203 protein-coding genes and 1 tRNA gene (1 of these 204 running past the window's edge) are annotated in these 230686 nt (G+C 38.6%); 100 read left to right on the plus strand and 104 right to left on the minus strand.

Annotated elements, in window-relative coordinates; translation table 11 throughout:
• Positions 1 to 568: 568 nt before the first annotated feature.
• The 4 genes from FNW07_RS01165 to FNW07_RS01180 form a co-directional block, all read right to left on the minus strand.
• The gene (locus FNW07_RS01165; protein WP_126742196.1) at positions 569 to 2467 is read right to left on the minus strand and encodes an amidophosphoribosyltransferase; all 1899 of its coding nucleotides are present in this window, start codon (positions 2465 to 2467) and stop codon (positions 569 to 571) included.
• Between the two features lie 117 nt (positions 2468 to 2584).
• Complete coding sequence (locus tag FNW07_RS01170) at positions 2585 to 3508, minus strand: PfkB family carbohydrate kinase (RefSeq protein WP_126742197.1); 924 nt, start codon at positions 3506 to 3508, stop codon at positions 2585 to 2587.
• A 193-nt stretch (positions 3509 to 3701) separates the two neighbouring features.
• Complete coding sequence (rnhA, locus tag FNW07_RS01175; protein WP_126742198.1) at positions 3702 to 4181, minus strand: ribonuclease HI; 480 nt, start codon at positions 4179 to 4181, stop codon at positions 3702 to 3704.
• A gap of 30 nt (positions 4182 to 4211) precedes the next feature.
• Entirely contained in the window at positions 4212 to 4772 is a 561-nt protein-coding gene (locus tag FNW07_RS01180) for a phosphoribosylglycinamide formyltransferase (RefSeq protein WP_126742199.1), read from the minus strand.
• 174 nt (positions 4773 to 4946) lie between these two features.
• Here FNW07_RS01180 and FNW07_RS01185 point away from each other — a divergent pair, with 174 nt between their 5' ends.
• The 5 genes from FNW07_RS01185 (at position 4947) to pyk (ending at position 9404) form a co-directional block, all read left to right on the plus strand.
• Positions 4947 to 5183 (plus strand): acyl carrier protein, encoded by a 237-nt coding sequence (locus FNW07_RS01185; RefSeq protein ID WP_007137004.1) that lies wholly within the window; start codon positions 4947 to 4949, stop codon positions 5181 to 5183.
• A 183-nt stretch (positions 5184 to 5366) separates the two neighbouring features.
• Entirely contained in the window at positions 5367 to 6620 is a 1254-nt protein-coding gene (fabF, locus tag FNW07_RS01190; protein WP_126742200.1) for a beta-ketoacyl-ACP synthase II, read from the plus strand.
• Between the two features lie 9 nt (positions 6621 to 6629).
• The gene (rnc, locus tag FNW07_RS01195; protein ID WP_126742201.1) at positions 6630 to 7370 is read left to right on the plus strand and encodes a ribonuclease III; all 741 of its coding nucleotides are present in this window, start codon (positions 6630 to 6632) and stop codon (positions 7368 to 7370) included.
• Positions 7371 to 7484: 114 nt separating this feature from the next.
• Positions 7485 to 7967, plus strand: coding sequence for an IPExxxVDY family protein (locus FNW07_RS01200; protein ID WP_126742202.1), 483 nt, complete (start codon positions 7485 to 7487; stop codon positions 7965 to 7967).
• Positions 7968 to 7973: 6 nt separating this feature from the next.
• On the plus strand, positions 7974 to 9404 hold the full coding sequence (gene pyk, locus FNW07_RS01205) for a pyruvate kinase (protein WP_126742203.1): 1431 nt from the start codon (positions 7974 to 7976) through the stop codon (positions 9402 to 9404).
• Between the two features lie 56 nt (positions 9405 to 9460).
• Here the strand turns inward: pyk and dinB are convergent, their stop codons facing one another.
• A complete protein-coding gene (gene dinB / locus FNW07_RS01210; protein ID WP_126742204.1) occupies positions 9461 to 10543 on the minus strand; it encodes a DNA polymerase IV in 1083 nt (360 codons plus the stop codon).
• A gap of 142 nt (positions 10544 to 10685) precedes the next feature.
• Here dinB and FNW07_RS01215 point away from each other — a divergent pair, with 142 nt between their 5' ends.
• Positions 10686 to 11159, plus strand: coding sequence for a CYTH domain-containing protein (locus FNW07_RS01215; RefSeq protein WP_126742205.1), 474 nt, complete (start codon positions 10686 to 10688; stop codon positions 11157 to 11159).
• Position 11160: 1 nt separating this feature from the next.
• Here the strand turns inward: FNW07_RS01215 and FNW07_RS01220 are convergent, their stop codons facing one another.
• From FNW07_RS01220 to uvrC, 11 genes are all read right to left on the minus strand, one after another.
• Positions 11161 to 11646 (minus strand): septal ring lytic transglycosylase RlpA family protein, encoded by a 486-nt coding sequence (locus FNW07_RS01220; protein WP_126742206.1) that lies wholly within the window; start codon positions 11644 to 11646, stop codon positions 11161 to 11163.
• A 79-nt stretch (positions 11647 to 11725) separates the two neighbouring features.
• A complete protein-coding gene (locus tag FNW07_RS01225) occupies positions 11726 to 12160 on the minus strand; it encodes a hypothetical protein (RefSeq protein WP_126742474.1) in 435 nt (144 codons plus the stop codon).
• Between the two features lie 101 nt (positions 12161 to 12261).
• A complete protein-coding gene (pgi, locus tag FNW07_RS01230) occupies positions 12262 to 13905 on the minus strand; it encodes a glucose-6-phosphate isomerase (RefSeq protein WP_126742207.1) in 1644 nt (547 codons plus the stop codon).
• The gene (locus tag FNW07_RS01235; RefSeq protein WP_126742208.1) at positions 13905 to 15140 is read right to left on the minus strand and encodes a peptidoglycan DD-metalloendopeptidase family protein; all 1236 of its coding nucleotides are present in this window, start codon (positions 15138 to 15140) and stop codon (positions 13905 to 13907) included. Before FNW07_RS01235 ends, pgi begins: the two co-directional genes overlap by 1 nt.
• Before the next feature lie 21 nt (positions 15141 to 15161).
• On the minus strand, positions 15162 to 16094 hold the full coding sequence (locus FNW07_RS01240) for a tryptophan 2,3-dioxygenase family protein (protein ID WP_126742209.1): 933 nt from the start codon (positions 16092 to 16094) through the stop codon (positions 15162 to 15164).
• Positions 16094 to 16870 (minus strand): DUF3108 domain-containing protein, encoded by a 777-nt coding sequence (locus FNW07_RS01245; RefSeq protein WP_126742210.1) that lies wholly within the window; start codon positions 16868 to 16870, stop codon positions 16094 to 16096. Before FNW07_RS01245 ends, FNW07_RS01240 begins: the two co-directional genes overlap by 1 nt.
• A 287-nt stretch (positions 16871 to 17157) precedes the next feature.
• A complete protein-coding gene (gene hppD / locus FNW07_RS01250) occupies positions 17158 to 18318 on the minus strand; it encodes a 4-hydroxyphenylpyruvate dioxygenase (RefSeq protein WP_126742211.1) in 1161 nt (386 codons plus the stop codon).
• A 136-nt stretch (positions 18319 to 18454) separates the two neighbouring features.
• The gene (locus FNW07_RS01255; protein WP_126742212.1) at positions 18455 to 19612 is read right to left on the minus strand and encodes a homogentisate 1,2-dioxygenase; all 1158 of its coding nucleotides are present in this window, start codon (positions 19610 to 19612) and stop codon (positions 18455 to 18457) included.
• 292 nt (positions 19613 to 19904) lie between these two features.
• Entirely contained in the window at positions 19905 to 21395 is a 1491-nt protein-coding gene (locus tag FNW07_RS01260) for an amino acid permease (RefSeq protein WP_126742213.1), read from the minus strand.
• A 90-nt stretch (positions 21396 to 21485) separates the two neighbouring features.
• The gene (locus FNW07_RS01265; protein WP_126742214.1) at positions 21486 to 23699 is read right to left on the minus strand and encodes a patatin-like phospholipase family protein; all 2214 of its coding nucleotides are present in this window, start codon (positions 23697 to 23699) and stop codon (positions 21486 to 21488) included.
• Between the two features lie 5 nt (positions 23700 to 23704).
• The gene (gene uvrC / locus FNW07_RS01270) at positions 23705 to 25498 is read right to left on the minus strand and encodes an excinuclease ABC subunit UvrC (RefSeq protein WP_126742475.1); all 1794 of its coding nucleotides are present in this window, start codon (positions 25496 to 25498) and stop codon (positions 23705 to 23707) included.
• 157 nt (positions 25499 to 25655) lie between these two features.
• Here uvrC and FNW07_RS01275 point away from each other — a divergent pair, with 157 nt between their 5' ends.
• Entirely contained in the window at positions 25656 to 26630 is a 975-nt protein-coding gene (locus FNW07_RS01275) for a succinylglutamate desuccinylase/aspartoacylase family protein (protein ID WP_255512713.1), read from the plus strand.
• An 8-nt stretch (positions 26631 to 26638) separates the two neighbouring features.
• Positions 26639 to 27202 carry a 5-formyltetrahydrofolate cyclo-ligase gene (locus tag FNW07_RS01280; RefSeq protein WP_126742215.1) on the plus strand — a complete coding sequence of 188 codons (564 nt, stop codon included), beginning with the start codon at positions 26639 to 26641 and terminating at the stop codon, positions 27200 to 27202.
• A gap of 298 nt (positions 27203 to 27500) precedes the next feature.
• On the opposite strand, the gene FNW07_RS01290 is transcribed toward FNW07_RS01280, so the two are convergent.
• On the minus strand, positions 27501 to 28094 hold the full coding sequence (locus FNW07_RS01290; protein ID WP_126742217.1) for a lipoprotein signal peptidase: 594 nt from the start codon (positions 28092 to 28094) through the stop codon (positions 27501 to 27503).
• 146 nt (positions 28095 to 28240) lie between these two features.
• Between FNW07_RS01290 and FNW07_RS01295 the strand changes: the two genes are divergently transcribed.
• Positions 28241 to 29488, plus strand: a complete 1248-nt coding sequence (locus FNW07_RS01295; RefSeq protein ID WP_126742218.1) for an LVIVD repeat-containing protein — start codon at positions 28241 to 28243, stop codon at positions 29486 to 29488.
• A gap of 51 nt (positions 29489 to 29539) precedes the next feature.
• On the opposite strand, the gene FNW07_RS01300 is transcribed toward FNW07_RS01295, so the two are convergent.
• The 5 genes from FNW07_RS01300 to gdhA form a co-directional block, all read right to left on the minus strand.
• Positions 29540 to 29920 carry a TraR/DksA C4-type zinc finger protein gene (locus FNW07_RS01300; RefSeq protein ID WP_126742219.1) on the minus strand — a complete coding sequence of 127 codons (381 nt, stop codon included), beginning with the start codon at positions 29918 to 29920 and terminating at the stop codon, positions 29540 to 29542.
• Between the two features lie 6 nt (positions 29921 to 29926).
• Positions 29927 to 33385 carry an isoleucine--tRNA ligase gene (ileS, locus tag FNW07_RS01305; RefSeq protein WP_126742220.1) on the minus strand — a complete coding sequence of 1153 codons (3459 nt, stop codon included), beginning with the start codon at positions 33383 to 33385 and terminating at the stop codon, positions 29927 to 29929.
• Between the two features lie 187 nt (positions 33386 to 33572).
• Positions 33573 to 34286 (minus strand): DNA repair protein RecO, encoded by a 714-nt coding sequence (gene recO / locus FNW07_RS01310; RefSeq protein ID WP_126742221.1) that lies wholly within the window; start codon positions 34284 to 34286, stop codon positions 33573 to 33575.
• A gap of 5 nt (positions 34287 to 34291) precedes the next feature.
• A complete protein-coding gene (locus tag FNW07_RS01315) occupies positions 34292 to 36589 on the minus strand; it encodes a T9SS type A sorting domain-containing protein (protein WP_126742222.1) in 2298 nt (765 codons plus the stop codon).
• Between the two features lie 126 nt (positions 36590 to 36715).
• Positions 36716 to 38059, minus strand: a complete 1344-nt coding sequence (gene gdhA / locus FNW07_RS01320; RefSeq protein ID WP_126742223.1) for an NADP-specific glutamate dehydrogenase — start codon at positions 38057 to 38059, stop codon at positions 36716 to 36718.
• 261 nt (positions 38060 to 38320) lie between these two features.
• Here gdhA and FNW07_RS01325 point away from each other — a divergent pair, with 261 nt between their 5' ends.
• Positions 38321 to 39097 (plus strand): glutamate dehydrogenase, encoded by a 777-nt coding sequence (locus FNW07_RS01325; RefSeq protein WP_126742224.1) that lies wholly within the window; start codon positions 38321 to 38323, stop codon positions 39095 to 39097.
• A gap of 50 nt (positions 39098 to 39147) precedes the next feature.
• On the opposite strand, the gene FNW07_RS01330 is transcribed toward FNW07_RS01325, so the two are convergent.
• Positions 39148 to 40296: a cystathionine gamma-synthase gene (locus FNW07_RS01330; RefSeq protein WP_126742225.1), complete on the minus strand. Its 1149-nt coding sequence runs from the start codon at positions 40294 to 40296 to the stop codon at positions 39148 to 39150.
• A 103-nt stretch (positions 40297 to 40399) separates the two neighbouring features.
• Here FNW07_RS01330 and FNW07_RS01335 point away from each other — a divergent pair, with 103 nt between their 5' ends.
• Positions 40400 to 41146 (plus strand): DUF3298 and DUF4163 domain-containing protein, encoded by a 747-nt coding sequence (locus tag FNW07_RS01335; protein ID WP_126742226.1) that lies wholly within the window; start codon positions 40400 to 40402, stop codon positions 41144 to 41146.
• Here FNW07_RS01335 and FNW07_RS01340 read toward each other — a convergent pair.
• Positions 41139 to 41594 carry a DinB family protein gene (locus FNW07_RS01340; RefSeq protein ID WP_126742227.1) on the minus strand — a complete coding sequence of 152 codons (456 nt, stop codon included), beginning with the start codon at positions 41592 to 41594 and terminating at the stop codon, positions 41139 to 41141. The two genes, FNW07_RS01335 and FNW07_RS01340, sit on opposite strands and share 8 nt — an antisense overlap.
• A gap of 83 nt (positions 41595 to 41677) precedes the next feature.
• Here FNW07_RS01340 and FNW07_RS01345 point away from each other — a divergent pair, with 83 nt between their 5' ends.
• The 8 genes from FNW07_RS01345 (at position 41678) to FNW07_RS01380 (ending at position 48126) form a co-directional block, all read left to right on the plus strand.
• Positions 41678 to 42034, plus strand: a complete 357-nt coding sequence (locus FNW07_RS01345) for an arsenate reductase family protein (RefSeq protein ID WP_126742228.1) — start codon at positions 41678 to 41680, stop codon at positions 42032 to 42034.
• Positions 42027 to 42962, plus strand: a complete 936-nt coding sequence (locus tag FNW07_RS01350) for a DMT family transporter (RefSeq protein WP_126742229.1) — start codon at positions 42027 to 42029, stop codon at positions 42960 to 42962. The genes FNW07_RS01345 and FNW07_RS01350 overlap by 8 nt, the downstream gene beginning before the upstream one ends.
• A 68-nt stretch (positions 42963 to 43030) precedes the next feature.
• Complete coding sequence (locus FNW07_RS01355; protein WP_126742230.1) at positions 43031 to 43891, plus strand: YicC/YloC family endoribonuclease; 861 nt, start codon at positions 43031 to 43033, stop codon at positions 43889 to 43891.
• A 19-nt stretch (positions 43892 to 43910) separates the two neighbouring features.
• Positions 43911 to 44483 (plus strand): guanylate kinase, encoded by a 573-nt coding sequence (gmk, locus tag FNW07_RS01360; RefSeq protein WP_126742231.1) that lies wholly within the window; start codon positions 43911 to 43913, stop codon positions 44481 to 44483.
• Positions 44484 to 45065, plus strand: a complete 582-nt coding sequence (gene nadD, locus FNW07_RS01365) for a nicotinate (nicotinamide) nucleotide adenylyltransferase (protein ID WP_126742232.1) — start codon at positions 44484 to 44486, stop codon at positions 45063 to 45065.
• A gap of 75 nt (positions 45066 to 45140) precedes the next feature.
• Complete coding sequence (locus FNW07_RS01370) at positions 45141 to 46304, plus strand: iron-containing alcohol dehydrogenase (protein WP_126742233.1); 1164 nt, start codon at positions 45141 to 45143, stop codon at positions 46302 to 46304.
• A gap of 412 nt (positions 46305 to 46716) precedes the next feature.
• Positions 46717 to 47712: an NAD(P)H-dependent glycerol-3-phosphate dehydrogenase gene (locus FNW07_RS01375; RefSeq protein ID WP_126742234.1), complete on the plus strand. Its 996-nt coding sequence runs from the start codon at positions 46717 to 46719 to the stop codon at positions 47710 to 47712.
• A 195-nt stretch (positions 47713 to 47907) separates the two neighbouring features.
• A complete protein-coding gene (locus tag FNW07_RS01380) occupies positions 47908 to 48126 on the plus strand; it encodes a hypothetical protein (protein ID WP_126742235.1) in 219 nt (72 codons plus the stop codon).
• A gap of 1 nt (position 48127) precedes the next feature.
• On the opposite strand, the gene FNW07_RS01385 is transcribed toward FNW07_RS01380, so the two are convergent.
• From FNW07_RS01385 to FNW07_RS01395, 3 genes are all read right to left on the minus strand, one after another.
• Positions 48128 to 48535, minus strand: a complete 408-nt coding sequence (locus FNW07_RS01385; protein WP_126742236.1) for a hypothetical protein — start codon at positions 48533 to 48535, stop codon at positions 48128 to 48130.
• 121 nt (positions 48536 to 48656) lie between these two features.
• Positions 48657 to 49676 carry a phenylalanine--tRNA ligase subunit alpha gene (gene pheS / locus FNW07_RS01390; protein ID WP_126742237.1) on the minus strand — a complete coding sequence of 340 codons (1020 nt, stop codon included), beginning with the start codon at positions 49674 to 49676 and terminating at the stop codon, positions 48657 to 48659.
• Between the two features lie 87 nt (positions 49677 to 49763).
• Complete coding sequence (locus tag FNW07_RS01395; protein ID WP_126742238.1) at positions 49764 to 50120, minus strand: hypothetical protein; 357 nt, start codon at positions 50118 to 50120, stop codon at positions 49764 to 49766.
• Positions 50121 to 50262: 142 nt separating this feature from the next.
• Between FNW07_RS01395 and FNW07_RS01400 the strand changes: the two genes are divergently transcribed.
• Positions 50263 to 50790: a CvpA family protein gene (locus tag FNW07_RS01400; RefSeq protein ID WP_126742239.1), complete on the plus strand. Its 528-nt coding sequence runs from the start codon at positions 50263 to 50265 to the stop codon at positions 50788 to 50790.
• Positions 50791 to 50794: 4 nt separating this feature from the next.
• On the opposite strand, the gene FNW07_RS01405 is transcribed toward FNW07_RS01400, so the two are convergent.
• The 8 genes from FNW07_RS01405 to FNW07_RS01440 form a co-directional block, all read right to left on the minus strand.
• The gene (locus tag FNW07_RS01405; RefSeq protein WP_126742240.1) at positions 50795 to 51538 is read right to left on the minus strand and encodes a tetratricopeptide repeat protein; all 744 of its coding nucleotides are present in this window, start codon (positions 51536 to 51538) and stop codon (positions 50795 to 50797) included.
• Between the two features lie 24 nt (positions 51539 to 51562).
• Positions 51563 to 53314, minus strand: coding sequence for a BatD family protein (locus FNW07_RS01410; protein WP_126742241.1), 1752 nt, complete (start codon positions 53312 to 53314; stop codon positions 51563 to 51565).
• A 42-nt stretch (positions 53315 to 53356) separates the two neighbouring features.
• Positions 53357 to 54118 (minus strand): tetratricopeptide repeat protein, encoded by a 762-nt coding sequence (locus FNW07_RS01415; protein ID WP_126742242.1) that lies wholly within the window; start codon positions 54116 to 54118, stop codon positions 53357 to 53359.
• Complete coding sequence (locus FNW07_RS01420; protein ID WP_126742243.1) at positions 54119 to 55156, minus strand: VWA domain-containing protein; 1038 nt, start codon at positions 55154 to 55156, stop codon at positions 54119 to 54121. It abuts the gene before it with no gap.
• A gap of 6 nt (positions 55157 to 55162) precedes the next feature.
• Positions 55163 to 56164, minus strand: coding sequence for a VWA domain-containing protein (locus FNW07_RS01425; protein WP_126742244.1), 1002 nt, complete (start codon positions 56162 to 56164; stop codon positions 55163 to 55165).
• On the minus strand, positions 56164 to 57795 hold the full coding sequence (locus tag FNW07_RS01430) for a hypothetical protein (protein ID WP_126742245.1): 1632 nt from the start codon (positions 57793 to 57795) through the stop codon (positions 56164 to 56166). The genes FNW07_RS01425 and FNW07_RS01430 overlap by 1 nt, the downstream gene beginning before the upstream one ends.
• Positions 57796 to 57813: 18 nt before the next feature.
• Positions 57814 to 58680, minus strand: a complete 867-nt coding sequence (locus FNW07_RS01435) for a DUF58 domain-containing protein (protein ID WP_126742246.1) — start codon at positions 58678 to 58680, stop codon at positions 57814 to 57816.
• An 87-nt stretch (positions 58681 to 58767) separates the two neighbouring features.
• Complete coding sequence (locus tag FNW07_RS01440; RefSeq protein WP_126742247.1) at positions 58768 to 59772, minus strand: MoxR family ATPase; 1005 nt, start codon at positions 59770 to 59772, stop codon at positions 58768 to 58770.
• A 210-nt stretch (positions 59773 to 59982) separates the two neighbouring features.
• Between FNW07_RS01440 and FNW07_RS01445 the strand changes: the two genes are divergently transcribed.
• Complete coding sequence (locus tag FNW07_RS01445) at positions 59983 to 60738, plus strand: SDR family NAD(P)-dependent oxidoreductase (RefSeq protein ID WP_126742248.1); 756 nt, start codon at positions 59983 to 59985, stop codon at positions 60736 to 60738.
• Positions 60739 to 60809: 71 nt separating this feature from the next.
• On the opposite strand, the gene FNW07_RS01450 is transcribed toward FNW07_RS01445, so the two are convergent.
• Positions 60810 to 61610, minus strand: a complete 801-nt coding sequence (locus tag FNW07_RS01450) for a DUF4382 domain-containing protein (protein ID WP_126742249.1) — start codon at positions 61608 to 61610, stop codon at positions 60810 to 60812.
• An 87-nt stretch (positions 61611 to 61697) separates the two neighbouring features.
• Here FNW07_RS01450 and FNW07_RS01455 point away from each other — a divergent pair, with 87 nt between their 5' ends.
• A complete protein-coding gene (locus FNW07_RS01455) occupies positions 61698 to 62840 on the plus strand; it encodes an ATP-binding protein (RefSeq protein WP_126742250.1) in 1143 nt (380 codons plus the stop codon).
• A 7-nt stretch (positions 62841 to 62847) separates the two neighbouring features.
• Here the strand turns inward: FNW07_RS01455 and FNW07_RS01460 are convergent, their stop codons facing one another.
• From FNW07_RS01460 to FNW07_RS01475, 4 genes are all read right to left on the minus strand, one after another.
• Positions 62848 to 63186 (minus strand): hypothetical protein, encoded by a 339-nt coding sequence (locus FNW07_RS01460; RefSeq protein WP_126742251.1) that lies wholly within the window; start codon positions 63184 to 63186, stop codon positions 62848 to 62850.
• A 367-nt stretch (positions 63187 to 63553) separates the two neighbouring features.
• A complete protein-coding gene (locus FNW07_RS01465; RefSeq protein WP_126742252.1) occupies positions 63554 to 64210 on the minus strand; it encodes a response regulator in 657 nt (218 codons plus the stop codon).
• Positions 64211 to 64243: 33 nt separating this feature from the next.
• Positions 64244 to 66280 (minus strand): ATP-binding protein, encoded by a 2037-nt coding sequence (locus tag FNW07_RS01470; protein ID WP_126742253.1) that lies wholly within the window; start codon positions 66278 to 66280, stop codon positions 64244 to 64246.
• Between the two features lie 73 nt (positions 66281 to 66353).
• Positions 66354 to 66557, minus strand: a complete 204-nt coding sequence (locus FNW07_RS01475) for a hypothetical protein (RefSeq protein WP_126742254.1) — start codon at positions 66555 to 66557, stop codon at positions 66354 to 66356.
• A gap of 300 nt (positions 66558 to 66857) precedes the next feature.
• On the opposite strand from FNW07_RS01475, the gene FNW07_RS01480 reads away from it, so the two are divergent.
• Together FNW07_RS01480 and FNW07_RS01485 are read left to right on the plus strand one after the other, a co-directional pair.
• Entirely contained in the window at positions 66858 to 67604 is a 747-nt protein-coding gene (locus FNW07_RS01480) for a metallophosphoesterase family protein (protein ID WP_126742255.1), read from the plus strand.
• Positions 67605 to 67639: 35 nt separating this feature from the next.
• A complete protein-coding gene (locus FNW07_RS01485) occupies positions 67640 to 68188 on the plus strand; it encodes a DUF3575 domain-containing protein (protein WP_126742256.1) in 549 nt (182 codons plus the stop codon).
• A gap of 77 nt (positions 68189 to 68265) precedes the next feature.
• Here FNW07_RS01485 and FNW07_RS01490 read toward each other — a convergent pair whose 3' ends face one another.
• The 4 genes from FNW07_RS01490 to FNW07_RS01505 form a co-directional block, all read right to left on the minus strand.
• Entirely contained in the window at positions 68266 to 69825 is a 1560-nt protein-coding gene (locus FNW07_RS01490) for an aldehyde dehydrogenase family protein (protein ID WP_126742257.1), read from the minus strand.
• Positions 69826 to 69990: 165 nt separating this feature from the next.
• Complete coding sequence (locus FNW07_RS01495) at positions 69991 to 70917, minus strand: magnesium transporter CorA family protein (protein WP_126742258.1); 927 nt, start codon at positions 70915 to 70917, stop codon at positions 69991 to 69993.
• A 143-nt stretch (positions 70918 to 71060) separates the two neighbouring features.
• Positions 71061 to 71600 carry a 3-hydroxyanthranilate 3,4-dioxygenase gene (locus FNW07_RS01500; protein WP_126742259.1) on the minus strand — a complete coding sequence of 180 codons (540 nt, stop codon included), beginning with the start codon at positions 71598 to 71600 and terminating at the stop codon, positions 71061 to 71063.
• Between the two features lie 109 nt (positions 71601 to 71709).
• Positions 71710 to 72801, minus strand: a complete 1092-nt coding sequence (locus FNW07_RS01505; protein ID WP_126742260.1) for an endonuclease/exonuclease/phosphatase family protein — start codon at positions 72799 to 72801, stop codon at positions 71710 to 71712.
• Between the two features lie 352 nt (positions 72802 to 73153).
• On the opposite strand from FNW07_RS01505, the gene FNW07_RS01510 reads away from it, so the two are divergent.
• Genes FNW07_RS01510 through FNW07_RS01520 form a run of 3 tightly spaced genes read left to right on the plus strand, consistent with a single transcriptional unit; the run spans position 73154 to position 77985 of the window.
• On the plus strand, positions 73154 to 75946 hold the full coding sequence (locus tag FNW07_RS01510) for a carboxypeptidase-like regulatory domain-containing protein (RefSeq protein WP_126742261.1): 2793 nt from the start codon (positions 73154 to 73156) through the stop codon (positions 75944 to 75946).
• Positions 75947 to 75957: 11 nt separating this feature from the next.
• Positions 75958 to 76572, plus strand: coding sequence for a hypothetical protein (locus FNW07_RS01515; RefSeq protein ID WP_126742262.1), 615 nt, complete (start codon positions 75958 to 75960; stop codon positions 76570 to 76572).
• Positions 76573 to 76590: 18 nt separating this feature from the next.
• On the plus strand, positions 76591 to 77985 hold the full coding sequence (locus tag FNW07_RS01520) for a DUF5689 domain-containing protein (protein WP_126742263.1): 1395 nt from the start codon (positions 76591 to 76593) through the stop codon (positions 77983 to 77985).
• A gap of 502 nt (positions 77986 to 78487) precedes the next feature.
• Here FNW07_RS01520 and FNW07_RS01525 read toward each other — a convergent pair.
• The 3 genes from FNW07_RS01525 to FNW07_RS01535 all read right to left on the minus strand — a co-directional run bounded on the left by FNW07_RS01525 (position 78488) and on the right by FNW07_RS01535 (position 87401).
• Entirely contained in the window at positions 78488 to 80359 is a 1872-nt protein-coding gene (locus tag FNW07_RS01525) for an OmpA family protein (protein ID WP_126742264.1), read from the minus strand.
• A gap of 19 nt (positions 80360 to 80378) precedes the next feature.
• Positions 80379 to 81299: a type IX secretion system membrane protein PorP/SprF gene (locus FNW07_RS01530; RefSeq protein WP_126742265.1), complete on the minus strand. Its 921-nt coding sequence runs from the start codon at positions 81297 to 81299 to the stop codon at positions 80379 to 80381.
• Positions 81300 to 81368: 69 nt separating this feature from the next.
• Positions 81369 to 87401 (minus strand): gliding motility-associated C-terminal domain-containing protein, encoded by a 6033-nt coding sequence (locus FNW07_RS01535; protein WP_126742266.1) that lies wholly within the window; start codon positions 87399 to 87401, stop codon positions 81369 to 81371.
• A 178-nt stretch (positions 87402 to 87579) separates the two neighbouring features.
• On the opposite strand from FNW07_RS01535, the gene hflX reads away from it, so the two are divergent.
• Positions 87580 to 88821, plus strand: coding sequence for a GTPase HflX (gene hflX / locus FNW07_RS01540; protein WP_126742267.1), 1242 nt, complete (start codon positions 87580 to 87582; stop codon positions 88819 to 88821).
• A 63-nt stretch (positions 88822 to 88884) separates the two neighbouring features.
• Here the strand turns inward: hflX and FNW07_RS01545 are convergent, their stop codons facing one another.
• The 11 genes from FNW07_RS01545 to FNW07_RS01595 form a co-directional block, all read right to left on the minus strand.
• Entirely contained in the window at positions 88885 to 89760 is an 876-nt protein-coding gene (locus tag FNW07_RS01545; protein WP_126742268.1) for a DUF3078 domain-containing protein, read from the minus strand.
• Positions 89761 to 89814: 54 nt separating this feature from the next.
• On the minus strand, positions 89815 to 90318 hold the full coding sequence (locus FNW07_RS01550; RefSeq protein ID WP_126742269.1) for a DUF2480 family protein: 504 nt from the start codon (positions 90316 to 90318) through the stop codon (positions 89815 to 89817).
• 20 nt (positions 90319 to 90338) lie between these two features.
• Positions 90339 to 90665: an SUF system Fe-S cluster assembly protein gene (locus FNW07_RS01555; RefSeq protein ID WP_126742270.1), complete on the minus strand. Its 327-nt coding sequence runs from the start codon at positions 90663 to 90665 to the stop codon at positions 90339 to 90341.
• 6 nt (positions 90666 to 90671) lie between these two features.
• Positions 90672 to 91100: a SufE family protein gene (locus FNW07_RS01560; RefSeq protein ID WP_126742271.1), complete on the minus strand. Its 429-nt coding sequence runs from the start codon at positions 91098 to 91100 to the stop codon at positions 90672 to 90674.
• On the minus strand, positions 91100 to 91597 hold the full coding sequence (locus FNW07_RS01565) for a hypothetical protein (RefSeq protein WP_126742272.1): 498 nt from the start codon (positions 91595 to 91597) through the stop codon (positions 91100 to 91102). Before FNW07_RS01565 ends, FNW07_RS01560 begins: the two co-directional genes overlap by 1 nt.
• 18 nt (positions 91598 to 91615) lie before the next feature.
• Positions 91616 to 92833 (minus strand): aminotransferase class V-fold PLP-dependent enzyme, encoded by a 1218-nt coding sequence (locus FNW07_RS01570; protein WP_126742273.1) that lies wholly within the window; start codon positions 92831 to 92833, stop codon positions 91616 to 91618.
• 163 nt (positions 92834 to 92996) lie between these two features.
• Positions 92997 to 94313 carry a Fe-S cluster assembly protein SufD gene (gene sufD / locus FNW07_RS01575; protein WP_126742274.1) on the minus strand — a complete coding sequence of 439 codons (1317 nt, stop codon included), beginning with the start codon at positions 94311 to 94313 and terminating at the stop codon, positions 92997 to 92999.
• 1 nt (position 94314) lies between these two features.
• Positions 94315 to 95061: a Fe-S cluster assembly ATPase SufC gene (sufC, locus tag FNW07_RS01580; protein WP_126742275.1), complete on the minus strand. Its 747-nt coding sequence runs from the start codon at positions 95059 to 95061 to the stop codon at positions 94315 to 94317.
• A 9-nt stretch (positions 95062 to 95070) separates the two neighbouring features.
• The gene (locus tag FNW07_RS01585; protein WP_126742276.1) at positions 95071 to 95559 is read right to left on the minus strand and encodes a flavodoxin family protein; all 489 of its coding nucleotides are present in this window, start codon (positions 95557 to 95559) and stop codon (positions 95071 to 95073) included.
• Between the two features lie 7 nt (positions 95560 to 95566).
• Complete coding sequence (gene sufB / locus FNW07_RS01590; RefSeq protein WP_126742277.1) at positions 95567 to 97015, minus strand: Fe-S cluster assembly protein SufB; 1449 nt, start codon at positions 97013 to 97015, stop codon at positions 95567 to 95569.
• Positions 97016 to 97033: 18 nt separating this feature from the next.
• The gene (locus FNW07_RS01595; protein WP_126742278.1) at positions 97034 to 97363 is read right to left on the minus strand and encodes an iron-sulfur cluster assembly accessory protein; all 330 of its coding nucleotides are present in this window, start codon (positions 97361 to 97363) and stop codon (positions 97034 to 97036) included.
• 174 nt (positions 97364 to 97537) lie between these two features.
• Here FNW07_RS01595 and FNW07_RS01600 point away from each other — a divergent pair, with 174 nt between their 5' ends.
• From FNW07_RS01600 to FNW07_RS01610, 3 genes are all read left to right on the plus strand, one after another.
• Entirely contained in the window at positions 97538 to 98398 is an 861-nt protein-coding gene (locus tag FNW07_RS01600; protein ID WP_126742279.1) for an MBL fold metallo-hydrolase, read from the plus strand.
• A gap of 86 nt (positions 98399 to 98484) precedes the next feature.
• The gene (locus tag FNW07_RS01605; protein ID WP_126742280.1) at positions 98485 to 100101 is read left to right on the plus strand and encodes a S8 family peptidase; all 1617 of its coding nucleotides are present in this window, start codon (positions 98485 to 98487) and stop codon (positions 100099 to 100101) included.
• A gap of 92 nt (positions 100102 to 100193) precedes the next feature.
• Positions 100194 to 102065, plus strand: a complete 1872-nt coding sequence (locus tag FNW07_RS01610) for a M1 family metallopeptidase (protein WP_126742281.1) — start codon at positions 100194 to 100196, stop codon at positions 102063 to 102065.
• A 74-nt stretch (positions 102066 to 102139) separates the two neighbouring features.
• On the opposite strand, the gene FNW07_RS01615 is transcribed toward FNW07_RS01610, so the two are convergent.
• Positions 102140 to 102538, minus strand: coding sequence for a cupin domain-containing protein (locus tag FNW07_RS01615; protein ID WP_126742282.1), 399 nt, complete (start codon positions 102536 to 102538; stop codon positions 102140 to 102142).
• 194 nt (positions 102539 to 102732) lie between these two features.
• On the opposite strand from FNW07_RS01615, the gene rnpA reads away from it, so the two are divergent.
• The 5 genes from rnpA (at position 102733) to FNW07_RS01640 (ending at position 107331) form a co-directional block, all read left to right on the plus strand.
• The gene (rnpA, locus tag FNW07_RS01620; protein ID WP_126742283.1) at positions 102733 to 103113 is read left to right on the plus strand and encodes a ribonuclease P protein component; all 381 of its coding nucleotides are present in this window, start codon (positions 102733 to 102735) and stop codon (positions 103111 to 103113) included.
• 87 nt (positions 103114 to 103200) lie between these two features.
• Positions 103201 to 104043 carry a DUF4349 domain-containing protein gene (locus FNW07_RS01625; RefSeq protein ID WP_126742284.1) on the plus strand — a complete coding sequence of 281 codons (843 nt, stop codon included), beginning with the start codon at positions 103201 to 103203 and terminating at the stop codon, positions 104041 to 104043.
• A gap of 5 nt (positions 104044 to 104048) precedes the next feature.
• Positions 104049 to 105686, plus strand: coding sequence for a S41 family peptidase (locus FNW07_RS01630; protein WP_126742285.1), 1638 nt, complete (start codon positions 104049 to 104051; stop codon positions 105684 to 105686).
• 23 nt (positions 105687 to 105709) lie between these two features.
• A complete protein-coding gene (locus FNW07_RS01635; RefSeq protein ID WP_370511473.1) occupies positions 105710 to 106504 on the plus strand; it encodes an OmpA family protein in 795 nt (264 codons plus the stop codon).
• A gap of 5 nt (positions 106505 to 106509) precedes the next feature.
• Complete coding sequence (locus FNW07_RS01640) at positions 106510 to 107331, plus strand: OmpA family protein (protein WP_126742287.1); 822 nt, start codon at positions 106510 to 106512, stop codon at positions 107329 to 107331.
• On the opposite strand, the gene FNW07_RS01645 is transcribed toward FNW07_RS01640, so the two are convergent.
• From FNW07_RS01645 to FNW07_RS01665, 5 genes are all read right to left on the minus strand, one after another.
• Positions 107328 to 107774 carry a GNAT family N-acetyltransferase gene (locus tag FNW07_RS01645; protein WP_126742288.1) on the minus strand — a complete coding sequence of 149 codons (447 nt, stop codon included), beginning with the start codon at positions 107772 to 107774 and terminating at the stop codon, positions 107328 to 107330. The two genes, FNW07_RS01640 and FNW07_RS01645, sit on opposite strands and share 4 nt — an antisense overlap.
• Before the next feature lie 6 nt (positions 107775 to 107780).
• Entirely contained in the window at positions 107781 to 108770 is a 990-nt protein-coding gene (locus FNW07_RS01650; protein ID WP_370511474.1) for a DUF4837 family protein, read from the minus strand.
• A gap of 45 nt (positions 108771 to 108815) precedes the next feature.
• The gene (locus tag FNW07_RS01655; RefSeq protein ID WP_126742289.1) at positions 108816 to 111074 is read right to left on the minus strand and encodes a LysM peptidoglycan-binding domain-containing protein; all 2259 of its coding nucleotides are present in this window, start codon (positions 111072 to 111074) and stop codon (positions 108816 to 108818) included.
• A 98-nt stretch (positions 111075 to 111172) separates the two neighbouring features.
• Entirely contained in the window at positions 111173 to 112360 is a 1188-nt protein-coding gene (gene pgk / locus FNW07_RS01660; RefSeq protein WP_126742290.1) for a phosphoglycerate kinase, read from the minus strand.
• A gap of 115 nt (positions 112361 to 112475) precedes the next feature.
• Positions 112476 to 113324 carry an alpha/beta fold hydrolase gene (locus FNW07_RS01665; RefSeq protein ID WP_126742291.1) on the minus strand — a complete coding sequence of 283 codons (849 nt, stop codon included), beginning with the start codon at positions 113322 to 113324 and terminating at the stop codon, positions 112476 to 112478.
• A 172-nt stretch (positions 113325 to 113496) separates the two neighbouring features.
• Between FNW07_RS01665 and FNW07_RS01670 the strand changes: the two genes are divergently transcribed.
• The 6 genes from FNW07_RS01670 (at position 113497) to FNW07_RS01695 (ending at position 120758) form a co-directional block, all read left to right on the plus strand.
• Positions 113497 to 114645: a DNA polymerase III subunit delta' gene (locus tag FNW07_RS01670; RefSeq protein ID WP_126742292.1), complete on the plus strand. Its 1149-nt coding sequence runs from the start codon at positions 113497 to 113499 to the stop codon at positions 114643 to 114645.
• A 5-nt stretch (positions 114646 to 114650) separates the two neighbouring features.
• On the plus strand, positions 114651 to 115034 hold the full coding sequence (locus FNW07_RS01675) for a DoxX family membrane protein (protein WP_126742293.1): 384 nt from the start codon (positions 114651 to 114653) through the stop codon (positions 115032 to 115034).
• 119 nt (positions 115035 to 115153) lie between these two features.
• Positions 115154 to 117325 carry a PAS domain S-box protein gene (locus FNW07_RS01680; RefSeq protein WP_126742294.1) on the plus strand — a complete coding sequence of 724 codons (2172 nt, stop codon included), beginning with the start codon at positions 115154 to 115156 and terminating at the stop codon, positions 117323 to 117325.
• Positions 117322 to 117732 carry a response regulator gene (locus tag FNW07_RS01685; RefSeq protein ID WP_126742295.1) on the plus strand — a complete coding sequence of 137 codons (411 nt, stop codon included), beginning with the start codon at positions 117322 to 117324 and terminating at the stop codon, positions 117730 to 117732. Before FNW07_RS01680 ends, FNW07_RS01685 begins: the two co-directional genes overlap by 4 nt.
• Positions 117733 to 117744: 12 nt before the next feature.
• Complete coding sequence (locus FNW07_RS01690) at positions 117745 to 120363, plus strand: porin PorA family protein (RefSeq protein ID WP_126742296.1); 2619 nt, start codon at positions 117745 to 117747, stop codon at positions 120361 to 120363.
• Positions 120360 to 120758 (plus strand): response regulator, encoded by a 399-nt coding sequence (locus FNW07_RS01695; RefSeq protein WP_126742297.1) that lies wholly within the window; start codon positions 120360 to 120362, stop codon positions 120756 to 120758. The genes FNW07_RS01690 and FNW07_RS01695 overlap by 4 nt, the downstream gene beginning before the upstream one ends.
• A 43-nt stretch (positions 120759 to 120801) precedes the next feature.
• Here the strand turns inward: FNW07_RS01695 and FNW07_RS01700 are convergent, their stop codons facing one another.
• The 6 genes from FNW07_RS01700 to FNW07_RS01725 form a co-directional block, all read right to left on the minus strand.
• Positions 120802 to 123075 (minus strand): helix-turn-helix domain-containing protein, encoded by a 2274-nt coding sequence (locus FNW07_RS01700; protein WP_126742298.1) that lies wholly within the window; start codon positions 123073 to 123075, stop codon positions 120802 to 120804.
• A gap of 145 nt (positions 123076 to 123220) precedes the next feature.
• The gene (locus tag FNW07_RS01705) at positions 123221 to 123796 is read right to left on the minus strand and encodes an OmpH family outer membrane protein (RefSeq protein WP_126742299.1); all 576 of its coding nucleotides are present in this window, start codon (positions 123794 to 123796) and stop codon (positions 123221 to 123223) included.
• Between the two features lie 248 nt (positions 123797 to 124044).
• On the minus strand, positions 124045 to 124893 hold the full coding sequence (locus FNW07_RS01710) for a class I SAM-dependent methyltransferase (protein ID WP_126742300.1): 849 nt from the start codon (positions 124891 to 124893) through the stop codon (positions 124045 to 124047).
• A gap of 125 nt (positions 124894 to 125018) precedes the next feature.
• A complete protein-coding gene (gene mnmG, locus FNW07_RS01715) occupies positions 125019 to 126890 on the minus strand; it encodes a tRNA uridine-5-carboxymethylaminomethyl(34) synthesis enzyme MnmG (RefSeq protein WP_126742301.1) in 1872 nt (623 codons plus the stop codon).
• A gap of 198 nt (positions 126891 to 127088) precedes the next feature.
• The gene (gene ybeY / locus FNW07_RS01720) at positions 127089 to 127508 is read right to left on the minus strand and encodes an rRNA maturation RNase YbeY (RefSeq protein ID WP_126742302.1); all 420 of its coding nucleotides are present in this window, start codon (positions 127506 to 127508) and stop codon (positions 127089 to 127091) included.
• Positions 127501 to 130833, minus strand: a complete 3333-nt coding sequence (locus tag FNW07_RS01725) for a DUF4175 family protein (RefSeq protein WP_126742303.1) — start codon at positions 130831 to 130833, stop codon at positions 127501 to 127503. The genes ybeY and FNW07_RS01725 overlap by 8 nt, the downstream gene beginning before the upstream one ends.
• Positions 130834 to 131021: 188 nt before the next feature.
• Between FNW07_RS01725 and gltX the strand changes: the two genes are divergently transcribed.
• Complete coding sequence (gene gltX, locus FNW07_RS01730) at positions 131022 to 132527, plus strand: glutamate--tRNA ligase (RefSeq protein ID WP_126742304.1); 1506 nt, start codon at positions 131022 to 131024, stop codon at positions 132525 to 132527.
• Positions 132528 to 132565: 38 nt separating this feature from the next.
• Here the strand turns inward: gltX and FNW07_RS01735 are convergent, their stop codons facing one another.
• On the minus strand, positions 132566 to 133990 hold the full coding sequence (locus tag FNW07_RS01735; RefSeq protein WP_126742305.1) for a hypothetical protein: 1425 nt from the start codon (positions 133988 to 133990) through the stop codon (positions 132566 to 132568).
• A 55-nt stretch (positions 133991 to 134045) separates the two neighbouring features.
• The gene (locus tag FNW07_RS01740) at positions 134046 to 134687 is read right to left on the minus strand and encodes a PorT family protein (protein ID WP_126742306.1); all 642 of its coding nucleotides are present in this window, start codon (positions 134685 to 134687) and stop codon (positions 134046 to 134048) included.
• A 79-nt stretch (positions 134688 to 134766) separates the two neighbouring features.
• Here FNW07_RS01740 and FNW07_RS01745 point away from each other — a divergent pair, with 79 nt between their 5' ends.
• A complete protein-coding gene (locus tag FNW07_RS01745) occupies positions 134767 to 135750 on the plus strand; it encodes an SPFH domain-containing protein (protein ID WP_126742307.1) in 984 nt (327 codons plus the stop codon).
• Between the two features lie 23 nt (positions 135751 to 135773).
• Here FNW07_RS01745 and FNW07_RS01750 read toward each other — a convergent pair whose 3' ends face one another.
• The 5 genes from FNW07_RS01750 to FNW07_RS01770 all read right to left on the minus strand — a co-directional run bounded on the left by FNW07_RS01750 (position 135774) and on the right by FNW07_RS01770 (position 141612).
• On the minus strand, positions 135774 to 136028 hold the full coding sequence (locus FNW07_RS01750) for a DUF6327 family protein (protein WP_126742308.1): 255 nt from the start codon (positions 136026 to 136028) through the stop codon (positions 135774 to 135776).
• 2 nt (positions 136029 to 136030) lie between these two features.
• The gene (locus FNW07_RS01755) at positions 136031 to 136381 is read right to left on the minus strand and encodes a competence protein (RefSeq protein ID WP_126742309.1); all 351 of its coding nucleotides are present in this window, start codon (positions 136379 to 136381) and stop codon (positions 136031 to 136033) included.
• A gap of 3 nt (positions 136382 to 136384) precedes the next feature.
• Positions 136385 to 136720 (minus strand): YtxH domain-containing protein, encoded by a 336-nt coding sequence (locus tag FNW07_RS01760; RefSeq protein ID WP_255512714.1) that lies wholly within the window; start codon positions 136718 to 136720, stop codon positions 136385 to 136387.
• 296 nt (positions 136721 to 137016) lie between these two features.
• Positions 137017 to 139443, minus strand: coding sequence for a T9SS type A sorting domain-containing protein (locus FNW07_RS01765; RefSeq protein ID WP_126742310.1), 2427 nt, complete (start codon positions 139441 to 139443; stop codon positions 137017 to 137019).
• Between the two features lie 72 nt (positions 139444 to 139515).
• The gene (locus FNW07_RS01770) at positions 139516 to 141612 is read right to left on the minus strand and encodes a glutamine--tRNA ligase/YqeY domain fusion protein (RefSeq protein ID WP_126742311.1); all 2097 of its coding nucleotides are present in this window, start codon (positions 141610 to 141612) and stop codon (positions 139516 to 139518) included.
• Positions 141613 to 141723: 111 nt separating this feature from the next.
• Here FNW07_RS01770 and folB point away from each other — a divergent pair, with 111 nt between their 5' ends.
• On the plus strand, positions 141724 to 142083 hold the full coding sequence (folB, locus tag FNW07_RS01775; RefSeq protein WP_126742312.1) for a dihydroneopterin aldolase: 360 nt from the start codon (positions 141724 to 141726) through the stop codon (positions 142081 to 142083).
• A gap of 104 nt (positions 142084 to 142187) precedes the next feature.
• Positions 142188 to 142258 (plus strand) — tRNA-Cys (locus FNW07_RS13730).
• Positions 142259 to 142533: 275 nt separating this feature from the next.
• Here the strand turns inward: FNW07_RS13730 and FNW07_RS01780 are convergent.
• From FNW07_RS01780 to rnr, 3 genes are read right to left on the minus strand one after another with little or no spacing between them, the layout of a single operon-like run.
• On the minus strand, positions 142534 to 143211 hold the full coding sequence (locus tag FNW07_RS01780) for a LysE family translocator (protein ID WP_126742313.1): 678 nt from the start codon (positions 143209 to 143211) through the stop codon (positions 142534 to 142536).
• Positions 143212 to 143245: 34 nt separating this feature from the next.
• On the minus strand, positions 143246 to 143920 hold the full coding sequence (locus FNW07_RS01785) for a head GIN domain-containing protein (RefSeq protein ID WP_126742314.1): 675 nt from the start codon (positions 143918 to 143920) through the stop codon (positions 143246 to 143248).
• Positions 143921 to 143929: 9 nt separating this feature from the next.
• Positions 143930 to 146122, minus strand: coding sequence for a ribonuclease R (gene rnr / locus FNW07_RS01790; protein WP_126742315.1), 2193 nt, complete (start codon positions 146120 to 146122; stop codon positions 143930 to 143932).
• A gap of 146 nt (positions 146123 to 146268) precedes the next feature.
• Between rnr and FNW07_RS01795 the strand changes: the two genes are divergently transcribed.
• The 3 genes from FNW07_RS01795 (at position 146269) to FNW07_RS01805 (ending at position 148497) form a co-directional block, all read left to right on the plus strand.
• A complete protein-coding gene (locus FNW07_RS01795; RefSeq protein WP_126742316.1) occupies positions 146269 to 146508 on the plus strand; it encodes a putative signal transducing protein in 240 nt (79 codons plus the stop codon).
• A 626-nt stretch (positions 146509 to 147134) separates the two neighbouring features.
• Entirely contained in the window at positions 147135 to 147566 is a 432-nt protein-coding gene (rpiB, locus tag FNW07_RS01800; RefSeq protein ID WP_126742317.1) for a ribose 5-phosphate isomerase B, read from the plus strand.
• A 16-nt stretch (positions 147567 to 147582) separates the two neighbouring features.
• The gene (locus tag FNW07_RS01805) at positions 147583 to 148497 is read left to right on the plus strand and encodes a cation diffusion facilitator family transporter (protein ID WP_126742318.1); all 915 of its coding nucleotides are present in this window, start codon (positions 147583 to 147585) and stop codon (positions 148495 to 148497) included.
• A 3-nt stretch (positions 148498 to 148500) separates the two neighbouring features.
• On the opposite strand, the gene FNW07_RS01810 is transcribed toward FNW07_RS01805, so the two are convergent.
• Entirely contained in the window at positions 148501 to 149100 is a 600-nt protein-coding gene (locus FNW07_RS01810) for a hypothetical protein (protein WP_126742319.1), read from the minus strand.
• 193 nt (positions 149101 to 149293) lie between these two features.
• Between FNW07_RS01810 and FNW07_RS01815 the strand changes: the two genes are divergently transcribed.
• On the plus strand, positions 149294 to 151417 hold the full coding sequence (locus FNW07_RS01815) for a Tex family protein (RefSeq protein ID WP_126742320.1): 2124 nt from the start codon (positions 149294 to 149296) through the stop codon (positions 151415 to 151417).
• Between the two features lie 68 nt (positions 151418 to 151485).
• Here the strand turns inward: FNW07_RS01815 and FNW07_RS01820 are convergent, their stop codons facing one another.
• From FNW07_RS01820 to tatA, 4 genes are all read right to left on the minus strand, one after another.
• Positions 151486 to 151866 carry a DUF1573 domain-containing protein gene (locus FNW07_RS01820; protein WP_126742321.1) on the minus strand — a complete coding sequence of 127 codons (381 nt, stop codon included), beginning with the start codon at positions 151864 to 151866 and terminating at the stop codon, positions 151486 to 151488.
• Positions 151866 to 152714 carry a TlpA disulfide reductase family protein gene (locus tag FNW07_RS01825; protein ID WP_158626826.1) on the minus strand — a complete coding sequence of 283 codons (849 nt, stop codon included), beginning with the start codon at positions 152712 to 152714 and terminating at the stop codon, positions 151866 to 151868. Before FNW07_RS01825 ends, FNW07_RS01820 begins: the two co-directional genes overlap by 1 nt.
• Positions 152714 to 153304 (minus strand): bacteriocin fulvocin C-related protein, encoded by a 591-nt coding sequence (locus tag FNW07_RS01830; RefSeq protein WP_126742323.1) that lies wholly within the window; start codon positions 153302 to 153304, stop codon positions 152714 to 152716. The genes FNW07_RS01825 and FNW07_RS01830 overlap by 1 nt, the downstream gene beginning before the upstream one ends.
• Before the next feature lie 193 nt (positions 153305 to 153497).
• Positions 153498 to 153671, minus strand: a complete 174-nt coding sequence (tatA, locus tag FNW07_RS01835; RefSeq protein WP_126742324.1) for a twin-arginine translocase TatA/TatE family subunit — start codon at positions 153669 to 153671, stop codon at positions 153498 to 153500.
• 200 nt (positions 153672 to 153871) lie between these two features.
• Between tatA and FNW07_RS01840 the strand changes: the two genes are divergently transcribed.
• The 8 genes from FNW07_RS01840 to rfbD are packed head-to-tail and all read left to right on the plus strand — an operon-like array spanning position 153872 to position 161738.
• Complete coding sequence (locus tag FNW07_RS01840; protein WP_126742325.1) at positions 153872 to 154363, plus strand: peptidase; 492 nt, start codon at positions 153872 to 153874, stop codon at positions 154361 to 154363.
• Between the two features lie 35 nt (positions 154364 to 154398).
• Positions 154399 to 155886, plus strand: a complete 1488-nt coding sequence (locus FNW07_RS01845) for a GH3 auxin-responsive promoter family protein (RefSeq protein WP_126742326.1) — start codon at positions 154399 to 154401, stop codon at positions 155884 to 155886.
• Between the two features lie 6 nt (positions 155887 to 155892).
• A complete protein-coding gene (locus FNW07_RS01850) occupies positions 155893 to 156774 on the plus strand; it encodes a carboxypeptidase-like regulatory domain-containing protein (protein WP_126742327.1) in 882 nt (293 codons plus the stop codon).
• A gap of 42 nt (positions 156775 to 156816) precedes the next feature.
• Positions 156817 to 158508 (plus strand): hypothetical protein, encoded by a 1692-nt coding sequence (locus tag FNW07_RS01855; RefSeq protein ID WP_126742328.1) that lies wholly within the window; start codon positions 156817 to 156819, stop codon positions 158506 to 158508.
• 10 nt (positions 158509 to 158518) lie between these two features.
• Positions 158519 to 159493 carry a hypothetical protein gene (locus FNW07_RS01860; RefSeq protein ID WP_126742329.1) on the plus strand — a complete coding sequence of 325 codons (975 nt, stop codon included), beginning with the start codon at positions 158519 to 158521 and terminating at the stop codon, positions 159491 to 159493.
• Between the two features lie 6 nt (positions 159494 to 159499).
• The gene (gene rfbA / locus FNW07_RS01865; protein WP_126742330.1) at positions 159500 to 160357 is read left to right on the plus strand and encodes a glucose-1-phosphate thymidylyltransferase RfbA; all 858 of its coding nucleotides are present in this window, start codon (positions 159500 to 159502) and stop codon (positions 160355 to 160357) included.
• Between the two features lie 2 nt (positions 160358 to 160359).
• A complete protein-coding gene (gene rfbC / locus FNW07_RS01870; RefSeq protein WP_126742331.1) occupies positions 160360 to 160911 on the plus strand; it encodes a dTDP-4-dehydrorhamnose 3,5-epimerase in 552 nt (183 codons plus the stop codon).
• Positions 160905 to 161738: a dTDP-4-dehydrorhamnose reductase gene (gene rfbD / locus FNW07_RS01875; RefSeq protein WP_126742332.1), complete on the plus strand. Its 834-nt coding sequence runs from the start codon at positions 160905 to 160907 to the stop codon at positions 161736 to 161738. Before rfbC ends, rfbD begins: the two co-directional genes overlap by 7 nt.
• A gap of 65 nt (positions 161739 to 161803) precedes the next feature.
• Here the strand turns inward: rfbD and FNW07_RS01880 are convergent, their stop codons facing one another.
• Both FNW07_RS01880 and FNW07_RS01885 read right to left on the minus strand, forming a co-directional pair.
• Complete coding sequence (locus tag FNW07_RS01880; protein ID WP_126742333.1) at positions 161804 to 165676, minus strand: CotH kinase family protein; 3873 nt, start codon at positions 165674 to 165676, stop codon at positions 161804 to 161806.
• 64 nt (positions 165677 to 165740) lie between these two features.
• A complete protein-coding gene (locus FNW07_RS01885; RefSeq protein WP_126742334.1) occupies positions 165741 to 169091 on the minus strand; it encodes a CotH kinase family protein in 3351 nt (1116 codons plus the stop codon).
• A gap of 315 nt (positions 169092 to 169406) precedes the next feature.
• On the opposite strand from FNW07_RS01885, the gene FNW07_RS01890 reads away from it, so the two are divergent.
• The 13 genes from FNW07_RS01890 (at position 169407) to FNW07_RS01950 (ending at position 183793) form a co-directional block, all read left to right on the plus strand.
• Positions 169407 to 170363 (plus strand): glycosyltransferase family 2 protein, encoded by a 957-nt coding sequence (locus tag FNW07_RS01890; RefSeq protein WP_126742335.1) that lies wholly within the window; start codon positions 169407 to 169409, stop codon positions 170361 to 170363.
• A gap of 10 nt (positions 170364 to 170373) precedes the next feature.
• Positions 170374 to 171141, plus strand: a complete 768-nt coding sequence (locus FNW07_RS01895; RefSeq protein WP_126742336.1) for a class I SAM-dependent methyltransferase — start codon at positions 170374 to 170376, stop codon at positions 171139 to 171141.
• A gap of 121 nt (positions 171142 to 171262) precedes the next feature.
• Positions 171263 to 172996 carry a glycosyltransferase family 39 protein gene (locus FNW07_RS01900; protein WP_221931743.1) on the plus strand — a complete coding sequence of 578 codons (1734 nt, stop codon included), beginning with the start codon at positions 171263 to 171265 and terminating at the stop codon, positions 172994 to 172996.
• A gap of 73 nt (positions 172997 to 173069) precedes the next feature.
• Entirely contained in the window at positions 173070 to 173621 is a 552-nt protein-coding gene (locus FNW07_RS01905) for a hypothetical protein (protein ID WP_126742338.1), read from the plus strand.
• A 94-nt stretch (positions 173622 to 173715) separates the two neighbouring features.
• Entirely contained in the window at positions 173716 to 174972 is a 1257-nt protein-coding gene (locus tag FNW07_RS01910) for an oligosaccharide flippase family protein (RefSeq protein WP_126742339.1), read from the plus strand.
• A gap of 102 nt (positions 174973 to 175074) precedes the next feature.
• Entirely contained in the window at positions 175075 to 175752 is a 678-nt protein-coding gene (locus FNW07_RS13980; protein WP_126742340.1) for an acyltransferase, read from the plus strand.
• A complete protein-coding gene (locus FNW07_RS01920; RefSeq protein WP_126742341.1) occupies positions 175753 to 176988 on the plus strand; it encodes a hypothetical protein in 1236 nt (411 codons plus the stop codon).
• Positions 176988 to 178154 carry a glycosyltransferase family 4 protein gene (locus FNW07_RS01925; protein WP_126742342.1) on the plus strand — a complete coding sequence of 389 codons (1167 nt, stop codon included), beginning with the start codon at positions 176988 to 176990 and terminating at the stop codon, positions 178152 to 178154. The genes FNW07_RS01920 and FNW07_RS01925 overlap by 1 nt, the downstream gene beginning before the upstream one ends.
• A 117-nt stretch (positions 178155 to 178271) precedes the next feature.
• Positions 178272 to 179378 carry a DUF1972 domain-containing protein gene (locus FNW07_RS01930; RefSeq protein WP_126742343.1) on the plus strand — a complete coding sequence of 369 codons (1107 nt, stop codon included), beginning with the start codon at positions 178272 to 178274 and terminating at the stop codon, positions 179376 to 179378.
• A complete protein-coding gene (locus tag FNW07_RS01935) occupies positions 179320 to 180651 on the plus strand; it encodes an O-antigen ligase (RefSeq protein ID WP_126742344.1) in 1332 nt (443 codons plus the stop codon). Before FNW07_RS01930 ends, FNW07_RS01935 begins: the two co-directional genes overlap by 59 nt.
• Before the next feature lie 9 nt (positions 180652 to 180660).
• Entirely contained in the window at positions 180661 to 181644 is a 984-nt protein-coding gene (locus FNW07_RS01940) for a UDP-glucuronic acid decarboxylase family protein (protein WP_126742479.1), read from the plus strand.
• Positions 181645 to 181647: 3 nt separating this feature from the next.
• Positions 181648 to 183015: an undecaprenyl-phosphate glucose phosphotransferase gene (locus FNW07_RS01945; RefSeq protein WP_370511476.1), complete on the plus strand. Its 1368-nt coding sequence runs from the start codon at positions 181648 to 181650 to the stop codon at positions 183013 to 183015.
• A gap of 1 nt (position 183016) precedes the next feature.
• Positions 183017 to 183793 carry a glycosyltransferase family 2 protein gene (locus tag FNW07_RS01950; protein WP_126742345.1) on the plus strand — a complete coding sequence of 259 codons (777 nt, stop codon included), beginning with the start codon at positions 183017 to 183019 and terminating at the stop codon, positions 183791 to 183793.
• On the opposite strand, the gene FNW07_RS01955 is transcribed toward FNW07_RS01950, so the two are convergent.
• Positions 183783 to 185093: a phenylacetate--CoA ligase family protein gene (locus FNW07_RS01955; RefSeq protein WP_126742346.1), complete on the minus strand. Its 1311-nt coding sequence runs from the start codon at positions 185091 to 185093 to the stop codon at positions 183783 to 183785. The two genes, FNW07_RS01950 and FNW07_RS01955, sit on opposite strands and share 11 nt — an antisense overlap.
• 160 nt (positions 185094 to 185253) lie before the next feature.
• Here FNW07_RS01955 and purD point away from each other — a divergent pair, with 160 nt between their 5' ends.
• Positions 185254 to 186525: a phosphoribosylamine--glycine ligase gene (gene purD, locus FNW07_RS01960; RefSeq protein ID WP_126742347.1), complete on the plus strand. Its 1272-nt coding sequence runs from the start codon at positions 185254 to 185256 to the stop codon at positions 186523 to 186525.
• A 30-nt stretch (positions 186526 to 186555) separates the two neighbouring features.
• On the opposite strand, the gene FNW07_RS01965 is transcribed toward purD, so the two are convergent.
• Positions 186556 to 186786: a uracil phosphoribosyltransferase gene (locus FNW07_RS01965; RefSeq protein ID WP_126742348.1), complete on the minus strand. Its 231-nt coding sequence runs from the start codon at positions 186784 to 186786 to the stop codon at positions 186556 to 186558.
• A 48-nt stretch (positions 186787 to 186834) separates the two neighbouring features.
• On the opposite strand from FNW07_RS01965, the gene FNW07_RS01970 reads away from it, so the two are divergent.
• On the plus strand, positions 186835 to 187764 hold the full coding sequence (locus FNW07_RS01970; protein ID WP_126742349.1) for a DUF6427 family protein: 930 nt from the start codon (positions 186835 to 186837) through the stop codon (positions 187762 to 187764).
• On the opposite strand, the gene upp is transcribed toward FNW07_RS01970, so the two are convergent.
• The gene (gene upp / locus FNW07_RS01975) at positions 187759 to 188412 is read right to left on the minus strand and encodes a uracil phosphoribosyltransferase (protein ID WP_126742350.1); all 654 of its coding nucleotides are present in this window, start codon (positions 188410 to 188412) and stop codon (positions 187759 to 187761) included. The genes FNW07_RS01970 and upp overlap by 6 nt on opposite strands.
• A gap of 85 nt (positions 188413 to 188497) precedes the next feature.
• Between upp and FNW07_RS01980 the strand changes: the two genes are divergently transcribed.
• Together FNW07_RS01980 and FNW07_RS01985 are read left to right on the plus strand one after the other, a co-directional pair.
• Positions 188498 to 189103 carry a DUF4254 domain-containing protein gene (locus FNW07_RS01980; RefSeq protein ID WP_126742351.1) on the plus strand — a complete coding sequence of 202 codons (606 nt, stop codon included), beginning with the start codon at positions 188498 to 188500 and terminating at the stop codon, positions 189101 to 189103.
• Between the two features lie 52 nt (positions 189104 to 189155).
• Complete coding sequence (locus FNW07_RS01985) at positions 189156 to 190166, plus strand: glycosyltransferase family 9 protein (RefSeq protein WP_126742352.1); 1011 nt, start codon at positions 189156 to 189158, stop codon at positions 190164 to 190166.
• Between the two features lie 49 nt (positions 190167 to 190215).
• Here the strand turns inward: FNW07_RS01985 and FNW07_RS01990 are convergent, their stop codons facing one another.
• The 4 genes from FNW07_RS01990 to FNW07_RS02005 all read right to left on the minus strand — a co-directional run bounded on the left by FNW07_RS01990 (position 190216) and on the right by FNW07_RS02005 (position 196800).
• On the minus strand, positions 190216 to 192147 hold the full coding sequence (locus FNW07_RS01990; RefSeq protein WP_126742353.1) for a tail fiber domain-containing protein: 1932 nt from the start codon (positions 192145 to 192147) through the stop codon (positions 190216 to 190218).
• Between the two features lie 259 nt (positions 192148 to 192406).
• Positions 192407 to 194380: a tail fiber domain-containing protein gene (locus FNW07_RS01995; RefSeq protein ID WP_126742354.1), complete on the minus strand. Its 1974-nt coding sequence runs from the start codon at positions 194378 to 194380 to the stop codon at positions 192407 to 192409.
• 328 nt (positions 194381 to 194708) lie between these two features.
• Positions 194709 to 195563 carry a hypothetical protein gene (locus FNW07_RS02000; RefSeq protein WP_126742355.1) on the minus strand — a complete coding sequence of 285 codons (855 nt, stop codon included), beginning with the start codon at positions 195561 to 195563 and terminating at the stop codon, positions 194709 to 194711.
• Between the two features lie 184 nt (positions 195564 to 195747).
• Positions 195748 to 196800: a 2Fe-2S iron-sulfur cluster-binding protein gene (locus FNW07_RS02005; RefSeq protein WP_126742356.1), complete on the minus strand. Its 1053-nt coding sequence runs from the start codon at positions 196798 to 196800 to the stop codon at positions 195748 to 195750.
• Positions 196801 to 196945: 145 nt separating this feature from the next.
• On the opposite strand from FNW07_RS02005, the gene FNW07_RS02010 reads away from it, so the two are divergent.
• The 12 genes from FNW07_RS02010 (at position 196946) to atpG (ending at position 208375) form a co-directional block, all read left to right on the plus strand.
• Entirely contained in the window at positions 196946 to 198415 is a 1470-nt protein-coding gene (locus FNW07_RS02010; RefSeq protein WP_126742357.1) for a DUF5687 family protein, read from the plus strand.
• Positions 198416 to 198444: 29 nt separating this feature from the next.
• The gene (locus tag FNW07_RS02015; RefSeq protein ID WP_126742358.1) at positions 198445 to 199140 is read left to right on the plus strand and encodes an ABC transporter ATP-binding protein; all 696 of its coding nucleotides are present in this window, start codon (positions 198445 to 198447) and stop codon (positions 199138 to 199140) included.
• 231 nt (positions 199141 to 199371) lie between these two features.
• Positions 199372 to 202185 carry a tetratricopeptide repeat protein gene (locus FNW07_RS02020; protein ID WP_126742359.1) on the plus strand — a complete coding sequence of 938 codons (2814 nt, stop codon included), beginning with the start codon at positions 199372 to 199374 and terminating at the stop codon, positions 202183 to 202185.
• A 2-nt stretch (positions 202186 to 202187) separates the two neighbouring features.
• Positions 202188 to 202574 (plus strand): polymer-forming cytoskeletal protein, encoded by a 387-nt coding sequence (locus FNW07_RS02025; RefSeq protein ID WP_126742360.1) that lies wholly within the window; start codon positions 202188 to 202190, stop codon positions 202572 to 202574.
• A complete protein-coding gene (locus FNW07_RS02030) occupies positions 202564 to 202797 on the plus strand; it encodes an AtpZ/AtpI family protein (protein WP_126742481.1) in 234 nt (77 codons plus the stop codon). The genes FNW07_RS02025 and FNW07_RS02030 overlap by 11 nt, the downstream gene beginning before the upstream one ends.
• Positions 202798 to 202799: 2 nt before the next feature.
• Entirely contained in the window at positions 202800 to 203195 is a 396-nt protein-coding gene (locus FNW07_RS02035) for a hypothetical protein (RefSeq protein WP_126742361.1), read from the plus strand.
• 117 nt (positions 203196 to 203312) lie between these two features.
• The gene (gene atpB / locus FNW07_RS02040) at positions 203313 to 204470 is read left to right on the plus strand and encodes a F0F1 ATP synthase subunit A (protein WP_126742362.1); all 1158 of its coding nucleotides are present in this window, start codon (positions 203313 to 203315) and stop codon (positions 204468 to 204470) included.
• 68 nt (positions 204471 to 204538) lie between these two features.
• Positions 204539 to 204730, plus strand: a complete 192-nt coding sequence (gene atpE, locus FNW07_RS02045; protein ID WP_100842815.1) for an ATP synthase F0 subunit C — start codon at positions 204539 to 204541, stop codon at positions 204728 to 204730.
• 82 nt (positions 204731 to 204812) lie between these two features.
• Positions 204813 to 205313 carry a F0F1 ATP synthase subunit B gene (locus FNW07_RS02050; RefSeq protein ID WP_126742363.1) on the plus strand — a complete coding sequence of 167 codons (501 nt, stop codon included), beginning with the start codon at positions 204813 to 204815 and terminating at the stop codon, positions 205311 to 205313.
• A gap of 2 nt (positions 205314 to 205315) precedes the next feature.
• A complete protein-coding gene (gene atpH / locus FNW07_RS02055; protein ID WP_126742364.1) occupies positions 205316 to 205849 on the plus strand; it encodes an ATP synthase F1 subunit delta in 534 nt (177 codons plus the stop codon).
• A gap of 14 nt (positions 205850 to 205863) precedes the next feature.
• Complete coding sequence (gene atpA / locus FNW07_RS02060) at positions 205864 to 207441, plus strand: F0F1 ATP synthase subunit alpha (RefSeq protein WP_126742365.1); 1578 nt, start codon at positions 205864 to 205866, stop codon at positions 207439 to 207441.
• A 73-nt stretch (positions 207442 to 207514) separates the two neighbouring features.
• Complete coding sequence (gene atpG / locus FNW07_RS02065; RefSeq protein ID WP_126742366.1) at positions 207515 to 208375, plus strand: ATP synthase F1 subunit gamma; 861 nt, start codon at positions 207515 to 207517, stop codon at positions 208373 to 208375.
• A 59-nt stretch (positions 208376 to 208434) separates the two neighbouring features.
• On the opposite strand, the gene FNW07_RS02070 is transcribed toward atpG, so the two are convergent.
• The gene (locus tag FNW07_RS02070; protein WP_126742367.1) at positions 208435 to 210516 is read right to left on the minus strand and encodes a prolyl oligopeptidase family serine peptidase; all 2082 of its coding nucleotides are present in this window, start codon (positions 210514 to 210516) and stop codon (positions 208435 to 208437) included.
• A 100-nt stretch (positions 210517 to 210616) separates the two neighbouring features.
• Here FNW07_RS02070 and FNW07_RS02075 point away from each other — a divergent pair, with 100 nt between their 5' ends.
• The 8 genes from FNW07_RS02075 to FNW07_RS02110 all read left to right on the plus strand — a co-directional run bounded on the left by FNW07_RS02075 (position 210617) and on the right by FNW07_RS02110 (position 218150).
• Positions 210617 to 211075, plus strand: coding sequence for a GNAT family N-acetyltransferase (locus FNW07_RS02075; RefSeq protein WP_126742368.1), 459 nt, complete (start codon positions 210617 to 210619; stop codon positions 211073 to 211075).
• Positions 211076 to 211082: 7 nt separating this feature from the next.
• Positions 211083 to 211553, plus strand: coding sequence for a hypothetical protein (locus FNW07_RS02080; RefSeq protein WP_126742369.1), 471 nt, complete (start codon positions 211083 to 211085; stop codon positions 211551 to 211553).
• A 41-nt stretch (positions 211554 to 211594) separates the two neighbouring features.
• On the plus strand, positions 211595 to 213058 hold the full coding sequence (locus FNW07_RS02085; protein ID WP_126742370.1) for a lipopolysaccharide biosynthesis protein: 1464 nt from the start codon (positions 211595 to 211597) through the stop codon (positions 213056 to 213058).
• Positions 213059 to 213169: 111 nt separating this feature from the next.
• Positions 213170 to 213604: a dUTP diphosphatase gene (gene dut, locus FNW07_RS02090; protein WP_126742371.1), complete on the plus strand. Its 435-nt coding sequence runs from the start codon at positions 213170 to 213172 to the stop codon at positions 213602 to 213604.
• A gap of 94 nt (positions 213605 to 213698) precedes the next feature.
• Complete coding sequence (locus FNW07_RS02095) at positions 213699 to 214709, plus strand: sugar phosphate nucleotidyltransferase (RefSeq protein ID WP_126742372.1); 1011 nt, start codon at positions 213699 to 213701, stop codon at positions 214707 to 214709.
• A 14-nt stretch (positions 214710 to 214723) separates the two neighbouring features.
• Entirely contained in the window at positions 214724 to 216073 is a 1350-nt protein-coding gene (locus FNW07_RS02100) for a tetratricopeptide repeat protein (protein WP_370511478.1), read from the plus strand.
• Positions 216073 to 216864 carry a DUF4292 domain-containing protein gene (locus FNW07_RS02105; protein ID WP_126742373.1) on the plus strand — a complete coding sequence of 264 codons (792 nt, stop codon included), beginning with the start codon at positions 216073 to 216075 and terminating at the stop codon, positions 216862 to 216864. The genes FNW07_RS02100 and FNW07_RS02105 overlap by 1 nt, the downstream gene beginning before the upstream one ends.
• A gap of 23 nt (positions 216865 to 216887) precedes the next feature.
• Positions 216888 to 218150: a murein hydrolase activator EnvC gene (locus FNW07_RS02110; RefSeq protein WP_126742374.1), complete on the plus strand. Its 1263-nt coding sequence runs from the start codon at positions 216888 to 216890 to the stop codon at positions 218148 to 218150.
• 41 nt (positions 218151 to 218191) lie between these two features.
• Here the strand turns inward: FNW07_RS02110 and FNW07_RS02115 are convergent, their stop codons facing one another.
• Together FNW07_RS02115 and FNW07_RS02120 are read right to left on the minus strand one after the other, a co-directional pair.
• Positions 218192 to 218704: an acyl-CoA thioesterase gene (locus FNW07_RS02115; protein WP_126742375.1), complete on the minus strand. Its 513-nt coding sequence runs from the start codon at positions 218702 to 218704 to the stop codon at positions 218192 to 218194.
• A gap of 62 nt (positions 218705 to 218766) precedes the next feature.
• Positions 218767 to 219699 (minus strand): SPOR domain-containing protein, encoded by a 933-nt coding sequence (locus tag FNW07_RS02120; RefSeq protein WP_126742376.1) that lies wholly within the window; start codon positions 219697 to 219699, stop codon positions 218767 to 218769.
• Between the two features lie 102 nt (positions 219700 to 219801).
• Here FNW07_RS02120 and dprA point away from each other — a divergent pair, with 102 nt between their 5' ends.
• The gene (dprA, locus tag FNW07_RS02125) at positions 219802 to 220902 is read left to right on the plus strand and encodes a DNA-processing protein DprA (protein ID WP_126742377.1); all 1101 of its coding nucleotides are present in this window, start codon (positions 219802 to 219804) and stop codon (positions 220900 to 220902) included.
• Positions 220903 to 220942: 40 nt separating this feature from the next.
• On the opposite strand, the gene trpS is transcribed toward dprA, so the two are convergent.
• Entirely contained in the window at positions 220943 to 221923 is a 981-nt protein-coding gene (trpS, locus tag FNW07_RS02130; protein ID WP_126742378.1) for a tryptophan--tRNA ligase, read from the minus strand.
• A gap of 70 nt (positions 221924 to 221993) precedes the next feature.
• Here trpS and FNW07_RS02135 point away from each other — a divergent pair, with 70 nt between their 5' ends.
• Positions 221994 to 222749: a 1-acyl-sn-glycerol-3-phosphate acyltransferase gene (locus FNW07_RS02135; protein WP_126742379.1), complete on the plus strand. Its 756-nt coding sequence runs from the start codon at positions 221994 to 221996 to the stop codon at positions 222747 to 222749.
• Between the two features lie 91 nt (positions 222750 to 222840).
• Here the strand turns inward: FNW07_RS02135 and FNW07_RS02140 are convergent, their stop codons facing one another.
• From FNW07_RS02140 to recA, 4 genes are all read right to left on the minus strand, one after another.
• A complete protein-coding gene (locus FNW07_RS02140) occupies positions 222841 to 224544 on the minus strand; it encodes an outer membrane beta-barrel protein (RefSeq protein WP_126742380.1) in 1704 nt (567 codons plus the stop codon).
• On the minus strand, positions 224541 to 225086 hold the full coding sequence (locus FNW07_RS02145) for an RNA polymerase sigma factor (protein WP_126742381.1): 546 nt from the start codon (positions 225084 to 225086) through the stop codon (positions 224541 to 224543). Before FNW07_RS02145 ends, FNW07_RS02140 begins: the two co-directional genes overlap by 4 nt.
• 23 nt (positions 225087 to 225109) lie before the next feature.
• Complete coding sequence (locus FNW07_RS02150; RefSeq protein ID WP_126742382.1) at positions 225110 to 225517, minus strand: hypothetical protein; 408 nt, start codon at positions 225515 to 225517, stop codon at positions 225110 to 225112.
• Positions 225518 to 225608: 91 nt separating this feature from the next.
• Positions 225609 to 226634: a recombinase RecA gene (gene recA, locus FNW07_RS02155; protein ID WP_370511479.1), complete on the minus strand. Its 1026-nt coding sequence runs from the start codon at positions 226632 to 226634 to the stop codon at positions 225609 to 225611.
• Between the two features lie 163 nt (positions 226635 to 226797).
• On the opposite strand from recA, the gene FNW07_RS02160 reads away from it, so the two are divergent.
• From FNW07_RS02160 to FNW07_RS02170, 3 genes are read left to right on the plus strand one after another with little or no spacing between them, the layout of a single operon-like run.
• Positions 226798 to 227532: a 1-acyl-sn-glycerol-3-phosphate acyltransferase gene (locus tag FNW07_RS02160; RefSeq protein WP_126742383.1), complete on the plus strand. Its 735-nt coding sequence runs from the start codon at positions 226798 to 226800 to the stop codon at positions 227530 to 227532.
• Positions 227533 to 227541: 9 nt separating this feature from the next.
• Positions 227542 to 228528 carry an acyl-ACP desaturase gene (locus FNW07_RS02165; RefSeq protein ID WP_126742384.1) on the plus strand — a complete coding sequence of 329 codons (987 nt, stop codon included), beginning with the start codon at positions 227542 to 227544 and terminating at the stop codon, positions 228526 to 228528.
• A 45-nt stretch (positions 228529 to 228573) separates the two neighbouring features.
• Positions 228574 to 229227, plus strand: a complete 654-nt coding sequence (locus FNW07_RS02170) for an HD domain-containing protein (protein ID WP_126742385.1) — start codon at positions 228574 to 228576, stop codon at positions 229225 to 229227.
• A gap of 147 nt (positions 229228 to 229374) precedes the next feature.
• Here the strand turns inward: FNW07_RS02170 and FNW07_RS02175 are convergent, their stop codons facing one another.
• Together FNW07_RS02175 and FNW07_RS02180 are read right to left on the minus strand one after the other, a co-directional pair.
• Positions 229375 to 230157: an enoyl-CoA hydratase/isomerase family protein gene (locus FNW07_RS02175; RefSeq protein WP_126742386.1), complete on the minus strand. Its 783-nt coding sequence runs from the start codon at positions 230155 to 230157 to the stop codon at positions 229375 to 229377.
• 9 nt (positions 230158 to 230166) lie between these two features.
• Positions 230167 to 230686, minus strand: the 3' end of a protein-coding gene (locus FNW07_RS02180; RefSeq protein WP_126742484.1) for an ATP-binding protein. Its footprint extends 896 nt past the window's final position; only the last 520 of its 1416 coding nucleotides appear in the window; its start codon lies off the right edge, out of view; the stop codon is at positions 230167 to 230169.

Here is a 230686-nt window from a genome sequence, read left to right on the forward strand (position 1 = left end):
ATCGCTTCCACCCTTTTTGCCCCAAATCTACCATAAACTTTACCTACTAATGCTATGGTGAAACAAATCTATACTGAAAGATTTAATAAAAAAAATAAATCAGAGGAACGGCTATAAAAATCGATGAAGCAAAACATCTTTGTTAGCAGAGTCGTTAAAATAGCCCTTTGATGCTATATTTCCTTGACTTTGTTCCAATAAAAAAGGTGGAATCGCTTCCACCCTTTTTGCCCCAAATCTACCATAAACTTTACCTACTAATGCTATGGTGAAACAAATCTATACTGAAAGGATTAATAAAAAAAATAAATCAGATGAACGGTTAGAAAAATCGATTAAACAAAAAATGTTGGTTTGTTAGCGTTCACAACCTGTTATATATTGTTACATTCGTTGACTTTTTTCCAATAAAAAAGGTGGAATTGCTTCCACCCTTTTTGCCCCAAATCTACCATAAACTTAACCTACTAATGCTATGGTGGAACAAATCTATATTGAATGCCTTAGTTTAAAAAATATATTAGACGAATGGCTAATAAAATCGATTAAGTGCATTTTTGTTACGATTTTAGTACGCTCTTGCGTCCTTCCCTTCGTAAAAATTCATGAAAGCGCGGTTCACTACCCGGTTTCCACCCGGTGTTGGATAATCCCCTGTAAAGTACCAATCGCCCAAATTCTTTGGACAGGCAATGTGCAGATTTTCGACAGTCTGGAAAATGATTTTCACTTCGGCTTTTACTGAAACGTCGGTCAGCATAATGGCAATCTTATCTGAAATTTCCTGTGGATGGAACGGCGCATAGATCTCATTTACATAATTGACCACTTCACTGTCTCTCATGTTTTCCTGAGCTTTGCATTTTTTGTACACTTCGTCTACAATATGGTACAGGTTTCTTTCCTTCAATAATTCGAGCGCAGCCTGAAAAGCCACAAGGCCTTCCAATTTGGCCATATCTATACCATAACAGTCAGGGTAGCGAATTTGTGGCGCCGACGATACTACAATAATGCTTTTTGGCTTCAAACGGTCCATCATTTTGATGATACTCATTTTTAGCGTGGTTCCCCGAACAATACTGTCATCAATGATCACTAAGTTGTCAGTTGGCTTGATTACGCCATACGTCACATCGTAAACGTGGGCCACCAAATCATTACGACTGCTGTCTTCGGTAATAAAAGTACGCAGCTTAGCATCTTTTATAGCCACTTTTTCAGTTCTGATTTTCACTGCAAGTAATTCTTGCAAAGACTCTTTGGTCAGCGTGTCCTTGTTCGCCAGAATGAAATTATTTTTTCGTTGGTTCAGAAAATCCTGAGCGGCTTCTACTATTCCGTAGAATGAGGTTTCTGCCGTGTTCGGAATATAAGAGAAAACCGTATTGTCGGTATCATTATCGATGGCATCCAAAACTGCCGGCAGGATTAATTTTCCTAAATTTTTACGTTCCTGATAAATTTCGGCATCGCTTCCTCTGGAGAAATAAATCCGTTCGAAAGAACAGGCTTTTTTAACGGTTGGCGTAATGATTTCTTCTTCGGTAACTTTTCCGTTTTTCTTGATGATTAATGCATGTCCGGGGGTTAATTCCTGTACTTTTTCAAAATCAATATTGAATACGGTCTGTATCACCGGGCGTTCTGAGGCTACCACTACAATTTCATCATCCTGATAAAAATATGCAGGACGAATTCCTGCAGGATCCCTGAAAACGAATGCATCACCGTGGCCTAGAAGTCCCGCCATGGCATAACCACCGTCCCAACCTTTGGAAGCGCGGCGCAATATTTTGGCAATCTCTAATTTTTCTGCAATTACAGGAGACGCTTCTCTTTTGGACAAGCCATTCATTTTGCATTCATGATACAAGTCGGTTACTTCATCATCCAGAAAATGACCTATTTTTTCCATCACCGTTACGGTATCCGCCATTTCTTTTGGATGCTGCCCCAGTTCAATCAGGCTGCTGAATAATTCTTTCACATTGGTCATGTTGAAATTTCCGGCAACAATCAGGTTCCGGTGCATCCAATTGTTCTGACGTAAAAAAGGGTGTACGCTTTCGATACTGTTTTTACCAAAAGTCCCATAGCGGACGTGTCCTAAAAATACTTCCCCTACGTAAGGAATGTTTTGTTTCTGAAGTGCCACATTGTCAGCATATTCCGGATGCAGCGCCATTTCTTCATTTACTCTTTCATTGATTTGGGCAAACACATCCTGAATTGGCTGCGCATCATTGGAACGCACGCGGCTGATGTATCTTTCTCCCGGCTCCATATCCAGTTTGATGCTGGCAAAACCAGCTCCGTCCTGACCACGGTTGTGCTGTTTTTCCATAAGAAGATACATTTTTTGTATTCCGTAGAAAGCGGTACCGTACTTCTTTTTATAAAATTCAAGCGGTTTTAGTAGTCTTAAAAATGCTATCCCACATTCGTGTTTAATTGCGTCGCTCATTGTGTTGTTGTTTGTTGTAGTTGTATTATTTGCTCAACAATCATTCCATTGCGATGGAAATCCAGTTAAATTGTATATATTGAAAAAGCCCCGTTTCCGAGGCTTTGCATAATTGCATTATAATGTAATTTCGAATTGTGTCAAAGATTTGAATTGTTTCAATCTGTTAACAACTTCTTCGTTTTCAAGGCCAATCATTCTTTCGGTCCCGAATTTTTCTACACAGAAGGAAGCTAAATTGGATCCATAAATAATGGCGTTTTTCATATTGTCAAAAGACACATTTTCGCTTTGCGTAATGTATCCTGCGAATCCTCCTGCAAAAGTGTCTCCCGCCCCTGTTGGATCGAAAACTTCTTCCAAAGGTAATGCCGGAGCAAAGAATACCTCTTTGTTATGGAACAAAAGCGCTCCGTGTTCTCCTTTTTTGATCACCACATATTTTGGTCCCATCGTATGGATTTTGGCAGCAGCTTTCACTAATGAGTATTCCCCTGAAAGTTGTCTCGCCTCTTCATCATTGATGGTAATCACGTCCACACGTTTGATTACTTCCAATAATTCCGGCAACGCACAGTCCATCCAAAAATTCATTGTATCCAAAACCACCAATTTAGGTTGTGTTGTCATCTGATCCAAAACACTGCTTTGAACTAATGGATGTAAGTTCCCTAACATCACCACGTCTGCATCCTGAAAATTCTGAGGCACTTTTGGCTGAAAATCTGCCAATACATTCAATTGAGTATCCAAAGTATCCCTTGAATTCAAATCATTATGGTAACGACCGCTCCAAAAGAAGGTTTTTCCGCCCGGAACTATTTCAAGACCTGAAATATCAATATTTCGTGCTGTCAATAAATCTAAATATTCTTGTGGGAAATCATCACCGACAACAGAAACGATAGCAGATTTTAAGTTAAAATGGGAAGCCGACAGACCAATATAAGTTCCAGCTCCGCCTAAAATTTTATCTGTTTTTCCAAAAGGAGTTTCAATAGCGTCGAAAGCAACGGTTCCAACAATCAATAATTTATTCATACTTAGATAATATTTGTTTTTTTTAGATTATGGAATTGGCATATCTTCATCGGTGTGTACATCGAATTTATCTTATGCTTCAATTCATTTCCTGAGTTTCGAATTAAGGGGCAAAGATACTTTATAAGTTTGAAAGTTGCAATGGGTCTTAGTTGTAAAGTTTTGCCAAATTATAAAGCTGAAAAACAGTAAGTTAAATTACTTTTCGTTCCTCGTTTTCATAAAAAGCATCAACGGATTGCTGGGCGCTTTGGGAACCCATTACCGCCAATACATCGCATCTTTCGTTTTGCGGATGATTGTTGTGGCCTCGAATCCATTGGAAATCGACCTGGTGCTTGCGGTAAATTTTCAGAAAACGTGCCCATAGATCCGGGTTTTTCTTTCCTGCAAAACCTTTTTTCTCCCAACCGAAAACCCATTTTTTTAAAACGGAGTCCACAACGTATTTCGAATCCGACACTACAAGGACTTTGGTGTTGGGGCTTTTTAATTTTTCGAGTCCAACAATAACCGCGAGCAATTCCATGCGGTTGTTCGTTGTGTGACGGAAGCCTTCATAAAATTCTTTTCTATATGGTTTTCCAACCCATTCCATCACCACTCCATACCCACCGGGCCCAGGATTTCCTTTGGCAGCGCCATCTGTATAGATATGTACGTCGTGACTCATTTATAGGTTATGTGTTTATTTGATGAAATATTACTTCAGTAATTCCGCAATTACCTCCGGAAAATGAAGCTGTTCCAACTGATGGACTTTCTCGGCCACTTCTTCCGGGGATTCCTTTCCGTTAAGCGCGACAGTTTTTTGAAAAATGATGTTTCCCTCATCATAATGTTCATTGACAAAATGGATTGAAATCCCGGTCTCCACCTCTTTATTTTCTATAATAGCGCGGTGCACGTGCATTCCATACATTCCCTTTCCACCATATTTAGGCAAAAGCGCAGGATGGATGTTGATGATTTTATCCGGGAAAGCTTCTACTAGACTATGAGGTAATTTCAATAAAAAACCGGCTAACACAATTAAATCAGGCTTCAAATCGATTAGTTTTTGAAGGATGGTTCCGTCTGAAAACTGTTCTTTTGAAAAAACCACCGTCGGTACATTTAATTTTTGGGCTCTCTCTAATACTTTGGCATCTGGATTGTTAGAAAATACCGCGGCTACAGTTCCGCTATTTGTTTTGTTGAAATGCAGTATGATGTTTTCAGCATTGGTACCCGATCCCGAAGCAAATAGCACTATCTTTTTCATTTATCCTGTGGTTTTTATCACACAAAAAAAAGAATAATAAATGATAATAAATAGATTTAGGGAGTCTTTATTAAATTATTTTTTTAAATTCGTAGTCACATTTATTAACTAAAGTGTGGTTTTAAAATAAAGTTTTTTATTTTTGCCATCAATTAAATTTTAAAATTAAAGATTATGTCAGACATTGCATCAAGAGTTAAAGCGATTATCGTAGACAAATTAGGCGTTGACGAAAACGAAGTTGTAACAGAAGCAAGCTTCACGAATGATTTAGGAGCTGATTCATTAGACACTGTTGAACTTATTATGGAGTTTGAAAAAGAATTTGACATCCAGATTCCAGACGACCAAGCTGAAAACATTGCTACTGTAGGTCAAGCAATTTCTTACATCGAAGAAGCTAAAAAATAATACATTTTGCACCCGTAGTCAGCTTTGTTTACGGGTGTTATTATTTTTTTAAATTTTAAACCATTGATTGTGAAAGCAATCATCAATATAAAGTATTGTAATACCTATGTCTTTTTATGATTTATAACATAGAAGAAAGCATAGGTATTATTTGTTTACATTCATAACCATAAAATTGTACGTATGGAATTAAGGCGAGTTGTAGTAACAGGTTTAGGTGCACTTACCCCGATTGGGAACAACATCCAGGAATTTTGGGATGGTCTTATAAATGGCGTTAGTGGTGCTGCTCCGATTACTTATTTTGACACTTCTAAATTTAAAACGAAGTTTGCCTGCGAATTAAAAGGTTTCAATGTCGAAGATTTTATAGACCGAAAAGAAGCCAGAAAGATGGACCGTTATGCGCAATATGCCATGGTTTCGTCTGACGAGGCGGTACGTGATGCCAATTTTGATCTGGAAAAATTAGACAAGGACCGCGTAGGTGTAATTTGGGGTTCAGGAATCGGTGGATTGGAGACATTTCAGATTGAGATGCTTGATTATGCCAAAGGAGACGGAACACCACGTTTCAATCCTTTCTTTATACCAAAGATGATTTCGGATATTGCTTGTGGGCATATCTCTATAAAATACGGATTCAGAGGGCCTAACTTCGCGACAGTTTCTGCTTGTGCGTCTTCTACCAATGCCATTATTGACGCTTTCAATTATATTCGATTGGGGCATGCCGATGCAATGATTACCGGAGGCTCTGAAGCTGCCGTTACCATTGCCGGAATGGGCGGATTCAACGCCATGCATGCCTTGTCAACCAGGAATGACGATCCTAAAACCGCTTCCAGACCAATGGACAAAGAGCGTGACGGTTTTGTTCTTGGTGAAGGTGCCGGAGCGTTGGTTCTGGAAGAATACGAACATGCAATAGCACGTGGTGCTACTATTTATTGTGAAATTGGCGGAGGCGGAATGTCAGCAGACGCACATCATATTACGGCTCCACATCCGGAAGGATTAGGCGCGAAAAATGTAATGATCAACTGTTTGAGAGATGCCGGGTTAAAACCGACAGACGTAGACGGTGTGAACATGCACGGTACATCAACTCCTTTAGGGGATATGGCCGAAAGCAAAGCGATTCTTCACGTTTTTGGCGAACACGCTTATACGATGAACCTGAATTCGACTAAATCGATGACTGGACATTTATTGGGTGCTGCCGGAGCTGTAGAAACTATTTCGTCTATTCTTTCCTTGAAACATGGAATAGTTCCTCCAACCATCAATCATTTTACCGATGACGAAAACATTGACGGTAAATTGAATTTCACTTTCAACAAAGCTCAGAAAAGAGATATGAAAGTGGTCATGAGCAATACTTTTGGTTTTGGTGGTCACAATGCTTGCGTTCTTGTTAAAAAACTGGACCTTTAATTAAATGTTATGGGTATAATCAGAAAAATATTTCAAAAATCCCGCTCTGAAGAAGACGGGATTTTTTTTACTGATATGCAAAAAATAATAGGATTCAAACCTATTACCATTAGTTACTACAAAAAAGCGTTTACCCACCGCTCCTTAAGCAAAATGGATCCGAAAGGAAATCCAGTCAATTACGAACGATTGGAATTTCTCGGCGATTCAATGCTTAGTTCAGTTATTGCCGCCCACCTTTTCAGTAAGGCACCGGCCGGAGACGAAGGGTATTTGACAAAAATGCGTTCCAAAATTGTCAGCCGCGAACATTTGAACGAATTGGGAAGAGATCTTAATTTAATCCAATTCATTGAAAGTAAGGTTCCGGTGCAGCATTTCGGCGAAAATATCCACGGAAATCTTTTTGAAGCATTGGTTGGAGCCATTTTTCTTGATCGCGGCTATCCATATTGCGAAAAATTCATCCAAAAAAGGGTCATTCTTCCGTATGTGGATATTGCTAAACTGGAAGGAAAAGTCATCAGTTACAAAAGTTTGCTGATTGAATGGTGCCAGAAAGAGAAAAAAACGTTTCATTATGATGTATATGAGGATAATGAAATCACCGGGGAAAGACTCTTCGGCGTGAAGTTAAGCATTGACGACAAAGTAGTTGCAAAAGCCCGGGCCACTTCAAAAAAGAAAGCCGAAGAAAAAGCTTCTCAACGCGCTTATTTTGTGTTTCAAACAAAAATCGACGGGAAATAATTTAATTTTCATGCTTGTCTACATGTTTTCGTTAAAAATTTAACGTTAACATGTTTTTTTACGCCTCTTTTTATTACGAAGAAACAGTATATTTACAGACTTATTTAAACAGTAATGGCGACTCATAAGTTGTACATAGGAGAATTTGACGACGTTGACTATGAGCTCGTTGCGATACACACTTCTTTGGAAGATTATCGCCTGGCTTATTTTTTAAACCAGAAATTGCCCATCCTTTTGAGCAAGAGTAAAAACGAGATTCAGATTACAGTAAAAGAGGGCGAAACCCATTTTTCCAGATACATTTTTGAGGAAATTGAAATCGACAGCTATTGGAATCTCATTCAGAATAAAAACGAGGTAATCGTCCAAAAAAAAGACAACCAGCAGAATCTTTTTGCCGATACAAGCATGGAAGTTTCCACTAAGGTATATCTGTTGCCCGAATTGAAGAAAGTTGATTTTTTCCTCAAAATCGAAAATGCGGAAGTGGACATCGAGGAAATTACCACTAAAATAAATACAATAGATCGGATATCGGCGGTTTATAAAGTTGATAACGATCAGATAAAATCAAAAAACAATTTAATTTTTTAATACAAAATGCTAACAAACAAAAAAACTAAAATTGTAGCCACATTAGGACCTGCCTGCAGTACGAAAGATGTTTTGAAGAGAATGATTGACGCAGGGGTGAATGTTTTCCGTGTCAATTTTTCGCATGCCGATTATGCTGATGTTAAGGAGAAAATCGACCTGATCAGAGGGCTGAACGATGAGTTTGGTTATACCACTGCTATCCTTGCCGATTTACAAGGCCCAAAACTTCGCGTTGGTGTAATGAAAGAGGATGTAGTTGTAAATAATGGCGATCTGATCACGTTTACCACCGCCGAAGATCTTTTAGGTACAGCCGAAAAAGTATATATGAATTACAAAGGGTTTCCAAGCGATGTGAATCCCGGGGAACGTATATTATTGGATGACGGGAAGCTGATCTTTGAAGTGGTTGAAACCAACCGAAAAACGGAAGTGGTTGCCAGAGTTGTACAAGGCGGCCCGTTGAAATCCAAAAAAGGGGTAAACCTACCAAATACTAAAGTATCGTTGCCTGCTTTAACAGAGAAAGACATCAAAGATGCGCTTTTTGCCATTGAGCAGAAAGTGGACTGGATTGCGCTTTCATTTGTCAGGACTGCAGAAGATTTAATTGAACTGCAAAATTTAATCGCAGATAATTCCGATCATAAAATTCCAATCGTAGCGAAAATCGAAAAGCCCGAAGGAGTTGAAAACATCGATAAAATCATCGCACATTGTGATGCATTGATGGTTGCCCGTGGTGATCTTGGAGTTGAAGTTCCGGCACACGAAGTACCTTTGATTCAGAAAAAACTGGTAAATAGAGCAAAAACGGCGCGAATTCCGGTGATTATCGCTACCCAGATGATGGAAACCATGATTACTAGCCTTACGCCTACGCGTGCCGAGGTGAATGATGTCGCCAATTCCGTAATGGATGGTGCCGATGCGGTAATGCTTTCGGGGGAAACTTCGGTAGGTAATTATCCGGTTCAGGTAATTGAAAAAATGACGCAAATCATTGAAGCTGTGGAAGATTCACCTTTGATTTTAGTGCCTCAAAACACACCACAGATAAAAACCAACCGCTACATTACCAAAACCATCTGTCATCACGCGGCCCAAATGGCCAATGTAATCAAAGCAAAAGCGATTTGTACGTTGACCAATAGTGGCTATACCGCTTTTCAGATTTCAGCGTGGAGACCGCCATCCCATATTTTGGTATTTACATCCAATAAAAGAATGCTGACACAGTTGAATTTACTTTGGGGAGTACGCTCTTTTTACTATGACAAGTTTGACAGTACAGATGATACAATTGTAGATGTCAATCAAATCGCCAGAGATAAGGGATGCGTCCAAAAAGGTGACATGTTAATCAATTTGGCAGCCATGCCGATTTCGGATAAAGGGATGGTGAACACGCTTCGTGTTTCAGAAATAGACTAATTTTTGATTTAAATAAAATGATTAATCCGATGGTACTGCTATCGGATTTTTAATTCTTAAAAATCAAATTTCAACTGAACAACAATTGATTTTTTGAGTTCGGTATTTAAATTGCTAAGCGAAATTCCGAGTAAACGGACAGAGTTTTTCAGACGCTCCTGGTATAATAATTCATTGGCCGTTTCTGACAATAATGCTTTATCCGAGATAAAATACGGCAGCGTTTTGCTTCTGGTCTGTTGTGAAAAATCGCTATATTTTATTTTAAGCGTCACCGTCTTCCCGGCAATATTGTGCTTTTTCAATCTCTTTTCCAATTGCCCTGCAATAATCTCCAAACGTTCCTGCATGAAAATTTCCGACGAAAGATTCTCATCAAAAGTATGCTCCGCCGCCACCGATTTGGTGATGCGATCGGATTTCACCTCACTATTGTGAATTCCGCGTACCACATTATAATAGAAGTTTCCCGATTTTCCAAAATGTTTTTCCAGAAACTCCAATGATTTGCTCTTTAAATCCACGCCGGTAAAAATCCCCAACTGATACATTTTTTCGGTCGTTACTTTTCCCACCCCATAAAATTTTCGGATAGGCAGTTCTTCCAAAAAAGTCATAACTTCATCCGGATTAACTGTTTTTTGTCCGTTTGGTTTATTATAATCACTCGCTACTTTGGCTACAAATTTATTGACCGAAATTCCTGCAGAAGCTGTCAATCCGACCTCATTCAAGATACGCATCCGGATTTCCTGAGCAATTAAAGATGCGCTGGGGTTTCCTTTTTTGTTTTGAGTCACATCCAGGTAGGCTTCATCCAATGAAAGCGGCTCAACCAAATCGGTATAATCAAAGAAGATTTTACGGATTTGTAATGAGATTTCTTTGTACCGGTCGAATCTCGGCTTGACAAAAATCAATTCCGGACAATATTTTTTAGCCAAAACCCCGCTGATGGCGCTACGGACCCCAAACTTCCGTGCTTCATAACTGGCCGCTGAAACCACGCCTCGTATTTCATTTCCCCCTACAGCAACAGCTTTCCCTCGCAATTCAGGATTATCCATTTGCTCTACAGAGGCATAAAATGCGTCCATATCGACGTGTATAATTTTTCTATTTTCGGGAAATTCATGCATAGTTATAGCCAGCACTAACGCTGTTGTTCGACACTTCTTTTTTGATGTAAAAAACGCAGATGAAATTCTTCTGTATGGTGTAAAAATACAAATTGGTCCGTCAATTTTCATTAACTTACTCACAAAATAATCAGGACCAAAAATGATTGAAATAGAGCGTAAATTTCTCGTTACTTCAGAAGATTTTAGAAGCAAATCCCATACAGTCCATGACATCGCTCAAGGATATCTGAATTCCAACCCGAACCGTACCGTACGGGTCAGAATTCGGGGCGAACAGGCCTTCCTTACTGTAAAAGGGAAAGGAAATACATCCGGAATGTCGCGTTTTGAATGGGAAAAGGAAATTCCAAAAACAGATGCCCAACAACTTTTACTGCTGTGTGAAAATGGCGTAATTGAGAAAAAAAGATATGAAGTGCAAGTCGGTACTCATACCTACGAAGTTGACGTGTTCTTTGGCAACAATGAAGGCTTGATAATAGCAGAAATAGAGCTTAATTCCGAATTCGAATCCTTTGAAAAACCAAATTGGCTGGGCCAGGAAGTGACAAATAACGAACGGTTTTACAATGCTTATCTCAGCCAGCACCCCTTTACAGGATGGAGTAAATAAATTATTCTAAAACCAGCTCGATCGTTACGAGCAGAGAGCCGCTGCCTTTATTATTAGCAATGTCCATAAAAGCCCTTTTGGTCAGGTCGATTTCACGTCCGCGTATAAAGGGGCCTCTATCAGTAATTTCCACGATCACCGATTTCCCGTTCGCTTCATTGGTTACTTTCAGTTTGGTTCCAAAGGCAAATTTCCTATGGGCGGCAGTATAACTGTTATTGCTGAATTTTTTCCCGCTCGTGGTCCTTCTTCCGTTGAATTTATCGGCGTAATAAGAGGCGTGCGCTTTGTTTTTGAAGAAAAGCAACTTGGACTTTGGGTTTACGGGGAATTTTAGACTGTCTACATCAATTATTTTGCTTTTTGCAGTATCCTGAACCGTTTTTAAGAGTTGGGGTTTCGTCGTCTGCTGAGCATTGACACAAAATCCGGTAAAGAACGTTGCGGCAATTATAACTAACGACAATACTATTGATTTATGTTTCATAACAATTGTTCTGGATTTATTAATTTACAAATACCATACCTAAATGAAAAAAGTCCCGCAAAGAGGACTTTCATTTATTTTAAAACCATAAATGCCATGGAATTCTAATCAGAATCAATAATAATCCTAATCCGTAGAATATCGAAAAAACTTTAAACTTGGCTTCACCAGTTTCCTTTGTTTTATGCTTTGACCAACCGACCGTAATCAGGATAATTGCCAAAATATTTATTGCCGGGTGCTCCAGGGCCAGTAATCTGCTTTCTGCTGTCAAACCGGCCATGCCGACAGTCTTTATCATATTTAATCCGTTTGGTGAAACGAAATATAAAATAAGACCAATTAACAATTGTGTATGGGTAGCGATCAAACCAAACAGCCCCAATTTGCGATCGGTTGCGGTAAATTCTTTTTTGGAAGTCATTCCTATTATGGAATTAACCACTACTATAATTAGAAGCAAAAGTGCCAGGTAAGCCCAGCCGGAGTGAAATTTTTGAATGAAATTGTATATATCCATGAAGAAATGTGTTTTGATTTAAAACAAATATAAACAAAAAATACATCACTAAAACCTTAGGGCTTTATCCAATAACTCTATAAAATTATTTAAAATTATTTTTTATCCATGAAGTGCTTCAGCAAAAAAGCGGTAGAACTGTCATGATTTTGAAGTTCACCAGTGGTAATTTCTGCCAAAATGGAAGTTGCCAATTCTTTTCCAAGTTCCACCCCCCATTGGTCGAAGCTAAAAATATTCCAGATCACACCTTGCACAAATATTTTATGTTCGTAGAGCGCTACTAAAGAACCCAAGGTTTCCGGGGTCAATTTCTGGATCAAAATTGTGTTTGTTGGCCTGTTGCCTTCAAAAGTTCTGAATGGGGCGCATAAGTCAGTTTTTTCAGCAGAAATGCCATTATCGAGCATTTCTCTTCGCACCTGATTTTCCAATTTCCCATGAAGCAAAGCTTCGCTCTGTGCAAAAAAATTGGACATCAGTTTAAGATGGTGATTCTCGTTTCCGTGCAATGATTCTATAAATCCGATGAAATCAGCAGGAATCAATTTGGTACCCTGATGAAACAATTGAAAAAACGCATGCTGCGAATTGGATCCTGGCTCCCCCCAAATGATGGTGCCGGTCTGATAGTCCACCTTTTTTCCATCCCTGCCTTTGCTTTTTCCATTGCTTTCCATACTGGCCTGTTGCAGATAAGGAGCTAATTTTTGCAGGTACTGCGTATAAGGGATAATCGCTTCGGTTTCCGCTCCAAAAAAATTGTTGTACCAAATTCCGATTAAAGCCAGGACAACGGGAATGTTTTCATCAAAATTGGTCGTTTTGAAATGTTCATCCATTTGGTTTGCACCGCGCAGTAATTTATCGAAATTGTCATACCCAACCGATAAACTAATGGAAAGACCTACGGCGCTCCACAGCGAAAACCGGCCGCCAACCCAATCGTACATTGGAAAGATATCCTCCGGATTTATTCCGAATTGTTCCGCTTTCTCAATATTGCTGGTAACTGCCACAAAATGTTTGGCCACATCCTGTTGCGATCCAGATTTTAAAAACCATTCTTTGATGGTTTCCGAATTGGTTAGTGTTTCCTGGGTGGTAAAGGTTTTGGAAACGGTAATAAAAAGTGTGGTTTCCGGATTTAGTTTTTTGAGGGTTTCGTATACATGGTCCCCATCAATATTGGAAACAAAATGAATGTTTAAATGATTTTTATAAAATTGAAGCGCCTCGACTATCATATCCGGTCCCAAATCTGAGCCACCAATACCAATGTTGACAATATCCGTGAACTTTTGATTGGTATAGCCTTTTCTTTGACCACTGATGACTTCGTGGCTAAAGACCTCGATCTTGTTTTTTACTTCAAAAATACTTGGGATAATATTTTTACCGTTTATTTCTACAACTTCATTCTGCGGTGCTCGTAAAGCGGAATGGAGTACGGCCCTATCTTCAGTCTCATTTATGTTTTCGCCTGTAAAATAGCTGTTGATAGCCTCTTTCAGGTGCATTTCTTCTGCTAAAGATAAGAGCAGGTTAATGGTTTCCTGATTGATTCTGTTTTTGGAATAATCCACTAAAAAATCCTTCCATTCCAAGCTAAATTTTTCGGCTCTTTCGGTATCGTTTTGGAACATTTCTGCCATTGAAACGTTTTGCATTTCTGCAAAATGTTGCTGAAGATTTTTCCAAACTTGGGTTTGGGAGGGATTTGCCTTTTGTAAAGCCATTATTTTGTGAATTTTAACTTAGCAACACTATCCAATTCTCTCTTAAGCGGGGTCATTCGGGTAATGAATTTTGGTAGATTTCGTTTGTCCATTGGCTCTGAATTCGGGAGTTTCAACCGCAAAGCATCCACTTGTACACCATTTTTCCAGAAACGATAACAAACATGCGGCCCCGTCGCCAATCCTGTACTTCCTACTTTTCCAATAATATCTCCCTGATTCACATGTTGTCCTCTTCGGGCTAATATCTTGGACATGTGAAGGTATTGCGTGGAGTAGGTCCGGTTGTGTTTCACCTTGACAAAATTTCCGTTTCCTGCCGTAAAGCCCGTCTGTTCTACAACTCCGGAAGCTGTTGTCATAATCGGCGTTCCTTTTGACGCTGCATAATCAGTTCCTTTGTGGGCTTTCCAGATTTGCTGTACCGGATGAAACCTGTTTTTGGCAAAACGTGAGGTAATGTGCGCAAATTTTAATGGTGCTTTGAGGAAAAAATTCTTCAATGCTTTTCCTTCTTCGTCATAATAATCAATCTTCTTGGACTTTTCATTTTGTTTGAACGGGAATGCGTAGATGATTTTTCCTTTGTATTCAAAGAAAGCAGCTTGAAGGCTATCCACGCCATCGTAAATGGAATCATTGATATATCGTTCTGTAAATGTAATGGCAAATTTATCGCCTTTCTTCAATTTAAAGAAGTCAATGGACCAGGCATATACTTTGGATATTTTATTGGCTAAGGCTCCTTCTACCTTTTGGCGTTCGAGTGTTTCAGACAAAGAACCATCTAATTGTCCTGCGATGGTCCTCCTTCTAATCGTAACGGGTTTGATGATTTTAGATACTGCTATCGAATCCCGTAAATCGATTATATAATAGCTCAATCGGTCGGGTTGGTATATGAAGACCTGTAGTTTTTTTGATTTGTCTTTGGAACGAAGCATCGTATAGGGTCTTCCCTTTCGGACGATTCGTACATCAAAAGTGTCTCTTACCTTTTGGACAATTTCGTGAACCTCTCGTCCTCCCAGATTTTCCTTTTCGATGATGCTTCCAAATGTGTCACCGCTGACAATAGTATCGCGCACCACATCGAAATTGTTAAGCGTAAATCCATACTCCACAACGATGGGAATTGGTTTTACGGCTATAACCTCTTTTTCTTTTTCTTTCTCTGATTTTTTACAGGAAACCAGCGTAAGAACCAGGATGATGATTAGTGATACTCTTTTCAACTTCAGTGTTTTAGGCTTAAATTATTTTTCCTCCCCCCAGTTCATCAATTCTTCCTCATTCCATAATTCAGGAAAGAAGATTCTTCTTTGGTATTTTGGATGCATGTATTTTTTCCAATCACTTCCTCCAGTGGCTTCACCAGTACCATGCCCGCTATCAATGTACTTTTTGGCGGCATTCAAATGGCCCATAACCCAGGTGATATTTACGGTATAATCATAATGACGCATCGCCTGAATCAGGTCCTGATTTTTTTGGTCCTCTGCCGGAAGCTGTTTGAACTTCTGCCAAATATTAATGGTATTATACTCTTCCATGTGTCTTAGGAAAGTAGCCTTGTATTTTCTTTCAAACTCTTCAATCAGGAATGATTTCTCTCCGGTAGTATAATCTTTTCCGGCTGCCTGCCAATACAAATGCTCGAAAGCATGTTCGTAAGGCGTATTTCTGTCGATAGTGGCGCGGAATCGGTGGTCTATCAGATTAATTAAGTCGGTAGAGGCAAATTCAATCATTCGGTACTGCGCACTTTGAAATCCGCTGGCAGGCGTCAGTGTGTTTCTGAATTTCATGTATTGCTCCACTTCCATTCCGTCACCCATGATATCGAATGAAGTCGTCAGCATATCGAAATAACGGCTAATTCGCATCAGTCTTTCGGCAAAGAAAACCGTTTCCAGCTTATCGTGATGTGAAATTTGATTGATTTCCCACAAAATCATTTTAAACAACAATTCATTCACCTGATGATACATGATAAAAACCATTTCATCCGGTAATGTGGTGCGTTGGTTCTGAAGATTTAAAAGTACGTCCGTTTGAATATAATCCCAATACGTAATTGGTTTGGACCAAACTAAGCCTTCGAGATGGGTTTCCGTTTTTTGATTTATTGCTTGAAACTTTTGTTCTAATCTATCTAATAATTCTCCAGGAATATTGGTCTTGTTCATTATGGTTGCGCTTTAATTTTAAAGGGATTTTTCAAACCTTTATATGCATCTAAATCTGCTTTGATGGAGCCCACAGCTAAGCTGGCCTTTATTCGTATTGGTATTTTGTTATCATCGTCTGAGATCCACACGGTGAGACTCTCTTCCTCCTTAAACACGCGGCCCGATTGGACCAATGGCCTGAATATCATGGTTGGAACTACACCAAATCTCGTTTCAATATTTTCACGGCCCACGAATTTTAATTTAAACTTGGTCGTTTCCTCGTCAAAGAACATATCAATACTGATTGATTCACCTACTTTCAATTTATCGACACTGGGATGATTCCTCAAATAATAAAAAGCAGACATAATGTCCTGCGTATTATCTGGTACGGAGAATGTTTTTTCGGTTTTCTTCTTATAGTCCTTTACGACTACTTTATCCGTTCCCTGATTAAAAAAACCTTCCTGATTTTTTCTATAACCGCCCTCATCGATTTTTCTTACAAATTGATATGGGTTACCGGTAACTTTGTCAATATAGCTTTCGTATGTATCTTCCACTTTGAAAAAAAATCTCGACATTCCTGTCGTATATCCTTTTCCGATCACATGAAAAACTTTTTTATTGTTTTTTATTGCATCCTGCACTTCTAAGGTGGCATAACCAGCGTTAATCACCCCGTAGTGAATCCGGAATTTAAACCATTCTCCTGTGTCGAAGGCATTTTCCCTTTGGGTGCCAAACCCTACAGTGATGATAAACAATAAGAAAACAAGTATTTTTTTCATAATGATGTAATTTAACCCGTCTAAAATACAATTTCCGTTCCAAATGTATTAAAACAAAAAAACCCAGTCAAATAATGACTGAGTTTTTATGCTATTAACCAACCAAAAAACTATAAATTATGAAAACTTATATAAAAAGGCAGGAAACCACTCCTCCCTTTTTGCGAGTGCAAATGTACTCAAACAATTGACCTATAATTAGCAAAAAGTAAACTTTAACATATATTTTGCAAAGATAAGTCGTTTTTGGTGGTCTAAATTATCAAATAACTAGTAATTTCATCTTTTTATAACGTTCCTCTTAATTGTTGCTCTCTTTCTATTGATTCGAAAAGCGCCTTAAAGTTTCCTGCACCGAAGCCTTTTGCTCCCATTCTTTGTATGATTTCGAAAAATAAGGTGGGACGGTCCTGCACGGGCTTGGTGAAAATCTGCAATAAGTAACCATCCTCATCGGCATCAACCATGATGGCTAAACTCTCTATTACTTTCAAATCTTCCTTCATCATTTTCATATGCTCACCTAGTCGTTCCGGAATCGCTTCGTAATAGGCATGTGGGGGAGCAGATAAGAATTCAACTCCTCGTGCTTTTAACGCTGATACCGTTTTAATAATATCGTCGGTTGCAATGGCTACGTGCTGTATCCCTGGTCCTCCATAGAAATCCAAATATTCTTCGATTTGTGATTTTTTCTTTCCTTCGGCCGGTTCGTTGATCGGGAATTTGATTCTACCGTTCCCATTCGACATCACTTTACTCATCAATGCCGAATACTCCGTGTTGATTTGTTTGTCATCAAACGAAAGGAAGTTCACAAACCCCATGACATCTTCATAGAACTTCACCCATGTATTCATTTCATTCCATCCCACATTCCCCACCATGTGGTCGATGTATTTCAGTCCGGTCGGCTCCGGGTTGTAATCGGATTTCCATTCCTTATAGCCTGGCAAAAAGACCCCATTATAATTTTTACGTTCCACAAAAATGTGAACCGTTTCCCCATACGTATAAATACCGGAACGCACTACCTCTCCAAATTCATCTTTTTCGACTGTCGGCTCCATAAAAGAACGGGCGCCGCGTTTCATTGTCTCTTCGTAAGCGTTGGTAGCATCTTCTACCCAGAGGGCAGCCACTTTCACTCCGTCGCCATGTTTTTTCAAATGCTCGTTGATTGGTGAATCCTGAGTTAGTGGTGTTGTCAGTACTAAACGGATTTTATCCTGCTTCAGCACATAAGATGCCTTATCCTTTACTCCGGTCTCCAGACCTGCATATGCCAGTGATTGGTATCCAAAAGCGGTTTTGTAATAATGTGCCGATTGCTTCGCGTTTCCGACGTAGAATTCTACATAGTCAGTCCCTAAAAGAGGCAGGAAATCCTGGGCTCCTTCAAATATTTTTTCCAGTCCGTATTCTACTGATTTTACTTCCTTGCTCATTGTGTTTATTTTTACTCCGCTGATTTTCGGTCTGCGGATATATTGTTTTTATATTTTTCATTTCTTTAGCCCTGATGGAAACGGCATCCCACGCTTTTTTGCGTGGATACAGTGGACAGCAGGAATAAGCTCCTGATTACTCTACCCAGGATTTGTAATATTGGCCATCATCCAGTCCCATGGCTTCCTCTGTCACCATTAATGGACGGAAGGTATCGACCATGACCGCCAGCTCGTGTGTGATGGTCTGACCAATACTTCGCTCCATGGCACCGGGTGCAGGTCCGTGCGGAATCCCTTTTGGGTGCAATGTGATATGTCCTTGCTCAATATTATTACGGCTCATGAAATCTCCATCTACATAATACAGGACTTCATCGCTGTCGATATTGCTGTGGTTATAGGGTGCCGGTATGGATTTCGGATGGTAATCGTACAACCTTGGGCAGAACGAACAAACCACAAAAGTGGCAGTCTCGAATGTTTGATGTACTGGGGGCGGCTGGTGTACCCGGCCGGTAATAGGTTCAAAATTATGAATGCTGAAACCGTACGGAAAATTGTAACCGTCCCAACCGATAACGTCAAATGGATGTGTGGCATAGACAATTTCATGCATCATGCCTTCCTTTTTGACTTTAATCAGGAAGTCCCCTTTTTCATCATGGGTTTCCAGGACACTTGGCAATTTGAAGTCTCGCTCACAAAACGGGGAATGCTCCAAATGCTGACCGGATTCATTTTTATATCTTTTTGGAGTATAAAAAGGAGCATAAGATTCGACGTAAAACAAGCGGTTTTCGGCGGTCTCAAAATCAATCTGATAGATGATTCCGCGTGGGATAATCAGGTAATCGCCATATTCAAAAGGGATATTCCCCATCATCGTGCGCAAGGTTCCTTTTCCTTTGTGGATGAAAATCATTTCATCCGCGTCGGCATTTTTATAAAAATATTCTCGCAACGATTTTTTGGGGGCCGCCAGCCCGATAATGCAGTCTTTGTTGAGCAACATTGCTTTCCGGCTGTCTAAAAAATCATCCTGAGGCTGTAATTCGAATCCCTTTAAAAGCAAGGATTTGATGTTTTTCCCGATAGCAATTTTAGGTTCTACCGAGTAAGATTTTCGTATGTCCTTTATTTGTGTTGGCCTATGGACATGATATAGTAGGGAAGAATGTCCGTGAAAGCCTTCCGTTCCAAAAAGCTGTTCGTAATAGAGTCCGCCATTTGGTTTTTCGAATTGTGTATGTCTTTTTTGGGGAAAATCACCCAATTTATGATATAGAGGCATGGTTTCTTTAGTTTAAATTTAAATTATAGAGCTTACAGAAACCTCCACTCATTCCGGATTTCTCTTGATGAGGAATTTCAGGTAATCTAATAAACCGACCCACGTTGTTTTCATATGTTGATACTTATTGCCCTTTAAAAGGCATATGTAATTCGCATGCTCATTTCATAGAAACAAATATCGGAAAAATTTAAATTTTGACCGTCTTTCTTGTGAAATATTTACAAAAGAGAAAGGCATTAAACAATTGATAAATCTCCTGTTTAATGCCTTTTTATACTTTTAATTTTTATTAAATATCTGATCCGTTATCCGGTCCGTTGTTCAGTCTGCTGTTTTTCTTTCCATACAAGAAATAAATCACCAGTCCTATAGCTAACCAGGCTGCCAATCGCAACCAGTTTGTCCATCCCAGTCCTGCAATCATAGCTAAACATACAATAACGCCAAGAATTGGAACTAAAGGTACGAAAGGTGTTTTGAATTCTCTTTTCATCTCCGGATGCGTTTTTCTTAAAACAATTACAGAAATACAAACAAGGATAAAAGCGAATAACGTTCCAATACTGGTCATGTCACCCACGATATCTCCAGGAACAAAGGCGGCGAATAATCCAACAATGACTAAAATTGCTAAATTTGCTTTGTATGGTGTCTTGAATTTTGGATGCAGGTCACCAAATGCTTTTGGCAACAAACCATCTTTACCCATGGAGTAAAAAACACGGGATTGACCTAATAACATTACTAATATTACGGATGTAAATCCGAATAAAATAGCAACCGTTACAAACTGCGATAACCATTCATAACCAGGCATCGCCGAGGTTATTGCATTTGCCACCGAAGCTTCTTTTCCGCCAGTTCTGAAAAACTCAACGCTTTCAAGTCCTGTTAATACATGTGCAAAAAGGATATATAAAACGGTACATACTGCTAATGATCCTAAAATTCCGATCGGCATGTCGCGCTTTGGATTTTTTGTTTCCTGTGCTGCCGTACTTACTGCATCAAAACCAATAAAGGCGAAAAACACAGTACCTGCCGCTCCAAGAATTCCCCAAATACCCCCAAAACTATGACCCACTCCATGTTCGTCTGTAAAAACAGATGGTGCTGGGATATATGGTGTATGATTTGCCGGATTAATAAAATTCCAGCCTAAAACAATAATCAACACTACTATGGTTACTTTTACTATAACAATTAAGCTATTTACAAAAGCGGACTCCTGAGTCCCTTTAATCAAAAGCAAACTGATTACCGCAACGATAAACAAAGCCGGTAAATTAATAATTCCGCTTACTCCGTCAGGAGAAGTCTGAAATGGCGAATGACACCATTCATAAGGAATTGGACTCGTATGAAGCACATTGACCAGTAAGTTATTGAGGTATTCACTCCACGCAATCCCTACAGTTGCTGCTCCGACAGCATACTCTAAAATTAAATCCCATCCAATAATCCAGGCAAGCAATTCGCCCATGGTGGCGTAGGTGTATGTATAAGCACTTCCTGCAATTGGAATAGAGGAAGATAGTTCAGCATAACACAATCCTGCTAATGCGCAACCAATAGCCGCGACAATAAATCCAATGGTTACAGATGGTCCTGCGCTTTGTGCGGCAGCTGTTGCTGTCCTCACAAATAGCCCGGCTCCAATAATAGCTCCGATTCCAAGTGCTACAAGTGACCATGCTGTTAATGTTCTTTTTAATCCTTTTTCAGATTCTGACGCCTCTGCAAGTAATAGCGCCATTGATTTTCTTTTCCAAATAGACATAAAATAAGTGTTTGGTTTTTTAGAACCCAAATATATTGCTTTTTCTATAACATCAAACAATAAAATTCAGCGTAAGATTCATTTTTCATTTTAAAACCAAAATCCAACCGAAATCCAGGTAAAACCTTTGCTTAATTCCGGGGACCAGCTATATTTAAGTTCCGCGGGACCTATAATGGTTTCCAGCCCGTACCCCACAGCATACCCATTATACTTGGGATGGGTCAGCCACTCACCCGTATCAAAGAGATTATCCTCTATATTGGCATAATTGGCCGTGAAATTCAGGTGATTTCTTTTAAAAATTTCGTAATCCAGGGTAACGGCCCCTTTGATATAGCTGTCGGCGGCGAGACTTAGAAAGTCATATCCATAAAAATGCCTGAAATTATTAACCGAATTATAGCCGTATCCTCCCAATACAAAGTCAAAAAACGGTAAGCTGTGATTCCCGATGACAAAGCCGGCTTCGGATTGAATTTTTACCGTAACATTCCTGAAAAAAGTTTTGGCAATTGCAATTTCTCCTTTGGCAATCGAAAATCTATTAAATTGATTGGTGTAGTCGGACGAAAAAAGGTACGACTGCAAATCACCGGAAAAATAAAATCCTCGTTTGGGAAAATATTTATTATCAAAAGAATCATATTTCATATACCCAAAAGCGCTTAAATAATCGCTATTCTCGAGTGTTGGTGTGGTATTTTCCAATGTTTTGGATTTTATTTTCAGGTGCTTGTATTCCAGTCCGGCACCAATTAGCATTTTTTTCAGAAATACGGTCTGTAAATAGGCCTGATTAGAAAAATCGGAAAAATCAATATTAATGCTTTTGAGTCCCAACTCCATCAGCAATTGCCCCTCACTGAAATCGGTTCCCACATTTTTGTTGAAAGCATTCAGCTTGGATTTGAATCCAAAACTCCAGTGAAAACCATTATCGAGATAATAATCTAATGTATATCTGAAATTATCCCCCAGAATCACGTCCAGGGAAGCAATGTCGTTTTTGAAAATACTTTTTTTCTGGGTGAGGTTCACTAAGAGCCCACTTTTATACAAACCATCATAATGCAATCCGAATTTGATGAATGTTTTGTTTGAAGTTTCGGTAAGACTAACATTCAGATCATCACCGTCGCCATTCGAATCCAGTGTATACGTAATAAAACTGAAATTTTGGGTTGCCGTTAAATTATCAATTCCGTTTCTGACATCTTTATAACTTATCTTCTGGCCTGGTTTAAAACCTAATTTTCCTACCACATACGATTCGGTATAATTTGCCAATGTATTGACGTTGATATTTCTAATCTGCAGGCTGTCCCCAAAAATTTTATTTCTTGGTTTTACATAACCGCCGTTGGATTTATCTGCCAATAATTTTATTTTTTCATAAACTGAAAACGCTGCTTCTTCACCTTTTTTGATGATTTCCTTTCCTTCTCCAAAAGAAATCACTCCAAATCCGTAGATATCCGGTTTGATATAAATATCGGTTTGCGAAATTTTCTGCAGCATCCGGTCATTCATCTGAAGATTGGAAATCTGGACCAATATCCGGGTAGCGTCTTTTAATCCTTTCCGGTCTTTCAGATCATCCTGCACATCGACCCCAATAATATAATCCGCCCCCAAATTACGCACCTCATCAATCGGATAATTGTTGGTCACACCCCCATCAACAAGTAATTTGCCATTGATTTCAACAGGTGAAAACAGGGTTGGGAAAGCGGAACTGGCCAACATCGCCTGAGCCAGAAACCCCTCGTTGATCAACACTTCCTCGCCCGTTTCGATATCAGTTGCCATACATAAAAACGGGATCGGTAACTGATTGAAATCCCGCACGTGGCGTACATTATGGGTCAGTCGGGTCAGTAAGTTATAATTGTAGATCCCTTTGGATAAGGAAGTAGGGATCCCTACTTTAAATTTATAGAAGGGTAATGCCAGCGCGTACAGTTCGTCGTTGCGCTTTTCGTAAAAATTCTTGGAAGATCGTGGAACGAAATCATTTAATAATTCATCAAAATCAGTGGACGTAAAAATAGAATCAATCTGATGAGCATTGTATCCCGACGCATACAAACCGCCCACTACCGCTCCCATACTGGTTCCCCCAATGTAACTCACTTCTACCCCGGCTTCTTCGAGTACTTTCAAAACCCCGATATGCGCAAATCCTTTGGCACCACCCCCACTAAGAACAAGGCCAATTTTTAATTTAGGCTTAACCGTTTCCTGCGAAAAAGAAGAAAGCGACATGAAAAAAACGAGAACAAAGAGGACAAGCTGTTTCATTACGGTTAATTGGTTTTGTAAAAGTCGGTAATTTTTTTTGCTTTTGAAAGTCCTACCACATCGGAAATTTCTTTTTCGGTTGCTAATTTTAATCTTTTCACGGATTTGAAATGTTTTATAAGGGTCAGCATGGTCTTTTCGCCAATCCCCGGAATCGTTTCTATCGAGGTCTGAATCGCTGCCTTGCTTCTTTTATCACGGTGAAAAGTGATCCCAAAACGATGGGCCTCATTCCGAAGTTGCTGAATTACTTTCAGCGATTCCGATCTTTTATCCAGATATAATGGCACCGAATCCCCCGGATAAAACAATTCTTCCAGTCGTTTGGCAATGCCGATAATCGCAATTTTACCTCGTAATCCCAATTCGTCAAGACTTTTCAGCGCGGAGGATAATTGACCCTTTCCACCATCAATGATGATCAGTTGTGGCAACGGTTCCTCTTCATCCAACAAGCGTTTGTATCTTCTGTAGACCACTTCTTCCATGGAAGCAAAGTCATTGGGTCCTTCTACCGTTTTTATATTGAAATGGCGGTAATCTTTCTTGCTGGGTTTTCCGTCTTTGAAAACCACGCAGGCCGCTACCGGATTGGTTCCCTGAATATTCGAATTATCAAAACATTCAATATGTCGTGGTTCTACGGGAAGCCTTAAATCTTTTTGCATCTGCGCCATAATGCGTGTCGTATGACGCTCCGGATCGACAATCTGCAATTGTTTTAATTGTTCGATGCGGTAGAACTTGGCATTGCGCTGGGACAATTCCAGAATTTGTTTTTTATCTCCCAACTGCGGGATAGTCACTTTTATATTTTCACCAACATTGACCATAAAAGGAACTATAATTTCTTTGGACAATAACTGAAATCGCTCCCGTAATTCGACTATAGAGAGTTCCAGCAATTCCTCGTCAGGCTCATCAAGTTTCTTTTTAATTTCTAGGGTGAAGGAACGGATTATGGACCCATGTGAAATCTCTAAAAAATTCACATACGCGGCACTTTCATCTGAAACTATGGAAAACACATCAATATTGGAGATTTTAGGATTGATAATCGTGGATCTTGACTGGTAATTTTCAAGAATTGCTATTTTATCCTTTATTTTCTGAGCTTCCTCGAATTGCATTTTTGAAGCATAGTCATTCATCCTTTTCCTGAAACCCTTCATGCTTTCCTTGAAATTCCCTTTGAGTATTTCGCGTATCGCATCTACTTGCGTCTGATAGTCCTCCATCATATGATGCCCTTCACAAGGACCAAGGCAATTGCCGAGATGGTACTCGAGGCATACCTTGAACTTTCCGGTTTCAATATTGGATTTATTCAAATCATAGGTGCAGGTCCGCAACGGATACAATTCTTTGATCATGTCCATAATGGTGTGTACGGTTTTAAAACTGGTGTAGGGTCCATAATATTCCGATCCGTCTTTGATCATTCTCCGGGTGGAAAAAATTCTTGGGAACAATTCCTTTTTAATACAAATCCACGGATAGGTTTTATCATCGCGCAACAGCACATTATAACGCGGTTGCAATGTTTTTATCAAGTTGTTTTCCAGCAGCAGCGCATCGGTTTCGGTCGGGACCACGATATGCTTGATGGTCACGATTTTCCTTACCAGCACATTGGTCTTTGCCGTATCGTGCACCTTATTGAAATAGGAAGCAACTCGTTTTTTTAGATTTTTGGCTTTGCCCACATACAGAATTTTATCCTCTTTATCATAATACTGATACACGCCGGGACCGTCCGGCAAAGTTTGTATCTGGAGTTCTAAAGAAATAACACTCATTTGGGGTATGTCTTTTTTTAATTTGGGTTCAGGATTCAAAATTACGAATAACATTTTTCAAAAGCGAAAATCGGGCCATTCTTATTTCTTTTTCAACGAAAGCAGTTATTTGACGTGCGTTCGGATTAATTTTCTACTTTTATATTTTTAACCTACTATGGATCACCCCGAACACAAAGAAATTACGATTTTAAAGGAAACGATTTTACCCGGAGAGAGCAAGACCATCAACATGGAAATTGCGAAACTCCATACGATGACCAAATTAAAAATCCCAATCATTGTGGAGCGTTCCAAAATTGACGGTCCGACTATATTATTATCTGCAGGCCTGCATGGTGATGAGATTAACGGAATCGAAATTGTACGCCAGCTCATCATCCAAAAAATCAACAAACCTAAAATCGGCACCATTATTTGCATTCCGGTAATCAATGTGTTCGGTTTTGTAAACCAGACACGCGAATTTCCTGACGGAAGGGACCTGAACCGGGTTTTTCCGGGCAGTAAAATGGGTTCTTTAGCTAGCCGTTTCGCCTATCATCTGCTGAAAGAAATCATACCCCAAGTGGATTATGTAATCGACTTTCATGCCGGAGGTGCCAGCCGGTTTAATGCTCCACAGGTAAGGATTGCGCCGGATAATGCCGAATTAAAAGCTCTGGCTGATGTGTTCAACGCTCCTTTCTCCCTTTATTCCAGGAATATTCCAGGGACTTTTCGTAGTTCGTGTGACAAATTAGGGGTAAAAATGCTATTGTTTGAAGGTGGTAAGTCCGTTAATATCAATGAAGAGATTACGCAGGAAGGCATTAATGGGGCCAAGAGAGTACTGCATCACTTTGGTATGCTGAATGGCAGTAAAAAAGTATCAACGCCAAAAAGCAAGACTATTTATATCGAAAAGTCCGGTTGGGTCCGCGCCAAGTTTTCCGGAATGTTTCATGGCTACACTAAAATTGGGCAGCTGGTAGAAAAAGGACAACTGTTGGCCACGATTTCAGATCCGTACGGGAAGGTCGAACATAAGGTAAAAGCCCCGAATTCGGGATACATCATTAATGTTAATGACGCTCCCATTGTTTATCAGGGAGATGCCGTTTATCATATTTCAAAAACATTGGAAAACTAATTATTATCATGTTAAAAAAGGAATTACGGGCCAAATATGTTGTTTTACGCAAAGCGCTTTCGGAAGATGAAATCGAAGAGAAGAGTCTGGCTATAGCCAATGAGTTGCTTCGACTTCCTATTTGGGACAAGGTGTATTTTCATATTTTCCTGCCTATTACCGAACAAAAAGAAGTGAATACAGAATATATTTTACATCTTTTATCCGGAAAGGACAAAGAAATACTGGTGTCGCAGGCCAATTTTGATACCCGTAAAATGAAGCATTTCCTGTTGACGGACAATACCAAACTTAAAAAGAACCAATACAATATTCCCGAGCCGGTAGATGGGATTGAGGTGCCTTCAAGTAAAATAGATGTTGTTTTCGTGCCGCTTTTGGCATTCGACGCTAAAGGACATCGGGTAGGTTATGGCAAAGGATTCTATGACAACCTGTTATCCGAATGCAAGCCTGATGTAATAAAGATTGGATTGTGTCATTTTGAAAGTGAAGAATTCATTGACGATGTGTTTGAAAAAGATGTGCAATTAGACTATTGCGTCACCCCGACTGCGGTATATTCCTTTTAAAAACGTATTTTCGCCGAAATAAATTGTAAATAATATGAGAGCATTTAAGTATTCAAAATTCGCTGCAACCCTTACCGCAGCTATTTTTGCTGTTTCGTTATCAAACTGTAGCATTCACACGAGCACCAGAAGCACTAACAGATCATCATATAAAGCCAAACCGCTACCGCCGGGACAGGCCAAGAAAATACACGGACAGAAAAGTGCCAGGCGATTTGCACCCGGACACAATAAAAAATAAAAACAAAAGACCTATTCAAATCTGAATAGGTCTTTTTTTTTTCGGTCAGCTCAACTTTTATTTGTGAAACGCTTTTTTATTGAATACAATTAAAATTCCCACTCCTGTGGAAATGGCCATATCCGCGATATTAAAAATGGCATTGAAGAAAGTGAAATTGTTTCCACCCCAAATTGGAAACCATGAAGGTAAGTTGCCTTCCCAAATAGGGAAATACAACATATCAACAACTTTTCCGTGAAAAAAAGTTCCATAAGGATGATCCGTAAAAATCGTAGCGACACTGTGATAACTGTCGCTGAAAATTACTCCGTAAAAAACAGAATCAATAATGTTTCCGAATGCACCGGCCAAAATCAATGCTATGGAAGCTACCAAATAAGGAGAGCTGTTCTTCTTAACGGCATCCCATAACCAATAGCCGATTCCGGTTACCGCCACCAATCGGAAAAGAGTCAGGATAATTTTTCCGTACTCCCCCGGTATTTCGGTACCCCAAGCCATTCCTTCATTTTCTATAAAAAGAATTTTAAACCACTGGAATACATTTACTTCTTCGCCTAAAACAAAATGGGTTTTGATGTATATTTTAGAAACCTGATCCACAAGAAGAATCAGAAATACGATGAAATAGGCTTTTTTTAGTGACATTATATTTTTTTTTGTGGTGCAAAAATAGCAATATTATCAGACAAAAAAAGAGAATAATCCAAATGTTTTGAAAGATTTAATGGTTTCAATTTTAATGTTTTAGACGTTGCTTTTCTTACATTTGTATAAACTAAAAGTGATTTGCTATGAAAACCTTTAAATTTATCTTAGTGACCTGCTTAGTTGGGGTTTTTTCATCCTGTACTTCTGATGACACTCCGAACGAGCAGGCCGTTTTTGCTGTGCCCATAGTCAAAACCCTTGCTGCCATCCGCAGCAGCGTGAACGTTACCGGCGCCCGGACCTCAGAGTCTGACGGAAAAATATATGTAACCGAAAACTACTTATTTTACATCGCACAGGAAGAGGGAATCCATATATTTGACAACCATAATCCTGCCACGCCACAGAATATTGCTTTTATACATCTGGATGGCGTCCATGATATTGCGGTAAAAAACAATACTTTGTATGCCGATAATTATACTGATTTGACGATTTTTGATATTAGTGACATTTCAAATATCCATTTAACTCAAACGCTCGAAAATGCTGTAACCTTTAATCCTTCCTATCCTGCCTCCGCTGAATATTATGACTATACCGTTACAGCAGATCCCGATGAGTTGGTAGTCGGATTTACATTGGAAACCCGAAACCGTCCCTATGGCCAGGAATTGATTTTGGCTAACGATGCTTTAGGTGCCTTTGAAAGTTCCAATGGGGTTTCAATAGGGACCGGCGGTTCGTACGCCCGTTTTCAAATCAATAACAACGCATTATACACGATAGACAGTTATCAGTTAAAGGTATTCAACATCACTGATCCTCTGGGTGCATTTTTTGACAAGGCAGTAACTATGATGGATTGGTTTGGCGGCGGCCAGTTTGAAACGCTTTTTATGCAGAAACACAATTTATTTGTAGGGTCCACTACTGGGATGCACATAGTGGATGCTTCGGATCCATTCAATCCTTATTTTGTCTCTACTTTTTCACATGCTACGGCCTGCGATCCGGTGGTAGTATTTATGGACACCGCGTATATTACTGTTCGTGGTGGAAATTCCTGCGGCGCCATCGAAGATCAGGTTAATGTTATTGATGTGACTGATATTTCAAGCCCAACATTGCTATCTACCACTTTAGTAGCACAACCTTATGGGTTGGGGTTTAGAGAAAACATCCTTTATGTATGTTGTGGTTCGGAAGGCTTGAAGGTTTTTGATGCTTCTGATTCCTCCAATCTGACCCTGCGCAATTCCTATCCTGATGATGTAACCGATGTGATTCCGCTGAACACCCATTTAATAGCCGTTGGAGCAAATAAAATTATACAATACAGTTATGGTGCTGATTTTACCCTAGAAGTCATCAGTATCGTTAATTTCTAAAACCAAAAAAACCCCGCTATGAACGGGGCTTTTTTTATCTTAATGAAAAAATTATCGCTGCAGGTTTTTTGCTTCGATACTCATGGTTGCATGAGGTACAATTTTCAGTCTTTCCTTATTTATTAATTGTCCAGTTACTTTGCAAACGCCGTAGGTCTTGCTTTCAACACGGAAAAGGGCATTCTTTAAATCGCGGATAAATTTCTCCTGGCGAATGGCAAGCTGCGAGTTGGCTTCCTTAGACATGGTTTCACTTCCTTCTTCAAAAGCCTTGAACGTTGGCGACGTATCGTCTGTACCGTTATTCAAATCATTCATATAGGCGCTTTTTATCAGATCTAAATCGAATTGTGCTTTTTCTATTTTATTTAAAATGATTTCCTTGAACTCTGCTAAATCAGCATCTGAGTATCTAGTGGTTTGCTCTACCATAATCCCTTACTTTGAAATTAATAAATTTGTTTTTACTTCGTCGAATACAATCTCTGTACCGTTATCTATTTTTTCCAGAATAACCAATTCTTCCGTTAGCGTTTCGTCTTTTATGTATTGCTCATTACTTTTGATTGCCGCTTCAATAGCGCTATCCTGCTGCACATACACTTTGATTTTATCGGTTACTTCAAAGCCGGAATCCTTTCTTAAATTTTGAATCCTGTTGACCAATTCTCTTGCAATTCCTTCTCTTCTTAAGTCTTCGGTTATCGTGATATCCAAAGCAACTGTAATATTTCCCGAATTGGCAACAAGCCATCCTTCAATGTCCTGAGAGGTGATTTCTACATCTTCTAATGTTAAAGTTATGCTTTTTCCTGCAATAATAAAATTAATATTGTTATCTCTTTCAAGTATATTGATCTGTTCTTGTGTTAAATTTTGTATCTCTTTGGAAATCAGACCCATATCTTTTCCGAAACGAGGGCCTAAAGTTTTAAAATTTGGTTTAATCTGCTTTACGAGTATGCCGGAAGCATCATCCAGAAGCTCAATCTCCTTAACATTTACTTCCGCTTTAATCAGATCCGAAATTGCTTCAATCTCTGCACGTTGCGCCTGATCCAATACGGGAATCATTACTTTCTGTAAAGGCTGACGCACTTTGATCATTTCCTTTTTGCGCAACGACAATACCAATGATGAAATCGTCTGCGCTTTCTGCATTTTGCTTTCCAATGACTTGTTGACAAAGTGATTTGCGCTCTTTGGAAACTCGGCCAAATGTACGCTGACAAATCCTTCTGACTGTGTCGCCAACGTTAAATCACGGTAAAGCTTGTCCATGAAAAATGGTGCTATTGGCGCTCCCAACTTGGCAACCGTCAATAAACAGGTATACAAAGTCTGATAAGCGGCAATTTTATCTTGCGCGTATTCGCCTTTCCAGAAACGTCTTCTGCACAAACGAACGTACCAGTTGCTCAAGTTTTCCTGTACAAATTCAGAAATCGCCCGGGCAGCTTTGGTTGGCTCATAATCTGCATAGAAACCATCCACGTCAGCAATCAGCGTGTTCAGTTCCGAGATAATCCACTGGTCAATTTCCGGTCTTTCGTTTAACGGAATTTCCGTTTCCGCGTATTTGAATCCGTCAATATTGGCATATAAACTAAAGAATGAATACGTATTATAAAGGGTTCCGAAGAATTTTCGGCGCACCTCAGCAATTCCTTCGATATCAAATTTCAGGTTGTCCCATGGATTTGCATTCGATATCATGTACCAACGTGTCGCATCAGGACCATATTCGGCCAAGGTCAGGAACGGATCCACTGCATTTCCTAAACGCTTTGACATTTTTTGCCCATTTTTATCCAGAACCAGTCCATTGGACACTACATTTTTATAGGCCACTTTATCAAAAACCAAGGTTCCGATAGCGTGCAGGGTATAAAACCATCCTCGGGTTTGGTCGACTCCTTCGGCTATAAAATCCGCCGGGAAAGCTTTATTATCATCAATTAATTCCTTGTTTTCAAAAGGATAATGCCACTGCGCATACGGCATCGATCCCGAATCAAACCAAACGTCAATTAAATCCGCTTCGCGTTTCATCGGTTTTCCGGTTGGCGAGACCAACACGATTTGATCCACTACATTTTTATGTAAATCAACCAGATCATAATTGCTTTCGCTCATGTTTCCGATTTCAAAACCTTTGAAAGGATTTTCTCCCTGGATACCGGCAGTGATTGATTTTTCGATTTCGTTGTATAATTCCTCTACCGAACCAATCAGGATTTCTTCAGTTCCTTCCTCATTTCTCCAGATTGGCAATGGGATTCCCCAATAACGGGAACGCGACAGGTTCCAGTCGTTGGCATTCTTAAGCCAGTTGCCGAAACGTCCTTCTCCGGTTGCTTTTGGTTTCCAGTTGATGGTTTCGTTCAGATCGAACATCCGGTCTTTTACCTGAGTTACATTGATGAACCATGAATCCAGAGGATAGTATAAAATCGGTTTGTCAGTTCTCCAGCAATGCGGGTAACTGTGGACATATTTCTCCACCTTAAAGGCTTTGTTTTCTTCTTTTAAATGAATGGCCAATTCCACATCCACGGAACGTTCCGGTGCTTCACCATCGTTATAATATTCGTTTTTCACATATTTTCCGGCGAATTCACCCATATGTGATGTAAATCTTCCCTGTAAATCCACTAAAGGCACTGGGTTTCCGCTTTCGTCCAAAACCAACATTGGCGGCACTTCGGGTGTGGCTTCTTTGGCCACTTTAGCATCATCGGCACCAAATGTCGGGGCTGTATGTACAATTCCGGTTCCGTCTTCGGTAGTAACGAAATCTCCAGAGATTATTCGGAACGCATTTTCAGGATTTTGGTACGGAAGGGCATACGGCATTAATTGCTCGTAGCGGATTCCGACCAAGTCAGCTCCTTTGCATTCGGCCAGAATCTGGTACGGTATATTTTTGTCTCCTTCTTTGAAATTTTCAAAGTCAGATGGTTCTTTGCTTTCAAAAAATCCTTTCCCGAATTGTTTTCCAACCAAGTTTTTAGCCAGGATGACAGCGTTCGGACGGAAAGTATATTGGTTGAAGGTTTTTACCAGAACATATTCGATTTTCGGACCTACGGTCAATGCCGTATTACTTGGCAAGGTCCATGGAGTGGTGGTCCAGGCAAGGAAATAGATATCCTCCAGATCTAATGCATCCAGCTTGTAATGCTGCATGTCTTTGGAGGTAATGTAATCATAAAATTTCGTAAACAGTGATTCGCGTTGGTTTTCCAATACTTTGAATTGCGCTACCACGGTCGTATCGGTCACATCACGATATGAACCCGGTTGGTTCACTTCGTGAGAGGACAATCCGGTTCCGGCTTTTGGAGAATAAGGCTGGATGGTGTAGCCTTTGTACATCAGATTCTTGTTATAGATCTGTTTCAGAATCCACCAAACACTCTCCATGTATTTGGGTTTATAGGTCACGTATGGATCTTCCATATCAACCCAATATCCCATTTTTTCGGTCAGGTCATTCCACACGTCGGTATACCGCATCACGGTATTTTTACAAGCTTCGTTGTACTCTTCGATGGAGATGGTTTTCCCGATATCTTCTTTGGTGATTCCCAATTCTTTTTCGGTTCCCAATTCTACCGGCAAACCGTGGGTGTCCCAGCCGGCTTTTCGCTTTACCTGGAATCCTTTTTGGGTCTTGTAACGACAGAAAATATCTTTAATCGCACGGGCCATAACGTGGTGAATACCAGGCAGTCCGTTTGCTGAAGGCGGGCCTTCAAAAAACACGAATGGCGGGTTCCCTTCACGTGTGGTGACGCTTTTCTCGAAGATGTTTTCTTTTTTCCAGAAATCAAGCACTTCTGACGCTACCGTTGGCAGGTCAAGTCCTTTGTATTCAGTGAATTTTGCACTCATTTTGTCGTTTTCTTTAATCAATGTGCGAAAGTAATCAATTTTGAATAAATAGTGATATGTTCTAAGTTATAAGTTTTGGGTTGCGTGAGGGATAACAGCGGAAAGCCCGCAATAAAATGGAGCTACAGCGGAATTTTATGAGGACTTGCAGCGGATAGCCCGACCCTTGTGGTCACGCCCAGAATATTTACGAGAAAATGACTTTTAAAACGTCGAGTGATTTGGGTTTTTGGAAGCCCTCGAGATGGAAGCTGTAATAATCGATGATGATTTTCAGCAGCAGTTGTCTTTCAATGACATGAAAGGATTTCTGGCTGCTGCCGAATTTGAGGCCGATAAGTTTTTTGAAGAGCTGGGTTTCGTGATCGGAAAGCGAATTTACGCCGTGAAAAGGGGTAAAAATGCCTTCGGTCAGGTCAAAAAAAGGAAAATCCATATCGGAAGTATCTGGATAAAATCCGAGGTATTTGGTGATTTCAAAAAGCAGGATCAGATGGAAATTGGCGACATCACCATTGGCATCGAGCCACAGTAATGCCGCTTCCAAAAACAGGAACAGCGGTTCGTTTTTTTCTTCCTCATGGATGCTGTGGTGCAGCATTTCGGACAGGAACATCGCCATCGTGCTTTTGACCACGTCGTTGGGAATCGTCTGGAAAGTGGCCGCTAATTTGATTTCTTTGAAGTTTTCCAACGTGCCTTTATTTTTATGCACAGCCTCAATTTCAAGAATCGTCAAAGGCTGGAAATAGGCTATTTTCTGATTGCTTTTCCGCGAGGAAAACGCATCGCGGACAAAATATGATTTGAGCCCGTCAGATTGGGTAAAGCATTTTACAATCAGGCTTTTTTCCTGGTATTTGATGGCGCTGAGGACAATGGCTTTGGTTTTGACTTGCACGTAAATTATCGGATGATCATTACTTTTTTGACTTTGGTTTCGACACCGTCCTGTGCCGAAATAAATATCATGTAAACTCCGGAAGCCACTTTGTATTTCCCGAATGCTTTGGTATCCCACTCGATGGTTCCGCCTTCGGCAATGGCTTCGTGTACTAAATTCCCTCCGATGTCGGTGATTTTGACGTTACATTTATTGAGCAGTCCACTGATTTTTACCGTTCCTTCAAATTCCGGACGCACCGGGTTAGGGTAGACAATAACATTCCCCAAATCGCCGCTTGCCTCTGTGGAAGTTCCTTTAAAAGAAACCATTCCTTTATCGGTAGCGATAAAAACTTCGCCAGTTTTTCCGTTAATATCAATATCGTTGATGACATTGCTTGGCAGGGGTGAGTTACTGGCTGTAAAGTGATAAATCGTTTCTTGTCCGTTTGGTGAAAGCAGGAAGACGCCGGAATCGGCAGTTCCAATCCATTTATTATTGGCACCGTCCACGACTATATCGTTGATGAACTGTTCGAACAGTAGTTCCTGCGCGAGATCATCTTCCAATATAATAATCGCATTTGTGGTCAACGGGTCAGCGCTCAAAAAACGATCAACACTGGAGAGTACCCTTAAACCACTGGTAGTTCCAATCCACATCTGGTTTTTATTGTCGATAGTGGCTACCCGGACATCATTGGAGGGCAAGTTCCCATCTTCAGCACCCGTTCTTATTTTTCTGAAATTCGGGGTTACATTTTCATTGAAGCCCACCAGGCCTTCATTAATGGTGCACATCCATTTTGTTTGATTCTTATCGATAACCAATTTTCCGAACCGGCCTTCGATAGGGTTTGGAAAAGGTGCTGTGGTATTATAGGAAAGCCACGTTCCGTCAGGCTTAAGTACTTTAAGACCATCGGCCACCAAGCCATTTGTCATCCATAAATTGCCAGCTTTGTCGTATGCGCTTTGTTCTATCCTAATGTTGGCATATGGCGGATCACTGGCGGAAATAGACTCCAGAGTACTGTTCGTTTCATTGTAAACCGTTACTAATTGATCGTTTTCAAATTTGACAAGGCCTGAATAATAAGAACTGACGAATATTTGGTTTTCATTTTTTGGATTGACGGTGACCCGCACTAAATCCACGACATCAATTCCGGGGAAATGCACTTCACTATACGGAATATTAAGCCATTGATTGTCCCTATATTTACTGATTCCACTGTAGCGGAACGGATTCGGATCATATTGTTTTGTGTAATCCCCGTACACCGCCCAGAGATTATCTGAACTGGTGTTAATGGAGAAAATATTATTTAAGGCAGGTCCATCAGGATTCATATATTCAAAAACAGAGGGATTGCTAACAGTCGTGGTGACAACACCATTTTCTGAAGTTCCAATATAGATTGTATCATTAATAATTGTGGCGCAGGTAAATTTAGGAATCATCTCAGGAATAGCACTACTATTGACCTGCGCGACCAATGCCAGACTTTGATTGTACACATAAACGGTGTTCGGAATTGTAACTATTAAATATCCTCCGGAGTTTCTCATATCCATTGTAGCCATTGGGAAATTCGAAAAATTAACAAAAGCAACCCCATTGAACCGGTACATTTCCCCCCAAACAGCTACCGCCAACAATTCGGTGCCAAAAGTTTCAATACTGGCCCAGCCATTCCCGTTCAATGTCGTCCACTGATTGTAATCATTTAAATTGGGATTGGTAATGCTGGCTTTTCGGATTCCACTGGAAGTTGATGCATAAATAAAGCCATTAAAAACAGCGGTTTGAGTTACTCTGATTTCTGCCCCTCCATTCCCGATTCGGTATGTGTCACCAAATCCTAAAGTAGCCAGATTATACTGTACAATCCCAAAATCGCAGGAAACATAGACAATTCCATTGTATTCCATGAAATGGTTGATTTTTTTTAGATTTTGATTGACTCCATTGGATATAATATCCACGACATTTATCATACTTCCATCAGCCTCATTAATTACAATCATCAAGCCATTTTTATACCCTATAATCGTCCTGTTCAGAGCAGTGCTATGATGAATTGCAGTAATCGTTTGGCCAGAAAGCCCATCTACGGTATTGGTTGTCTTTAGAACGTTATTGTTCAGATTTTTAGAAAACAGCGCATTTTCGGCAGCAGCAAAAAAAACAGCAGGGGATTGAGAGACATCCTTAATTTCATTATAAGAAAAATAACCCTTCCATAGTTGGTCGTTTTGGGCAAAGCCAATTTGAATTGCAATCAGGAAAAGTAGCGCTATAGAATATTTTTTCATTTAATCTAATCTGTTGGAAAGACAAATATAATACAAAACGGAATTATTTTACTTTTCATATAAGAAGTAAAAAAAAATGCCTCCCAAATCGGAAGGCATTTTATATTTAAAAATGATGTTTTGCAATTAAACCACACCTTGCGCTAACATAGCATCCGCCACTTTAACGAATCCGGCAATGTTTGCTCCTTTTACGTAGTCAACATATCCGTTTCCGTCAGAACCGTACTCTACACAAGAAGCGTGAATATCCAACATGATTACTTTTAATCTTTCGTCTACTTCTTCAGAAGACCAGCTTAATCTCAAAGAGTTTTGAGACATTTCTAAACCTGAAGTTGCTACTCCACCTGCATTGGAAGCTTTTCCTGGCGCAAATAAGATTTTTGCCTTTTGGAAAACAATAACTGCCTCCGGCGTAGAAGGCATGTTAGCTCCTTCCGCTACACAGATACATCCGTTAGCAACCAACACTTTAGCCTCTTCTTCGTTCAATTCGTTTTGAGTTGCACATGGCAGGGCCACATCACATTTTACTTCCCAAGGGCGCTTTCCTGCAACGAATTTCGCGTTTGGATATTTGGTCAAATACTCGCTGATTCTTCCTCTTTGTTCGTTTTTGATTTCCATGATGTGTGCTAATTTAGCAGCATCAATTCCATCAGCATCATAGATATATCCTGATGAATCAGACAAAGTCACGACTTTACCTCCTAATTGAGTGGCTTTTTCAGCAGCATATTGCGCTACGTTTCCTGAACCGGAAACTACTACAATTTTCCCTGTAAAGCTTTCTCCTTTAGTTTTCAACATACTTTGTGCAAAATACACATCACCATATCCAGTTGCTTCCGGACGGATTAATGATCCTCCAAAAGAAATTCCTTTTCCGGTTAAAACTCCGGTAAATTCGTTTCTTAATCTTTTGTATTGACCAAACATGTATCCAACTTCTCTTCCGCCAACACCGATATCTCCGGCTGGTACGTCGGTGTTATCACCGATGTGCTTAGACAATTCCGTCATGAATGCCTGACAGAAACGCATTACTTCGTTATCTGATTTACCTTTTGGGTCAAAATCAGCACCACCTTTTCCACCGCCCATTGGCAATGTTGTCAAGCTGTTTTTGAACGTTTGCTCAAATGCTAAAAATTTCAAAATACTCAAGTTTACAGATGGATGGAAACGGATTCCTCCTTTGTATGGCCCGATAGCTGAATTCATCTGAATACGGTATCCTCTGTTAACCTGAGTGATTCCGTTATCATCCATCCATACTACTCTAAACATGATTACACGCTCAGATTCTACCATTCTTTCCAAAAGCATTTTGTTTTGGTATTTTTTATTTTCTTCAATAAACGGAATTACTGTTTCAGCAACTTCGTGTACTGCCTGCATGAATTCAGGCTCATTTGGGTTTCTTTTAGCAACTGCTTCAACAAAAGATTGAATACTTTGTGACATGATTATTAGGTTATTAACGTTTAAATTAGGTTTTTGTTTAATCCGACAAATATACATTTTATAAGAATAGTGCAGTAATTTTTTTTAAATTCTCAGTGATTTTATCTTTTTGTTAGGAAATTTTATCTAAAGTCCTTTATTGAAGGTTTGATTTAAACTTTTTCTGATTTTTTTACAGTTTATCAAGTATTTAATGATTTTATTTTATTACTGAATGATGTTTTTATATATTTGTCCATAATTGTAAATACATTATCACAAATGCCCAAATATATTTTCATACTTTGCTTAGTGCTACTTGGTTACTCCAATGAAGTCGAGGCTCAATTTGGCTTTTCTCATGAAGTTGGTGCTATCACTGGGCCGGTTGCGTTTCAATCCGACTACGGAGAGCGACATGATTTGTCTACGAATGCAGGAAATACGGGTCTAGGAATTGGTATTATTCATTACCTTAACTTTTCATATAAGGCGGAATGTAACTGTTATACCCCGGAAACTTATTTCAACGATCACTTTAAACTAAGAAGTGAATTATCCTATAATAAAACCGAATTGAAACACTTTGGAAGATGGGCTGACAAAGATTCTCCAACTGGAGAGAAATTAAGAGCCATGCGAGGCAGTACCGCTGTAACTAATGTCGGAATGCAATTGGAATTTTTCCCTTTAAGCATCCGTGACTTTACTGCTACTATTGGTAGTTTGGCTCCGTTTGTGAGTTTGGGTGGCCAATTTTGTTTTTACGATCCGGAAGCATATTCCACTATGGGGTCTTTGGATTCGTCAATTGCATCATACCCAAAATATTTTGGTGCTTTTACCAATTCAGGAGGAACCGTTTGGTCGGTCGTTTCGAGTGTAGGGACGCGATATAAATTAACTCCATTGAGCGATTTGATGCTTGATTTACGAGTGCAATATTATTTCTCGAATTGGGTGGATGGTTTAAATCCTGATCCAACCGTTTATAAAGAAAATAAAGCGAATGACTGGAATGTCTGGTTAAACTTCGGTTATATCTATTATTTACAATAGGAAGAATTATAAAACAAAAAAGCCCGATTTTACATCGGGCTTTTTTGTTTTTAGATAGCATTGAATGCCTGTTCTAAATCCTCAATAAGATCTTCCGCATCTTCGACCCCTACACTTAACCGAACTAAATCATCGGTAATTCCGATTTCCTTTCTTTTGTCTTCGGGAATCGATGCGTGGGTCATTAACGCCGGATGGTTGGCCAAGGATTCTACACCACCTAATGATTCTGCCAAAGTAAATACGTCCAATTGTTCCAGGAACCGAATGGCATCATCTTTTTTACCAGAAACAAAAGTGAACGTTACCATTCCGCCAAAACCACTCATTTGTCTTTTGGCAATTTCATGAAAGGGATGTGATGGCAATCCCGGGTAATATACCGTTTTTACTTTTGGATGTTTATCCAGATAAGCCGCAATTTTTTCACCATTCTCACAATGTCTCTGCATTCTTAAATGCAACGTTTTTATTCCCCTCAAAACCAAAAAGCTGTCCATTGGCCCAAGGGTAGCACCAGTAGCGAATTGCTGAAAATGCAGTTGTTCCCCTAATGCTTCATCTTTAACAATAAGTGCTCCTGCAATTACATCCGAATGGCCTCCCAAGTATTTGGTGGCCGAATGCATTACAATATCAGCACCCAAATCCAATGGTTTCTGCAAGTATGGTGTCGCAAAAGTATTGTCTACCGCAAAAAGGATTTTCTTTGCTTTGGTGATTTTCGCAATTTCCTCAATATCGGCCAATTTCATCAATGGGTTCGTGGGCGTTTCCACCCACACCAATTTGGTATTCTCGTTGATTAATGATTTGAATTTGTCAATATCATTCATGTCAACGAAATGAAATTTAATACCGGAATCTTTATAGATACGGGTAAACATTCTATAAGTTCCGCCGTACAGATCATCCATAGCAATAATTTCATCTCCTGCCTTAAAAGAGCGAAGCACGCAATCGGTAGCAGCTAATCCTGATGAAAAAGCCAATCCGCGCGTTCCGTTTTCAATACTAGCCAAAGCATTTTCAAGTGCGGTTCTGGTAGGATTTGAAGCGCGGCTGTATTCGTAATCACCCAAAGGCTTACCCGGACTGGTTTGTACAAAAGTAGAAGTTTGATATACCGGCGGCATTACGGCTCCTGTACTTGGATCATGATGTTGCCCACCGTGAATAGTTTTTGTATTAAATTTCATATAATAGTTTTTTTAATTCTCAATAATTAAACAAATTTACCGTTTAATTCTTTTTAACCAAGTTTCAAAGGAATACCTTTATAATTAATTAACACTTTTTGCTATGAAAAAATGGCTTTGCTTTTTAACACTGGGTTTTTTACTTACGAGCTGCGGTAAAGATGAATTGGTTTTTACCACCACAACCTATGAAAAGAAATCCACTGTTCTTTGCAAAGACACCTGCACTTCAGTAAAAGTGATTATTCCGGTTGCCAGTAATGTGAAAATCGTTGCCGACAGCATCAACAATAAAATTTTTTCAGTAGCGAAAGAGATTATCTATTTTGGCGAAAAGCCCTATGTTTCCAGCAATTATGAAGATTTATTAGCCTCCTTTATTGGTTCCTACGAACAGCTATACAAAGATTTCCCGGATTACAGCATTCCGTGGAAGGCTACAGTCGAAGGAAATGTCCTTCATCAAACGGAAGAATTACTGAATATCAAAATCGACCATTATTCCTTTACGGGTGGTGCGCACGGTTATGGTGGACTGCGTTCAATTTTAATTGACCCAAAAACCGGAAGATCCCTTCATAACACAGACTTATTTACCGATATAAAAGCCTTTAAAAAGTTAGCCGAACAAAAATTTCGCTCCAAATTTACCATTCCGGACCAGGAGCCAATCAACTCAAAAGGCATGATGTTCGAGGAGGAAAAATTCCAATTACCGGCTAATATCTTTTATATAAAAAAGGGATTGCTTTTGTATTACAACCAATACGAAATTGCTTCCTATGCCGAAGGTCCTATTGAAATAGTGATCCCGTATAACGAAGCAGGGACACTTCTAAAACTTAAATAAACTTGCGGATACCCATCATCATTCCGGTATGCATTGCTTCATGGTAGTAATTGAAAGCCATCGCATCTTCGGCATTTTTTAGGGTATACCCGTACATGGTCGTAAATTCGTTGTAGTTTTTGAAGATGCTGGCATCAAAATCGGCCTGCGTCTGCTTCAGTGTTTCAAACAGTAATGATTTGATTTCTTCGACATCCTCGTGGGTTCCTTTTCCTTCAGGTGTGGTTCCTTTTTTATATTTCTCGACCATTTCGTCGGAAACCATCATCGGCAATCCGGAGAGTTTATAAACCAGCATCTGCTGCACGACTACAATATGACCAATGTTCCAAAGTAAATTATTTTTAAAGCCGTCCGGGATTTTATTCAACTGTTCCAAAGTGTAATTGTCTAAAAACTGTAACAGTAAATTTCTGCCTGTGACGGTAATATCGAATGTTCGTTGCATGATTAAATTTTTTATAAAAATAGTAAATTTCATTTCAAATGATTTTCCTTTGCAGGACCAATTTTCAACATTAATTTCACCCAATGGACAAAATATACTACCTCGCTTCCTGTGACACCTGTCGGAAAATCATAAAGTCTTTGCCTAAAAATCACAACCTAAGTTTTCATGACATTCGGGAGAATCCTATCACTGCCGCAGAACTCGAAAAAATGCACGGACTTGCAGGGAGTTATGAAGCGCTTTTTAGCAAAAAAGCACAGCTGTACAAATCGATGGGACTAAAAAACCAGTCCCTGACAGAAGACGATTATAAAAAATACCTTTTGGAACATTATACTTTTTTGAGTCGTCCGGTATTTATCATCGGGGACAAGATATACATTGGCAACACCCAACAGAACATGTTGCAGGTAATGAAAGCTTTTGAAAATGTCTAAAAGGAATCTTGCCCTGATTGGCGCTACAATCGTTTCCCTTATTTATGGTGTCACTTTTACTATTGCCAAAGATGTGATGCCGCACTACATTGATGCATACGGATTTATCCTGATGCGTGTTGGCGGGTCTGTTTTGTTATTTTGGCTGGTTTGGCTTTTTATGCCAAAAGAGAAAATTGCCCTCAATGATTTCCCCCGAATCATATGTGCTGCATTGTTTGGTGTTGCGTTAAATATGTTGACCTTTTTTAAAGGTTTGAGTCTGACTTCGCCGATTTCGGCATCGGTCATCATGGTGACCACCCCGATAATTGTACTTATTCTTTCGGCAATAATCCTCAAAGAACGTATGCCAAAACGCAAAGTTTTTGGAATCGTTCTCGGCCTCGTCGGAACGGCTTTTTTGATTCTTTACGGAAAATCGGTCGGCAATGCCCCGAACGCGAATCTGGGTAATTTCCTTGTCTTTGTTAATGCGGTATCATATGGTTTTTATCTGATTATCGTAAAGAAACTGATGGATAAATACAGTGCTTTTACTTTTGTGAAATGGATTTATTTGTTCGGGTTTTTGATGGTTTTACCGTTTGGCTGGAGCCAATTTGAGGCCGTAAACTGGAGTGTTGTGAGTATAGCGATTTATTGGAAAATTGGCTTTGTGGTCGTTTTTTCCACCTTCCTGACGTACTTACTGAATCTGCTTTCGATGAAAGAATTGAAGCCCACTACTGTTGCCGTTTTTATTTATCTTCAGCCTTTATTTGCCACAATTTTTGCCATCGGTTTAGAAAAAGATAAATTGAGTTGGGTAAAAATTGCTTCTGCAATATTGATTTTTTCTGGTGTTTACCTCGTTACTCAAAAAACAGCAATTAAGCCTTCAGATGTACAAACACAACCAGATAAAAGCGCCGATTTCACAAATTAATCTATGATTCACGTAATTGGTGTTTCAAAATGCTTTTCATTATCTTTGAAGTCTTTTAGAAAAATAATATGATACAATCCATGACGGGTTTTGGGAAAGCAACTTTGCAGCTTCCAACCAAAAAAATTACGATAGAAGTAAAATCTTTAAACAGCAAAGGCCTTGACCTGAATGTCAGAATGCCTTCTGTTTATCGGGAAATGGAATTGGGTTTGCGTAACCAGGCAGCACTGGCCTTGGAAAGAGGTAAAATTGATTTTTCCATTTTTATAGAAAACACCGCCGAACAGACTTCCACGAAAGTGAATGTCCCTATCGTAAAAGCCTATATCGGCCAGCTTCGGGAAGTATATGCTGGTGCCGATGAAACCGAACTGATGAAAATGGCAGTTCGTATGCCGGATGCCTTAAAAACAGAGCGTGACGAAATTGATGAAAATGACTGGGTTCAGATCCAAACGGTTATTGACGAAGGACTGAGCAATATATTAAGTTTCAGAAAAGACGAAGGTGCTTCTTTGGAAAAAGAATTCCAATTCCGGATTGGAAATATCCGCCAGTATATGAATGATGCCCTGGCCTTGGATGCAGAAAGGGTTCAGGCGATAAAAGACCGTCTTCAGACCGCTATTTCAGAATTGAAAGTCAACGTTGATGAAAATCGTTTTGAACAGGAACTGATTTATTACTTGGAAAAACTGGATATCACTGAAGAAAAAGTGCGTCTGACCAATCACCTGGATTATTTTTTGGAAACCATTGATGGAACTGAAGCCAACGGAAGAAAATTAGGTTTTATCACCCAGGAAATGGGGCGGGAAATCAATACGATGGGCTCCAAAGCCAACCATGCACAAATGCAGAAATTAGTCGTTCAGATGAAAGACGAACTGGAAAAAATTAAAGAGCAGGTTTTAAACGTACTTTAAAAGTAAAAACGATACTACAATGAGTTCAGGAGGAAAATTAATCGTGTTTTCGGCACCTTCAGGTTCGGGAAAAACCACTATAGTTAGGCATTTGCTTGGAAAAGAGGATCTGAATTTGGAATTTTCCATTTCAGCAGCTTCCCGTGAGCCGAGAGCTCAGGAAATTAACGGAACCGATTATTATTTCATTTCGACTGAAGATTTTAAAAAGCACATCAAGGCCGAGGATTTTTTGGAGTGGGAAGAAGTGTACCGCGACAATTTTTACGGCACCTTAAAATCTGAGGTGGAACGTATTTGGGCTCTCGGCAAAAATGTGATTTTCGATATTGATGTCGCAGGCGGACTGCGTATAAAATCAAAATTCCCAAAAGAAACATTAGCGGTTTTTGTAAAACCACCAAGCATCGACGAATTGAAAATCCGATTGAAAAAACGCTCGACCGAAACAGATGACAAAATCAATATGCGTATCGCCAAAGCCTCGGTTGAGTTGGCAACAGCACCACAATTTGATGTGATTATCAAGAATTATGATTTGGAAACCGCCAAAGCGGAAGCCTACGAGTTGGTTAAGAATTTTGTACAGTAAATGAAAATCGGCCTGTATTTCGGAACCTTCAATCCCATCCACATTGGGCATCTGATTATTGCCAATCATATGGCGGAGCATTCTGATTTAGACCAAATCTGGATGGTGGTCACGCCACATAATCCCCATAAAAAGAAAGATACTTTACTCGATGATCACCACCGGTTGCAGATGGTGCATCTGGCGACGGAAGATTTTCCTAAAATCAAGCCTTCCGACATCGAATTCAAGCTTTCACAGCCCAACTATACCATCAATACGCTGGTGTATTTGCAGGAAAAATTTCCCTCGTATGAATTTGCACTGATTATGGGCGAAGACAACCTTAAGTCGTTTCACAAATGGAAAAACTACGAAGCCATTTTGCAGAGCCATAACATTTATGTCTATCCACGCGTTTCATCCGAAGCAGAAAACCAGGAATTGAAGAACCATCCGAAAATTCATTTTATAGATGCCCCTATAGTCGAAATTTCGTCAACTTTTATCCGCGAAAGCGTCAAAAACAAAACCAATATTATGCCGTTGCTTTCTCCAAAAGTATGGGAGTATATTGACCATAATAATTTTTACAAGAAGTAGGCAATTCCCTTTTCTTAACATTCCTTTATTACATCTAATAAATCAATTTCATAACTTTGAGAAAAATCAACTGTTATGCTAAACTTCGAATTATACAATCCTACCAACTTAATTTTCGGGAAGGACCAGATCCAAAAATTATCCAAACTTGTTCCGAAAGACGCCAAAATCCTGCTCGCCTATGGCGGGGGAAGCATCTTCCAGAACGGAATCTACAATCAGGTAAAAGCTGCTTTACGGGATTTCGAAATCGTGGAATTCGGCGGTATCGAACCCAATCCTCATTTTGAAACCCTTATGAAAGCCGTTGACGTTATCAAAGAACAAAAAATCGATTTTATCCTGGCCGTGGGTGGCGGATCCGTGATTGATGGTGTGAAATTTATTTCAGCGGCGGTCCATTTTGACGGAAATCCAATGGAGATGTTGCAAAAACGACTTTCCATCACCGATTTGTCAAGGGTCATACCATTCGGAACGGTATTGACTTTACCGGCAACGGGCAGCGAAATGAACTCCGGAGCAGTTGTAACCATTGAGGCGACCCAGGAAAAACTTGCCTTTGGCGGGCCGGCATTATTTCCAAAATTCTCCATTTGCGATCCTACCGTTATTGCTTCCTTACCAAAAAGACAATTGCAAAATGGCGTCGTCGATGCCTACACGCACGTGATGGAACAATATCTGACATATCCACATGAAGGCTATCTTCAGGACAGGATTGCCGAAAGCATCCTACAAACCCTAATTGAAATCGGCCCGAAAGTCGCGGATAACCCCACGGATTACGCGTTGGCTTCCAATTTTATGTGGTGCTGCACGATGGCGTTGAACGGATTAATACAAAAAGGCGTACCCACAGATTGGGCAACGCATATGATAGGACACGAACTCACTGCGTTATATGGCATTGATCATGCACGAACCCTGGCTATCATAGGTCCTAACCTGTATCATGTGATGTTTGAGACGAAGAAAGCAAAATTGGCACAATATGGCAGCCGTATATTTAACCTGACCGGAAGCGAAGATGAGATTGCTACCGAAGCCATCAAAAAAACGGTGGCATTTTTCCATACGATGGGCATGGATACCAAACTCTCGGATTACACCAACGATTTTAAGCAAACAGCTGATTTCATCGTCGATCGTTTTGACAAAAGGGGCTGGAAAGGTTTGGGAGAAAGACAAAACATCACTTTGGAGAAAGTAAAATCGATTGTGGAGATGAGTTATTAGCTCCATGATATAGATGCTGAACTCCATCAAATTAAAATCAAAAGGCGTTCGTGAATTTAATTCAGGAACGCCTTTCTCATAACACCAAAACAAAATTAACTAACTCTTCAAATCATTACTATGACTCTGTGTCCGTTTGGTATCGCTACAAAACTCGCCCGTCAATATAACAATATGATGTCGTTAATATAGTAAACGCAAGAGTATTTTTTACATTGTATTACACATCACAATTTTATGTTAAGATTTTATAAGTTGGAATTTCCGATAAAAATACAATCTTCCGATTCAATTACTTTGTACTTCGTACATCTTTAAGTACTTTTGGAAACTCTAAAGTCCTGAAGCTTTTTACCTTCAAAAATGAAGTTAGTTCCCAAAACATGGAATATCAGGGCTAAAAAATATAAACATGATCGAACAACCAAAATTTGCCGTCATTGGTGGCGGAAGCTGGGCTACAGCCATTGCAAAAATGTTATGTGTGAATCTGCCGGAAATTTCCTGGTACATGCGAAACAATGATGCAATCCAACATATAAATAACTTTCATCACAACCCAAATTACCTGAGTTCTGTTGAATTTGACACAAAAAAACTGAATCTTACCAGTGACATCAATGAAGCGGTGGCTTATGCTGATTATATCATCTTTGCCATCCCGTCGGCATTTTTGAATGATGAATTACAGAAACTGACGGTCAGTTTAGAGGGAAAAGTCATTTTCTCCGCCATAAAAGGAATCGTTCCGGAAACCAGTTTGATTGTAGGCGAGCATTTTAATGTAACCTACAGCATTCCTTTTGAAAATATTGGTGTAATAACGGGGCCGTGTCACGCTGAAGAGGTGGCATTGGAGCGTTTATCGTACCTGACTATTGCCTGTGGTGACGCTGCAAAAGCCAAAATAGTAGCCAAATGTTTGTCCGGAAATTATATCAAGGCCAAAATTACCGACGATATCATCGGGACGGAATATGCCGCTATGCTGAAAAATATTTATGCAATTGCCGCCGGAATAGCCCATGGTTTGGGTTATGGAGACAACTTCCAGTCGGTTTTGATGAGTAACGGCATCCGTGAGATGAAGAAATTCATCAAGAAAGTCCACAAAATGAAACGGAACATTAATGATTCGGCTTATTTGGGCGATTTATTGGTAACCGGATATTCTGTTTTTTCGCGAAACCGGATGTTTGGAAACATGATTGGGAAAGGCTACACCGTTAAAAGTGCCATGATGGAAATGAGTATGGTTGCCGAAGGATATTATGCCGCAAAAAGCACCTACAAGCTCAATCAGGAATACAAAGCGAAGACTCCGATAATCAATGCCGTTTACGAGATATTATACGAAGGGAAAGATGCTAAAACGGTGTTTAAGAAATTAACCGATAAGCTGGATTAACATGAGTGAAAGATGGAAATACCAGATTAAAAATGGGTTAACATGGGCATTTGTAACTTTGTTTATTCTAACTGTTTTTGATTATAAAAATAATTCTTGGGAAAAATTCATTTACAGATTGATCGGTTTTGTTTTTATCGGGATTTTTTTTCTTGGGTATATGAGTTGGAAAAGGAAAACAAAATCTGATTTATTATGAGCGAAAGATGGAAATACCAAATTAAAAATGGTGGATTGTGGGGAATCATTATGATTGTTCCCATGGTTTTATTCAGAATCAATGAAAAAACAATTTCAGAGCAAATTTCTTCTCCAAAATTTTATTTACGGGTACTTGTATATTTAGCCATAGGGATATTTCTAATCGGGTATATAAACTGGAAAGCAAAAGTAAAAAGCGAATCTACTAAATAGTTTATTTCACCATCACACCATCGACAAACAATAATGGCACTTCTTCCATCTCATTATCATTGATGGAGTTGGCCTTAAAGATAAATTTCTTGTCGTAAAGCGTATTCCCGATAAAAAAGGTAATCGTGAACTCATTGTTCAGTGCCAGGACACTTTTTTCGACCATTTCGATTTTCTCTACCGAAACAGGTGGAATTTCGACGAACGCATGACGTAATAACGACGTTTTTTTCATTTCGCCATCCAAAGTACCAAACGCTTTAGAAACGACCATCACGCCGTCCAATTGGAAGTCGCTGTCGTTGATCAGATACACATACCACACCTTTTCCATAAAATCGTCGCTCCATTCCTGTACTGCGGCAAGGAACACATTTTCTACTTCGGGGATGATGATGTCTTTTTTCATGTCGATTCTAATGTTGGTTTAATTTCGGATCTTTAGCCCAGATAGCAGTGAAAATCCTTTTTTGAGGCTTTTTGCCGAAGAAAAGATTGTAACGAATAGCTGGAAATAGCTCCTAAAAAATTTATATAATGGATTTGAACTGCTCTAAGAAACGTACATCGTTTTCATAGAACATGCGGATGTCTCCGATTTGGTACAAGAGCATCGCGATACGCTCCACTCCCATTCCGAATGCGAATCCGTTGAATTCTTCCGGGTTGATGCCGCAGTTTTTCAAAACATTCGGGTCTACCATTCCACAGCCTCCAATTTCCAGCCAGCCAGTTCCTTTGGTGATACGGTAATCGGTTTCGGTTTTCAGTCCCCAATAAATATCGATCTCAGCACTTGGTTCGGTAAACGGGAAATACGACGGACGCAGACGGATTTTTGATTTTCCGAACATCTCTTTCGTGAAATATAACAGCGTTTGCTTTAAATCGGCAAACGAAACGTCCTTATCAATATACAACCCTTCCACCTGGTGAAAAATACAGTGGGAACGGGACGAAACCGCTTCGTTACGGAATACCCTTCCCGGGGAAATGGTTCTAATCGGTGGTTTGTTTTCTTCCATATAACGGACCTGTACCGATGACGTGTGCGTGCGCAACAAGACATCCGGGTTGGTCTGGATAAAAAACGTATCCTGCATGTCTCTCGCCGGATGGTATTCCGGTAAGTTCAATGCGGTGAAATTATGCCAGTCGTCCTCAATTTCCGGTCCTTCCGAAACATTGAAACCAATGTTGGAGAAGATATCGATGATCTGGTTTTTAACAATCGAAATTGGGTGGCGCGAACCGATAACTAAGGGTTCTGCCGGACGCGTCAGATCGCCATAGAAGCCTTTTATTTCTTCTTTGCTTTCCAAGGTTTCCTGAATGGTTTTAACCTTTTCTTCGGCGGTATTCTTAAGCAGATTGATTACCTGCCCAAATTCCTTTTTCTGGTCGTTGGGCACGTTTTTGAATTCGGTGAAAAAGTCATTTAAAAGTCCTTTCTTACCCAAGAATTTAATACGAAATGCTTCGAGATCTTCTTTGTTCTGGGTTTCAAAGGCTTTTGCTTCGCCAATATATTCTTTTATCTTATCTGTCATTTTCATTTCAATAATTGAGGTGCAAATTTAAGCAATTTGTTTTAGGTTTAAAGTGTAAAATTTAAAGATTACAACCAAATCCAATCATTACTCAATCAGTTCTTTTTCTATAAAGTAATTCACGATGGCTTCTTTCATTAAAACCGATTGTTCTCCTGCCTTTAATGGTGGCAATTCTTCTTTAACCCTATAATGTGGCCAGCCGTCTTCATCGACAAAATCGAATTCGTAAAACCCGTAAGGTTCCAATAGTCGGCAGATGGCAATGTGCATCAGGTTCAGTTTCTCGTCTTTTTTAAACGTTTTATGTACTTTCCCGAGCTCCTGAACTCCAATCAGGTAGATGATGGCATCCAGATCCAAATCTTCCCCTTGTGAAAATTGATTGGAAAGTATGTTTACAAGCTGTTCCCAGCGTTCTTTAAGTTGTATATCTCTTGACATGATTTATGTTTGGTGGGTTGAACCCAAAAATTAATTTGCAAAGATAGGAAGTTGAAAATTGACATTCGGGATTCTTATTCGTTTTTACCGCTGCTGTTTACTTTGTTCTTTTATCTTTGCCTTTTGATTTTAATTTTTACGGATGAGTTTTTTAGACATTGTTTTGGGCGGATTGCTTTTGTATGGTTTCATCCGCGGAATCTGGAATGGCTTTTTCGTGGAATTGGCTTCCCTGCTTTCCTTGCTGGTGGGGATTTATGTTGCTATTAAATTTTCCCATTTGATGAATGCCCTCATTTCCAGTCATGTTTCGTGGTCTCCAAAAACCATTAAAATTGTCGCGTTTGCATTGACTTTTATGCTGGTGGTGGTAGCCATTAGCCTTCTGGCGAAATTCTTTACAACCATTGCCAACTTTGCGAGTTTGGGGTTGATCAACAAATTGGCAGGAGGTATTTTTGGGGTTTTGAAAACCATATTGATTCTCAGTATCTCGCTGAAGTTATTCCAGAAAATAAACAGCAGCAATACTTTCGCAGAAAAAGAAACACTGGATAATTCTTTGTTTTACAATCCCATCCTGAAAGTTTCCGGGTTTGTTTATCCTACTCTTGAGGAATGGTTTACGTCTCTTAAGTCGGAAGTCAAACCTGCAGAAAACAGCAATTAAAAGCTTATTTCAATTTTTTAACATTGTTTTTTTCAATCCACCCTTCGGTTCCGTCCGCTAATCTGATTTTCATCCAACTATCCAGATTTTCCTGAATTTGAACTTTGGTGCCTTCGTGTAACACAAAAGCATCCGGTGTATCGGATTTTGGTTCTGATTTTACCGGCGCGATTTCTGCAAAAACAATAGCGGGCTGGTCATTCTCCCAATGGCTTTTTTCGAATAGGGCCGACAAAATGCTCAACACCATAACAAATACTGCCAGAAACATCCCGAAAAACAATAGTCTTTTGGACACCGTCAGTTCCGCAAAATAATAACCTACAAAAAACAACAGGAACAAAACCGCCAATCCAACCGTGATTCCTGCCCAGGTATTGTAATGAAAGGTCGATGTAAAATCATGAATTAATTTATTAAAACCCACTTCCTGCGTTTCCTTAATGTCATCAATCTGGAGTTTTTGCGCAAATTTCAGGTTGTTCTGAATCTCTGCATCATTCGGATTTAACAGCAATGCTCTTTCATAATTGTAGATGGCAGGCGCTACCTTATTCAGTTTATAGTAACAATTTCCAAGATTGAAGTACAAATCCGCTGAATGCTTTTTGGTTTTCAAAACATTCTCATAAGATGTAATTGCTTCCTGGTAATTGCCTTTCTGATACAGCGCATTTCCTTGCTCAAAACCGTTTTGGGCAAACAGCAACTGCGTGGTCAATACTAATAAAGTGAGTATCTTTTTCATTTTTATTTCAAGTATCATTACTGATTAAATCTGTTTTTCGAGTTCCGAGATAACCGTCACTGCCTTATCATAATCCTGCTGGATGGCAACGGATGATGATGGCGCATATCTTGCAAATTCACAGTTTTCCGTTAGATTAATAAACGCGCTAACCGTTTCGGGCTGGGCATTTCGCGACAGTAAAAGAGTGCTGATTTTATCCTTGCTCATCTCTGAAGTTTCAATGTTCAGTTTGGCCTTCAGGAAATTGTGCAGCGCTTTTTCCAATGCAATGTAAAAAGGCTCCTTGTTGCCGATTTCTTTTTTGGCTTCCGACAAATATTTCTTCGCCAGCCTATTCGATAATTTGATTTTATTACCCATCACATCGCTGTCAATGGCTTCTTTTTTCTTTCTGAAAAGAACGATGAACGGAATGCATAAAAACGGCAAGATGGTCAGCGAATAAAACCACGGTGACCCGAAGAAATCTTTTTGTTTCATCGCTTTCAGATTCGTTTTCAGCATAATATACTTAAACTGTGCGGAACTTAAAATTTCTCTTTTATTAACACCTGTATTTTCGGTCACTTCATTTCCTGAAGCTGTTGGTCCCTCCATAACATTAACCATGATTTCCGGTGACGTAATGGTTTTATATGTTCCGGTATTCAAATCAAAATAAGAAAACTGCATCGGTTTGATTGGATATTTCCCTTTGTATTGTGGGATAATCGTGTACTTATCGGCTATTTTTCCGACCATTCCTGTAAGAGGCGTGTTGACCTGTTCGTTATGCACGGGGTCATACATTTCAAGCGCACTTGGTACCACCGGTTTTGGTAATGTAAATAATTTCAGATTCCCTTTTCCGATAATGGCAACATCCAAATCCAGGCTTTCACCCGATTTCAGATTGGTTTTTGAAGGAGTGACCTTAAAATCAAACTTACCGACGGCACCCGAAAAATCTTCTGGTTTTCCGGCTTCAGGAAGTGCTTTTACGTTGATGGTTTTCGATCCGGCCGAGACGCGTTTGTTGCCTTCCTGCAAAACCATTTGCCCGAAAACAGTTCTTCTGTTGGTTGGCACCTGAACATCAATATCCAAGGACAACGGTTCAATGACGAGTCGTCCTGATTTTTGAGGATACAATACTGTCTTTCTTAAAACCACATAACGGTAGCGTTCCCCGTTGTATTTTCCTTCTTCAGCCACCAATTGTTTGATATCAATATTCTGGCTCCAAAAATCATTGTATTTGGGTTTGTCGAGTTCACGCCAATTGCTGATTCCGATGTTATAGCTGAAATACAATTTGTAAACTACGGTAATGGGTTCATTGATGTATGGGCTGGTTTTCGAAACTTCGGCTACCAAATGAATGGCATCGTCGGCAGAAACCTGAGTGTCATTAGGATCTCTCGGCTGTTCTACGGCAGCAGTCACATTGATTCTTATGGGTGAGGTTTTGTAAATCTGACCATTGATTTCGATTGATGCCTGTCGGATAACCAAAGATCCTTTTTGCGTTGGCAGCAGGAAATATGAATATGTTTTATTAAACGAACTCCTGCCGTTAATCCATGATTGGCTTACTTGCTGGCTTGGTCCGGCTATTACTTTAAATCCATCAAAATTGGGTGGTACAAAATTATCACCATCGTCATTCATCGAAAAATCGATGCGCAGGCGTTCGTTGAGCCCCAACGTCTGTTTGCTGACTTTGGCTTCAAACTGCACCTGGGCCAAAAGTCCCTGAAAGCTTACTAATAATAGAAAAATATACTTTTTCATTTTTTGTTTACTCATTTATTTTTAAATCGGATGAACCGATTATTACCAATCTTTTTCGGTTTGTACCGGTTTTCCTTGTACTTTTCTGGCGTTTACCTTGTCCTGGACTTTTTTCTCTTCATTGCTTACCGCATCCAGAAGATTTTCTACGCGTTGTTTAGAAATTCCGCCGGGTTTTGGTTTCGGTTGTCCGTCATTCCTGTCCTTTTCATCTTTTTTATCTTTTCCGTCGCCTTCTTTTTTATCGTCTTTCGGATCTTTCCCTTTATCCTTCTCGTCCTCTTTATCTTTCCCGCCGCCTTTCTTCGGATCATCTTTTTTGTCCTGCTTCTTGTCGTCTTTTTTATCTTTATCTTTTTTATCATCCTTTTTCGGCGGATTGTCTTTCAGCATTTTTTTGGCCAACGCATAATTGTACCTGCTTTCTTCATCCTTCGGATTGTTTCGCAACGCATTTTTATAGGCCTCAACGGCAGCCGTATAATTTTTTTCTTTCATGTAGACATTCCCTAAATTATGGAACGCCTTGTGTTTTTCGGGTCGTACTTCGGCATTTTTGATGGCTTTTTCATAGGAAAATTTTGCTTCACCGGGTTGGTTTTGCCTGTAAATGGCGTTTCCTAAATTATACGATGCAATCGCTTTCTTTGGATTGTTGGATTGTGAAATCCGGTAATCCGCTTCGGCATCGGTAAATTTTTTAGAACTAAATTCTTCATTGGCTTTAGGCAAATGTTTGTCTTTTTCCTGAGCCGAAACGACCAAAGAAAGCAAAAGAAAACTATATAAAATCAACTTTTTCATTTATTCTTTTTCATTAAATAGATTCAATTTTTTCAGCCATTGCGTTTTTCTTTCCAAAAAGAAAACATCAAGGAACAGCAATCCGAAAGCAATCCCTAAAAACCATTGAAATTGCGAATTGAAATCAGTGAACTGCTGCGTTTCAAATTCAGTCTTTTCAATATTATCCAAAGCATTTTTTACGTATTCCAATACTTCTTTGGTATTGTTCCCGTTCACATAACCGCCTTTGGTATTTTTGGCAATTGTTTTCAGGCTTTCCTCATTCAGTTTCGTAATCACGACCTCATCGTTCTGGTCCCTTTTGAAACTTTGAACATGACCGTTCACTTTTAATGGGATTGGCCCTCCTTTTGTGGTTCCAATCCCAATCGTAATGATCTTCAGTCCTAATTTATTGGCTTCTTCTGCCGCCTCATTAGCACCCTCCGAATGGTCTTCGCCATCGGAAATCAAAATCAACAGTTTATTCGTTTGTTTGTCATCATCAAAATACGTTGACGACAACTTTATCGCTTCATCCAATGACGTTCCCTGTGAGGAAACCATAGTCGTATTCATGCTTTGCAGAAACATTTTCGCCACGCTGTAATCGGTTGTGATGGGCAAAACGGGAAAAGCGCTTCCGGCATATGCCACGATTCCGATCCGGTCGCCGGCCAACTGATTGATGATTTGTGATACCACCTGTTTGCTTTTCTCCATTCGGCTTGGCGCGACATCTTCGCAGAGCATGCTTTTAGATAAATCCACAGCAAAAACCACATCAATTCCTTCCCGTTTTACGGTTTCGGTTTTGGTTCCAATTTTCGGGTTGGCCAATGCGGTGATTAAGCTGGCTAAAGCCAAAATCAGTACCGAAAATTTTAAGATGTTCTTAAAAGATGATTTCTCGGGACTCAGTTTTTTTACCAATTCCAAATCTCCGAATTCGCGTTGTTTTTTTCGTTTCCAATACTGATTATATAGGAACAGCAGCACCAAAATTGGTACCAGAAATAAAAGATATAAATATTTTTTTTCGTCTAATTCGTACATAACATTTTAGATAAAGCTCTTGAAAAGAGTGTTTCGCAATCCAATTTCAATCAAAAGCAGCATTCCTGCCAAAAGGGCAAACGGTCGGAATTTTTCATCAAAATCGTAAAATTTTAATTCCTCGATTTCGGTGGTTTCCAGTTTATTGATTTCATCATATATCGTTTCAAGTTTTTTATTGCTGGTAGCCCTGAAATATTTTCCTCCGGTCTTTTCCGCGATGGATTTCATTAATCTCTCATCGATTTCTACTTTCATCATTCGGAATAGAAACTGGCCATTTGGGGCAATCGCATAGGGGAATTCCGCCATTCCGTTGGTTCCGATTCCGATGGTATATACCTTGATTCCGTATTCTTTTGCAATCTCTGATGCTGTTTCCGGCTCAATAAACCCTGAATTATTTACCCCATCGGTCAACAGAATGATAATTTTACTTTTGGCTTCGCTGTCTTTCAAACGGTTCACCGCAGTGGCCAATCCCATTCCGATTCCCGTTCCGTCCTGCAATACATTGTCGTATTTAATACTTCTGATCGCTTCCAGTACCACTGCTTTATCACTGGTTACCGGCGTTTTGGTATAGGCTTCCGAAGCATAAACCACTAATCCGATGCGGTCATTCGGTCTTGCCTCGACAAAACTTTCAGCCACGGTTTTTAGCCCTTCCATTCGATTCGGCTTCAAATCTTTGGCCAGCATACTTCCAGAAACGTCAATAGCCATCACGATATCGATTCCTTTTGTTGTTTTGGTTTTACTGCTGACATCAACCGTTCTTGGGCGCGCCATCGCGACGATTAAGGAACTCAACGCCAACAATCGGAGTGCGAATAAAAATGGTTTCAGTTTGGCCAAAAATGATTTCGATGTTTTGAATCCTTTAAGAGAACTGATTTTTAAGGTGGCCGTCTGCTGATTGCGTTTCCAAATTTGCCATACAATCAAAAGTGGCAGTAAAAGGAACAACCAGAAAAAGCCCGGATCTAAAAAGGTTACATTTCCCATTATTCAACAGCTTTTTTAAGTTCAACAGAATTTAATACGCGTTCCGAAATCTGCTCTGCATATTTATCACCTTCTTCGTGCACGATGATAAGCTGCTGCAGTCCGCCATCCTGGCTGAATACTAAAATTTCGTAATACAGTTTGACACTTTTTTTTCGGATGCCATCTATTTTTGAAAAAGTCCCATATCCTTTACGCCCGCTGATTCCTTCTTTGGTCTCAAAATCTTCCTGTTTGATAATCATATTTTGTGCCCCCTGCGCTTCCAAAGCCTGCAATGAACCTTCAATAGATTTTGACAAATCCAGTGCGCCTTCCTGTTTGTATTTTATTGTGGAAACCATCAGGTAAAAATTATCGGTAAGGCTTCCATAGGCAAACGACTGCATTTCCTTTATCAGCGCCATCCCGTCTTTTGGCAATGATTTGGTCAAATCGATTCGCTTCAGGACTTTTGGGGTTTCCACCGCTACCGCCGGATTTCCATATTCACTAAAAACCCAGTCGCCTTCGACTAACTCTTTTGTAGGATGACCGATAATGGTATCTTTTACATATTCGAATCCCTTGGTCGCTATAAAATAAGTTGCTGTGGCAGTAAGTAATAAAACCACGGCCAACAACGCCAGCAGGATTCGCTTGCTGCGTTGTTTTTTCAGTAAAAGCTGGGCCTGTTTCTGTTTTTGCGCTTCATTCAAAACCGAATCCTCAGGTAATTCCACCTCAACCGGGATGGAATTGTCTATCGTTAAAATGGCTTTCTCTATTTTTTTACGATCTTCGGCAATTTCAAAATCAAGCGGTTTAGATTTTGCAAATTTTACTAAATCTGCATGTTTCAAAACCTTTTCCAGATTTTCTAAAGTATCGGTTGCCAATGTCATTTTCTTTTTCAGGGAAACTGCGCGAAGTCCGATAATTAATTCAGATGTGGTGCTTTCCATCGCCGGTATTTCAATGGCTTCTTCTATATAATTTCTGGCAATATCCGTCAATTCACTGTAATAGGTTTTGATTTCCCCCTTTTGCCAAAGCTCTTTCTTTTCCAAATTTTGCAATAACGTAGTCGCTTTTTCTATTGGAGTTCTAAAAATCTCAGCCTCGATTTTTTTCTTTTGGTATTTTTTGGTCAGCCAAAATACCAACGCTCCTATTCCGACAATCAACAATAAGAAAAGGATATAAACCCAAATCGAACGTGAAGATTCCGCGGCAGCTATAGGCTTGATGTCAAACATTTTCTGTTGTAAGGTGTCAACCGCCACATTGGCAATTTCTACAGCAATACTATCCGTTAAAAACGATTTGTTATTGATGATTACTTTCAGGCTTGGGATGGTATATTTCCCGCTGTCAAATTGGGTCAATCCATATTTTTTGACCAATTCATAACGGTCGCCTTTTTTGATGGTATCGACCACATAAGAACGGATAACTTCCAGTTTACCAAAATTGGCTGAAGTTGGAAAAACCACATTCGATAACGTATCAACGTTGGTTTTCAGCGTTAAATTGAATTGTGCTCCAATTTTATTTTTGGTAGTGTCAATGCTCGTTTCCACTCTTTTCTGCTGGGCAAAAATGCTGGTGGAGATTAGAATCAATACGTAAATGTAAAATTTGTTTTTCATTTTTTATCTGACGGCCTTTTATGCTCTGGATTTGAAATAGCTTAATAATTTAGTCACATAACTTTCGTCCACGCGGGTATTTACGATTCCTGAGCCAGATTTCCGGAACGTTTCCCGGAAATAATTTACCTTATCGTAATAGTGTTTTTCATATTCCATACGGACCGATTTCGAACCAGTATTGACTACCTGGATTTCGCCGGTTTCTGCATCGAGCATCGAAACCATTCCCAAGTTGGGCATTTTTTCTTCGCGGATATCATACACCCGAATCCCGGTGATATCATGTTTTTTCGATGCGATTTTTAGGGTTTGTTCGTACTCAGCGGTCATGAAATCGGAAATTACGAAAACAATGGCTTTCTTTTTTTGAGTACCGGATAAAAACTTCAATGCCTGCGCCACATCGGTCTTATGACTTTTGGGTTCAAACTCGATCAGTTCACGGATAATACGGAGTACATGGGATTTTCCTTTTTTGGGAGGAATATACAATTCGATTTGGTCTGAAAACAAAATCAATCCAATCTTATCGTTGTTTTGTGTGGCGGAAAAAGCCATCGTAGCAGCGATTTCGGTAACAATGTCTTTTTTGAATTGGTTTCTGGAACCAAAACTTTCCGAGCCACTGATATCAACCATCAACACCATCGTCAATTCTCGTTCTTCCTCAAAAACCTTAATGTAGGGTTCATTGTAACGTGCCGTAACATTCCAGTCAATCGAGCGGATATCATCACCATATTGGTATTCCCGAACTTCGCTGAAAGTCATTCCGCGCCCCTTAAAAGACGTATGATATTCTCCCGAAAAGATATGATCGCTCAGTCTTCGGGTCTTAATTTCGATTTTTCTTACTTTTTTTAAAAGATCTTTTGTTTCCATTTATTTTTAAAATTGTTTAAAGCTTTAAAAGTCTAAGATTTCAAATGCGTTGCATGGCAATCCAAAATTTTAACATTAAACAAATTTTTACGGAACTTCAATTTCGTTTACGATTTTATTGATAATATCAACAGAAGTAATATTTTCGGCTTCCGCTTCATACGTAATCCCGATTCGGTGACGCAATACATCATGTACGACTGCGCGCACATCTTCCGGAATCACATAGCCACGACGTTTGATGAATGCATAACATTTAGCGGCATTGGCCAAATTGATACTTCCACGCGGGGAAGCTCCAAAACTGATTAATGGCTTCAAATCGGCCAACTTATATTTTTCCGGATAACGGGTAGCGAAAACAATGTCCAGAATGTACTTTTCGATTTTTTCATCCATATAGACCTCGCGGACAGCTTCCTGCGCGCGGATAATTTGTTCCACAGAAACCACCGGGTTTACTTTTTCGTAAGCTCCTTTCAGGTTTTGACGAATTACCATACGCTCCTCATCCATTTTCGGATAATCGATAACGGTTTTCAACATAAAACGGTCGACCTGAGCTTCAGGAAGCTGATAGGTTCCTTCCTGTTCGATTGGATTTTGAGTTGCCAATACTAAAAATGGTCGCTCCAGTTTAAATGTCGTGTCGCCAATGGTCACCTGTTTTTCCTGCATCGCTTCTAGTAAAGCCGACTGCACTTTGGCAGGGGCACGGTTAATCTCATCGGCAAGGATGAAATTGGCGAAAATTGGGCCTTTTTTTATAGAAAATTCGTTTTGTTTGATGTTATAAATCATGGTTCCAACCACATCGGCCGGTAATAAATCCGGTGTAAACTGAATCCGGCTGAAAGAACCGTGTACTGCTTGTGCCAACGTATTAATGGCTAAGGTTTTGGCTAAACCGGGAACACCTTCCAGCAAAATGTGACCCTGCCCCAAAAGTCCAATCAGCAATCGTTCTACCATGTGTTTCTGGCCGACAATCACTTTATTCATTTCCATGCTGAGAAGGTCTATAAAAGCACTTTCTCTTTCTATTTTTTCATTAATTGCTCTAATGTCTAAAGTAGTTGTATTTTCTTCCATAGTCTTATTTTTAAGTCGTGAAATTAGTGTCTTTATTATAACAGTGCAAATTGAATTTTTTTTTAGAAGTAAAATGTTAACAATGAGTTAAAACTTGGGGGAAGCCGTTGGGTTTAAGGATGATTTGTGATTTTGTTTTTATATTTTTAAGAACTGCATTTTTCATCTAACGAAAAAAGCATTTAAAGACATCTAAAATAAATACTACCAATGAAAAAAACAGCCTTAATAACTGGTGCAACAAGTGGAATCGGTCAAGCAACGGCACGGACTTTGGCAAAAAATAATTACAAGATTATTCTCTGCGGAAGAAGGGCCAACCGTTTGGAAGCCTTAAAGACCGAACTCTCGGAAATAACCGAAATCCACACGTTGGAATTTGATGTCCGTGATAAGAAAAAGGTCTTCGAATCAATCGCATTGCTCCCAAAGGAATTCTCTACCATCGATATACTGATTAACAATGCCGGAAATGCGCATGGAATGGATCCGATTCAAAACGGGGACATTGATGATTGGGACGCGATGATAGACATCAATGTCAAAGGATTGCTGTATGTTTCCAAAGCGATAATTCCACAAATGATTGCACGGGAATCCGGACACATTATCAATATCGGATCCACTGCTGCGAAAGAAGTTTATCCTAACGGAAATGTGTATTGTGCCAGTAAACACGCCGTGGATGCAATCAATCAAGGGATGCGCATGGACTTGAATCCTCACGGGATTCGGGTTGGGGCAATTCACCCGGGAATGGTTGCCACCGAATTTTCAGAAGTGCGTTTTAAAGGTGATACGGACAGGGCGGCCAAGGTATATCAGGGATTTCAGCCTTTACAACCCGAGGATATTGCAGATATTATTCATTTTGTCGTATCGAGGCCCTATCATGTTAACATAGCTGATTTAATAGTGATGAGTACGGCGCAGGCCAGTTCCACTATCGTGAAAAAAAATCTATAGTTCCCATTGAAAATTCCATAAAAAAAACAGCTATAAAAATATAGCTGTTTTTAATTTATTATTTGAGACAATTATGGGATGGTAAGACTGCCCATGTTGGTTATTTGCCCGTTAGTTACTACAACATTGTTAATAATTGATGCGCTTAATCCGGAACTTACATCCGGAGTTAAAGTCACCGTATATGTTCCTGCCGGAATACCATTCAACTGAAAGACACCATCTGCATTAGCATAGGATGAAACAGTAATGTCCCCTACCTGAACCGAGGCCAGTATCTGGAGCCCGATTGGAGCTACAGTTCCTTTAATTACCCCGGAATTAGCAGTCGTCGAAACATGGATTACCGGATGTAAATTATAGTTTCCGGAGCCGCCGGCCTCTACAACAACAGAGTTTTCCACATCAAAATCCAATAAGAAATCATAAGTCGCACCTCCAACCAACTCTTGGTTAATCAGCAATTTCAGCCCGGACTGCTGGGCACTTGGCGTGTTTAGGACATGGCTGACACCATCAACAACTACTGTATTTTCATCACCTAGCAATAAACGTATCTGTCCTAAATGTCCCGATGGAACATTATTATCAGCCAATAAAACATTTACGCCACCGGATAAATCCAATAAATTATAAATTCCCGGAGTAATATTACCAATACTTACCCAGCCCCCTTCGTCGCTATTCGCATTTGTTTTAATTAAAACATCGATCACTTCGACATTCACCTCATCATAATCCCCTGGCGCATCTGTCATTCGCACGGTAATTCGGGATGTTTGAGCAGAGTTGTCGTTATCGGCACAACTTAAAAACAAGCTGAAGAATGCAATCACTAAAAAACCTGCGGTAAAATTTTGGACCTTTTTCATATTTTCAATTGTTTTAAATTAGTAAAATAATAACGGGAATATTTCTAATTTAGTACTATCTTCCAAATTATATAACCAGTTTTAGCAATGATTAACAAACGTTTGCTTATTAAAAACCTTTTGGCTCACAATGATGAAAGCAGTTTTTATGACAAAAAACGCCAGTTAAATTTACATACCCGGGAGGGGAAAGCGAAGTTTATAAAACACATATGTGCGCTCTCAAATTCCAATCCGCATAACAATTCCTATATCGTAGTTGGAGTTGAAGACCAGAATAATGAGATTGTTGGTGATGACTTTTTTGATGACAGCCGCATTCAGAATCTGGTCAATGCTTATCTGGAGAATCCGCCAAAAATACAATATGAAAACGTGCCCTTTCCAAACCTGCCCAAAGACAAGGTAATCGGATTGGTCACCATAAAATCAAATCCGAAAGTTTCGCGATTTAAAAAAGGAATTCATACGATATTGCCTCACAGTATTTTTGTGCGTATTGGCAGCAATACCATTCCGGTTGAAGAATCCCCGGAGTTGAATTATCAAAATGTGGAAACGGTAACCGGTATTGAGAATAATTCCCGAAACAGTATCGAATACACCTTGGACGGCGTCATCGATTTTATGAATCTCAGACACAAGGACATGTCCCCCAAATACAAAGTGTTTAAAGAATTATTTGTCATCTGTTGGGCTGGGGTTCCAAAAAAAATCCGGGAAACGAGTTATCTGTCAAGAGTGGATATTTCGTTGATTAACGAGCAGGTAAAATTATTTTACTCCGCATTGGACGTGGTCACCATTGTTTTTGACGAAAGTACTTTTACGATTACCGAATATGTCGCTTTAGGTTTGAATGACAAGACCAGTTATTATCCATTGGAAAAAGTAACGCTTCATTTTCAGGACAACGGTTACTATAAAATGGAATCGGAGTTGTTGTTTCAGCCGCCTGAATTTAACCGAAAAATGCTGTATCATATTTATAATACGAATTTATCGTTAATTTCCAAATTACAGAAGGGGTTGTTTTTATCCCCAAGAGAACGATTTGATTTAGAAAATCTACCTTCTACACTGATGATTTGTTATCTGAATGGTTTTGAAGAAGCCAAGCAAAAATTAATTAATGCCAAGCCGCTCTTAAAAGAGATTGAAAATTCCAATGTATATGTATCCTTTAAGGAATCGATGCGTATTTTAAGAAAAATGAAATACGACATTTAGTGGTTGGTTAATCAAACTGACGAATATGAATATCAAAAAACAAGTTCCATCCGGAAGGATTGTTGATGGTTTTTAGGGTATGCCAAATTATCAGCGCCCATAAAAATAGCAGTACCATAAAGTTATAAAATAATGAAAGTCCCATCTTTTTTCCATTTATTGCATAATGTCCTTCTTTAAGGGACAGGATAATAGAATCGAAGCTGGGCTCCTGTAGCAAAAGTAACATATACATGATCAGATCCAATAAATTTACGATTAATAATATTAGAATCGCAAAACCCAAAGTGCTAGTTAATAAGCTAAATTTAGCCCGATTATCTAAATGTTGAATAGTTTCCTTCATGATGTAAGATTTAGGTTAGGGGGGATTGTTGTGTGGCTTTAAAATTTGAATGTTTTCGAATTATTTCCCAGATACGCATAAAATTTGCTGTCACATGATTCGTCATGGGAGTTGTTAAAGTTTTCGGCCACAGCGGCCAATTATTTGTGCTTGACGTTACAGCGCATCAGGGTGTGGAATAATGGGTCCGATTCGGACTTGAGAAATTAAAGAATACCTGGGGGATTCTATAATAAAGTATTTTTTTTTCATAAAGCTTTTGATTATTTGTTAATGACCGGTGTTTTCATTATCAAATTTATAGATTAAATCAAAAGAATTATTACGGTTTTTCCGTCAATTTTGTTAAAATATCGAATATTTCATATTATACCAAGCCCAGCTTTTTGGCTTCCCTGATAATATCTTCATCATTACCTTTTTGTATCCCGAAGTAGTCCCGGATTTGGACTTTTCTTTTTTCAATGGTACTAATGGAGAGATTCAGGTGAGAAGGCAGGCTTTTGGTTTTAATTCCTTGGGCCAGCAACGTTATTATCTGCCGGTTAAAAACATCGAGATATACTTTTTTGGAAAGCAGTTCCTTAATGTTCTGTTTGACCGTAGCACTGTGGTAGATGCCGTCATGCACCATTACTTCAAAAGCAGTCAGCAATTCATCGGCACTAAAATCACTTTTTACCAACAATCCGGCAGGCTCAATGTTTCGGACAATATTGTAGAGTATCAATGCTTCAGAATGGGAAGTAAGCATTACTATTTTTGCGTTAGGTAAATGGGTCTTGACTAATATCGCTAAATCTTCCCCCGAATTAATATGCATTGCCTCGTAGGCGGGCAGGCTGTAGTCCAAAAAGACCATGTCAAATGTGCTGTTCTTTTTAGTGATGATTTCATACGCTGCTTCACAATTGAAAGCCGTTGTGGTCTCAATCTCAAATCCTAAACTATTGTACGACAATATGATTTTATATCCTTCGAGCATTGAAGGATGATCATCGACCATAAGAACTTTTAGCTTCATTGATGTGGTTATAAGTAGTGTGAATATATAAATCTATAACGGAATAACCAAATATATGCTGGTTCCTTTTCCCTTTTGAGAACGAATTGTTATTTCTCCGTTAACAATTTTGATTCGGGACTGCATATTCTTTAATCCAATTCCCTCCCGTGTTTTTTTGGTATTAAATCCAGCGCCATTGTCTTTGATTTCAACATGGATGGTATCCTCGGCTTTTGTGATTGCGGCACTGATTTTCGTTGCTTTGGCATATTTATGAATGTTCTGCAGCGCTTCCTGAAATATACGATACAGATGCATTTTTGTTGTACTCTCAACATTTTCCCAAGCAATCGTTTCATCTATATCTAACTGACAAGCAACGTTGGATATGTTTTCCTGTTCTTCAAAGAGCGCTTCAATGATAGTTTTAAAGCTGTCTTTTGCAGAAAAAAGATCCTGATTAAGATCATGTGAAATACTGCGGATCTCTTTTTCAATGTTCTGGATTCCCTCAATATGAATTAGGCACTTTTTTATCGTTTCTTCGTCTGTTTTTTTACTTAAAACAAACAAGTTTAGACGTGTGCTGGTCAATTTGCTCATGATTCCGTCATGCAATTCCTGCGAGATGCGTTTCTTCTCATTTTGACGGCCCTCCTCTATTTTACTTTGCTGACTCAACATCAGCTGGTAAATTTCTTCATTGGCTTTCTGCTGTTCCTGTTCAAACTGAAGCTCTCTGTTCTTGGCGCGCTGCATTCTGACGATAAAGAGTAGTATCCCCAAAGCAAAAATTATAACTGATCCCCCGCCAATAATCCATCGCTGGGTGGCCAATTCGTTTTTTTCGGCCTCAATATTATTTTTCTGATCCAGAATCTCATCGGTTTCGAATTCAATTCTGGCAAACTTATTACGAGTGGCACGCTCATTATTTTGAAGGCTGTCTGTTAATTTTATAAACTTTTCGTTATAAAAAGAACTTTTACGGATATCGATTTCGGCTAATAAGCCCAGGGCCCGCAATTCGTCTTCAAATATCTTATTGTCATGAGCTTTCGTCCGTGCTTCATTACTGTTTAAAAAAGCTTTGACAGTATCTTTTTGAGCCAGGTAAAATTCGGATAAATTAATTCGACTGGACACAATACCTGGAATATTATCGAGGCTGTCCCTGATTGTTAAAGCTTCCTTGAGCTCAAGGAGTGCTGAGTTATCTTTGGATTTGAATCGGGAATACGCTAAATTATTAATTAGATTTGCGTACATCAACGGTTCATTTTTTCGGAAATCATCGAACAGCAACGCATTTTTAAAATAATCTATTGCCTGTACATGATTGTTTGCTTTCTGGTAAACCCTTCCGATAAAGTTGAAAGATTGCGCTTTAAGCAATAGATACTGGGGGTCCGAGGTCAAATCTTTGGTTGCTTCAAATGCCTTGTTATAGTATAATAGAGCGTTTTCACTGTTATTCATTCCTTCCAGCGCATTTCCAAGGCCAATGTAGCAGTCATAGCGCAATCGCTCATCTCCTTTTTCCTGTACGGTTTTCAGGATACTGATAATTGCTGCTTCACACCCGGAGAAATCTTTTTCAAAAAATAAAATATTGGCCTTATATAACCTTAAGCTATTGACATCTTTTTGCCTTTTTAAAAACAGATACGTTTTTTCAGCTTTACTGAAATAATAATACGAGCTGTCATTTTGGAATTTCGCATAATGGTAATCACCAATATAGTGCAGCGCTTTAGCTACATCGAGGGTATTGTTGCTTTCTAAGGCCATAGTATGAACCCGTCGGCATATCTTGATATACTTTTCGTATTTCTTAAGATTGTAATATCGGCCAGCTAACTTAAAATAATTATTTCTGGTAACTGAATCGTTAGGCTGGTCCTGAATGAGTTCATAAACTTTATCCGAATATGCAAGTCTTATTCGGCTATCTCGTTTAAAATCATTAGCTTTAACCAACAATGTATCTACATTGTCATTAAACCGCTCCGGCGATTTGTTCTTTTCTTTCTCAGTACAACTGATAAAGAAGACGCTGAACCATAAAAGTAGTATTGCTTTGTTCAAGGAAAACAGGATTAAATGCTTTCAAAGCTACTGAATTTTTAGGATAGCATAAATCATTTCTTACTTTTTCTTCTTACGGTTTTGTTGGTGGAGTAGGCGGATCAATGTCTCCCTCTTTATGCTGCGCACTGCTCTCGGTATTCTGTGTACTGCTATCGGTTGTTTGCTCCGTTATTATAACTCCTGCAGCACTCGCCAATTCTAATTCTTCGACTGTGCAGGATGAAAATGTTACTACCATAGCGATAATTCCAACGGTGTACTTGATTGTTTTCATAATTTTAATTTAAATAATTATAGATCGGACTAAAGAAGAAGAAATCAAAAGCAGCAAAAAGCAGGTCTTATCCGAAACAAGTTCGGCGATTTGCAGAGCTGTAGTAATTCTTATAATTTTATTCAAAATTATAACGGGTGCAGATATAGATTTTACGGTTTTTCCGCATATTTTGTTAAATGTTTGATATTCGACCTTAAACAAGTCCAAATAGCAACCAAAAGGGAGCCAAATTCATTTAACAATAAAAAATCTTTTCGAAATAAATATTTTGTGTAAATTTATAGTTCACATAAAGACATGAGAACATTAGTTATCGGCGACATTCACGGCGGATTGAAAGCATTACAGCAAGTAGTAGAGAGGGCCAGTATTTCAAAAAACGACAAACTGATCTTTTTGGGAGATTATGTAGATGGCTGGAGCCAATCCCCGCAGGTTTTGGATTATCTGATCCAATTGAAAAATACGTATCATTGTGTTTTCATAAGAGGCAACCATGATGAATTGGTTTTACACTGGCTTCAAAACTACCATGACAACCCGATGTGGTATAATCATGGTGGAGAATCTACTGTAGTGGCCTATACAAAAATAACAAAAAAAACTAAGAATCAACATATTGCGTTTTTATTAGCTTTGGAGAACTATCATTTGGATGATCAAAACAGGCTTTTTGTGCATGCTGGGTTCACAAATATGAATGGCGTCAATGCCGAACATTTTCCTAGAATGTTTTATTGGGAAAGAACCTTGTGGGAAACTGCTCTGGCGTTGGATAAGAGCATGCCAATTAGTGATCCTTTATATCCTAAAAGATTCACTTTATACAAGGAGATCTTCATCGGTCATACGCCGGTTTCAAGAATTGGCAAAACGGTTCCGGTGGGAATGGCCAATGTCTGGAATGTCGATACTGGCGCAGCTTTTTGTGGACCACTGACACTGTTGGATGTGGATACCAAAATATTTTGGCAGAGCGACCCCCTAAATGAACTCTATCCGGATGAAAAAGGAAGGAACGAGTGTGCTTTCAATGCTAAGTAGTATATCTTTACCAGTATTAATCAATAATCCATTTTATGAAAAAATTTGCTATTAGTTTATTGTTGCTTACTGCCCCTAGCATCCATGCGCAGGAAACCATTCAGACGTCGGATGCCTCGTTGCCCAGAAATGAAGTGAAATGGAACATTACCAACACTATCGTATTTGGTTCGGTTGAAGTAGGCTATGAGTATTTCCTTGACGGAAACCAGTCGCTTGGAGTGGAATTGCTGATTAATGATGTTTATAATTTTAGCATCGGGCGGGAATACAAGGATTTCGAGACCAATAGTGTTCAATTTACCTATAATTATTACACCGGAAGCGAAAATAATGGCTCCGGATTTTATATTTCCCCATTGTTAAAATATCGTTTTGGTGAATACCAGAAAACACCCACCGAACCGATTATCAGCATGGACAGTTTCATATTGGGAATTGGCGGAGGATACAAATGGAATTTGAGCAATAAGTTTGTTTTTGGCCCTTATATCAATATTGCGCGGGATTTCAGCCAGGAAGTGACGGATGAATTTACTGCGGTGGAGATTAACGCCGGTTTCAGCGTAGGCTACCGTTTTTAATTTCTAAAAACACTGTAAAAATAAAAACCCCGATTCATTGAATCAGGGTTTTCTTTTTATTTATTATAATAGATGGCTTACAAATCAAATTTGATTCCTTGTGCCAATGGTAAACTTGTTGTGTAATTAATTGTGTTGGTCTGTCTTCTCATGTATATTTTCCAGGCATCAGAACCCGATTCACGGCCACCACCGGTTTCTTTTTCTCCACCAAAAGCGCCACCGATTTCAGCACCAGAAGTTCCTATGTTTACGTTTGCAATTCCGCAGTCAGAACCTGCAACCGATAAGAAATGTTCTGCTTCACGCAAATTGTTCGTCATGATTGCAGAAGACAATCCCTGTGCCACACCGTTTTGAACTTCAACCGCATTTTCTACAGAACCTGAATATTTCAATAAATATAAAACAGGAGCAAAAGTTTCGTGCTGAACGATTTCGAATTTGTTATCTGCTTCAGCAATTGCCGGTTTAACATAACAACCGCTTTCGTATCCTTCTCCAGACAGAACACCACCTTCTACAAGGATTTTTCCACCTTCAGCTACTACTTTTGTCAAGGCATTGTTATACATTTCAACTGCATGCGTATCGATCAGCGGTCCAACGTGATTGTTCTGATCCAATGGGTTTCCGATTTTCAATTGGCCATAAGCCGACACAATCGCATCCTTTACTTTATCGTAAATACTTTCGTGGATAATCAGACGACGGGTTGATGTACATCTTTGTCCTGCAGTTCCCACAGCTCCAAAAACAGCTCCGATAACCGTCATTTTGATATCAGCATCCGGAGTTACAATGATTGCATTGTTTCCGCCCAATTCCAATAATGATTTTCCTAAACGTCCGGCTACAGCCTGTGCAACGATTTTACCCATACGAGTAGAACCAGTTGCAGAGATTAATGGGATACGTCTGTCGTTTGTCATTAATTCCCCTACTTTATAATCTCCGTTGATTAAACATGAGATTCCTTCGGGAAGATTATTTTCTTTAATTACTTCTGCAATGATATTTTGACAGGCAATTCCGCACAGCGGTGTTTTTTCAGATGGTTTCCAAACGCAAACGTCTCCACAGATCCAGGCCAAAGCCGTGTTCCATGCCCAAACCGCTACAGGAAAGTTGAATGCCGAAATGATTCCGACAACTCCCATTGGGTGGTATTGCTCATACATTCTGTGTCCGGGACGTTCCGAGTGCATCGTCAAACCGTGCAATTGACGAGACAATCCCACTGCGAAATCACAGATATCGATCATTTCCTGAACCTCACCGTATCCTTCCTGCAATGATTTTCCCATTTCATAAGAAACCAATTTCCCTAAAGCTTCTTTATGGAAACGTAATTTTTCACCAAATTGGCGCACAATTTCCCCACGTTGCGGAGCCGGCATTAATTTGAATGATTTGAATGCTTCGGTTGCTTTTTGCATTACCTGCTCGTAGTCGGCCGGAGTACTGCATTTTACTTTTCCGATTAATTGTCCGTCTACCGGAGAATACGATTCCAGGATTTCACCGTTTGAAAAATTATTCAGACCTGTTGAAGTTCCTTCGTTGATTTCCTGAACGCCTAATTGTTTAAGCGCTTCCATCATTCCGAATTGTTCTGCTATTGTAGTTGTTGTCATTGTAACTATTTTGTATAAAATTGTTGTATTTTTTTTGCAAAGTTATGATTTTATTTCGAGTGGCGAAATAGCCCCGATGGAAGTGGCATCCTTTTTCTCCTTTCTTTAAGGAGGAAAAGATAGAACGGACAGCGGGATTTGGCTCCTGAAAATAAAAAAATTGCTTTAAAACATGTTCTTTTTCTTGAAAAGGAATACGCCAAAAACCGAGATTATCAGCGAAATCAAGATTACTATGATGAAACCGTTAGTGCTGTCCTGCAAATTATTCGGCACGTTCATCCCGTAAAAACTGGCGACCACCGTAGGAATCATCAAAATAATCGAAATCGACGTCAGTTTTTTCATGATGACATTCAGATTGTTGGAAATCACTGACGCATAGGCATCCATCATCCCGGTCAGGATGTTGCTGTAGATGTTGGTCGTTTCTTCGGCCTGGCGTAATTCGATTTCGACATCCTCCAAAAGATCAGGATCAAAGGTATCCTTGTAATTTTTCAGGTTTTTAAGTCGGTGGAATAAAATATCGTTTCCTTTTAAAGACGTGATGAAAAAGACAAGACATTTCCCGATTTGGAGCAAGGCCTGCAGTTCCTCATTTTTGATGGATTCCTCAAGATTTTCTTCGGCTTGTTTTACCCGCTGATTGATTAATTTCAGGTATTTGAGAAACCAGATGCTGGAGGACAGTAGCAATTTCAGGACCAGATCAAAATGGTTGTCGATCGTAATTTTTTTGCGTTGGGAATATAACACAAAATCAGAAAGCATGTCGGTCTGGTGAAAACACAGCGAAACAAAGACGTCGTCCTTAAATATCAGACCCAGTGGCGCGGTATTGAACGGGAGTTTCTCGTCGTTGCTTTTGATGGGAATACGCAAAATAATCAAAAACCAGCCGTTTTCGATTTCAATACGCGGACGTTCGTCGATATCCTCAATGTCATTGTAAAAGGCTTCAGGAATCTGTAATTCCTTTAGAAGAAAAGAAGTTTCTTCTGATGTTGGTTCTGCCACGCTGATCCAGCTATTGGCTTCCAGGGTTGGGGTCTCAATTAACCCGTTGTTCTTTTTGTAAAAAGTAATCATAATGTAAAGCGCTGTTTTAAAGAATAGCGTTTACAGTAGTCAACGGCTATTTCTGTTAATCTTTCCTTTTCCTCGAATAATCGTCCATGTGGATAATTTAATTTTTTGCGAAAGTATAACTTTTAAAACATTCTTAATCTTAATTATTTCTTAATATAATAATTAGGATCGGCTTCCATCACGGTACCGCAATTAGAACAGGTACGCAAGGCTTCAGAATTGTAGAAATATTGGAAGTGCGGCAAAAAATCTTTCTCAATATCATTGAGTTCAAAATACACGTCATACAATTTGTGGTTGCATTTGTCGCAGAACCACAGCAGTCCGTCGGTATATCCCTGACCTTCGCGTTTGCGCTCAATGACCAATCCGATGGAATTGGCGGAACGTACCGGAGAATGGGGCGTTTTGGCCGGATGCAGATACATGTCGCCTGCGTGCAATTCCATTTCCTTGCGTTCGCCGTTTTCCTGGACAATCAGTTTGATATTGCCTTCCAACTGATAGAATAATTCTTCGGTTTCATTGTAATGGAAGTCTTTTCGGGCATTGGGTCCGCCGACAATCATTACAATATAATCTCCGGAATTTACATAAATGTTTTTATTACCGACCGGTGGTTTCAGTAAATGACGGTTTTCATCAATCCATTTGTGTAGGTTAAAAGGCCTGGCTATAGACATATTTTTATTTTTATATAAAATTACTAAAACTCCCGGCGTTGGAAAACAAAAAAGGCCAGTAATTTGAATTTCTTCGTTTACTGGCCTTTTTTGGAATTTGTTTTAGTTTTTATTTTACTTCTTTAATCAAGTAAATATACGCAGGCAAATGGTCGCTATATCCAACAAAAGTTGAACTGTTTCGCAAAGGATACCCTTTATACTGACCCAATGTAGTTATCATAAAAGGTTTACTCGTAATTCCAGCCTTCCAATATCTAAACGATGAGTACTCTTCTCTTACAAGTGGCTCGGTCATAATTAATTGGTCAAAAATATCGCCGGCATCCCTATAATACAAAGTAGAATCCCCTTTTCTAAACATCTTTTCCGATGGATTATAAATTCCCAAAAGAGGAACTTCTTTTTTATTTGCCTTTGCATTTAAAACTTTTTTCAAACTATTATTTAAAGGGCCATCATTTAAATCTCCCATACTAATAATTTTGGCATTGGGATTAATTTTTTGAAGAGAATCAATAATTCTCAGATTTAATGCCGCTGCTTTTTCTCTCAAAAGACTACTGACTTTTTCTCCACCTCTTCTGGACGGCCAGTGATTTACAATAAAATGGAATTCCTCACCATCCAAAAGACCTGTCACTAAAAGTTGATCACGAGTATATATCCTTTTATCCGTAGCGCCTACTTCAACTTTGTCGTCAGCATCTTCAGCAACATCCTTTACTGCTTTTTTATCAGCTTTCGTATCTTTTTCATAAATATACAGGGGAATGTTAATGTAACTGGTAGGTTTAAAATGCTTCTTTTGATAAATTAATCCAACATCAATCCCTCTTTTGTCCGGAGATTCAAATTCAATTACACCATAATCCTTATCAATCAATTGGGGGTCTTTTACCAAATCCTCCAAAACACTTTTATGCTCAATTTCTGATAATCCGATTATAGTTGGTGAATTTTTATTTTCACCATCCCCAATTTGTGTTAGTACGCGAGCGATGTTATGAATTTTTTCATGATAATATTTTGACTTATAAACCCATTCGTCATCACGAGTGTTAGGGTCGTTAATAGTGTCATAAAAATTTTCAGTATTATAAAATGCAACGGTATGTACCATAAATTTCTTTTCTTGGGCATTCGTTCCTAGGGTGGAAAAAACAACAAATAAAAAGGCTAAAAAAATTCTTGTTTTCATAAATCTGTGATTAGTTTATTCCAAAGGCATTTGAACTTTTGGCTTGCAAATGTAAAATATTATTACATATACCGTACCAATGTGAATAGAAGAAAAATATAATTTATGAAAGATTTATTAAATAGGCAATTCAAAACAGGAGTTCTATCTTACTGAACGGCAATTTTATACAGGGTGCAAAATATTTTTTTTAACCGGAAAAACCAATAAAATAAAGGCCCTATGTTAATTTAAGGTCAAGTTTAACAGAAGTTTGGTATCAAATGTAAATTATGTAATTAATTCTTGTAAATTTGCACCCCCTATTCACTATCAGTAATAATCAAAAAGGGATTAATTTTTAATTATTTTTATGAAAAAACTTGTTATTAGTACATTATTCGTAATGCAAGTGTTTTTCGTTTTTGCACAAACCACTACAGGAATCTCTGGAAAAGTGTTGGATGCTAAGACGCAAAAACCATTACAAAATGTTGTTGCTTCTATTCAAAACACAAATTTAACGCAGTTAACAGATGCTGCAGGTAAATTTTCGTTTGGAAATGTAGCAGTTGGTAATCAATTATTACAAATTAGAACTACTGGTTTTAAAGACCAGTTGTTACCGATTGAAATCGTAGCTGGAAAAATGCTTGATTTGGGCACTATCGTTCTTGAAGAAGATCAGAGCGTGGAGCAGCAAGCGAGCTTAGTCACTATTACAGAAAGTGATTTAGGTGATGATAACAGTGGGTCTGAAAGCACATCAAGTTTGCTTCAGGCTTCGAAAGATGCTTTTCAACAAGCGGCGGCTTTCAACTGGGGTCAGGCCCGTTTCAGAATCCGTGGTTTAGACAACGAATACTCTAACACGATGATTAACGGTGTGTCGATGAACAAAATCTATGACGGAAGACCTCAATGGGGTAACTGGGGTGGACTGAACGATGCGACACGTAACCAGGAATTTACCATGGGATCTGCTCCTTCTGATTATACTTTCGGAGGAATCCTTGGGACTCAGGAAATCAATACCCGTGCGTCTATTTACAGACCGGGTACGAGAGTATCTTTTTCTGGAACCAATACCAACTATAACTGGAGAATGATGGGGACACACGTTTCCGGAATGGACAAAGACGGTTGGGCTTATGTTATCTCAGCGGGAAGACGTTGGGCTGTTGAAGGATATTTTGAAGGAACAGATTATAGCGCGAATTCTATTTTTGCAAGTGTTGAAAAGAAATTCAACGACAAACACTCTTTGAACTTCACGTCTATCTATGCTGAAAACAGTAGAGGTAAAAATTCACCAAACACCGCTGAGGTTAGCCGAATTGCAGGCACAAAATACAACTCTTACTGGGGATGGCAAGACGGTAAAAAAAGAAACTCGAGAGACAAAAATGTTGAAGAGCCGATCTTGATGTTAAGCCACTATTGGAAATTGAGCAGCAAAACAAACCTGAACACTAACGTTACCTACCAAACCGGTAGAATAGGGAACAGTCGTTTGGATTTCCAGGGAGCCAATAACCCTGACCCGACTTATTACAGAAACTTACCTAGTTATTATACCGCGACGTACAACGGAACAACTTTAGTGGGAAATCAGGAGCCTTATCTGACTCAGGCGCAAAACGCAACATTCCTTACCAACAGACAGATTAACTGGAACGCACTGTATCAGGCTAATCAGAATACTGCAGCCGGAAACAGTGTTTACGTGTTGTATGAAGATCGCACAGATGACACACAATTGACCGCGAACTCATTGTTGAATTCACAATTGTCCGATAACATTTCTTTTAATGCAGGAGCAACGTTCCGTAAATTAAGATCACACAACCACAAAAACCTTTTGGATTTATTGGGTGGTGATTACTTCCTGAACATTGATACTTTTGGTTCCAATTACAACCAGACTCAGCCGGATTTGAACAATCAAAATGGTCAGATCGTTGAAAACCAATCTTACGGTTACAACTATAATATGTTTGCTAATACCCTGGATGCTTTTACACAGTTTAAATTTAACTATAAAAAAGTAGATTTTTACCTGGCTCAGACTTTTGTACGTTCTGAATACCAAAGAGAAGGTTTGTACCGTAATGGATATTACCCTAATAACTCTTTTGGAAAAAGCAACTCGACTACTTTCGAAAACTTCGGTTTCAAAGGAGGTATGACTTACAAAATCACCGGACAACACTACCTTACCGGTAATGCTGTTTACATGACGAAAGCGCCTTCAATGAGAAATGTTTTCCCAAATGCCCGAATCAACAACAACACTGTTGAAGATATTGACAGCGAAAACATTACCAGTGCAGACGTAAGTTATATCATCAGAGCTCCTAAATTCAAAGCAAGATTGACAGGTTATTATTCAACCATTAAAAATGCAACAGAAACTTCATTCTTCTTTGCTGACGGTGTTTCTTTCGACGATGGAGATCCAAGTACGGAAGATGCTACCAGTAATTTCGTTGCTGAAACCGTAACCGGTATCAACAAGAAAAACATGGGTGCGGAATTAGGTATGGAATATCAGGTAACTTCTACTATTAAAGTAACGGCAAACGCTGCTTATGGTCAGTTCACATACGATAACAATCCTACTGTAAGCCTGAACAACGACGCTTTAGCTACTTCCGTTAGCTTCGGTGAAGCGAAACTTAAAAACTACAGACTTCCAGGTTCGCCTCAAGAAGCATATTCTGTAGGTTTGGAATACAGAGACCCAAAATTCTGGTGGATCGGTGCCAATGCCAATTACCTGGCAAGCAATTATATTGACGTTGCACCGTTATTAAGAACAAACAACTTCTTCAATAACCCTGCAGATCCTTTCGGATTGCCTTTTTCAGATATCGACGATGCGAGAGCGGAACAATTATTGAAGCAAGAAAGATTTGATGATTTCTACCTTGTGAATCTATCTGGTGGAAAATCATGGAGAGTTAAAGGAAAAACTATTGGTATTTTCGCTACGGTCAACAACGTTTTTGATGTAACATACAAAACCGGAGGTTTCGAACAGTCAAGAAATGCGAACTATAGAGAATTAAATCAGGATGTTTCCAGCGGAACACCGGTTTTTGCTCCTAAATATTTCTACGGATATGGAAGAACCTATTTTGTTAACCTTTACGTCCAATTTTAATTAAAAATATTATGAAAACAAATAAGCTTAAATCTTTGCTTTTTGCCGGACTAACCGCCAGTATGTTGGTTGGTTGCGTAGATGATAACGATACTTCCCTTCCGGATTATACTCCGGTACTTTTCGGAGAGGATTTTGAGACAAATGCGGTAGACAATACTCCATTGAATATTCCGGGATGGACCAATTTTGCAGAAAGCGGAACAAAGGTATGGAATTCTCAATATTACAGTTCTAACAATTATGCGGAATTCACTTCATTCCAGTCGGGTGAAGCGGTAAATGTAGCCTGGTTAATATCTCCAAGTATCAACATGGATACGCAACAAGGAGAAAAACTGGTTTTTCAAGTAGCACAAAGTTATGTGACCAGTGCTAACAATACATTTGAAGCATTAATTTCAACTGACTTTGACGGTACCAATGTAACTGCAGCCACGTGGGAACATTTAGAAGCATTCGTTCCGGGACCTTCTGCTGTGTACTTCAAATTTTACAGTTCCGGGGAAATTGATTTATCAGCCTACACGGGAAATGTACACCTTGCTTTTAAAGTAAAGGGATCAGGAACAAACACTGCTTTAGATGGTTCGTACCAAATTGATAATGTTAGAATTATTAATTAATAACATAAAAAGAAAATTATGAAATCAATTATATTAAAATCTGTTTTCTTCATCGCGTTGACCGCTGGTATTTTGTCCGGTTGTGTAAATAGTGATGATTATGAAACTCCGGATATGACGTGTGTAGATCCGAATCTGACACCAACAAAAACGGTTCAGGAAATTATTACTCAAGCAACTTCGACGCCAACTTTGTATACAGCTGATGATATTATTGAGGCGTATGTAACTTCCAGTGATGAAAAAGGGAACTTTTACAAATCGATCTCTTTTCAAACCATTCCAACTGATGGTTCCGCTCCTTTAGGATTCAGCGTGCCAATTAACGTTGGGGCTACTTTCGCAGAAGGATTTATTCCGGGCAAAAAAGTATACATCAAATTGAACGGATTGTACACGGCTATTGTTTACAATTCACTACAAATTGGTGGCATTTATCAGTCATCACCAACTGCAGCACCGGAAATCGGAAGAATTTCTGAACAGGAATACAAAAATTTTCTTTTCCCATCCTGCTCGCAGGTAACGGAAGACAGTTTTGTAAGAACATTGACTGTTGCCCAGGCAATCACCAATGCGAATCTTAATACTTTAATTGAATTAGAAAATGTTCAGTTTTCTGAATCTTCAATGGGGAGAACCTATTATGATGTGGATTCAGGCGGAGGCGCAACCAATCATTACATTACGGCTACTTCGGGTGGAACTCCCGTGATTTTAAGAATCAGTAGTTTTGCTCCTTTCTCAGGAAAAATGGTCCCTTCAGGAAGTGGTAAAATCCGTGGAGTACTTACTAAGTACGGAAGCGATTTCCAATTCATGATCCGTTACGAAAGTGATATCAAATTAACGGAACCAAGAGTAGACGTAAACCCACCGATCGTTGGAAACAACCTTCAGTATTTAGGGGCTTTCACTGAAAATTTTGAGAGTTATACTGCTGGATCAGCAACTACCGGACAATTCAATTTCCCAAAATACATCAACGACCCTGTTGAAGGTACAAAATTATGGAGAGTAAGATCTGCCAGTGGGAACAAATATATCGAAATGTCTTCTTTTTCTGGTACACCGGAGAAAAACAGAACATTATTTATTGTTCCTGTAGATATGACTGCTGCGAATACATTAGCTTTCAAAACCAAAGCTTCTTTCTTTAACGGAGCAACGTTAAAAGTATATTACAGTACGAATTATACTCCGGGTGCAGACATCAATACTGCTACACTAGCGAATATTACTTCAAACTTCACTATTAGCGACGGAAGCAGTACTTCATTTATCGCAAGTGGCGTTTATAATATCCCTGCAGCTGTGACTGGAAACGGTTATTTTATCTTTGAATATAAGGGTACTGGTATCGCGCCAAAGATTACAACTAATATGGACATTGATGATATTGTTGTAAACTAATCATCGGCTACTAAAATTAAAAAAGCGGGCTAATGGCCCGCTTTTTTTTGTTCTTATAATTCTGGAAGTATTTGTTTTTTTAAACAATATACGGAAATCGCTTGGCGGTTCAATCGTTATGCCTTTACTTATTTGAGCACCACTTTACAATCCTGGCAATCCTTTCTACGGAAAGATTACGAACGCATCTGGAGATGGTTTTTAAGTTAAATAAGCGGTCGAAAATATTTTGGGGAGATCTTGCGTTCAAAAGGAAAAATGGCTTAGTTTGAGTCATTTTTGCTACTGTCCTTGTAGTGATCATTTATATATCACTTAACTATCGATTGGCCAAAATATAAGCGTCTTTTTGGTATTTCCAAATGCATAATTCTTCCAAAACTCATACTTTCTAAGCATTCGAAATAATTTTTTTTAAATTTCGGATATGTTCTAATAATTTAACTCAGACAAAAAAAATAGCGGCCCATATGGACCGCTATTATAATATAATTGTTGTTTACTATTTTACGATCAGGAACTCTGCACGTCTGTTTTGTGCATGTTGCTCATCAGTACAATTCAATCCGCAATCCACTTTCGGTTCGCTTTCGCCATAACCTTTACCGGAGATTCTATCTTTTGCAATTCCTTTAGAGATTACATACTGAACCGTAGATTTGGCTCTTCTATCGGAAAGGCTCAGGTTATATTTGTCACTTCCCCTGCTATCGGTATGCGATTTGGTCATGATAATTAACTTGTCGTTGTTCTTCAACACCTGAACCAGTTTGTCTAATTCAAAAGCCCCTTCCTGAGTAATGTTGCTTTTGTTATACTCAAAATAAATCGGTTTAAGGATGATTTCGGTTTCGGTTACAATTACATCAATTGGCTGCAAAGCCGCATCAACTTGCTTTTTACTGCTTTTATTTCCGCTTTTATCCACGGTAAATGTACTGCTCTCGTACCCGTCTTTTGCTGCCTGTATCGTGTATTCTCTTTCGCATTCCACCTTATAGGCTACCTCTCCTTTAACGTTCGAGGTTGCGTTCGCAATTACGTTTTTCTTGTCATCCAGAATGGCTACTCTTGCTCCGGATAAAATTTCTCCTGTTTTGGCATTTGTAACGATGGTAGTTACGTCCAGTCCGCATAACGGGTTTGCACCGTAAATATCGTCATTTCCTCCCCTGTTGGTCGAGAAAAATCCGGTGTTCTTGGAACTGTTGAACGTAAAAGAGAAATCATCTTTTTCACTGTTCACCGGTTTGCCGACGTTCATGGCGTCCTTTGGGTTGTTCAGGTCAATTTGGTACACGTCCAATCCTCCAAGTCCCTGTCTTCCGCTCGAGGCGAAATACAGAATGTTGTCATCAGAGATAAAAGGGAAGCTTTCATTGCCTTCGGTATTGACATTCTTACCTAAGTTTTCCGGAACACCGAAACTACCATCAGCGTTTACTGCTGCTTTCCAGATATCTACGCCGCCCAGGCTTCCCGGCATGTTCGAGGCAAAATATAATGTTTTCCCATCCCTGCTTAAACTTGGATTGGTGGTTGAATAACTTTTGCTGTTGAAGGCCAATGAAGTAATATTTCCCCATTTGGTTCCGTTTTTGGTCGCACGGTAAATATTGTTTTTTCCTAACTGTATGTTGTTCTTTTTGTCTTTCTCAAATAGATGCTCTCTGAAACTGTCACTGGTGAAGTACAAGGTATTCCCATCTGGACTCATCGTTCCAAAAGAATCATGGAATTTGGAATTCAGTTCGCTTAAAGCAGCAACATCAGTAATGGTACCGTCTGCATTGTAGTTGGCACTGTACATATCCAGATAAGGCTCTTTATTCCAACCGTATACTTTCTTAGCCGTGTTACGGGCGCTCGTAAAATAAAGAATGTTGTCATGAAGGGTTGCGCCAAAATCAGATTTCTCGCTATTCATATCCAATGACTTTACATTGAACAATTTGCTTTGGTCCAATAATCTTGGTATATAGTTTGGGTTTTCCTTAAAGGCAATCGCTCTTTCATCATTAGGCTGCATAGCCGCAAACTTCTGCATCTGGCGGTTGGCATCTTCATATTTACCATTGGCTTTCAGCATTTGTGCATAACGGTAGTAGGTCTCCGCATCTTGTTTCTCTTCAGTAGCCTTAGCGTACCATTTGGCTGCTTCTTCGGTATTGAAGATGTTGAAATAAGAGTCTGCGAGCTGTTTGTATACATAAGGGCTGGATTTGCCTTTCTCTACCAGTTTCAGGTAGCCTTCGGCGGCACTTACGTATTCATATTGGGTGTACAATTTATCAGCACTCTGCGTGTCCTTGTTTTGCGCGATTAGACTGGAGCTGATCATCACAAAACTTAATAATAGATATATTTTTTTCATTTGTAGAGGTCGCTTTTTATTAGAAATATCTAGGTGATTGTGAAACTTTTTTAGGGAAGTTCACATCAAACAGCAGGATAATTTCGTGGGATGATGATGTAGTTACTTTTAAGTCCGAAATAATATGGTCGTAAGCATAACCTACTCTCAAAGATGGCGTAATGGCATAATTTACCATCAGTCCAAAGGAATCGTCCAGTCTGTAGGTTGCTCCGGCCTCAAATTTCTCGAAAAAAAGGAAGTTTGTAGAAACATCCAATGATGTTGGGGCGTTAATAGCAGATTTTATCATCGCAAAAGGCTTGAACTTCACATTCGGATTTAAATCAAACACATAACCTCCCGTTAGAAAATAATGCTGAATCTCGTTACCAAATTCCCTACCATTATAATCCAAATGCGTACTCTTGATCATATTAGGAACAGAGAATGCCACGTAATATTTATTGGTATAATAGAAAAGACCGGTACCAACATTAAAAAAGGTATTGTTCGTGTCTTCAGCAAAAGCACCATCAGGCAATTGCGGCAAAGAAGATTCGATATCACTTTGCAATCCAATCTGTTGAAAAGTAATTCCCGCCTTAAGACCTAAAGCTAAACGGTGTTCGCCTCCTAAATTTAGGGTATAGGAGAAATCCCCATACACATTGTTCTCCTCAACAGGACCAATCTTATCCGAAATCACCGAAAGACCAAGACCAACATTTTTACCCACGGGGCTATGGCCGGATAAGGTTGCTGTGCGGGGTGCATCCTCAAGTTCGACCCATTGTTCTCTATAAAGCAATCCAACGGATAAAGCTTCCTTAGAACCGGCATACGCCGGATTTATAACATTCATATTATACATGTACTGTGTATAATGCGGATCTTGCTGCGCATGGACACCTGTAAAGACCATCAATACTGCCAATGCCGCGAAATATAATTTGTTCATTTATGTTGTGTTTTTATGATAAAGATTGCTGCCTGGTAACAGACAGCAATCTGTAACTACTAAATTGATTTAACGATTGATGTAAATCCAACCCGTTTTTTTCTCTCCGGAATTTCTTTCAATCACATAGAAATACGTTCCGTCAGGAAGTTCACCTCCATTATTGGATTGACCATGCCATTGATTGGTATAATTCGAGTAACTGTATACTTCGGTACCATATCTGTTGAAAATTTCCAACTTTTTAGCATCTGACAATCTGAAGAATTCATTTGTATCATCCCCGTTTGGCGAAATACCTCTTTGAATTTCACACTCAGTATTCGCAACCGCATGTGGGGTTTTAGTGGTACATCCATTGTAGGTCACAGAAGAAATATACGTTCCTGTTTGCGTGATGATCAATGCCGGTGAAGCAAATGGTCCAGAAACAATTCCATCAGGAGATGTCCATGAGTAACTGGCGTCTGAAGGATCAAATGAAGAATCGACTGGCAAGGCTGTAAGCGTAAACTTATTGTCAATACAGTCTTCAGTAACCTCTACTGCAACATCCGGTATTATGGTAACAAATGTAGTGGCAATTAATTGCGGACAACCGCCTGAAGCCCCAACGGTATAAGTTACTGTATAAACACCTCCTGAACTGGTGCTAGGCCTAATTTCTCCGGATACCGAATCAATAGTCAGTCCTGTAGGAGATACGCTATATGTTCCTCCTGGCGTGCCTAAGAAATTTACAGTTTCGTCGCCAGTATTATCACAAAACGATGTGGCATCATAAAAGATGGTAGCTGCAGGTGCCGCTGTAATCGTAATAGTAACCGGCAGTGACGTAACCGGGCCACATCCGCCAGTTCCTAGAACTGTATTAGTAACTATATACGTTCCCGGAGTACTGTTGGCTAAATCGATTAATCCTGTTGTTGCATCGACAAAAACTAATCCTGAAGTAGACGTGAAGTTTTGCGCGGTCGCACCAGTAACCATTTGTGCCACAGGGTTTGCATTACCTGATGCCTGACAAAATGGAGTTCCCAGATAACTGAAACCAGCTGTCGGTGGCGCTGTAATCGTAATGGTAACCGGTAATGAAGTAACAGCACCACAACCGCCTGAAGCAGCACTTGTATACGTTACATCATAAGTTCCCGGCGTGCTGCCATTAGGAGTAATAGTTCCGGATACCGGATCAATAATCAATCCAGATGGAGCCACATTGTAAGTTCCACCTGTATAGGCACCCGTTCCATTTAAAGTAGCAGTTTGCGCAGTTGCGCCGCTATTACAATACATGTCGGGAGCATTATACGTAAGTGATACGGTTGGTAATGCGGTAATGGTAATCATGGCAGATGCTGAAATATTAGCACATCCATTAGTGCCAGTCACTAAATTAGTAACTGTATAGGTTCCCGGTGTACTGTTCACTAAGTCAATTTCTCCCGTTGTTGTATTGGCAAAAATTAATCCTGGTTCAAGAGAACTGAATGATTCTCCGGTTGCACCTAAAAACATATCTGCGATAGGATTTGCATTACCTGCCGCCTGACAAAACGGACTTCCTTGATAACTGAAACCAGCTGTCTTAGGCGCTGTGATAGTAATCGTAACTGGTAGTGAAGTAACCGCCCCACAACCGCCTGCGGCGATAGTAGTATAAGTAACCGTATAATCTCCAGGTGTACTGCCATTAGGAGTGATGGTTCCGGATACAGAATCAATAATCAATCCGGATGGAGCCACGCTAAACGTTCCTCCAGTATATGCAGCCGTTCCTGATAAAGTAACAGCTTGCGTTGTTGCGTCGTTATTACAATACATGGTAGGGGTAGTATATCCAATTATTGCAGTTGGCAATGCGGTAATGGTTATCATCGCAGATGCTGAAACATTAGCACATCCATTGGTTCCAGTCACTAAATTAGTAACCGTATAGGTTCCCGGTGTACTGTTCACTAAGTCAATTTCTCCTGTTGTTGTACTGGCAAAAATTAATCCTGGTTCAAGAGAACTGAATGATTCTCCGGTCGCACCTAAAAACATATCTGCGATAGGATTTGCATTACCTGCCGCCTGACAAAATGGACTTCCTTGATAACTAAAACCTGCTGTCGGAGGCGCTGTGATTGTAATCGTAAATGGCGCAGATACAGGACCACAACCGCCTGCGGCGGCAAACGCATTTGTTATGATATAGCTTCCAGGGGTACTGGCAGATACATCAATCACACCTGTAACTGCATCTATAGAAAGTCCGGTGCTAGAGGTAAATCCTCCCGCAGTTCCACCTCCCGAATAAACAGGACTTGGGTCAGAGCCATTTTGGCAATACGATACTGGGTTATATCCGAAAGTAGCTATCGGAAGAGGTGTGATTACAACCGGAGCGGTAGTTGTAAACGATGGGCATCCAGAAAACGCAGGAACAGTATACGTTACTGTATGACTACCTGTTGTGCTGGTACTTGGGTTAAAAGCTCCTGTTGTCGGGTTAATTGATAATCCTCCAAGCGGGGATGAAGAATAAATTCCTCCGGTTGTTCCTGTTTGCAGCACAGTAACTGTACTGTTGTCATTTTTACAATAGGATCCGGCTGTGTACGATATGGTTGCACTGGCAAGTTCTGCAATTGTAATAGTATAAGTTTCGGATTTTCCGGTTGAGCAAGTCGCTGTTGGCGCAATAGTGTTTGTAACAACATAATTTCCAGCTACGCTTGCCGCAAGATTTATTTCCCCGGACAAATTACTTACAAAAACTAATCCCGGGGAACTGCTAAAGATACCAGCAACTGAGTTTGCGTTTATAACCGCTGTTGGGTTAGGCCCCCCGTTTTTACAATAAGTAGCTGGGTTATAAGTAAAGTATGCCTCAGGACAACAAACGGTTGTACCTGCTCCAGGAACAGTTGCATTGGTTTGTTGAAAACTTATAGTTCCTGACTGACCGGAGTAATTCGTAATTAGAACAACATAATACTGACCCGCCTGCGCGTTTCCAATATTCAAGGTCTCTGTTGCGGCGGCACTATAACTACATCCAGTCGTCGTAGTAACAGGAACACCGACACCTGGAGCCTGACCTCCACTTATTGCTGAACATGCAGTACTTTGCGAGGTAAAAGGCCCCCAAGCAGCATAATCAACATCAAGATTTGGTACAGTACCATTCGAAGATTGTGTCAGAGAGTAATTAAGCGGTCCGGTTGTCTGAACCTGAATTAAAAAGTATTTAGGATTTGGTGAAGTAGCAAGACAACCAATAGCGCCTAAACTAGTAACCCCAATAGTGTTGCCATAATTAACAGATCCACACATTGAATCTGAATTCATACAGGTAGATGGGGTTGTTATACATACATCAAAAGTCGTAGTTTGAGGCGTATTTGCATTCGACCAAATTCTTAAATAATATGTTTGCCCCACTACTAAGTTATTTGCAACACTGGCAAGCGTATTTGCCGTACTACAATATACTTGCGTCAAACCAGTACACGATCCTGAATATACAGCATGATTTAAATTTGTGTAACCTGCGCTAAGATTGGTCAATGCAATATTTAGGTACGAATTAGAAGCGGTAAATTGAAACCAAACATCATCATCTGCAGTTCCAACACAGGGCGCAGTTATTGTTGGCAAAGAAGGTGTTGCGCCCGAAATAGTTCCAGCAACACTCTGAGTACATGTTGAACTGGAGTTTACCGGTACGAATGTAGCACCTGAACATACATCATTTGTTGGCGGTACGGTAATACAGACATTAAATGTAGCAGTTTGATTGGCTATGCTTCCGGAAGTGTATACCCTTATCTTATAAGTAGCACCTACTGTTAAACCGGTTGCAAGACTTCCATTCGGATCACTGCAATACATTTGTGTCAATGCACCACAGGTATTGGAATATAAAATATGGTTTAAGTTGGTCGTTCCCCCAACAATATTCGTCAAATTGATAATATGGATGGTATTTGTAGCTACAAATTCAAACCAAACATCATCATCCGCGGTACCCAAACAAGGAGTAATAGTCGCCGGTGTTGATGGTGTAGCACCTAAAGTGGTACCTGAAGCGTTCACCTGACAAACCTGCGTGTTATTGGTCGGAACCACAGTAGCGGTAGCACAGTTGTCATTTGCCGGCGGTGGCGGTGGCGGTACACACGTTACGTTAAGGACAAAAACGCCTTGAGGTGGTGAAGCAGTAGCATATCCAAAAACATAAACGTAATAGTTTATTCCCAAAACTGAATTGATCGTAACTTGTGATTGGGTACTACAAAAATCATCATTACCGGTCACACAGGTGAATGTACCACATGCTCCGGTTACAACCTGAATTTTAGTGTCATATGCTGAACCACATAAAGAAAAAGTAACAACATCTCCTGTTCCTACATAAGAATACCATAGTCCTCCTGAGCCACCTGTGGTGCCGCAAGTTCCTGTCGGTGCTCCCGTTGTGGTGGCGCCTACTGTCGTCTGTGTGGCTGTTCCGCCACACGCAATAGGAATAGCACCCGAACATAAATCATTGGTCGCTGGACAAAATACCTGCGTTTGGTTAGCACTGTTTATGAAACAGTTCGCGTCAACCCCGTTTTCAAGGTGAATCGTTACGTTGGTTCCATTAGGGAAAGGACCAAACTGAACCTGACCCGGCGCAGTGATAGTCTGCGAAGGACTCGCCTGATTGTCTGTTGCCACAATCGAAGTTGCCGATCCCATATTAGTCACATTGGCTCTGACAAAAAACTGCGGCCCATTGGCACAATCGTTCACCACACTAAAGGTGGCGGCTAAATTGGTACACGTATTGGCGATTATGGTTAAATTATACGCCGTAGCTACAGCTGCGGCAGTGCCGGATATTACTATATAATAGGTCTGTCCAGCTGTAACCGGTAAACTCGATATCGTACGAATCCCCGAACCTGTGTTGGCAACTCCTGCCAGACAGCTTACACCAATATTGGCGCAACTGCTGTAAACAAAAATACTTGACGAGGCCGATCCCGGGGTCATAGTAATATTAATGGTCGTTGTGATGGGTGCCGTATAAGAATAGACAACATCATTACCGCCCATAAAATTAGTGGCACCGCCTGCACAACCTGCTCCTTGAGGACCGGTGATGTTATTCCCATAAAGGGCCGTATTACTGTTGGTTATATAAGGGAGTGTACCTGGTATGACTATAGGAGCCGAGCAGGTATAGCCCAATGTGGCCGTCGAGAATGTATAGGGCCCGACCCATTGGCTACTCACAACCCCACATAAGGCCCTGACATAATATGAATAAGATGTTCCCGGTTGTAATGGGGTAAATGGTGAGGCAGTAAGGGCCGTAACAGTATAAGGGTTGGTATTTACCACCAGACCACTTCCTGTTGGGGTTGCGGCTGCAGGTATCACTTCGATTTCCCATGAAGCGGCGCCGCTTGGGTTACCCCAGCTTAAACTCGCACTGCTTGTTGTAAAAGACCCTGCTGTCTGACCTGTTGGATTCAAACATTGTTGAACCAAAAGAACGTCATCCACAAGCCAGATATCTCCGCTTAAACCTGTACCTATCTGAGTATTTTCAGAAACAAAGGCAATATAGACCGACTGGCCTGCAAAAGCGGCCAAATTAACAATTTTTTCCTCATATACGTTATAGGTAGCGCTTAACTGGTCCTCGTCCCATTCCTGGACCAAAGCAGTGTACGCCGTTTCGTCTGTCTGGTTTGAAGGCAAAGCACCTGAGGCGATACGAATCTGGAATTTTGTACCCTGGTTATCAATTACAGAGGTTCGGGTCCAAAATCGCAACTGCCCGTTGGCCGGAATGGTTACTAACGGAGTAGCGAGAAAATCCTTGGAGGTATTGCCCTGACCGATGTTCTGCCGATTGTTTATTTGGGCAGCTTTAGTACCAGTGTGCGGAGCTGTGGTATTGATAGTCCACACATTAGAACCGAATCCATTTTGGAAAACAGCCCAGTTTCCCGGTGTTGTCGGTGGAAACGTAGCACCTTCGAATCCTTCACTGATGACTTGTGAAAAGCCTGCAAAAGATAAAAGAAGCATTAAAATTAATAAGGTAATTTTTTTCATGAATGAAAATTTATAGTTGAAATTGTGGTTTAATTAACCCCAAATTTAGCAAAATTTATGAAAATATGTAACAAAAGACGCTTTTTAACGAAATTTCGTAAATTTGTGAAATATTATTTTATATATTAAACAATCCGAACTAATCAAAATGGGTTAACTTTGCCATAGAAATTTGCTTATGTTAGAAAAAGAAAATATAAAATTCGAAAAAACGGTTATTGTTGGTATCATCACTCAAAAACAAGATGAAGAAAAACTTCAGGAATATCTTGATGAGCTGGAATTCCTAACTTATACGGCCGGGGGAGAAGTGGTCAAAAGGTTTTCTCAAAAAATGGAGCGTCCGAATCCAAAAACGTTCCTTGGAACCGGAAAAATGGAAGAGATCAATCTTTATGTAAAAGAGCATGGCATCAATACCGTTATTTTTGATGACGAATTATCTCCATCACAACAAAAAAATATTACAAAAATATTAGAGTGTAAGGTTTTGGACCGAACCCATCTTATTTTAGATATTTTCGCCCAACGGGCGGAAACCTCCTATGCCAGAACACAGGTGGAATTAGCGCAATGTCAATATTTACTGCCTCGTCTTTCCGGAATGTGGACCCACCTGGAACGTCAAAAGGGAGGAATCGGAATGCGGGGTCCCGGGGAAACGGAAATTGAAACCGACCGACGTATCGTAAGGGACCGTATTGCGTTATTAAAGGAAAAGATCAAGGTGATTGACAAACAAATGTCGGTTCAACGAGGCAACCGCGGCGCTATGGTGCGCGTGGCTTTAGTGGGTTATACCAATGTTGGAAAATCAACATTGATGAATGCCATAGGAAAAAGCGATGTTTTCGTCGAAAACAAATTATTTGCGACGTTAGATACGACTGTCCGTAAGGTGGTTATCAAAAACCTGCCGTTTTTGCTTTCAGATACCGTAGGTTTCATCCGAAAATTACCTACCCAGCTGGTGGATTCCTTCAAAAGCACATTGGACGAAGTTCGCGAAGCGGATTTGCTGCTGCATGTTGTTGACATTTCCCATCCGGAATTTGAAAACCATATTGCCTCTGTCAATCAGACTCTAATAGATATCAAAAGCAATGAAAAACCGATAATTATGGTTTTCAATAAAATCGATGCCTACAAACATCTTACGATGGAGGAAGATGATTTGATTACTGAAAAAACCAAAAAACACCATACCCTGGAGGAATGGAAAAATACCTGGATGCATAATGTTGGCGAAGAAAATGCATTATTTATTTCGGCAACACAAAAAGAAAATTTTGAAGATTTCAGAGAGCGCGTTTATGAGGCCGTAAGACACATACACATCACGCGCTTTCCTTATAATAAGTTTTTATACCCCGATTATAAGGATGCCGTTGAGAAAGAAGAAAAGGAAGATTTAGAATAGTATTTTCCGCAAAACAAAAAACCTTTAGAATCATCTAAAGGTTTTTGTGTATCAGTACTATATTTAGAAGTCAAAATTCACACCCGCTCCAAAAACCTGTCGGGTCTGCCAACCGTCATAAGCATCGAGATCATGAATTGTTTGGAAAGCCAGATTTGTCGATAAATACCTGTTGATTTTCATCTTCACATTCAACTGGTAATCCACGTCTGTTTTTTTAACTTGTGGTTTGTCGAGGTAATTCGAATAGACATTCAGTATATTTTCCAACGAGACATTCGCCATCAGCATGAATTTATAATATCCTGCAGCGTAAAACCCTAATTCATATCTCATACTGTTCCCCTCTTCGACACCAAAATAGGCTTTATTAGGTAATGTAAAGTCCGGATCTACAAAAGTGAATTTTGAAGTAAGCGGGGCGATGTTGAATTTCAGATTGTCATCTTTTTTCCAAAGCATTCCCGGTCCAAATGTCAGATATCCCGGCGATAGTAAATTAGTTCTTGGTTCTCTGGTTTCCACTCCCAATTCAGTTTTGTAAACATAGCCCTTGGTCATTTGGGTCCTGAAATTTAAAAAGGCTGAATAGTACCAGTAGCCCTTAGCTTTTTTACCCAATAGCGAATTGAATTCAAAACGATCATCGGTCTTTTTCTCCAAGGCACTTTTTGTTTTCACCACACCATAGGAAGCCAGGATTTTGTTATCCCAGGACCAGTCGTCCTTTTTGTAGTTACAATCATAATTGACCCCAACATTACCGGAAAGATTATTCACACCGCCGGCTGTCCAGTGACTAAAAGTGGATTGGTTAAAAAGAAGTATGAAATTTCCCTTGCAGGTCCAGACTTTCGTGGTGTCCGGTTTCACTTCCTCCTGTGCTTTTGCAGTAATCGTCCCGAAAATGCAAAGCAATATTATGGCTGTTTTTTTCATATTGTCGTTCTGGTCTAACAAATATAAAAAATGTAATTCACATAATGGGGTTTCTTATTTTTTCTTGTAAAGAGGAACTGCAGAACAGGCTTCTCCATACATAATACTTTTGGCAAAAGGCTGCAGATATTGGGCAGCCATCACATAGGCAGACATAGGTACTGGTTTTTTGGAACATCCTTTTATAATCACGGGTTTGTTTTCATAAATGGAATAATCCAATTGGGTTAAAATCTCCTGATATAACGTCGTTTCCAGATCTTCCAGATTGCCATTGACTACTTTTTTTGCAAAAGGAGCTAAATGCAGTGTTACCAATATAGAGGCCCACGCCGGAACTATAGCGTCGGTACTGCAATGAATGGCCACCAACTGATCCTCATATTGCGACCAGTCGTATTGTTTTAAATGTTCCCGAAAATCTTTTTCTTTCAATAAAAAACCTTCCAACAGCCATTGGGAAATATCAAGTTGTACGCGATTGCCTGCTGGATAATAATCTTCTAAATCGAAAATTTCCAAAACACTGTTCGTGACCCTGTTGATGATTTGTTCCATTGAATTTGCTGACTATGAAATTATAGCATTCCCAATTCCAACTTGGCTTCTTCGCTCATTAAATCTTTGCTCCATGGCGGATCAAAAGTAATTTCCACTTCAGCGGATTTGACATTCTCGATTGATTTTACTTTTTCTTCCACTTCACGTGGTAACGTTTCGGCAACCGGGCAGTTAGGGGAAGTTAGTGTCATCAGAATTTTAACTTCATAATCTTCATTGACCATTACATCATAGATCAACCCTAATTCATATATATCTACAGGGATTTCAGGATCGTAAATGGTTTTTAATTTTTTTACTATGGCTTCTCCCAGTAAATTGGTATCTATAATTGCTTCTTCCATAATTTCTTAATTGTTAGTATTTTGCGATTGAAATGCCAAGGCATACATCTTAATCTGTTTGATCATCGACACCAGACCATTGGCACGGGTTGGCGACAAATGTTCCTTTAAACCGATTTCATCAATAAAATTCATATCCGCATTCAGGATATCTGCCGCCTTTTGATTGGAAAAAGTCCGAATCAGGATAGCGATGATTCCTTTGGTCAGAATCGCATCGCTGTCGGCCGTAAAAACCACCGCATCATCATTTTGTTCTCCCTGCAACCATACCTTAGACTGGCAGCCTTTGATAAGATTGACGTCGGTTTTGTATTCTTCTTTAATCAGCGGTAGATTTTTCCCCAAGTCGATGATGTATTCATAACGCTGCATCCAGTCATCAAACATCGCGAATTCATCAATAATTTCTTCCTGTATTGCTTTAATTGTCATTATTCCTGTTCCGTAAGTGATACTACTTTATCAACTAATTTTTTAATCTGTGCCGGTGGAAAACCGTGATCAAAATTGCTGGATGTATAGTCCTTGTCTTTATAGGTGATTTTCAGTTCTGCAATCGGAGCCCCGTCATGGAATCTTTTTTCTGTAGGAGCTTTTAAGTTCGGCATTTCCGCCAAATTCACTTCAGTAAAAAACGCGGTAAGTGCTTTCCAGTCTGCATCCGATATTTTTTTAGCAACCGGCTGGTCTGCCCCGTTTCTGTCTTTTGAAACCATTATGGTCTGGTTCTGTATAGTTACCTTTTCGTAAAAACCTCTGGTATTGGCTTCGTATTCTATCTTCATACCGTTTTGGGTGTCTGGAATTAAATTTTCATTTGCTTGTGCTTCCTGATTTGCAACAATATTGGATGGTTCCACTGCCTTTTTCTGGCAATTGCAACTGATACACATAATAAAAATCGAGGCTAATAAAGTAATTGCTTTCATCGGTGTTGGTTTTTTTGGTTAGGATAACATTTGTTGCGCTTTCTTGACTGCTTCTACAAATATATCAATTTCTTCTTTGGTATTATAAAACGAAAAAGATGCCCGAATCGTACCCGGGATTTTAAAGAAATTCATAATAGGTTGCGCGCAATGGTGGCCAGTCCGCACTGCTATACCTAGTTTGTCAATAATCGTACCAATGTCGTATGGGTGAATCCCTTCGATGTTGAATGAAATTACCGATGTTTTTTCTTTTGCAGTACCATAAATCTTCAATCCTTCGATTTCTAATAAACGCGCGGTCCCGTAGGCCAATAATTCGTTTTCCTGTTGCTGGATATTATCGAAACCAACGGAATTCATGTAATCGATTGCGGTACCGAGAACGATTCCACCTGCAATGTGAGGTGTTCCCGCTTCGAACTTATGGGGTAAATCGGCGTAAGTAGTTTTCTCGAAGGTCACTTCCTTAATCATTTCGCCTCCACCTTGGTACGGCGGTAATTTATTGAGCCAATCTTCTTTCCCGTACAAGATTCCGGTTCCGGTGGGCCCGCACATTTTATGGCCAGAAAACGCATAGAAATCACAATCCAATGCCTGAACATCCGGTTTTAGGTGTGGTACTGCCTGCGCTCCGTCAATCAGAATCGCTGCTCCGGCCTCATGCGCTTTGTCAATCATGTACTTGATGGGGTTGACAGTTCCCAACGCATTCGATATATGGTTAACGGCAACAATCCTGGTTTTATCCGACAACAGTTTGTCATAATCGGCCATGATCAATTCCCCTTTTTCATTCATCGGGATGACTTTTAAGGTCGCTCCGGTGCGTTCACAAAGCATTTGCCAAGGCACAATGTTGGAATGGTGTTCCAATGCGGAAACCATTACCTCATCGCCTTCTTGTAAAAGGGAGGCAAATCCGTTGGTCACCAGATTAATACTTTGGGTCGTCCCGGAAGTAAAAATTACTTCATGATCGAACTCGGCATTGATATGCGTTTGGATTTTTTTTCGGGATTCTTCATACGCATCGGTGGCCAATTGGCTTAAGGTATGCACCCCACGATGGATGTTGGCGTTAATTTCCTGATAATAATTAGATATAGCGTCAATGACCACCTGTGGTTTTTGAGAAGTGGCTCCGTTGTCAAAATAAACTAAAGGTTTGCCATTTACTTTTTGAGAAAGTATCGGGAAATCGGCACGGGTATCGTTTATATTGAAACTCATTTTGTTTTGTTTTTAGCCCCGATTACTTCACTTAACTTCTTTTTTTTATCGGAGTTCAGTGAACTTCGTTTGTAGCGTTTATCCTTTTGTTTTTCTTTAAAACAAAAAGATAAAAGCGGATAGTGGGAAAAGCTCCTGATTGCTTCGTTATTCGCAATGATAATTACAAATCAAATCCCATGTTCACGCCTAATTTAGTGGCAATAATTTTGGCGATTTTTACGCGTAATTCCGGTATTTTTATACTTGAAGTCACTTCGCTGGTAAAGGCGTACATCAGCAAGGCTTTGGCTTCTTTTTTAGGGATTCCGCGTTGCTGCATATAGAACATGGCAGTGTCATCCAATTGACCGATGGTACAGCCGTGCGAACATTTCACATCATCGGCAAAAATTTCCAATTGCGGCTTGGCATTTATGGTCGCCTTATCGCTTAGCAGGATATTGTTGTTTTTCTGGAAAGCATCCGTTTTTTGGGCTTCTCTTTCCACGTAAATTTTTCCGTTAAAAACCCCGGTGGATGCTCCGTCATAAATCCCTTTATAATTTTGATGGCTTTCGCAGTTGGGCGTCGCGTGCTGAACCAACGTGTAATGATCGACATGTTGCTTGTCACCAATAATGGTCACACCTTTCAGCGTACTGTCGATTCTTTCTCCTTGGTGGAAGAAATTCAGATTGTTTCTGGTGATGTTTCCTCCAAAAGAAAAAGTATGAACAGCCACGCGGCTTTCCTGCTTTTGGGCAATGTATGTATTGTCAATCAGATTGGCAGTCTGTACGTCGTTCTGGATCTTATAATAATCTACGATCGCGCGTTTTTGCGCAAAAATCTCGGTAACCGAATTGGTCAAAACCGGATTTTCATTCAGGCTTTGGTGACGTTCGATGATTTGAACGTGGGCGTTTTCGCCAACAATTACCAGGTTTCTTGGCTGTACCATCAGTGCGGCTTCGTTTCCTGTCGAAAAATAAATGATTTCGATTGGTTTGTCGACCACTTTGCTTTTCGGAATATTGATATAGGCTCCTTCAGAAGCGAAAGCGGTATTTAAAGTCGTCAGGCTTTCTTCCTTGCTCGCAATCTGGTTGAAGTACGTATCAATGATCATTTTATATTTGGGTTTGGTCAATGCCGAGGACATTAAGCAAACATCCAGTCCGTCATGGGTCGTTGATGATAAAAACGAACTGAAAAGACCGTCAATAAAAATTACTTTATAGGTGTCGACATCATTCAGGAAGTATTTTTTCACCTCTTTGAAATCAATATCATTATCTTTCTTTGGGAATACGCTGAAGTCATTTTTTAAAATGGCATTCAGAGAAGTATATTTCCAGGCTTCCTCTTTTTTGGTAGGAAACCCTTTGTTTTCAAAATTCTTTATAGCCAGCGTACGAATATCGTGCAGTTCGTTGTGAACATCCACCGTTTCTTCGAAAGCCATAAAAGACGAAATTAATTTTTCTTTAAACTCCATTTTAATTTTCACTTTTTAACCAATCGTATCCTTTTTCCTCCAGCTCCAAAGCCAGTTCTTTTCCGCCACTTTTTACGATTTTACCATCGTGCAATACGTGAACGAAATCCGGAACGATATATTCCAATAAACGCTGGTAGTGTGTAATCACGATCACCGCGTTGTCTTTACTTTTTAATTTATTAACCCCGTTGGCCACGATACGCAACGCATCAATGTCCAGTCCGGAATCGGTTTCATCCAGGATTGCCAACTTTGGATCCAGCATCGCCATTTGGAAAATCTCGTTACGTTTCTTTTCCCCACCGGAGAATCCTTCATTTAGCGAACGCGCCATAAACTTACGGTCGATTTCCAGTAATTCGGATTTTTCGCGGATCAGTTTCAGCATTTCATTTGCCGGCATTGGCTCTTCGCCTTTTGCCTTACGGGTTTCATTGATGGCCGTTTTCATAAAATTGGTTACCGAAACGCCCGGTATTTCAACCGGGTATTGAAAAGATAAAAACACCCCTTTGTGCGCTCTTTCTTCCGGTGATAATTCAGAGATATCTTCACCTTCGAGTAAAATTTCTCCTGCAGTTACGTCATAATTTTCATTTCCGGCTATAATGGCCGAAAGCGTACTTTTACCGGCACCGTTAGGCCCCATTATTGCATGCACTTCGCCTGCTTTAACTTCAAGATTGATTCCTTTTAATATTTCTTTATCTTCTATCGAAGCGTGCAAATTTTTTATTGATAACATATTTTTAATTTATATAAAAGCTAATTCAATTTTATCTATTTCTGCTGGGTTATCGGCATTAAAATGCTGGTTTCCCAAATATTTCATTCCTAAGTATTCTGCTGACATCCGAAACGGAAGATAAAAATCATACTCCATTTCATCGTCATGTGAATTGGATATCACTGCAAACTTCTTACCTCTCAGTTTTCTTCCTGTCTCTTTTTCTATACGGATTAAATCCGAAAAACGGTCAAAAAACACTTTCATAATACCGCTCATGCTATACCAGTAAACGGGCGTTGCAAAAATCAGCGTATCGTATTTTTCTACAATTCCTTTAATCAGAGGCAAAAAATCATCTTCTCTGTTTTTGCTTCCATAATCGTAATATGAAAAATCGTAGTCCATCAGATTAACTACGTCAATATTATACTGCCTTGCTATTGCATCAACAATTCTTGTTGTATTTCCATTGTTTCGGGAAGACCCTAAAATAATGACTTTTTTATTTTCCATTTGTAAATTATCCTACCGAACCTTCCAAAGAAATCTCCAGTAATTTTTGTGCCTCAACAGCAAATTCCATTGGCAGTTTGTTCAGAACGTCTTTACTGAAACCATTCACGATAAGTGCGATGGCTTTCTCTGTCGGAATTCCACGTTGGTTGCAATAAAACACCTGGTCTTCCCCGATTTTTGAAGTCGTGGCCTCGTGTTCAATTTTGGCCGACGTGTTTTTGGATTCGATGTATGGAAAAGTATGCGCTCCACAATTATTTCCCATCAATAATGAGTCACATTGTGAGAAATTCCTTGCGTTATCCGCTCTGGCACTGATTTGCACCAGACCTCTGTAACTGTTTTGTGATTTTCCGGCAGAAATACCTTTGGAGATAATGGTTGACTTGGTGTTTTTACCCAAATGAATCATTTTGGTTCCGGTATCGGCTTGTTGGTGGTTGTTGGTTACGGCAATCGAATAAAATTCCCCGATGGAGTTATCTCCTTTTAAAATAACCGATGGATATTTCCAGGTAATGGCAGAACCGGTTTCGACCTGCGTCCATGAGATTTTTGCGTTTTTCTCACACATTCCTCTTTTGGTTACAAAATTGAAAACACCGCCTACACCTTCCTTGTTTCCGGGATACCAGTTTTGAACGGTAGAATATTTAATTTCAGCATTATCCAAAGCAACCAATTCCACCACTGCAGCATGCAATTGGTTTTCATCACGCGATGGTGCCGTACATCCTTCTAGATAAGAAACATAACTTCCTTCATCGGCAATCACCAGAGTTCGTTCGAACTGTCCTGTTCCGGCCTGATTGATACGGAAATACGTGGAAAGTTCCATTGGGCAACGAACGCCTTTGGGAATATAGCAGAAGGAACCGTCTGAGAAAACAGCCGAATTTAAAGCAGCGTAAAAATTATCCTTTTGCGGGACAATTGTTCCCAAATATTTGCGGACCAATTCGGGATGTTCCTTGATAGCCTCAGAAATCGGACAGAAAATAATGCCTTTTTCCCCTAATGTTTTTTTGAATGTGGTAGCCACCGAAACAGAATCGACAACAATATCCATAGCGACATTGTTCATCATTTTTTGCTCGTCGATGGAGATTCCCAGTTTTTTGTACATTTCCAAAAGATCCGGATCCACATCATCCAATGTTTTGTTTGGGTCTACCGCTTTTGGTGCCGAATAATACGAAATTGCCTGAAAGTCCGGTTTTGTATAATGAACATTGGCCCATGTTGGCTCTACCATTTCTTCCCACGCACGAAAAGCCTCCAGACGCCATTCGGTCATCCATTCCGGTTCTTCTTTCTTTAGGGAAATAGCGCGAACAATGTCTTCATTCAGGCCTATTGGGAAAGTATCTGATTCAATGTCGGTATAAAATCCGTATTCGTATTCTTTATTTTCGAGTTCGATTTTTAAATCGTCTTCCGTATATTTTGACATAATTTTATTTAAATATTTTTACAGAGAAAAACTTTCTCCGCAACCGCAGGTTCTGTTGGCATTTGGGTTATTGAAAACAAAGCCTTTTCCGTTTAAACCTCCGGAAAACTCCAAAATTGTCCCTGCCAGATACAGGAAGCTTTTTTTCTCCACCGCGATGGTGATGTCATTGTCCACAAAGATTTTATCGTCTTCGCCTTTTGTTTTATCGAATTTCAAATCATAGGACAGACCCGAGCAACCGCCGCTTTTCACGCCAACTCTTACATAATCTTTTGCGGCATCAAAACCATCATCTTTCATCAAGTCGATGATTTTCTTTTTGGCTGTGTCAGAAACCTTTATCATAACCTTATATTGATTTTGTCTAAATTAATAGGCAAAGATATTACAATTATCTCTTTTTGCTATATCAGCTAACATTTTTATAACTATAATTGAATAGAAAATGTTTATCCGGAGCCTGAAAACAAATGGATTTTCATAAATTGCAGGCTTATTTGAATTTTTTAAATCAGAAAAATGAAACTATATCCGATAGAAACCGGTAATTTCAAACTTGATGGCGGTGCCATGTTTGGTGTCGTACCCAAAACCCTTTGGAATAAAACCAATCCCGCAGACGATAACAACCTCATCGATATTGCCGCGCGTTGTCTATTGATTGAAGATGGCAATCGCCTGATTTTGATTGATACCGGAATGGGCGACAAACAATCGGAGAAGTTCTTTGGTCATTATTCACTTTGGGGAACGCATTCGACTGATAAATCACTGGCAAAATACAGTTTTCATCGCGATGATATCACCGACGTCTTCATGACCCACCTGCATTTTGACCATTGTGGCGGAAGTGTCCAATGGAACAAGGACCGAACGGGTTACGAGCCTGCTTTCAAAAATGCCAAATTCTGGAGTAACGATAATCATTGGGAATGGGCAACCAAACCAAATGCCAGGGAGAAAGCTTCTTTTTTGGCTGAAAACATCCTTCCGATGCAGGAAAGCGGCCAATTAAATTTCATCAAGAGACCTGAAGCAGATTTCCTTTCGGCATCCGAATTGGGTTTTGGCATTTTTTTTGCAGACGGTCATACCGAAAAGCAGATGATTCCCCAGATTCAATATCAGGACAAAACGATTTGTTTCATGGCGGATTTATTGCCGACTGCGGGACATCTTCCATTGCCTTATGTTATGGGATATGACACAAGACCGCTTTTGACTTTGCCTGAAAAGGCTAAATTTCTGAATGATGCCGCCGATAATAATTTTTATTTATTTCTGGAACACGATGCGCACAATGAAATAATAACCGTTGAAAAAACAGAAAAAGGCGTCCGCCTGAAAGAGTGTTTCAGCTGTGACGACATATTAAAATAAAGTTAATTGTTAATTTGATTGTAACAATCTTAAAGTATTTTTGACTTATTGTCTAATATTATCTAAACCAAGAAATAATTATAAAAATGAAATTAATAAAATTATCCGGGTTATCGCTGCTTGCGGCTTTAACATTCTCATTTTCGGCAAGTGCCCAAGATGCTAGTAAATCAACCGCAAAAAAAGCGAAACTTACTGAAAACCAATTAAAAAGATGGAGTCATCTGGATCTTGAAAAAGACAGTATTCCTGGAATGAGTGTCGATAAAGCTTACGCTGAATTGTTAAAAAATAAAAAAGGTGTTAAGGTAATTGTCGGTATCGTAGATTCAGGTGTTGATATTGAACACGAAGATTTAAAATCAGTGGTGTGGACCAACAAAAAAGAAATAGCAGGAAATAAAATTGATGATGACAAAAACGGTTACATCGATGATATCCACGGATGGAACTTCTTGGGTGACATTACCAAAGAAAACCTAGAATACGAAAGAATCATCGTGAACAAAAATCTTGTTGACGAAAAAACATATTTAGCCGCAAAAGCCATCAACGATAAAAAAATCGAGGAAGGAACCCAGGCAAAAGGGCAGTTAGAACAAATGGTTGCAGCCGTTGGAAAAGCGGATGGCGTTATCGTAAAAACGGTAGGAAAACCGGTTTATACGGCTGAAGACGTAAATAAAATCATTTCTACAGATCCTGAAGTGCTTCAAAGTAAAGCCATCATGCAGCAAATGCTTGCTTACGGTTTGCCTGTTGTGGATTTGAAAAAAGAAATCCAAAAAGAACTGGACGGTTTTGTAGTTGTACTAAATGGTGACAATTTAAAAACCAACTACAGAAAAGTTCTTGGAGATAATCCGGATGATTTAAAAGATACCAAATACGGGAACAATAACGTAATGGGACCGGACAAAGAAGAAATTCTTCACGGAACTCACGTAGCAGGAATCGTTGCGCAGGTCAGAAATAACAATATTGGTGGTGACGGTATTGCCAATAACGTTGAAATATTGACTGTGCGTGCCGTGCCGGACGGAGATGAGTATGATAAAGATATTGCTCTTGGAATCCGTTACGCAGTAGACAATGGTGCAAAAGTAATCAACGGAAGTTTCGGGAAAAGCTTCTCTCCGCACAAACAATGGGTTTATGATGCTATCAAATATGCAGAAAGCAAAGACGTGTTGATTGTTCACGCTGCAGGAAACGATGCCAAAGATATCGATGTTGACAACAATTTCCCAAATGATTCTGATGATAAAGTAACCGAATTTGCTGATAATTTGATCACTATCGGGGCTTTGAACTATGAGTACGGAAACAAATTGATCGCTAACTTCTCGAATGTTGGAAAGGTAAATGTGGATGTTTTTGCACCTGGCGTGAAAATTTATGCAACTACCCCAAACAATGCGTATCAATTTTTACAAGGAACCTCAATGGCTTCACCAAACGTTGCCGGAGTTGCTGCTTTGATCCGTTCTTACTATCCGAAATTATCTGCAAAACAGGTAAAACATATTTTGATGGATTCAGGAACTCAAATTAAAAACGATGTTGAGTTTGGTGGTAATGCAAATGACAAACGTCCATTTGCTTCTTTATCTAAATCAGGAAGAATAGTGAATGCTTACAACGCTTTGGTAATGGCAGAAAAAATGTCAAAAAACATGAAAAGCAAAAAAGTAAAAGGATAATTTTATCCAAAAATAACTAGATAAGCTTGCCGAAATTTAATACATTTCGGCAGGCTTTTTTTAATTTACAACACTTTTATATTTTTATCAGCATGAGAAAAATCGTTTTAATTGCTTTAATTTCATTGCCTTTCGCAAATGTCTCGGCACAAAAAGCAACGTATTGGCAGCAAAAAGCAGACTATAAAATGGACGTTTCGATGGATGTGAAAACGTACCAGTATAAGGGCAAACAGACCTTGGTATATACTAATAATTCACCGGATACCTTAAGGAAAGTGTTTTATCATTTGTATCCTAACGCCTTCCAGCCTGGAAGCGAAATGGACATGCGTTTGCGGAGCATCAAAGATCCCGATGGCCGAATGGTTACTAAAATTAAGGTGGATGACAAGGATGTAAAAGAAAGCAGGATTAAAAACCTGAAACCTACTGAAATTGGATTTTTGAAAATCACCAATTTCAAACAGGATGGAAAACCGGCCGCTGCCAAGGAAGTGGAAACGGTTTTGGAAGTAGCTTTAGCCACACCGCTTTTGCCTGGCAAAAAAACCACTTTCACCCTGGATTTTAACGGGCAGGTTCCGGTACAAATAAGACGTTCCGGCAGAAATAATGTCGAGGGAATTGAGCTGTCGATGGCGCAATGGTACCCCAAATTAGCCGAATTCGATTTTGAAGGCTGGCATGCTGACCCGTATATCGCCCGTGAATTTCATGGAGTGTGGGGTAATTTCGATGTAAATATTACTATTGATAAAGACTATATCTTAGGCGGTTCCGGTTATTTACAGAACAAAAATGAAATCGGTTACGGGTATCAGGACGCCGGAGTTATGGTAAAACCCACTGCAAAAAAAACCAATACCTGGCATTTCATCGCTCCCGATGTACATGATTTCACATGGGCGGCCGATAAAAATTATATCCACGACGTTGTAAAAGGACCTAATAAGGTCGATTTGCATTTCTTATACAAAAACAACCCAAAGACCGCAGCAAACTGGAAAAAACTGGAACCCTTAATGGTTCAGGTGATGGATTTTTACAATCGGAAAATCGGAAATTATCCTTACAAGCAATATTCCTTTATCCAGGGAGGAGATGGCGGAATGGAGTATGCAATGTGTACTTTGATGCTGGGGGACGGAACCCTTGAAGGAATTTTTGGAACTGCTACACATGAATTGGGTCATTCGTGGTTTCAACATGTATTGGCTTCCAATGAATCCAAACATCCATGGATGGACGAAGGATTTACCACTTATGTGGAAGATTATGTAACCAACGAAATGGCTGTCACCAAAGCAGAAAATCCTTTTAAAGGGAATTATGACGCGTATTATAACCTGGTCAATTCAGGAAAGGAACAATCTCAAACCACTCATGGTGACCGATATGATGAAAACAGACCGTATAGTATTTCGTCTTATGTGAAGGGAAGTATTTTCCTGTCTCAATTGGGCTATCTGATTGGCGAGGAGAAACTGGCTAAAACGATAAAGAAATATTACACGGATTTCAAATTCAAGCATCCGACCCCAAATGACATCAAACGTACCGCAGAACGTGTTTCGGGCGCCGAATTGGAGTGGTATCTGATGGATTGGGCCGAAACTTTAAACACGATTGATTACGGCATAAAAACAGTGTCCGAAAACAATAATGCGACAACAGTTGCTTTAGAACGCATCGGCAGAATGCCCATGCCAATCGATATCACGGTGGATTATACCGACGGAACAAAAGAAGGATTTTATATTCCGTTGCGAATGATGAGTTTCGTAAAAGACAACCCATATCCGAACATCAAAAGAACCGTCTTGAATGACTGGGCTTGGGGAAATCCAAACTACGAATTCACAATCAATAAAAATAAAGCTTCCATTAAGAAAATCACCATCGATCCAAGCGGACTGATGGCGGATATCAAAAAAGAAAATAATCTTTACGAAGTGAAATAATTAAAAAAGGCCCTCAGATGAGGGCCTTTTTGTTTTAAATTTATTTGTAATAAAATGGCACCATTTCAACACAATCATTTTTTCATATTACCAGCTTTATAAGGATGCTCTTTTAATTCGACTATTAAAAATTTGATGGTGGAAGAACCAATGTTCTCAGTCACATGAGGTCCTTCGGCTTCGCTGACACCTGATTCTCCAGCCTTTAAGTCGTATAGCTGATCTTTGCCGTTTTTGTAATGGACCATCAGTTTACCGTCGGTAATAGCGTAGAAAAAATTGGCCGGATGCGTATGCATGTCTGTTTTTTGTCCCGGTTCCAACGTTACTTCTACGGCATGGATTAATTTGTCATCTCCCAAATCACGATGCATGTTGGAATTCATTTTCTTCGCTTCCTGACCCACCGCATGGAACGAACACAATAAGAGCATACAAAACACTCTGAATATGAGGATTAGATTTTTTTTCATGACTATATTGTTTAAATAGTTAGACAACAAAGTTACAAATTTGATGGCGACGGCTTAAAAAATTTTAGTTGTAATTAACTGACAATCAACAGTTAGCCTGTAATAATGACGAATTTTCCCGATTGCTTTGTAAAAAAGCTCAGGCATAGCTTCGTTATTTTACCAAAAGGCTTTTTCCTATCTTTGCCGCTGAAATGAAGAATACATATCCGAAATCCGAGCGCCTCAAAAGCAAATACATCATCGATTCACTGTTTTCTAAAGGGAAATCGGTATCGAAATACCCGTTGCGATTGGTTTATATGCCGCTCGAAGAATGTGACGAAGCCATAAAAATGGGGATTTCAGTATCCAAAAAACATTTCAAGAAAGCCGTGGACCGGAATTATTTCAAAAGGGTGCTGCGCGAAACCTACCGACTCAACAAGCAGCTCCTGCTGGACACTACCTCTAAACCGTATGCGTATATGTTTATGTATCAAAGTAAAGACCGTTTGTCGTACGATGAAATTAACAACAAAACGATTCAATTGTTCGAAAAGTTTGTAGCAGCGATTAAGGAATCCAACCCTTAAGTTTTCTTTTTTTTTGGAAAACTGGCATTCTATTTGCCACATACTAATTTCTTGTTTTTTGGCGTTCTATACTTCTAAATCAAATGTATGAGATCGATAATTTCCTGTCTGGCCATATTGCTTATTATCGGTGGGTGCAAAGAAAATGAAGAGGCATCAGTCGCCGATGATTCAGCTTCAGAGATAATGATGATAAAACTTCCGCTGAAGGTATCAGCGGCAGGAAATGCTGAAAGTAAAGATTATGAAAGCGCTGCAACAGCAGACAAAGAGATTGAAGCCAAAATTATCAAACAGGGTAATCTTCGGTTTGAAACCAATGATCTTGAAAAAACGTATAACCAGATCCGTTCGGCTGTCAAGCAACACAACGCTTTGGTGCAAAACGACGCAGAAGGCAAGGATTTCGGTTCGCTTTTCCGAAATATAACGGTTCGCATTCCAAGCGAAAACTTTGATGTTTTTATTGCTGATATTTCAAAAGGTGTGGGTTATTTTGACAAAAAAGAAATTTCATCCCAGGATGTAACCGAAGAATATATTGATCTTAATTCCCGCTTAAAAACAAAGAAAGTACTCGAAATCCGCTATCTAGAACTTTTGAAGAAAGCCACCAAAGTTTCGGAAATGCTTGAAATAGAAAAAAAGCTATCTGAAATCCGGGAAGAAATTGATGCTAAGGAAGGACAGTTAAAATACATGCAAAACCGCGTCTCCATGAGTACGGTGACCATAGAATTCTACAAAACGATTGCCGAGGAAAGTGGTGCGACAGTTACCTACGGAACTAAAATCTGGAATGCGATTAAATCCGGCTTCAATGGAATTTCAAGTTTCTTTATAGGATTGCTTCAGATTTGGCCATTTATTATTATTTTAGTGGGCTTGTTTTTACTTATCAGAAAACGTTTGAAAAGACGAAAAATATAAACATTATGTATTCCATTTTAAAAAAACGATATATTATCCCCGTGGCGGCAAGCGGCTTACTGTTTGTCGGTGCGAGTTTCAGCGGTGATTTCTTCGAAGTTGCGAAACAAATCGAAATTTTCACCACGATGTTTAAAGCCGTGAACATGAATTATGTGGACGAAACCAATCCGGGAGAATTGATGGATAAGGCTATTAAGAACATGCTTGCCGACCTCGATCCGTACACCGTTTATTTCAACGAGCAGGATGTGGTGCGTTACAAAATCAACAATACGGCCGAATTTACAGGAATTGGTGCCATCATTACCCGGAAGGAGGGAAAGCTGATTGTCCGGGAACCTTATAAAAACTATCCTGCCGATAAAGCCGGACTGAAAGCAGGTGACGAAATCGTTCAGATTGGCGACGTGAATCTTGAAGACTTCAAAGAAGATGCAGGACAGTTGTTAAGAGGTGTCAAAAACGCCAAAATAGACATCAAATACAAACGTCAGGGCAAAATTCTGACGACCCAGTTGGTGTTGGAAGAAGTCGAACTCCGAGCGGTGCCTTTCTTCGGAAAAATTGACGATAAAACAGGTTATATCGTTTTGAATCAATTCAACAACAAGGCTTCACTTCAAACCAAAGAAGCTTTGGAACAACTCAAAAGGCAGGGTGCCGAAAAAATTATTTTGGATCTTCGCGGAAATCCCGGCGGGCTTTTGCATGAAGCAGTAAACATATGTAATCTATTTGTTCCGAAAAACGAGGTGATCGTAACTACCAAATCGAAAATTGAAAAACATAACAACGTTTATAAAACCACCCGCGAACCGATTGATACAGAAATCCCGTTAATCGTTATCGTGGACGGAAAGAGCGCTTCGGCCTCTGAAATTGTGGCCGGTGCCTTGCAGGACCTGGACCGTGCCGTTATTGTGGGAAGCAGAAGTTTTGGCAAAGGATTGGTACAGCGGCCTATTGATCTAAGCTACGGAACACAGATAAAAATTACCATTTCCCGATACTACACGCCATCCGGACGTTGTATTCAGGCATTGAATTACGGCCATAAGGATCAAAACGGGAAAGCGACACGAACGCTGGCTGCCAATTACAACGCATTTAAAACACGAAAAGGAAGAACTGTTTACGACGGGGGCGGAATCCTTCCGGATGTGGAACTAGCGGAAACCAAACTCAGCGGAATCACGGAAGCATTGGTGAAAAACGACGGAATCTTCAATTTTGCAACCGAGTATTATTATAAAAACCAAAATTTGGGAACCAACATACCCAATCTTACGGATACCGATTTCGCTGCCTTCAAGCAATTCCTGAAGAAAGAAAATTTCTCTTTTGATACCGAAACAGAATTGGCACTTAAGAACACTTTGGCTGCAGCCAAAAAAGAAAAAATTGATGTTGCCATTGCTCCGGAATATCAACAATTATTAACTTCTCTACAGAAAAGCGAAGAAAATTTGTTAAATCAAAACCAAAAAGAAATTAAAAATCTACTTTTGGACGAAATTATCAAGCGCTATCAGTACAAGGAAGGATTGTATCTGTATTATACCAAAAACAATTCTGAAATCAAAAAAGCGGTAGGTATCTTAAATAATCAGACGGAATACAATACTTTATTAAAAATATAACGATGCGCTTTTTTTTAAAATTTTTGCCCATACTTTTTTTTGGCGTCCTGCATGCTCAGGAAGAAGTAGTTCAGTCAGTTTACTTTCAATTTGACAAATACACACTTGACGAAAAACAGGCAGATGCTGTAATTGATTATATCCGTAAAACCGATTCAACCCGAATTGAATCCATTCAGATTTTTGGCTATTGCGATGATCGGGGAAAGGATGCCTATAATTTCAAATTATCGAATAACAGGGCCAACGCGATCAAGGAAAAACTGGTTGAAAACGGCATTAAAAATAAAATTATCGTTACCATCGAAGGAAAGGGAAGTATTTTAATCGATGATGATTTGGTCGAAAACCTACCTGAAGTCCGTTCCAAAAACCGACGGGTCGATGTGGTAATCAACTTAAAGGAATTGCCGGAAATTGATCTTCCCGGATTCTTTACGACCATCCAGAAAAAGCACGTCATCGGCGATCACGTGTACCTGGAAAACCTATTGTTTGAGAGAGGAAGTAGCAAACTTGAATTTAAAGCCAAGAAGCAATTGGATAAATTGGCCTATCTGCTGCAGAAATACAAAAATCTTAAATTCGAAATCCAAGGCCATGTTTGCTGTACACCGCCGTATCAAAAAGAAGCGATTGATATGGTAACAAGAAAAAGACAGTTGTCCCAAAACAGAGCCCAGTCCGTTTATAAATATTTGCTTTTCAAGAAAATTTCCAAAGATCGTATGACATACAAAGGATACGGAAATACCGTTCCGCTGGGGAAAGGCTCTGAATATGACCGCCGGGTAGAATTGGTAATTACCAAAATATAAAGAATATGAATCGTTTATGGATCATCGCCGTTTTTATTAGTTCTTTTGGTTTTTCACAGCCAAAAAAAGAATTGATAACCGTTCATTTTGATTCCAACAGCGCCGCCATTTCCAAAACTGAGGCAAAGCAATTAAAATTATTCTTTTCTGATCGAAATCAGTCTATTACTACACTTCAAATTCATGGCTTTTGTGATGATGTTGGGAGTTCGGAAAGCAATTTAGCTTTATCTGAAAAAAGAGCTCTTGCCGTGGCTGGTTATCTGAAAGCTCATTTCAAATTGTCTGCATCGGAAATAGCCGGAAAAGGGGAAATAGAGCTTGTATCAACCTCCGAATATGAAATTGAAAAAGAAAGAACTGATCACCGGAGCGTGACGATTGCCATCGAATACGCCGAAAAAAACATAGAAGAAAAACCTGTCGAAGAAGGCTATAAAACCTTCGGAGATAAATTAGCGGTAGGAGATAAAGTTATAATCGACAACATAATTTTCGTATCCAACAGTAAGGTTTTTGAGGATTACGACAAGGCAACCGCCGAATTACAAAAAATAATTGCCTACTTCCAAAAAAACCCAACAGTAGAATTTGAGATTAATGGTCATGTTTGCTGCATATCCAAATCATTTAGGGATGCCCATGACAGGGCAACCGGATTAAACAATCTTTCTGAATCCAGGGCAAAAAGCATTTATGATTATTTTGTTGAAAACGGCATAGCCAAAGAAAGGATGTCCCATAAAGGCTACGGAAGGCAGTTTCCCCGTCCGGGTTTGCCCGAAAAAGAGAATAAGAGAGTGGAAATTGTAATTACAAAACTTTAGTCTCTTTTCATTTCAATATGCGGAATGTCGTCTTCTAAATACATTTTACTGGTCTGAACAAACTGGTGGCTTTCATAAAATTTCTGCAGGTACAACTGTGCGGAAATCGTGATTTTCGTTTCGTTAAAATAATCCGCTATTCCGGCAATCGCTTTTCGCATTAAATCATGTCCCCATTTTTTGTCGCGGTAATCCGGGTCAATAACCACCCTTCCGATCGACGCGTTTTCAAAATAATCCCCGGATTTGAAGAGTCTGGAATAGGCGACAATTTTTCCGTCGTATTCGCCTAACAGATGCAATGCTTTCTCGTCTTTTCCGTCAATGTCCTGATAAACGCAATTTTGTTCCACTACAAAGACTTTACTGCGCAATTGCAGTACTTGATATAGTTCGTTAACTGATAAAGCCTCAAAATGCTTTATTTTCCATATTATAGCCATTTGCCTCTATTTGATTTTTAAAAATTGTACCGATTTAATAATGGCCTCCAATTCGAACATGAGATCCCGCTTTTCCTTGGAAGGCGCATAACAAAATCCCTCCAGCACCAAAATCCTGTTATTGGGCTTGTCGGTTATGCAGTAATTCAGAAAAGGCCCGGACATAAAATCGTTTTTCAGTTCCCATGTGCCCTTGGTTTCGTAGGTTGTCTTTCCCGCAATTTTGGTGTTGAATAAATACGGTGCATAGGCTGCTTCGGTAATCATAGTGGAATTAGGCACAGTTCCATGAATATACAAATTGCCGATCGAATCCCTCATTTTTATTATATTGTTGATGACGCTCGAATTGGGGTGCATTTCGATGGAATTTATCGGCACCTGATACACAAGTATACTGGTGTTTCCACTGGTAATCTCTTTCTTCAGCCAGATGAATTTACTCTTCTCCATCACATATTTATAGCCTTTTGGAATGGCTAATGAAACGCGGAACTGGTTGATGATGCGCTGGTTTTTCACCAAAAAAGTATCAATCAGCCGTTGGTTTTCGGCAATTTCGGTCTGCCTCATTATCCGGATGATTTCCGGACTGTGTTTTTCAAGTGTTTCCAAAATTTCCATAACCGTCTTTCCTGAGATATGGATGACATTTTGAGGCGTGGCGAATTCGTTTTTTATAATTTCGAAGCGACTTATACCTTCTTTTTTTATGACAATAATATTCCGGGTATTGGTCATATAACCTTCTAAAAGTTTTACCGGGTATTGGTTGATCGTAAAAAGCGGTTCTTCCTGCGGTAAGCCGATAACAGGGGATGCAAATTTATTCCGGATGCTGTCGCCTATTTCTCCGTCCCATAACTGGTCGTCAATAATTACCGAGATGGTATTGATTTTGCCCGAGGTATGGGCTAAGGAATTGTCCTTTTTCTCTGTACAGGAGAGGAAGAAAAAGATAATGGACAACCATAAAAAAAGGGCTTTATTCATCATCTTCTTTTAATGAATTAAAGCCCAAATTTAAGTAAAGATTTTTTATTATCCGTTTATTTTCAGTTTCATTCCCGGCTTGAGATTTTCATTGCTGATTCCGTTCCATTTTTTAATGTCTGAAATGGTCACTCCAGGGTATTTTTTGGCAATGCTAAAAAGAGAATCCCCTTTTCTAACTGAGTAAAGCGCCTGTTTGCTTTTGGAGGCTTCGGCTAATTTATCTTTTTTGCCTGAAGCTTTCGAGGCAATGATTTCTTTTTTGGAAACAATTAATTTGCTTCCCAATTGAATGTTTTGGTCTTCAAGATTGTTCCATTCTTTCAAATCAGTTACGGCAACATTGTATTTTTTTGCGATGTTCCCTAGGTTATCCCCTTTCACAACGATATATTCTTGTGTTTTGAATTCCGGTTCACCCTGTGCAACCGGGTTTCCGTTTTCAAGAGCTGCATTTGATACTTTCAATCGGCTTTCCATTTGGATATTGGCATCCGGAAGATTATTCCATTCTTTAATTTCAGCAACGGTAACGTTCTGTTTTTTAGCAATAGTACCAAGGTTATCCCCCTTTTGTACGATATAAAATTCCGATTTTTCTTCCTTCACATCTTTTACCTCAGTTGCAGCGATGCTTTCTGCTTTGGTTTCAACTGCAATTTTTGGGGCTTTTATTTCTTTTCTGACTTTGGAAACCACTCTTTCGCTGGTCATGATTTTCAGGCTTTTACCCAAAGCAACATTGTTATTTTTAAGTTTGTTCCATTTTTTGATATCGGCCACGGATACATCATGTTTTTCGGCGATTTCTCCCAGATTGTCTCCTTTTTTGACTTTATATGTTTTGGTCGTTTTCACGAAAGACACCACTTTCACGTCCTTGAAAGTGCTTTCGGTTTGGTTTTCTTTTGTTTCTGCAGAGGCCAGGTCCGAACGATTAGCAGTTTGTTCTGCAGTTTTGGTTTCAGAGGTATGAATTTTCAGATTTTTTCCCAGCGGAACTTTATTACTTTTCAGTTTGTTCCATTTTTTGATGTCCGACATTGCAACGCCATATTTACCGGCTATATCACTAAGGTTATCCCCTCGTTTTACTTTGTAATATTTTATTCCCGAAACAGTGGTGCTGTCCGGATTCGTGTTGATGGAATCACGGGAAGCAATGGCTCTTTCGTAGCCTCTTGTAAACGTTTTTTCTCTCAGGCTTTCTTCGTATTGAACATACGCGTAGATTTTATCCTCGTTAGAAGTATAGATTGCAATTTTATCATTTGGTAATCTCAGGAAGTTTTGCTGTCCGGCAATATAAGGGATTACATCTCTTTTATATGACGGATTCAGCAACTGCAATTGCGACACTGGAATGCACAATAATTCCGAAATTTGTTTGAATGAAATTTGTTGTTTAATCATGATCGTATCCGTTGCAAAATGCTTGATGATTGCGCGGTTCGGAACAATTCCATGTTCTTTATGGTATTCGTAAATGTACATGGTCGCCAAAAACGCCGGTACATATCCTTGAGTTTCTTTGGGAAGATTTTTTCTGATGTTCCAGTAATTCTGGTGTCCGCCGGAGCGTCTGATAGCTTTGGCTATATTTCCGGGACCGGAATTATACGATGCCAGAACCAAATCCCAATCGCCGAAAATCTTATACATGTTCGACATATACGTGGCGGCTGCATCACTCGCTTTCACAGGATCACTTCGTTCATCGACATACGTACTGATATCCAGATTGTATTGTTTCCCGGTTTGGAACATGAACTGCCAAAGTCCGGTTGCCCCTACTCTGGAAACCGCTTTAGGGTTCAACGCCGATTCCACAACCGCCAAATACTTGATTTCCAACGGAACGTTCTGACGTGCCATCGCTTCTTCAAATATTGGGAAATAATACTCCGAAATCGCCATTAAGCGTTCAAAGGATTTCTTTCTGTTTTTAAGGAAAGATTTAATCACATTCTCCAGTCCCTGGTTGTATTCAATATTAAACGGGGATTTGGCATCCATTAATGCAAGACGCTTTTTTAAAAGCTCCGTTGATAATTCGTAATCGACTTTTTGGTCAACATTGATGTTTTTTATATCAACAGAAAGGTCGTTGTACAAATCCAGATTAGTCAGTTCTTTCATCCAGAGACTATCGACACAAGAGGCAATATTGTCATGAACAAAAGTCGCTTTTATGGAATCCAAATAGGTGTTTTTGGTCTCCGTCTTTAAATTTCTGGTATTGTATTGCGCAAATGTGTTTAGGGATAAAGACAGAAGCAGTATCAGGGTAAAGTTGCGTAATTTCATAATTTAGTAGGTCAAAATGCTATAATTCAATCGTTTGGGGTTTTACAAACATAACGAGTTATAACTTATAAATTTTAAAAAAAATGTTAAAAATTGACTTATTCGGCAAAAGCAGCTATTCCGGGTAGCGATTTCCCTTCCAACATTTCAAGCATCGCACCGCCTCCTGTAGACACATAACTCATTTTTGGCTCGAGGCCAAATTGTTTCACCGCCGCTACCGAATCACCACCGCCTACCAGAGAAAAAGCTCCATTGGCCGTCGATTCCGCGATGAAATTTCCCAGACTGATGGTCCCGTTTGCAAATTTTGGCATTTCAAAAACACCAAGCGGTCCATTCCATAAAATGGTTTTGGATTCCATGATTACTTTCCGGATTGCTTCCAATGATTTTGGACCTGCGTCCAAACCTTGCCATCCGTCAGGAATCTTGTCGACGTCGACAATCTGGGTTTTTGCATCATTTGAGAATGAATCCGCAATGACCATATCCACCGGAAGATGAATCTGGACGCCCTTTTGTTTGGCCAGTTTGAGGATTTCGAGTGCCAGTTCCATTTTGTCGTCTTCACAGATGGAATTTCCGATTTTACCACCCAACGCTTTGACGAAGGTAAAAGTCATTCCGCCTCCAATAATCATGTGGTCGATTTTGTCCAGAATGTTTTCTATAACCGTAATCTTGGATGATACTTTCGAACCTCCAAGAACCGCCGTCACAGGTTTTTCGCTGTTTTTCAATACTTTGTTCAGACTTTCGATTTCTTTGGCCAACAGGATTCCGAAACATTTGTTTTCCGGGAAAAACCGGGCAATTATCGTTGTGGAGGCGTGCGCACGATGTGCCGTTCCAAAAGCGTCATTGACATAAATATCACCTAGAGAAGCCAATTCTTTAGCAAAGGCAACATCACCCGATTCTTCTTCTTTATAAAATCGCAGGTTTTCCAATAATAGAACTTCTCCGGGCTGCAGGTTTTTAGCAGCATTTTGGACTTCATCTCCTCTGCAGTCGGAAGCGAACTGCACTTCTGTCCCAAGGATTTCCGAAGCAGTTTTAACAATATGTTTCAATGAAAACCGGTCTTCCTTTCCTTTTGGACGCCCCAGATGGGACATTAGGATTACGCTGCCGCCATCGGCAATAATTTTATCGATGGTTGGCTTTGCAGCTTCAATTCGTGTGGCATCGGTCACGTTAAAATGCTCGTCAAACGGAACATTGAAATCTACTCTGATTAATGCTTTTTTATTTTTGAAATTGAAGTCTTGAAGCGTTTTCATGGGCTAATGAGTTTGTTGATTGTTCATTTTATTAGCTACAAATATAGGATTTTTTATTTTTTTCATAAATTTTTAAAGAATTGTGCCTGCCGGTTTCTTCAAACGGAAGAATTTATTACGATTTGATAAACTTGCTTAACTGGGCATCAAACCATTCTTTGTCATCGTACATAATAAAGTGTAGTCCTTTGTCAGCATATTGGAATTGAGCCGATTTTAAGTTTTTGTACTGGCCTTCAACCATGGGTTTCATGTTCACAAAATAAGATTCCAAAAGCACTAATGCCGGGCATTTTATAGCGGCAATTTTCTCCCGCAAATCAGTATTCGAAAAATCGGAATACATCATGGCAAGCGTTTTTCTGTCGGATTTCACAGACCAGCTCACTACTTCATCTATTTTTGAGGAGTTCGCCAGAAGCTGTGGCATCCTGTTTTTTTGCATTTGATAAAACTGCTCATCACTCATGGCCTTGAATTGTACCACAGCAGCGCTGCTATTAATACTATCATTTGTCTTGAAAGAAGGGTTTTGAATGGCTGCCAGACACGGTAAAGCGTCAACTATAATAACTTTTGAAAGCATATCCGGATAATCGGCAGCGATGGCCATAGCTAATCCCCCGCCCATACTGTGGCCAATAAGAATCGGTTTGTTGATTTTGTTTTGTTGGATATACTCGGCAATACTTTTTTCCCAATTTTTAAATGTTGGATTTTCCTCCGCGGGAATTCCTGCAAAACCAGGCATCGTCAATGTATAACTGGTAAAGTCATTTTCGAATGGCACTTTGGTTTCCTTCCACACATCGGCAGAACAGGTAAATCCCGGAATAAAAATAATGGCTTTGGCACCCTTTCCTGAAATTTTGACATCAAAAAGAAATGACTTTTTTTGTGCAGAAACAGCTACTGTCACTAACGCCAACGCCAACAGAAACGAGAATTGAATAAACTTTTTCATAATATTGTTTTTTTTAGGTTCATTCTTTGGAGATAAAAAATTTCTAAATGTTACAAGGCTAAAAAAAAAACGGCATGTTAGGTGACGATTATTTTTTTGGGAATTGACAGCAAAATTTGTTTTGAAAGTGGAACAAACACTAAACTCTGAAAGTTTCTGTTATCTTTGCTTTATGTTATTTTCCGAAATCTTAGGACAGGATTACATCAAAAGCCATCTGGCCAAAAGCGCGACTTCGGGCCGGATTCCGCACGCGCAATTATTTGTCGGTCCGGAAGGAAGCGGTACTCTGGCCATGGCTGTTGCGTATGCGCAGTATATTTTGTGTAACAATACCAATGGTGAAAATGACGGCGCAAACGAAGCATGCAACATGAAGTTTCATTCTTTTTCGCATCCCGATCTGCATTTTATATACCCGACGGTCAGCACCGAAGAGGTGAAAACCAAACCCAAAAGTCTTGATTTCATTGCGGACTGGCGTCAATTCCTGACGGAAAACCCGTATGGTGGCCTTTTTGATTGGTATCAGATGCTGGGTGTCCAGAACAAACAAGGGGAAATCCGGGTGGAAGATGCCAAAGAAATCCTGAAATCTCTGGCGTTGAAATCCTATGAAGGCGGATACAAAGTGATGATTATCTGGATGGCCGACAAAATAAACACGGAGGCTTCGAATAAACTACTGAAACTGCTGGAAGAGCCTTCCGACAAAACATTGTTTATCCTGATTTCGGAAAATGAGGAGGACATCATACAAACCATCCGCTCGCGCTGTCAGGTTTTGCATTTTAATGCGTTACCCGAAAAAGTAATTACGGACGCCTTGGTTTCACGTGAAAATATCGATCCGAAAGAAGCCGTAAAATTAGCGCATCAGGCTCAGGGAAATTATAACAAAGCCCTGCATTTGGCTCACCAGGACAGCGAGGAACTGCCTTTTGAGGAATGGTTTGTGCATTGGGTCAGAACTGCCTTTCGCGCTAAGGGAAATGCCGCCGCCATTTTGGACCTGATTCAGTGGAGCGAACAGATTGCCGCACTGGGACGGGAAACGCAAAAGAAATTTCTGCATTTTTGCATCGAAATGTTTCGCCAGTCGCTGCTGTTAAATTATCAGGCCTCAGACTTGGTGTACATGGAACCCAAAGTGGAGAAATTCAAATTGGAGAATTTGGCGCCATTTGTAAATGGTAATAATATAAACGATATTTTTAAAGAGCTATCGGATGCGGTCTATCACATTGAGCGCAACGGAAATGCCAAAATAGTTTTGACTGATTTATCGATAAAATTGACACGTTTAATACATAAAAAGTAGAAATCATGAATAATGTTGCCTCAATCTTAGTTTTAGTTTTTTTAGCGGTTTCTTTCTTACAGTCTGGTCAAGATAAATTATTTCACTGGCAGGACAATGTGGACTGGCTTAAAGAACATTTCGCTAAAACAATCTTAAAAAATGTCGTACCTTTAGCTTTATTGAACATTTTGGTTCTGGAGTTAATTGCCGGAATTCTATGCGCTGTGGGCTGTATAGAACTTATGGTAAATGGGGGTCGGACTTTCGGTTTTTATGGTGCGATTTTTTCCTGTGTCGCATTAATTATGTTACTTTTTGGACAACGGTTAGCTAAAGATTATGATGGAGCCAGAACTATAGTAATTTATTTTATACCTGCGGTAATTGTCGTATATTGGCTGAACTAGAATTAGTGTTCAGGGGTTAATATGCCAAACTAATTCAGCACTCCGCAAAATGCGACTTGTTTTTTTCGCCAAAGCGGCGGCAAATAAACAGAACCGTGCAAAATTAGAAATTAACGCTTATGTCTATTCGGAAAAAATCGACAAATGAGTTAAGTAATCCTTCTGCTATTAGTGATGTGGAACGCGCACAGAATGAAGAGTATATGGGGCATATGGCTTCTATTGTGGAATTTTCTGAGGATGCCATATACAGTCAATCTCTTGATGGAATTATAAAAAGCTGGAACAAGGGAGCCGAAAAAATGTTTGGCTACACTACAAAACAGGCTGTCGGCAAACCTATTTCTTTGCTGATTCCCAAAGGCTATCTTAAAGAAGAAAGAAAAATATTCCTTAGAATTAGTAATAACGAAACCATTAATTCATACGAAACGGTCCGAAAGAAAAAAAAGGGAGAACATTTTTTTATCTCGCTTACGGTCTCGCCTATAAAGGACCACTTGGGAACCATTATTGGGGTTTCCAAAATTGCCCGTGATATTTCAGCGAGTAAAAAAGCAGAGGCCGAGCTTATGGAGTCCAATAATGAGCTTGCAATACAAAATAAAGAAAAGGAAAAAAGGGAATCCGAGTTGATTATTGCCAACAAAGAACTGGCTTATCAAATTGAAGAAAAGAAAAAAAGAGCCGACGAGTTAGCAGTTGCCAATAAAGAGCTGGCCTTCCAAAATAAAGAGAAAGAAAAACGAGCTGACGAATTAATTATAGCCAATATAGAGCTAGCCTACCAAATTGAAGAAAAGAAAAAAAAGGCAGCAGAATTGGTTATTCTTAACAAAAAACTTGCCTTAAAAAACAAAGAAAAAGAAAAAAAAGAATCCGAATTGATCATTGTCAATACAGAACTGGCCTATCAAATTGCAGAGAAAGAAAAAGCGGCTGCAGAACTTGGGGTTGTCAACCGAAAATTAGCGTTACAAAATAAGGAAACCGAAAAAAGAGAGTCTGAGTTAATTATTGCCAATAAAGAACTGGCCTTTCAGATAGAAGAAAAGAAGAAAAAAGGCGCGGATCTTGTTATTGCTCACAGGAAACTGGCATCCCAAAATAAAGAGACCGAAAAAAGAGAATCTGAGTTAATTATTGCCAATAAAGAACTGGCACATCAAATACTAGAAAAAGAAAAACTGTCGGCCGAGTTGACCATCATTAACCGAGAGCTTGCCGATTATAAATATGCAATGGATGAATCGTCCATTATAGCTATTACAGATCCAAAAGGAATTATTAAACATGTAAACGATAACTTCTTTAAAATTTCCAAATACAGCCGGGAAGAGCTAATAGGTCAGGATCTTCGGATTATCAATTCGGGATATCATCCTAAAGATTACATCCGAAACCTATGGAAAACGATGGCAAATGGAGAAATTTGGAAAGGCGAATTCCGAAATAAGGCTAAAGATAAAACCTTTTATTGGGAAGATATTACTGTTATTCCTTTTTTAGACGGACAAGGAAAACCGTATCAATATGCAGCGATCCGATTCGATATTACGGAACGTAAAGAGGCCGAACGAAAACTAAAAGAGCATTTGCAGGTGTTAGAGTATCAAAACACCCAACTCAATGATTTTTGTTATATTATTTCGCATAATTTAAGAGGCCCATTGGTTAATATTTCCATGCTGGTAGATTACATCGAGGATAGTGAGGATGAAGGGGAACAAAGAGAAATGGTAAAAAAAATGCGGCCCGTTGTCAATAAAATTAATGAAACTTTTGACGAGTTAGTAGAATCGCTTCAGGTAAAACATAACCTCAAGATAAAATATGATAAACTTGACCTGAAACTATACTTTGAAAAAACGCTGACTTTATTGGAGCGCGAAATTACTTCAAGCCACGCGGAAATTCACATTAACATCAGCGAAACCCCTGTTGTTAATTTTCCGAAGAAATATATGAAGAGCATCTTATTTAATTTAATCAGTAATTCACTAAAATTTAAATCGCCTGATCAAAAACCCATTATTAAAATAAATTCCAAAAGGATCAAGGACCGCATAGTGTTATCAATAACCGATAATGGTTTGGGAATCGACTTAAAAATGCATAAAAAAGACGTTTTTAAAATCAGAAAAGTATTTCATGAACATCCCGACGCCAGAGGATTCGGATTGTTCATGATAAAAACACAAATTGAAGCCATGGGAGGAAAAATATGGGTAGAGAGCACTCCAGATAAGGGTTCTACATTTTTTGTTGAATTTATAAACCAGCCTTTATGAAACTTTTAAAAACTATTCTTATTGTTGATGACGATGAAATATTTGTTTACTTAACCCGAAAGGCTATAGAACAGGCTATGATTGTCGAAGAAATTAAAGTTTTCGGCAATGGTAGGGATGCTATAAATTTTTTAAAGGAAAATGCCGGTAATCCGCACTTATTGCCTGAAATTATCCTACTTGATTTATCCATGCCTATCATGGACGGCTGGCAGTTTTTAGAAGAATTCCATCTCATTAAACCTAGAGTCGAAAAGAAAATTATCATTTATATTGTGACATCCTCAATTTCCCCCGAAGACATCACAAGGGCCAAGAGTTTTAATGAAGTTTCAGATTATATTATTAAACCAATTACTAAGCAAAAACTTATAGAAGTTGTAAAAAACATATATCCTGGTCATTAATATTTAGGAGCCATGAGAGAGAAAATTCCTTTTACCAGTTGGTCATTAGCTACTGCAGGAATATTATTTGCTGGTTTATTGTCATGGTTGGTTTTCTCAGATTTTATTTTCCCCATTATTCCCGACAATTTCGTTTACCGCGCTAACATTCTCAGCTACGACAATATTTACAATGAAGAAAAAAAGGAGTTCAGCGGCGATATTCTTTCTAAAACACGGTATGGGTATCGTGTGGACAAAAAAGAAAACAATGTTCTCATTATCCGCAATTTTTTTCATGTTAATAAGCCTAGCGGTAATTCGATTTTTGCGGTAGAACGGTTTTATGGGATTGACCCCGTTACCGGGAAGCATGTTACCGGCTATGGATCCAAAAACCGGAAAGGCTATCTTTTTGCGCCCCAAAATCCAAGCAAGGAATTCATTTATTGGCATGTTAATTATGATGCTCCGGCATGTATGAAATTTAAGGGGGAAGAAACTATAGACGGACTATTAGTTTATCGTTACGAGAGCAATTTTAAGGCCGACCAAACCGAAAATTTAGAGTACCTGCCAGCAGTTCCGGAAGAAAGAGGGATTGAATTGGATGTCAACCTTAAAATCTGGGTAGAACCCATAACAGGTTATCTTATTAAATACGAAGACAGTTCAACAGGTTGGTATTATGATATAAAATCAAAAAAGAGAATCCATCCCTGGAACCGTTTCCACAACCAGTTTGAAGAAACCAGCATCAGCAATCAGGTGCAATTGGCGTTGCTTGCCAAAGAATTTAAAATGTGGCAGAACAGATATTTTCCTCTCAGCATTCTGTTTCTAATATTAATCCTGCTGTCCATAGGATTTCGTTCCCGTAAAAAAAGTGTCTGGAGATCTTACTTTGCCACCGGAATGATTTTATTTACCGGAATTTCTTCCGCTGTCTTTTTATACCACTTCCTTAAAAGAAATAATGAAATACGCATGGAAAACGTGTTTAACCGGGACTGTGAAAGCATCCGCATTAGTGTACAACGGGAAGTAGAACAATGTGTAGAAGTACTCAATTCCATAAAAGCAAATTATCTTAGTCATAAAGAAATGAATCGGGACCATTTCCGCATTGCCGTACAGCAATCGCTTAAAAACACTAAAAACATCAAGGCAATAGCCTGGATACCGTATGTTCCATATACAAAACGTTCCGTTGCCGAAGCGGCAGCGAAGAAAGTGGATCCGAAATTTAAATTTACCGAACTGAAAAATGGAAATGTGGTGCCTGCGGATAAAAGAGTGGTCTATTTTCCTATCTACTATATTGAACCTTTTGATTTTAACAAAATAGCTTTGGGCTTTGATTTTGCCAGTAACCCGGAGCGTCATGCCGCATTGGAGAAAGCAGCATCTACAGGAGAGGTCACTATTTCAGAATCTATTGTAATGGTGCAGCAACTGAAAGAACCGCACAATAAATCCTTTCTGATAATTATTCCGCTCTATGAGGACGAACTGGGTCTCAGCAAAAAACACATTATTCACTCCTATGTGTCGGCAGGAATTAATGTATATGATCTTATGCAGGAAGCTATTTCACGCGTCAGCATCAGCAATAATGTGGCCGTAACGGTGATAGACATGGACACCAGAGAAGGAAAAATACTGTATTCCAATGCATCCAAAAATACTGAATATGAATTTGAAAAAAAGAGCACCTTACAGGTGGCTAATGGTATTTGGAAATTGAAATTTCAATCCACACAATCTTTAAATCGTCTAGAATCCTCATGGTTCAACATTGTCCTCCCAATAGTGGTGGCGCTTTTGGCTTTTATTCTGGCGGTATATGTTTTCAGCATGCTCACGGATGAAAGCAAAAATCTCCGAAGATTTAATGCTCAACTGGTGAATGAAATATCCGAACGAAAAAAAGCAGAAAAAAAACTGAGTGACCATTTACATTTATTAGAATCCCAGAATACACAGCTTTCTGATTTTTGTTATATCATTTCCCACAATTTAAGAGGACCATTAGTGAGTATTTCAACACTGGTAGATTTTATTGAAGAGAGTGATGATGAAGGAGAAAAAAAGGAGATGTTTGATAAAATCAGGCCGGTCGTCAATACTATAAATGAAACTTTTAACGAATTGGTAGAATCTCTTCAGGTTAAATTCGATCTGGACATTCAGTCCGATAAAATAAATGTAGAAGAATGTATTGCAAAAACAGCTGCCATATTAGAATATGAGATTAAGAGTAATAATGTTCAAATTCTGGCAGATATCAGCGAGGTTCCATTCATTGTTTTTCCTGAAAAATATTTGGAAAGTATACTGTTTAATCTGGTCAGTAATTCTATAAAATATAGATCCCACGACAGAAATCCGATTATTAAAATCAAAACCGAAAAATTGAATGACGCTATTATCCTGTCGGTAAATGATAATGGACTCGGATTGGATGTGAAGATGCATCATCGCAATCTTTTTAAAATTAGAAAAACCTTTCATGAACATCCCGAAGCAAAAGGATTCGGGTTGTTCATGACCAAAACTCAAGTTGAAGCAATGGGGGGTAAAATTTGGGTTGAAAGCATCCCTGATGTAGGCTCCACTTTTTTTGTTGAATTTAGAAACCAAAACTTATGAACCGTATAAAACTGCTTACCATTATCGATGATGACGAAGTTTTTGTGTTTTTAACTACAAAAGCAATCGAGAAAACCAATATTGTCGATAAAGTAACTGTTTTCCATAATGGCAAGCAGGCTTTGACTTTTTTTGAACAAAATTTTAATAAGCCTGAATTATTGCCCGAAATAATCCTTCTCGATTTATTTATGCCTGTAATGGACGGATGGCAATTTCTGGAAGAATTTATTAAAATTCAGCCTCGGTTTGAAAAGAAAATTGTTGTTTATGTTATCACTTCCTCCATATCGCCAATCGATGCAAAAAAAGCAAAAACCATCACCCAAATCTCTGATTTCATTGTTAAACCCGTTACTAAAGAGAAATTGTTAGATAATATACTAAAATTGTAGGTCTTCATTTTCTAAATTCGCAGACGATACTTCGACTTTACTTTTAAACCTTCCGGCTCGCTTTGAACATTTTCAATTCATCCCAAGTAAACTGATTCCCATATTTCTCTTTCAGGCCATTCAGGCTCTCTTCGGTATAATCCTGAAAAGCTTTAGTTAAGGCTTCGATAGTTTCTTGCGGCATAATATCGTCAATGGCAATAGTCCCGGATTCGATTAGTTTGGCCAAATGACCACTGACTGTCTGGGATGTTAACTTTCTGATGGCCGCAATTTCCTTAATGGAATTCTTCTGTTGCCACAATTCATACGTTTCCTGGACAGTAGACTTTTTGGGTTCTTTGGTTTTGGAAGCCTTTTTCGTAGTGTATCGTTGCAAATCTGCTTCATCTTCAATCAGCGCAACATTTACCGATTTGAATTTTGCCTGAATACTTTCGACTTTATTGAGTTTATATGATTTGATGGCCGATGAATTCAGGTTTTCTTTTGAAATGGTTTTGCCTTCTGTAATTGTTTCGACCAACAACTTGGCCTTCATCAATTGCATCACCGATTTGATCTGCAGATCTTCCAAAACGGAAAGTTCCTCATAAAAGGCTTTGGCTTTCTTGGTACGTTTCATCTCCTCCAGTTTCCATAGAATTTCCGAAACCAATTCATCCATCAGCGGAATGAAATAAGTATTTGCCGCGGTAATCCGTTCCGAGATAAAATGGAAATCGATACTCTCTTTCGAAAACAGCAAATCCAATTGTGACATGAATTTTCGCGAAGGCTCCAATAGCTTTTCCATCGCTTCCGATTGTTTTTTAGCCCAGAGTGCGTGCTTCGATTTAACCGACTTCTCCTGATCCTGAGCATAACTGAATTGGTGATTGCGCCATTCCTGTACTATTTCACTCCAGTTGAAGCTGTTTTTTAAATAGTTATGGATGAATTTCTTCGTCTCCAACTGCAAGGAATTTTCAAGAAGCTCCTCGTCTGCCTTATTCAGAGCATAATCCATTACATCCTGATCATTCGAAATGCCATTCATCCGTAACGGAGAAAGCAAAATTAAGCCTTCTAACGAGCGTAAACGCGAAAGTGCCACATATGCTTGTCCCGGCAGAAAAACTTGCGAGACATCGAGCGCCGCTTTGTCGAAAGTAAGTCCTTGGCTTTTATGAACCGTAATGGCCCAGGCCAATTTGATCGGGTAGTGAACAAAAGTCCCCAAAACCTCTTCCTCAATTTCCTTGGTCATTTCATCCACCGTATAGCGGATATTCTGCCATTCGTATTTCTCTAGTTCAATGGTTTTGTTTTCTTCGGGGAAATGAACCAGGATTTCATAATCGGACAACGATTTGATGATTCCCATTTTTCCGTTGAAATAATTCTTTTCAAAAGACAAATCGTTTTTTACAAAAATAATCTGTGCTCCTACCTTTAGCTGAAGCTGTTCCTCGACCGGAAATATCTTTTCGGGAAACTCCCCCACAATTTCGGGTCTATAAACTACTGATTTTCCATCCAAATCTTCTAACGCTTCCGCATTGATAGCATCGGCTTTGGCATTGTGCGTGGTTAATGTGATGTAGCCCGGATTCGTTTTCAAGTCAAAATCAGGCTTGACAAAATCATTCAGTAATTGAATGTCTTCCTGTGAAATCCGGTTGTTCCGAAGATTATTTAAAACCGAAATAAAACGGTCATCAGTCTGACGGAAAATTTTCGACAACTCGATATACAACGGCGGGTTTTGTTGGATGACATGCGAATGAAAAAAGAATTTTCCTTTGTAATACTTCCGAAGTGTCTGCCATTCTTCATTCCGGATAACTGGTGGAAGTTGTAGTAAATCCCCTATAAACAACACCTGGATCCCGCCAAACGGTGCATTATTCTTGCGGACGCTCTGCAGCATAAAATCCATCGCATCCAATAAATCAGCGCGCAACATACTGACTTCATCAATAACCAAAAGCTCCATATTCCGGATAACCGCCTTTTTCAAACCGCTCATTTTGAAATGCCTGCGCAAAGTTGCCTTCGTTTCAAACTTCACCGATTCGTAAAATTGGGGGGAGCTACTATCAGGTATAAACCCAGCAAAAGGAAGTTGGAACATCGAATGAATTGTTACCCCGCCGGCATTCAGCGCCGCAATTCCTGTTGGCGCAACGACAACGGTGTTTTTATGGGTGGACTGGATAATTTCCCGCAATAGCGTCGTTTTTCCGGTTCCCGCTTTTCCGGTGAGGAAAACGGAACGATGCGTCTGATTGATGAATCGTAAAGTGTATGAAGCGGCTTCAGATAGGGTTTCCATTGGCGTATATTAAAAGTTGAAAATACTCAAAATTATTGTAATGGCATTCACAATCCGTGTTTTCATTTTAAAGACTTGTTTTTCAATTGGTAACAAAAAAAATGCCTCCACAAACGGAAGGCATTTTGAATCTATCTGCGGTGGATTATTTCTTTTTTTCTGTTTTTACAGATGTAGTGTCTTCTTTTTTAGCAGTCGATTTATATCTGTCGTTCAGCAATTGAGTAATTTCTTTAGTGATATCATATTTCTCCTTTGCATATAAAACCGACGGTGCATCACCGGTTCCGTAGATGTAGTCGTATCCTTTTTCCTTACCGTAATCCTTGATGAATTTTTTCACGTTAAGAACCAAAGTGTCCAGCTCTACGCCGCTTTCCTGCTGCAATTGCTGAGCCATTGCCTGTTGCGCATATTGAATCTGCTGTTCTCTTTTTTGCAATCTTGCGCCATTTTCCTGAGCCCACGCTTGTCCGTTGGCTTGCGCATTTTTCTGAAAATTAGCGGCGTCCTCTTTGAAACGAGCAATTTCAGCCTGTAATTCTCTCCCCATAGTTTCCGATTTGGCTTTGTATTTAGCCTGAACGTCTTTTGCTTCGGTATATTCATCCATTAATTTAGCACTGTCAACATAAGCTGTTTTAAACTCTTTAACTTCCGTTGTTTTGTTGCATGAAATAATAGAAAAGGCAAGTGCGATAATTACGAATGTTTTTTTCATTATGTATTTTTCTTTTGATTTTTTAAATTGGTTTGTAAAAGTATTAATTTTTGATGTAAAAAGTGAAAAAGTTATGAAGTTGCTTCAATTTAGCAACTATAGCATTTGACAATCATTATTTTTTGCGCCATATTTAAAAGCTATCGGAAGCAGCTTTTATATCTTCCAAATAAAAACATTTTTCTTTTTCGACAACAATTGACATCATTACTGACCTTTTATTGCTTTAAACGCGCTAAAAACGATTTTTAATTGTTTTTGATGATGTAAATGTGCGATGAAAACTCCAAATTGGACTTTGCTTTCAAATTTGATTTCAATCCTACCAAAAAAGCTTTGAGGAAATTCATTTTTCCGTTTTTGTATTTTTCAGATAATAAACTCACATAAAAAGCATCAAATTTCATCGGGAGCACTTTTACGAGTTTCATTCGTTCTTTTTCAAACAGCAATTTTATGGCCGTTTTCGAAAAATGCCAAAGGTGTCTCGGCACATCCAGCGCTGCCCAAAATTTCCCATAATGTTTGGCATCATACGAATTAAAATTAGGAACTGCTATAATAATTGTTCCGTTTGGTTTTAGGAGTCTTTTCAACTCTTTAATCTGCGCATCTAAATTTGGAACGTGTTCCAGAACATGCCACATCGTTATGACATCAAAAGAATTATTTTCCAAATTCTGACTTTTTTCAGAAAAAGAAACTCCTTTTTTGATTGCGATGTTTTTTGCTTTATCGCTTGGTTCTATTCCGGTAATGCTCCAGCCATTGTTTTTCGCGACGGTTAAAAAATCACCAGTTCCTGCTCCAATATCCAAAAGACTTCCTTTTTCAGTATGGAGGTCATTGATTAAGTCCAGTTTGTTTTTTAGCGCTATATCTTTGACAAAATGATAGGCTTTCTCAAACAAAGATCTTTTTCCATCGGTGTGCGAAATATAATCGTCGCTTTCATAATAGGCTGGCAAATTGTTTTCGTCAGGTTGCGGAGAAGTGATTAACATATCCAGAACTTCGTCATGATACAAGTCAAAGGTCTCTTTGGAAACCGAAAAATCTTTTACCGTTAAAAACAATTTGTGTTTAGAAATATCCATATAATTCTCAAAGTCATTTATGATAAAAACCCAACGGATTCTACAATCAGTTAGGTTTTAAAAATTTTTTATTTATAATTTCCAACAATAACAAGGCTTCGCGCCGTAGTTTCACGTGGAACAATTTAGCGCCCCATATAAATCAGCAGCACTGAAATGTCACTTGGCGAAACGCCACTAATTCGGGAGGCTTGGGATATGGTTACCGGACGAATCTTTTTGAACTTTTCTTTGGCTTCAAAAGACAGGGATTTTATTTTATCGTAATCAAACGCCTCCGGAATTTTGACATCTTCCAATCGGGTCAGCTTATCCGCATTGTTTCTCTCTTTTTCGATATAGCCGGAATATTTTACCTGGATTTCCGCCTGCTCCAGGATTTCCTGATCCACATCATTTTCAGAAATATATTCAGCCACTTTTTCGAATTTCATCATATCCTCCAAATCAATTTGTGGCCTGGAGAATACTTTAAACATCTTATCGCCCTGGTTAATCAGCGCGGTGTCTTTTGCAGCCAAAATAGGATTTGTTTCCGCGACCGTGACGCTGGTTTCTTTAAAGAAAGCCACCATTTTTTCGGATTCGTTTAACTTATGCTCCATTCTTCGTAACCGTTGTTCAGAAGCAAGACCAATCGCATGCGACATCGGGGTTAATCTGAAATCGGCATTATCCTGACGCAATAACGTTCGGTATTCGGCACGGGAAGTAAACATTCGGTAGGGCTCTTCAGTTCCTTTGGTAATCAAATCGTCAATTAAAACTCCGATGTAAGCCTCGTCTCTTTTCAAAATTAGCGGATCTTTTTCCTGCACTTTAAGCGCAGCATTGATACCCGCCATTAATCCCTGCGAAGCTGCTTCTTCATATCCCGTCGTACCGTTAATCTGTCCAGCAAAATACAAACCTTCAATTAATTTGGTTTCCAGCGTATGCTTCAGTTGTGTTGGCGGAAAGTAATCGTATTCGATTGCGTATCCCGGACGGAAAAATTTCACCTTTTCAAAACCTACAACAGAGCGCAATGCCTTGAACTGAATATCTTCCGGCAAGGAAGTAGAAAAACCATTCACATAAACTTCACACGTATTCCAGCCCTCGGGTTCTACGAATAACTGGTGTCTGTCTTTGTCGGCAAATCTGTTGATCTTATCTTCAATAGACGGACAATATCTTGGACCCAAACTTTGAATCCTTCCGTTGAACATCGGCGAACGATCGAAACCTTCCCGTAAAATATTGTGCACTTCCAAAGAAGTATAGGTCATATGACAGGAACGTTGATGTACTAATGGTTTTGTGATATCGGAATAAGAAAACTTATCCGGTTTAGCATCCCCTTTTTCCTCATTCATTTTGGAATAATCCAATGAACGGCCATCCACTCTTGGAGGTGTTCCGGTCTTCATTCTTCCGGATTGGAAACCGACTTTTTCTAAATCTTCAGTGATTCCGTAAGCGGCACTTTCGCCCGCTCTACCACCGCCAAATTGTTTTTCACCAATGTGAATCAGTCCGTTCAGGAAGGTTCCATTGGTAAGCACAACCGCTTTTGATCTTATCTCAACTCCCAGTGAAGTTTTTATTCCTTTTATTTTGCCATCCTCAATGATTAGTCCTTTAACCATTTCCTGATAGAAATCAAGATTTGGCGTGCCTTCCAACATCAATCGCCACTCCTCCGCGAATCGCATACGGTCACTTTGAACGCGTGGCGACCACATCGCAGGCCCTTTGGATTTGTTCAGCATCTTGAACTGGATAGCGGTCTTGTCCGAAACAATTCCGGAATAACCGCCCAGCGCATCAATCTCGCGGACGATTTGGCCTTTCGCAATTCCGCCCATAGCCGGATTACAGGACATCTGCGCAATGTTTTGCAAGCTCATCGTTACCAACAGGGTTTTGGATCCCATGTTCGCCGCTGCCGCTGCCGCTTCCGAGCCTGCGTGACCTGCACCCACTACAATTACATCGTATTCTTCTTGAAACACTTTTATTCTTTTTTATTTGTTCCACGTGGAACAAAATTTATATTTTCGTTTTGGCTGCCAATAAATGACAATCAAATCATTTGTCCTTTAGCCCCGATGGAAGGGAAAATCCTCCCGAATCTTTCTGAGGGAGACTTGGAATGACAGCGGCAATTGCAATATTAAAATTCACCTTCCATTCGCTCCAAAATAATTTCCCTATTGTTCCACGTGGAACAACGCGATTTTTTCTTCTTCCTTTTGACGCATCAAAGCCTCATCATCTTCTGCTTTGTCCTTGTATCCACAGTAATGCAAAATACCGTGAACCAGCACTCGCTTCAGTTCTTCTTCGAAAGAAACGTCAAAATCCTGCGCATTATCACGGACTCTTTCAACGGAGATGAAAATATCGCCATGTAATTCATTTCCTACGGCGTAATCAAAGCTGATGATGTCCGTCAGTGTGTCGTGATTCAGGTATTCCATGTTGATTTTGTGTAGATATTCGTCGTCACAAAAAACATAATTGATCTCGCCTTCTTTCTTGTTTTCGGAAACAATGACCTGAGACAGCCAGTCTGAAATAGCAGTTTCGTTATCCAACTCGAAGTCGGTTTCGTAATTAAAATTAATCATCTTTTCTAAAATACTTTTGAACCTTCTGGTTGTAATTTTGCCGCAAAGGTAGGCTTTGTCTGTTTAATATCTCAATACTGTTCAGATAATCTTGCAGGGCCGCCGGTAGCGCATTGGATTGGTTGTTAAATTCCTTTTTGTTGGTTTCGGACTGGCGGTTCTTTTCTTCGCCCTGTTGCTGTACGGCTTTGTCTAATTTGAGTAGTTCGTATTTAAGGTTCAGCATCTTTTGGAGCGTTTCGTTATTGAAGCCTTTGTTTAGTAATTGCTTTTCCAATTGCTTCATTTGCTCAACGGCGTTCTGTCCGCTTCCGCCCAGTCCTTCTTTTTCCAGCGCTTTTTGCAGGGCTTCCCGAAGCTGCTTTTGCTCCTGGTAAATCTTCATGATTTCACCGGCTGTTCCCTCGCCGTCTTCTCCATTTTCACCTTCATTCCCGTCGGATCCGCTTTTGCCGGTCTTACCGCTTTTGCCTTTTTCGCCCTTATCCCCTTCTTTTCCTTCCCCGGGCTTCTCCCCTTTCTTCATTCCGTCACTAATCTTCTGACCCAGGCCTTCCTGTTTTTTGATGATGTCGGGCAATTGCATTCCCTGACCCTGTCCTGGCTTAGGTTTCCCTCCTGAACCAGTACCCGACATCTGCATCTGCATCTGCATGCCATTGAGAACATCGCTTAAAAAGTCGGCCAATTTATTCGCCGAAGAAATGGTATACTGCTGGTGTGAAAGTCCTTTTGGTATTTGTGTTTCGGCCAGACTCTCTAAAGCCTTATCCAGATTATAATGAACGTTGCCAATTTCTTTGGTTATATCCTCGGCTATTTTCGGGTTACGCAATGACAACGCAAATAAACTATCGTCGACATGTTTAAACTGCTGTTTGAGATCCTGCTGGATTTTTAAATGTTTATTATACGATGGCGAGCCTCGTCTCAAGCCCTTGAATTCTCCCATCAAATCTTCTTGCGAAAACGAGAATGCCAATAAGTTATCCAGAATTTGACGAAGCATTTTAACGTCTTCTTCCAACTGTTCCATTTCACCACCAGCCATACTTTCTGACATTTTCGCAGCCATCTCCTTCATTTTTTTGGATGCACTTTTTTGTTTGGGTTTGGCTTTGGACTGATTTTGTTTCTGCAATTCGTCAGAGGCTTTCTTTAAATCCTCATCAATGCTTTTTTCTTTTTCTTCGTCTTTTGGAATATCCAGTGGCGATTTAAGCTCTTTGTTTTCTTTGTCAAGTTCCTTTAAATCTTCTTGGATTTTGTCAAATTCTTTATTAATTTCACTTTGTTTGTCAGTGTTATTTTCCTTTTCTTTATTAGATAAATCCTCTTGCTTTTCTGAAAGTTTATCCAATTTATCAGCGAGCTGTTCGGCTTTCTTCTCTACGTAATATTTCTTGGTCAGTTCCACCAATTGCTCCAGATTTTTAGTTTGGTTTTTACTGTTCTGTTTGAATTTTTCCAATTTCTCAAGCAGCTCCTCATTTTTGATTTTATCTGTGAGTTCTTTTAACTCGTCCAATAACTTTTGGTTTTTTTCCAAATCCTTATCCGCTTTTTCCAGACGCTTTTGAAGTTCCTCCTTGAATTCGTCTTTTTTATCGGTCTTGACTTTATCCAGATTCTCTTCCATTTTTTTGGAGAATTCCTTCATCATTTCGTCCTGTTGCTTTTGACGTTTGATAAAATCATTCATCTTCTGCTGATCTTTGAATTCTAAATTGTCTTTTTCTTTTCCGGTCTTCTGCAATTTTTCCATCTCTGAAATTTGCTTGTCCTGATTCTTCAACGATTTTTCAAGGCTGTTGATGTTGTCATTTTGCTGCTGCAATACCTGATCTTCCTTCTCCTGGTCGGTCGCTATTCTATTTGAAAAAACTGAAGACTTGGTGCTTTTGAAATGATGCAATGCATCGTTGTCGAATACCTCGAAATAATAGTCATAAGAAACTCCCTGTTCAACCGGCAGCGCGCTTGGGAATGCAAACACGAATTGATCGTACACATCTTTCCTGGATCTAATTGTTCCACGTTTGGCATTCTCGGGCTTGTTTTTAGGATAATAAACCACTTGGAGTTTGTAAAGTCCGTAATCGTCGGAAATAGTTCCTAAAACGTAGTTTTTGGCTACTTTCAAACTGTCCGGAGCCGTGCCGACATTAATTGAAGGAAACTGGTCTTTGATAATGGAAAGCTGATAGTTCAGCTTTTCGAAGTTTTTAACCTTCTCATTAGAAGTAAGTATTTGATATTCCGTGTTTTGACTGATGTTTTTAGACAATGTAAACACATTATCCTGTTTAGAGAATGGAATATTCGTCTTCAAATCGGTCCATTCCACTTTTTGGGTAGCTAGTGTATTCATTTCCCAGGTTACCCGCGTGCCTTCCGGAACAATCGCGTTTCCGGTTCCTCGAATCAACTCCGGTTTTTTGTTCAGATACGATGGGAAATGAAGCAGCATTTGGAAATTCGCTATCGACGGAACGGTAATCACGGCCAGTTCATATTCTGATGAAGAAACATCATTGGCTTCCACGTGAAACGATAGATTCGCAGTTGGTTTTTCGATTTTAAATTGAAATTCCCCCGCAGCGTTGCTTTCCATGAAATAACTTTCGTCACCAATGAAAATCATTGCATTTTCGGGAACTATTTTTCCCTGGGTTTTTATTTTAAGGATAAAATCCTTGTTCTGTTCCGTTTGCAGACTTGGATTTAAAACAACAAATTGAAAGGGAGCCGGCGGTAAAAATTGCTCCTTAAAATGGACTACACGATTCATACTTTGCGAAATAATCTTGCTGTTGCCCGAAATATAAAAGAAGGCAAAAAACAAGATGGGTATAATCGCCAAAGGCAGGTATTTTCTGTTTGAATCAAAATTAATCGCATTGCTGAAAGGAATGGGCTGCAATGCTTTTGCTTTTTGTTCGATGGATGCCAACAGCAATTCAGATTGGTTGCTATCCGAAGACAACTGAAGAAAATTGGTCAACTTGTCGCTGACTTCGGTAAAATGATTTCCAATAATGGCGGAAGCTTCTCCGTAATTGATTCCTTTCTGTAGTTTAAATAATTTGGAAACCGGAAAAAGGATGAAACGGCCTAGTAAGAAGAGTTCGACCATAATGAAGGTCCAAAACAAGATGGTTCTTCCCATTGGTTTCAACCAAAGAAAATATTCCACAAACAAGGTAAATAACAGATACAACAATCCCAGACCAATGAAAAAAATCAATCCTCTGAGGAGTTCATTGGTGTAAAACTTTTTTATAAAAGCTTCTAATTTGTGGTAAATCAATGTCTTATTTTCCAATTTATTGGTCTTTTCTTTATAACCGATAAAAGTACGATTTTATCTGAATATGTGAAATAGAAAAACAACGATTGTAACTCACTCAAAAACAGATTATAATGATTAAGAAAAGAGTCTGGTTTTCATCCAAACATCTAATTATTAAATTCAGGGATTGAAATTGTATCTTTGCAAGAAAATTTACAAAAATGTCGAAGCAAGTTCGTGTGCGTTTTGCGCCAAGTCCGACAGGACCTTTACATATTGGCGGCGTCCGTACCGCTTTATTTAATTATTTGTTTGCCAAAAAACATGGCGGTGTTTTCTTTTTGCGAGTGGAAGATACCGACCAGAACCGTTTTGTACCCGGAGCCGAATCATATATCATGGAAGCCTTGGAGTGGCTAGGAATTTCACCTGATGAAACTGTTGGAAAGAATGAAAAATTTGGTCCCTATCGTCAGAGCGAAAGAAAACCTTTGTACAAACAATATGCTGATCAATTGATAAACAGCGGTTGGGCGTATTACGCTTTCGATACACCGGCAGCTTTGGATGCGCATAGAAAAAAGCACGAAGAAGAAGGAAAGGTATTTATTTATAATCATCATAACAGGGAAAAACTGGATACTTCTTTGGTGATTTCTGCTGACGAAACGGTAAACAGAATTGCTAATGGTGAAGAATATGTGATCCGTTTTAAAACTCCGGTTGATGAGACCTTACATCTGCATGATATCATTCGTGGGGATGTAAAATTTGAAACCAATTTACTGGACGATAAGGTCCTTTTTAAAGGCGATGGAATGCCTACGTACCATTTGGCCAATATTGTCGATGATCATTTAATGGCAACCTCCCATGTTATCCGTGGAGAAGAATGGTTGCCTTCGATGCCGTTGCACGTTTTATTGTACCGTGCCTTTGGTTGGGAAGCCCCTGAATTTGCACACCTTCCATTGATTTTGAAACCTATCGGAAATGGAAAATTGTCCAAACGAGATGGCGATAAACTGGGCTTTCCGGTATTTCCATTGGAATGGGAAACTGAGGAAGGACTTTCATCCGGATACAGAGAAAACGGATTTTTCCCGGAAGCGGTGATTAACTTTCTGGCATTGTTAGGCTGGAATGACGGTACGGAAAAAGAACTGTTCTCGTTAGCAGAATTAGTGGCTTCTTTCGATTTGAACAGGGTTCATAAATCGGGTGCTAAATTTGACCCGGAGAAAAACAAATGGTTTAACCACCAATACCTGATCAAACAAAACGATGAAAAGCTGGCCAAGGACTTCACTCCTATTCTGGCAGAAAGAGGAATCAGCGTGCCGGAAGATCTGGTGGTAAAAATAGTTTCGCTCATCAAAGAACGCGCACATTTTGTGTCTGAATTCTGGGATTTGTGTGATTTCTTTTTTGTTGCACCCGAAACGTATGACGAAAAAGCAGCTAAAAACTGGAAAGAAGAAACGCCTGCCCTGATGCAGGAACTGATTTCGGTGATGGAAAATATTGGGGATTTCACCTCAAATACTATAGAAACCGTTGTAAAGGACTGGATGACGAAAAACGAAATTGGGATGGGTAAAGTAATGCAGCCGTTCCGTTTGAGTCTGGTTGGCGCCCCGAAAGGTCCTCACCTTTTTGACATTGTGGAAGTTCTCGGAAAGGACGAAACATTCAAGCGACTGGAAAGAGCAATTGCTACTTTATAAAAAAGAAAAAGCCCCGAAATACCGGGGCTTTTTTATGCTTATATAAGTTTAAAATAGGTTGTTTTATAATACGATTCATTATCGGATTCCAATAACCAAATACCTTCTTTTGAGAAAAAAGTGTTGAAAAACAATTTTGATTTGCTTTTTATACTACTGATATAGTTGGCGTATTCTTGATTGGTATCTAATGCTATTAAGCCATTATTATCAAAAACTTTATTTTTTAACTCCTCCTTGTTTGAGCAAAAAGATAACAGAAAAAGTCTTGTTCCGGACATCATGGTATGAATGTTATCCGATTTATAGGTTATTTTCTTGCCCTTTGTTACATTTCCTGATGCTTTATCTAAAATAGCATAATGCAAATATTCTTTGTTTCTTTCTGCGACCGGAGCAGTTGAAAAAACAAGCTCGTTGTTTCTAATAATTAAAGACGCCAATATTGTCGTTGTTGTTTGAGAATCATTATAATCTTTTTTATCGCTAATGGGATTAATGGATTCCCAAATTTTATTTCCTTTTTTATCGTATTTAAATATATAATAGCCTAGAGGGTCATTTCCAATTTCCCTAGATTTACGGGCATGGTCTCCAAATATACCATACACATACACATCTTCGGTTTTCTTGTCAACCATAAAATTATCAATCGACAAATCGTCTAAAAATGCATTGGAGCCAGCGGCAGTACCATATCTTACAGTTCCTCCTCCATTACTGCAATAAATCAAAAATCCATCCTGAATCTCGGTTTTATAAGCAAGGTCTTCTATTTTTTTTCCTTCAAAATTATAAACAGTTCTGTATAAGATAGACGATTTATAATCTTTAGAAATAAACTTAGTTATTAATTCAAAATTATTTTCATTCATTTTAATGCTAAATGTCAGGTCTTGAAAATATTTGACTGCATTTTCTGTTCTCAATCTTGCTAAGTCGGGCTTTTCAAGTTGTATTTTAGAGCCTTTTCTTGTTAGAATATCGACTATACTCAGATACAATTGATCTTTTTCAAAATCAACTTTTTTATTACCTTTTTGATTCACAATACTTAATTCATATTGATCATTAGACCTTTGATACCAATCGTCTGTACTGATACTCGGAGAGGATTTTCCGTCAGTGTAAACCTTGTATGTTTTTCCGCTATAACTCATTTTAGCATAATCAACAACGCTAAAAGAACTTCCAGCATTTGAGAAAGAGCAATTCATTACCTCTACGTTTTCCAACAGGGTTTCTTTTTTTCCGTTGCTGTCATAACTATACAGATTATTAATCATTCTGTTGGTAGAAATTCCTATATGTTTCCCTTTTTGAATTACGATTTTATTGTTATTCTGCAGAAAGTTATACCCTAACGGGAAATTATCTTTTTCAAACTTTTCATCCACTATAGTAGTTTGCGCATTTACAATAATGCCGGTAAGCACTACCATACTAAAAAGTATATTTTTCATAAGGGATATTCATTTTTGGTTTAAATAACAAATAGGTTGATTATAAATTTTTATATTACAAATACACAATAATATTTCCGCTGAGGATTCCTGCATTCCCTTTAAAATCAGGTCCGAAACTTTGCTTGTTTAAGTTGCCCAGGAGATTATTAACCCCATATTGATACTGTACGTTTAATCTCAAATGCCTCACACCTGCCGTGATTCCTACTGCGGGGTAAAAATTAAACTTCGAAATGTCGGTAATGTCTTTAGCCATTAATGTGGTTCCGTTAATGATATTGTTTTCTTCTTCTTTGTCTATTGCCAGTTTTCCATTCACTTGGATTACAGGTCCAAATTCCAGGCTTAAATGATTCTCCACCACTTTGTAACTCAACATTAAAGAAACCTGTGCGGCGGCTAATTTATAGTTTACATCTTCATTTGCTAAGAACATATTCCTGGTTGCTACCGTGAAATTGCTTTCGCTAAATTGCATTGCATATACCATATCCCAGTCGTTATAAAAATTTCCACGCATAGAAAGTCCGGCATTCCAGCCCATCCCCGGTTTGGTGTTAAAATTTGTCGAGTTCAACTGGAACTGGTTTGCTCCAAAAATAATTCCGATTCGGTTAGAATCTTTATACTTGTCTTGTGCATTCATTACTAATGTGCTGAAAACTAGCAATAATGTAAGAAATATCTTTTTCATAGATAATAGGTTTATACGGCGCAAACCTAAAGTTATTTTTGTAATTTCCCACTAATTTTAAAACTTAATTTTTAAGCGTATGAACATTCCATTAATTATTTTATCAGTAGTCGGCATATTTATTCTTCTATCCTCCTTTTTCACAGTTAAACAGCAAACAGCGGTGGTAATTGAAAGATTTGGCAGGTTTTTAAGTATCCGCCAATCCGGGTTGCAGCTTAAAATTCCAATTATTGACAGAATAGCGGGACGTGTCAATTTAAAGATTCAACAGTTGGATGTTATCATTGAAACCAAAACCAAAGACAACGTATTTGTCAAACTGAAGGTGTCTGTTCAGTTTATGGTTATCAAAGAAACGGTATATGATGCGTTCTACAAATTAGAATATCCACATGACCAGATTACTTCATATGTATTTGATGTAGTTCGTGCCGAAGTTCCAAAATTAAAACTGGATGACGTTTTTGAACGAAAAGATGATATCGCCATTGCTGTAAAAAGTGAATTGAATGAGGCGATGACAACTTATGGCTACACGATTATCAATACATTGGTGACCGATATCGATCCTGATATCCAGGTGAAAAATGCGATGAACAGAATCAATGCTGCTGATCGTGAGAAAACAGTAGCTGAATTTGAGGCTGAGGCTTCCCGAATCCGTATCGTCGCTAAAGCGAAAGCTGAAGCAGAAAGCAAGCGTCTTCAAGGACAGGGTATTGCAGATCAACGTCGGGAAATTGCTCGCGGACTGGTAGAAAGTGTAGATGTGCTGAATAAAGTGGGAATCAATTCCCAAGAAGCCTCTGCTTTAATTGTCGTAACGCAGCATTATGACACCTTACAGGCTATTGGCGCCGATGCCAACTCAAATTTAATATTACTGCCAAATTCGCCACAAGCAGGAAGTGATATGCTGAACAATATGGTGGCATCGTTCTCTGCATCGAACCAAGTGGGAGAAATGATGAAAAACAATAACAAAAAGAGAAAACCGAAACGTGATGATTATCCTTCCCCTTCTCAAACTCCACCCAAAGAATTGCCGGAATCGGAATAAAAACAGATCAATAAAAAAAGAGGCTAATCGCCTCTTTTTTTATTTAATAACCATTTGAACACTAATGGAATCGCTATGTTGATTAGTGTGGGATAAGAGCTCGAAAGAATGGTTTTATAAGAACTCAGAAAACCGTGAACGATATTCTGTGGGGTAAAACTTTCTCTTGTTTTGTGGAATCCCAAATTTAATTTTTGGAAATTAATGTCTTTTTCCAATTTCAGCACTTCCAAGTCGAAATCGATTTCGGCATAGGAGGAATATTTTTTTTTGGCCATATTTAGTCGTTAAAAAAGATTTCTGAAAATTTCTCCAAAATTGGTCCTTCGACTATTTTATCCCTGATCAAAAATAAAAGTAAGGTAATAACCAGATACCCGCTACCTATAATCAGGAATCCTAACGGATAATTATCCAGAGACTTTCCAATTGACATTGCGGCAGCAAGCGAACAAAATAGCAGTACCATCAGGAAACAAAGCAATATCAAGGCAAATTTAAAAATCATTGTGGTAGACTTCATCGCCACTTTGAAACCCCACAATTTATAATAGGCGCGGCTGCTATCGATATAGGCCTGCACCTGTTCCTGCATATTATCGGTATTTTCTTTTATCTCGTCAAAAGCCATAGATTATAGGTTGTTTGGATATTTAATATTTTGTTCTCTCAGACTAAATAATTTTTCTTCTAAAAATGCGATGACATCTTCGGTGTTGTGATTGAAATTGGAAACTAAGTGATCGTACGTTTCCTGCAAGTCATCTTTTTTGCTGAAGAATTTCAATTTAAGATCTTCGGTGGCATTTAAATATTGATGTTTAATTTCCTTTTTTGCGTCATCAAAACCACCTTTTAGTTTTTTTCTGGTTCTCGTGCCTTTATCGGGGGCAAATAAAAATCCGATTCCGACTCCAATAACTGCTCCGGCCAAAAGAAGCAACATTGTATTTTCTTTGTAGTTCGACATGATATTTAAATTTTATGATTTCTATTTATAAAGATACCATTTTATTAACAACCACGAGTTAATAAGTCGTTAAAGTGAAATTATTCCAGCCGAAAAGCGATTAGGGTAGCGCTATTTAATTATTTTAAAAGGAAAGGATAAAATGGGTGTCGAAATTAAGAAAAGGGCTTAAAACCGAAATATGAACGCCGTTTTTAATTGTAAAAAACTATATGAGTTATAGATTCGATAGGTAATTGTAATAATAGAAAAAGCGCCTTTAAAAGACGCTTAGAATTGATAAAATCTATATCATATTATTCCTTAATTAACTTAACTGAAGAATTTCCTTTTTCGTTTTTAATTTTTGCAACATAAAATCCTTTCGGTAATATCTCTATATTAATTTCAGTGTCTGGATTTTTTTTATACCAAACTTGCTTTCCAACTAAATCGAAAATTTCTATCTCTTTTACGTCATTTCCAGAAATTGAAAAAGTGTATTTTACTGGGTTGGGATAAATGGCGAGTTTTTCTTGTGAAAATATATTGTCGTTTGTGCTTAAAGCTCCGACTGTTCCGAAATATTTACCGTAAGTAGCTCCTCTATTAAAATTGCCAGAATAAGAAACGTAAGGAATATTATTGCCATTTATTGTCATAGTAATATTATCTACAAATCCTGCCAAGAAATTCACGGATCCAACTAATTGCCACGAAGAACCATTAAATTTTTTTACGGTTCCAACGTATTTATAATTATCTATTTCTTCATTATAAAAAACATAAGGAACATTACTATTATCAATCTCTAAGCATATTTTTCCTATTTGTAAATCAGAAAAACCACTAATACCTACAACCACCCAGTTTGTTCCGTCAAATGTTCGAACTGTTGCACGACTACCCGTAAATCCATCTTGATATGCTATATATGGAACATTAATGTTATTAAATTTTATGGATGCAACACAAGACGCTCCTGAAGAAGAAAATCCTGCGCCTCCAACAGTTTGCCAACTGACACCATTAAATTTTTCAACTGTTAATCTTTGACTATAATTTTGATTAGTATAAGATACATAAGGCACCTCGTTATTATCAAATGCTAATTGAGGATTGTAAATTTTATCTAATGAAAAATTAGGTAAGCCTACAAATTCCCAATTTATCCCATTGAATTTTTGAACATTACACCTTGGGTTATCAGCCATTGAATTTCCTCCCCGGTAGACAATATAGGGAACATTCAAATTATTAATTCTTAAATCAAGACTTTCTGCCAAAACTGTAAATCCCGCAGTTCCCACAATTTCCCAGCTCACCCCATTAAATTTTTGAACAGTAATTTTAGCGTCGTTTACCACATCTATGTAAGCAACATATGGTATGTTATTACTATCTATTGCAATAGAAGTACAATAAACTTCACCTGAAGAAAATCCTTCAATACCTACTGATTGCCAATTTATTCCATTAAACTTTTTAACGGTAATTTTTTTTGCTTTATTTAAATCTTTATAAACCAAATAAGCAACATTATTATTGTCTACCGATATCTCGGGAGTAGATGTCAATCCTGAGGAAATTGCTCTGTCTCCAACAATTTCCCAGTCACTGCCATTAAACCTTTTTACTTTAGCTTGATCACCTATTTCAAATGATGATTGCTTAAATGCTACATTAGGTAAATTATTATTATCAAATGCTATAGAAGTCCATTTTGTATTTGCGTCTGAAATATTTTGATTTCCAACCATTTCCCATGTTACACCATTAAATTTTTGAACGACTGATAATGAAGAAGTGTTATTACAATATACTACATATGGCGTATTATTATTATCTATAGCAATAGACGGGAAATCAGCACGTTCGCTTGTAAATCCAGCTGTACCAACCACCTCCCAGTTTATTCCATTAAATTTCTGAACAGTTGCTTTAAAATTATTAGATGTATCACAATATATCACATAGGGCACATTGTTATTATCGATTACCATAGGAGTTTGGGTATAAGTAGTGTTTACACTAGAAGTGTCATAGGAAGGAAATCCGCTAACCCCAACATCTACCCAACTAGTTCCATTAAATTTTTTAACATATAATAGCCCATTATTAGAAGCATTTTTATATGTTGCATAAATAATATTATTATTATCAATTACAATATCTGTACTAAAAGCAAACCCGCTTGAGAAGCCTGCGTTTCCAACTATTTCCCAATTAATTCCATTAAATTTTTGAACTGTTGCTTTATCATTATTTGCACCATCACGATAAATTATATAAACTATATTATTGCTATCAATAGCTAGACTTGTTGAAGACGAAGATGATGTTGAAATGAATTGTGTACCAACAGTTTCCCAATTGGTCCCATTATACTTTTTTACTGAAGCTTTATTACTATTATTTGTATCAACAAAACATAGGTATGGGGTATTGTTATCATCGATAGCAATATCATAATAAACATTTGCAACTTGAGTAAAAAAAGGCGTGCCTATTTCTTCCCATCTTAAACCATTAAACATATTAACCGTAATCTTGTTTTTACTGCCGAAAGTAACAAACTCCAAATTTACAACAAATAATAAATTGTTTTTAGAAACTATTTTTGTCTTTAATACCGATCCGTATGATGGCTGGTTAAAATCATCAGGACCCATTGATTGCCAAGTTTCCTGAGCTGATACTGCGTTACTAATTAGAAGTAAGCCAATAAGTATTATTTTTTTCATTACAAAGATTTAAGGGTCAAACATAGCACATAAAACGCCATAACAGCGATTTTCTTGAACTAACTATTTAAGCTACAATTTGTTTAACAATTCTATCACCTTATCGTTTTTTTCAAAATTCCTCAACTCCATTATCTGGGATTTAAATTCATTCAGATTTTCCGGATTGTTTTTTAAATTCTGCAGCGCAAAAATCCGTACTGCCGGCAATTGACTTTTCATCGACATTGAAAACAGTTTTGTTAACGGTTCTGACTCAATTGCAGAAGCCTGGATTTTATCAGAATAATGCAAAACTAAATTGGCAAACAACAACGAATTGTTGTCATTTTTGACATTTTTAACAACCGTTTGGTTCAGAAGACTGTAATTATCAATGCTTTGGATGTTATCCACAATGCTTTTTAGAATCACATTAGCATTAGTTTCATCCTTTTCCTTCACATATTTATTGATTTCCTTTTGTGTGGCCATCAATAGATTTTCTTCTTTTTTGCCTTTTTCTTCCCAGGTATCTTTCAGTCCGACTGTTTTGTTGAACACTAATTTACCGTCCTTGGTATCTTTATCAACATTGAAATAACCCAAACGTTGAAATTGGAACTTATCTCCTGATTTTGAATCTTTTAAACTTGGTTCAACAAACCCTTTTGCGATTTGTAATGAACTATTATTCATAAACTCAAGGAAGTTTTTTTCCTTGTGACTGTCCGGTGCTTCATCGATAAACAAACGATCATACAAGCGAACTTCTGCTTCGACAGCATGTGGAATTGATACCCAATGTAGTGTACCCGCCACTTTACGTTGCGAAGCTTCACTCCCGCTCCCGCTTCGGCTATCACTGTCGTAGGTGACGTGAATTTCGGTAATATTTCCAGAGGCATCTTTTACAACACTTTCCGCTTTAATGATATAAGCATTTTTAAGACGGACTTCATTTCCTAAACTCAAACGGAAAAATTTCGCAGGTGCTTCTTCCAGAAAATCATCACGCTCTATGTATAATTCCCTTGAAAAAGGCACTTCTCTAAATCCGGCGCTTTCATCTTCCTGATTGTTTTCGGCTTCCAGCCACTCTTCTTTTCCTACAGGATAATTGGTGATAACCAGTTTTACCGGATCCAAAACAGCCATTACCCGTGGAGCGGTTTTATTTAAGTCTTCACGTAAACAAAAATCCAAAAGCGAAATATCAATGACATTTTCCCTTTTTGCAATACCAATAGTATCACAGAATTTACGAATGGCATTGGCTGTGTAGCCTCTTCTTCTTAACCCCGAAATAGTAGGCATTCTTGGGTCATCCCAGCCTTTTACGATGTCTTCCTGAACCAACTGCAGTAACTTCCGTTTGCTCATCACCGTGTAATTCAGGTTCAGCCGCGCAAATTCATATTGGTTAGGCCTAACCCTGTTTGTATCGTAAATCTGGTCTAAAAACCAATTGTATAATTCCCTGTGCATTACAAACTCCAACGTACAGATGGAGTGTGAAATTTGTTCTATATAATCACTTTCACCATGGGCATAATCATACATCGGATAGATTTTCCAATCATATCCGGTACGATGATGATGACGGTGCAAAACGCGGTACATCAATGGATCACGCATCAGCATATTCGTCGATGTCATGTCAATTTTAGCTCTCAAAACATGGCTTCCTTCCGGAAAATCACCGTTTTTCATGCCTTCAAACAATGCCAGGTTCTCCTCTACTGAACGGTTTCTATACGGTCCATCAACGCCTGGTTGTGTTGGAGTTCCTTTCTGGGCCGCCATATCTTCGGAAGACTGACTGTCTACATATGCTTTTCCTTTTTTGATTAAAAGAATAGCCCAATCATACAACTGTTGGAAATAATCAGAAGCATAGCGTTCCTCCGCCCATTGAAAACCAAGCCATTGCAAATCCTCTTTGATAGCATCTACATATTCCTGTTCTTCTTTGGCTGGATTGGTGTCGTCAAAGCGCAAATTAACCGGCGCATCATATTTAAGACCCAAACCAAAATTTAAACAAATCGCTTTTGCATGTCCAATGTGCAGATACCCATTCGGTTCCGGCGGAAAACGAAAACGTAATTTATCCTGTGGTAATCCCTCGGATAAACTGTCTTCAATGATTTGTTCTATAAAATGGAGTGATTTCTCTTCAGTTGACATATAATTGTTTTATTTTAGCAAAGGTAAAAAAAAGTTTAAGGTTTAAGGTTTAAAGTTAGCACAACAACCTTAAACTTTACACCCGAAATATTTAAACAAAACTATAAAAAAATGGGCACCATAAAATTAAAAAATATACGCACGTATTCCTACCACGGCTGTCTGGTTGAGGAAGGAAAAATTGGATCGGACTACGCCATTAATTTGGAAATCAAAACCGATTTGAGGAAATCCTGTCTTTCAGATAACCTAAAAGATACTGTGGATTATGTGCTTTTGAATACCATAGTAGTGGAAGAAATGGACGTCCGTTCTCATTTATTGGAACATGTCGGGCATCGCATTATTACTCGGATCTTTAAGGAAATACCGTCGGTTTCGAGAATCTTTTTAGGGGTTTCAAAACTGAATCCGCCTATTGGTGGTGATGTTGAAGCAGTTACCATTGAAATGGAAGAATATAGAAATTAGAGTTCGGGAATTATCCAGCGGGAATACGACTTTCTTAAAATTTTTTAAAGTTTTAATTTTAAAACTTTAATCTTTTTAATTACATTTGCCATCCATTCAATAATGGCGTCGTGGCCGAGTGGCTAGGCTGGGCTCTGCAAAAGCTCCTACTGCGGTTCGAATCCGCACGATGCCTCTAAAAAGAGATACTGAAAAGTGTCTCTTTTTTTATTAGTAATTTTTAAGAAAAATTAATTAAAGGGATTCGCGCACTCCTAACAATTTAACCTTCAAAAGCTATTTGCAGGCTTTTTTTTGGTAATTTTTAAGAAAAATTATGCAAAGAAGTGTTCGAATCCGCACTGATAATAGAAAATTATTAAAGAAAATGGGAGGTTCACTTTATAAAGAGATGTTAAAATATGCGAGATGCCTTGGAAACCTCAAAGTAAAACAGGTTGAAAAATTAAATTATTCTATCTTCTCCAATGCCTTTTTGACCATTTTCTGATCACTAGGGTACCAACCCTGCAACATGATGGCTAATCCGAATACTATCAGCAGGAGACTAATTAACTTTTTGACTTTTAGGATATTGGTTGGTGTTAATTTGTGACGCAATTGTTTCGCCAAAAGTATCTTTCCGGCATCCACAACCAAATATGTCCCAATCACGGAACTAAAGAACGTAATCATTCGGGAGGTTTCCAATTGCAATTTTGGTCCAATTGTAATTAAAATCAAAAACCAGAATAACAATACACCTACGTTGATGAAATTCAGTAAAAAGCCCTTGACAAAGAGGCTAAAATAATTTTTTTTAATCAATCCGACAATGACTTCCTCATCGTCATTTACCAATGCTATTTTCCGTAAACGGATAAAAGAAACCAGACCATATGTCAGCATTAAGATACCTCCAAAAATGAAGATTGCAGGGTCGTTTTTGATGGTTTGGATGAGTCGGTAACTACTGAAATAAGCAACAGCAATAAAAAAAATATCGGCCAAAACCACACCTAAGTCAAATATTATCGCCGCTCTGAATCCTTTTACAGCACTGGTTTCCAGTAATACAAAGAAAACAGGGCCGATTAAAAAACTTAAAAAAAATCCAAGTGGAATTCCCGTTAGAATATCTCCTATCATCAAATGAACTTATAAATTTGAATGCAAATATACACTATCGGTTGCTTTCGTTAATAGATCCGCCAAGTCTAGTTTTTTGATTGATCTGTTTGGGTTTGCCAAAAATTGTAATATTTCCACCGGCTGTGACCTTAGCATCAACCAATTCAGAAGCTCTGATGTCTGCGCTTCCACCTGCATTTACGTTGACTGTAGTCTGTTCGGTTTGCAATTTTTCGGCCCTTAGGAGACCTCCTGAAGAAACTGCCGCATTTTGATTGACTGCAGATCCTTCTATTTCAATGATGCCTCCCGAAGCCAAACGGATATCTGCTTTTTTGACTTCTAATTTTAGTTTAACGGACGATCCTTCCTTGGCATGAATCGTCATGGCTATTTGTTTGAATGTTTTTTCACCGGAAATATAGGAACCTTCATTTGCTTCAATGCTTTCTATTTTCTGGAAATACAAAAGCGCTGTGATATCCTCTCCTTTTAATAATTTACCTAATGGCATCCTGATTTTTAGTTCTCCGTTCTTATTGACCACTTCCACTTCTCCAGCATTGTTTCCAGAGATCTCAATCTTATTTTCATTGGATGGAATCAACTTTACCGAGATTTTATCAAAGACTGATACGCCATCAAAATCTCCTAAGTTTTTAGTGTTTTTTTCTTGCGAAAACCCAATCTGGGCCAGTAAAAGCAAGACAATCAACTTATATTTCATTGTTTTATTTTAATAAAGTTTACTTTCATTTTTTCTTATAAAATTAAAATCCAATTGTTTTTTAACCAAATCGGCATTTTTAACTTTAACATAGATTTCATCTCCTAATTGCAATAGATTATGCGTTGTAGCACCCACTAAAGCATATTGTTTTTCATCAAAAGTATAATAGTCATCCTTGATTTCCCTAATCCGGACCATTCCTTCACATTTATTTTCGATGATTTCAACAAAAATTCCCCATTCGGTCACACCGGAAATAACCCCTAAAAACTCCTGATCTTTATGATCCTGCATATAACGCACCTGCATATATTTGATACTGTCTCGCTCTGCATTGGTCGCTAAACCTTCCATGCTGGACGAATGCAGACATTTTGTTTCATACAGATCCTCATCCACCGATTTTCCTCCGTCTAAATAATGCTGCAATAAACGATGCACCATAACGTCCGGATAACGACGGATTGGCGAGGTGAAATGCGAATAATAATCAAAAGCCAAACCGTAATGTCCAATATTATCAGTCGAATATTTGGCTTTGCTCATACTTCGGATTACTAAAGTATCTATCAGGTTTTGTTCTTTTGTACCAACCACATCACTCAACAAACCATTCAGGGATTTTGAAATATCCTCTTTATTGCTTAGATCGATTTTATGTCCAAACTTTGCAATAAGCGTCTGCATTGCTAATAATTTATCCTCATTCGGTTCATCGTGAATACGATAGACGAACGTTTTCTTTTGTTTTCCGATATATTCAGCGACTTTTCTGTTGGCCAAAAGCATGAATTCCTCAATCAGATGATTGGCATCTTTTGAAATTTTGAAGAACACACCTACCGGTTCGTATTTGGCATTCAGATTAAATTTTACTTCGACTTTATCAAAAGAAATAGCACCTTCGGCCATTCTCTTTCTTCGTAAAATTTTTGCTAATTGATCTAGTTTTAAAGTGGCCGCAACGATATCATCGGAAACCTGGTAGGACTTTCCGGTAATTGAAATATCTTCCCGAATTGCACCATCTTTGGTTTCAATAATCTGCTGTGCTTCTTCATACGAGAATCGCTGATCCGAATAGATTACGGTTCTTCCAAACCATTCATTGATAACTTGTGATTTTTCGTTTATTTCAAAAACAGCGGAGAATGTATATTTTTCCTCATTAGGACGTAACGAACAGGCAAAATTAGATAATACTTCCGGCAACATCGGCACTACCCTGTCAACCAAATAAACAGAGGTAGCTCTCTGGTAAGCTTCATCATCTAAGATAGTTCCTTCTTCCAGATAATAGGAAACATCGGCAATATGAACACCTATTTCATAATTTCCGTTTTCTAATATCTTGAAAGATAACGCATCATCAAAATCTTTCGCATCTTTTGGATCAATCGTAAAAGTCAACGTATCGCGCATATCACGACGGTTGGCGATTTCGCTTTCCTGAATGGAAGTATCTATTTTTTGGGCATACAATTCAACTTCTAAAGGAAATTCTGCCGGTAAACCGTACTCGGCTAAAATCGCATGGATTTCAGTATTGTGTTCTCCGGGTCTTCCCAGAACTTTGATAACAGAACCAAACGGGCTGTCGGCTCGTGCTGGCCAGTCTTCGATATGGACTAAAACCACATCACCATTTTGAGCTTCGTTTAATTTATTTTTTGGAATAAAAATATCAGTATACATTTTTGGATTGGCAGTCGATACAAAGGCAAAATTCTTCTGTATGTCAATAACTCCAACAAAATCTGTTTTCTTTCTTTCAAGGACTTCTATAACCTCTCCTTCGGCTCTTTTACCGCTTCTTCGGTTATACACGTAGACTTTTACGGTATCACCATCCAAAGCGTGATTTAAATTGTTGGTCGGAATAAACACATCTTCTGTAAAATCAGGACAGACAAAATAAGCCGTTTTACGACCGGTCATGTCCACTTTTCCTTCGTAGTAATCTTTACTGGCAGCTACCACGACATATTTACCGGGTTCTGTCTCATCAATCTTATTTTGTGCTTTGAGTATTTTCAAGTCTTTGATAATCTGATTTCTGCTTTGCGTATCATCAAGCTCGAGCTTGGCTCCTATCTGTTTGTAGTTGAATACCTTATTTGCGTTTTGGGATAATACTTTTAAAATTTTTGCGGTTAAATCCTGCTCCTTCTTAACCGGCTTTCTAAGTCTTTTACTCATAAATCTTTTCTTATAAGGTTGAAAATTACAAAATAGTTATCAGATGTTTACTGTTAATACCCAGATTTAAATAAAATATAACTTTTGTAAAGGATTAAAATTTAAAAATCCAAATCTTCGTATCTTTATATAAAGATTTAAAAAATATGGAAGAGTTTATCACGGTCGCCTATTTTTATTATCCTCATGAAATCGTTATCCTGAAACATCTTCTTGAAGAATCACAATTGCAATATTATTTCGAGAACGAAATGATGACTATTATTGCCCCAATGTATTCTCAGGCTTTAGGAGGTATCCGATTAAAAATCCATCCCAACGATGTTGAAGAAGCTAAAGCCATTTTAGACCAATTAAACGATGAAACTAATTTAAAAATCGTTTAACTGCAGAAAAGTTGTCAACATATATTAAATACAACAAAAAGAAAATTTAAATTTAAAATATTTTTTGATGGTTATTATAGCGTGTTAATAGCTACAATAAGTTTATTTTAAAAAGTATTGATTTAGGGTTATGAATTATTATATATAGTTATCAACAGCTATAAAAAAGGATAATGATCTTAAAGCGAACCGATTTCACTTTTTGATTAACAACTGTTAACAATTGAAAATTGACTGTTTTTGTAGATAAGTTCACAAAACCATTTTTGTTAACAACAGCCTTTTTGATATTGATAACTATTCTAAAAATTCATCGAACTAAATTAGTTTTTTTCAACCCGGTTTTGGATTAGGTTTTTTTTCCGGATAACCAAAAAATACTTCTAAAATTCGATATCAAGTTATTAACAGTTCCTGTTAAATTAAAGTAAACTGAAAATCAATCGTTTATGGAATACTGTTAACATTACAAAAAATTAACAATTAAATTACATTATCAACAATCCTAAAAATGTCTATAATAGCTGATTATCAATAGGTTTAGCCTTGTTGAAATAAACTAAAAACAGTTATTAACCAATCATATCTTTTTGGTAAATTTGTAAACAACAAAACACAACGACAAAATGAAAATCTCCATTGGAAACGACCACGCAGGACCAGAGTATAAAAAAGCCATCATAAAAATGCTTGAAGAAAAAGGACATCAGGTGACCAATTATGGTACCGATACTTCTGAAAGTGTCGATTATCCTGATTTTGCACACCCTGTTGCCAACGATATCACTAACGGTAAAGCGGATTTCGGAATCGTCATCTGCGGAAGCGGCAACGGAATAGCGATGTCGGCCAACAAACACCAAGGTGTACGCGCCGCTCTGTGCTGGACAAAAGAAATAGCCGAATTGGCACGCCAGCATAATGACGCGAATGTGATCAGTATTCCGGCGAGATATACCTCTATAAAACAAGCAGAAGAAATGGTGGCCACGTTTATCGCCACTGCTTTTGAAGGCGGAAGACACCAAAACAGGGTGGATAAAATCGCCTGTCAATAATTCTTAAAATCAATACATGATGCACAGCCATTCCCATGTCCATATTCACAAACATGAAGTAAAAGGGAAGAATCTATTGTTTTCGATTGTTTTAAACGTCATTATTACGGTGGCGCAGGTTGTGGGCGGGATTGTTTCCGGCAGTCTGGCATTGATTTCAGATGCGCTCCATAATTTTAGTGATGTATTGTCGTTGGTCTTTACTTATATTGCCCATAAACTTTCCCGCAAAAAAGCGTCAATTAACCAAACGTTCGGTTTCAAAAGAGCTGAACTGATTGCCGCGTTTATCAATTCGATGACCTTGATTGTCGTGGCTATTTATTTGATAATTGAGGCTACACAACGATTTTTACACCCCGAGCCTATTGGTTCTACGTTAGTTATCTGGATGTCCATTCTGGGAATTGCCGCCAATGGTTTTTCAGCTTTACTGCTGAAAGGCGACGCCGATAAAAATCTGAACATGAAATCGGCCTATCTGCATCTGTTTACAGATATGATGGCTTCTGTGGCTGTTTTGATCGGAGGTTTATTAATGAAATATTTTAGCTGGTTTTGGGTCGACAGCGTCATGACTCTGATTATTGCTGTGTACTTGATAATAGTCGGTGTTGATTTGCTGAAAAGCTCTACCAAAATGCTGATGCTTTTTACACCGGCACATATTGACATTAAGGAAATCGTGCGGGAAGTACATAAAATTCCAGGCGTAAATAAGCTGCATCATATTCACGTCTGGCATCTTAATGATGAAGAATTGCATTTGGAAGCGCATTTGGACTGTCAGCAGGATATCAAAATGTCGGAGTTCAATGCATTACTTCATGAGGTGGAACAGGTATTGTTCCATAAATTCCATATAAACCATATCAATATTCAACCTGAATACAATAAGGAAGACCCAAAGGATTATATTGTTCAGGATTAATATTTATCGCAAACCGTTTTCAAAATCAAGATTCAACGGCTCAGTATTCACTTCCAACCGTGCTGTTTTAACGTTGGTGGTCGCGATAGAGTTGTCTACTACCTCTAAAGTTAAATTATCGAACCAAATCTGCCCGGTACCTTTTATCAGGGCACCACAGGAAATTTTGGAAGCATTGGCAGGAACGTCCAATACGATTTCATATTTTTTCCAATCATTAGTACCGCGGATTGGTCGGTTTTGCATGTTATCAAAAGCAAGCGATTGTTGGGAATTAGGTTGTTCTACCCTCAGCCACAAACACGCTTTTTCGGCAACATCGATCGTTTTGACATACCCGGACAATCGGATTCTTTGACCGGCATATTTTTTTGGTAAAAAACTTTGCATTAAGGTCCCGAATCCAGTGATGTTGCTCGTTATGGATTTAACTGTGGCGGCATTTTTACCATCCATTCCGGAGCCTTTTTCTATACCCATATCATAGCTGGCAGGTTCGCTTCCGGATTTAAACCATCCTGGAGGAATTTCGAAAGCCGCGAAAGAAAGAAATGATAATGCCAAACCTATCAGCAAACTGCATTTAATAGTATTTGTTCTCATTTTTTTATGTTTTAATTAATACTTATTATTTATAGCACGTAGGCGGATTTGTAGTATTTGTTGTTTGATAATCAGCTAGTTATAAAGTTAAGAAAAAAAGCACAACCAACCGTTAAATTTTAGATTTATTTTAATAGGAAACCGTTTCGTTATGTATTTTTGTTTTTCATTTTTTTAACGCAAATGAGCAGTTATGACTAATATCGATTTTATCAAACAATACGTTGCAACTGCAGCGATTAACATCCAGAATACCGTGCAATTGCTTCAGGAAGATTGTACGATTCCCTTTATTTCCCGTTACCGAAAAGACAAAACTGGAAACCTTGATGAGGTGCTGATAGAACAGATAGCCAAACTCCAGAAAGATTACGAAACTATCGTCAAGCGAAAAGAAGCCATTTTAAAATCCATTCAGGAACAACATGCACTGACTCCGGAATTAGACAAAAAAATCCAGCAAAGTTTTGATCTGAATGAATTGGAGGATTTTTACCTGCCTTTCAAAAAGAAGAAAAAAACAAAAGCCGATGTCGCCCGGGAAAACGGACTGGAACCGCTGGCCAAAATAATCATGGCGCAAAATAATGAGGATATTGATTTTGTAGCATCAAAATATTTAACCGATAAAGTTATTAATGAAGATGAAGCGCTGCAGGGCGCCAGAGACATTATTGCCGAGTGGATCAATGAGAATATTTATGTGCGGAAGCAAATGCGAAGACTTTTTCAGCGCAAGTCCACCATTACAACCAAAGTAGTTAAAGCCAAAAAAGACGATGAGAAAGCGCAGAAATTTGATCAGTATTTTGACTGGTCGGAAGGATTAACCAAAACGCCTTCCCACCGGCTATTAGCCATGCTTCGCGCTGAGAATGAAGGATTCGTCAAAATGAAAATAGAAGTTGAAACTGATGAAGCTTTGGATTTAATTGAAGAACAGATTATTAAAAAAAATAGCGATGCCAAACCGCATTTGCAATTAGCCATACAGGACAGTTACAAAAGATTGCTCGCTCCGGCGATTTCAAATGAAACCCTTCAGGAAGCAAAAGCCAAAGCCGATGCTAATTCCATCCAGGTTTTCGCCAATAACTTGAGCCAATTATTATTGGCACCACCTTTGGGAGAAAAGAGAATCCTGGCAATCGACCCGGGTTTCCGTAGTGGCTGTAAAGTGGTTTGCCTGGATGAAAGGGGAGATTTACTTTACAATGAAACGATTTTTCCGCATGCGCCGCAAAATGAATCGGCTATTGCGATGAAAAAAATCCGCTCGATGGTTAATGCCTATAAGATTGATGCGATTTCGATTGGCAACGGCACCGCATCACGTGAAACCGAATTTTTCATCAAGAAAATCGCTTTCGATAAACCCGTGCAGGTTTTCATAGTAAGCGAGGCAGGCGCTTCAGTATATTCGGCGTCCAAAATTGCGAGGGATGAATTTCCTAATTACGATGTGACGGTTCGGGGTTCGGTTTCGATCGGTAGACGCTTATCTGATCCGTTGGCCGAATTGGTAAAAATAGATCCGAAAGCAATCGGCGTAGGCCAATACCAGCACGATGTGGATCAGACGAAATTGAAAGAAGAACTGGATACGGTTGTGGTGCGCTGCGTAAATTCGGTCGGAATCAACATTAATACCGCAAGCAAACATTTATTGAGTTATGTGAGTGGAATAGGAGAGAAGCTTGCCGAAAACATTGTACAGTATCGTGCCGAAAATGGCCCTTTTGAAGATCGGAAACAACTTAAAAAGGTGCCTCGTCTGGGCGAAAAGGCATTCCAGCAAGGAGTGGCTTTCATCCGGATTTCGAACGCCAAAAATCCTTTGGACAATTCGGCGGTACATCCTGAAGCTTACCCAATTGTGGAAAAGATGGCCAAAGACCTGAAACTGTCGGTACAGGAATTGATTGCGAACAAAGAAAAAACAGCTTTGATCAAACCGGAAAATTACGTCACCCCGGAAATAGGATTGTTGGGATTGAAGGATATTATCAAAGAATTGGAAAAGCCGGGTTTGGATCCCAGAAAATCAGCTAAGGTCTTTGAATTTGACCCGAACATAAAAAGCATCAAAGATTTGAGAACCGGAATGATTTTACCGGGAATTGTCAATAACATCACCAATTTCGGTTGTTTTGTCGATGTCGGAATCAAAGAAAGCGGATTGGTTCATATTTCCCAACTCAAAGCGGGTTTTGTGTCAGACGTGAATGAAGTGGTAAAGCTTCATCAACACGTGCAGGTAAAAGTCACCGAAGTGGATGAGGAACGAAAAAGAGTGCAGCTGAGTATGGTTTTGTAGGAAAATAGAAATTCCAAATTCCAGCGATAATAATTGGAATTTGGAATTTCTATTTTAATATCCAAAAATTATTCTTTTACGGTTCCTTTTATATAAATCGTGGTAAATGGTGGATTTGTATTTGCTTCTATAACAATAGAATTATTTATTTGTCCAACTTGATCTTTTTTTGGAATAAATTGTACTTTAATTTTTGCAGATTCATTCTTTGAAACAATGGAATCTGAAATGATTGCGCCAGTGCATCCGCAACTTGTTCCTATCTGCGAAATCTCTAATTTTTTATCTGACGTGTTTTTCACCTCAAAAACGTGATTAACCGTGTCGTGTATAGAAATTGTTCCAAAATCAAATGTTTTTTCAGTTTTTAAGGTCGCATATTCTGATTTGCTCCTATTACAGGACATTGTAGTAATCACAAATAATCCTAAAATGATTTTATGTTTCATTATTTTATTTTGTTTAAGATGTCATAAAAATTATTGTAGAATATATCTTTTTCCGTATTTAAATCGCCAACATATCTAATGGTTTGATTTTTATCTATAATTAAATATGTTGGGACCGCTTCAATATGAAGTGTTTTCGATATATTTTTGTCCGCATAGAGAGTTTGGAAACTATATTCATGTGTAAATTTTCGAACAGCTTCCTTTTTATCGATATCACGATCCAATGGGATATTAACAGAATAGAAGCGGATAGTAGTATCGTCTTTAAACTCTTTTTTTAATTCGTCGAATTTAGGAAAAGCTTTAATACAATTTCCACAGGAAGAATTCCATAAATCAAAAACCAAAATTTTCCCTTTTTCCTTTTTTAAATCAAAAAGAGTTCCATTTTCATTATAAATAGTCAAATCTGGTAACGGTTGACTAATCATTTCATTTTTATGGTGACTGATAAAAACATAATAATTCGGTAAAAGATAAGTTGATAAACCAACGAATGTCATATATAGTATAGATGATTTCAGCAGGATCTTTGGTTCTGTTTTATATAAAATGGTCGCTAACGCTGTGGCAAAAAAACTAATTATAAAAATAGGAGCAGCCTTAAAACCAGAGTAAAGAAAAGAACCAATAAAGAGAGCACTAATTAGACATATCCATATCCCGAATATGGAAAACCAATTTATTATTTTATTTTGAAATGGGCTCCGTTTTAACAAAAAGATTCCTCCAAAAAATAATAAGATTGCCGTCCCAATAAAGCGCACAGAAAAATGAAGAGGACTTAAAAAAATTACTGCACAGTTTAAAGCTATGCAGTAAAGTATAAATTTTATTTTTTTCATTATTCCAACAACCCACACTTTCCATTGCATTCCCAAGCCCAAAGAAAACCACATCCAGTAGCAGTTGCATCCGGACATCTTTTATCCTCACAACTTCCAGATGCTCCACAACCAACCAACGATCCTTTATTACAATTACATTTGTCGTTTGAACCTCCTCCAGAAATTATATTGCTATCTGGGTTATAAAAAATCGCTTCAATATCACTCATTGTAAATGACGATTGTATTTTAATCAAATATTTTTTCACAAAAATATTCTTAAAATATGCTTTATAATCATCATTTCCATTATTAAAAACCGAAACTTTGAGTTCCTTTTGTAATTCAACAATACATTGTTTTTGTTTACTATTTAAATTATTGTTTGCTAAAACCAATTCTAATTTATCATTCCAAAGTTTTAATTTTTCTGACTGATTTAAAAGTCTATAGGCAACTCTTTTAGAAATAGCGTCATTTATTTCAAGGACATTTTTAATTTTGATAAGATTAACTTTGTCCGATACATTGTCCTTGTTATCAATGTCATTTGTTGAACATGAGAACATCGCAAGAGATGCGATGAAAATGAAAACGATTTTTTTCATACTGATTTTTGTTTAAAATTAAATATTATGGTTATAAACGCACAAAAATAAGTAAACTTTTCTTACATTTTCATACTTAACCCAAAAATTTAACTGACAAAACTTTTCACTGAAGAGGTAAAGTTCCATCAGAACCTGCAGGAAGGCTTAGCCATTGTCCATAAAAAAAGTCCCGAGAATATCGGGACTTTTTTTATTTTTTTTCTTCTTCCTTTTTATCGGCAGGTTGTTCATCCTTAGCCGCATTTTTGAATTCTTTAATACCGCTTCCAAGACCTTTCATCAATTCCGGAATTTTTTTACCTCCAAAAAGTAATAATATGACAGCTAATATAATAAGGATTTCTGTAACTCCAAATCTTCCCATGATTGTGATTATTAATGCCTAAGCAAATTTTGTAATAAAAATGTTTATACAAAGGTAAAAAGAAAAAGTCACTATGAAGTATATATTTAACGATTTTAAATTGTTAAAACTTTTGCAACTAAATTTTAGATTGCAACAACAATTAAGGAAGGGCCGACAACCCACTTAATTTGTTATATTTGTATCACAAATCAGTAAAGATGTCCCAGAAAAGGCTAAAAAGACAGGTTTTAAAGAAAAAGTTATTCGCCAAAAACCGCCTGGTTATATTGAATGAAGATACTTTTGAAGAAATATTCTCCTTAAAACTAACCTTGATGAATGTGTTCGTTGTCGCTACTTTGGGAGCGGTGGTCATTATATTTGTAACTACCTATATTATCGCCTTTACCCCATTGCGAGAATTTATTCCCGGATATTCTTCTTCACAACTGAAAAGGGAAGCAACCGAATTGTCCTTGAAATCCGATTCTTTAGCCTACGCCCTTAAGAAAAACGAAGCCTATATCAGTTCCATCCAAAAAGTGTTAACGGGAGAATTGGAATTTGCGCAAGTCAATAAAGATTCCATTATGGCGGCTGATATAACCGATCCGTCCACAGTAACACTTGAGCCTTCGGAAGAAGATTTAAAATTGCGGGAAGAAGTTGCCAACGAAGAAAATAATAATCAAAAAACAAAAACGAAATAGCAACCACTTTTTCTTTTTAAGAATCGCATATAAAAATGTCAATAAAGTCAGCCGCAGCAAGAATTTTTGCCAAAAAAATATACAAAAAAACCCAAGCCTGGGCTACGAATCCTGTAGCGACCCAGCAAAAAGTTTTTCTGAGTTTAATCCGTCAGGCGAAAAAAACGAAGTTTGGGACTGATCATCATTTTGACCAGATAAAAACTACAGCAGATTTTGCAAAAAAAGTTCCGATCCGGGATTATGAAGCTTTGAAGCTGTATGTTGATAGGGTTGTAGAAGGTCAGGAAAACGTACTCTGGAAAGGCAAACCACTTTATTTTGCCAAAACATCCGGAACCACATCCGGCGCCAAATACATTCCTTTGACCAAAGAATCGATGCCCTTCCATATTGAAGCGGCGCGAAACGCAATACTGCATTACATCCATGAAACCGGAAAAGCTGATTTTGTCGACGGAAAAATGATTTTCCTTCAGGGAAGCCCCGTTCTGGAAGAAAAAAACGGAATCAAACTCGGAAGATTATCCGGAATCGTGGCGCATTTTGTTCCGCAATACCTGCAAAAAAACCGGATGCCGTCGTGGGAAACCAACTGCATAGAAGACTGGGAAACCAAAGTCGATACCATTGTAAATGAAACATTTGACAAGGATATGACCGTGATTTCCGGTATCCCGTCTTGGGTCCAGATGTATTTTGAACGACTGTACGAAAAAGGAGGGAAGCCTGTCGGCGATTTGTTCAAAAACTTTAATCTGTTCATTTATGGCGGCGTCAATTATGAACCGTATCGTGCCAAATTTGAAAATCTGATTGGCCGGAAGGTAGACAGTATCGAGCTGTTTCCTGCTTCCGAAGGATTTTTTGCCTATCAGGATTCCCAAAAAGAAAAAGGAATGCTCCTGTTATTGAATTCCGGAATCTTTTATGAATTTATAAAATCTGACGAATTTTTTACCGAAAATCCAAAACGCCATACCATTGCCGAAGTTGAATTGGGAGTGAATTATGTTTTGATCATTTCTACCAATGCAGGACTTTGGGCGTATAATATTGGCGATACCGTGCAATTTACCTCGTTAAAACCCTACCGTGTGATTGTATCGGGAAGAATCAAACATTACATTTCAGCTTTCGGGGAACATGTGATCGGAAAGGAAGTTGAGTCGGCGTTGCAGGAAGCGATGGCGGCAACCCATGTTCGTGTTAACGAATTTACCGTGGCGCCTCAAATCACTCCGGCCAACGGATTACCGTATCACGAATGGTTTATTGAATTTGAAAACGAACCGGAAAACATAGCTGCATTTACAACAGCAATTGATCGTGCGATGCGCAAACAAAACGCCTACTACGACGATTTGATTACGGGGAAAGTGCTTCGGGAGTTGGTGATTACCAAAATAACGAAAAACGGTTTTCAGGACTATATGAAATCCATAGGGAAACTGGGCGGACAAAATAAAATCCCAAGACTCAGTAATGATAGAAAGATTGCAGAGGTCTTAAAAACAGAATAGATAAGGATGCTAAATAAGATATTTTCAATACTCATTTTTTTAATTACACTCACTTTTTCAGCTCAGACAAAGGGAGTTGTTCTGGACAGTATTTCCGGCAAGCCGATCCCGTATGTGAATATTTGGGTAGAAAACGAGAATATCGGAACCACTTCCGAAGAAACGGGCGAATTCAGTATCGGTTCAACCGAAAAAAACAAAAACTTAATTTTTTCCGTATTGGGTTTTGAAAAAAAAATCATTAAGGTATCTGAAGCCCGACAAGTAAAATTGAAACCAATTGCCTATCAACTGGATGAGGTTGTTCTTTCCAGAAGGAAAAATACAAAGCAAATAGAAATTGGTAAAGTTAAAGGTGGATATCTTGAAGCATTTGAAAATGGGCCGAGGATTGATGTCAAATTTTTCCCTTATTATACTAAATACAAAAAAACCAAATACATAAAAAAAGTTACCATATCGGCAGAGAGTCAGATAGAAAACACCACGGTTAAAATTCATTTCTATAATGTGGATACTAACGGTTTTCCTGGTGAAGAACTGCTAAAAAACGACTTAATTGTTAAATTGAAAAAAGGAGTATTTACCAATAGGTTTGATGTAACGGAATTTGATTTAAAAATACCGAAAAACGGAATTTTTGTAGGACTAGAGAAATTAATAATAGAAAAGAATAAAATTGAAAAAATTATTACAGATCCCTATACCAAAAAAGTAACTATTTACAAAACATATTCTCCCTTGGTATTATATAATTATGTGGAGAGAGATGTCTTATATACGTTTTCGGGAGGAAAATGGAAACAGCAAATTAATGTCAATACCCTTGATTCCTCTGATAAAAAGAAGGTATACGAACCGGCAATAAATTTAATACTGACCAATTAAAAAATAAAAAACTTACATTTGCAGGTTAGAAAATAAATTATAATGAAAGAAATTAAAAACATAGTACGCTCAAGAGCCCAGGAATCATCCAGTGCAGTTGAGAAATTATACATCACGATGCGTCATTTGTTCAATAGAGGATTCTATAAACCAATGGGAGTTTCGGGTGAAACCTTGCGAGAAGCTTTATTGTCATTACGACCAGAAATATACGGAACTATTGCCGAAGAAAAAGTAGAATTAAGCGGACTTTTGTATGTAATCGAAAGGCTTCCGGTAGGAATTGAAGAATGTCGTTTTATCAACTTAACGTCAGATGAAGGCTATTCAAAATCCCACTTCAAAGCGATTATTCCGCCAAAAAGAAGAAGAAATTGTTACCGTATTGATGACGAACAGATGAACGTCGAAATTACTCGCGGACGTTCTGACATTTATGATATCCTGACACACCTGACTTTTATTTTTATTGAATCCCATAAGATAAAAGACCGGGTATTGATTGACGAAAGCGGAGAAGTAACGCGCGATTGGCAAAAACTGGAGCAAGCGGTTTTATCCAACAAGAAGCTAACCCTGATAGATAAGGAAAAAGCCATTTCCCATACGGCCAATATTTTAGCGAGAACATTTGCTGAGGTTCTGGATATCTATGATGCTTTTGGAACAGCCGACAAACCGGACCGTTTCCTTCACATCATTTACTGGTTAGGAAAACTGGCCCTGGAAGAAGTGTTGGGCAACAATAAAAGAACCATTACATTCAGCCCTATCTTGAGAGAACGTTTAGGACACCATATCCACGGTGAAATTTGGGCAACCAACATCAAGGAAGTGCTTCGTGATAACGAGTTACTGGACCGACCAATTCATATCATCAGTGCCAACATGCACAGTGTGATGAATTCTGTTTTTGCGACCCATGTCCTGAAAACCAAATTCAAAGACAAATCTGATTTCTTTATTTACGAAGAAATGAGTAAATCGGGAGCTCACGATGTGAGAAACAAAGTAGAGGATTTTGCAAAACTGCACGGAATGATTTCGCTTCCGGATACTTCTGGAACCAATATCGATGTTCAGATTTTCGATACTGCCCAAATCGATTGGAAAAAATCAGCATTTCCAAAGGCGCAGCTGGACGATACAAAACCGGTAATCATCGTAATGGATTATGCTTTCGGTGAGCAGGCTTATGAAACTATTGATGAGTTGTTGAAACCATTTCAACTGACTAAAGAAAATAAAATATTTTTGAATGTTGTCTCTGTTTCGATTATGGGTAAAGCCGGAATCCTTCAGGGCGGAAAAGGGGATATCATGATTCCTTCGGCCCACATCAATGAGGGAACCGGGGATAATTATACGTTTGAAAACGAACTGACGGCTGAAATGCTGGAAGGAAACGATATTGCTGTTTTTGCCGGACCAATGGTAACTGTTTTAGGAACCTCGCTACAGAATAAGGATTTATTGAAATTTTTCCATGATTCGACCTGGGGTGTAATTGGACTGGAAATGGAAGGGGCCTATTACCAAAAAGCCATCCAGTCAGCATCTAAAATCAGAAAAAGCATCAATCCGGACGTAAAAGTACGGTATGCCTATTACGCTTCGGATAATCCTTTGGAAACGGGTAGTACTCTGGCTTCCGGCGGATTAGGGACTACAGGGGTAAAACCAACCTATTTGATTACCATTAAAATATTGGAACAAATTTTTAACGTAAAATAAAAACCACACTATGAGTTCAACCTCAAAAATGAACACGGAGGACCAGGAAATTGATTTGTCACAGATTTCAAAAAAAATCGGCGGCTTTTTCGAAAACATATCGACAAAAATTTTCAAGAGCATCTTATTTATCTGGCGACATATTATAATTATCGGAATACTTTTTATCGTTGGCATCGCCCTTGGTATTTATCTGGATTCGGTAAAAATGTATGATAATCAAATCATTGTCACGCCAAATTATGACTCAACAGATTACCTCTACTCTAAGATTGATCTTATTAAAGCTAAAATAAATGAAGGCGATACAATCTTTTTAAAAGAAGTGATAGGAATTAAGAACCCAAAAAAAATATTAAAAATTGAAATCGAGCCTATTCCGGATGTGTATCGATTTATTCAGGGCAATGCCGCTAATTTTGAATTCATTAAATTATTGGCTGAAGACGGTGATATAAAAAAGATTGTAGACGATAATTTAACAAGTAAAAATTATCCTTTTCATGTCATCTCGTATACCACAAAAGAAAAAACAAGCGACGTGAAGACCTTGACGCCACTTCTGGCTTTTTTGAATAATTCCGATTATTACAAAAAAGTCCAAAATGAAACGTTAAACAACATTCAGCTAAAGATGAGCCAAAACGATTCGATTATGAAGCAAATCGATAGTTTTTTAAATAGTTTAAGAAATAGTGCCGGTAGTTCAGATAAACTGGTTTATTATAAAGAGAATACCACGCAATTGAATGACGCTTTAAAAAACAAGGAAGAACTGCTGAATCAACAAGGTATTATGCGACTGCAACTAATAAACTACGATAAGATTATAAAAGATACAAGCACCACCATCAATATTGTTAGCACGAAGTCTGTTAACGGTAAAATGAAATTTCTTTTGCCTATTTTGTTTATTTTGATGTTTATGCTTGGAAATGCCTTCGTAGCATATTTTAAAAGACAAACCACTAAATTAAATAATTAAAATTCGATGAAAGGAATAATTTTAGCTGGCGGCTCAGGAACAAGATTGCATCCATTGACATTGGCAGTCAGCAAACAATTGATGCCGATTTACGATAAACCAATGATTTATTATCCGTTGTCAACTTTGATGTGGGCCGGAATAAACGAAATTTTAATTATATCAACTCCACATGATTTACCGTTATTCCAACAATTATTGGGTGATGGAAAAAATTTAGGCTGTCGATTTGAATACGCAGTCCAGGAAAACCCGAATGGCTTGGCAGAAGCTTTTATTATCGGAAAAGAGTTCATCGGAACAGATAAAGTGGCGTTGGTTTTAGGCGATAATATCTTTTATGGCACCGGATTGTCTGATTTGCTTCGGGCGAATAATGATCCTGATGGAGGAATTATCTACGCTTATCACGTGCATGATCCGGAACGTTATGGTGTGGTAGATTTTGATGCTAACGGAAAAGTCTTGTCCATCGAAGAAAAACCTGAAATACCAAAGTCCAATTTTGCTGTACCGGGAATCTATTTTTACGACAATGATGTAGTCGAAATTGCGGCCAACATCAAGCCAAGTCACCGAGGAGAACTGGAGATTACCGATGTGAACAGAGAATATCTAAAAAGAGGCAAACTTAAAGTAAGTATTCTCGACAGAGGAACGGCGTGGCTTGATACGGGGACATTTAACTCCCTGATGCAGGCTTCGCAGTTTGTACAGGTAATTGAAGAGAGACAAGGATTGAAAATTGGTTCAATAGAAGAAGCAGCTTTTCGAATGGGTTTCATCGACGCGGAACAGTTGAAAGTTTTGGCGCAGCCCTTGCTGAAAAGTGGTTATGGAACTCACTTGCTTAGTATTATTTAAAAATGAAATTTATCCCCACAAAATTAGAAGGATGTTTTATAATTGAGCCCAATATCATCACAGATGAGCGCGGTTATTTTATGGAAAGTTTTAACGAGAACACATTTCAGACAGGAATTGGACAACCAGTGCACTTTGTACAGGACAATCAGTCTTATTCTACAAAAGGTGTCCTTCGGGGCCTGCATTATCAAATCGGAGAACACGCCCAAGCCAAGTTAGTCCGCGTTCTGGGCGGGGAGGTCCTAGACGTAGTGGTTGATCTTAGACCGGAGTCAAAGACTTTTGGTGAAAGTGTCTCGGTAATGCTGTCAGCCGGAAACCAAAGACAGTTTTTCGTTCCAAGAGGATTTGCTCATGGGTTTTTAGTTTTGAGTGAAACAGCTACTTTCTTTTATAAATGCGATAATTTTTATAACAAAGATTCAGAAGGAGGGTTGATTTACAGCGATCCCACGGTTAATATTGATTGGCAGTTTCCCACAAGTGGCCTGTTGATTTCAGAAAAAGATAAGGTATTGCCAACATTGGAAAATGCCCGAAAAGTATGGTAGTTTTAGTAACCGGCGCCAACGGGCAATTGGGTACAGCACTGCAGTCCATTGAAGTAAAGTATCCCGAAATAAATTTTGTATTTGTTTCTTCTTTTGAGTGTGATGTGACTAATAAACATTCCATTCAAAACATTTTCGAAAAGGAAAAACCTAGTTTTTGCATTAACACTGCAGCTTATACCGCAGTTGATAAAGCGGAAAGCGACACCGAAAAAGCATTCGACATCAATGTAAATGGCGCTAAAAACCTGGCAGAAACCTGTAGGGACTATAATGTTACGTTATTGCACGTCTCTACTGATTTTGTTTTTGATGGAAATAGAAACATACCCTATACCGAAGAAGACACAACCAATCCGCAAAGTATTTATGGACAGACGAAATTAGACGGTGAACAAGCCATTAAACAGGCTCTTAGACACTATTTTATCATTAGGACCTCGTGGTTGTATTCTGGTTTTGGAAATAATTTCATGAAAACCATGTTGCGTCTTGCAAAAGAAAGGACATCAATAAGTGTAGTCGATGACCAAATCGGGACCCCAACACATGCCGTTGATTTGGCGGAAGCCCTGATTAAAATTATCTTAAGCGGCAAGAATGCGTATGGAATTTACCACTTCAGCAATGAAGGTATTGCCAGTTGGCATGATTTTGCAAAGAAAATATTTGAGATTAACCACGTGGCGATCGATTTACAGCCGATTCCATCGTCTCAATTCCCTACCCCGGCCACACGTCCAAAGTACAGCGTATTAGATAAAACGAAAATCAAAACAGTATTTGGAATAGAAATAAAAAAATGGGAAGATGCCTTAATTCAATAGGATTCTAAAAATATTAAAAAAGGAGATAATTTGTGTTATCTCCTTTTTTTGTTTTTTATGATTTTTTATTCTTTAATCAATTTAATTGTTTTTATCTGGCCTTCTAATTTCAAATGAAGAAAATACAAGCCCCCTGGTAATTCAGACAGGTTAATCCGGTAATTACTAATCATACCGTTTTTTAATATTTTACCATCGATAGCGTAAACCTGATAATAAACATCCCCCGTATATTTACTTACGTTCACCATTTCTAAAAATGGATTCGGATATATGATGAGCTTCTCCAAATCATTAAAAATGACCCCAAGCGGACTATCTACAGTTATCACAACATCGGCATTGTCACTACCACCAGAATTACTAGCGGAAACCTGATAAGTGGTCATGCCCGCAGTTTCAGTCGGAGTTCCCGAAATAACGCCCGTTGATGGGTTCAACGTTATTCCCTGTGGTAATGGAGGGCTAACAGCATACGTAATAACTGTTCCACCAGAAACGGATGGATTTAAAGGAGTTATGGCTGAACCTTTGGTATAGACATTCGGGGAAGAATAACTTAGTGAACTTGGTGCCACATCATTTACGGTAATAACCACATTTGCATTCGCACTGCCACCCGAGTGAGTAGCGGTCACCACATACGTTGCCATTGGGGCAACCGTTGTCGGTGTGCCTGAAATTACTCCAGTGGAGGTATTCAACGACAATCCTGTCGGCAAACTCGGCGCAACACTATAACTTAATACCGGTCCGGAAGCCGTTGGTGTTAAGTTGGTTATGGCCGAACCTTTAGTAAAGACATTGGGCGATGTGTATGAGACATTGAAAGTAGCCGGAAGTACGGTTCCCTCCACAGCAAAATTATTAAAAGTCACCCGATTACCATTGTCAAGTGTCAAATTGGATCCCGTAAAACGTAGTCTAACTTTAAAATTCGCATTATTATTCGCGGTAGTTATAGACGTAAAGTCAATTTGAAACAATTGATAAGTATCGGTTAACGGCAATGAAGAGGAAGTTAGACCGGTAGTAATCCAGTTTGGCGTTCCGGAATTAACTGCATAATCTACAGTAATGCCTGTTATTCCGGCAAGTTCATCCACGGCAGCAAATGAAAACTTAATGTTAGAATATCCCGCCGTTGAAAAATTAAATACCATCGTATTCTCCAGTCCTCCGTTTTGAAATGGTTGTTTAATTTGCAGTCCTCTCATCACATTTGCATCATAAGCAGCATTTCCATTTGCCTCCGGCCGGTAATTAATCGAGGTTGGATTATTTCTTCTTTCCATGGATGCTTTTCTCCAATTGGGATCGGATACTGTAAAAGGATATCCCGCCAACGAAGATTGATATTGGATTACCCCATTACTGCTGAACTCGTATGTGGAATTAAGGGTTTCCAACGGGGCATTATTAGTTATGTTTGAGTCCATCATCCAGAAATATATCGGGACACTCGTTCCGGAACTTTGCGGCACAAAATGGGCGGTAATTGAATAGTTACCGGTTGGAGTGATTGTAATTTCTGCATTGGTACTGGTTGAAGCACCGCTCCAATGGTCGAATATATATCCCGTTTTCGGAACGGCTTTCAGTTTTACCGGAATATTATGGAAATAGATTCCAGTCCATGGATATGGATTTCCGCTGATTCCGGGTGTTCCGTCCAGGATATTTATCGTATTTATTTTGATGTATCCGTGACTTGCGTCCGAAACATTTAAAGTAGCATTAATATTTGAACTAATACTAAATTTGGATCTGATGTGATTTCTTTGCAAAGCAGGTCTGGCATTTGCAAAATCTTTTTCGTAAGTAAGATCTTCATTCCATTCATCCATACTTACCGGAAAACTCCATCTGGTTATGTGCCCGGGCATTTCCGGAGCAATAACGGCCGACATCCCGTTTATGATTGATATAATTCTTGTAGAAAGAAAAGATGTATTCAGCAAATCGGCGAAACGATTTATAAAATCATTTTTATAAGTAGTGTTTTCCAAAAGTCTTCGTAATATTAAGGTAGACCAAGCCGGATTTACACCGTTTTCGTCAACGGATGTTGCGATTGCTAGGGTATTGTAATTAAAATCGTGGGTATCAACTGCAAATGTCGAGTCCAGATCATGAAACATCCATCGCCATCTGCCATCAAGGCCATAGGGCGCGGCGGCATTATAAGCGACCCTATTACGCCAGTAATGAATGTTATTATTAGGCCAGTCCGAATTCTGAAGGAATATTTCGGCAATAAAATAATCACTGAAACTTTCGGGATCCAATTGTGTTTTTATATAATCAAAATTTGCTGTAGATGACAAAGAATTCGTTTCCAAATAAGTCATCATTGCATTATAATGCACTGCATCTCCTTCCTGTGGAGAACCATTGTATTCTAAGAAATCGACGTCATCCGTATTATAGACTCTTTTAAAATAATTATTGTCGTAGCGTTCCCGAATATTATATATTCCCCAGAATTCCCCGTTCAAAAAAGCAATAGTTGGCTGATAGGCTTCCTTTTCGGGATACAATTCTTTGCATATTGTATGCCCCAGGGCATCTTTAAACATCGTTTTACGAAAATCAGTTCCGGAATTTGAAAGTGTTAATCTGTCGAAACTGGTATATGGCAAATCGGTAAAAAACTTATAGTCCAAATCATCATCGCCATAATCAGATCTTGCAAATACACTTAAACTTTTATTTTCATATCTTCTAGACGATCCGCCGCGTATTCTAAAACCTACTTCCTGGCTGATCTTTTCGGAACCATTTACGAAGTAACTTATATTTCCTTGTCTTTCACTTTCGATGCCCTCGCGGTAATAATTCCCTGCATCTCCGGCACGGGCAGACCCATTGGGATTGGCGGCTCTCCAGTCATCAAAATCTTTACCGGCAACAAATATTCCGTCGTCATAATCAAAAAACCGGTCTTCGTTAATGCTTACCGACACCACAGGCAAAGTATATTTGGTACTCCCTAGCGGGGTAATAAAATACGTTTTGGTTATTATTTTACTGGATATAAAACCCGATTTGATGACTTTAGCCCTTACGACAGTTCCCTTAAACACGGGATTATCCGGAAAATAATAGGAAGGATCAAAACTATAGGTTGATGAAATGGCGGAAACTTTGTTAGGTTGGGAGGTTCTGTCAATAATATTTAAAGGCGCACTGTATTGCAGGGTTCGAAAATTTTTATTTAACAACGGACCTGTTGGCTGTCCCGGTAATTCTGTATATTGATTTTTATGGGAGTAGGTAGTTCCTCCCAAATTATTTGCATCAGGGTCGGAGCCATCCAGAGTATAAAGTATAGTAACGCCGGAATCAGTGGAGGACAAGGTCAAGTTAAAAGCTGAAGGTAAAAATCCACTGTTTTGAGAAAAAACGGGCGGATTTAAAACGCCGGTATAGCCAGTAGATGCGTTTACTGCATTGGGAGTGGGAGTTTCGAAAAACACATATGGACCAGTTCCGTTAGGCAAACGGCCATATGAAATATCTGGTACCAGAACGGTGGGGGGAACACTACTCACCACAACTCCAGAGGCATTGCTTAATAAAATTGTTTCACCCGAAGAGCTTATTTTGAAATTGGTATGCAACGCACTGCCCGGTGTAGTGCGGTTTTTATCGGAACACCAAATCAGTAAATATTGCCCGGCACCAATGGAAACATTCGGAAAAACCCATTTGTTCAGTACTGCCGGATCATCGGATAAACCATAGCCGTTCAAATTTATACTTGAACTTCCGTTATTATACAATTCGACCCAATCCTGGTAACTGCCATCCTCATCTGTATTAATGGAGGTATTGGAAGTTAAGATTTCGTTGATAACTAAATTTTGACCCGAAACCAGATTTGCGCATAGAAGTATTAGTAAAGAAATCAAATAATGAGTATGTATTTTTTTCATAATAAGTATATTAAATGATCTGAATGGTAAAATTGTCAAATTCTATTTCATAATTGGAAAAGGTTTATTTCTTTATTATTTTCTTAATCTCTACATTATCTTCAGCCGACAGTTGCAATAAGTACATTCCCTTTTGCAAGTCACTCAAATTAATACGGGCAGATTCAACCTGATTTGTTTTAAGTAATTTTCCGTCGATGGTGAATATCTTATAATTCATGTGACTGGTATCGCCAGAGATGTTAAGAATATCTGCAACCGGGTTCGGATATACTTTAAACCGCACTACTTCGTTTGCAATAGTATCGAGTGTTGTTTGAACCCCTTCTACGGCAATATTGTTAAAAGTGACCCTGTTCCCTGCATCCAGAGTCATATTAGGCCCCGTAAATCGTAAACGGACTTTGAAATTCAGATTATTATTGACGGAAGTGATAGTAGAGAAATCTATCTGGTACAATTGATATGCAGAGGTCAGCGGTAATGATGAAGCTGGTAATCCCGTTGAAATCCAAGTTGGCGTTCCGGAATTTATTGCATAATCAACAGTAATGCCTGTTACTCCGGCAAGTTCATCTGCAGCAGCAAACGAGAATTTGATTTTCTGATAGCCCGCTGTCGAAAAATTAAAGATTAATGTGTTCTGTAAACCACCACTCTGGAACGGTTGTCTGATCTGCAATCCCTTCATGTCGCTGCTGGCATAAACCAAGTTCTTATTGGCTTCCGGTCTGTAATTGATTGGGGTTGCAAAACTTCTTCTTTCCATAGAGGCTTTTCTCCAATTAGGACTTGCAGCGGTAAATGGATAACCCACCAAACAGGATTGATATTGGATGACGCCATCTGTAGCTACTTTATAAGTTGAGTTTAGTGTTTGCAGTGGAGTATCATTTACAATTCTACTATCCATCATCCAAAAATAAATTGGCACACTGATTTCCGGACCGCCGGCAATGAAATTGGCCGTTATCGAAAAATTAGCAGTTGGAGTTAATGTAATTTCGGCATTGGTACTGTTGGAAGCACCACTCCAGCGGTCGAAAACGTATCCCGGTTTAGCAATCGCTTTTAATGTAACAGGAATATTGTGAAAATAAATTCCTGTCCACGGATAGGGGTTTCCAACAATGCCCGGAGTTCCATCAACTACTTCAATGGTGTTCATTTTTATGTAACCGTGACTTGCATTGGAAACATTCAATGTAGCATTGATATTGGACGCAATTCCGAACTTTTGTCGGATATGAGTTCGTTGGAAATCGGGTCTCTGAGCGGCAAAATCTTTTTCTAAATTCAAAAAATAATTCCAGTCACCGTCATCTGCAGGTGCTTCCCATCGTGCGAATTGTCTTGGCATTTCCGGAGCAATCACCGCCTTCATTTCGTCTATTTTTGACAACACTCGTGAAGAAAGGAACGTGGTATTCATTAAATCAGCAAATCGATTGATAAATTCGATTGTGAAAGTATTATTTTCCAGTAATTTGCGTAAAATTAAGGTTGACCACGCCGGATTTGGGATTGGGGGTCCATTAGGGTCTGTAGCAGCGGCTAAAGTATTATAGTTAATACCACCCGATCTCGCATAAGTATCATCCATATCATGCGCCAGCCATCGCCATCTCCCGTCATGACCAAACGGAGCATTTGGCACATAAGCTGTAGTTTTTTTTCTCCAATAAACAATGTTATTTCCTGGCCAATCCCTATTTGCCAGAAAAATATTGGAAATAAAATAATCCTTAAAACTTTCGGGATCCAGTTGGGTTTTTATATAGTCAAAATTAGCCTGAGTGGCAAAGGAATGGTTGGTTATATAATCAATCATGGCCCAATAATGGACATCATCCCCTTCTTGTACAGCGCCTTCATTTTCTAAAAGATCTATTTCAGTGGTCGGAATGTCAAATACTCTTTTAAAATAGTTGTTATCGATTTTGTCCCGCAGGTTTAGAAGCCCGTTAAATTCTCCGTTTATAAAAGTAATGGTCGGCTGATACCCTTTGGTGACAACATTCAGAGTCTTCATTAACTCTTGATTTAAAGCATCTGTAAACATGGTCTGATTGAAATCATTTCCGGAATTGCGAAGTACTAATCCCGAAAAATTAGCAAACGGACGATCCGCGAAAAACTGATAACTCATCGTATCATCCCCGTAATCTGATCGGGCATACAGGTTGAAAGATTTACTTGGGAAATCTCTTGAAGATCCGCCGTGTACCCGCAGACCGATATCCTGATTCAGCTGTGGAATACCATTTACAAAATAGGTAAAATTCGCGGGTCTCTCATTTGCTATTCCGCGACGGTAATAATTGGAATGATCTTCATAATCTATCGGCTCCCAGGTAGGATGGGCAATTCTCCAGTCGTCAAAATCTTTTCCCGCTACATAAATGCCGTTGTAGTAATCATAAAGCATATTCTCGTCCAGACTTATCGAAACGACCGGTAAAGAGAATTGATTGCCTGCCAGAGGAAAAACATAATATGTTTTGGTTATTGTTTTACTATCTAGAGAGCCGGACTTTATTAATTTTGCCCTTACAACGGTTCCTTTCAATATGGGACTTGTTGGAATGTAGGTTGGAGTAAAAGAATAAGTAGTTGAAATATTTGCAATTTTATTGGGTTGAGATGACCTGTCCGCAATAACAAGTGGAGTGCTATATTGGAGGGTCGTGAAATTTTTAGTTAAAAATGATCCGGTGGCCTGTCCGGGATGCTCGGGATACTGATTCTTATAACTATAGGTTGTTCCTCCTAAATTGGAGGCTTTGGGTTCCGAACCGTCAAGCGTATATAGTATGGTGGACCCGGCTACCGCAGTCGACAGGGTTAAATTAAAACCGCTGGTAAAAAATCCAGATTCTTGTGAAAAAGTTGGGGGGTTTAAGAAGCCACTGTAGCCAACTGATGAATTTGCTGCTTTAGGCGTAACGACCGAAAAGAAAGCAAAACCACCAGTCCCGTTCGGGAGACGGCCGTAAGAAATATTTTGTGGAATTACCGTGGACGGAACACTATTCACCACTACTGCTGATGGATTTGTCAATGATATCACCTCCCCTGCGGAACTTATTTTGTAATTAGTGTGCAAGGGACTGCCTGCAACAGCCCGATTTTTATCAGAGCACCATATCAATAAATATTGTCCTGCTGGAACAGATACATTTGGGAAAACCCATTTGAACAAAAGAGCCGGATCGTCAGATAAACCGTAGCCTGACAAATTAACCGTGGTTGCCCCGGTATTGTACAGCTCTATCCAGTCATGATATTCACCGTCCTCATCCGCATTAATAGTTGTATTGGATGTGAGTATTTCATTGATGACGATTTGACTAAAAATAGGTGTTGTGTTTGCAAGAGAGAACAAAAAGAATAGAAGGGTAGCTGTCTTTTTCATTTTTAGGTAATGTCTTGATTAATAGATCCATAAATTTATAAAAAAAAATAAAAAGCGATTCTCTTTGTCGGCACATAACCAATTTAATCCTGTCAAATGCATAATTTAAGAAAGGCGAAAATATTTTAACATTTTAAAATTTTGGACCAGTTTTATATTCCAAATGGGAGTTGAAGCAGTAAACTTTTCATTTTATAAAAAAAATCATTTCAAATTCATAAAATTGAAATAGATTTACGGCTGAAAAATTATACTGTCAATATCATTTATCCACACATTTATGTATTGCACATAAAGCATATTAAAAAATAAATTTTGAAACGAATAGACATTTCCATAGTTGTCCCCCTTTATAATGAAGAGGCTGTTTTTGACCAGTTAATCCAGAGACTGACCGATGTCATCGACCAAACATCGTTTTCATGCGAGGTAATTCTAATTAATGATGGAAGCATGGATAAAACCGACCAATTAATTGAAGGAATTTGTAAAAAAGACGACCGGTTTACGGGGGTTTTATTATCCAGAAATCACGGGCATCAGCTAGCGGTCAGTGCGGGGCTGTCCTATGTCCGAGGCAAAAAAGGAGCCATGATTATTGATGGTGATTTACAGGACCCTCCGGAATTAGTAAATGAATTCTACGAACTTTTGACGGAGGGATATGATGTTATATATGCCATAAGAAAAAACAGAAAAGAGAGTTTTTTTAAAAAATTGGCATACGCTGCTTATTATCGATTGCAAAAAAAGATATCCAGTTTTAATATTCCGATCGACAGCGGTGACTTCTCCATGTTGAGCCGAAGAGTCGTGGACAATATGAATAATATGCCCGAACAAAGTCGTTATCTAAGAGGTATGCGTGCTTGGGTGGGATTCAAACAAATTGGATATGAGTACGATCGCGATGAAAGGCAAGCTGGTGAAACCAAATACAGCTGGTCGAAATTATTTGAACTGGCTTTCAACGGCATTTTTAACTTCAGTGATTTCCCGGTTAAAGTTATAACCCGGTTGGGTTTTCTGACGGTGGTTTTTTCGCTGATGTACTTTATCTATAATATTTACAGAAAAATATATTATGATGATGTTCCTCAGGGATTTACCGCAACTATATTAGCCATAATTTTATTCAGTGGTGTGCAAATGATTTCTTTAGGACTAATAGGAGAATATGTTTTAAGAATTTATAATCAAGTAAGAAGCAGGCCGCTTTATGTTATAGATAAAATTGTTCAGGACGGTAAATATAAAGAAGAATCAAACTAAGAAAGACCTCATGCAGCACGAATACTATAAGGAATATTATGATTTAGAAAGACAGCACTGGTGGTTTGTAGCCCGTGAAAAAATAATATCCAATTACATTAAAAAGCTTATTTCGCAAAAGAAATTGCAGAAACAAGATTTAAAAATTCTGAATGTGGGTTGTGGAACAGGAAGGAGTTCCGAATATTTAGCGACATTTGGCCATGTCGTTTCTATAGAATACGATCAATTTTGCTGTGAGTTTGCTTCCGAAAAGACAGGTCTGGAAATTATAAACGGATCTATAACAGAGTTGCCATTTGCCGATAATTCTTTTGATTTGGTTTGCGCTTTTGACGTGATAGAACATGTCGAAGACGACCAGTTAGCCGTATCGGAAATGAATAGAGTCGCCAGGGACAACGGGATTCTTTTTATAACCGTTCCCGCTTTTATGAATCTTTGGAGCCACCACGATGTCATCAACCATCATTTCAGAAGATATAAATTAGAGCAGGTCGAAAAATTATTCAAAAAACTTGGCACAGGTGAAAAGATTTTTTCGTCCTATTTTAATTTTTTTCTTTTTCCCCCGATTTTTGCTTTTAGGAGCCTGAGCAACCTTTTGAAGTCGGGAAAAAAGAGATCGGGATCAGGAAGTGACTTTGAGGCTTTTAAACCAGGGCTTTTAAATTCTTTTTTACAATCTATCATGCTTTTTGAAAGCAAATTTATAAATAGCAATATCAAACTTCCTTTCGGAGTATCTATCCTTTACACCTGGAAAAAAGATAAATAACATGAAATTACTAAATTGGCTTAAAAAAAATTATTGGCTGACAATTATATTGCTAGCGGGAGCATTCTTAAGAGTATATCACGCTGATTTTCAAAGCATTTGGTTAGATGAAATTCTAACAATGAAGAATTCCGATCCTAAACTGACCTTAAAGCAATTTTATGACGGAATTATGTTTTGGGAATTTATACCCCACCTTTATTTTCTGCTACTCCGGTTTGTGTTTGAAGTTTTTGGCTATTCCACACTGGTTGCCAGAGTCTTTTCGGGTGTTATCGGTGTCGTGGGAATTTATGCTATCTATCTTTTTGCAAAGGAGTTATTCAATAAAAGAAGCGGTTTAATTGCAGCAGCCCTGCTTTCTGTAAATATTTTCCATATCTCATATTCGCAGGAAATGAGACCTTACGGCATGCTTTTTCTTTTCACGGTCATGGCCTTTTACAGATTGGTGATATTTATAAAAAAACCAACAATTCTGCATGCAGTCTATTATGGAATCTTTGCCGGTCTGATTGTGAATTCCCATTTTTTTGGATTTATCACCATTTTTTCCCAATATTTGATTTTGTTATTTTTCCTCATTACATCGCCAAAAGAGAATAAGAAAACTTTTTTCTTCTATTCCTTCATTTCAGGAATTGTAACTCTAATAATTTTTTTACCCGCATATGAAGCAATAATTAGAGTTTCTGAAATTTCGTCGTTTTGGTTACAAAAACCGGGTCCGGACGCATTTACAATGATGTTCAAAGAATTCTTCGGGAACTCAGAGATAATACTCTTTATTATCAATTTTATCGTTATTTTTTATGTGATTAATTTGTTCAAGGAAAAAACAGAGAATTATAAACATGAAACAATTTTAAATAATAAAATCCTATTTAGTTTTATAATTTTATTTATCTGGCTATTCACATCATTAGTTATACCGTTATTAAGGTCGTATCTTGATGTCCCGATGATATTAAGCAGGTATTTTATAAATATTTTGCCGGTATTAGTTCTGGTTATTACAATTGGGATGGATCTTATTAAGAACAAACTAATAAAATGCATAGTTATATCCTGTTTTGTATTATTTTCACTGATTGATTTATTTGTAGTTAAAAATTATTACAATACTGTCACCAAATCACAGTTTCGGGAATTGACCAAGGAGATCACCAGGCGCAATCCGGAAAAATCAAAAATTGTTGCCTATTGGAGCTGGCTATTCCCCTATTTTTTCGCAAACACTCCCGATATCACAATTGAGGGAAATTCATATTCGCTTAAAGATTATGTCGCGGGAATGAAAAGCGGAGCTATTAAACCTAAAGCATTTTGGTATGCTGATGCCAATTCCAGACCTTATACATTAACGGTCGATGGGCAGGCGTACTTAGACAAAAATTTTATTTTAAAAGAAAAATTAGAGTTTCACGATGCTTGGGCAAATTATTACGCTCCGATAGCGGAAGAAAAAATAAATTTAAATGAAAATTTAGATTTAAGTATATTTAAACCGGTACATTTCGATGGGAACGGGAATATAATTTTATTCGAAAACACCAATGCAAGGTCTGAATTTATTACGTTGGAGAAAGGAAATTATGATTTAATAATTAGCGGTAACAGCCTTCCTGCAAAACCTATTAATGGTGAAAATGCGCATTTAAAATTTAAATTAAACGGAGTTGAAATTGGGAATCTAAATCTCAGCGAAAACACCACTACGCCCGAAAAAGTAATATCGTTTAATTATAATAAAAACGAGAAAGTAAGGATTCAGTTTATTTATGATAATGATATTTTTGAGAAAGGGCAAGATAGAAATGCTATTATCTACTCACTTAAACTCAAAAAAAAATAAATATAAAATAAAACTACAGTGTTGCCATGTGTTTTTTTTTATATAATTTTGCCCCATAAAATTAAATAATCAGATGAAAACGAAAATTTTTATTATTACTACCATTTTCTCGCTTGTATTTGTTTCTTGTAAAAATGACAATCAGGTTAAAGACGCAGAAGAAAATGCACCGAAAGTTGAAAAGAAAGAAAAATTCAGCGTGGATTTAGATATTACAGCTCCAAAAGACGACAACTTTGCGGTATATTATACAGAAGACGGAACCATTAATTTCACCGGGGAAAAAGCAGTTTGGGCTGGCGTGAAAGGACAAGCGGAAAGTCAAAAAGTAGTTTTAGATTTACCCGAAGAAATTATTCCTACAGACATTAGACTAGATTTTGGATTAAACAAAGAACAAGGAGATGTTATACTTGAAAAATTTAAATTAAATTTTTATGGAAAAACATTTGAAGCTAAAGGATCTGATTTTTTAAAATATTTTATAGCTAACGATTCCGTAAAAACTGAAATTGATCAAGTTAAAGGAACTATTAAATTTGTAAAAAACCCTAAAACATTCACTACCCCTTTTTACTATCCTCAACAAGCTATTCTTGATGAAGTTACTAAAATAACTAAATAGTTTTAGAAAATTTTTAAAATGCTGTAAACAGAAATAGGATTCTGTTTACAGCATTTTCTTTTATGTATATTTGAAATTCTATTCATACTTCTAAATGTTTAAGGAAAAAATAACTGCATTATTAAAAAGCAAACAAAACACCAATCTGTTTATTTATGGACTGGGACAAGGTTTTAATTTGATTACGCCCCTATTGGTTGTTCCTTACATAGTCTCTGTTTGTGGAATTGAAAGTTATGGTAAAGTGAGCATTGCCATGGCTATTTCCTTTTTTATAATGGTCTTTATTGATTATGGTTCGGATATTATCGGCGTGAAAGATGTTGCGGTCAACAGGGGAAACAATGCCGAGTTAGAGAAAATCTTCATTACTACCTTCTGTTCAAAATTCGTATTGTTGACACTGGTTTTGATACTCTGCTCTTTGTTATTTTACCTGGTTCCTTTTTTCAATACCGAAAAGAAGTTGTTTTTTCTGGGACTTCCCATTTTAATCGGCCAGTTTTTAAACCCGACCTGGTTTCTTCAGGGATTAGAAAACTTCAAATGGATCACGATTCTGACCATCATTTCAAAAGTCATTTACCTTTTGGGGATTTTTGTCTTCATACACCAACAGCAAGATTATATCTACATCAATTTATGGTGGGGAATAGGAACAATTTTGGCCAACTTACTTGCCTTTGGCTATATCTTGAATAAGTACTCTTTTAGTTTTAGAAAAACCCAAAAAACGGACATAGCCAAACTCCTTCAAGAAAACTTTTCCATGTTTTCTTCCCAGATTTTTGTGTCACTCCAAATGTATGCCCCGATTATGATAATCGGTCTGTTTGGAAACAATCTTCTCGCGGGACAATATAAAATAGTAGATCAGGTCATCGTGATTTTTAAAACCTACATTAATTTGTTCTTTAATTTTGTATATCCCAGGATTTGTTTTCTTTTGGAAAAAGACGAGCAAAGCGGACTGCGGTTCTGGAAAATATACAATGGTATGAATTTTATTTTTGTCACTGTGTCCATGGTAATTATTTATGTATTGGCCATCCCCATAGTTTCCTTTTTTACCAAAATTGACCTTTCTGAAATCAGTATCCTATTACGGCTTGCAGTTTTGGTGCCAGTGGTATTGGCTATATCCAATCCCTTGAAACAATTGGTCTTAGGGTCCAACAGTCAGAGATTCTATATCAGGGTTACCGTGGCTATGGTATTCCTCAATTTACTGCTAATGATGGCACTGTTTCCATACTATAAAACGTACGCTATTTTTATGACCTTGATCGCCGTCGAAACCGCTACAATTTTTATTTATTATTTTTATTTAAAAGACAAATTCGCCTATTAGGATCCTTCAAAAAATACTTATTTCTATTTAGAGCAAAAAGTGTATTTTTGGAAGGAATTAAAAGCATGCCTATTGGAAGCGAATTTTCTGATTCCCTAAAAAATGATTAAAACATTATTTCAAAAATTATTAGCCAAGTCAGGAAAATCATATTCCATCGATTCTGATATTCCTGATTCTCTTATTTTATTAACACTTTATAAAAGGGGGATGATGCTTATTAGGGGCTATTTGAAAACAGGATCCAAAGTGTATTTCGAAAGACATTGTACCGTCTATAACCGGAAAAATATTTCCTTTGGGAAAAATGTAACGATAGAACATCATACAAAACTTGACGGATACGCGAAACACAAGATAATTCTTGGAGATGGAGTTAAAATAGGGGCTTATTCCAATTTGTTGTCCACAAGTCATTTCTCAAAATTCGGTGTCGGATTAAAGATGGGAAATAATTCCGCCGTAGGTGATTTTACCCATTTTGGTGCGCCCGGTGGTATCGAAATTGGCGATAATGTAATTATGGGCTCGTATGTTAGTTTTCATTCCGAAAACCATAATTTCAGTGATCTCAACAAATTAATTCGGGAGCAGGGCGTTACTTCAAAGGGAATAATAATAGGAAACAATGTATGGGTTGGCGCAAAAGTTACCTTTCTGGACGGTTGTGTTGTTGGTAACCATTCTGTAGTTGCCGCCGGTGCGGTGGTAAACGGGGTCTTTCCGGACTATTCCGTTATCGGGGGAATCCCGGCCAAAATCATAAAAAAGATAGAGTAGATGAAAATAGCCGTTCCCAGTAATTTTCTGTCTCAATTACTATTTGTCTTATGCGTTACAATTCCCTACCTGAACAACTTTGAGCTGACCATGTTGGTTTGGACAGGCACCGTATTGATTTCTGTCAGTAAAAATTATTCGTATTCATTTTTAAAACTGTCCATTCCATTTCTCGTTATTTTAGTCATTGCCACGGTAGTAATGTTTTTTCATGAGTATAAAACCTATTACATCATTAGGGATGTGGCCTATTTGATCAAGCCGGTCATCGGGTTCTTTATAGGGTATCAGTTGTGTAAAAGAAACCTGAATAATGCATTCAAATTAGTGATTACCACAGGTTTAATTATTGCGGTTCTGCACCTTCTTATTTTACTTTTTGCAGTAATCGTTTTCCGGGCAGCCACTGTAAATGACCTGCGTTTTTATGGCGGATACTTTAGCGATTATGAAGTTTATGTATTGATAATATTGATCTTTCATAAAAAATTCGAACTCGACTTATCCCCAAAGAGACTCAGAATCATAACTTTGATTGTGGGGTTCTCGGTCTTTTTGTACCTTGCCCGAACCAATTTTCTTCAATTCCTTATTTTATTTCTGGCCATCAAAGGGTATTTCACATTGAATAAAACATCATTGACCATCATTACAACCATAATACTCGTTTCCATTATTGGTTATGTGGCCGTATTGTATATAGACCCTAAACGGAACGGGGAAGGTGTAGAGGCATTCTTATACAAGATAAAAGTGGCGCCACTGGAGCCTTTTAAAACAAAAATAAACAGGGCAGATTATATTGATTTTAATGATAATTATCGCTCCTATGAGAACATTATGACCATCAGACAAGTGTCGAGAGATGGGATGTGGAATGTGTTTTTCGGCAAAGGTTTAGGTTCTATCATTGACTTAAAGCAAAAAGTCTATTTGGGAGATATGGAATTACGGTTTATCTCTATCCTCCATAATGGATTCATGATTGTTTTTTTAAAATCCGGAATTGTCGGCATTCTGATTTACCTGTATTCGATATATTATTTTTTCAGGAAAAAGAAAGGTGATTCCAATAAGATCAGGCAGATAAATTTACTTTTTTTAGGAACTGGAATTTTTTTAATACTATCAAATTGGGTTTTTCTGGGATTTTATAATTTAATTGACACCAAGACCATATTCATGGGGTTTTTAATTGCCTATTCAGAAAAATCCCGCAATAACATTCAAGAATAATGAAAAGCATACTTTTTATACATCAATCGGCGGAACTTTATGGCTCCGATAAAACAATTCTGATGTTTATATCGGAGTTGGATAAAACCAAGTATTATCCTGTGGTAGTATTACCCTTTGAAGGTCCATTAAAAGAGGAATTAGAAAAAAACAATATAAAAGTAGTCATTGCTCCGGTATTGAAACTTTACCGAAAAATGTTTACACCAAAAAATCTCGTGAAAATATTCAAGGAATATAAGGATGGGATTAAAATGTTGGATCAACTGCATCAGGAGCATGATTTCAAATTGGTTTATTCCCATACTTTAGCTGCATTGATTGGTATTTTATTTGCCAAAAAAAGAAATATCAAACATTTATGGCATGTTCAGGAAATCATTGCAACACCGAAAATTTTTAACCGTGCGTTCAAAAAAATCCTTGCAATAGAAAGCAACCATAAAGTGGTATACGATTCTAAGGAAACGATGAATTTCTGGATTGAAAATAATAAGATCTTAACTGACAAATCGGAATTTGTCTGGAATGGCATTGACGTCCATCAAAAGGTAGATTATTCGGCAGAGGAGATAAACAAAGTCCGTAAAGATTATCTTTTGTCCAATGACAGGGAGATTGTAATCGCATTGGTGGGAAGAATCAATAGCTGGAAAGGACAGCAATTGCTGTTGAGTGCTTTCCACATTTTGACGGAAACGCATTCTAATATCAAATTGGTTTTCCTGGGTTCCGCTCCGCCAAATCAGGAAATATTCGAAACAAATCTGAAGGAAAAAATTAGAGAATATCACTTGGAGCAAAAAGTAACTATTATTCCTTTTCAAAAAGAAATCGGGAAATTTTGGGATGCTATAGACATTGCTGTAGTACCTTCAACCCAACCAGAACCTTTCGGGATGGTGGTAATTGAAGCGATGTTGTCAAAAAAACCGGTCGTGGCATCCAATCATGGCGGTCCAACAGAAATCGTAATTGACGATGAAACGGGATTCCTTTTTATACCCAATAACGAAAACAGTTTGGCAGAGGCCTTAAATAAACTGATTGTTAATCCCGAATTAAGAAAAGAATTTGGAATTAAAGGACACCAGAGAGCGATCGATTATTTTTCTTTGGAAAGTCATGTCCAGCATTTTGAAAGAATATTCGAAGAGATTATTTAACAAATGTACCGCTAAATCTATTTTTATTAGGCAATAAAAAACAAGTTTTAATCAGTTTGGGCCCTTGTTTTATCACATAAAACAGTATTTTTACCCCTACAATATGAAATTTTGTTGATGAAAATAGCCATTCTAGGAACACGCGGGGTACCCAATTATTACGGAGGATTTGAGCAATTTGCTGAGTTTTTCTCTGTATATCTAGTTGAGCAGGGTCATGAGGTATATGTTTATAATTCGCACAATCATCCTTTTCAGGAAAAATCCTTTCATGGAGTACACATAATCCATCAGAACGATCCGGAGCACAAGCTAGGAACTTTCGGACAATTTGTGTATGACCTCAATTGTATTTTGGATTCCCGAAAAAGAAATTTCGATATTATCCTTCAGTTGGGGTATACCAGCAATTCCATCTGGTTCTTTCTGCTGCCCAAAAAGCCAATTATCATCACCAATATGGACGGATTGGAATGGAAGCGGACCAAATATTCAAGACCCGTACAGCAATTCCTCAAATTTGCCGAACGATTAGCTGCCATCAGTAGTGATTATCTGGTTTCCGATTCGTTGGGAATCAAAAAATTCCTGCTGGACCAATACAAAAAAGAGTCGACCTATATCGCTTACGGCGCCCATGCTTTTACGAACCCAAACGAACCGATTATCGCACAATACAATGTTGAAAAAGACAAGTATAACATGATTATGGCGCGTTTTGAGCCGGAGAATAACCTGGACATGGTATTGGAGGGAGTTTCCTTAAATGAAGACAAAACCCCAATTTTAGTCATTGGTAAGCACAATACCAAATATGGGGAATATCTGAAAAACAAATTCAAATATTTCTCCAATATACGCTTTGTAGGAGCGGTTTATAATCTGGAGCATTTGGATAACCTGCGTTACTTTTCGAATATTTATTTTCATGGCCACTCCGTTGGCGGAACCAACCCCTCGCTTTTAGAAGCTATGGCCTCGAGAGCTTTGGTTGTGGCGCACAATAATGATTTTAATAAGGGAGTCCTTAAAGGGAATGCCTATTATTTTTCGAATGCCGGAGAAGTGAAAAATATCCTGAATACAACCAAAAAAAGCGATAACTTGCCGCTCATTCAAAACAACTTTGAGGCAATTGTAAATGAATTTAATTGGAATAAGATAAATGGCAAATACCTACAATTATTTGAAGACTGTATTTCAAGAGCTGCAACAGGAAAGTAAAAACCATTCTTCGCTACTATTTATACTTTTAGTGCTATTGACTATCCCGCTGAGTTATGCTGTAAACAGTATTTCCCTTGGACTTCTGTTAATAGTAACATTGATTACTTTCAAAAAAACCAATTTTAAAGTTGACATTTATCTTTACCTGCCCATATTATTGTATGTGCTGATGGCGATTTCTGTGCTATGGTCCATTGATAAGCCAAGCTCGATAGCATCGCTCTCTAAAGAACTTCCGTTATTGCTGATTCCGCTTTGTTTTTTGCTGTTTAAGGAATTATCGCCGGAACAGAAAAGGAAAATCATCCGGTTTTACAGTTTCGGGATTCTCCTTTTTGTCCTTTTTTATTTCACTAAAGCCTTTATCCGTTTTGCTTTCACGGGGGATTCATCTGTTTTTTTCTATCATGAACTGGTAACTAAAGATGTCAATGCCATTCACGTTTCAGTCTATGTTGCCATGGCCTTTTTCTATTTTTTTACCAAAACAAACAAATCAGTAATAGATATTATTGCCATTGGTTTATTGCTTGCCATGGTCTTTTTGTTGTCTTCCAAGAACATCATCGTGGTCTTCATCGGATTAATGATTTGCTATCATTTATTTTACTCGAAAATTTCAAAAAAGATGCGACTGAAAAACCTCATAATATTCATTATTTTTCTTTTTTCCCTGACATTCGTCGGTAAAATTAAGGATCGTTTCAAAGAAGAATATGAAACCATTATGACCGACAGCAGTGTTAATGATGTTATCAGTAAAGAGTCCGGGCCTGTATATAATGTCAGCATTAAGCAGGCATGGACCAATACCACTTTTCAGCCCAATGATTATTTTCCAGGCACGGCATTTAGAGTATATCAGATGCGGATTTTTCTCGAGATGCTTCAGGAAGATGGCATCTTTTTTACCGGTTATGGTTTAAATGCTTCGTATCCAAAAATTGCTGCCAAAGGGGTGCAGTATAATCTTTTTTTAGGAGATGAGACCCAACAAGGATACCAGACTAAAAACTTTCACAATCAATACATTCAGAATTTTGCCGAATTGGGAATATTCGGATTGGTGATATTACTGACAATGTTGTTTGTAAACATAAAAAATGCCCTTAAAACAAAAGATTTTATCCATATTTCTTTTGCAGTTCTAATGATAAGTTTATTTTTGACGGAATCATTTTTATGGAGACAGAGAGGCGTAATGTTTTTTACCGCAATGTACTGTCTGTTTAACTCCGGATTTATACCAATTGCCCCAAAAAAAGAATAAAATAATATGATGAAAAAAATACTTATTACAGGTGCCGCAGGATTTTTGGGTTCGCATCTTTGTGATCGTTTTATTGCAGAAGGATATTCTGTAAAAGCAATGGATAATCTTATTACCGGTGACTTAAAAAATATCGAACATCTTTTCAAACATAAAGATTTCGAATTTTATCATCACGATATTACGAAATATATCCACATTCCGGGAGAGCTGGATTATATACTGCATTTTGCTTCACCGGCCAGCCCTATCGATTATTTGAAAATACCGATACAAACCCTGAAAGTAGGTTCATTAGGGACACACAATCTTTTGGGTTTAGCCAGGGCCAAAAATGCCAGAATACTTATTGCATCTACATCCGAAGTATACGGTGATCCGTTAGTGCACCCGCAAACCGAAGAATACTACGGAAACGTAAACACAATCGGCCCAAGAGGAGTGTATGACGAGGCCAAACGTTTTCAGGAATCAATAACAATGGCATACCATACTTTTCACGGAGTGGAAACAAGAATCGTTAGGATTTTTAACACCTACGGACCGAGAATGCGTTTGAATGACGGCCGCGTAATTCCGGCTTTCATCGGTCAGGCACTTCGCGGAGAAGATTTGACTATTTTCGGAGACGGAATGCAAACACGTTCCTTCTGTTATGTCGACGATCAGGTGGAAGGTATCTTCAGGTTGCTGCATTCTGATTATGTACTGCCTGTAAATATTGGAAACCCGGACGAAATCACCATCAAGGATTTTGCCGAAGAAATTATTAAATTAACCGGAACCAGCCAAAAAATTGTCTACCATCCGCTACCAATCAATGACCCGCTGCAGCGCCAGCCTGATATTACGAAGGCGAAAAAAATATTAGGCTGGGAAGCAAAAATATCCAGAGCCGAAGGTATGAAAATCACATATGATTATTTCAAATCCTTATCGACAGAAGAATTATTGAAAGAGGAACACAAAGATTTTACCGGTTATATTCGTTAAGTTATGATGACCTTTCACGTAGGAAGATATTCGAAATACATCCGTCCTATCAGCGTCTTAATGGATCTGATGGTGATTTCTGTATTTTGCTTGTTTTTCTTCAGGGAGCTTAATTTAAATGCGTTCTGTTACCTTTTATATCAGACTTCGGGATGGATGGCTGTGGCTTTTTTTGTAAAATTCTATGAAATCTACCGATTTACCACACCAGTTGAAATTACCACCAAATTACTAAAACAAGGTGCTATATTTGTCCTGGTGGTAATTGCTTTCTTTCCTTTCTCTAAAGAAGTTCTCTTCAGTGGGAGAGCCGTTGCTATTTTCGTGACTTCAAGCATGACCTTTATTGCCATCTCCAAATTTTCACTGTTCTATTATTTAAAGAAATACCGATTGATAACCGGCAGTAATTTAAGAAGAGCAATCATCATCGGATACACGCCAGAAGCCATACGTTTAAAAGAACTTTTTGAAACCAGAGCCGATTACGGATACCGATTCCTGGCTTTTTTCTCAGATAAGAAAACGAATGAGAATATTCAAGGAAAAGTAGAAGATTTAAAAAAATATGTCATTGATAACAAAGTAGATGAAATTTACTGCTCGCTGAATGAAATTTCCAATGAGCAACTGAAAGATCTGGTCTTTTTTGCCGATGAAAACAACCGAATCCTAAAATTTATTCCGGACACAAAAGAGATTTTTTCGAAAAATTTAAAAATAGACTATTATGAAATCTTCCCGGTTCTTTCGTTAAAAAAAACGGTCCTTCATGAACCTACAACCAAAGCATTTAAGAGAATTTTTGATATCGTATTTTCATTAATTGTGATTGTGGGGTTGCTATCCTGGCTAATTCCAATTTTAGCGATTCTCATTAAATTGGAGTCGAAAGGGCCTGTTTTTTTCAAGCAGGGCCGTCCCGGACTGGATGAAAAGGAGTTTTTCTGTTACAAGTTCCGTTCGATGAAAATCAATAAAACAACCGAAAAGGAAGCTTCTAAAAATGACCCCAGGGTCACCAAAATCGGACGCTTTTTAAGAAAAACAAGTTTAGATGAAATGCCTCAGTTTCTAAATGTATTAATGGGCGATATGTCTGTTGTAGGACCAAGGCCCCACTTATGGTCGCAGAATAAATCCTATGGAAACAGAATTCAAAAATACATGGTCAGACATTACGTAAAACCAGGAATCACAGGTTTGGCGCAGGTCAGAGGTTTTCGTGGCGAAATCGAAACGGATGAAGACATGATCAACCGAATTAAATTTGATGTATTTTATATTGAAAACTGGTCGATTATTTTAGATTTGAAAGTGATTATTCAAACCGTCGTTAATATTTTTCAAGGCGAAGAAAAAGCATATTAATATGGACACGCCGCTTGTATCCATAATTACACCCAGCTACAATTCCGAAAAATTTATTGTCCAGACTATAAAATCGGTCCAGAATCAAAGTTATGTCAACTGGGAGATGCTCGTTGTCGACGACTGCTCTTCGGATCAAACGGTGAGTCTGGTCAAAGAAATGGCGGAACATGACCCTCGAATCAAATTGTTTCAACTGGAACGAAATTCAGGTGCCGGAATCGCTCGAAATACCGCTTTAGGTAAGGCTCAAGGCCGATACATCGCCTTTTTGGATGCCGATGATTTATGGAAACCAGAGAAACTGAAAAAACAGATTGATTTTCTTATCAAAAACAACTCACCATTTACTTTTTCCTTCTACGACTGCATCGACGAAGCAGGCAATCCTTTGAACAAAACAGTGGAAGCACCGAAAGCGTTATCGTACCGCCAATTATTCTTTTGCAATTATGTGGGTAATCTGACGGGTATTTATGATGCGGATTATTTTGGTAAAATTGCTATTTCGGCCATTCGCAAACGGCAGGACTGGATGCTCTGGTTGACCATCCTAAAAAAAATAAAAACAGCGCAGTCCGTTCCGGAAATTCTGGCTTCCTATCGAATTCGCCAGGATTCGATTTCGGCATCCAAATTGAATCTGATTCAGCATAACTTTGCCGTTTATAGAAAATTTCACGGGTATAATTTTGTCTCAGCGCTTTTTTGCATGGCCGGATTTTTATTCACCCAACTGTTAATTAAACCACGTTATATCAAAAGGATTACACCATAGAACGGAACTGTTTCAGTTTGCCCCGGTTGCTTCTTTCCAACGTAGTTTTTCGGGTAAAATTAAATTTCAGATTAGGCTCTAAATATAAGGTAATGGCTTTCTCGATATCCTGAATCTGTTCAGCTGTTAATTCTTTTTCACTAACATACTCTATTTCAAACGTGTCAATTTTGGTTTGGATAATGATAAATTCCTTCACATTCCCATCGTCTTCAATGATGCTTTTGGTCACATAATAAAAAGTCAGACCCGGCGATTTTTTGCCACTCGGTAATATCGCGACATCATTTGTCCTACCAATCAGTTGCTTCAGAATCGGTTTTTTTAGCGTACTTCTTTCATCCAAAATCCCAATATCACCAATATCATATCGGATGAACGGGTGTACCTTATTAAAAAGGGATGTAATTACCACGCGGCCTTCCTGACCATACGGCAACACGTTGTTATAATCATCCATAATCTCTACAAACAAGGTCTCGGCATTGACCTGCCACTCGTCATTTGGAGTTTGAAAGGCAATCAGATCCAATTCGGAGGCACCATATTCATTGACTATCGGAATACCAAATTGCTTTTCGAGTAAAATTTTATCATCCTCAAAAAGCATTTCTGAAGTGACCATACACACTTTCAACGTGGGACAGATGTCTTTCAGGATGATATTTTTCTTTTGCAGATATTTGGCAAACAAAACGATGGAACTCGTATAGCCATTGATGTAATCAAACTTTCTGGTTCGAAAATGATGCAGAAAACCTTCTAAAACAGTGTCGGATAAATCAAAAATGGTAAAGCGGAACCGATGGCTCAAAAAATCTTTTAGGCGTTCTTTTTTATTACCAAAAAAATCAAGTGGAATGCCATAAAATCGAGCTTGGTACGATGTGTTAAAATCAATGTCAAACCATCCGAAACGGTACATATTACTTGCCCAGGTCAACGCATGGCATAATTTATCTTTCGCAAAAATAAAAGGATCGCCGCTCGAACCGGAAGTTTTGTTGACATACACCTTGTTTTCCGCAAATCCTTGTGAAAGGCGCTCTATTAAAGGTTGCTGAAAATCTTTTTTTTGCATCACCGGCAGACTTTCCCAATTTTCAAATTCATTTATGCCAGCAAAATGGCGATAGTACGCATTATTCTGCAGGTGGAACTCGACGATTTTTTGACGGCTTGAGACGATAAATTCTTCGTAATTGGTTTCCGGAATCGCTAAAATTTCAGCCAATTGTTCTTTCGCTTTCTGAATTGGAAAACCATTATAATGGAGCGTTAAATCGAAAAGAGAAAACATGGTGACGTTATTTTTATCAAAAATAATATTTAAGGCCCATTAATGGTCAAGAAGCGAGAACTTTTTAAGAATTAATTATTTTTTACGTTCAAAAGCAATTATTTTTGCGGTTACAACACTCAGGCATGGAAGTGCTAACAACAACATAAACAACTACACAATGACAATTTTACTACTTGGTTCCGGAGGAAGAGAGCATGCTTTTGCCTGGAAAATGCTCCAAAGTCCATTATGCTCCCAACTTTTTGTGGCGCCGGGAAACGCGGGAACAGAAGCGATAGCAACAAACGTGAATCTCAACCCAACCGATTTTAACGCCATCAAAACATTCGTACTTCAGGAAAAAGTAGAAATGGTGGTGGTAGGTCCGGAAGATCCATTAGTAAAGGGAATCTTTGATTTTTTTCAAAACGACGACAGTTTAAAACATATTCCGGTTATCGGTCCTTCAAAAATGGGAGCACAACTAGAAGGAAGCAAGGAATTTGCAAAAGAATTTCTGGTTAGGCATCAGATCCCAACAGCTGCATATGATAGTTTTACCAAAGAAACAGTAGAGCAAGGTTGTCAGTTTCTGGAAACCTTACAGCCGCCATTTGTTTTGAAAGCTGATGGTCTGGCAGCAGGAAAAGGTGTTTTGATCATTCAGGATTTGGCGGAAGCCAAAGAAGAATTGCGAAACATGCTGATTAACGAAAAGTTTGGAGAAGCGAGTTCTAAAGTTGTAATCGAAGAATTCCTTGACGGTATCGAATTGAGTTGTTTTGTGTTAACCGATGGAAAAAATTACAAAATTCTGCCAACCGCGAAGGATTATAAAAGAATTGGCGAAGGAGATACCGGATTGAATACAGGCGGAATGGGAGCAGTTTCCCCCGTTCCTTTTGCAGATGCTGTTTTGTTGAAAAAAATCGAAACACGCATTGTAAAACCAACTATTGAAGGCCTCCAGAAAGACGGAATCCCATATAAAGGTTTTGTTTTTATCGGGCTGATTAACGTGAAAAACGAACCGATAGTCATCGAATACAATGTGCGAATGGGCGACCCGGAAACGGAAGTGGTCATTCCCAGATTGAAATCGGATCTGGTAGCGTTATTTCAGGCGGTAGCAAACCAGACTCTGGATAAAACGGAACTGGAAATTGATGAAAGAAGCGCCACTACAATCATGGTCGTTTCAGGCGGTTATCCGGAAGACTATGAAAAAGGAAAAGTGATATCCGGAATTGAAAAGGTAACCGATTCGATTGTTTTTCATGCCGGAACGAAGTCCGAAAACGGTCAGGTTCTGAGTAATGGCGGTAGGGTTTTGGCTGTGACTTCGTATGGGGATGACTATCAGCAGGCCATAAAAAAATCTTATCAAAACATAGACCAGCTACATTTTGATAAGATGTATTTTAGAAAAGATATTGGCTATGATTTATAAATTCCTTTATTCCCTCTGGGGTTAGGGCCTTTATTTTAAGAAAGAATGCGCCGTTGTATCTTGATATTCTTCATTGTTATCCCGGTGCAATTTCAATTGTTTACACCAGTATACTGTTGCAACTGCACAAATAATCATGAAAATCCAGTTGATTATGTTTGCTAGTGCCCAGTTTTCAAGCTCTAATTGTCTTAAAAAATTGTGCGGCGCGAAAAAGATATTTTCAAACAACCATTGTATTCCTTCAAAAAATGCTCTCATCTTTGTACAAGTATTATATTTACATTTACAAAAGTATAAAATATCCGTATGATAACAAGTCTTTTTAGAAAATCTACACCATTAAATTATGCATTGGTCATTTTATTGATGCTGGTTTTCTTTTTTCTATATCAGTTTCAGGATATTTCCTGGACCAAATCGGCTTTTTCTATCATACAGAAAGTTGGAATTCTGGCGTTGTTCTTCGGTTCCTTGTTTGTAATGAATTTTATTACGAAGAAAAACGGACTCAGTAAGGACAGTACGTACCCAGTTTTTTTCTATTTTTTATTCCTGCTTTTATTCCCTTCGATTCTCAATAATCCGAATTTGGTTATTTCCAATTTTTTTATACTGTTGGCGTTGCGAAGATTAATTTCGATGCAGACGATGAAAACCATCAAAGAAAAAATATTTGATGCTTCCTTTTGGGTTTTTGTGGCTGCTTTGTTTCATTTTTGGAGCGTTCTTTTTATTCTGATGGTATTTATTTCCATTCTGTTCCATGGCGCCAGGGACTATCGCAACTGGTTTTTGCCTTTCGTCGCCTTATTTACAGTAGCCACAATTTTTGTCTTGTTCTCGGTGATGGCCGATAAAACACTTATCGATGGGTTTTTGGGAAATATGACCACCAATATCAAGATTAATTATTTTGAGAATAATTATCAGAATCTGGCCTTATCCATTTATGTGGCGGTAATGCTGTTCTTTTTAGTGTCTTTGCTGACGACCTTATCCCATAAACCATTGATTCTGCACTCTTCGTACAAGAAAATGATTTCTTTCTTTTTTATTGCGATAACTGTTTTTCTGGTTTCGTCGAATAAGAGCAACGATATCCTGGTGTTTACTTTTGCCCCGTTATCGGTGATGGCAACGAGCCAGATTGAGACGCCACAAGCCAAATTAAGACAAGAGTTAGTGATGTTTGTTCTGGTAGCCTGCTGTCTTTTTACTTTTTTCTCCCAACTATAATTTATTACCGTATGCTAAATCGCCGGCATCGCCCAATCCGGGAACGATGTAGTTTTTGTCGTTTAGTTTCTCGTCAATCGAAGCAATCCAAAGATGGCAATTGTCCGGTAGCTCTTCCTTTAAAAGTGCAATACCTTCCGGCGCGGCTATTACGACAGCAATGTGTATTTCTTTAGGAGTTGCATTTTCCATTAATTTATTGAACACTGCAACAATAGACTGTCCCGTGGCCAGCATCGGGTCAATCAATAATAAATTTTTATTGTTGATGTCCGGAATGGCCTTGTATTCGACAAGAATATCGAAAAAATCGTCATTATTGGGATGGTGTCGGTAAGCAGAAATGAAACCGTTTTCGGCACTGTCAAAATAGTTCAGAAAACCGATGTGCAGAGGCAGTCCTGCTCGTAGAATAGAGCATAAAACGAGTTGGTCGTTGATTTCGGCAGTCGGTTTTATGCCAAGGGGTGTTTGGATATCTACGTTTTGATAATGCAGTTTCTTGCTCAATTCATACGCCATGATTTCCCCGATCCGCTCAATATTTCTTCGGAAACGCATACTATCATGCTGAATATTAACGTTCCTGATTTGCCCCAAGAAATGGTTCAGGACACTGTTGGCTTCGGATAAATGATGAATATGCATGGCGTTATTTTTGAAATTAAACTTCTAAAGTTTTTTTAGACCATAAAAGTATAAAAAGTATCTTTGTCTTTTAATATGTAAAGATATGTTTTCAAAATTAGCTTATTCTGTATTCGAAGAAAGTATTAAAGATTATCATAAATTTGATAGTGTAGACCAACCCATCAGCAACGCCTATCCTAAAGATAAGTTTGAGCATTTGTTATATGCGAAGAATTGGGTTGATGCAGTGCAGTGGCATTATGAGGACATTATCCGGGATCCGAATATCGACCCGGTGGAAGCTTTGGTATTGAAACGCAAAATTGATGCCTCCAATCAGGTCCGAACCGATATGGTAGAATATATAGACAGTTATTTTCTTCAGAAATACAGCGGTGTTAAGGTAAAGGAAAATGCGAAAATCAACTCTGAAAGTCCGGCTTGGGCTTTTGACAGGCTGTCGATTCTGGCATTGAAAATTTATCACATGCAGGAAGAGGCTACCCGTGCCGAAGCATCTCAGGACCACAGGGATAAATGCCAGGCAAAACTGGATATCCTTATGGAACAGCTTAGCGATTTATCGACCGCGATTGATGATTTATTGCAGGATATCGAGAACGGAAGCAAATTCATGAAAGTGTACAAGCAAATGAAAATGTACAACGATGATGAACTGAATCCGGTTTTGTACCAAAACAAAAAATAGATTAAATCTGACAACTCCTAAATTGTCTAAAAAAATCAAACATATAGCCGTCATGAGACTCTCCGCAATGGGGGATGTCGCCATGACGGTTCCTGTTATACGGGCTTTTGTAACCCAAAATCCGGATGTCAGAATTACGTTTATTTCACGACACTTCTATAAACCTTTTTTTGAAGAGATTCCAAATGTGGATTTTTTTGCATTTGATGCCAAAGGAAGACACAAGGGTTTCTTGGGATTAGTTAGGTTGTTTCAGGATTTAAAACCCTTGAAAATTGATGCGTTTGCCGATCTTCATAACGTATTGCGTTCAAAAGTGGTCCGAAATCTTTTTGCGGCAAGCGGCAAAAAAACAGCGTCCGTTGATAAGGGTAGAAAAGACAAAGCGGCTTTAACCAGAGCCGAAAACAAAGTCTTTCAGCCTCTTATTACTATGTTTGAGAGACATGCCCAGGTTTTTTCGGAATTGGGTTTTGCGGTCAATCTGCTGCATCCCCAATTTCCGCCAAAACAAAAAATGGCCCCCGAAATCATTGCCTTGGTTGGAGAGAAAAACCAAAAATGGATCGGTATTGCCCCTTTTGCACAGTATGATTCAAAAGTGTATCCGCTAGATCTCTTGCAACGGGTAATTTCAGATTTATCGAAAAACAATCAATACAAAATATTGCTTTTTGGCGGAGGAGCAAATGAAATACAAATTCTGAATTCACTTTCAGACCATCGCGAAAATGTCATTACCGTTGCCGGGAAAATCACTTTCAGGCAAGAATTGCAACTCATCAGCAATTTGAACCTTATGGTCAGTATGGATAGTGGAAATGCACATATTGCCGCTATGCTTGGTATAGAAGTAATGACACTTTGGGGAGCAACACATCCATACGCCGGATTTTCCCCGTTCCATCAGCCTTTAGAGAATGCGCTGGTTTCCGACAGGGAACAATTTCCAATGTTGCCGACATCTGTTTACGGGAATAAAATGATTTCGGGGTATGAAGATGCAATGCGAAGTATCGATCCTAAAAAAGTAGTGTATCAGATTATAACTCTATTACAATAAAAAAGCGCTTTCCGAAGAAAACGCTTTTTCATTAAAAAGTAACGATCTTTTATTTTTTGTCCATTAATCTCAAGAGCAATTCATTTTGTTTTTTCAATTCTGAAATGACGCTTTTTAATTCTGAGGTGGTTTTTTTCAATTCTTCAATCTGTGCTTGCTGTTCCTGAATGGCTTTAACCGTTACGGGAATTATTTCGCTGTAATTTACGCCGTAATTACCAACGGGTTTATACTGTGCGGGTTTATCTTCCGAAGTTTTTTGCCAGGAATGAGTAGTAACAACTTCAGGTAAAATTTGCAATAAATCCTGAGCAATAAAACCAATATGATTTTCCTTTTTATCCTCAGGCACTGGCACTCCTTTTTCTGCAAAATCATCTTTCCATTTAAAGGTCACTGGTTTTAATTTTAATATTTCATTCAGCCCGTACTCTATTTTTTTAATATCTTTTTTGAGCCTTGCGTCAGAAGTTTGTATCACTCCGTTTACGCAAACTAATTCTTTCCATCTTAAATTAAAAGGACTTGTTGTACCTAATCTCCCTAAAGATACGGAATTGTCCGATGCAGGACAAACGTTGTCGCTAAATTGAAATTCGGTAATGCCATCGGTGATGTATTCAATAGAACCAAGAAAAGTCGTTGTCCCACTTCCGCCTCCTTTATTAAAAAGAGCTACCACATCCCTTGTGTTATTTGAATCTGCGCCGTCAATAAAAGTACTACCTTGTATCGTTGCGTAATTAGATGGTAATGCTGCTTGTCCAACCTGGAAATATTTTCCGGTTGAGCGAAGCATTTGTAAATTATTCCCATTAAAATCGATAGTTGTTGCGCCCGTTAGTGTACCGCCTAATTTTACCGCTGCGGATGTTTCAGTTAACCCATTAGTAAAAGTATATACAGTTCCTGGTGAAGCTGGTGCCCAAGAAGCGTTACCGGAAGCGTCAGAAGTTAGTACCTTGCCTGCTGCTTGAGAACCATCGACAATTTTAAGAGCCGCTCCATTGCCGGTTGCAAATGTTATTGAAACATTATCTACAGATGCGCCCCAAGCTCCATTTCCAGTATATTTAAATCGTATAGAATAGGTATTGCCACTTATTACAGTAATAGCAGCGCTTGTGTAAGATAAGCTGATAGCGTCAGCTGATGTGTTTATTAGTGTTGAAACCACTGTGCTAGTTGTCTCATTATAAAGTGTAGCAACGAAAGAGTCTGTCGCATCCGAAGAGTAGTCATCATAACTATAAGAGAAACTCACTGTTGCAGAAGTAGAAGTAGCGGTATATGGACCGGCAACTAACGTGGCATTTTGATTGCATGTCCCCGACCCGTAAGCTATTGTTGCTCTGTTTGTTGTACATGTTGTGCAAGGAGGATTGCTACTTGTTGTTGCAATTTTCCAAACATCGGCAGCAACACAACCACTATTGCTATTTATTTGATAGGGGTTTGTCCCCGCTGTTGTCGTTACATTTGCTATAGCTATAGATTCAAAGTTTTGTGTACCTGTTGAAGGTGCTATTGCAGCAGCTACAACATGTAATTTGCTGCTTGGAGCAGTTGTTCCGATACCTACATTTCCTCCGGATAACACACGGATCACTTCAGCATTGTTTGTTTTGATGACAAGGTCTTGACCATCAATTGTACCTAAAAAATTACTTGCCGGGGTTGTCCCTGCATTTCCCGTCAATGCCCATCCCGTAGAACCAAAAGGTGTCCAAGCTGAGCCATTATAATAATAAAAGCCTGCAGTTCCATCGGTTTGATAAATCAATAATCCTGTTGCAGGTGATGCAATGGCTGATTTTTGTGCCGTTGTCATTCTTGGGGTTAATAAACCGGCAGTGGTAGAGGTGATATCTAAAATTGAACTGGCGTTTGGTGTGGTGGTCCCGATTCCGACCTGGGAGAAGGAAGAGGTTGTAAGTGTAAATACTAATGCGCAAAGCAATAGTTGATAAGTTGGTTTCATTTATTTGATAATAATTAAGTGACGCAGATGCTGCGCCTGTGGTATTTTTAAAAAGTTGCAAATGTAACAATAATATCGACTAAAGTTACAAAAATACCGATTAAACGTTTTTTACTTCAATTTATCACAGACATTGTTCTGATATCCAAACACTTCCAATTTCAAAAAATAATAATATTAATAAACGAATAGACCAAGGGATAGGGCAAAAAAAAACGCTTGCCGAAGCAAACGTTTTTAAATTATATGTAGAATGAATTTATTTTTTATTCACCAATTGCATTAGCAATTCATTTTGTTTTTTAAGTTCTGCAACAGCCGTTTTCAATTCTTCGATCTGCCCTTGTTGCTCTTGAATGGCCTTTACAGCAACCGGTATTATTTGCGTGTACATCACCCCCAATTTATCATTTTGAACATATTCGTATTCATCTGGAGTGGCTTCGCTTTTAATTTTCCAATCGTATGTTTTAACTACTTCAGGCAAAACAGTCAACAATTCTTGAGCAGAAAAACCAAGTGAGGTTTGTTTTAAATTATCCGGAATTCTTGTTTTACCGATATAATTTTCTTTCCATTGGTACGAGATCGGTTTTATTTGCATGATTTCTTTCAAACCATATCCAATGTCATGGATTTTATTTTTTAAAGTAATGTCTGAAGTTACAACTGGTGCATTCTGAAGGTAAATATCTCTCCAACGACTAGCCGAAGTACCTAAATCATAGGTGTTATTTACAGTAGGTGCAATACTAAAACTGGATGCGATAATCGCTTCGCCATCGACAAGGTATTCAATAGACCCAACACCTACTGCGGTTCCCCTCGAAATTCCGTTTTTACAGCTTGTAATAAATTTAACGGTAGTTGCAAAACCGTCAATTGTTAAATTTGATCCTTCAGCACCCACAGGCGTATCATGCCCAAATTTCACGATATCTTCATTATTATCTACGTGAAACATATAAGGTTTACCGGCACTGCTGATATTAAATGGAAATGCAGTTGCTCCTACTGTCGTATCTTCAATTAACGTTCCTCCTAATTTTACTGTTCCGGCAGTATTTGTTAAACCATTTGTAAAGGTATAGGCTCCAGTTGGCAATGTCACTGTATTTCCACCAGAAATAGTTAAATTAGAACCAGCGATACTTAAGGTTTGGCTGGCGGTTGCAGATGATGGGGACCAACTGGCATTCCCAGACGCATCGGAGGTTAAGACCCTTCCCGCTGATTGTGTTCCATCCTCTAAACGGAAAACATAGGAGCCAGCTACCGCAGCAACTGTTTCCGTCACTAGTACATTATCTACTGTGGCACCAAATGCAAATGTCCCAATATATTCAAATCTAATTGAATAAGAAACACCCGCTGTAACTGCTAATGTTCCGGAATACGTTGTGTTTGTGTCAACAAGGACTGAAACCAAGTCTGCTCCAACTTGAGTTGAGGTATTGTTATTATATAGATATATCCTGAATGAATCTGCTCCACTGGAATATTCATCAAAACGATATCCAAAACTAACATTTACAGATGAGGTTGTAGGAGTAAAGTTCATATATGCAGTTGCAATTTGATCGCAACTAGTGTCATCCGAATCAATATAAAGATATGGGGCAACGCATGTGGTACAAATATAGGATGCTGGCGCCGCTGATGACGTAGTCCAGCCGCTGGTTGTAGTACAGGAAGCGTCAGGAGTATAATTCTGTGTTACTGCATAAGCTGAGAAATTCTGATTGATTAAATTAGAGGGTCCTCCCGCTACTGCAGCAGTTGTCGTACCGGTTATGTGTAATTTTGCAGTTGGATTGGTATTCCCTACAGCTACATTTCCTCCGTTTTTAACGCGCATCGCTTCGCTATTGTTTGCTTTAACTACAAAATCCTGAGCGTCGGTAGTTCCGATAAAATTAATTGCCGGAGTGGTTCCTGCATTACCGGTTAATGCCCATCCTGAGGATCCAAAAGGAACCCAAGCCGCCCCGTTATAATAATAAAAACCAGAAGTTCCATCTGTTTGATAAATCAATAATCCTGTAGCGGGTGTAGTAATAGCCGTTTTTTGAGCCGCTGTCATTCTTGGTGCTAATAATCCTGCTGTGGTAGAAGAGATATCCAATGCTGAACTAGCATTTGGAGTAGTTGTACCGATTCCAACTTGTGAAAAGGAATTAACAGAAATGAATAATAAAATAAAACTAAGCGAATTAAAGTAAAAATTCTTCATTAATAAGTAGGGTTGGGTTGTTAGTTTTTGGTATAAAATTGTGCAAATTTATCAAATTTTAACAATAGGACAATTTATTGTTAAGTTATCTAAAACATTTTCGATGAAGAGCAAAAAAAATCGACTAAATACACAATTTAGTCGATTTTATAAGATGTTACTGATTGGTTATCAGCATTGCATAAAAATTTTAGAATCACAATTTATTTTGAAAGTAAATAATAAAACTGCTGGAATTTTCCCATTTGTTCTGATTGGAATTCCACAACAACCATTAAAATAATAAAAGTACTGGATTGTGATTAAGACCCAATTCAAGCCTGCGTTTTTATCTTCCCATATAGGCTACATTTATTTCACATTTGTTTCCTAAAGATCCCAACGAACCTATTACATGAGGTGTAGCTGTTGTCGTATTGTCATCATCAGCTCCTGTATATGCACCGTTTAGATTACAAGTAGCCCCAGCGGTTAAATTGATTGTCACAATAATAGTGATTTCATTAAATAGTTCATAAAGATCAGACCCGCCGCTCCCATTCGAACCATTACTAGATCTATAGAGACTTACGGAATAGGAATATTTATCATAATTAGTTCCATTGACAGTCAGTCTAAAATTCCCTTCAACAAAACCGGTAGCAGCATATCCATCAATGTCTTTTGATGCGCCCACATTAGTAGTTTTTTTATTTACCGGAGTTGCCCCTAAATATCCGGAAAATATAATCTGATACTCGCCATCATAAGGCGCAATAAAACTTTTGGAATTAAGACCCACTATATTCGAGTATGTTGCAGCAGTAGAGGCTACGCTTAAAACGGCGCTTTGAGTAAAGGAGGTTTTATAATTTCGGTGTATTTGTGACACCCATTTAACGCCATCCCAAAAATATAAACCGGGAATTACTCCATACGTTCCTGCGGTTGTATTGGTGTTGAACACCATTGTACCTACTTCTAAGGTAACACCATTTGGATTGGTAACGGGAGCGGAAACATTTGTAGCGGTCAGCGCAATTCGGGGCATTATAAAACCGGTTGTGGCACTGGTGATGTCCAATGCGCCTTTTGGTAATGTAGTTCCCACGCCAACTTGCGCATAAAAAGAAATGGTAAAGAACGAAAATAATGCAATTAATCGGAGATGTGAAGATGTTTTTGGTTTAAAAATAAGCAACATGTTTTCTTGGTTTGTTTTTGGATTATTAACAGAAATTTAGCAAGAATACTATGTAATTATCACTCCACGTATATTTTACACACAAATTCGATAAAAAACTAAAAAATCCGATGAAAGACATGTTTTTCATCGGATTTGTTATATTATTATTTAATCTACTTAAAAATTGACATTTAAATCACTTTTATACATCATCGTAATCGACATAAACTTCTGTTGAGGTCGGATGTGCCTGACACGTTAAAACCAATCCTTCAGCGATTTCACCATCGGTAAGAATCGAGTTCTTTTTCATTTCTGCAGTTCCTTTGGTTACTCTTGCAAGACAGCTGCTGCATATACCTCCCTGACAGGAATACGGGGCATCAATTCCCTGTTTCAATGCGGCTTCCAGTAGTGTCTGTTTTTGCGACATTTCAAAAGTCGTTTCCTCATTATCCACCATTATAGTTATCTGCGTGTGATCGTGTAATGGCAGATGAATCTCATGCTCTACCTTTGAAGCTGTGAATAATTCGAATTTTATAGCGGAGTCTTTGATGTTATGTTCCTTAAGTACCGTACTTACCGTATTAATCATGGTTTCTGGTCCGCACAGATAGAACTTATCGAAATCCAATTCTTTATGTTTGTTGTTGAGAACAAAATTTACAGTCGATTTTTCAATTCGCCCGAACAATTCATTTTCCACTTTGGCCTGGCTATACACATAATGGATAAAAAAGCGACCCACATATTTCAATTGCAACTGATGAAGCTGTTGATGAAAGATAGTGTCTTCCGTGGTTTTATTTCCATATACCAAAACGAACGTGCTTTTCGGCTCGCCCTTCAAAACCGCCTGAATAATGGACATTATCGGCGTAATCCCGCTTCCTGCAACAAACGCCGCATAATTTTTTTGGCGTTCCGCCTGTGGTTCGAAAGTAAATCTCCCTTCCGGGAAACCGACTTCCAAAGTATCTCCGGCTTTTAATTTACTATTTGCAAACTGGGAAAAAAGGCCCTGGCCCACAGCTTTTACAGCTATGCGCAGTTCGCCGCTTTCGGGAGAAGAACAAATGGAGTAGGCACGGCGGATTTCTTTCCCGTCCAGGGTTAATTTCAGATTAATGTATTGCCCTGCAATAAAAGTGTAATTGGCTTGCAATTCCTGGGGAACATTAAATAATACCGAAACGGCATCTTTGGTTTCCCGTCGGACTTCCTTAATATTCAATTTATAAAATGATGACATGTTTTTATTTTTAGCAAAAATAGAAAAAAGTATTAAGACGACAGAATTTTCAGAAGCAACTGTCCTCCAATTTTAAAAAACAGAATCCAAAACTGTAACATTTCCTTACTTTTACAGTCAAACCCCAAAAATAACACTAACAACCATGTTCAAACTTTTTCTTAAACTCGAATGGAAAGCCTTCTTACGTTCGGCTTCTTTCGGAACAAATCTGGCCCTGAAGATCTTGATGGCATTCGGGGCAATATACCTGATAATGGTATTTCTGCTGATAGGAATCGGTGGGTTTTACATGCTTCAGGACATGAAGATCGATCCCTTGATAACCGTTAATAAATACCTTATTTATTATTTTGTAATGGATTTAACCGTCCGGCTTTTGTTGCAAAAAATTCCGGTGATGAATATCCGACCATTACTGGTGCTTCCTATCAACAGAAATACCATTGTCAATTTTTCTCTGGGAAAAACGATGCTGTCCTTTTTTAACCTGATTCATCTTTTTTATTTTGTGCCTTTTACCATTATATTGTTGATGGAAGGATACGATGTATTAAGCGTGCTTACTTGGTTTATATCGATTCTGTCATTGATCTACATCAATAATTTTCTGAATGTTGTTTTGAACAATAAGGACAGTTTACTAATTGTTTTCCTTACCATTATGGGGGCTCTTGGAGTTTCGCAGTACTATGGCCTCTTGGATATTACTAATTATACTTCACTGTTTTTTGATGGAATGTTTGCGACGCTCTGGGTCTTTCTGATACCGATGCTGACAGTGATTGCATTGTATTTGAGGACTTTCATTTATTTGAAGAAAAACCTTTATTTGGACGCCGGTCTTGCCAGTAAGGGAAACACCGCAAAAACTGAAAATTTTACCTGGCTGAACCAATTTGGAACCTTGGGTACTTTCCTAAAAAACGACATCAAATTAATTAAAAGAAACAAACGTTCGAAAACCACCGTATTTATGAGCTTTTTGTTTTTGTTTTACGGCTTGCTTTTCTTCACGAGATCGATCGAAGTTTATGACAATCCGGTGATGAAAATGTTTGGGGGCATCTTTGTTTCGGGCGGATTTCTGTTCACCTTCGGCCAATTTGTACCAAGTTGGGACAGCTCCTATTATCAGTTAATGATGACGCAGAACATTTCGTATCGGGATTACCTGAATTCGAAATGGTGGCTGATTGTTATCGCAACAGTCATAACAACTGTATTAGCGTCTTTTTACCTGTATTTCGGATGGGAAGCGTATATGATGATCATCGTGGGAGCTGTTTATAATATAGGAGTCAATTCGTATTTGGTCCTTCTGGGCGGAGCTTACATCAAAACTCCGGTGGATTTGAGTTCTTCGAAAGGTGCTTTCGGCGACAAAAAAGCCTTTAATGTCAAAACGATGCTGATATCGTTGCCGAAAATCTTCTTGCCGATTATGCTATACGGCTTCGGTTACTTTTTAATCAGTCCTATGGCCGGATTGGCATTGGTGGCGATTACAGGGATTTTGGGATTTGCATTGCGGAACAGCGTTTTTGGCCTCATTGAAAAAATATACAAAATCGAAAAATACAAAACCCTGGACGCTTACAAACAGAAAAACTAAGAATCAACGATTCAATAAAACATAACATTATGATACAGGCAACGCAACTTTCAAAAACATACAACGGGATAAAAGTTCTAAACATCGAAAACCTGGACATTCCCAAAGGACAAAGCTTTGGCTTGGTCGGCAATAACGGCGCAGGAAAAACCACTTTTTTCAGCCTTCTACTGGATTTAATCCAGCCCAGTTCAGGCAGCATAACCAATAATTCGGTTTCGGTTCATTCGAGTGAAGCGTGGAAACCCTTCACGTCGGCTTTTTTGGATGAAAGCTTCCTGATAGGCTATTTGACGGCAGAAGAATATTTCTATTTCATCGGGGATTTACGCGGACAGAACAAAGCGGATGTTGATGCTTTATTGGCAACTCATGAAGAATTCTTTAATGGAGAAATCCTTAAAAACAAAAAATACCTGCGTGATTTATCCAAAGGAAATCAGAAAAAAGTGGGCATAATTGCCACCTTAATAGGAAGCCCGGAGGTGGTGATTCTCGACGAACCGTTTGCGAATCTGGACCCAACCACCGTAAACCGACTCAAAAAAATAATCCGGGAATTATCGGACGATCCGTTTGTAACAGTGCTCGTCTCCAGCCATGATTTGCAGCATACGGTAGATGTTTGCGACAGGATTGTGGCACTCAACAAAGGCGAAATTGTCAAAGACATGACCACATCAACTGAAACACTTCAGGAATTGGAAGCGTTTTTCGCAGTATAAAAAATAAATGTTTGGGCGTGACCCTGAAAGAAAAATTCAGGGTCGGGCTATCCATTTCAAGTCCTCGCTCGTTCCTCGCTGCGGGCTTTACATTATTATCCCTCACGCAAATCACCCTCCGGTTTTCAAAAATAGTAGTGTAACCTTTTGCCATATCAAAAAGAAACGTATTTTTACAAGTCCTTACACTAAATTCGACTTTTATAAGTTAAAGAATTAAAACGTTTTACATTGAAAAACAACATCCTTAAATACTCGGTTATCGCAGGTTTTTTTCTTTTTTTGTTAGCCTGTTCTACCAAAAGAAACAGCTTCATTTCCAGGAATTCCCACGCACTGAGCACCGAATACAACATTCTTTATAATGGAGGGATCGCCCTTGAAACCGGCATTGCCGAACTGAAAACCAATTACAAGGACAATTTTTGGGAGCGGCTGCCAATCGAAAGAATGCAGATCAGCCAGGAGGCTTTTCTGCCCGGACAAACCAAAAACGCCAATTTTGATCGCGCGGAGACCAAAGCCATCAAAGCCATCCAGAAACATTCGATGAATATCGCAGGCGCGGAAAAAAACCCGCAAATGGATGAAGCTCATTTAATGTTGGGAAAAGCACGATATTACGACCAGCGATTTGTGCCTGCACTGGAAGCCTTCAATTACATATTATACAAATACCCGAACAGCGACAAGATTTATGAGGCCAAAGTATGGCGTGAAAAAACCAACATCCGCATGGAAAACGATGCGTTGGCGGTTAACAATCTTCGCAGATTGCTAAAGGAAATCAAATTCAAGGATCAGATTTTTGCCGATGCCAATGCGATACTTTCACAGGCTTTCCTGAATCTGGAGGAAAAAGACAGCGCCATTGCCAAATTAAAATTGGCGACTGAATTCACCAAACAAAAAGAAGAAAAGGCACGATACCGTTTTATCCTGGGACAGATTTATGATGAACTAGGTTATAAAGACAGCGCATTTGCCGCTTATCAGTCGGTCATTGACATGAAGAGGAAATCTCCAAGACAATATGTGATTCAGGCACATGCGAGACAGGCACAGCAATTCGATTTTGAAGAAGGGGATTCGATTGCCTTTCTGAAAAAATTCAATAAATTATTACGAGACCGGGAAAACAGACCGTATCTGGATGTGCTGAACCATCAATTGGCATTGTTTTATGACAAAAGCAAAAAATACGATATTGCCCAGAATTACTACAACAAATCACTTAAAGCCAGATCGCAGGATTCTTATTTGGCTGCGTCCAATTACCGCAACTTGGCGGATGTGTATTTCAATAAAGCCCGCTACCAAATGGCTGGTCAATATTATGACAGTACGCTGACTCAGTTAAACACAAGATCCAGAGAATATAAGGCAATCAAAAAGAAAAGAGAAAATCTTGTTGACGTAATCAAATACGAAAGTATTGCCACCCGTAATGACAGTATCCTTTACGCGGTCTCTCTTTCTGATGCCGAAAGGATAAGTTATTACGACAAACATATTGTGAATCTCAAAAAAGCGGACCAAACAAAAAAGGCCCAACAGGAAAAAGCTTCAAAATCAGTTCAACAAAATGGCGGAAAGTCCGAAGATTTGAATCCGACGGGTGTAAAAGACGGAGCGGTTCCCCAAGCGAACCAGCCGATGCTGCCCCCGGTTAACGTTGCTGGATCCCAAGAAAGCAATTTCTATTTCTATAATCCGGCCACCGTAGCATTTGGTAAAAACGAATTTAGAAAAAGATGGGGTAACAGGGCTTACAAAAATAATTGGAGACTATCGACTACAACAGGTGAGATAAAAACTGATGCGATTGCGGGAATTGAAAATGAAAATACTGACGGCATTGTGAAGAATGTTGTGGAAGAGAAATACTCCTCAGCTTTTTACATCAAACAATTGCCGGTAAATGAAAATGTCATTGACAGTATCGCCAAGGAACGCAACTTTGCCTATTTCCAACTGGGCGTTATTTATAAAGAAAAATTCAAAGAATATCCTTTGGCTGCAGCCAAATTTGAACAGCTTCTGAAAAACAATCCCGAAGAACGATTGGTACTTCCTTCGCTTTATAATCTGAGTAAAATCTATGAAATGATAGATAAGGACAAAGCAGCGATCATAAAGAACAGGATAATCAGCCAATATCCGGAATCTCGCTATGCTCAGATTTTAAATAGCCCAGGCGCTGAAACCACTTTAATAAATGAATCACCGGAAGTCACCTACAACAAATTGTATAAATTATTTGAGGCAGGGGATTACCGAACCGTGCTTTCTGATTTGGAAATCGCGATCAACCAATTTACCGGAGAAGAAATGGTTCCTAAATTTGAGTTGTTGAAAGCCACGACGGCAGGAAAATTAAAAGGAGTGGAAGAATACCGGAAAGCAATCAATTTTGTGGCGCTCAATTATCCGTACAGCGACGAAGGAAAACAGTCAGAACTGCTGTTAGGAAAAGATATTCCGGCACTTGAAAGTCTACGGCTGTACGCCGAAAACCCGAAGACCTGGAAATTGTTGTACAGGTTTGCCTATCCGGATGCTAAAAACATTAAAATCGTACAAGACAAAATCAATAAATTTGTAGCAGCACGTCCTTATGATAAACTGTCTTCCTCGGTTGATATTTATAACATGACTGATAATTTTATTGTGATTCACGGGATTATTTCGGAAGCGTATGCTAAAGGAATTTTAACCATTTTAAAAGAATACAAAGATTATAAAATTGCGCAGACGCCAGTTGTGATTTCCAATTACAATTATAAAGTAGTGCAGATTAAGAAAAATTTAGAGGAGTATTTAACGACACCACCTTCAATTCCAATTCCGGCTGCATCACCATCGGAAACTCCCATAACTCCAATAGATATTCCATCCGGGAATAATAATCCGCCGGGCAATCCACCTGTGAATAATGCTGTCGGAAATCCGCCAGGACAGCCGATGCAGAACCCAAATAAGCCGCCCGTATTTCAGGAAGAGAAAAGTTCTGAAAAACCGATCATCCAACCTAAAAAACCGTAATTATGTTTGAAAAAAGCCCCAAATCATACACAGATTTATTAGGTAAAACGAATCGGATTGTGGAAGGCACAACCATAAAAGGAGATATTATTTCCCCTTCTGATTTCAGGTTAGATGGAGAATTGGTGGGGAATTTCCAATCAAAAGGGAAAATTGTAATCGGACCCGCAGGAAGCATCAAAGGCGATATCATTTGTAAAAATGCCGATATAGAAGGAAAATTTGAAGGCAAAATTGACGTGACCGAAATTCTGAATATCAAATCAAAAGCAAGTATTCACGGGGAAGTAATCTGCGGAAAATTATCCGTAGAGCCTGGTGCCGATTTCAGTGCTACCTGTGCTATGAAACCAGCTGTAAAAAACACAATAGTAAATGATGGACAATAACGAATCTAAGAAAAATGCCACGAAGTGGCTGGCGCTGATCAATATCCCAATTCAGATGGGCGTTATCATTTTTTTGTTCGCCTACTTGGGCCACTGGTTGGATGAAAACCATCCGCATCCGAAAGTATATTATGTAAAGGTACTGGTTGTGGTGGGTGTTTTCCTGGCACTGTACAACGTGATGAGGCAGGTTAACGAAATCAACAAATCTTCAGAAAAATAGCAATGGGCATTAAAAAATTCAGACCAATTTTAGAAGTGCTGCTGCTTGCAATTCCAATCTACATTATCCATAAAATTATTTTCAGTTTTGTAAAGTCCATTCCCCATGAAGCTTTTCATTATTCTTTAGAACAAGTGTATGGGTTCTTTTTGATGGCATCATTGCTAATTGTATTGGTGCTGGTAATAATCAGGGAAAAGAACTTAGACATTGTAGGTTATACATTTTTATTGATCACCAGTATGAAAATGGGGGTATCCTATTTTGTATTAAGGCCAATATTGCTAAACGCAAATGAAAGTCAGCATTCCGAAAAAATCAATTTTTTCATCATTTTCGCACTATTTTTAGCAATAGAAACGGTAATAACAATACGATTATTAAACAATAAACAATAAAACATTAATCCAGCCATAATAATTACATAAAAAATTATTTATTGCCTTTGGAATATTAATTTAAAATGTACCTTTGCACCAAATTTTAGAAACGTAAAATAAAGACATTTAAAAGATATGGGGATTTCAAATAAACCACTCAGATTTATAGTAGCGACTTTAGTGGCGTGTCTTCCGTTAATCAGTTTTGCAAATCCTGCGACGGATTCTGTGCACGTTCAAACTGAAGCGCCTCATGTTGCGACAGAAAATGCACATGGAGGAGCCCATGCTGAACCGACGGATACCAAATCTAAAATCAAAGCATTTGTAAAGCACCACGTTTTGGACTCGCATGATTTTACTTTTTTCTCTGATGAAAAAGAAGGAGTACATTACGGGTTTTCACTTCCGGTTATTATATGGGATAATGGATTGCAGGTTTTCTCTTCGTCTAAATTTCACCATGGTGAAGCAGTGGCAGAATCTAACGGGAACTTCTACAAGATAAACCATCACGACGGAAAAATATACAAAACAGATGCGTCCGGAGCTATTCATGAAGATGAGAAAACTGGTTTTCCAAGCAATGTTCGACCATTGGACTTTTCGATTACAAAAAGTGTTTTATCAATCATGTTTGCTGCATTTCTGATGTTTTTCTTATTCAGAAGTCTGGCCAAATCATACGGTAAAAACGGAGGAATCGCATCGGGTGCCGGTAGAATTTTCGAGCCATTAGTATTATTTATCCGCGACGAAATTGCTATTCCAAATATTGGAGAAAAACATTATAAGAAATACATGAGTTATTTGTTGACCATATTTTTCTTCATTTTATTATTGAATATTATTGGGTTAACTCCATTAGGAATTAACGTGACCGGAAATCTTACCATTACATTTTCGTTGGCAATATTGACATTCGTCATTACGAATCTTACAGCCAATAAAAATTATTGGGGGCACATTTTCTGGATGCCGGGTGTGCCAAAAATAATGCGAATCGTATTGGCTCCTATTGAGCTTTTGGGAGTAATCATCAAGCCGTTTTCATTAATGATACGTTTGTACGCTAACATTTTTGCAGGACACATTGTTTTGATGAGCATCATTGGTTTAATGTTTATCTTTAAAAGCTGGTTAGGGAGCAGTTTGTCATTTGGATTGTCATTTGCGCTTTCTATCCTTGAAATATTAGTTGCGTTTTTACAGGCTTATATTTTCACGTTGCTTTCTGCTTTGTATTTCGGGTCAGCAGTAGAAGAGCATCATCACGAGGAGGCTCATCATTAAAAAATAAATGGCCTATGGCTTTTGCCTGATGCCTTAAAAAAGAATGTTTAATTTTTAATATATATATTATGGAAGGTTTAAATTTCGTAGGAGCAGGATTAATTGTAATCGGAGCAGGTTTAGGTATTGGTAGAATTGGTGGTTCAGCAATGGACGCTATTGCTCGTCAGCCAGAAGCTTCAGGAAAAATCCAAACGGCTATGCTTATTGCTGCTGCACTTATTGAAGGTATTGGTTTCGCAGCGTTATTCGCAGCTTAATTAAAACTTAAAAACAATAGTTGCAACGGTTGGTTGTGACTATTGTTTTATTATTAAATTAAATATTTTATAAATACATAACATGGAAAAGTTAATAAATCAGTTTGAATTAGGATTGTTCTTTTGGCAAGTATTGATATTTGTCGGATTGATCCTTTTACTTAAGAAATTTGCTTGGAAACCTATTCTTGACGCTGTTAATGACAGAGAAGAAGGGATCAAAAATGCATTGTTATCTGCTGAAAATGCAAGAAAAGAAATGCAGAACCTTCAGGCAGACAACCAACGTATTTTGCAGGAAGCAAGAATGGAACGTGACACGATGCTGAAGGAAGCACGTGAAATGAAAGAGAAAATGATTGCTGATTCCAAAAATGAAGCCCAAGCACAAGGATTGAAAATGATTGAGCAGGCTAAAGCAGCTATCGAAAGCGAAAAAAATGCAGCTATGGCTGAATTGAAATTACAGGTTTCGACGTTGTCTATTGAAATCGCTGAAAAATTATTGAAAGACGAACTATCTAACAAAGACGCTCAGACCAAATTGGTTGAGAAAATGTTGGGTGACGTTAAATTAAACTAATTATGGCAAGTACAAGAGCAGCAATTCGTTACGCAAAAGCAATTTTGGACATGGCCGACACTATTGGTGTGGCTAATGAGGTGAGCAGCGATATGGCTTTAATTGCATCAACAGTTAATGGAAATGAGGAATTGAATACCTTTATTCAAAACCCAACCATCACTGTAGAAGTAAAAGAAAACGCCTTGCAAGCCATTTTTGCTGATGTAAACGGAGTGACAAAAGGATTATTCCATTTGTTATTCGAAAACAAAAGATTTGAAATTCTGGAAGGCATTGCTTTAGAGTATAACAAATTGTATGACGAAATGAATGGTGTTGAAGTTGCGCATGTAACGACTGCCATTCCAATGGATATCGATTTGAAAGCGAAGGTTGCGGCTAAAATCGCTACTTTTTCAGATAAAAAAGTAACCATCGAAAACACAGTAGATCCTTCTATTATCGGAGGATTTATTATAAGAATTGGCGATAAGCAGTACAATGCTTCCATCGCAAACAGATTACAAGTATTAAAAAGAGAATTAAGTAACTAGTTATTTATATAATTATGGCGGAAATTAAACCTGCTGAAATTTCAGCAATATTAAAAATGCAACTATCAGGTTTTGAATCTGGTGCTACGCTGGAAGAAGTTGGAACAGTACTTCAAGTTGGAGATGGTATTGCTCGTATATACGGGTTATCAAATGTTCAATACGGGGAGTTAGTGGAATTCGACAACGGATTGGAAGCTATCGTTCTGAACTTAGAAGAAGACAATGTGGGTGTGGTACTTTTAGGACCATCTACAGGAATCAAAGAAGGTTCAACTGCCAAAAGAACGCAACGTATTGCGTCTCTTAAAGTAGGAGAGCAAATGGTAGGTCGTGTCGTTAACACACTTGGTTTTCCTATCGACGGAAAAGGACCAATCGGTGGGGACTTATACGAAATGCCTTTAGAGAGAAAAGCACCGGGAGTTATCTTCCGTCAGCCAGTTACCGAGCCATTACAAACAGGAGTAAAAGCAGTAGATGCAATGATCCCGGTTGGTCGTGGACAACGTGAGTTGGTTATTGGTGACCGTCAGACAGGTAAATCAACTGTTTGTATTGACACTATCTTAAATCAAAAAGAATTTTACGATGCAGGAAAACCTGTATTTTGTATCTATGTTGCAATTGGGCAAAAAGCTTCGACTGTAGCAGGAATTGCAAAAATGTTGGAAGAAAAAGGGGCAATGGCCTATACGGTTATCGTTGCTGCCAATGCTTCTGACCCAGCTCCGATGCAAGTATATGCTCCTTTCGCAGGTGCAGCTATCGGAGAATATTTCAGAGATTCAGGTCGTCCGGCTTTGATTGTTTATGATGATTTGTCTAAACAAGCGGTTGCTTACCGTGAGGTTTCCCTTTTATTAAGAAGACCACCGGGACGTGAAGCATATCCTGGAGACGTTTTCTACCTACACAGTAGATTATTGGAAAGAGCTTGTAAGGTTATCGCTAATGATGACATTGCAAGAAACATGAATGATTTACCGGACTCATTGAAATCAATCGTTAAAGGTGGTGGTTCATTGACTGCTTTACCAATTATCGAAACTCAGGCTGGTGACGTTTCTGCATATATCCCAACAAACGTAATTTCGATTACAGACGGACAGATTTTCTTGGATGGAGATTTGTTTAACTCTGGGGTTCGTCCGGCGATTAACGTAGGTATCTCGGTATCTCGTGTTGGAGGTAATGCACAGATTAAATCAATGAAAAAAGTTGCAGGTACCTTAAAATTAGATCAGGCGCAATTCCGCGAATTGGAAGCGTTTGCGAAATTTGGTTCTGACTTGGACGCGGTTACGTTAAACGTAATTGAAAAAGGTAGAAGAAACGTGGAAATCCTTAAACAAGGATTAAACGATCCTTATACTGTTGAAGACCAGGTGGCTATTATCTATGCAGGTTCAAAAAACTTGTTGAGAAATGTTCCTGTAAATAAAGTGAAGGAATTCGAGAAAGACTTCTTGGAATACCTGAACAACAAACACAGAGATACATTGAATGCTTTGAAAGCTGGAAAATTGGATGACACCATTACTGATGTTATCGAAAAAGTAGCAAAAGAAATCTCAGCAAAATATAACTAATTCTAGTAAATAGTGAATAGTGAGTAGTTTTTAGCTATTCACTATTCACTTCTCACTATTCATTATAAATAAAATGGCAAATTTAAAGGAAATCCGTAATAGAATTACTTCCGTTTCATCGACGATGCAAATTACATCGGCAATGAAAATGGTTTCTGCTGCAAAGCTGAAGAAAGCACAGGATGCGATCACAGCCATGCGACCTTATGCCGAAAAATTAACGGAATTATTGCAGAATCTTTCTGCAACACTTGATGGTGATGTAGGAGGAGAGTTCACAACACAACGTGAAATTAAAAAAGTATTAATCGTTGTCATCACTTCAAACAGAGGTTTGGCAGGCGCTTTTAATACCAATGCAATCAAAGAAGCTAAAAACCGCGCTGCTTTTTATGCCGGGAAACAAGTGGATATTTTTGCCATCGGGAAAAAGGGAAATGATGTTTTAAGCAAATCACTTTCTGTGGTTGGTAATCAAAGCGCTATTTTTGATAATTTGACTTTTGATAACGTAGCTGAAATCGCTGAAACACTAACCCAGAAATTCGTTTCCGGGGAATATGACAGAATTGAATTGGTATACAACCAGTTCAAAAATGCAGCAACCCAAATCGTACAAACAGAACAATTCCTACCATTGGCGGCCATCAAATCGGATCTTCCGGTTTCAACTGGAGATTATATTTTTGAACCTTCAAAAGAAGAAATCGTTTTGACCTTAATCCCTAAGGCATTAAAAACACAATTGTACAAAGGAATCAGAGATTCATTCGCATCAGAACACGGAGCCCGTATGACTGCAATGCATAAAGCAACCGACAATGCAACAGAGTTGAGAGACCAATTGAAATTAACTTACAACAAAGCGCGTCAGGCATCGATTACAAGCGAAATCTTGGAAATCGTTGGTGGAGCCGAGGCTTTGAAAGGATAGTAATATAATTTATAATTTAAAAGAGCCGATATTTTATTAATATCGGCTCTTTTTTTATTTTACTTATTCAGATGATAAAGTAAGAAGCTATAGAAAGCCGCTTTTTCTTCTGTATAATTTTGGTAATTTGAAATTTTACCGGAATGTCCTGAATTGGACAGGGTTTTTAAATAAATCGGATTCTTCTGTGCTGCCCTGTTTTGCAATCCGGCCGCAAACTTATAAGAATGCATTGGAGGAACACGATCATCATTTTCCGATGTAATTATTAACGTTGTCGGATAATTAATCCCTTCCTTAATATTATGGAACGGGGAATAACCCATCATGACATCGAATTCATTTTTATTCTCGATATCGCCGTATTCGTCCAAATGATATTTTCCCACAGAGTATTTCCCAAAATTCATCATGTCATAGACGCCCATTTGCGGAATGGCAACTTTGAATAATTCCGGTCTTTGGGTCATGGCCACACCGACCAATAATCCGCCTTGTGAAGCGCCTGTAATTGCCAGTTTATCCGGTGAAGTATATTTTTCTTTAATTAAAAACTCGGCAGCATCAATGAAGTCATTAAACGTATTCATCTTTTTCAATCCTTTTCCGTTTTTGTGCCATTTGGTTCCTTTCTCTCCGCCACCACGAATTTCAGCGTAGGCAAAAACACCGCCTTTTTCCATAAAATACAACAATCCGGTATCATAAACAGGACCGCTTATTGTACCAAAACCACCATAGGCTTTTAGTAATGTTGGGTTGTTGCCGTCCAGTGAAATGCCTTTTTTATGGACGATCGTAATTGGAACCGCTACACCATCGCGACTTTGATACGTAACGGTTTTTGTTTCAAAATGATCAAATGAAAATAGTGCTGGTTTGGGTTCTATATAATCATTAAAGTAGGATTGGGTTTTCCCGGTTTCCAGATTTAATTTGTGATTTAAGAACGAGATGGCATAGGAGTAAAAAGTAACATACAAATCCTTAGTCTCCTTGTCGAAAAACCGAATTCGGAAATCCATATTATACGGAACATCAAATTTTCTGATAAACTGACCACTTGTGTCATAGACACCAATGTAATTCTTCCCTAAGGTTTTGTATTTGCAAATGATATAATCCTCATAAAAAAAGGTGTCCACTAATAAATGGGTATAGATTTGTGGAACGATTACTTTTTCATCTTCTCCATTCATATTCCTGGAACGGATTTCACCCCATTCATAATCTTTTGACGAAAAATATATCCGTTCTTTGGAATAATTTAAAAAAGTAAAGGTGTTCCGGTCATTTTCTATGAATTTTTCAGGCTTAAAATCGTCACCTGCCAAGGAACACCAATAAAAATTCCGAAAGGTTTCCTCCTTGTTATGCTCCATGATAACCAGTTTATTTTCTTTGGTGAAAAAAGTAAAAACACCTTCCGTTTTTGCCGAATCAAACACCAATTTGTCGTCGTCCTGAATAGTGCCTATTTTGTGATAGTACATTTGGTACGTAGAGTCTTTGTCGAATTTACTCAGATTGCTGGTTTTTTTATAGAAAACGCCCTTTTCCCCATTCCAGGCTATATTGGAAAACTTCACATTTTTTAAAACGTCCGTCAAATCTTCCTTTTTACTTATGGAAGTAAATCCCACCTGATGGAGGTCACTCCCGTTTATACTTACTTCATAAGCTACTAATTTAGAATTATCAGAAGGATAGAAGTCGGTCATCACCACATTGGCATCTTTAAAAGTCCTATACGTATTAGTGATCTCGATAGGAGCATCATTTAATTTTTTTCTATAAAAAAGCGCCGCTGGTTTTGATTTGTCCAGACGATAGTGGGAATAAAAATAGTCTCCTTTTTTTTCCGGCAGCCCATTGGTCGAAAGGTTATCGTATTCCTTTATTTTGAAGACAGGGGAATATTTTTTTTTGATTTCCTCCGTATGGGTATAAATCAACTGATTTTGTGAATTTACCCACTCTGAGACTTCGTCGGCATTGAAATTTTCAAGCCAGGTGTAGTCATCCTGAAAGGTAACGTCATGTTTGGTTATCGGGGAAGGCGTTTTCCTGGTTGCGGGATATTCTTGGGAAAAGCATGAAACAGAGAATAGGAAACAAATAAGTAACAGAATATTTTTCATTAGAAGTAAGTAGGAATATCCGCAAAGGTAAAATATTTAAGTGCAATTAAATCAGAAAGAGTCAAGGCAACTCTTTTTTTTTGGTTAAATTTATGCCATCATGATAGAAACCATTAAAAAATTGGAAATCAAAGAACTTACCACCCTGACAGAAATGATGGCTCAACTAGAGACCATTAAGTATCTTTATCCAAAAATGTCATTAGAGCAATACGAAGCTTTATTACAAGAAATGCTTCCCCACAATTACAAACAGGTTGCTGTATTCGAGGATGGCGAGTGTGTAGGGATTACCGGCTATTGGTTTGGTACCAAATTATGGTGCGGGAAATTCATAGAGATTGATAATTTTGTCGTGCATCCGGACCATCGCTCGAAAGGAATCGGAAAACACATCTCCGATTACATCAACTCAAAAGCCGAAGAGTTAGGCTGTGTCAGCATTGTTTTGGATGCCTATACCAACAATTTTCCGGCCCACCGTTTTTATTATAATCAGGGATTTGGACCAAAAGGATTTCATTTTGTCAAAATCTTAAACGCAGACGGATTAAACTAATTATACCATGAAAAAACTAGCATTAATACTGTTGTTCACCTCAGTCTTTGTTTCATGCCATTCCCAAAAGGAAGCTGCAAAAGCCATGAAGGCCACCATTGGCGAAACCTATTTCCAAAATTGGGTTGCCGGTGTACGAGGCGGCGGCTCGGGAACGAACTTTTATATCCAGTGCAAAAAACCAGTTCCCAAACAGATTATCCTGAAAGCGCTGTACTTCCGAGACAAAAAATCACCCATCCATAAAGATTCAGAGACGGAATATAGCGCGGGATTTACAGGCGACGCTAATAAAGAAAAAGCATCTGACCTCAATCCAACTCCAATCAAAGGCCAAAAAGTCACCCCGCCATATCCAATTACCGACAATGAGGCTATAATCGAATATTCCTTTAAAGGAAAGAAAGCATACTACAAATTAAGCACAATAAAAGAACAAGAATTAAAAGCATATCCATCGGCAAGACCTAGGAATTAGTTATTTTTGTTGACGAAAATCAGAATTTCAAGCCATCTATTTTGAGTTTATATAAAAATCTTTTCAAACAAACCGCCATTTACGGAATCGCCACGGTGCTGCCGCGCATGTTCACTTTTTTACTGGTACCGTTGTACACGGATTTGCTCCCTAAAGCGGAGTACGGAAAGGTGTCCATTATTTTCGCCTGGATGATTTTCTTTAATGTCATCTTAGCATACGGAATGGAAACCGCTTTTTTCAGATTTTACAATCGCGAATCGGACAAAAAAAAGGTCGTCGAAACCACCACAGTCTCAATTTTTTGGACCTCCATGTTTTTTTTGTTTGGCGCCATACTGTTCCAAAGTACATTAGCCGAAAAATCCGGAATTGACGTTCAGTACATTCAATATACGATATGGATTTTAGTGCTCGATGCGCTGGTAATCGTTCCGTTTTCCAAATTGCGCGCCTATCAGAAACCAATGGTGTATGCCGCCATAAAAATCGGAAACGTACTGGTCAACCTTTCGTTGAGTGTCTTCTTTTTATTGTTCCTTCCTAAAATAGCCCAGTCGCAGCCTGACAGTTTTTTAGGGTCACTGTATGTAGAAAATTTCCAGATCGGTTATATTTTCGTCGCCAATATTATTGCCAGTCTCGCCACATTTGTAGTGCTGTCACCCAATTATTTTCACCTGAACTGGCATTTTGAATGGGCTCTCTGGAAACGGATGATGCGGTATGGACTGCCTATTATGGTCGCCGGAATTGCCTTTGCTATCAACGAGCAGTTCGATAAAATCCTGTTAGGGAAACTCCTTCCGGCCGATATTGCCGAAGCCGAAGTCGGCGTGTATTCTGCCTGTTACAAACTGGGACTGTTTATGGTTTTATACCGAACGGCCTATACTTTGGGTATCGAACCGTTCTTTTTCAGCCATTCGTCCAACGAAAATGCACAGCAGACTTACGCGACGATTACCAAATATTTTGTGATTTTCGGTTCGTTCATCTTGCTGTCGGTCATCGTTTTTGCCGATGTACTAAAATATTTCATGATTCGTGACCCCTCCTATTGGGAAGCGATGAAAGTGGTTCCGTTGATTATATTGGCGAACTTTTTCCTCGGCATCTACACCAATTTGTCGGTCTGGTACAAACTAATTGACAAAACGTATATTGGTGCTTATATTTCGATTGTCGGTGCAGTCATTACTTTGGCACTGAACTATCTTCTGATTCCAACGATGAGCTACTATGGTTCGGCGATTGCCACCATTGCCGCTTACGGAAGCATGATGCTGATTTCGTATTACTTCGGAAACAAATACTATCCCATTCCGTACGATATCAAAAAATTGGCAGGTTACCTTTCCTTATCGATCGGGTTCTCCGCACTGTCGTTCTACGGTTTCCGCGAAAATTATTTTGTCGGCATTACACTTTTGCTCGCATTCATGTATTTCATATATTACAACGAAAAAGAAACCTTAAACCGGATTATAAAACGAAAGAATTAGCATTTTGAATTTTTAGAAGCTATTCCCGCTGTCCGCTGTATCCACGCAAAAAAGCGTGGGATGCCGCTTCCATCGGGGCTAAAAAAACAAGAATCGCATTAAACTGATACTATGACAATTAAAATCATCAACAAATCGCAACATGCGCTCCCAAACTACGAAACCATTGCTTCAGCAGGAATGGACTTAAGGGCCAACATCACCGAATCCATAACGCTGAACCCATTGGAAAGAGCCATCGTTAAAACCGGTCTTTTTATTGAACTTCCAATCGGATATGAAGCGCAGGTCCGTCCCCGCAGCGGACTGGCAGCCAAAAAAGGCGTTACCGTTCTCAATTCCCCGGGAACCGTCGATGCTGATTACCGTGGTGAAATTGGGGTAATTTTAGTAAATTTATCCAATGAGGTTTTCGTTATCGAAAATGGCGAACGCATCGCCCAACTGATTATCGCCAAACACGAAAGAGCCGATTGGGAAGAAGTCATCGAACTGACAGAAACCTCAAGAGGGGAAGGCGGTTTCGGAAGCACCGGGGTAAAATAAATAGATTTAATAAATTAAAGATTTAAATGATGGAAAGATTTCACATTCTAATTTTTCAATCATTTAATTTTTCAATCTTTTAATAAAAAACAACATGAAAATAATAGTTCCTATGGCAGGACGTGGATCCCGTCTTCGTCCACACACACTTACGATCCCAAAACCATTGATCCCAATTGCCGGAAAACCGATTGTACACCGGTTGGTAGAAGACATTGCCGGGGTAATCAATCAGGAGATAGAAGAAATTGCGTTTATCATCCACAAAGATTTTGGTAAACAGGTCGAGGAAGATTTGGTAGCCATTGCCCAAAAATTAGGCGCTCGCGGCACCATTTATTATCAAAATGAAGCTTTGGGAACGGCACACGCTATTTTGTGCGCCAAAGAAAGCATGCAGGGGCCTTTGGTGGTTGCTTATGCCGATACGCTTTTTAGAGCCGACTTCTCCTTGGATACTTCAGCGGACAGTGTGATTTGGGTAAAGCAAGTCGAAGACCCTAGTGCATTTGGCGTGGTACAACTGAATGAAAACAACCAGATTGTGGATTTTGTTGAAAAACCGGCCCAATTCGTTTCTGATTTGGCCATCATCGGAATCTATTATTTCAAATCAGGTGAAACATTACGCTCCGAATTACAATATTTACTCGATAATGATGTTGTAAAAGGAGGAGAATACCAATTGACCGATGCATTGGAGAATATGAAACAAAAGGGCATGAAATTTGTTCCGGGTAAAGTCGATGAATGGATGGATTGTGGAAATAAGAACGTAACCGTGGAAACCAATTCCCGTTTACTGAATTTCCTTCACCAGGATGGGATTCATTTGGTGGATTCAGATGTAAAATCCGAAAACTCAACGATTATCCCGCCATGTTACATTGGGGAAGATGTCGTATTAATCAACGCCACTGTAGGGCCGAATGTATCTCTTGGAAAAGGATGCCATGTGCAGAACAGTACCATTAAGAATAGTTTGGTGCAAAACCATTCCAATATAAAAAATGCCAATCTGGACAACGCAATGATCGGAAATCATGCCAGTTTTGACGGTAATTTTTCCAGTATCAGCATTGGTGATTATTCTGTTTTAGAATAACTGATAAGTTTTAAATGATGAGAAAAAAGGTTTTAGTATTAATTTTCTTCGGACTATTTTCCACTTCGGGAACGCTTATGGCGCAGACCGAGCCGGAAGATATTGCTATGGTCAACGATGAATTCGAGAACGCGTTCTACGAATCCTTGTTGCAGAAAGGCATTGAAAATTATGATAAAGCGATTATCTCATTAGAGAAATGCCTGAAGCTGCAACCCAACAATGCCACTATTTATTCAGAATTAGGAAGGAATTACCTGGCTCAGAAAGATTACAAAAGAGCCTATGAATCTTTTGAAAAAGCAACTATAATTGACCCTAAGAATAAATGGTTTTGGGTCGGAATGTATGATGTGTGTTATGAAACCCGGGATTTCAATCAGGCGATTGTCATTGTAAAAAAACTGGTGGAATTCAAAAAGGAATACAAGGAGGAACTGGTTTCCCTTTATATGAATACGCAACAGTTCGATATGGCTTTGGATCTGATCAATGAACTTAACGACAAAGTAGGAAAACTGGAGCTGAGAGACAATTATAAGGCACAAATTTTGCGCGACCCGAAATACCAAAGTGCCGAAAGAAATAATCTGATTGAACAAATCAAGAAAAACCCTAAGATAGAGGCCAATTATACAGCATTGATTTATCTCTATAACGAAAACAACCAAAAGGAAAAAGCGCAGGAAGTAGCCAAAAAACTCGAAGCAGAAATACCTTCTTCCGATTTTGCGCAGGTCAACTTGTTTAAGATGCATGTCGAGAACAATGATGCTGTAAATGTGATTAAATCAATGAATCTCGTTTTGGCCAGTCCGAAAATCGATACTAAAATTAAACATCGGATATTGAATGAATTCCTGCTTTTTGTTAACGACAAACCCCAATATGATGGTGATTTGGAAAAAGCCATTTCCTACTTTGATAATGACAAGGAAGTGCCGGTGGCCAAAGAAATCGGGAAGTTTTATCACACCAAAAAGCAGTGGGACAGGGCTATTCACAACTACGAAATACATCTAAGAAAAAATCCTGAAGATATTGAAGCGATACTTCTGTTATTTGAAGCCTACATGGAAAAAGGACAATTCGATGCAATGGCAAGAAAATCGGAGGAAATGATGCAGCTTTATCCAACACAGCCACAGTTTTATTATTATAATGGATTGGCAAACAATCAACTGAAAAGTTATAAAAAAGCGAAAGACGCGCTTGAGACAGGAATGGATTTTTTAGTGGATGATATCGCGCTGGAAATTAATTTCAATATTCAGTTAGGAGAAACTTACAATGGTTTGGGCGATATGAAAAAAAAAGAACAGTATTTTTCTAAGGCTGAAAAATTATTAAAACAGAAAAAATAATGAGAAAATATATAGGATTAGTATTCGTTTTGATGTTTTGCTTCGCCAGTTCGCTGCTCGTGTCATGTAAATCCACGAAAACAGGTTTATCGGAAGGAAATGCCAAAACCGTACTTTCAGCTGATAAAATTATAGCAAATCATTACAGCAACAAAAAGGAATTTTCGACTGTATACATCAAAGCAAGCGCAAACTACAGAGACGACAAACAGTCACAGAACGTTACGGCGGAAATCAAAATCAAAAAAGACGAGAAAATTTTGGTCAGCATCCGTTTTTTAGGAATTACCATGGCCAAGGCATTGATTACTCCAAACGAAGTGCGGTACTATGAAAAAATCAATGGTAATTATTTTGAGGGTGATTATGCCACTTTAAGCCAATGGCTCGGAACAGACTTGGACTTTCAGAAAGTACAGAACATGCTGATCGGACAGGCTTTAGATGATCTGAAAAGAGGGAAGTACAAAACCACTATTGAGGATAAGTTATACAAACTGGAAAATACTTCGGATTCAAATACTGTCAAGGCATTCTATTTTGAGGCGGAGCATTTTCTGATAAAAAAACAGGAAATCAGCCAACCCTCCAAAGAACGAATGCTAGAAGTTTCTTATCCTAGCCACAAAGAATATAATGAGGCCGTATTGCCCTTGAGTATCATTATTGAAGCAGTTCAAAAGAAAGGGAAAACCAACATCAGTATCAATTACAATCAGGTTTCTTTCAATGAAGAACTTTCTTTCCCTTATAGCGTACCGGATGGCTACGAAAGAGTTAATATTGATTAGATTTGCACAAATATATTTTTAGTATGCCAAAATTTATCTTAAGCCTGTTTTTCATCTTCATGACTACACAAATGTGGAGCCAGGAAGACCAACAGCAAAAACTGGAACAACGAAAAGCCCAAATTCAGGAGGAGATCCGTGAAAATGAAAGGCTGTTGCAGGATGCCAAGAAAAAGGAAAAATCGGTAACAAAACTGATCGATATCCAGAAGAATAAAATAAAGCTGAAAGAACGGTTAATTAATACTACCGAAAAACAAACCAGGCTGCTGAGCAATGACATGTATATTAATCAGATGCAAATCAACAGGTTGAAACGAGAATTGGTCATTTTAAAAGAAGATTATGCAGAGATGATTGTCAAGTCATATAAAAGCAGATCGGAACAGAGCCGGGCAATGTTTTTATTATCCTCGGAAAATTTCCTTCAGGCGTATAAAAGAGCGCAGTATATGAAACAATATACAAGCTACAGAAAAATGCAGGGGGAGGAAATAAAAAGCAAATCAGATCAACTGACGGTTTACAATGGTAAATTGAGTGTTCAAAAATCTGCCAAGCAAAAACTGATTAAAGAAAATGAAAAAGAGCGAATTGCACTGCAGAAAGAAAAACAGGAACAGGAAATCCTGGTCAACTCAATCAAGAAAGACAAGAAGAAGTACATTGCTGAAATAAAGAAAAAAGAAAAAGAAAAGAAGTCAATCGAGAAGGAAATCAAACGATTGATACGGGAGGCCATTGCGGAAGCGAACCGAAAAGCCGCATTGATTAACGCAAAAGCCAATCCGAAAGCGGCAACTGCAGCAACTATAAAAGCAACTGAATCATCTGATAAAATTGTTTTAACCGCAGAAGGTAAAATTATCGCAGACAATTTCAAAGCCAACCGGGGCCGATTACCATGGCCGGTTGAAAGAGGGGTTGTGTCCTTAGGATATGGCGACCAGCCGCACCCGGTTTATAAGACATTAACGGTGCATAACAGCGGTGTGGAGATTACCACAGAACCAGGCTCCAATGCTAGAGCGGTTTTTAGTGGTGAAGTAACTCGTGTTATGGTCTTTTCACCTCTAAACAAAGCGGTAATGATTCAACATGGGGATTATTTCACGGTGTACCAGAACCTGAGTTCCGTGTATGTAAGTAAAGGCGATAAAGTATCGATAAAACAAGCGATTGGAAAAGTAAGAACCAATAGCGATACCGGTAAAACGATAATCAAATTTACGATTTCACAAAACACAACGTATAATAACCCGGAGTCATGGTTGTCTAACATGTAAAAAATAAAAATAAAAAAGGGAACCCATTTGGTTCCCTTTTTTTATGATATAAATAAAGCTTTTAATTCGGTTGCTTCTTCTGGTTTCATTTTTCCGGCCAATACTAAGCTCAATTGTTTTCGTCTCAAAGCGGCGTCGAACCGTTCTTTTTCCAAATCCGTTTCAGGAATAATAGGCGCCACTTCTACAGGTCGCCCGGTATCATCAACCGCTACGAACGTATAAATTGCTTCATTGGCCTTATTTCGCGTACCGGATTCCCGGTCTTCCACCCAAACATCGATAAAGATTTCCATTGAGCTTTTGAAGCTTCTGGAAACCTTCGCCTCTACAGTTACCACACTTCCCAAAGGAATTGCCCTGTTGAAAGCAACGTGGTTTACAGATGCTGTAACGGTGATGCGACGGGAATGTCTTCTTGCAGCTATACTGGCGGCCCGGTCCATACGCGCTAATAATTCACCACCAAAAAGATTGTTCAATGGATTCGTTTCACTTGGCAAAACTAAATCTGTTAATATGGTCAATGACTCGGAAGGATGTTTCGGCTGCATAGTATTTTTTTTACAAAGATAATTACAGTTCATAAAAAATCCCGAAGATATCGGGATAATTTTTATAGTTCTTCGATAAGCAGCCAAGCGTCAGGGTTATCTGATTTCTGAATTTCGTGCATCGCTGTTTGTGCCATAGCGTAACTCGGATAACTGCCGTAAAGCACCGGAAACAAACCATTTCTGTTTGGTGCAATTCGTTTGGCTTTGAATCCTTTTTTATTTAATTCCTCCAATGTTTTTTCTGCATTTTCCTCCTGTCTGAAAGCGCCCGCAACCACATGGTACGGCATTTTCTCTTCTTTAACCGTTAACGTTACCGAAGGCAGTGGATTGGCAATAAAAAAAGTAGCTTCCTGAATTTTGTTCTGTACCTGTTTCTGAACATCAGTTTGCACCAGCAAAGTATCCGTCTCGATTTTATCTTGATATAATTTAAACCCCACACTTCCTGTAACGGCAACCGCAAGCACAAGGATGGCGGCATATTTCAGATACGGGTTTCTTTTTCTTTTTTCTAAAGTAATCAGGATTGGTTCTTCTTTGGTGATTTCTACCTCCTGTAGGGAGACTTCTCTTTTGACAGCCGGGGAAACAAAGGAACTCAGTCCAAAAGCAGCCTTTAAATAATTAGGCTGTTCGTATGGAGTGAAAACAAGACTTCCTTCTGTATTGAGTGAAAGTTCGCCGATATTTTTCAGCGCAATTTTCCCATTATTTTGTAAGGAATTTTTCCACGCAGTTACTTCATTTTCAATAGAAAGGACCGCATTTTCATACGTGGTTTTTTCGGCTGTAGCTATATGATTGGCCAGCAAGCCGTCGTTATTTTTTAAATACGAATTGAAAGAAATCGACTTCTTTGGCGGATAGAACGCATTTGACTTTTCATGCCATTGTGCTGATTGTATATCGGTCAGGAAAGCACCAAAACCAGGAACTGTCACACATTGATATCGGTATAAAAGCTGTGAAATGTATTGTTCTGTCTTCATGGAAACAAAGTTATACAATCAGAATAGTTATCAAAATTTTATTCACAATTTTTATTAACAATCTCCGTAAAAATTTATAATTTTCAATTTCAAATATACGCCATGAACCAAACAGATTTATTTTATTTATTAGCCTTACAAAAAGTAGAAGGTGTAGGAGATATTGTCGCCAAAAAACTGATCTCCCATTGCGGAGATGCCGAATCCATTTTCAAAACAAAATCTTCCCAACTGATGGCCATAGATGGTATCGGATCGGTCCTGATTAGAAATTTAAAGGACAAAACGGTTTTCGAAAAAGCGGAAGCTGAACTCCAATTCATCAGACAGAACAACATCAAATCTATTTTCTTCCAGGACGAAGATTATCCGGAACGGTTGAAGCATTGCATTGACAGTCCGATATTGTTGTTTTCATCTGGTAACATCAATCTCAAAAAGAGAAAGACGATCAGTATTGTCGGAACCCGCCAAATAACTTCGTATGGAACCGAATTTTGTAGAAAATTAATTGCCGATCTGGCGCCTCTGGACCCGGTCATTGTCAGCGGGTTTGCTTATGGGGTTGATATTGTTGCCCATCAGGCTGCGTTGGAGCACAATTTGCAGACTGTTGGCGTACTGGCGCACGGACTGAACCAGATTTATCCCGCGGTGCACAAAAAGTATGTTGCCAAAATGGAAGATAACGGTGGTTTCCTCACCGAGTTTTGGAGTTCATCCAATCCGGATAAGGAAAATTTCGTACGTCGCAACCGCATTGTCGCCGGAATGTGCGAAGCGACCATTGTAATCGAATCTGCCGATAAAGGAGGCTCATTGATTACCGCCAATATGGCCAACGATTATAATCGGGATGTTTTTGCCGTTCCCGGAAGGACCAGCGATAAGTTCAGTCAGGGCTGCAATAATCTGATCAAGACCCAAAGAGCGAATCTGCTTACCAGTGCCGCCGATTTAATATATGTGTTAAATTGGGATTTAGAAAAAGAATCTAAACCGATACAAAAACAGTTGTTTGTGTTTTTGGATAACGAGGAACAGAAAATTTATGATCATCTTCAGAAAAATGGCAAAGAATTGATGGACATCATTGCTTTGGAATGTGATTTCCCTATTTTTAAAATATCTTCGTTATTACTGAATATGGAACTGAAAGGAGTCATCAGGCCTTTACCCGGAAAATTGTTTGAAGCCATTTAAAAAAATCCCCTGTCATTTTATTTGGCAGGGGATTTTCTATTTAGTAATTAAATCCTAACTTTTCGCGTACGCGGGATAAAACTCCATTGGCAATTTTTCCGGCTTTTTCAGCACCGATTTTTAAAAGGGTATCCACTTCGGCGAGATTGTTCATGTAATAGTTGTATTTTTCTCTTTCGGTTTTAAATTTTACTGTAATGAGTTCGAACAATTCTTGCTTGGCATGACCATATCCATAATCGGCATTTGCATTGGCATACTTCACGATCATCGACTGAATCTGGTCGGAATTTGCCATTAATTTGTAAATCGCAAAAATATTGCAGGTTTCTGTATTCTTAGGCGCCTCGAGGGGTGTACTATCACTTTCAATGTTCATGATCTGTTTGCGCAGGGCTTTATCATCCAAAAAGATATTGATGATATTGTTGGCTGATTTGCTCATTTTACCACCATCGGTTCCGGGTACATATTTAGTGTCTTCCTGAATAGAAGGTTCGGGTAATACAAACGTTTCTCCCATCTGAAAGTTAAAACGCGCGGCCACATCCCTTGTGATTTCAATATGTTGCAATTGGTCTTTCCCCACAGGGACAAATTCTGCATCATACAAAAGAATATCCGCTGCCATCAACATCGGATAGGAAAACAATCCGGCATTGACATCATCCAAACGGTCGGATTTGTCCTTAAAAGAATGCGCCAAAGTCAATCTCTGGAAAGGGAAAAAACAGCTCAGATACCAAGACAATTCGGCCGTTTGAGGCACATCTGACTGGCGGTAAAAAACAACTTTATTGACGTCCAAACCACACGCCAACCAGGCAGCCGCAGTACTGTACGTGTTTTGACGCAACGAAGCGCCGTCCTTAATTTGTGTAATCGAATGTAAATCGGCTATAAAAAGGAAGGATTCGTTTTCGGGTTTATTGGAAAGCTCTATAGCGGGCAAAATGGCGCCCAATAAATTACCCAGATGAGGAGTTCCTGTACTTTGTATCCCAGTAAGTATTTTTGACATTTTATTATTCTTTGCGGCAAAGTTAATCGTTTGCATTAAAAATCACATACGTTTCCGTATTTTTGACCATATGAAGATATTAAAAATTATTTTTTGGGTCCTTTGGCGGATTTGGTTCTACATTTTACTGGGAGCGCCAATTGTGATCATGTTTCCCTTTTTGTTTATTTCTATCTTAAAAGAGAAATGGTATCCTTATTTTTTCGTGATGGCAAGGATATGGGCCAAAACCATTCTTTTCGGAATGGGATTCTACTATCGGGTCGAGAAGATGCAGGAATTGGACCCAAAGCGGAGTTATATGTTTGTATCGAACCATACTTCCATGACTGATATCATGCTGATGTTGGCGGTAATCCAAAATCCTTTTGTATTTGTCGGAAAAAAAGAATTGGTTAAAATTCCATTATTTGGGTTTTTCTATAAACGCACGTGTATTTTGGTGGACCGCAATAATTCGAAAAGTAAAGCACAAGTGTTTGACCGGGCCCAAAAAAGATTAGATCAGGGGCTGAGCATCTGTATTTTTCCAGAGGGTGGCGTTCCGGAAATTGAATCTACATTGCTGGATGAGTTTAAGGACGGAGCATTCCGGTTGGCTATCGAACACCATATTCCAATTGTTCCGATTTCCTTTGCAGATAATAAAGAACGTTTTTCGTATACTTTTTTCAGTGGAAGCCCGGGCATCATGCGGGTAAAGGTTCATCCTTTAGTGGAAACAAAGGACTACACGCTGGATCATAGAAAAGAATTAAAATCCGAAGTTAGAAGTATAATTAAACACCAACTTTTAGAATTTAAAGCAAAAAAAAAGAGCACTTAACCAGAGTGCTCTTTCTGTTATCACTAAAAAGCAATAACAACTGCTTAACTTAACTAAAACGAAAAAAGATTAAGGTTTAAACCAAAAAACCCTAAAAACGGTAACTGATTCCAGTATATAAACCTATAAAAAATGGCTTGAAATTTCCAGAATCATTAGTATAGGTGTTCAATTGGTATTTGAAAATCGGCTCAAAATTCAACTGGAATGATTTTAAAAAGGTATACTTCAATCCCAACCCAATATTGGTGCTGAAATGGGTACTGTTCAGGTTGTTGGCTTCGCCCATATTCATTTCCATTCCAGGTGAAACCAAGGTCACTTTATTTTCATTCAGGAATAAGGCACTCACACCACCGATGATTTCGACGCCAAATTTTTTATCGATAAGTTTATAGGAAAGCTCCAAAGGCACTTCCACATAACTTGTTTTTTGATTTAGATTTCCGTCAAATTTCGCAACATTAACATCGTTTGCCGTAAGTTCCGGTGTTGCATTTGAGTTTTTATTCTCTATTTGTATAATGGATCCCTGGGTAGTATAATTGACATGTTTAATACTCACTGCATTTTTGGTTTGGTAAAAAACGATCTCGTTGGTATTGTATTCGAGCGCAACAGCACTTACTCCGGTTCTGACGCTAAATTTAGGATTCAACTCATATTTAAGGCCAACTCCATAAGCCAGATTGGTTTTATAATCCTTAGCATTGTTCTTGAATACCGAATCCAATGGGGAGCCATTCCCGGCAGAATTATAGTATACCGGGGCTGCACTGGACGAAATCTGCCATTTGTCTTTTTTAGGTTCTTTGGCAACAACGGCTTTCTTTTCTTTTTCTTTCAATAATTCTTCTAAAGCATTCGGAACTTTAACAGAGTCCGTTTTTTTCTCCGCCTCTTTGTTTTCCAAAACAACAGGCTGACCGTTATCCAATGCTTTGCTATCCGAATTTTGTTGTATTCGATTATCCGAAACAGGATCAATTACATCTTGGCCTTTTTTATCTGGGGTAACATCCGAAGGATTTTTTACATCTTTCAAATTATCAGCAATCAACACGATTCCGTTTCCGGATTTCAAAACCTTTTTTCTGCTGTTTTTTTTGCCCGAATTTTTACCATCGGCAGTAGCGATAGCATTGTTTTTGTCGGATTTTAAAATAGTTTTAAGACGGTCTTTTTTAGAGCTGTCTTTTAATTTTGATTTTCTTTCGGCAACCGATTGGTTGTTTTTTATTGCTTTGGAGGATGGAGCCAAATTAATGCCGTTGTTTGTTTTGGCATTGGAATTACTTTCGGCAACAGCTGAATTGGCATTTTTCGTTTTACCAGAAGGAGTCAGGCCAAGTTTCTTTTCGGTCTTGGAGTTGCCGGACTGGAAAACGCCATCATCGGAAGAAGTAGAAACGCTTGTCTTTGTACCGTTAGTTTCCGGCACACTTATTGGGCTCAGGGAATCGGATGGTAAATTTTTATACGCACCGGATGCTTCAGCAGAGGTAACAATGCCGTTATTTTTCACAGAATTAAGATCTCGATTGTCAATGGCTTTTTTGTTCTGGATAACCACAGGGTTTTCTTTTTTCATATCCAGTAAGGACTCTGCTGTAAAAAATCCAATCAACAGGGTAGCTGCAATGCCTGACAGTTTCAGCCAAAACGGGATTACTTTTCGGTCTTCTTTCTTTTTTAATTTAGACTCAATGTTTTTCCACACTTTTTCAGATGGCTCAACTTCAAAGTCTTTAAATTTCTCCTGAAAGAGACGGTCTATGTTTTTTCTCTCACTCATTTTACGGAGGGTATATCGTTATTCTTGGTATACTGTTCTATTTTTTCTTTCAATATCATTCGGGCACGAGATAAATTAGACTTTGATGTTCCGATGGTTATGCCCAGCATCTCTGAGATCTCTTTATGGGAATATCCATCAATTGCATATAAGTTGAAGGCCAGCCGATACCGATCCGGCAGTTCCTGAATTATTTTCATCAAATAATCGATGGAAATAGCCTCGTCATCAATATCAATTTCAACATCATCAATTATATTATCGTTTACGAGTTCTAAAAAACTCACATTTCTATACTGCTGCAACACATTGTTAACCATGATGCGTTTGATCCAGCCTTCAAAAGAACCTTTAAATGTGAACTGATGAATTTTATCAAAAATTATCAAAAAACCATCCTGCAAGTTATCTTCCGCCTCCGCATAATTCCGCGAATACTTCAGGCACACAGTAAACAATTTGGCCGAAAATAATCGGTATAGCTGTTCTTGAGCTTTAATATCGTTTCTCTTACAATCGTTAATGAGCTGGTCTAAACTCAAGGCTTAATGGTTTTAAAATTAATTTATGGATTCACTTCCACATCATAACTCAAATATTGTTCCATTCCGTTTGCATCATCTCCTATCCAGAATTTAAAAACATAAGAACCATCAGTTGTTGGTCTGAAATTTAACGGCACCTCAAATAAAGTCTCGCTGTCATCCTGACAATTGTTTTGGTGTAGTTTTACTGCATTGATAGCAACGGTTCGGGTGGTACCATTAACATCGTAATAAAACCCATTAAAAATATGGCAATTTGTAGGTCTCCTGTATTTCACGGTAATTACCGAAACGGAATCTACTTTAAATTTGTTTGGCATAACGGCACCTTCCGCGGGCAAAACAACAAATTCTGAATTCGTGTCATCGCCCACAGAGCAAGAACCGAGAGCCAGAGCGAATATCATAAGGAAAACTAATTTTTTCATTTGAATTGTAATTATATATTCTTTAGATGCAAATAGGATTAAAAGGTTGCGTATAAAACAAGAAAATCCCGAAAATTTCGGGATTTAATTTTTATTCATTGCTTTCCTTTATCAGGGCTTTGATTTTCAGTTCCAACTCATCGGCCAATTCCGGGTTGTCTTTAATCAAGGCTTTGACAGCATCACGTCCCTGGCCTAATTTGGTTTCGCCATAACTGAACCATGAGCCGGCTTTTTTGATGATTTCAAATTCAACCGCTAAATCCAGGATTTCTCCTGTTTTAGAAACTCCTTCGCCATACATAATATCAAATTCGGCTACTTTAAAAGGCGGTGCCACTTTATTTTTAACCACTTTCACTTTGGTTCTGTTTCCGATTACATTATCCCCATCCTTAATTTGGGAAGAACGACGAATATCTAAACGAATCGAAGCATAAAATTTCAATGCATTTCCTCCGGTAGTAGTTTCTGGATTTCCGAACATAACGCCAATTTTTTCTCTCAACTGGTTGATGAAAAATACGGTGCAATTGGTTTTGCTGATAGTCCCCGTTAGTTTTCTCAAGGCCTGGGACATCAATCGGGCATGCAATCCCATTTTGGAGTCACCCATTTCGCCTTCAATTTCACTTTTTGGAGTCAATGCGGCAACCGAGTCAATTACAACAATATCGATGGCTCCGGAACGGATTAGGTTTTCGGCAATTTCCAATGCCTGTTCCCCGTTGTCCGGCTGAGAGATAATAAGGTTTTCAATGTCCACCCCTAATTTTTCAGCATAATTTCTGTCAAAGGCGTGTTCTGCATCTATAAAAGCGGCAATTCCACCGGCTTTTTGTGCTTCTGCTATAGCGTGAAGTGTCAGGGTGGTTTTACCTGAAGATTCCGGTCCGTAAATTTCTATAATTCTCCCTTTTGGATATCCGTTAACTCCTAATGCTAAATCAAGGCCTAATGATCCGGAAGAAATGGTTTCCACTTCTTCGATAGCTTTATCGCCCATCTTCATCACTGTACCTTTTCCGTAGGTTTTATCTAATTTGTCAAGTGTTAATTGTAAGGCTTTTAATTTGGCTTCTTTTTCAGGATTCCCTTTTTCTTTGTCTGAACTCATCTTAACTTTCATTTGTTTTTCCATTTGTTTTTCGCGCTTATTTTTTAGTAAAAATACTTTTTTTTTTGGAATGGCATGCGCAGATGCGAACAAAGATTTTTGAGTTTTCAATAATTTAATTAAGAAAAATATATTCCTTACTTTTGCGTATTATAATTTAGTTATGCAAAAAATTATTTCGTACCCAATTTCTTTGGTCGCTTATATTTTATTTTTGTTGGTACTGATCATTTTCCATCCGATTCAATGGATCTGTCTGAATGTTTTTGGCTATCAGGCCCATAAAAAAAGTGTCGATTACCTGAACTTTTTTTTGCTTCGGGTAGGGAATGTGATAGGGAGCACTTATAAATTTGAGAATATAGAACGTATACCAAAAGGGGTGCCGATCATATTTGTGTCGAATCATCAGAGCATGTTTGATATTATTGCAATGGTTTGGTTTTTGAGACGTTTTCATCCGAAATTTGTCAGCAAAAAAGAACTCGGCAGCGGGATTCCGAGTGTTTCCTATAACCTGCGTCATGGCGGTTCGGTCCTGATTGACAGAAAAGACCCCAAACAGGCAATTCCGAAGATAAAAGGATTGTCGGAATATATCGAAGCACACAACCGGTCAGCGGTCATTTTCCCGGAAGGGACCCGATCAAAAACGGGTGCGCCAAAAGATTTTGCACAAAGCGGGGTTAAAATTTTATGTAAGTACGCCCCAACAGCATATGTAGTTCCAATAAGTATTAACAATTCCTGGAAACTTTTTAAGTATGGATTTTTTCCTCTTGGTTTAGGAAATCGCCTTACCTTTGCAGTTCATAAACCTTTGGCAGTAAAAGATTTTACTTTTGAGGAAATCATGAGTAAGGCTGGAAAAGCTATAGTAGAAGGAGTTAAAAATTAAAATAGAAATATGTCTTTATATAACGTGCGTCTAGAAGTGATGCAATTTTTAGAAAAGAATATCGATACTTTTGTCGATCAATACCTTATACCGGTAGAAAAAATTTGGCAGCCTACTGACTTTTTGCCAAATTCCCAAAATGAATCCTTTTTTGAAGAAGTGAAGGAACTAAGAGAAATTGCCAAAGATTTACCTTATGATTTTTGGGTAACTTTAGTAGGGGATACTATTACCGAGGAGGCTTTGCCTACTTACGAATCCTGGTTAATGGATGTCGATGGAGTGGGGCAGGTGGAAGCCAACGGCTGGTCCAAATGGATCCGTCATTGGACCGGAGAAGAAAACCGTCACGGGGATCTTTTAAATAAATACCTGTATCTGTCGGGTCGTGTGAATATGCGTGAAATCGAGATGACTACCCAGCATTTGATTGCTGATGGTTTCGATATCGGAACAGGCAGAGATCCTTATAAAAACTTTGTTTACACCAGTTTTCAGGAATTGGCCACGTATATTTCGCATAACAGGGTAGCACAACTGGCAAAAAGTTATGGCGATAACAAATTGTCTAAAATCTGTAAAATGATTGCCGGCGACGAAATGCGTCATCATCATGCGTACAGCGAATTTGTAAACCGTATCTTCCAGGTGGATCCAAGCGAAATGATGCTGGCTTTCCAATATATGATGAAACAAAAAATCGTTATGCCTGCCCAATTCTTAAGGGAATCAGGCGAGAAAATGAGTTCGGCCTTTGAACATTTCTCCGATTCAGCACAACGTATCGGTGTTTACACGGCCAGTGATTATGTAGATATCATGCAAAAACTGATTGATAAATGGGAAATTGACAAAATCACAAGTTTAACCGATGAAGCAGAAAAGGCACGTGAGTACCTGATGAAGCTTCCGGGAAGAATGGCGAAAATTTCCGAAAGATTAGTCATTCCGCAAGAATCACAGATTTTCAAATGGGTAGAACCCGCAACCAGATAAATTCATGAAATCCTTTCCAACGAAAGGATTTTTTTAATCACAATTATGGCTAATCCGGAGTTAATAAACAAGACGATTGCTTTTGTAAAAAAAGAACTTGAAAATGCTGAAGGAGGGCACGACTGGTTTCATATCGAAAGAGTCTATAAAAATGCGTTGCTAATTGCCAAAAGCGAAGGATGCGACACGACGGTAGTAGAATTAGGAGCGTTGCTGCATGATATTGCCGACAGCAAATTTCATGATGGGGATGAAACCGTGGGACCAAGAACAGCCAGAGCTTTTTTGGAAAATGAAAATGTCCCGGAAGAGATCATTTCGCATGTGATCAGCATCATCGAAAATATTTCTTTTAAAGGTGGCAATACCGTAAAGCAGTTCCGTTCCAAAGAACTGAATATTGTTCAGGATGCCGACCGTCTGGATGCGATAGGTGCTGTTGGAGTGGCGAGGACCTTTAATTATGGTGGATTCAAAAATCGATCGATGTACAATCCTGAAATCGCTCCTAAAACGGACATGACCAAAGAGGAATATAAAAACAGTGAAGCGCCAACGATTAATCATTTTTATGAAAAACTGTTACTGCTGAAAGATAAAATGAATACTGAAACCGGAAAGCAGATCGCACAGCAAAGACATCATTTTATGGAAATTTTTCTGGGACAGTTTTATGCGGAATGGAATGGGGAACGATAAAGGATATAGGAAAAAATTAAACCGTCATTTTTCATATAAAACGACGGTTTGGAATTGTTATTTAACTATGCGTAAACTAATTGACTGTAAATAGAGGACTTATATTGGGTTGAACAAAAAACTAACTGTTGTCGTATTAAAATGGAATTAATTTCCTTTAAACTCTGCTTTTCTTTTCTCCAAAAAGGCCGTGGTTCCCTCTTTGAAATCTGCCGTCCCAAAACAATACCCGAAAGCATCAATTTCGCTATTAAAACCATTTACGCCATCTTTAAAATTATCGTTCACCACTTTTATGGCCTGACTAATGGCTGCTGGCGAATTCCTCATGATTTTTGATGCGATTCCATTACAGAACGCCAACAATTCCGCTTGCGGTACCACATGGTTTACTAATCCTGTTCTATAGGCATCCTCAGCAGAAACCATTCCGGCTGTCATGATCAATTCCATCGCTCGGCCTTTACCTATTAATTGCGGCAAACGCTGCGTGCCGCCATAACCTGGAATAACACCAAGTGAAACTTCAGGTAATCCCATTTTGGCATTATCGGAAGCTACCCTGAAATGACAGGACATCGCTAATTCAAGACCACCGCCAAGAGCGAATCCATTTACAGCTGCTATCACCGGGGTTTTTAGGTTTTCGACAAAATCAAACAAAAGTTCCTGGCCTTTTTGTGCTAATTGAGCACCTTCTTCGACAGAGAAATTGGCAAATTCCGAAATATCGGCTCCGGCCACAAACGCTTTTTCACCGCTTCCGGTCAGGATAATCACTTTAACTTCCGCATTCCGTTCCATGGCACTGAAAGCATCATGCAATTCCTGAATAGTCGCTTTGTTAAGGGCATTTAGTTTCGCAGGACGGTTGATAGTCAGTGTAGCAATTCCTTTTTCGTGTTCGATAAAAATATTTTCGTAGTTCATTTGGTTGATTTATGAGTTAATTATCGGAAGGGAAACGGTAAAAGTAGTCCCTGTTCCAAATTCAGTATCAAAAGTAATAGTTCCTTTATAATTTTCAATGATGTTTTTTATAATTCCCAGCCCTAATCCCATTCCACTGTTTTTGGTGGTAAATTTTGGCTCAAAAATACGATGGAGATTTTGTTCTTCCATTCCGATTCCGTTGTCTTTTACAACAATCAAAACATTGTTCTGTTCTTTTTTCACACGTACTAAAATGGATTTTTCTTCTTGGTCTTCGGGGATAGCCTGAATCGCATTTTTTACCAAATTGGTGATAATCCGTATCAGTTGGGTCCGGTCGATTTTTGAAATAATGACTTTTTCATCGCTTTCAAAATCGATAAATTCTTCATTGAAAATATCCAGAGCCAATTCCACCACGCTGACCACATTCAATGTTTCATTCTGTTGCGCCGGCATCGATGCAAAATTGGAGAATGCCGATGCTACCGAATTCATCGTGTCAATCTGCTGAATCAGTGTCTTG

The sequence above is a fragment of the Flavobacterium sp. GT3R68 genome (assembly GCF_007109225.1).
GTDB lineage: Bacteria > Bacteroidota > Bacteroidia > Flavobacteriales > Flavobacteriaceae > Flavobacterium.

Excerpts from the sequence above, each read along its gene's own strand:
- FNW07_RS01165 (WP_126742196.1), bottom strand. The coding sequence starts at position 2,467 with ATGAGCGACGCAATTAAACACGAATGTGGGATAGCATTTTTAAGACTA.
- FNW07_RS01170 (WP_126742197.1), bottom strand. The coding sequence starts at position 3,508 with ATGAATAAATTATTGATTGTTGGAACCGTTGCTTTCGACGCTATTGAA.
- rnhA (WP_126742198.1), bottom strand. The coding sequence starts at position 4,181 with ATGAGTCACGACGTACATATCTATACAGATGGCGCTGCCAAAGGAAAT.
- FNW07_RS01180 (WP_126742199.1), bottom strand. The coding sequence starts at position 4,772 with ATGAAAAAGATAGTGCTATTTGCTTCGGGATCGGGTACCAATGCTGAA.
- FNW07_RS01185 (WP_007137004.1), top strand. The coding sequence starts at position 4,947 with ATGTCAGACATTGCATCAAGAGTTAAAGCGATTATCGTAGACAAATTA.
- fabF (WP_126742200.1), top strand. The coding sequence starts at position 5,367 with ATGGAATTAAGGCGAGTTGTAGTAACAGGTTTAGGTGCACTTACCCCG.
- rnc (WP_126742201.1), top strand. The coding sequence starts at position 6,630 with ATGGGTATAATCAGAAAAATATTTCAAAAATCCCGCTCTGAAGAAGAC.
- FNW07_RS01200 (WP_126742202.1), top strand. The coding sequence starts at position 7,485 with ATGGCGACTCATAAGTTGTACATAGGAGAATTTGACGACGTTGACTAT.
- pyk (WP_126742203.1), top strand. The coding sequence starts at position 7,974 with ATGCTAACAAACAAAAAAACTAAAATTGTAGCCACATTAGGACCTGCC.
- dinB (WP_126742204.1), bottom strand. The coding sequence starts at position 10,543 with ATGCATGAATTTCCCGAAAATAGAAAAATTATACACGTCGATATGGAC.
- FNW07_RS01215 (WP_126742205.1), top strand. The coding sequence starts at position 10,686 with ATGATTGAAATAGAGCGTAAATTTCTCGTTACTTCAGAAGATTTTAGA.
- FNW07_RS01220 (WP_126742206.1), bottom strand. The coding sequence starts at position 11,646 with ATGAAACATAAATCAATAGTATTGTCGTTAGTTATAATTGCCGCAACG.
- pgi (WP_126742207.1), bottom strand. The coding sequence starts at position 13,905 with ATGGCTTTACAAAAGGCAAATCCCTCCCAAACCCAAGTTTGGAAAAAT.
- FNW07_RS01240 (WP_126742209.1), bottom strand. The coding sequence starts at position 16,094 with ATGAACAAGACCAATATTCCTGGAGAATTATTAGATAGATTAGAACAA.
- FNW07_RS01245 (WP_126742210.1), bottom strand. The coding sequence starts at position 16,870 with ATGAAAAAAATACTTGTTTTCTTATTGTTTATCATCACTGTAGGGTTT.
- hppD (WP_126742211.1), bottom strand. The coding sequence starts at position 18,318 with ATGAGCAAGGAAGTAAAATCAGTAGAATACGGACTGGAAAAAATATTT.
- FNW07_RS01255 (WP_126742212.1), bottom strand. The coding sequence starts at position 19,612 with ATGCCTCTATATCATAAATTGGGTGATTTTCCCCAAAAAAGACATACA.
- FNW07_RS01260 (WP_126742213.1), bottom strand. The coding sequence starts at position 21,395 with ATGTCTATTTGGAAAAGAAAATCAATGGCGCTATTACTTGCAGAGGCG.
- FNW07_RS01265 (WP_126742214.1), bottom strand. The coding sequence starts at position 23,699 with ATGAAACAGCTTGTCCTCTTTGTTCTCGTTTTTTTCATGTCGCTTTCT.
- uvrC (WP_126742475.1), bottom strand. The coding sequence starts at position 25,498 with ATGAGTGTTATTTCTTTAGAACTCCAGATACAAACTTTGCCGGACGGT.
- FNW07_RS01275 (WP_255512713.1), top strand. The coding sequence starts at position 25,656 with ATGGATCACCCCGAACACAAAGAAATTACGATTTTAAAGGAAACGATT.
- FNW07_RS01280 (WP_126742215.1), top strand. The coding sequence starts at position 26,639 with ATGTTAAAAAAGGAATTACGGGCCAAATATGTTGTTTTACGCAAAGCG.
- FNW07_RS01290 (WP_126742217.1), bottom strand. The coding sequence starts at position 28,094 with ATGTCACTAAAAAAAGCCTATTTCATCGTATTTCTGATTCTTCTTGTG.
- FNW07_RS01295 (WP_126742218.1), top strand. The coding sequence starts at position 28,241 with ATGAAAACCTTTAAATTTATCTTAGTGACCTGCTTAGTTGGGGTTTTT.
- FNW07_RS01300 (WP_126742219.1), bottom strand. The coding sequence starts at position 29,920 with ATGGTAGAGCAAACCACTAGATACTCAGATGCTGATTTAGCAGAGTTC.
- ileS (WP_126742220.1), bottom strand. The coding sequence starts at position 33,385 with ATGAGTGCAAAATTCACTGAATACAAAGGACTTGACCTGCCAACGGTA.
- FNW07_RS01315 (WP_126742222.1), bottom strand. The coding sequence starts at position 36,589 with ATGAAAAAATATTCTATAGCGCTACTTTTCCTGATTGCAATTCAAATT.
- gdhA (WP_126742223.1), bottom strand. The coding sequence starts at position 38,059 with ATGTCACAAAGTATTCAATCTTTTGTTGAAGCAGTTGCTAAAAGAAAC.
- FNW07_RS01325 (WP_126742224.1), top strand. The coding sequence starts at position 38,321 with ATGCCCAAATATATTTTCATACTTTGCTTAGTGCTACTTGGTTACTCC.
- FNW07_RS01330 (WP_126742225.1), bottom strand. The coding sequence starts at position 40,296 with ATGAAATTTAATACAAAAACTATTCACGGTGGGCAACATCATGATCCA.
- FNW07_RS01335 (WP_126742226.1), top strand. The coding sequence starts at position 40,400 with ATGAAAAAATGGCTTTGCTTTTTAACACTGGGTTTTTTACTTACGAGC.
- FNW07_RS01340 (WP_126742227.1), bottom strand. The coding sequence starts at position 41,594 with ATGCAACGAACATTCGATATTACCGTCACAGGCAGAAATTTACTGTTA.
- FNW07_RS01345 (WP_126742228.1), top strand. The coding sequence starts at position 41,678 with ATGGACAAAATATACTACCTCGCTTCCTGTGACACCTGTCGGAAAATC.
- FNW07_RS01350 (WP_126742229.1), top strand. The coding sequence starts at position 42,027 with ATGTCTAAAAGGAATCTTGCCCTGATTGGCGCTACAATCGTTTCCCTT.
- FNW07_RS01355 (WP_126742230.1), top strand. The coding sequence starts at position 43,031 with ATGATACAATCCATGACGGGTTTTGGGAAAGCAACTTTGCAGCTTCCA.
- gmk (WP_126742231.1), top strand. The coding sequence starts at position 43,911 with ATGAGTTCAGGAGGAAAATTAATCGTGTTTTCGGCACCTTCAGGTTCG.
- nadD (WP_126742232.1), top strand. The coding sequence starts at position 44,484 with ATGAAAATCGGCCTGTATTTCGGAACCTTCAATCCCATCCACATTGGG.
- FNW07_RS01370 (WP_126742233.1), top strand. The coding sequence starts at position 45,141 with ATGCTAAACTTCGAATTATACAATCCTACCAACTTAATTTTCGGGAAG.
- FNW07_RS01375 (WP_126742234.1), top strand. The coding sequence starts at position 46,717 with ATGATCGAACAACCAAAATTTGCCGTCATTGGTGGCGGAAGCTGGGCT.
- FNW07_RS01380 (WP_126742235.1), top strand. The coding sequence starts at position 47,908 with ATGAGCGAAAGATGGAAATACCAAATTAAAAATGGTGGATTGTGGGGA.
- FNW07_RS01385 (WP_126742236.1), bottom strand. The coding sequence starts at position 48,535 with ATGAAAAAAGACATCATCATCCCCGAAGTAGAAAATGTGTTCCTTGCC.
- pheS (WP_126742237.1), bottom strand. The coding sequence starts at position 49,676 with ATGACAGATAAGATAAAAGAATATATTGGCGAAGCAAAAGCCTTTGAA.
- FNW07_RS01395 (WP_126742238.1), bottom strand. The coding sequence starts at position 50,120 with ATGTCAAGAGATATACAACTTAAAGAACGCTGGGAACAGCTTGTAAAC.
- FNW07_RS01400 (WP_126742239.1), top strand. The coding sequence starts at position 50,263 with ATGAGTTTTTTAGACATTGTTTTGGGCGGATTGCTTTTGTATGGTTTC.
- FNW07_RS01405 (WP_126742240.1), bottom strand. The coding sequence starts at position 51,538 with ATGAAAAAGATACTCACTTTATTAGTATTGACCACGCAGTTGCTGTTT.
- FNW07_RS01410 (WP_126742241.1), bottom strand. The coding sequence starts at position 53,314 with ATGAAAAAGTATATTTTTCTATTATTAGTAAGCTTTCAGGGACTTTTG.
- FNW07_RS01415 (WP_126742242.1), bottom strand. The coding sequence starts at position 54,118 with ATGAAAAAGTTGATTTTATATAGTTTTCTTTTGCTTTCTTTGGTCGTT.
- FNW07_RS01420 (WP_126742243.1), bottom strand. The coding sequence starts at position 55,156 with ATGTACGAATTAGACGAAAAAAAATATTTATATCTTTTATTTCTGGTA.
- FNW07_RS01425 (WP_126742244.1), bottom strand. The coding sequence starts at position 56,164 with ATGGGAAATGTAACCTTTTTAGATCCGGGCTTTTTCTGGTTGTTCCTT.
- FNW07_RS01430 (WP_126742245.1), bottom strand. The coding sequence starts at position 57,795 with ATGAAAAACAAATTTTACATTTACGTATTGATTCTAATCTCCACCAGC.
- FNW07_RS01435 (WP_126742246.1), bottom strand. The coding sequence starts at position 58,680 with ATGGAAACAAAAGATCTTTTAAAAAAAGTAAGAAAAATCGAAATTAAG.
- FNW07_RS01440 (WP_126742247.1), bottom strand. The coding sequence starts at position 59,772 with ATGGAAGAAAATACAACTACTTTAGACATTAGAGCAATTAATGAAAAA.
- FNW07_RS01445 (WP_126742248.1), top strand. The coding sequence starts at position 59,983 with ATGAAAAAAACAGCCTTAATAACTGGTGCAACAAGTGGAATCGGTCAA.
- FNW07_RS01450 (WP_126742249.1), bottom strand. The coding sequence starts at position 61,610 with ATGAAAAAGGTCCAAAATTTTACCGCAGGTTTTTTAGTGATTGCATTC.
- FNW07_RS01455 (WP_126742250.1), top strand. The coding sequence starts at position 61,698 with ATGATTAACAAACGTTTGCTTATTAAAAACCTTTTGGCTCACAATGAT.
- FNW07_RS01460 (WP_126742251.1), bottom strand. The coding sequence starts at position 63,186 with ATGAAGGAAACTATTCAACATTTAGATAATCGGGCTAAATTTAGCTTA.
- FNW07_RS01465 (WP_126742252.1), bottom strand. The coding sequence starts at position 64,210 with ATGAAGCTAAAAGTTCTTATGGTCGATGATCATCCTTCAATGCTCGAA.
- FNW07_RS01475 (WP_126742254.1), bottom strand. The coding sequence starts at position 66,557 with ATGAAAACAATCAAGTACACCGTTGGAATTATCGCTATGGTAGTAACA.
- FNW07_RS01480 (WP_126742255.1), top strand. The coding sequence starts at position 66,858 with ATGAGAACATTAGTTATCGGCGACATTCACGGCGGATTGAAAGCATTA.
- FNW07_RS01485 (WP_126742256.1), top strand. The coding sequence starts at position 67,640 with ATGAAAAAATTTGCTATTAGTTTATTGTTGCTTACTGCCCCTAGCATC.
- FNW07_RS01490 (WP_126742257.1), bottom strand. The coding sequence starts at position 69,825 with ATGACAACAACTACAATAGCAGAACAATTCGGAATGATGGAAGCGCTT.
- FNW07_RS01495 (WP_126742258.1), bottom strand. The coding sequence starts at position 70,917 with ATGATTACTTTTTACAAAAAGAACAACGGGTTAATTGAGACCCCAACC.
- FNW07_RS01500 (WP_126742259.1), bottom strand. The coding sequence starts at position 71,600 with ATGTCTATAGCCAGGCCTTTTAACCTACACAAATGGATTGATGAAAAC.
- FNW07_RS01505 (WP_126742260.1), bottom strand. The coding sequence starts at position 72,801 with ATGAAAACAAGAATTTTTTTAGCCTTTTTATTTGTTGTTTTTTCCACC.
- FNW07_RS01510 (WP_126742261.1), top strand. The coding sequence starts at position 73,154 with ATGAAAAAACTTGTTATTAGTACATTATTCGTAATGCAAGTGTTTTTC.
- FNW07_RS01515 (WP_126742262.1), top strand. The coding sequence starts at position 75,958 with ATGAAAACAAATAAGCTTAAATCTTTGCTTTTTGCCGGACTAACCGCC.
- FNW07_RS01520 (WP_126742263.1), top strand. The coding sequence starts at position 76,591 with ATGAAATCAATTATATTAAAATCTGTTTTCTTCATCGCGTTGACCGCT.
- FNW07_RS01525 (WP_126742264.1), bottom strand. The coding sequence starts at position 80,359 with ATGAAAAAAATATATCTATTATTAAGTTTTGTGATGATCAGCTCCAGT.
- FNW07_RS01530 (WP_126742265.1), bottom strand. The coding sequence starts at position 81,299 with ATGAACAAATTATATTTCGCGGCATTGGCAGTATTGATGGTCTTTACA.
- FNW07_RS01535 (WP_126742266.1), bottom strand. The coding sequence starts at position 87,401 with ATGAAAAAAATTACCTTATTAATTTTAATGCTTCTTTTATCTTTTGCA.
- hflX (WP_126742267.1), top strand. The coding sequence starts at position 87,580 with ATGTTAGAAAAAGAAAATATAAAATTCGAAAAAACGGTTATTGTTGGT.
- FNW07_RS01545 (WP_126742268.1), bottom strand. The coding sequence starts at position 89,760 with ATGAAAAAAACAGCCATAATATTGCTTTGCATTTTCGGGACGATTACT.
- FNW07_RS01550 (WP_126742269.1), bottom strand. The coding sequence starts at position 90,318 with ATGGAACAAATCATCAACAGGGTCACGAACAGTGTTTTGGAAATTTTC.
- FNW07_RS01555 (WP_126742270.1), bottom strand. The coding sequence starts at position 90,665 with ATGGAAGAAGCAATTATAGATACCAATTTACTGGGAGAAGCCATAGTA.
- FNW07_RS01560 (WP_126742271.1), bottom strand. The coding sequence starts at position 91,100 with ATGACAATTAAAGCAATACAGGAAGAAATTATTGATGAATTCGCGATG.
- FNW07_RS01565 (WP_126742272.1), bottom strand. The coding sequence starts at position 91,597 with ATGAAAGCAATTACTTTATTAGCCTCGATTTTTATTATGTGTATCAGT.
- FNW07_RS01570 (WP_126742273.1), bottom strand. The coding sequence starts at position 92,833 with ATGAGTTTCAATATAAACGATACCCGTGCCGATTTCCCGATACTTTCT.
- sufD (WP_126742274.1), bottom strand. The coding sequence starts at position 94,313 with ATGGAGTTTAAAGAAAAATTAATTTCGTCTTTTATGGCTTTCGAAGAA.
- sufC (WP_126742275.1), bottom strand. The coding sequence starts at position 95,061 with ATGTTATCAATAAAAAATTTGCACGCTTCGATAGAAGATAAAGAAATA.
- FNW07_RS01585 (WP_126742276.1), bottom strand. The coding sequence starts at position 95,559 with ATGGAAAATAAAAAAGTCATTATTTTAGGGTCTTCCCGAAACAATGGA.
- sufB (WP_126742277.1), bottom strand. The coding sequence starts at position 97,015 with ATGTCAAAATATACGGAAGACGATTTAAAAATCGAACTCGAAAATAAA.
- FNW07_RS01595 (WP_126742278.1), bottom strand. The coding sequence starts at position 97,363 with ATGATAAAGGTTTCTGACACAGCCAAAAAGAAAATCATCGACTTGATG.
- FNW07_RS01600 (WP_126742279.1), top strand. The coding sequence starts at position 97,538 with ATGAAACTATATCCGATAGAAACCGGTAATTTCAAACTTGATGGCGGT.
- FNW07_RS01605 (WP_126742280.1), top strand. The coding sequence starts at position 98,485 with ATGAAATTAATAAAATTATCCGGGTTATCGCTGCTTGCGGCTTTAACA.
- FNW07_RS01610 (WP_126742281.1), top strand. The coding sequence starts at position 100,194 with ATGAGAAAAATCGTTTTAATTGCTTTAATTTCATTGCCTTTCGCAAAT.
- FNW07_RS01615 (WP_126742282.1), bottom strand. The coding sequence starts at position 102,538 with ATGAAAAAAAATCTAATCCTCATATTCAGAGTGTTTTGTATGCTCTTA.
- rnpA (WP_126742283.1), top strand. The coding sequence starts at position 102,733 with ATGAAGAATACATATCCGAAATCCGAGCGCCTCAAAAGCAAATACATC.
- FNW07_RS01625 (WP_126742284.1), top strand. The coding sequence starts at position 103,201 with ATGAGATCGATAATTTCCTGTCTGGCCATATTGCTTATTATCGGTGGG.
- FNW07_RS01630 (WP_126742285.1), top strand. The coding sequence starts at position 104,049 with ATGTATTCCATTTTAAAAAAACGATATATTATCCCCGTGGCGGCAAGC.
- FNW07_RS01640 (WP_126742287.1), top strand. The coding sequence starts at position 106,510 with ATGAATCGTTTATGGATCATCGCCGTTTTTATTAGTTCTTTTGGTTTT.
- FNW07_RS01645 (WP_126742288.1), bottom strand. The coding sequence starts at position 107,774 with ATGGCTATAATATGGAAAATAAAGCATTTTGAGGCTTTATCAGTTAAC.
- FNW07_RS01650 (WP_370511474.1), bottom strand. The coding sequence starts at position 108,770 with ATGATGAATAAAGCCCTTTTTTTATGGTTGTCCATTATCTTTTTCTTC.
- FNW07_RS01655 (WP_126742289.1), bottom strand. The coding sequence starts at position 111,074 with ATGAAATTACGCAACTTTACCCTGATACTGCTTCTGTCTTTATCCCTA.
- pgk (WP_126742290.1), bottom strand. The coding sequence starts at position 112,360 with ATGAAAACGCTTCAAGACTTCAATTTCAAAAATAAAAAAGCATTAATC.
- FNW07_RS01665 (WP_126742291.1), bottom strand. The coding sequence starts at position 113,324 with ATGAAAAAGTTTATTCAATTCTCGTTTCTGTTGGCGTTGGCGTTAGTG.
- FNW07_RS01670 (WP_126742292.1), top strand. The coding sequence starts at position 113,497 with ATGTTATTTTCCGAAATCTTAGGACAGGATTACATCAAAAGCCATCTG.
- FNW07_RS01675 (WP_126742293.1), top strand. The coding sequence starts at position 114,651 with ATGAATAATGTTGCCTCAATCTTAGTTTTAGTTTTTTTAGCGGTTTCT.
- FNW07_RS01680 (WP_126742294.1), top strand. The coding sequence starts at position 115,154 with ATGTCTATTCGGAAAAAATCGACAAATGAGTTAAGTAATCCTTCTGCT.
- FNW07_RS01685 (WP_126742295.1), top strand. The coding sequence starts at position 117,322 with ATGAAACTTTTAAAAACTATTCTTATTGTTGATGACGATGAAATATTT.
- FNW07_RS01690 (WP_126742296.1), top strand. The coding sequence starts at position 117,745 with ATGAGAGAGAAAATTCCTTTTACCAGTTGGTCATTAGCTACTGCAGGA.
- FNW07_RS01695 (WP_126742297.1), top strand. The coding sequence starts at position 120,360 with ATGAACCGTATAAAACTGCTTACCATTATCGATGATGACGAAGTTTTT.
- FNW07_RS01700 (WP_126742298.1), bottom strand. The coding sequence starts at position 123,075 with ATGGAAACCCTATCTGAAGCCGCTTCATACACTTTACGATTCATCAAT.
- FNW07_RS01705 (WP_126742299.1), bottom strand. The coding sequence starts at position 123,796 with ATGAAAAAAACATTCGTAATTATCGCACTTGCCTTTTCTATTATTTCA.
- FNW07_RS01710 (WP_126742300.1), bottom strand. The coding sequence starts at position 124,893 with ATGGATATTTCTAAACACAAATTGTTTTTAACGGTAAAAGATTTTTCG.
- ybeY (WP_126742302.1), bottom strand. The coding sequence starts at position 127,508 with ATGATTAATTTTAATTACGAAACCGACTTCGAGTTGGATAACGAAACT.
- gltX (WP_126742304.1), top strand. The coding sequence starts at position 131,022 with ATGTCGAAGCAAGTTCGTGTGCGTTTTGCGCCAAGTCCGACAGGACCT.
- FNW07_RS01735 (WP_126742305.1), bottom strand. The coding sequence starts at position 133,990 with ATGAAAAATATACTTTTTAGTATGGTAGTGCTTACCGGCATTATTGTA.
- FNW07_RS01740 (WP_126742306.1), bottom strand. The coding sequence starts at position 134,687 with ATGAAAAAGATATTTCTTACATTATTGCTAGTTTTCAGCACATTAGTA.
- FNW07_RS01745 (WP_126742307.1), top strand. The coding sequence starts at position 134,767 with ATGAACATTCCATTAATTATTTTATCAGTAGTCGGCATATTTATTCTT.
- FNW07_RS01750 (WP_126742308.1), bottom strand. The coding sequence starts at position 136,028 with ATGGCCAAAAAAAAATATTCCTCCTATGCCGAAATCGATTTCGACTTG.
- FNW07_RS01755 (WP_126742309.1), bottom strand. The coding sequence starts at position 136,381 with ATGGCTTTTGACGAGATAAAAGAAAATACCGATAATATGCAGGAACAG.
- FNW07_RS01760 (WP_255512714.1), bottom strand. The coding sequence starts at position 136,720 with ATGTCGAACTACAAAGAAAATACAATGTTGCTTCTTTTGGCCGGAGCA.
- FNW07_RS01765 (WP_126742310.1), bottom strand. The coding sequence starts at position 139,443 with ATGAAAAAAATAATACTTATTGGCTTACTTCTAATTAGTAACGCAGTA.
- FNW07_RS01770 (WP_126742311.1), bottom strand. The coding sequence starts at position 141,612 with ATGTCAACTGAAGAGAAATCACTCCATTTTATAGAACAAATCATTGAA.
- folB (WP_126742312.1), top strand. The coding sequence starts at position 141,724 with ATGGGCACCATAAAATTAAAAAATATACGCACGTATTCCTACCACGGC.
- FNW07_RS01780 (WP_126742313.1), bottom strand. The coding sequence starts at position 143,211 with ATGATAGGAGATATTCTAACGGGAATTCCACTTGGATTTTTTTTAAGT.
- FNW07_RS01785 (WP_126742314.1), bottom strand. The coding sequence starts at position 143,920 with ATGAAATATAAGTTGATTGTCTTGCTTTTACTGGCCCAGATTGGGTTT.
- rnr (WP_126742315.1), bottom strand. The coding sequence starts at position 146,122 with ATGAGTAAAAGACTTAGAAAGCCGGTTAAGAAGGAGCAGGATTTAACC.
- FNW07_RS01795 (WP_126742316.1), top strand. The coding sequence starts at position 146,269 with ATGGAAGAGTTTATCACGGTCGCCTATTTTTATTATCCTCATGAAATC.
- rpiB (WP_126742317.1), top strand. The coding sequence starts at position 147,135 with ATGAAAATCTCCATTGGAAACGACCACGCAGGACCAGAGTATAAAAAA.
- FNW07_RS01805 (WP_126742318.1), top strand. The coding sequence starts at position 147,583 with ATGATGCACAGCCATTCCCATGTCCATATTCACAAACATGAAGTAAAA.
- FNW07_RS01810 (WP_126742319.1), bottom strand. The coding sequence starts at position 149,100 with ATGAGAACAAATACTATTAAATGCAGTTTGCTGATAGGTTTGGCATTA.
- FNW07_RS01815 (WP_126742320.1), top strand. The coding sequence starts at position 149,294 with ATGACTAATATCGATTTTATCAAACAATACGTTGCAACTGCAGCGATT.
- FNW07_RS01820 (WP_126742321.1), bottom strand. The coding sequence starts at position 151,866 with ATGAAACATAAAATCATTTTAGGATTATTTGTGATTACTACAATGTCC.
- FNW07_RS01825 (WP_158626826.1), bottom strand. The coding sequence starts at position 152,714 with ATGAAAAAAATAAAATTTATACTTTACTGCATAGCTTTAAACTGTGCA.
- FNW07_RS01830 (WP_126742323.1), bottom strand. The coding sequence starts at position 153,304 with ATGAAAAAAATCGTTTTCATTTTCATCGCATCTCTTGCGATGTTCTCA.
- tatA (WP_126742324.1), bottom strand. The coding sequence starts at position 153,671 with ATGGGAAGATTTGGAGTTACAGAAATCCTTATTATATTAGCTGTCATA.
- FNW07_RS01840 (WP_126742325.1), top strand. The coding sequence starts at position 153,872 with ATGTCCCAGAAAAGGCTAAAAAGACAGGTTTTAAAGAAAAAGTTATTC.
- FNW07_RS01845 (WP_126742326.1), top strand. The coding sequence starts at position 154,399 with ATGTCAATAAAGTCAGCCGCAGCAAGAATTTTTGCCAAAAAAATATAC.
- FNW07_RS01850 (WP_126742327.1), top strand. The coding sequence starts at position 155,893 with ATGCTAAATAAGATATTTTCAATACTCATTTTTTTAATTACACTCACT.
- FNW07_RS01855 (WP_126742328.1), top strand. The coding sequence starts at position 156,817 with ATGAAAGAAATTAAAAACATAGTACGCTCAAGAGCCCAGGAATCATCC.
- FNW07_RS01860 (WP_126742329.1), top strand. The coding sequence starts at position 158,519 with ATGAGTTCAACCTCAAAAATGAACACGGAGGACCAGGAAATTGATTTG.
- rfbA (WP_126742330.1), top strand. The coding sequence starts at position 159,500 with ATGAAAGGAATAATTTTAGCTGGCGGCTCAGGAACAAGATTGCATCCA.
- rfbC (WP_126742331.1), top strand. The coding sequence starts at position 160,360 with ATGAAATTTATCCCCACAAAATTAGAAGGATGTTTTATAATTGAGCCC.
- rfbD (WP_126742332.1), top strand. The coding sequence starts at position 160,905 with ATGGTAGTTTTAGTAACCGGCGCCAACGGGCAATTGGGTACAGCACTG.
- FNW07_RS01880 (WP_126742333.1), bottom strand. The coding sequence starts at position 165,676 with ATGAAAAAAATACATACTCATTATTTGATTTCTTTACTAATACTTCTA.
- FNW07_RS01885 (WP_126742334.1), bottom strand. The coding sequence starts at position 169,091 with ATGAAAAAGACAGCTACCCTTCTATTCTTTTTGTTCTCTCTTGCAAAC.
- FNW07_RS01895 (WP_126742336.1), top strand. The coding sequence starts at position 170,374 with ATGCAGCACGAATACTATAAGGAATATTATGATTTAGAAAGACAGCAC.
- FNW07_RS01900 (WP_221931743.1), top strand. The coding sequence starts at position 171,263 with ATGAAGAATTCCGATCCTAAACTGACCTTAAAGCAATTTTATGACGGA.
- FNW07_RS01905 (WP_126742338.1), top strand. The coding sequence starts at position 173,070 with ATGAAAACGAAAATTTTTATTATTACTACCATTTTCTCGCTTGTATTT.
- FNW07_RS01910 (WP_126742339.1), top strand. The coding sequence starts at position 173,716 with ATGTTTAAGGAAAAAATAACTGCATTATTAAAAAGCAAACAAAACACC.
- FNW07_RS13980 (WP_126742340.1), top strand. The coding sequence starts at position 175,075 with ATGATTAAAACATTATTTCAAAAATTATTAGCCAAGTCAGGAAAATCA.
- FNW07_RS01920 (WP_126742341.1), top strand. The coding sequence starts at position 175,753 with ATGAAAATAGCCGTTCCCAGTAATTTTCTGTCTCAATTACTATTTGTC.
- FNW07_RS01925 (WP_126742342.1), top strand. The coding sequence starts at position 176,988 with ATGAAAAGCATACTTTTTATACATCAATCGGCGGAACTTTATGGCTCC.
- FNW07_RS01930 (WP_126742343.1), top strand. The coding sequence starts at position 178,272 with ATGAAAATAGCCATTCTAGGAACACGCGGGGTACCCAATTATTACGGA.
- FNW07_RS01935 (WP_126742344.1), top strand. The coding sequence starts at position 179,320 with ATGGCAAATACCTACAATTATTTGAAGACTGTATTTCAAGAGCTGCAA.
- FNW07_RS01940 (WP_126742479.1), top strand. The coding sequence starts at position 180,661 with ATGAAAAAAATACTTATTACAGGTGCCGCAGGATTTTTGGGTTCGCAT.
- FNW07_RS01945 (WP_370511476.1), top strand. The coding sequence starts at position 181,648 with ATGATGACCTTTCACGTAGGAAGATATTCGAAATACATCCGTCCTATC.
- FNW07_RS01950 (WP_126742345.1), top strand. The coding sequence starts at position 183,017 with ATGGACACGCCGCTTGTATCCATAATTACACCCAGCTACAATTCCGAA.
- FNW07_RS01955 (WP_126742346.1), bottom strand. The coding sequence starts at position 185,093 with ATGTTTTCTCTTTTCGATTTAACGCTCCATTATAATGGTTTTCCAATT.
- purD (WP_126742347.1), top strand. The coding sequence starts at position 185,254 with ATGACAATTTTACTACTTGGTTCCGGAGGAAGAGAGCATGCTTTTGCC.
- FNW07_RS01965 (WP_126742348.1), bottom strand. The coding sequence starts at position 186,786 with ATGAGAGCATTTTTTGAAGGAATACAATGGTTGTTTGAAAATATCTTT.
- FNW07_RS01970 (WP_126742349.1), top strand. The coding sequence starts at position 186,835 with ATGATAACAAGTCTTTTTAGAAAATCTACACCATTAAATTATGCATTG.
- upp (WP_126742350.1), bottom strand. The coding sequence starts at position 188,412 with ATGCATATTCATCATTTATCCGAAGCCAACAGTGTCCTGAACCATTTC.
- FNW07_RS01980 (WP_126742351.1), top strand. The coding sequence starts at position 188,498 with ATGTTTTCAAAATTAGCTTATTCTGTATTCGAAGAAAGTATTAAAGAT.
- FNW07_RS01985 (WP_126742352.1), top strand. The coding sequence starts at position 189,156 with ATGAGACTCTCCGCAATGGGGGATGTCGCCATGACGGTTCCTGTTATA.
- FNW07_RS01990 (WP_126742353.1), bottom strand. The coding sequence starts at position 192,147 with ATGAAACCAACTTATCAACTATTGCTTTGCGCATTAGTATTTACACTT.
- FNW07_RS01995 (WP_126742354.1), bottom strand. The coding sequence starts at position 194,380 with ATGAAGAATTTTTACTTTAATTCGCTTAGTTTTATTTTATTATTCATT.
- FNW07_RS02000 (WP_126742355.1), bottom strand. The coding sequence starts at position 195,563 with ATGTTGCTTATTTTTAAACCAAAAACATCTTCACATCTCCGATTAATT.
- FNW07_RS02005 (WP_126742356.1), bottom strand. The coding sequence starts at position 196,800 with ATGTCATCATTTTATAAATTGAATATTAAGGAAGTCCGACGGGAAACC.
- FNW07_RS02010 (WP_126742357.1), top strand. The coding sequence starts at position 196,946 with ATGTTCAAACTTTTTCTTAAACTCGAATGGAAAGCCTTCTTACGTTCG.
- FNW07_RS02015 (WP_126742358.1), top strand. The coding sequence starts at position 198,445 with ATGATACAGGCAACGCAACTTTCAAAAACATACAACGGGATAAAAGTT.
- FNW07_RS02025 (WP_126742360.1), top strand. The coding sequence starts at position 202,188 with ATGTTTGAAAAAAGCCCCAAATCATACACAGATTTATTAGGTAAAACG.
- FNW07_RS02030 (WP_126742481.1), top strand. The coding sequence starts at position 202,564 with ATGGACAATAACGAATCTAAGAAAAATGCCACGAAGTGGCTGGCGCTG.
- FNW07_RS02035 (WP_126742361.1), top strand. The coding sequence starts at position 202,800 with ATGGGCATTAAAAAATTCAGACCAATTTTAGAAGTGCTGCTGCTTGCA.
- atpB (WP_126742362.1), top strand. The coding sequence starts at position 203,313 with ATGGGGATTTCAAATAAACCACTCAGATTTATAGTAGCGACTTTAGTG.
- atpE (WP_100842815.1), top strand. The coding sequence starts at position 204,539 with ATGGAAGGTTTAAATTTCGTAGGAGCAGGATTAATTGTAATCGGAGCA.
- FNW07_RS02050 (WP_126742363.1), top strand. The coding sequence starts at position 204,813 with ATGGAAAAGTTAATAAATCAGTTTGAATTAGGATTGTTCTTTTGGCAA.
- atpH (WP_126742364.1), top strand. The coding sequence starts at position 205,316 with ATGGCAAGTACAAGAGCAGCAATTCGTTACGCAAAAGCAATTTTGGAC.
- atpA (WP_126742365.1), top strand. The coding sequence starts at position 205,864 with ATGGCGGAAATTAAACCTGCTGAAATTTCAGCAATATTAAAAATGCAA.
- atpG (WP_126742366.1), top strand. The coding sequence starts at position 207,515 with ATGGCAAATTTAAAGGAAATCCGTAATAGAATTACTTCCGTTTCATCG.
- FNW07_RS02070 (WP_126742367.1), bottom strand. The coding sequence starts at position 210,516 with ATGAAAAATATTCTGTTACTTATTTGTTTCCTATTCTCTGTTTCATGC.
- FNW07_RS02075 (WP_126742368.1), top strand. The coding sequence starts at position 210,617 with ATGATAGAAACCATTAAAAAATTGGAAATCAAAGAACTTACCACCCTG.
- FNW07_RS02080 (WP_126742369.1), top strand. The coding sequence starts at position 211,083 with ATGAAAAAACTAGCATTAATACTGTTGTTCACCTCAGTCTTTGTTTCA.
- dut (WP_126742371.1), top strand. The coding sequence starts at position 213,170 with ATGACAATTAAAATCATCAACAAATCGCAACATGCGCTCCCAAACTAC.
- FNW07_RS02095 (WP_126742372.1), top strand. The coding sequence starts at position 213,699 with ATGAAAATAATAGTTCCTATGGCAGGACGTGGATCCCGTCTTCGTCCA.
- FNW07_RS02100 (WP_370511478.1), top strand. The coding sequence starts at position 214,724 with ATGATGAGAAAAAAGGTTTTAGTATTAATTTTCTTCGGACTATTTTCC.
- FNW07_RS02105 (WP_126742373.1), top strand. The coding sequence starts at position 216,073 with ATGAGAAAATATATAGGATTAGTATTCGTTTTGATGTTTTGCTTCGCC.
- FNW07_RS02110 (WP_126742374.1), top strand. The coding sequence starts at position 216,888 with ATGCCAAAATTTATCTTAAGCCTGTTTTTCATCTTCATGACTACACAA.
- FNW07_RS02115 (WP_126742375.1), bottom strand. The coding sequence starts at position 218,704 with ATGCAGCCGAAACATCCTTCCGAGTCATTGACCATATTAACAGATTTA.
- FNW07_RS02120 (WP_126742376.1), bottom strand. The coding sequence starts at position 219,699 with ATGAAGACAGAACAATACATTTCACAGCTTTTATACCGATATCAATGT.
- dprA (WP_126742377.1), top strand. The coding sequence starts at position 219,802 with ATGAACCAAACAGATTTATTTTATTTATTAGCCTTACAAAAAGTAGAA.
- trpS (WP_126742378.1), bottom strand. The coding sequence starts at position 221,923 with ATGTCAAAAATACTTACTGGGATACAAAGTACAGGAACTCCTCATCTG.
- FNW07_RS02135 (WP_126742379.1), top strand. The coding sequence starts at position 221,994 with ATGAAGATATTAAAAATTATTTTTTGGGTCCTTTGGCGGATTTGGTTC.
- FNW07_RS02140 (WP_126742380.1), bottom strand. The coding sequence starts at position 224,544 with ATGAGTGAGAGAAAAAACATAGACCGTCTCTTTCAGGAGAAATTTAAA.
- FNW07_RS02150 (WP_126742382.1), bottom strand. The coding sequence starts at position 225,517 with ATGAAAAAATTAGTTTTCCTTATGATATTCGCTCTGGCTCTCGGTTCT.
- recA (WP_370511479.1), bottom strand. The coding sequence starts at position 226,634 with ATGAGTTCAGACAAAGAAAAAGGGAATCCTGAAAAAGAAGCCAAATTA.
- FNW07_RS02160 (WP_126742383.1), top strand. The coding sequence starts at position 226,798 with ATGCAAAAAATTATTTCGTACCCAATTTCTTTGGTCGCTTATATTTTA.
- FNW07_RS02165 (WP_126742384.1), top strand. The coding sequence starts at position 227,542 with ATGTCTTTATATAACGTGCGTCTAGAAGTGATGCAATTTTTAGAAAAG.
- FNW07_RS02170 (WP_126742385.1), top strand. The coding sequence starts at position 228,574 with ATGGCTAATCCGGAGTTAATAAACAAGACGATTGCTTTTGTAAAAAAA.
- FNW07_RS02175 (WP_126742386.1), bottom strand. The coding sequence starts at position 230,157 with ATGAACTACGAAAATATTTTTATCGAACACGAAAAAGGAATTGCTACA.